This window comes from Desulfobacterales bacterium, assembly GCA_028704555.1.
GTDB lineage: Bacteria > Desulfobacterota > Desulfobacteria > Desulfobacterales > JAQWFD01 > JAQWFD01.
The window spans coordinates 1-214841 of sequence record JAQWFD010000001.1; the positions used below are offsets into that span (position 1 = coordinate 1).

Genomic DNA, 214841 nt, shown 5'->3' on the forward strand with positions numbered 1-214841 from the left:
TGGCAAACATATGAACGCGAGAATCTGGGGGAACTTTCAGCCCTCGCCTTCTCTCAGGTACCGAGCAGCAGCTTAACGATAACCGGATTTTTCGTCAAGCTCGAAAAACTGGATCATCGAGTATAAAGTATGTAACTATCACCTTAATTTCATAGGTTTTCATTTTGATTTATCATGCCGTGCCACTTTATCCTCATCGAGAAATTTACCGAAAGGTGCCGGACGTGCTCAGGTTTATCGAAATCATAAAAAAATTATTCATATTTCTCATGTCTGGCATTTGTATTGCATTCTACTCTGTCAGTCTTCATTTGAGCAGATATGCGTTATTGTATTACCCCGATAGTATTTGCTCGTCGCTATAGTTTCTAAGATGTTCAACCAACGGGCCTATGACCCGGAACAATTCCTTGCAACAGTTTGAATCAATCCAACGCATCAGATTTTTTCGTATCTTTATCGTTTTTTTTGGCATGGTTCTATTTTCGGTCATTGCGTCATTCCCGCGGCGGGAATGACGAGGACCTGATGCCCTGCTCTGAAAATGAATTTAGACGAAGGTAGGACTGGTGATTCAACCGGCCGGAAGTCCGATGAACATAAGCATTGAAAAAACGGGCAGGCATCCGAATCAAGCATGAAAGGAGGTGAGATAACCCGACAGCATATTTCATTCACAACCCCGATAATTATAAGGGCATTTCATCTATTCATACCCAAACCACCAACGAAAGGATTAAAAAATGAAAAAACTGATTCAATTTATCAATGATGAAGAAGGCGCAACCGCTGTGGAATACGCACTGATGGTAGCACTGATTGCCGTAGCTATTATAGCCGGAGCAAAGGCACTCGGTGGCGCATTAGGTGATAAATTTAACAATGTTGCAACCACTATTAGTGGAACTGCATCGTCATAAAGCATGTATTCCACCAGCTGAGTTAACGATCCTCCCAAACACCCACCGGAACAATGATGTTCCGGTGGGTGGATCACCTTTATCAACCCGAACCTGTGAGTCCGCCATGCCATTATCCGACAATGTCTTTTTAACCAGTTATTTAGTTTTTGTATTGATCACCGCCGGAGTCATTGACTGGCGGTCACAGAAAATTCCCAATCTTCTGACCTTTCCGACCATGGTTCTGGCTCTTGCCGGACATGGGCTGATCAACGGCATGGACGGGGTATGGTTCAGCATGAGCGGACTTGCGGCCGGGATCGGGGTGTTTATCATTCCGTTCCTGATGGGGGGCATGGGCGCCGGCGACGCCAAATTAATGGGTGCTGCCGGCGCCGTGCTCGGTCCCAGAGGCATTTTCATCGCATTTATATTTACCGCACTGATCGGCGGTGTGTACTCCCTGATATTAATTGTTACGCACCGCACGATCTTCAAAGGATTTTTCGACCGGCATTTAACAACATTGATCACTTTTTTATTCACCCGACAATTTATTCCCGAACCCATGGTTGTCCATGAGAAAAAGCCCCGGCTTTGCTATGGAATCGCCATTGCACTGGGAACCCTCACCTATGTGATGATGGATTTAACCGGATATCAATTCAACATGTTACCCCATTAAAGGAGGTTGAGTATGGGAAATTGGAAAGCGAGTGTTCCCATCCTGCTGGCATTGATCATTGCCACTTCAGGAAGCTTCTTTCTGTACAACTGGATTCAGACCACGACGGCCCCCAGGGAAACCGTTGAAGTGGCGACCCAGGCGGTTCCCGTGGCCGTGGCGGCATCTGATCTGCCGTGGGGCACCCGGCTGGAGCCTGACATGGTCAAGATGGTCCCCTTTTTAAAAGAAAGCCTGCCGAACGGATATTTTTCGGATGTCAATTCCCTGAAAGGCCGAGTGCTGCTGGCATCCATGAAGACAAAAGAAGCAATCTCCGAACACCATCTGGCACCGGTCTCGGTCACCATCGGCGGCGTTTCTGCGGTTCTTAAACCCGGCAAACGCGCTATTGCGGTAAAAGGCGATAAAATCATCGGTATTTCGGGATTCATCAACCCGGCGAATCGGATCGATGTGCTGGTCACCCTGACCGAACCCGTTACGAATACGGAAAAAACCAAACTCGTACTTGAAAACGTGCTGGTTCTGGCCACCGGCACGCAGATCCAGAAAAACGACAAGGGCGAGCCCGCGCCTGTGGACGTGTACACCCTGGAGGTCTCCCCGGAAGAATCAGAAACGCTGGCATTGGCCGCAGCCAGGGGAAAACTTCAGTTTGCCCTGAGAAATTCAACGGACTCAGAATCGGTCCTGACCCGGGGAGCCACCATTCCCACAACCCTTGCATCGCTATACATGGCCCCCCAAAAACCCCTGAAAAAACCGGTTCGCCGTCACTCCCGCACCACTACGGTAGAAACGATCAAGGGAAGTGAACTCAGCAAAACAAAATTAAAACTTTAATCTTCCGGGAGGAATGTCATCCATGTCGACACACTCAAACAAATGGTACCATGCCGTTATAACCGCGATCATCGCTTTGACGATTGCCGCGGCATCGCCTGCGGCAGGGGCGGCCGATTCAGTAATAACCGGCCCTGTAACCCCTCAACCGCTTCAAATGATATCCGGAAAATCCACCATTCTTAAAAGTACGCTGCCGGTAAAACGCGTTTCCATCGCTGATCCGGAAGTGGCCGATTTTATTCTTCTCTCACCCAATGAGATATACGTGACGGCAAAAAAAGCCGGCACCACCAACCTGACCCTGTGGCAAAACGGCAGGCTCAATGCGATTTATGATCTGGAGGTCAGCTACGATTTATCCCGACTGAAGCAACTTCTCCATGAAACGCTTCCCAATGAGAAGGAACTTCGCGTCATGGCAACGCATGATTCCATCACCCTTGCCGGAAGCGTGTCGAGCACCGTCAATCTTTCTCAGGCAATGGCGCTGGCCCGTGCCTTTGCGCCGGAGGAAAAGGTAACCAACCTGGTTGAAGTCGGTGGCGTGCATCAGGTGATGCTGGAAATCCGAATGGCCGAAATTTCCAAGAGTACCACAAAACAATTTGGGATTAACTTCAACTATTCCCGGGGGGACCGGGACTTCGGCGTCAGCCTGCTGGGCGGATTGAGCCAGCTGGTCAGCCCGGATGACGCCAACATCGCTTCATCAGGCGGTTTCGGGCTCAATGTATCTGAATCGGTCAACTCCTTTTTCCGTTTTCATAACGGCAGCGCCGACTGGACCGGTTTTATTGACGCCCTGAAAGAGGATGGTCTGGTCAAAATACTGGCCGAACCCACCCTGATCGCGTTAAGCGGACAGAGCGCCGAGTTTCTTGCCGGGGGGGAATTTCCCGTACCCGTACCCCAGGGGCTGGGATCGGTTGCCATTGAATACAAAAAATTCGGTGTCAGTCTGGCATTTACCCCGACGGTTCTGGATAACAATAAAATCAGCATCAAACTCACCCCGGAAGTCTCCGAGCTGGACTTTTCAACGGCGGTACAGTTTTCCGGATTTGTAATTCCGGGGATTACCACACGCCAAGCATCCACCGTCATTGAACTCGGAGACGGTCAGAGCTTTGCCGTGGCCGGTCTGTTACAGGAAACCATCCGGGACGATATTTCAAAATTTCCGGTCCTCGGAGACATCCCCATACTCGGCGCCCTGTTTCGCAGTCATGCGTTTCAGAAAAATGAAACCGAACTGGTCATTATCGCCACCCCTCACCTGGTAACACCGACAGATGAAGAAAACCTGTCTCTCCCGACCGATTTTTACATCGAACCCAACGACTGTGAATTTTACATCGAGGGGAGAAATCAGGGGAGAGAAAAACACCGGCTGCCTGAAATAACCGGAAATCTGGACGGAGAATTCGGCCATTCCCTGCCGGTGGCGGGCGAATAAGTTCATTCCTGCCATACGGAAAATGGAATTTTAACAGCGTCAAACTCGGGAGGTTTCCATGAAATTCAAACAACTGACACTGATTGGTCTTACCGCAATCCTGACATTTCTGTTCGGCTGTGCCGAACATTATCAGGAAAAGACACTATTAGAGAAAAACTGGGGCAAATCATTTGAAACCGCACGCTACCAACAGATTCTGAATCCGGAAGCCGGAAAAAGCATGGCGCAAGTGACCGGGCTTGACGGTCAGGCGGCGCTGAACAATCTGACCAAATATCGTACTGATTTTGAAAAAGCAACCGAAGCCCCGTCGTATAATCTGAATTTAACCGGAAGCGGCGGAAAATAAAACGGACAGACAGCGATGAGACTTAAAAATGACAACGGCGCTGCCGCCACCGAAGCGAAGCGATCCCAATGGAATAACCCATCATGAGTTTCAATTCATAAACCTGAATACGATCCGACGTACAACGTAACTATCTGTTATCATATGAAACATATCTCTATCATCCGCAGCATCCCGAATCTCATAGAATAACAGGCTGGGAGAAGGAATACATGGTTGGAAATGAATACCTATTCAAATTATCCGTAAACACAATGGATTTAGGCCAGATTTTCCTGGAAAGTTTTCTGGAAGCCAAAGAATTCAAGCTGCTGCCGCCTGAAGACAGCCGTCGACCCGATCTTCTGGTGTTTGAATTGAGCCGCGATACGACAAAGGAACTTGACTTCATTCAGTCCCTTCTGGATGCCGATAAAGTGGGCGAAGTATTCCTGACTTCCGAGCATACCGACCCTGAAACGCTGATGAAAGCCATGCGCATCGGGGCAAAAGAATTTTTCTCTCAACCAATCAAGAAAGATCAGATCCGGGCAGCGCTGGAAACGTTTAAAAACAGACAAAACCATTCCGGCCCGAAAACCGTCCATAAATCCGGCCAGATTTTAAGCGTGATGGGCAGCAAGGGAGGGGTCGGTTCCACCACGGTGGCCGTCAATCTGGCAGCCGCCCTGACGGACAAAGATCAGAATAAATCCGTGGCGCTTCTGGACATGAATATATTATTCGGGGAGATCCCGCTCTTTCTGGAAATCACACCTAAATTCCATTGGGGAGAAATTACCAAAAATATTGACCGGCTCGATGAAACCTTCCTGATGAATGTCTTGTCCCGGCATGACTCAGGCCTTCATATACTGCCGTCCCCGGGATATCTGAACGGACACCAGGCGCCCACACCGGCGATGATGGCCCGTCTTCTGGAACTGATGAAAAAACATTTTGATTTTGTCATTATCGACAGCGGCCAGACAACGGATGAAACCTCTTTAAAAATATTTCAGATGTCGGACCAGCTGCTTCTGGTAACGATCCTGAGCCTTCCCTGCCTGTCCAATACCAACAAGCTGATCCAGTCTCTGAGTACTTACGGCTATATGGAGAAAAGTCGGATAAAAGTCGTGATGAACCGCTATATCAAAAAAAGTGATCTGTCTCTGGAGGATGCCAGAGCCAGTATTCACGGTGAGTTATTCTGGACAATTCCGAATGATTATACAACCACCATGGCCGCCATCAATCAGGGAAAATTAATTTCCCAAATCTCTCCGAAATCGCCAATTTCAAAAAATTTTAAAAAAATGGCCGAAGCGATCTGTCCGATGGAACGTGGTCACGATAAAAAACGCTGGGGATTTTTTAAAAGGAGAACTTAAATTCTATGAAAACAAATCAAAACGCACTGCCTCTCCGGTCCGGGCTGCATTATATGACCGATGAATATTTTGATTTAAAGACTCGAATCCACAACAAGCTGTTGGATATGATCGACCTGACCCTTATCGACAAGCTGGATCACGACACCCTCAGCTCCAAAATCCGATCCGTTATCGAAACCATTTTGAAACAGGAAGCTCACAATCTTCCCCTGAATTTATCCGAAAGGGAAAAATTTTACACGGAAATACTCGATGAAGTGTTGGGGCTCGGCCCTCTGGAGCCATTGCTGAAAGATACCACCGTATCGGACATTCTGGTCAATAATTACAAACAGGTTTACGTCGAAAGGTTCGGCAAACTCGAACCTACAGCGGTTCGATTCAAGGACAACGATCACCTGATGAAAATCATCGACCGAATCGTTTCATCGGTCGGCCGCCGCATTGACGAGTCGACACCGATGGTCGATGCCCGACTGGCCGACGGCTCCAGGGTCAACGCCATCATCCCCCCGCTTGCTCTGGACGGACCGTCTCTGTCCATCCGTAAATTTGCAACAATTCCGCTTGAACTGGATGATTTGATCAACTTAAAAACATTGACGCCCCAAATCGGGGAAATACTGAAGGGAGTCGTCAAATCAAAGCTCAATGTGCTCATTTCCGGAGGCACCGGCAGCGGTAAAACCACCCTGCTGAACGTTCTCTCCCGGTTTATTCCCGAAAACGAACGCATCATCACCATTGAGGACGCTGCCGAGTTGCAGCTTAAGCAGGAACACATCGTTCGGCTGGAAACCCGACCGGCCAACATCGAAGGCAAAGGAGAGATCATGCAGCGCGATCTCGTCAAAAACAGCCTGAGAATGCGACCCGACCGGATCATTATCGGGGAGGTCCGGGGGAAAGAGGCGTTTGACATGCTCCAGGCCATGAATACCGGCCATGACGGTTCGTTAACCACCATTCATGCCAACTCGGCCCGGGATGCCCTCATGAGGCTGGAAACCATGGTGGCGATGGCAAATTTTGATATTCCCAGCGATTTTTTAAAGCGATTCATCAGCTCCGCCATTCATGTAATCATTCAGGTTTCACGGCTTGCGGACGGAAAGCGGAGAATCGTCAGCCTTCAGGAAGTTACCGGAATGGAAGGGGATATCATTACGATGCAGGAAATCTTTTGTTTCCACAGCTCCCGGATCGATCCCGACGGCACCGTACGAGGATGGTTCAGATTCGGAGGAATCCGCCCGAAATTCATACAGAAATTTAAGGCACACGGCGTCCATGTCCCACAGGATCTGTTTGATTCGACAAACCTGTCGGAAGTATAACCCGAAAGGAATGCATCATGAAATTTGCCGTTATCGGTGTCATCATTTTTATCCTCTCCGTACTGATTATCGAACTTGCCGTGTATGCATTAAAGCAGATGCACTCGGCAAATCGTTCCAAAGTACGAAAACGGCTCAGAAAATATTCCTATATTCAAACCGGTTCGGAGCATGACGACATCATCCGGAGAAGAATTTTAAGCGAAATTCCGGGCCTGAACCGGTTGCTCTGGAATATCCCCGGAATGCCGCATATGGATCTGCTCATTCAACAGGCCAATGCCAAAAGCTCTCTGGGATATTTTATCCTCCTGACATTATTGTTGCCGCTTTCAAGCTTTTTAATCGGCACGATGCTGTCATATTCTGCCATCATATCGGCATTGATTGCAATGGCGTCGGGCAGTCTGCCGTTTTTGGCACTCCTGTATATGAAAAAAAAACGGATTGAAAAATTCCGGAAGCAATTGCCCGAAGGCTTAGAGCTGATCGCCAGAGCATTAAAAGCAGGGCACGCCCTGTCCAGCGGGATTAAACTGGTGGCGGATGAATTTTCAGACCCCATGGGCCCGGAATTTGACGAAACCATAGACGAAATCAATTTTGGCGTCAGTACGCCGAACGCCCTGAAAAATCTCGGCAGACGTATTAATTGCCCGGAATTGCATTATTTCATCGTTGCCGTCATTTTACAGCGTGAAACCGGAGGAAACCTGGCGGAAATTATCGAATCCATCGCCTGGCTGATCCGGGAACGGTTCAAGCTTCGGGGAAAAATAAACGTATTGGCATCGGAAGGCAAATTATCCGCCATGGTGCTTACCGGACTGCCGTTTGTCGTTGCACTGTTTCTTCAGATATCCAATCCCGATTACCTGAATGTCCTTTTCACTGATCCGGTCGGCAAAATCATGTTGATCGCGGCCGGAACGATGATGCTCATTGGAATTTTTATCATGAAACGAATGATTGAAATTAAAGTGTAACGGCGTCTCAAGGAATTGATGTGCATAAAATACTGACCATTTTAACCTCGGAGGGCCCTACGATATGACGACGGCACCCCACGAAATTGCAATATTAATGTCTGCCGCTACGTTTCTGACGCTTTTTCTATTTCTGACCGGCATATGGCAATATACCTGCCATCGGAAAAAACGTCTGGAACTATTGGATAAAATAAGAATGTCAGGCAACGACGAGCTGTATCCTCCGCATACGGACCCAACAGGCCCATCAGCCAAATCAAAACACAAACAACCCGTTCTGGAGTTTCTCGGACGGCTGGGAAAACCTATTTCATCGAATTCAACGAATAATCCAAAACTTAAACTGAAATTTATCCGGGCCGGCATCCGGCGGGAAAATGCAATGGCTGTTTTCTGGGGCGTCAAATGTTTACTGGCCGTTTCTATACCCGGTGTGTTTCTTTCATACCGACTGAGCCTGTTAAACTTTTTCAACCTTCATCTGACGGTGCTGATCGGCATATTGCTGGCGCTTTTCGCCTTCTATCTGCCGGATTTCTGGTTGCACATCAAGCAAAGCTCACGAAAAGAAAAAATCATAAATGGCATGCCCGATGCCCTGGATCTTCTGGTGGTATGCGTGGAAGCCGGGATGGGACTGGACGCGGCCATCAACCGGGTAGCCACAGAAATTTATTTAAGCAATCCGGTACTCAGTGAGGAATTCAAGCTGATGAATCTTGAACTCAGAGCCGGAAAAAACCGGGCCGATGCGCTCAAAAACCTTGCCGTCCGGACAAATGTTGAAGATGTCAGCAGCCTGGTGACCCTGCTGATCCAGGCCGATAAATTCGGCACCAGTATTGCAAAATCCCTGAGGGTCTTTTCAGATTCATTTCGAACCAAACGCGCTCAGAAAGCCGAAGAAATCGCCGGCAAGCTCCCCGTGAAACTATTATTCCCCATGCTTTTATTTATTTTTCCGTCGCTGCTGGTGACCATCATGGGGCCCGGGATTATTCGCATTTATCATACGTTGTTGCAGTAAGGGCTTCGGTAATTCATTTTTACCGATACCCTGACATCGAAAAATACAGGCAGGAGAATAATTATGTATGCAAAGGCTTTCAGCCGATCCGGCACAATATTCTTGTTTGGACTTGTCATGTGGATAACCGTTTTGATGGTGCTGTCCGGATGTGCTTCCGGAACCCGCCATTCAAAAGCGGAAATCGAATACGGAAATCCTTTTATCGATCATGTCAAAAATTTACCGATAAACAAAATTTCACCCGAATCCGTGGGGATACCAGGTACGCCCGCTTTGCCGGAAATGAACAGCACTGATTATGAACGACTGGGCGATGCACTGCTGGACAGAGGTGAATTTTATACCGCCTACCTCCAATATCAGCGCGCCTTGAATCTAAACCCGGAAAGCCCCCGTTTAAGCTATAAAACAGGGCTGACGTTTCTTGCCGCAGGAAAATACAAGGACGCCGTCAAAGAATTTCAAAAAGCATTGGTCCATGATGACGCGTATGCTTTGGCGTATGAAGGACTTGGAGAAGCTCATTTTCAAATGAAAAATTTTAAGGAGGGGGAAACCTGTTTCCGGAAAGCCCTCGAACTGGATCACGGATTGTGGAAATCCCATAGTTTCATGGGCAATATCCTGGATTATAACGGACAACATGGTCAGGCAGCGTCCGAATACCAGTCAGCCATTTCCATACGACCCGATAAAGCGTATCTGTACAACAATCTGGGGGTTTGCTGCAATCTGAACAGAGAATTTGAAAATGCGGTCCTTGCCTTCCAGATGGCCCTGAAAGCCGGCTACCGCACGAACAAAATTTATAACAACCTGGGATTGGCTTTAGCCAATCTGGGGCAGTATCCGGCTGCGCTGGATGCCTTCCAGAAAGGCGGCACAGCAGCGCAGGCCTATAACAATCTGGGATGCATTTACATGCAGCAGGGAAACCGCGGAAAAGCTTCAAAATGCTTTCAAAAAGCCATTGAAATCGATCCGATATTTTATGTGAAAGCCGGCGACAACCTCAAAAAATCCCAATCAAACCCAATTGATCTGAACTTAAAAAATTTTTAAGAAGAGGCCTTTGCATCATGAAAAAAACATCCGAAACGCACATTTCGTTATGGCTTATTCTGACGGGATGCTTCATGCTGTTACCGGCAATCGGCTGTTCAGGGGGATTTCAACTGTCGGAATGGATGCCGTTTCGAAATTCCGGCGTTGTCCGGTACAAGGTCCCCGATCAGGACATCCGGGGCTTTACATCCACAATCCGTCCATGGCAGGGAGATACCGACGCTCTCTACCGGCAGGCGATCCACCTGCAGAAACGAAATCTCCATCTTGCTGCCATCGAAGACTTCAAGCGGCTTTTAACGGTTGACCCCGCATCCGTGAACGCCCTCAACGGCATGGGCATCTCCTATGACTGCATCGGAGACCTTGCATCAGCGATACAGGTCTATGAAAACGCTCTGAAAATCAATCCGGATCCGGATTATATTCATAACAATCTGGGATATGCCCGGCTTCTCAGCGGGGACCTGAACGGATCCATCGACGCATTCCGGGAAGCGATCCGTATAGCTCCTCACAACCCGAAATACCATAACAATCTGGCTGTGGCATATGCTGAAAACCGACAATTTGACCTGGCGTTTGAAGAATTCCGAAAAAACATGGATCAAACCCGTGCGGCTCATAACCTGGCCCGTATATTGTACCGTAACGGATGGGCTGCCGAGGCGGATTATTACAGCCGGTTTACAGGTGCTGCGGGAAAAGCCGCCGACAATAAAACAACTCCGATCAGAGAGACCGGCCCGTTGTATGCTTCCAAGTCTCATTTAATCGACCCGCCGCATCCGGGAATCCTCCCGCCGGTCGACACGATGGACACCCATCCGGTAACCCAGACAACGGACAATATGTCCGTGTCCGCCGAATCGATACACGATCAAACGGCCGTAAACGTATCATTTGCGTTGGCCGACACCCCGCAAAAGAACGTATCTGATAAATCATGTACCGAAAATTCAGACGATATGAATACGACGCCATACACGGTCGGCAAACCATCTGAGCACCTGTTGACGGTCGGTGACAAGGAAGAACCTGCCGGCCTCCCGGACCTGGGAATTGAAGTGTCCAACGGCAATGGCGTAAATCGAATGGCAACCCGGGTCGGTCGACATCTTAAAAACAAGGGATTTCATGTCACGGCGGTCAATAACGCTATTCATTTCAACCATTTCCATACGATGATTTACTATTCCCGGGGGCTCCTGCATGAGGCATACGAAGTGGCAAAACAAATCCCGGGATATCAGAATATGGAAAAAGTCGACGAATTTGAAAAACCTGAAATTCGTATACGAGTTCTACTCGGAAAAGACCTGAGCGGATGGAAACGAGTGATGCCTTTACCTGATCCGCAAAATATTTGATGGTCTCGTAAAAAATACCCACATCCGTCATTCCCGCGAAGGCGGGAATCCGGAACATGTTAAAATATCTGGATTCTCATTTTCATGGGAATGACAAAAAAGGGCTGAATATAACTTTTTACAAAAAAATCACATTTGAATATCGGAAAAGAGAGATCCTATGGGTACAACATTTATTAAAAAATGCAACGGGGCCACGGCTGTGGAATTTGCGCTGGTGTTGCCTGTATTTTTGACCCTGATCTTTGGAATCATTGACTTTGGAAGATATTTTTTTGTGCAGCACTCTATCCAATATGCCACCAGTGAAGGCACCCGGCTGGCGCTTGTCGGCAAAACGATCAGCGGTCTGGACAGAACCGCATCCATAATAAAAAAAATTGAGGACTGCGCTGCTTCGGCCGTCGACCCACTTAAGTTATCGATACGTATTTTTCCGGTTGCCGATGATTATAGTGATCCGGAGGATTGGGCGGACTCCCAGAATTCCGGAAACCCGGGGGATATCATGCGGATCAGGACAACATACGTTTATCAGTTTCTAACGCCGCTTATAGGTGCTTTTTTCCCTGAAGACGGCATCAATGTTCAGGCCGAGACCACCTATAAAAATGAACTTTTTTAATATTCAAATCAAGGATAAAAATATGTCGACTCACTTAATGCGCCTTAAATTACTTGGTTGCAAGAAGGGCGTCGCGGCAGTGGAGTTTGCCCTCATTGTTCCGGTTTTGCTCATTTTAATCTTTGGAATCATCGATTTTGGAAGACTGATTCATGCCCGCATGGTGATTACCAATGTAAGCCGCGAGGGGGGAAATCTGGCCTCACGTTTTAAAAATATTTCAAGTGAGGGAGATACGCTGCTTGACCTGCTGCAAACATCCGGCGCCCCCCTTTCCCTTGCCGGGGACGGGAAAATTTATATTACCAGAATCGACGCCGGAACTTCGTCGAAAATCCCTCCAAAGAAAGCCGCACAGGTTGAAAAAGGCAGCCTTTCGGTCAACAGCAGTTGCGAAAACACTCATTTTGGATTGTCACAGGAATTATATGACCATCTGAAATTTGATGAAACAAACCAGACGGCTGACATTTCAGAAGTCATTGTGACCGAGGTGTTTTATAAATACAGCGCGATTACTCCGCTGCCTGAATTTATTACAAATATTTTTACGGATGGGACTATCATCTTAAGTAGCAAATCCGTTTTTTAAGAAAAATAAAGGAGGGGGGTTTACCATTGAAAAATAAAAAAATCTCTGCAGATCAAACTGGTGCCGTCCTGATAACCTTTGCAATTCTTTTGACGGTGCTCATTGGATTTACCGCACTGGGCGTGGAGGCTGGCAAATGGTATCTGGTAAAGGCGGAATTGGCCAAAGCGGTCGATGCCGCCGCGCTTGCCGGGGCAAAAAACATATCCAATCCCCAGCTTCAAAGTAACGGAGACCTGGAAGCGCTGATCAAAGACTTTGGACGGGAAAACTTCTCGGACAGCTATTTAGGCACCACTTCCATGTCCATGTCGGTAGAATTTCCTGACGATGATTCCGGGAGGGTCGAAGTGACCGGAAGTACGGTTTCGCCTTCAATTCTTGCCCAGTTATTCGGAGTCGATGAAGTTACCGTGGGAAATTTTGGGGCAGCGACCAAACGGAATGTCGAAATCATGATGGTCCTGGACCGATCCGGTTCCATGAATTATGGAAGTGCCATGTCCAATCTGAAAATAGCCGCAAAAAACTTCCTGGATTATTTTGAAGATACCCAGGATTTGGACAGGGCCGGTCTCATCTCATTTTCCATGGCTGCAACAGTGGATTTTTCCCTTCAGGAGAACTTTGTTGACAGTATGAAGGCAAAAATTAATGCCATGAAGGCCAGCGGCTATACCAATGCAGAGGACGGCATCGGCCAGAGCGATGGCCCGGATGGGTTCACGGATCAGACAGATGTGCTGGCAAGCAATCGCGTCCAGCAGTTTTTAATTTTCTTTACGGATGGAAACCCCAATGCCTTCAGAAGCAATTTCACCCGTCTGGGGAAAGATTATGATGCCGTGGTTTACGAGGCCAGCGCATACGGAAATGGAACCGGTAAAGTATGCGGGGGCGGAGCGTTATGTAACCCCGTAACAGGGAATAGTCTGTCTGTCCCCCCGCTCCCTACAGGTGACGGTTTGATCGCATCTTTATCGGCATGCGGCACAAAAACCACCCGGTGGTGGGTATTTGAAGATCCTGATTACCCTGTGACAGGCTATACTTCCCCCTATTGCAATCTTCCTGACGGGCTATCTCCCAATGTGCTGAGAAGCTATGTGTCCGATACCGCCCGCCAGATGGCAATAAACCATGCCGCGGCACTTAAGGCCAAAGACGTCACCATCTATGTGATCGCTCTGGGTAGTGAAACCACGGGACAGATACGCAAAGATTTTCTTGAACAGATCGCCAGCAGTCCCTCAACAGAATACTATTATCAAACTCCGGATTCCAGTGAACTGAATGCCATTTTCAACACGATCGCCAAAGAAATTAAATTGCGCCTGGTAGAATAGCAGCCAGCCCTGTAAAAACGCTTGGTACTCCGGAGTATGCTCCTGGCATCTGGCGCTATCAAGGAGAATTTATTCTTCCGAGGCCCTTAACGCTTCGAATTCATCGAATAACGGCTAAAACCAGAGGGGGATAGAAAGGATATGATCAAAAAAATCAAACAGGCCGTTTCAAAACAATTATCCGACCGAACAAACCTGCTGAAACATGCCGCAGACATCCTGATTCATATCGGAAAATTTTCATTATTCCTGGTGCTGATTCTCATCGGCATCTGGTCTGTTGGACGCATATTTGAAATATTTTCCCACAATGCCGTGTTTGAACCGCCCTTCATATATGGTTATGCACAGGTTGTCTGGGTTTTTCTTTTTCTTTTCTTCGCCAGTCAGTTCATCAAATACATACAAAGCCTCATCGCCAACTATCGAAATTTCAGAATGATCGTATTCTGTATCTGGTTTGCGTTTATTGTCATTGCGACTGTCTATGTTCAGAGCGGTTACCGGATTGCGGTCAACGGAATTTTTTCAGGTTTTCCGGAATCGGCCGAATCATCCCGGAATGCTTTGTTTGAACTGTTTAAATATCATCCGTCCACGCCCCTGCTGCCAATCAATCTGCTTATCCTGAAAATTGCCGGCACAGCGATTGATCCGGATACGCTGACGCCTTTTGCATGGGGCCTGACTTCCATATTCGCTTTTTTTATCTGGAGCGTCGTATTCGGGGGACTGCTGCTGATGCTGCCCGGCAGAAAAACGCTGAAAATAACCCACCTGATTCTGGCGGTTTCAGGCCTCATCCTGACCATGCTGCTGAAAACATCGGGCAAACCCCCGGGAGAAGAACTGATCCTGCTGCATGCAGGAACCGTCTTTGTACTGATTTTTCAAATTCTCACGACGTTTTCGTGTCTCCGGCACGCTGCAATAGAGGGCGGAAAAGACGGCCAGCCATCCGACATGCCGTTTCCTTCCACAATAAAACTTGCCGTATTTCTGCTGATTATTGTCCCGCTGCTGTCGGATCTTCAAAATCAGTTTACACGGGCCCCCGCATCAGACCGTGTCATCAAGGAACAGACAACGAACGATTCCTCGAAAAACGATCAGTTCATAACAGCGACCCGAATCAGTATTCATAAAGGCCCGGCTGATGGTGACGATATTGTCGCGACATTACCCAGGGGAACACGAATCACGATTCTGGACCAAAAATTCGGATGGGTCAGCATCGGAAAAAATCAATGGATTTTACCCAAGTATTTATCCCCCGATACCCGTGCATCATGACAACTGATAAAATTATATAAAGGAAATCACCTATCCATGGCCAGCGTCAGTGACATATTAAAAACATATGAAGATGATATAGTGCATTGTATCTTTTTCATCATAATGTTTACCATACCGATTATCATTACGATACGGCTCATGAATGCGTTCAGCGATCCTGATATCTGGTGGCATCTTCGCACCGGGCAATGGATTCTGGAAAATAAAACGGTTCCCGCGGTCGACCCGTTTTCTCAGCATCATGTGCCGTGGGTGGCCTACAGCTGGCTGTTTGAAATCCTCATATACGGGATGTACAACCTGTTCGGGTTGACCGGCTTTGGGATCTATCTGCTTTTAATGGCTGTGGCCATAACCTTTTCACTCTACACCTTGTTGAAAAATCAGTCGATTTCATCCACGTTTGCTGCGTTTCTGACCGCAGTCGGTATCATTGCCATATCACGAAATTTAAATGTCCGTTCCTACCTGTTCAGTATCCTTTTCAGCATCATACTGCTTCAGGTTCTCATGAAAGTTAGAGAATCCGGCCAGATGAAAAAACTGATACTGCTCCCGCCGGTGTTTGCATTGTGGGCAAATCTCCACATACAGTTTGTATACGGATTCATGATATATTTTCTGTTTGCAGTTGAAGTGGCCGGGTTGTGTTATGTTTCAAAAAAAGAGGATTCTGACATCCAGCGAACCCGGATGCACTGGATGTTATCCATCGGCGCCGCATGTTTTCTTGCCACATTAGCCAATCCGTATCATGTATTTATCTACCGGCCTTTCGTCGAAATCCTGGCTGAACCTGGATTCTATAATCATATCAGCGAGCTGCATTCACTCGGTTTTCGACATTTAGCAGACTGGATGGTACTGTTTATATTTATGGGAGCAGTCTATTCCATCGGAAAAAATCAAACCCATCGGCCGTTTTTACTTCTTTTAATCCTTGCCGCATCCTTCATATCCTTTCGAAGCATCAGAGACGTGTGGCTGGTTGTAATTTCCGGCTTGACCATTATTGCTTACAACATTTCCCGGAGACAACCGGATAACGACGTCCTGCGATATAAAAAAATCCCCGTCCGTGTCGTCAGCGGACTTGGTACCGTCCTGTCATTATTCATTTGCTGGAACTGTTACGCGTTATCCAATGCCTCGATACATCAACACATCGCAGAAAATTATCCGGAAAAAGCAACGCAATTTATCAAAAAGAACAATTTATCCGGCCCCTTGTACAATCATTTTAACTGGGGCGGATATTTAATCTGGCATCTTCCGGAGCTGCCAGTCTCCATAGACGGCCGGACCAATGTCTGCGGTTACGACAATTTCCTCAGTTCGATCAATACCTTTAACGCCAAATCCGATTGGAACAAAGATCCACAGCTTCTCAATACCGGAACAATTGTTACAAGCCCTGAATGGGCTTTAACATCCTTACTTCGCAAAGATGGGCGTTTCAAGATAGCATACGAAGATAAAGTTGCGCTGGTTTTCGTTCGATCCGACATAAAACATCAACCATTCTTAAAACCAATGACGACCGATAACCCTATATACAGCCAAAAAACCACTCTAACCCGGAGTGTTCCCTGAACCCATTTTTTAAACCATTACAAAAATACGCCATAAACAACTTACTTTTGCATTTACGGTAACCGAAACATAGAACATGTGAGGTTTAAAATGCCAAATATCGCTGTACTAATCCCCTGCTATAATGAAGAACATACAATAAGAAAAGTTATCCGTGATTTCCGAAAAGAACTGCCCAATGCAACCATCTATGTCTACGACAACAATTGTAATGACACGACGGCCCAAAAAGCTGAAGATGAAAACGCTATTGTCCGCTATGAAAAAAAACAGGGAAAGGGCAATGTGGTCAGAACCATGTTCCGAGATATTGAAGCAGATTTTTATGTCATGGTGGATGGAGATTGCACCTATCCGGCTGAGAAAGTACATGACCTGCTAAAGCATGTTATATCCGGTGAGGCTGATATGACGGTCGGAGCCCGCCTGGACGAATTTTCTGATAAATCATTCAGGCCGTTTCACAAAATTGGTAATGAGGCAATCAAATGGACGATTAACTTTCTGTTCGACTGCCGACTGAGGGACATTCTGTCCGGTTACCGGTGTTTCAATAGAAAATTTGTCAAAAGCATCCCTGTTCTCAGCCAGGGATTTGAAGTAGAAACCGAATTGACCCTTCAGGCTCTGGATAAGAACATGGTAATTAAAGAAGTCCAAATTCCCTATCGTGAGCGGCCCGAAGGCAGTTATTCCAAGCTCAGTACCTTCAGAGACGGAATCCGGATTATTAAAACCATACTCTCCATATTTAAAGATTACATGCCGTTAAAATGTTTCTCTTTCATAGGCCTGATGACCTTTCTAATGGGGCTGGGCTTCGGATCAATACCGATTTATGAATTTATTCGGACCGCCAAGGTTACTCATCCTTCAACAGCCGTATTGGCAACCGGTATTGTTCTGATCTCATTATTATCATTTATTACCGGTTTAATCCTGGAGTCATCAAAACGAAGACATAAAGAACTTTTCCAGATTATCATTGATCATAAGATCAGCCATGTAAATGAACTTCATATGGACTACACAGAGCGTTTATATCACCAAAACCTTCTGGATCGAACAGGCTAAAAATCAATGGAAAAGCCTTGTTGTCAAGCACAAGACCGCCGACCTCTGATTTACATGACGAGGCAACAAACCGGGGCATGTGGTATAAAACCACATGCCCCTGTCTGTTAAATACATCTGATCGGCACATCAGGGCAAAAAGACCAGATAGCCAGCCGTCAAGCGTATCCTGTATTGATGTCTACAGCTCAATCCCTCTTTGTTTCAATTCCTGAGCCTTCCGAATCGAGCATTTTTCGCATCTGAACTCAGGCTCTTTTTCATTGAGACGGTCATAGTCTCTGGCATACACCAGCCTGTACCCCCGGCCGGTCGTGCCGCAATCGGCGCATTTCACACCCTCTTTGACTTCCCATTTCGCGGAATCGCTTTTAAGCAGACGAAGTCTGACCCGTTTTACGATAATCTGGTCGTTTTCAAACAGAGGACATTCTTCAGGAAACCCGAATGCCATCTTTTCCGTGGTTTCGGTATAGTAATTGTCCACATTGATCTGCCGGTTCAAAAAGCAGTAACATTCCCGGCCCTGCTCCTCATGATGACCGTGATGGAGAAAGGGACATTGACAACAGTGTGCTATAATTAATTCTTTATTGCCCAAAACAGACTTATCTCCTTTGTAATAATCAGGTTGGATATTCGGCAAACCTTATATTTCATATGGTTGACTCGGTTATTGGCAAGGCGTTCAAGAAAAACGCCGTGTGTCTGCGAATTTTTTTCAGTTATCGCTGACTGATATTCGCATTAAACGCGTCCTAATATGTCCAAAAACCGTTTTCCTGTCAAGATGCTTATCAAGCATTATCAACCAGCGCATTATCATTCGCTTGGTTTCATCACCCCCCGTAGAAAAACGGACGCTCCAAACCGCGACCCTTACAGCTGCCAGGCCACTTTCAACAACGTCCCCTTGCCTTTTCGTGACCTGATCTGAAATGATCCGTTAGAAAGCTCCGAGCGCTCTTTCAAACCCAGAAGACCGAATTTTTTCGACTCCCCTGGCTGGGAAATCTGGCGGCGGGCATCAAACCCCACGCCATTGTCTTCGACAATAATTTCAATTCGGCCCCTGTATTCCCGGAGAATCAACCGGACCGTGTCAGCTGCGCTGTGTTTGGCCACATTATTCATTGCCTCCTGAAAAATCCGATACATCACTACCTTCAGAGAATCCGGTATCTGCTGTTCCCTGAGATCGAACTGTTTTTCCAGACGGATAAGCGGATAAGTCTTATGAAACTCCACACAATGCCAGTGAACGGCTGCCATCAGGCCAAGATCATCCAGAATGGAAGGCCTCAAATCAGCCATGATTCTTCTTAATTCCTGAATACTGCAGTTGGCCATATCAATCAGGTCATCCAGCGTAATATCAATCGGAATCCGGCGGTTATGGAGTTGAATGGCTTTATCTTCGAGAAAAATTTTAATGGCCAGAAGATTCTGAGCAATGGTATCATGAAGGTCACGTGCAATTTTTTTTCTCTCATCCTCCTGGGCCCTGAGAAGCTGAGCCGACAGGTACCGCAATTCTTTATGCGAACGCTGAAGATCCTGTTCCATCTGTTTACGGTGGGTAATATCGACCAGATTGCCAAGGATTGACAACTTCCCGTTATAGTCTATCACGCAATGGGTTCTGACCACCCAGATCACCTGTTCATCTTTTTTAAGACCTCTTGCTTCGTATTCCGCCGGCACACCCTCGCCGCTGAGCCGCCTTTCCCGCATCTCATCGACAAACGCACGATCATCCGGATATACCAGTTTCCATGATTCGATACCGATGAGTTCCTCCCGCCGATACCCGTAAATTTCTGCAAACCGGTTATTCAAAAATACGATTCTGCCGTTCTGATTGATATAAATGCCTGTCAGGGAACTTTCAACCAGGGTGCTGTATTTTTTTTCGGATTCCTTGAGCGCTGTTTCGGCCCGCTTTTGTTCCGTAACATCTTCATTGACTTCAATCGCGGCGACAATCTCATTTTTTTCATTTCGAATGGGGACGGCTGAACTCACGATGGTTTTACAACACCCGTCAAGGCACCGGATCCGTGAAATCTTGTTCAATCGTGACGATCCGTTTTTAAAAACCCTGGAAACCGGCCACTCATCAGGGGTTATTCTCTGTCCGGTATCCATCCACCACCCCAGTTTCTCCTGAAACTGGTATGCATGATCGCATCGGCCACCGCCTATGATATTTCGGCATGCCGAATTTTCCAGAACGATATTCCCGTCCGGCTTGATCATCCAGACCCCGACCGGAAGGGTTTCCAGAACGGTCCTGAACAGAGCTTCGTTGTGTTTTAACGCTTCATTTGCGTATCTTCGCTCCAGAAAAAATTTCAGCAGTTCCGCGATCATATTCAAAAGGGTCCTTTCTTCGCTGAGAAAAGGTCCTTCAAACTCGTTTGGCATTTCTTCCAGGTAAAAAATATCCACCATACCGGGGATGGAATTGACAAAAAACCGGCAACTCTGCTGCCATGGGCTTTCCATGAAGTTTAATGTTTTAAATTCTTCATCTTTGAAGATAATACGCGCAGCCGTAATGTCAGGATATTGCCAGGCCATCGGCATTATCGATACAATCTGTTTAAACAACTCGGAGGGGGAATTGTTCTGATTCTGAAGAATACGAGAAATCTGATTCACCACTGTCAATTCGGTGACTCTTTTGCCTAATTCAAAAAGAAACAGCGTTCTTTCCTCTTGAATTTTTTTAAGGACTTTCCCCTTAACGGCTTCATGCAAGGCCCGCTGAATCACCCCGGCAAGCTGTGAAAGACGATGCTTCAGGACAAAATCCGTAACGCCTTTTTTAAATACCTCGATAGCCTTTTCTTCCCCGATCGCTTCGGAGATAATTACAAACGGCAGATCCGGATAATATTTCTTTACAAACTCCAGGGCCGAAAGCCCTTCAAATCCAGCCAGTTCATACTCGGACAGGACTATATCAGGTAAAAAAAGAGCCAATTTATTTGCCAACGTTTTCTTTGAATTCACTGTCCTTGAAGTAAACAACAAATCCGCCTTTCGAAGTTCAAATTCCACCATCTTCGCAAGGCTATCGTCATCTGCCAGAATCAAAATACGCAGTTCGTTTTTCATAGGCATCGTTGATGGGCAAGCTTACTTTACGCGGGTTCTCAGAGAAAAAAAAACAGTACCTGCTCAATGATATTGAGCTACAATTGTAAAAAAAATCTCAGAAAAAAATATATAAAGACAATGCCGAAGAGAGGATATCACTCAAACCAATCAAGCAGTTTCAACCGTTATCATATAAAAAGCATTCATCCCCGCACTGGTTTAACAGGCTTTGACGGACATCATTGCAATTCCGGTTAAACGAGCGGATACTGCCTGAGCAACACGTCAATTTACCAGAACAAATTCCATATCCATCAAAAATATCGGCATAGGAATAGACATGCGAACACATATCGATGTGGAGAATATAAAAGTAAAGGTCAGGATCACGTTCGGGATAATGGTTACCTATACCACAGCCTTTGATTAAAATCAAAAGTTATGTAATCAATTACCCATTGATACCGGGTTTGCATCCATAAATAACCTTTTAAAAGCTTTTCGTTCCGGATATTGATAACTAACGCGGGCCATGAAACAGCGGCTGATTCCGGCAATTCGTGCTGGAGAAGCCGGCAATGGGCGGGACAGACTCCGTGACATGGTGGCCGCAGTTATGATCAAGCCCAAAAAAACGACACCGCCTGAAACCGGAACAGAAAAATGAAGTAAAAACGGCAGCATTCTGACATCGGCAACCGCTTTACAGGGGCTCTTGATAAACGCCTCTATCTGGCGTATGATTTATTTATCAGAAAATAAGACGGTCTGATTGCCCCGGTATTTACCCATGTTCATCCATGTCCCGTCATCTTGCTGATACGGTAATCCAGGGCATGGGGCCCGTATTCGGCCGGATAAAACTTCAGCCGGCTGTGACCGAAGCAGGCGCCATACCACTCAAATATAATTTGAGTAATAAAATTAATTCTATAAACATCAGGTTATAAAGGTCTAAAGGAGTAGCGTTGTTTTGAAAGCACTGATTATCGACAGTCATATTCACCTCGACATTATTTTTACCGATCACCCCGATCAGATCTCCTGGCTAAAAGCCAACCGTATTTTCCCGGTTTCATGGGCTTTCAGCAATCATATTGAAAGCTTGAATGATTTGCGCAATTATTTGAAACAGCAGGCGTCGATCATCCAAAAGCTTAACGCAACCACGTTACCGTGTAGGTTTCTGGCCGGTATTCATCCGCGAAATATCCCGTCAGATCTTGCGGCAAAGGATGTCGGGGAATTATTAATACCCTTTTTAAAAGATCCGCTCTGCCTGGGAATGGGAGAAATCGGACTTGAGAGCGGAAATGAAAAAGAAGTGGAGATCATGACGGCCCAGCTCGCACTGGCGGATACGATCAAGTCCATGAATAAAAAGATCGGTATCCATACGCCCCGGAAAAACAAGACCGCTATTACCATCAAACTGCTTGAACTGCTTCAGGACTTCAGCGGCATCGAACCTTTTACGGTTATCGATCATTGCTCACCGGAAACGATCAGTGGGGTTCTGGATCGGGGGTATCAGGCCGGGGTGACGTTAAGCCCGGAAAAAACCTCAGTTGAGGAACTGAAACATATGATCCAGACCTTTCCAGCCAATCTTGACCGAATCATGTGCAATACCGATTCGTGCATGACATTTTCAAAAGATCTGCACCGGTTTTTCACCGACCATTCGGTGGCTGATGAAATCCGAAACGCCTTGTGTTTTAAAAATGCCTCCGGATTTTTCAATCTGATCAGGTGCTGACGCGGACCGTGTCCGCAACCCGATTTCCATGGAATTGCCGTTACAAAAAATTCTTTGATTTTCTACCGCCCGTTCGCTTCGCTCTCTCGAGACGCCGGGCTCTACGCGTCTCGAGCGAATCGGGCGGTAACTATAACGGGAAAATTCTTGTTTTTTTTAACAGAGTTTAAAGAATGGCCCTAAAGGAGGTATGTTTCGAATTGGTCATCTGACATCTGCCATCTGACCGCTGATTTCTGAGTAAGTACGCATTCCCACGCCGAAGCGCGGGAATGCGATCAAAACAGGCAACTCAATTTTTATAAAATTCGTTTATTTTTTCTACCACATAGGCCTGCTGGGCATCGGCAAGCTCGGGGTATATCGGAAGCGCCAGTGTTTTGAGGGCCGCTTCTTCCGCTGCGGGAAAATCGCCCTTCTGATAACCCAGATCAGAAAAGCACTGCTGAAGATGAAGCGGCACCGGATAATAAACCTCAACGCCGATTTGAGCATCAAGCAGGAATTGACGGAGTTCATCTCTTTTATCCGGCACTTTGATCACAAACTGATTGTAAATGTGCCGTTCCTGCCTTTCAGCCGGAAGCTGAATCATATCGGTCAATCCGGCATCGGCAAACAGTTTCCGGTATAACGCCGCATTGTTCTGCCGGGCATGGGTCCATTCATCGAGATATTTCAATTTAACCGATACAATAGCCGCCTGCAGGGCGTCCAACCTGAAATTTCCTCCGATCACGCTATGATAATACTTGGGATGCGAACCGTGCATCCGGAGAATCTTTAATTTTTCATACGCCGCATCAGAATCGGTGGTGACAATCCCTCCGTCACCAAACGCACCGAGGTTTTTCGAAGGGAAAAAAGAAAAGCAGCCAAACGCACCCATGGAACCGGCCCGTTTACCTCTGTATTGAGAGCCGATCGCCTGAGCAGCGTCCTCGATTACTATAAGGCCGAACGTATCGGCGATCTTCAGTATCGGGTCCATATCGGCGCACTGTCCGTAGAGATGAACCGGAATAATTGCCTTGAGTCTGGCCCTTTCATCCGGAGACATGTCCAAAATCGCCTTTTCGATTCCCCCGGCAGATATATTATACGTTTCCGGATCGATATCGACAAACACCGGTTTTGCCCCTGTTCGGGAAATTGCCCCTGCCGTTGAAAAAAAGGTATACGTCGTGGTTATAACCAGATCCTGAGGCCCGATATCCGCCGCCATCAGTGAAATTAAAAGCGCATCAGAGCCGGAAGAGACCCCCACGGAATACGCGGTACCGCAGTAGTCGGCAATTTCCGTTTCAAGCTGCTCAACTCTGGGGCCCAGAATAAAATACTGACTTTCATATATCTCTTCGGTAGCCTTTAAAATTTCTTCCTTAATTGTCTGATATTGCTGTTTCAAATCAAGCAAAAGCACTTTCATGTGTCATGTTCCAATCCTGTTAAGGTAAGGGACTCTGGATTTTCAAAAATACCATTTATCGTTATCATCATGCCCGGATGTTTTTATCAGGCATCCGGAAAAGGTCATGGATTCCCGCTCAACAGCATTGCGGTAATGACGGCACTTTGAGTGCTCGACAACCGGTAAATCAGTAATTTCCGTATCCCTGAGTTATATGCTTTTTTTCACCAAACACGATGAACCTGAAAAAAATCCAATTTCAAACGAAAAAACGCCCAACGGCTACCGACAAACAAACTGCCCTTTCCCGTCACAGGGGCTGATTTGAATCTGCAGCAGACAAAGCGGTCCACCGTCAGACGGTTGAACATCCACCGGTTGCGTTCCGGAAACCATAAACGTTTGCCCCTGATCCAGCGAGCGTTGCCGCCCGTCACCATTTATACGGGCCCGGCCTTCCAGAATCACCAGCTGGGTAACAACCGATGGCAATGCCTCGATCCTGAGTTTCGAATCCGGATAAATCGCAAGCCGGACGATCTGATACCCGGGTCTGTTTTCCAGCCGTGTGGAAACACCCCATGGGTGATGAACCGTCTGATGGGCTTTGTATTCTTTCCGCCCGTCCCGTTTAAGCTGTTCAACGATGGTTTTGACATTCCGGCTGCTGTCGATATCGGAAACAAACACCGAATCCGGTGTCTCCACGACGACCATATCCCGGATACTGTTGGTGGCAATGAGCCGTTCATGGCCCATAATAAAACAATTTTCCGTATCATTGCTGATCACGTCCCCGTCAATCACATTCCCATGCGAATCTTTCGGCAGAAAATCATAGAGCGATTTCCATGACCCGATATCGCTCCATCCGAAATCGGACGGGAGTACCACTCCCTTTTGCGTACGTTCCATGATGGCCACATCGATGGAAATATTTTTCAGCTGTTCGTAAGCCTCACGGGTTACCGAACCTGCCCCGCGCATATCCCGGATGCGGCGATACAACTCCGGCTCAAAGGTTTTAAACTCTTCAATGATAACAGACGCCTTAAATACGAACATGCCGCTGTTCCAGAAATAATTGCCTGCGTCGAGATATTCCATGGCGGTCTGCCTGTCCGGTTTTTCGACAAAGCGCCTGATGGAAAGGGCTCCGGCGGCCACTGCCCGATCCCCTTCGATGTAACCGTATCCGGTTTCAGGATAATGCGGCGTAATGCCGAATGTCACGATATGGCCTTGTCCGGCAAGACTGACGGCCGATGCCACTCTGGCATGAAACCCGTCAAGATCCCGAATCACATGATCAGCGGGAAAGACGCATATGACGGCATCTTCACTCTGCTCAAAAATGTTCAATGCGGCCATCAAGATGGCCGGTGCCGTGTTTCGACCGCAGGGCTCGCCTATGATGTTGCCATGGGAGGCAATCCCGATCGCCTCCAGATGCCTTGCGATTTCAAAAAAATGCTCCTCCCCGCAAACAATTCTGATCCTCCCGGGCGTCACCTCCGGAGGCAGCCGTTTAACCGTGAGTTGAACCAGGGAATCATCCCCAATAAAATTAACCAGCTGTTTGGGATAAAGTTCCCGGGAAACCGGCCACAAACGGGTTCCGGAGCCACCTGCCAGCAATACCGCATAGATATTCGGACGCTTCCGATCAGGCATCCCGTTTACTCCTTTTTCCTTTTCCCATAAAAGGCCTTACCCGTCGATGCTGTGGTGGAAGGTTCGGCTTCACTGCAGCAGGTTTCGACCGCAGGATACCCCACCAGCGTGTTGACCTCACTGGTCAATTTTTCCCCGGCCTTTAACGTCATATAATCCGGTAGCGAGATAATCGTCTCGGTTTGATCAGGCATACTCAAATGAATAAACCCGCGGCACGGGCCCGGATACCTTTTTAAAACACCCTTCAATTTACCCATCAGGTCCTTATCCGTTCGGGTGATATCCAGATTGAAATGAATGCTTGCGGTCCATACCGCCTCAGCCGCTTCCATGTCAATCATCTGGTCTGCCAGAATTTTTGCCGTTTTTTCATCCTTCTGCAGTTTTCCCTGAATCAGTACCGGCGTATCATCCTGCAGCAGATCATACACCCTTGAGTAGACAGACGGAAACAGCGTAATCTCAACTGATCCGTGCAGGTCTTCAATCGTCACAAAGGCCATCGTATCGCCTTTTTTGGTCTGTATGACCTTGATACCTTTAATGTAGCCGCCGATTCTGACCATATCCCCATCATTTTTTTCAAGAATCTGGACAGTATCTGCAGTGGTAAATTTTTCGAGCACCTCCTCATACTTGGATAACGGATTGCCCGTGATATAAAATCCCAACGACTCTTTTTCCATGATCAGGAGCTGTTTTTCGTCCCATTCTTCAATAGCGGGCAGTGAAGGGATATTGATTTTAAGGGTCGATGGCCCCATATCAAACAGGCTCATCTGGGCGTCCGCCTGTTTTTTCTGAACCATCTGCCCATATTCCATCGCCTCTTCCAGCGCAGCCGTCATCTGACAGCGATTCGCGCCGGTAGAATCAAAAGCGCCGCATTTTATCAGAGCCTCAACCACCCGCTTGTTCACTTTCCGCAAATCCACCCGCTCACAAAAGTCAAACAGGGAGGAAAAAGGGCCTTCTTTTCTAGACTCGATAATCGTATCAATGGCACTTTCCCCGACATTTTTCACGGCCACAAGACCGAACCGGATCTGCGCCCCCTTGACAGCAAATTCTTTATTGCTCTCGTTGATATCCGGGGGAAGAACGGAAATATTGTGACTCCGACATTCGGAAACGTATTTAATGACGCTGTCAGAGGAATTCATCTCGCTGGTGAGCAGTGCCGCCATGAACTCCACCGGAAAATGTGCTTTCAGGTATCCGGTCTGGTATGCAATCAGGGCGTAGGCCGCACTGTGGGACTTGTTGAATCCGTATCCGCCAAACTTTTCGATCAGATCGAATATATAGGTAGCCTTTTTAGCATCGATACCGTTTTTTTCGGCGCCCTGAACAAACCGCACACGGTGCTGAGCCATGATTTCAAGATTTTTCTTCCCCATGGCTTTTCGCAATACATCGGCTTCTGCCATGGAGTAGCTGGCCAGGACACCGGCAATCTTCATGACCTGCTCCTGATACAGAATGACGCCGTAGGTCTCCTTTAAAACCGGTTCCAGCTGGGGCAGCAGATACTCCACCTTTTTGCGGCCGTGCTTGCGCTCGACAAAATCATCCACCATTCCGCTGCCCATGGGCCCGGGCCGGTACAGTGCCACCAGAGCCGTAATATCCGCAAAGCACGCCGGCTTTAACCGAACCAGCAGGTCTTTCATGCCGGAACTTTCCAGCTGAAAAACCCCGGTCGTATCCCCGTCTGCCAAAAGCCGGTAGGTCTCAGGATCACTCAGATCCAGATCGAGCAGGTCCGGTGGCGTCTGATTCTGCGAAGCAATCAGTTGAAGGGCATCTTCCATCACCGTCAGGTTACGCAACCCTAAAAAATCAAACTTGACCAGTCCGATCTTCTCGACATGTTTCATGTCGAACTGAGTGACGACTTCGCCTTTTTTCCCTTTGTACATCGGGAGGTATTCAACCAGGGGTTTGTCGCCGATCACGACACCGGCGGCATGAGTCGATGCATGTCTGGGAAGTCCTTCGAGTATCCGGCAGATATTGACCAACTCGGCCACTTCGGGCTTTTGTTCTACCAGATCACTCAGTTTCGGTTCCTGTTTCAGCGCATCATCCAGACTGATGTTGAGCACATCCGGTACCATTTTGGCAATGGAATCGACTTCATGAAGGGGGATATCAAGTGCCCTGCCCACATCCCGGATAACCGCCCGGGTTTTGAGTTTCCCGAATGTAATAATCTGAGAGACGTAATCTCCCCCACCGTATCGTTCCACCACATATTTAAATACCTTCTCCCGACCGTTGATACAAAAATCCACATCGATATCGGGCATGCTGATACGCGAAGGATTCAGGAACCGCTCAAAAATCAGGCCATGTTCTATGGGGTCAAGGTCCGTAATATTCATCGAATAGGCAACGATACTTCCGGCCGCCGACCCCCTGCCGGGGCCTACCGGAATACGGTTTTCCTTTGCGTAACGGATAAAATCGGAAACGATCAGAAAATAACCCGGAAAGCCCATATCCTTGATCACCGACACCTCGTAATCAAGGCGCTCCCGATAGAGGGCTTCATCAATATCCGGATTTTTTGCCCTGAGCTGCCCGAATCTCCACTCAAAGCCTTTGCGGACTTCCTGATCAAAAATTTCATCGGCAGTCATCCCGGAATTCGCATCAAATTTCGGAAAATGATAGTCGCCGAATTTGAATTCAACATTACATCGATCGGCAATTTTTACCGTGTTTTCAATGGCATCAAGATGATCTTTAAAATAGGAGGCCATCTCCTCTTTGGATTTAAAATACAGCTGATCCGTACTGAATTTAAACCGGTCGTTATCATGGATCGTCTTTCCTGTCTGGATGCACAGCAGAACTTCATGAGCCCTGGCATCATTTCGATCCAGATAATGACAGTCATTTGTAGCAACCAGCGGTATTGACAGCCGGCGGCTCATATCATAGAGCACCTGATTGACCTTATCCTGAAGCTCGATGCCATTATTCTGGACCTCGAGATAAAAATTATCCTCCCCGAGCAGATCCCGATAAAAACAGGCAACGTCGTCAGCCTTTTTAAGGCTGTTTTCCTTGATGAGCCTGGGAATTTCTCCCTGAAGGCACGCGGAGAGCCCAACCAGCCCCTTGCAGTGCTGCTTCAGGACGTCCTTGTCAATCCGGGGTTTATAGTAAAAGCCTTCCAGTTGAGCGATCGAGGCCAGTTTACACAGATTGCGATAGCCCTCATCGTCACGGGCCAGAAGCACCAGATGTGACAGCGACTTGCTGTCAAGTTGCGTTTTATCGTGAATCGTACGAGGAGCGACATAACATTCGCATCCGATAATTGGCTTGATCCCGGCTTTTTTGGCCTTTTCATAAAATTCGATGACACCGAACATGGTGCCGTGATCGGTAATGGAAACTGAGTCCATTCCGTATTCCTTGGCCCGTTTCAACAGCGGATCGATCCGAATAGCGCCATCCAGCAGGCTGTACTGCGTGTGAATGTGAAGATGTACAAAAGGTATGGATGTATCGGTCATGGTATTGGTTAATCGGTTGATCAGTTAATTAATCGGTTAGTTTCCATCCATAAATGGCCGTCTCGGAGTCTGCACTTATCGACCCGATCTCTGGATTGGAAACATGCTTTAGTGCCAATCCGGTAAAAAAAATTATGGATGAGAACCAGTTAATCAGTTAATCAGGCATCAAAATTCCTGATTAACTGATTCCTGAGCGCCTTAGTCCAGACGATAATTGGGGGCTTCTTTGGTGATGATCACATCATGGACATGGCTTTCTCTCATTCCCGCCGCTGTGATTTTTATAAACATTGCCTTTTGTCTCAATTCCTCAATTGTACTGGAACCTACGTATCCCATTCCGGCCTTCAGACCGCCGATCAACTGGAAGACATTTTCGGTTAAAGAACCACGATAAGGGACCCGTCCCACGATTCCTTCCGGAACCAGTTTATCATCCCCGGGATCATCACCCTGATAATACCGATCCTTGCTGCCCTGTTTCATGGCTTCCAAAGACCCCATGCCTCGATAGACTTTATAGCTTCGCCCCTGAAAAATTATGATTTCACCGGGGCTTTCCTCGGCTCCGGCAAACAGGCCTCCGATCATGACCACATGTGCTCCGGCACCAATTGCCTTGGTAATGTCTCCGGAAAATTTAATTCCACCGTCTGCAATCAACGGCACTCCGGTTTTATTGGAGATGTTCCGGCAATTCATTATCGCTGTTATCTGAGGCACGCCAACGCCCCCCACGATGCGGGTTGTACAAATGGAACCGGGACCGATACCTACCTTCAGCCCGTCTACTCCGGCCTTTATCAGATCTTCCGCGCCTTTTTCCGTCGCCACATTTCCGGCTATCAATTCTATATCATCAAACGAGGCTTTTAACGTCTTTACCGCATCCACCACATTCATGGAATGGCCGTGAGAAGTATCAATCAGCAGGACATCGGCGCCGGCACGTAAAAGAGCCTCCGCTCTCGGCAGCATGTCCGGGCCAACGCCCACGGCTGCTCCGACACGCAGTCTTCCCCTGCTGTCTTTACAGGCATTTGGATATTTTTTTATCTTCTCGATATCCTTTATAGTTATCATACCGGTCAGCTGGCCATGCTTATCTACCACCAGAAGTTTTTCAATCCGGTGCTTGTGCAGCAGTTTTTTCGATTCCTCCAGGGATATCCCCTCGTTAACCGTAACGAGGTTGTCTTTTGTCATGACCTCGGAGATCGGTTTTTCCAGATTGGTTTCAAATCTGAGGTCACGATTTGTCACAATCCCCACCAGTTTTTTGCCTTCAGTCACCGGAACACCTGAAATCCGGTATTGCTCCATAAGCTTGAGCACATCACTGACGGACTGGTGCGGACGAATCGTTACAGGATCAATAATCATCCCGCTTTCAGACTTCTTGACCTTATCCACTTCCTTTGCCTGGTTTTCAATATTGATATTGCGATGGACAAACCCTATACCGCCCGACCGCGCCATGCTTATCGCGGCACGTGCCTCGGTAACAGTATCCATTGCAGCGCTGACAATCGGAATATTAAGGCTGAGGTTTTTTGTCAGACGTGTCCGGGTATCGATGTCCTTAGGCAGGATTTCGGAATAATTCGGCAGTAACAATACATCATCAAATGAATACGCTTCTTCAAGTGGTTTGTGGCTCATAAAACTCCTCCGAAAGCATCCGGTTGATGCTTTTTTTATATCAAATTCCGACTGCCGGATGAACAGTTATTATTATTCCTCAGACGACAGCCCGCTCCTCGATTCAAGTCAAACGAATAACAAATGAAGATGGCAGACGCAATCATAAATTGTGATCTTGACAATTCAATCTCTGCCATACTAATACATTTAAAGATATGTAACGGTTTCTTTTTTTTGCAAAGCGCCCAATTGAGCATCTGTTCATATTCAAATCAATCGGCACGGTTGCATTTCAATCTTTTTTACTGATCACCTCACAAAACATGTTTTACTGAATACGATGCTGATTAAAATCAATCCCCATAATCCACCAAAACGCCTCATTGTCAAAACGATTGAATGTCTGCGTAAAGGCGGAATCATAGCATATCCGACTGACACCTGCTACGGAATCGGCTGCGATATCCTGAACAAAAAGGCCATTCAGAAAATATATCAGCTCAAAAAACAGGATAAAGACAAACCTTTCAGCTTTATGTGCTCTGGCCTGACCAATATCAGCGAATATGCCAAAGTTTCAAATTATGCTTACAAAACCATGAAACGGTTACTTCCCGGACCCTACACATTTGTTCTGGAAGGTTCCAAGCTGGTTCCGAAGATCATGCTGACAAAACGAAAAACCGCGGGGATACGGGTACCGGATAACAATATATGCATCGCACTGGTAGAAGAACTCGGAAATCCAATTATCACCACCAGCGCCACAACCCCGGACGGGCTTCTGGTGAATGACCCGACCCTGATTCAGGATTATTTCGGCTCACGAATCGATATTGTAATCGATGGAGACATCGTTTACGGAAAATCATCGAGTGTGATCTCATTAATCGGCGACATACCCGAAGTGCTACGCCATGGCGCGGGAGACATCAGCATGTTTGAATAATATCCGGCTCAGGTATAAAAAAACGCTCTGATAACTTAGCTTGTGAGCGTTTTGATCTTTTTACGGTCATTGGCAAATGATTGCCGACTTTTTTCAGTCAGTCAAACTCTCTCCGGAAAGATAAAAAATCCAGGGAAGCCCCCAATTAAAATCATTGAGGTTTGTAGACATAATCAGCGTGGAGATTGGGTTGAATCACTTGTTTTACGATGTCATTCACAGACGAATCTGCCAGATAGTCAACCAGCGAAAACTTCTTCTTTCTCGCATATACGGATGCGATCTTCCCCTTGATGCCCCCCATCCGCCCTGCCCATTCAACAGCATCCTCCAGATTGCCAAGCCGGTCGACCAGACCGGAATTCAAGGCCTGCTCTCCGGTAAAAATGCGACCGTCAGCAAGTTTCTTCAGCTTGTCAACGTCCATATGTCTTCCCAACGCCACATCATTGACAAACTGCTGATGAATGTTGTCGACAAACTTTTGAAAAACTATTTTTTCTTCTTCTTTCATGGTTCGAACGGGTGATCCCATATCTTTATATTCGCCGCTTTTAACTACCACTGGAACCAGACCGATTTTATCCAGTATATTCTGAAAATTCGTATAGCCCATAATCACTCCGATACTGCCGGTTATGGTGCCCGGATTGGCCATGATTCCCGAAGTGGCTGACGCAATATAATACCCGCCTGAAGCAACCACAGATCCCATCGAAGCAACCACTGCTTTCGTTTCAATGGTTTTGCGGATTTCCCGATAAATCTCCTGCGAAGGGCCTACGGCTCCTCCCGGGGAATTGATCCGGACAAGTATCGCTTTGATCGAACTATCTTCCCGAAATTGTTTAATATCATGAAGTAAATTTTTTGAATCGGTAATGACACCGTTAACTTCAACGATACCAACTTTTTCACCGGAAAGATGAGTATCAGTATAATCCATTCGAAAAAAAACCGCAATTATCAGGGTGATCATCAGAACGGTACCGGCAAGCATGCCGGTTAAGGCGAGGCTAAAAAAAAGAAATGGATGTCTGCGGGAAAACATGATACGGGCGATCCCTGCTCTGGTTCTTTCCAAAAGCAGGAAAAAGGATCGGGAGAAGAGAATAAACAGATCGTTTACCACGATTCCATTTATTCTCAGTCCTTTTCCTTTTCCCGCTCAATATTTTAGAATAACCTGTCAGAAATTCTTTATTCAGCTGCCATGAACCCGCAATTCAATTCACAGGGTTAAATGACGACGGAATAAAGCAGTTTATTTTTCACTCAACTTTTCTTGCAGGTTTTCTCGAAGTATTTCACCAAAATTTGATCTTGCCGGCGCCATGCTGTTGACATACTCGGTAAGCAGGGCTTTATCATCCTCGACTTCAAGACGTTTAATGGACAGTCCAATACGCCTTTCATCGCAGTTGATATTCATCACTTTGGCTTTGACGAGATCGCCGATGTTATACTTTCCGATCGGCGTTTTAATTTTTTCCTTACTGATTTCAGAGACATGAACCAATCCTTCAATACCCTCTTCCAGTTCAATGAATACGCCAAAATCCGTAACGTTCGTCACATTACCCGTGATTTCCGATCCGACCTGATACCGTTCTGCAACGCTCTTCCAGGGATCCGGCTGAAGCTGCTTGATGCCGAGAGAAAATCGCTCATTGTCTTTTTCAATATCCAGAACGACCGCCTGAACCACATCTCCCTTTTTATATATTTCGGAAGGATGTTTGATCCGCTTTGTCCATGACAAATCGGAGATATGAACCAATCCGTCAATTCCCTCATCGATACCGATAAAAAGACCGAAATCGGTAATATTTTTAATTTTGCCTTCAATCGTTGTTCCAACAGGATACTTGTCGCTGATCAGATCCCATGGATTCTGGGTCGCCTGCTTCATGCCCAGAGAAATCCGCCTGTTTTCAGGCTTGATATCCAGTACAACGGATTCGATGATATCGCCGACCGAAACCACTTTTGAAGGATGACGGACCTTTCGCGTCCAGGACATTTCTGAAACATGGATCAGGCCTTCCACGCCTTCTTCCAGTTCCACAAATGCGCCATAATCCGTCAGGCTGACTACTTTTCCGGTCACATGCGCTCCGACCGGATATTTTTCAAATGCCATCAGCCAGGGATCTTCGGTCAATTGTTTAATACCGAGAGACACCCGTTCTTTTTCAACGTCCAGGTTCAGCACCTTGACATTGATTTTATCACCGACCTCAAACAATTCCGACGGATGCTTTACACGGCCCCAGGAGATGTCCGTAATGTGCAAAAGCCCGTCCACACCGCCAAGATCGACAAACACACCATATTCGGTAATATTTTTAACCGTGCCGCCAACAACTTTGCCCTCTTCGATTGCCGCCAGGGTGGCAGTACGTTTGGACTCTCTCTCAGCTTCAAGGATAGCACGCCTTGACAGGACGATATTGCTGCGCTTTCGGTTATATTTTAAAATCTTAAATGTATAGGTTTTCCCCACCATCTCATCCAGATTCCGGATGGGACGAAGGTCTGCCTGAGATCCGGGCAGAAATGCCGCAACACCCACATCTACAGAAAAACCGCCCTTAACGCGGTTAACGATAATCCCTTCAACCGTTCCGTCCTCATCGTAAGCCTTCTTGATTTCTTCCCAGACCTTGATCTTAGCAGCCTTTTCCTTGGAAAGAACGACAACTTCCTCTTCGTCATCCCACCATTCAACCATGACTTCCACGCTATCGTTGAGTTTGGCGGTCATGTTCCCTTCGTCATCATAGAATTCACGAACGGATATCTGCCCTTCGGATTTGTAACCGATATCGACTACCACATATTCCTTATCGACAGAAATGATTTTGCCAGTAACGACTTCGCCTTCGGCAAATTTTTTAAAACTTTCTTCGTATAAATCCATCAGATTTTCTAAATCCCCAGAAATTTCAGATTCTTTCTGCTCAGATGAATCAATATCTGAAGAGATAGGCATCAGGTCTTCTTTCTGTACCGAAACATCAGTTTCGGCATCCCCTGATTGATCTGGTGAATCAATTGAACTGTTTTCTATAAAATTTTCCATGAAATCCACTTCCCCCTTGGCCTGATAAAATATACTGCTATACTGCAATTTGACAAAATTATCATATACGCATCATCGTGTCAAACCATCTTTAAGAAATCTTCTACATCTGTTTTGTAGACAGTGTCAATCCGGAAACAGGATAGTTTTTTGGATCAGCGCCCTGCGGGCGGACCGAGAAGCACTATTGCCGGTGCACTTTGTCTGAGTCAAAAGGGAAAACAGCCATTTCCGGGTGAACACTTCATGTACTGCCATCCGCAAACAAAATCGTCACGTTCACTAAGCTAATCTTCCAGTCCTTCAACAAGGCGCATACGAATATAAGAAATCATATGCTCTACGACTTGCTGAGCATTCAGATCTGTCGAATCTATGATGACAGCATCCTGCGCGGGAATCAACGGCGCCAGATTTCGAGTGCTGTCATTATGGTCTCTTCTCAGGATATCTCTTTCAACTTTCTCAAGATTTATGGCTGGTTGAGATTTTAATTCATTAAAACGCCTCAATGCCCTGGTATGACTTGCGGCATCCAGAAAAAATTTGATGTCTGCATCCGGAAACACAACCGTTCCCATGTCCCTTCCTTCGAACACGGCCCCCCTGCCTTTTCCCATCTCTCTCTGAAGATCGAACAGATATTTTCTGACGACCGCCCGTGCAGACACAGCCGATGACAACATCGTGACTTCAGGCGTCCGAATAAAGTCTGTGATATCTGAGCCATTGACTATCAGACGCTGTCCATTTTTTTCCGACACAAATTTTATATCGAGATGACGGCATACATATTCCAGTGCATCGTCCTGATCATCCGGATTGACACCCGAACGCTTTGCCTCATAGGCGATAGCCCGATATAAAGCGCCGGTATCAATATATCGATAGCCCAGCCTCACGGCCAGAATTTTACTGACAGTCGATTTGCCGGCGCCGGCAGGGCCATCGATGGTGATTACAAGCTTTTTCATGACATCACTTTTTCAAGCGCCCGGATGAACCGTACATTTTCCTCGTGAAGTCCGACCGTCACCCTTATATATTCCGGATAGCCGTACGAGGCCATGGAGCGGACAATCACACCATGGCGGAGAAGCTGTTCGTATACCTCATCCGCATTTTTCCGGACATCGATGAGAAAAAAATTGGTCTGGGACGGAAAATAATCAACCCCTGCTTTATCCAGTGACGCATACAGAAAATCCAATTCCCCGTGAACCAGACGAAGCGTTTTTTCAAAAAATTCTTTATCCTCCAGCGCTGCCATGGCAGCCACCTGTCCCAGAGAATTGACATTAAACGGCAGCCGTATCCGGTTTACAAGTTCTGCCAGCTGCTCTGGCATTACACCATAACCGATGCGGAGACCGGCGAGCCCATACACCTTGGAAAAGGTCCGAAGGACAACAATATTTTTCCCGCTGTCAAGGTAATCAATACCGGATAAACATTGAGGATCTCTGACAAATTCGACATATGCCTCATCGATCACGATTACGACCCCGGGGGGAACCGCTGCCAGAAAATCATCAAAATCCGATTTCCGGATAATGGTACCCGTCGGGTTGTTTGGATTACACAAAAAAATCATCCGGGTTTTTGAAGAAATACGGCGTTCAATATCCTTCAAGCAGATGGAAAATCCCTTCAGTGGAACATAAACCGACGTTGCACCGCAGCAGCGTACCGCAATATCATAAATTAAAAACGAGGGCTGCGGGATGATCGCTTCGCATCCCGGGGACAGGAGCAATTTGGACAGCATGGTGATAATTTCATCTGACCCGTTTCCCAATACAATCTGCTGATGAGACGTATTCAAACGCTGAGACAACGTATGTATCAAATCATAGCAGCTGCCATCCGGATACCGGTTGAGTCTTGAAAGTGATTTTTCAATGGCGGCCAGAGCCTTTGGCGCTGGTCCCAGAGGGTTTTCATTCGAAGCCAGCTTGATGGAACGGGCAATCCCGTATTCCCTTTCAAGTTCTTCCATCGGCTTTCCGGGCAAATAAGGCTTTATTTTCAGGATATAATCATTAATATGTGTTTTCATATAATTCTGTCGCTCTTTTCGATCGTATTAATCTCTTCCGGTGCGCATTGCCTTTTTAATGGAGGGGAGGCCGGCAGATTTTTTGATCCACCCTGTTTCAGGCAGAAACAGCTGCTTCACGACCCTGTCGAATCGCTTCCATATTCATGGGCATAAATTTTTCTTTTTTAGCAAATTCTTTTCGAACCGCCTTTTCAATCAATTCAAAATCCACGATACCGCTTCGCGCAACAAAAGCAGAAAGCGCAACTATATTTGCCACCTTAACGCTCCCCAGGCCCTTGGCAATGCCCGTGGCCGGCACATAAAGTTCATCCACATCATCTCTGCCTGAAGATTCTCCGGGAATCAGCGAACTGTTGATCAGTATCACGCCATGCGGCTTGACGGCAGGGGCAAACTTCTGCAGGGATGGCAGATTCATGGCAACCAGATGCTGCGGTGTTTTGGTGATCGGGGAACCGATGACCCGGTCACTGATCACCACCGAGCAGTAGGCAGTGCCCCCCCGCATCTCCGGACCGTAAGAAGGAACCCATGCGACTTCGTAGCCTTTTTCAAGGGCCGCATACGCCAGAAGTTTACCACTCAACAATATACCCTGTCCGCCAAAACCGGCAAATATCACTTCAGTCTGCATATCAGTCTCCTCAATTAATCCGGTAGTTTGATATCACCCAGTTTATAATACGGCAGCATGGTTTCCTCCACCCATTTAACCGATTCAACCGGTGTCATTCCCCAGTTGGTCGGACATGTGCTTACCACCTCAACCAGGCTGAAGCATCGGCCTTCAAGCTGATATGTAAACGCCTTTTTAATGGCTTTTTTGGCCTTGATGATATATTTGGGTTTAATCACCGTCTGCCTGGATATGTAGGCAGGCGTTTTCAGCGACGCCAGCAGTTCACCCATCTGAATCGGCATACCGCTCTGCTCGACATCCCTGCCAAACGGAGAGGTTGTGGTTCTCTGGCCCGGCATGGTCGTAGGGGCCATTTGTCCGCCGGTCATGCCGTAAACTGCATTATTGACAAAAATCGTCGTAATCTTTTCTCCGCGATTTGCCGCATGCACGATCTCGCCCATTCCGATACTGGCAAGATCCCCATCTCCCTGATAGGTAAACACCATCAAATCAGGCCGGCAACGCTTGATGCCGGTAGCCATCGCCGGCGCTCGACCGTGAGCCGCCTCCTGAAAATCAACATCAATATAATTATATATGAATACCGCACACCCTACCGGTGCAATTCCAACCGTTCGCCCTCGAATTCCCAGCTCGTCAATCACTTCGGCCACCAGTCGATGAACCACCCCGTGCGTGCAACCCGGACAATAATGTGTATCTCGATCCGTCAGGACGTTCGGCTTTGCAAACGTTTTTGCCATTCTATCTGCTCCTTGCATTTTATCAGGATAACTTCTTATGATTCCACAGCTATCTGTCTTAACCGGTCAATGTAACCATCAGGATTTAACAAAACTATTGTTGAATTGAAAACGCGATATTCTCATCACTGTCAGCGCATGAAACAAACGGCCTCACGGTCGCCGCCACCATGAACAGCCGCCTCGGCGGCAATTTCGATTAAAGCGTCTTTACAACTTCCATGATTTCTTCCGGAGACGGCACATCGCCACCGCATGATCCGTACCATCGAACCGGTTTTTTCCCCCTGACACAGCGTTCGACATCCTCAACCATCTGCCCCATACTCATTTCAATACTGACAACCACTTCACAGCTGCTTTTCATCGCCGCCTCATAAACCGCTTTTTCCGGAAACGGGAAAAGGGTCTGAGGCCTTATCATGCCGACCTCGATTCCCTCGTCTTTCAACTGATCAATCGCCGTTTTACATACCCTGCTCATGGTGCCGTAGCTGACGATCAGTACCTTGTAATCGGATGCCGTATTATAGGCTTCGAATCTAACATCCTCGCGTTTCATCCGGTCATATTTGGCTTTCAGGCGAAGGTTGTGATTATTGAGTTCATCGGAGTCCAGAAACAGGGATTTGACCAGATTGGCATCAGTGCGCCGGCGGGTATCCATTCCGTTGGTAGCCCAATCGTCCTTATTGCTGGGCTCGGTCACCAGATGCTCCGGGAATTCAACCGGCTCCATCATCTGGCCGATTAATCCGTCTCCGAGTATCATCACCGGATTCCGGTATTTTTCCGCGAGCGGAAACGACATCATGACCATCTCAACGGCTTCCTGAACCCCGGAAGGGGCCATCACCAGCAGATGATAGTCTCCATGTCCTCCGCCCTTGGTAGCCTGAAAATAATCGCCCTGAGATGGGAGTATCCCCCCCAGCCCGGGCCCGCCGCGAACGATATTGACAAAAACGGCAGGGCACTCGGCCGATGCAATAAAGCTCAAAGCCTCGCTCATCAGGCTGATTCCCGGACTCGATGAAGAGGTAAACACCCTCACCCCGCAACCGGAAGCGCCAAACAGCATATAGCCGACCGCAACTTCGCTCTCACCCTGAAGGAAAACACCTCCGACATCGGGCATCCGCCGGGACAGATACTCTGCAACTTCAGACTGAGGGGTAATCGGATAAGCAAAATAATGAAGAGCGCCCGCTCTGATCGCTGCTTCACCGATCGCTTCATTTCCTTTCATTAATATCTTGCCCATGGTATCCTCCCTTTATTCCTGCTCAACGGCATCATCTGCTGTTTCGGTAATCGTGATGGCAACGTCGGGACACATGATGCAGCAAGCCGTACAAAAAATGCAATCCCCCGGTCTGGCCTGATAAACCGGAAAATACCCCTTCATATTGACCTGGCTTGAAATTTCCAATACATTTTTAGGACATACGGAAATACACAACCCGCATCCTTTGCACCTGTCGTTATCAATACTATAGTTAAAAGCCATAGACCAATGCTCCTCTCTATGGATCAGATGAGACCCTTTGCTGTTATCTCTGAATGATTCTAATGAAGTATTAAATGTTCCGTCCCAACTCTTGCGGGCTTTTTCCATGGAGGGACAAGTTGTCGATGTATAGGCAGAACCAGGCAGGAAAAAAGTTTGGTATCAATCACAGGCAGGAGTTCAACGGCGGCAGTGATAAACTTAAGGGGCAGCCCACTGCGTTCCGATAAGGATGTCACAAAATCATATCCTTTATAAATATCATCGACGGTTGTCTCGTCAATCAGATTGGCGTTTCCGATAATCCCGCTCACAGTCAGTCTGGACGCCTTTTCAATTTCGGCCCTGATTTTTAAACAGCCTTCGATGCTGTCTGTGAATGGTCGAAAAGGATTGACAACCTGAAGCATGTGAACCTGACGGTCTTTAAATGCATCCGCCAGAGAGGCAAGAACGGTCGCTCCGACATCATCTCCTCCGAGGTCCAGCAGCGCCAATTCACCGGGTTGACGAATCAAACCTGAAATTTCGGGTACAAGCATCGGCAAATCCGCATTCAGATATTTTTCATGCGGCAAAACCACATCAATACCCAATTGCGTCAGCACCCCCCGGGCTTCCCGGGTTCTAAAATACGGATTAACCAGATCAAGGTCGGCAATTCTGACATCCATCCCGGCGCGCTTGCGGTTCATAGCAAGATTGACAGCAACTTCGGTCTTTCCGCTTCCGTAATTGCCTGCGATGATCACAATTCCTTTTAGATCAAATTCCACTATTTTTAATACCAACTGCCCATTTAAGGCCTCGGCCCTTATTAAACGTATATCAGTGCCAGACCGGCATTGACGATAATAATAAGAGGTACAACAAGTCCGGCAGCTGATTTTCAGCTGTCGCTCCTTCAACACCATACACGTTATCATAATGTTGAGATTATATTACCAATATACCCTGGCAGGAATGAGCCAACTTGACTTTTAATTCCAAATATAACGTTTGTCAAGTTTTTTCAAATAGATATTTAGTCCTTGCCCAATCATATTGGATGGGGCCGGATGGGCTTCTCTCATCCCGGATAACTGTCCTTGCGAATTAATCTTTTGATTTCTGACGAAAATCTGATAAAAACGGTTTAATTTTTTACCAATTTTAAATTGAAGTTACCCTCCCGCGTTGCAATTGAGCATGAGTTTATTTTTATTTTTCATCATTTTGTTTATGCAACGATGGGGGTTATATTACGGAGACGGCTAATGAAGGTACAAACCGGGCTTGAAAGGCTGATTGAATCGCCCCCCGAATGGCTAAAGGGTAAAAAAATCGGATTGCTGTGCAACCCGGCTTCGATCGACAGTCAATTCCGTCATGCGAGCCAGTTAATACACAGAATGTTTCCGGAACAGTTAACGGCGCTGTACTCACCCCAGCACGGTTTCCATGCCGAAAAGCAGGACAATATGATCGAGTCGGACAGTTTTACCGATCAGACATTGAACATACCGGTATACAGTCTTTACGGCAAGACCCGTATCCCTACCAGACAGATGATAAAACCGGTCGATGTTTTGATCATCGACCTTCAGGATGTTGGAACACGTGTCTACACCTTTATTCATACGGTATCGTACTGCATGGAAGCCGCAAAAACGTTCGGCACCCGAGTACTCGTTCTGGATCGACCCAATCCGGTCACCGGCTGCATGATCGAAGGCAACTGCCTTTCACCGGATTGTCGGTCTTTTGTCGGCCGGTTTCCAATACCCATGCGTCACGGCATGACCATCGGAGAACTTTGTCTGCTGTTCAATCATCACTTTGGCATCGGCTGTGAGCTGGATGTCATCCCCATGAGCGGATGGAAAAGACATATGTATTTTGAAGACTCCGGCCTGCCCTGGGTCGCGCCATCCCCCAATTTACCCACACCGGTATCCGCCAGGGTTTATCCCGGACAGGTATTGTGGGAAGGGACCAACATATCCGAAGGCCGTGGAACCACGCAGCCCTTTGAGACCTTCGGAGCTCCATTCATTGATACTCAAACCCTGCTCAACAATCTGAAAGGAACTATACCGGGGGCAATCCTCAGGAAAACCGTATTTGAACCAACATCCAACAAATGGCAAAACTGTGCATGCAACGGTTTTCAAATTCACATAACCGATCCGTATCTGTATCATCCCTATCGAACCAGCCTCAAGCTGCTCCATGCCATCATTGCCGGCTTCAAAAACGACTTTTCATGGAAGCAGCCCCCGTATGAATATGAATTTGAACGGTTACCCATCGATTTGATCCTCGGAGGCCAACACATCCGAACCCGGATCGAACGGGGGGATGACATCGATGACATTGAGGCATCATGGCAACCAGAGCTTGATCAGTTCATCAATACAAGCAAAAAATTTTACCTGTACTGAAAAAATGGGAAGCTGAGGACTCACGACTGAGGCGTTTTTCCCACCCGGGAAAAAACAAAAAGCCCTTCACGCGTTGCAGCGAAGGGCTTTATTTCAATCAGAAACGTATCTTATTTCTCTGTTTTCAACGTTTCGACTTCCTTCTTAAGATCTTCGATTTCTTTTTTATATCTTTCAACTTCCTCGGTTTCCACTGAAGGCTCAGTCGAAGGCTCATCTTTTTTCCAGGTATCCTTCAGCTCATCAAAACCAAGATAAATAGCCAGTGCGCCTCCTAATAACAGCATGACGGGGATAGCACCGGCTAAGAGCTGAAGAAACGGCTTCCACCATATCACCAGACCAATAATACCCAACACGGCACCCACTGCCCCACCGATCAATGTCTTCATAAGTATCCTCCTTTAACTAAAATTGAAGTCTTGATTCTATATAATCAATTTAAAAAAGTCCAAAAATGCCGCCACTTCGCAGGGGCCTCTGGCACACGCATTTATGTTCATGCCCGCCTGCACTAAAATTTTAACCTTAAAGAGGTTTGTACTGTCAAGACAATTCTGCCCGCCATAAAAAACCGAAGCAATCCTTTCAACGGAAGGGGCGGGTTTATTCAGTACCCGAAGGAGAACTGCCAATTAGAAATTGGCCGGGGTTTCATTCGAATACACTACAATTAAATACACCAATCTTGCAACAGTCAACCTGAAATCGGCCACCGCGGCAAAAATCTTATAAACAATGGAAAACCTGCACGGCTTTTGTGCATCTGGAAAACGAATCCCGGAAATAAAGACTTATAGAATCCCCCGAATCAGAATTCATTTTTCAATAACATTTTCAAATAGATATATTCGCAATTCTTACAAAAAGTGTTTTTAAGGAAATAACACAACGTGTTTGGTAACGCAAGCTTAAAATTCTATGAAGAAAACCGGGCATCAGGGCAGCCGGGCTTCAATGGTATTTAATAAGATTTAATGAGTAAAAAATATTAGATTTTGTTTGAACTTAATACCGTTTTTCGATCCGGAAAACAGGACAGCCTTTTTATAATTCGACGCATAAAAAATTAACCATATGAGCGCATTCAATATTTTGCTGATTAAAATTTTGTCAACGTTCAAAAATCAGATCGTTCTGCAGTTTTCGTTCAGGCAGTATTCATATATTACGGATTTCAGCCACCGCTGACGACATCGTGCGGATATGCCAAGCGCATGGGATTAAACAATGATGCGGCAAAGTGCGGGTTTCATTTTATCCGCTGCTGCGAACAACGTGGCACCTTTGAACGAAGTTCAAATCAATTTCGTATTGCAAATACATTATATTTTTATTAACGTGGATGGTTTAGATAGATTCGGGCTTGTTCATAACTGCGGCCATATTCTCTTACGTGTAGTTTCGAAGTCCCGGCCGTTGCCGGCTTCTCCAGCCCGATACGGGGGGATGCCGGCAACGGCCGGGACGGTCCTCACGATGTTATGGCCACAGTTATGATCAAGCCCATAGATTCCATTCGGAAATCGTGTATTTTTTTTGGCTCAAAGGAAGGGAGAGGTTTTAACCGCACGAATACATGGGGTATTTTAAAGATTAAAATCTGAGCATGGCTCCCATGGAAAAAAACAGACCGCGGATGGGCACTATGTAATTATTTGAGTTTTATGGAATCATCATCTAAAGGCAATATGGATTGCATTCATGATATCGTTATGGTCACAGCTGAAAATTAAAATTCAAGACTGGGTCAACGCTGCCCTGAGAGGGACACATGACCATTACAGTTGCTATCTGCCGAAAAATCTCGGCATGATTTCAGAACAAATCCTCAAACTGTTTTTTTCCGGCATCCGCCTCAATAAAGATCAGACCCCCATCCTGAGCAATTTACCCGAGAATGCTGTTATCGTTTATACCAATCAATACAAGAGTTATTTCGAATTTCTTTTTTACCATACCCGCTACAAAGCCGACAAACTCCCTTTTCCGGAAATAGGGCTGGATTATCAATCCATTGCATGGCAACCCGTATCCCGTATTTTTCAAATGCTTCTGGCCCATATCGACTATTTCAGACAAAACCGGAAGTGGCCTGATCCATATAAAAGCGGCTACATCCAAAAAGAGCTGATCTCCGGCCGTATTGCGCTGGTATCTTTACTGGAAAAAAAAGGGGGCCACCGACGGTTTGTAAAGGCCAGGGTCGATCCGATCCGTTACCTGATCGATATGCAGCGCTCACTGGATCGACCGATATATATCATTCCTCAAATCATGTTTTTTGGGAAAAAGCCCCATCACTCAACGCCTTCTGTCCTTGATATCATATTTGGCAGCAAAGAAATGCCCGGAAGCATCCGGCGCCTTGTTGCCATGTTTAAAAATCCGGGCACCGTGTTTGTGGAAATATCTGAACCGGTGAACCTGCAAAATTTCGTCCGCCGTGCGGAAAACGGCAACCTCGGGATCGAGCATGTGTCATTTTCCTTGAGACGACACCTCATGGCCCAGATCAATCGCCACCGCCAGAGCATTATCGGACCGGTACTTAAATCCAGAGAAGAACTCAAAGAGAATATTCTGACCAGTGACCGGCTCCGGAAATATATGGAACAATACTCGAAAAAACGTGATATTCCCATTTATAAAGTTCACAAGAAAGCCGACGCCTATCTTGAAGAAATCGCGGCCAAGTATAACATATCCATTATAAAAACGGCCTCAGTGCTGGTCTCATGGCTGTTAAATTCCCTGTTCGAAGGTATTTCGATTAACGATGACGTGCTCAAAAAAGTCAAAAGCATGTCTCACAAAGCACCTTTAATCCTCATCCCATGCCATAAAAGCCATCTGGACTATATCATTTTGTCTTACGTCCTTCACAAAAACGATATGCCATGCCCCATGATTGCCGCCGGCAAGAACCTGTCTTTCTGGCCGATGGGGGCGCTGTTCCGAAGCGCAGGGGCCTTTTTCATCCGAAGAACCTTCAGGGGCGCTGTCCTGTATGCAAAGGTGTTTTCTGAATACATTCATCAGCTGCTTGCAGAAGGATTCAATATCGAATTTTTCATTGAAGGAGGAAGAAGCCGGACCGGAAAATTGACCCTGCCCAAACTGGGACTGCTGACGCTGCTGATCAATGCGTTCAAACAGGGGGCCTGTGATGACATGATTTTTGTGCCGATATATATCGGCTATGACAGAGTAATGGAAGAATCATCCTATCTTCATGAAATCGAGGGGGGACAAAAAGAGGCCGAAAGCCTGTGGCAGGTGTTTAAAGCCAGAAAACTCCTGCACAGACGGTATGGAAGAATCTACATAAAGTTTAACGACCCGATTTCATTCAATGCACTGCTTTCCCGGAACAACCTGTCGATTCACCAGATGTCCGCCAAAGAGCAAAATGCCGTATGCAGAGATCTGGGCTGCCGACTCATTAATGCCATCAACAGCGTCACGGTTGTCACCCCGTTCGGACTGCTGGCCAGTGCATTGCTCAACTCCCCCAAGAATCGGTTTTCTCGTGAGCAATTAAAGTTTCAGATCGATACCTACATCACGTTTCTGTATTCCAGAAACGCGATCATAGCGGACACGCTTGTCATGGATCAGGAAACCGCGATAGAGCATGCGATAGAATCCTTCGCGCAGAGAAAGTTTATCGAACAGATTTCACCCCATAAGGATGACACCGCGGCCGATATCTTTTTCAAAGTCAATGAAAGCAAGCGACCGCTGATTGAATATTACAAAAACAACTGTATCGCTTTTTTTGTTCCAGCAGCGTTTACCGCGCTGGCTATCATCGAAAAAGATGCATTTCAGTTTTCTTCAGCCGATCTCCTGCCCGGTTATAATTTTCTCAAAAAATTGTTTCAAAATGAATTTACCTATCATCCGGATCAATCACCGGAAACCGTTATCAGAAAAGCCATCAAGGCGTTTATCGATGATGCCGTATTGATGCCTCATCCCACAATGCCCGACACCTACAATTTAACATCCGTGGGATTCAGAAAGCTGAAAATATTCGGTACTTTTTTAAAGACTTATTTTGAATCGTATTGGATTGTATTAAATATTTACAGACAGTATCCCAGAAATTCGATAGATTCAAAAGACCGGATGAAAAAAATCCAGGCAAAAGGCAACCGGTACTATAAACGCAACGAAATCGAACGAAAAGAAGCCCTGTCAACAGTCAACTTTCAAAATGCCATTGATTTTTTTACAAGCATCGGAATTAAAGGCGCCGAAGACAAAGAAAAGATTGAATATTATTTAACCGCTTTTGAAACATATTTAAACTGTCTGTAAGCCCATACCTATGAAAGCTTTAATACTTGCCGCAGGTTTCGGATCACGGCTGCGGCCTTTTACTGATCATATCCCAAAGCCTCTGTTTCCTGTAAACGGGCGCCCTGTTCTGGATCTCATGATTCAGAAGCTGATCAGGGCAGGCTGCTGTGCCATCATGATCAATACGCATCATCTTCACCGGAAGATAGACGCCTTTATTGGAACACAACGTTATTCTGTGCCGGTGGTTACCCGCTATGAGCCGGATATATTGGGGACCGGAGGCGCCGTTAAAAATATCTCTGATTTCTGGGATCTTCAGCCGTTGATGGTGATCAACAGCGATATCATTACCGATATTGATTTAAAGGCGGTATATGATTTCCATTTGCACCATCCTCATCCCGTCACCATGGTGATGCACGATTATCCCGAATTCAATACTGTCGCCATCGATCAAAACGATTTCATAACCGGCTTTGATGATCAGACCCCTTCTGCCCCCCGGTTGCCGGGAAACCGTTTATCGGCATTTACCGGTATCCAGGTGCTTGATCCGGCCGTATTGGATGCCATACCGGACAAAGGATTTTCCAGCATCATTGATGCTTACCGGAATTTGATATGCCGTGGCAACAAGGTCAAAGCCTTCATCGCCCATCATCCATACTGGCGGGATATCGGAACACCGGTTCGATACCGGCAGGCAGCAATCGATCACATGGCCCCTGAAGCCTTCAACCGGTCCGGTCCTGCGCAATCGGCCGATGGCCCGCCGGCTGTCTGCCATACAGTTCTTTCACGATGGGACATCACCCCGCTTTCAGGAGACGGATCAGACCGGAACTGGTACCGCATCCGACATGACAACCGGTCTCTGATCATTGCAGACCATGGAATCGGCGTTAAAAACAGCCCATCCGAAATTGGCGCATACATTTCGATCGGTCGCCATCTGCTTGAAAAACAGGTTCGGGTGCCGGAGATCTTTCTTCATGATATGTTTTCCGGCCTTGTTTTTGTCGAAGACCTGGGGGATATCAATCTTCAGGCGGTGGTTCGTCAGACCCGCAATATGCAAACGGTCATATCGATTTACCATGAAGTAATCGATCAGTTGATTCTTATGTCCGTTCACGCGGCAGACGGGTTTGACCCGTCATGGGCCTGGCAGACCGCTGAATATGACCGCGGCGTCATTCTTGAAAATGAATGCCGCTATTTTATCGAGGCCTTCGTCAATGGCTATCTGGGTCTGAATATACGTGTCGAAGATGTGTGGAATGAATTTGAAAATCTTGCCGACAATACGCTCAAATTTTCGGTACCCGGCTTTATGCACAGGGACATGCAGAGCAGAAATATTATGGTGACGCAGCAGGGGCAAAATTATTTTATTGATTTTCAGGGAGGAAGAATCGGACCGATCCAGTACGACATCGCCTCTCTGCTGAATGATCCATATGTGACGCTGCCCGGCTCGGTCCGCCACCGGCTCTTCGATTACTATCTCCGGTCGCTGAACTCACAGATACCCGTTTGCCGGGATAACTTCAGAAAAGGATATCACTATTGCTGTATCACACGGAACCTTCAGATTCTCGCCGCTTTTGGTTTTTTATCCCGTATCAAAAAAAAGATACACTTTGAACAATACATCCCGACAGCGGCCCTTACGTTAGCCGAACATCTTTCAACTGATCAGATTCCAGAATTTCCACGGTTGAAAACGCTTGCAGAACAAATCAAACAAACGATTCAGCGGGGAACCCATTAATCCAATAAGCACAGATCAGATATTTTTTCAGTTTTCTGCATCTTTTTCTTTCAGACTTAACATATCAGGAGCTCCATACTTATGAATACAATCAAATTGATGGTAAACGGCATCCCGGGAAATATCGCGACAAATTTAATACAGCACGTTCAAAAGGATATCCGGTTTGACCTCATCGGGTATTCTCTGACCGGGCCGGAAATCGTTGAAACCGAATATCGGCTTGATGATCTTCCGATCTGTTTGATTCAGCCCCATCTCAGGGACGAACTCATTCCGGAAATTTTAAAAAAGGAAGGCTGTTTTATCAGCATTGACTTTACACATCCCTCCGCGGTCAATGCTAACGCCGAATTTTACCGAAAATGGAAACTGCCATTTGTCATGGGCACTACCGGAGGTGACCGCAGACATCTGGAAGATACCGTGATCGGATCTGATATTCCGGCTGTCATTGCGCCCAATATGGCCAAGCAGATTGTCGCCTTTCAGGCCATGATGGAATATGCTGCCCGATCATTTCCGGATCTGTTCAGGGGCTATACCCTGCAGGTGAAAGAAAGCCACCAGAAGGGCAAGGCTGACACCAGCGGGACGGCAAAAGCCGTTGTGGCCTCGTTTCAGAAACTGGGAATTGATTTTTCAGAAAATCAGATCATCAAGGAACGGGATCCGGAAATCCAGAAATCGGTCTGGGGCGTGCCGGAGGATTATCTCAAAGGACATGCATGGCATACCTATACGGTCGTTTCCGAAGACAACACCGTCAAATTCGAATTTACCCACAATATCAACGGACGCGATGTCTATGCCAGAGGCATCCTCGATGCCGCCGAATATCTGCATCACAAAGTGCAGCGGGGTGAACGGGGTAAGGTGTTTACCATGATGGACGTGCTCAAAAAAATATAGCCCGTGCTCTGACGAACAGGAGAACCCATGAAACGCATCATCATCGTGATTTTAATCCTCCTGCTGAGCCCCTGCGTGCAGGCAGATGAAATGTTCCCCGGAAAAGACTGGTCGGATCGATACAATCCACTTGCCGATCCTGAAGCCGTGCCCGGTGGTGAGATTTCCGTATTCGCGGGTCAGTATCCCAAGAGTCTCAACTATTACCTGGATAACAATGTCCTTTCTGCTGAAATTTTCGGGGCCATGTATGAAACCCTGCTCAACATGCATCCGATAACGCTGGCCTATGAACCCGGTCTTGCCCGGCAGTGGTCCATTTCCGGGGATAAAAAAACCTTCACATTTTTTATCGATAAACAGGCCAGATGGAGTGACGGCACCGCCATAACCGCCGAAGATGTCAAATGGACATATGACGTGATCATGAACCCGAAGAATCTGACCGGGCCGCACAAAGTGAGCATGCAGCGGTTCTATCCTCCCGAAGTCATCGATTCGCATACCATCCGGTTTACCGCCCGGGATGTGCACTGGCAGAACCTTGGATCTGCAGGCGGATTTCATATTCTCTGCAGCAAGGCCTTTGATAAAAAGGATTTCAACAAGATTAACTTCGAATTTCCTGTTGTATCAGGCCCTTATCGACTGGGCGAAACCAACGAGGGGCTGTTCATCACGCTGGAACGGCGCGATGACTGGTGGCTGAGAAATGCTGAAAGAACCCGGGGGACCGGAAATTTTCAGACCATGAAATTCAAATTTTTTGCCGAGAGGGAAAACGCCTTTGAAGCATTCAAAAAAGGCCAGATCGATCTGTTTCCCATCTATACGTCCCGGATCTGGATCAATGAAACCCAAGGTGAAAAATTCATCCACAACTGGATCATCAAACAGAAAATCCATAACCAGCGGCCCGTTGGTTTTCAGGGCTTTGCCATGAACATGCGCACCCCCCCTTTTGACGATCTGCGGGTCAGAAAAGCCATGGCGCTGTTGCTGGACAGGGAAAAAATGAACACCACATTAATGTACAGCCAGTATTTTCTTCACCGCTCTTACTTTGAAGACCTGTATGACAAGGACCATCCCTGTCCAAACCCTGTCATCCGGGTGGATAAAGCCCAGGCCCGAAAACTCCTGACAGAAGCCGGCTGGGTGGCAAATCCGAAAACCGGATATCTTGAAAAAAACGGTACCCGCTTTTCATTCAAGTTTTTAACCCGGGATGCCTCCTTTGAAAAATTTTTATCCATCTATGCCGAAGATCTCAAGGATGCCGGCATTGAACTGGTTATCGATAAAAAAGACTGGGCCTCATGGGTTCGGGATATGGAAGAATTTAATTTTCAGATGACCCTGGCGTCATGGAGCTCCGGAATTTTCAAGGACCCGGAAGGCATGTGGTCATCGGCTGAAGCAGACCGGAAAAGCGGTAACAATATTACGGGTTTTAAAAACGCCAGGGTTGATTCGTTGGTTGAAAAGCAGAAAGAAATTTTCGATATCCGTCAACGAAATGATATAAATCGGGAAATCGATCAGCTCATTTACGAATCTTTTCCCTATGTACTGCTTTGGAATATCAACTATACCCGGCTGCTTTACTGGAAAAAATTCGGCATGCCCGATACCGTTCTTTCCAAATTCGGCGATGAATCCAGCGCCTACTGGTACTGGTGGCTGGATGAGGATTCAACAGCGGATTTGATGGATTCGATAGCGAATAAACTGCCGCTTGCCCAGAAACCATCAACGGTCTTTTTTGATCAGCAGTTTCAGCCTTAAAAAGTTCAATATTTAAAACTGATGGCCTTGTAAAAAATCATATTCAGCCCTCATTTGTCATTCACATAAAATAATAAATGCTGTAATTTCAGCATGTTCTGTATTCTTATCTACGCGGAAATGACGGGTGTGGGTACTTTTTACGGGTTCATCAAAACTCAACGCAAAAAAACAGGGGGGTAACCCAATCGACACGACAGGATTCCCCCCCTTCATCACTTTTTACCGCATACGGCTTACTGGGCCTGCTTTTTTCACATGCTTTCGATAATCTCGCAGGCTTTTTCAAGGGCCTGGGACAGGTTCCCGGGTTGCGTGCCGCCGGCCTGTGCCATATCCGGTCTTCCGCCCCCGCTGCCGCCCACCATTCCGGCCAGCTGCTTTACGATTTTCCCGGCCGGATAGCGACGGGTCAGGTCTTGGGTCACGGCGGCTATCAACAAGGCTTTCGGACCGGCTGTTGCGCCCAGAACCACAACGCCGGATTTGATTTTCTCCCGGAGCCGGTCGGCCAGATCGCGAAGCGCCGCCGGATTATCAACCGTCACGCTTTTTACCAGCACGTTGATTCCATTGATCGTCCGGATATCGTCATCGGCTCCGGCCGAAGACATGGCGGCGATTTTAGCTTTCAGTTTTTCCAGTTCTTTTTCGTACGCTTTGTGATCCGCCAGAATTTTTTCAATTTTCTGTTCAACGCCCTGGGGTTTTTCTTTGAGCAACCGGGCAACATGATTGAGCCGGGCTGATTGTTCCTGCACACTGGCCAGTGCCGCATCACCTGTTATCGCCTCGATTCGCCTGACACCGGATGCCACACTGCACTCACTGACAATTTTGAACAGGCCGATATGCCCGGTCTGGCTGATATGAACGCCTCCGCAAAGCTCCCGACTGAACGGCGCCAGAGAAACAACCCTGACCCTGTCGCCATATTTTTCTTCAAACAGGGCAGTTGCCCCGGATTTGAATGCCGCTTCGGCATCCATCTCGACTATCTCTGCCGGAACATTCTGCCGGATGCGCTCATTGACCAGTCTTTCGATACGATTCAGGTCCTGTGAATCCACCTGGGAAAAATGGGTAAAGTCAAACCGGAGCCGATCCGGTGTCACATAAGATCCGGCCTGTTTGACATGATCGCCCAGCACCTCGCGAAGCGCCGAATGCAGAATATGGGTCGATGTATGATTGCAGGCAATCGCCTCCCGTTTTTCCGCATCGACGGTCAACGTGACACGCTGACCTTTTTCCGCCGTACCGGACACGACCGTTCCCCTGTGAATAATCAATCCGGTAGGATCCTTTATCGTGTCGGTGATCCGGATCTGCAGGCCGTCGGAGGTGATAACACCCGTATCCCCCACCTGCCCGCCCGATTCACCATAAAACGGGGTCTTTTCGGTAACAATCTCGATCTGTTGGCCTTCGGTGGCCATCCGGATTTCATTTCCGTCCGCGACGATCAACAGCACCCCGGCCTCGCATGACAGCGTGTCATAGCCCACAAACTCAGGTTTGATTCCCTGAGCGGAAAGGCTTCGGTAGGCATCACTGATTTTGGAAAAAGTCATGACGGATCTGGATTTTTCACGCTGGACACCCATGGCCTCATCAAAGCCATCCATATCTAGGGTCATATCTTTGTCCCGGACCACATCCCGAACTATATCCACCGGAAATCCAAAAGTGTCATACAATTTGAATATGATATCTCCCGGCACTGTCTTTTGGCCCCCGGCCTTCAAATTGTCAAGGGTGTCAGTGAGCAGTTTCAACCCGTTATCCAGGGTTTCCGAAAATCGGATTTCCTCATTGGTAATCACGTTGGTGATAAACGATGAGGCAGCTGCAAGTTCAGGATACGACGGTTTCATGATATCAAATACCACGTTGGCGGTCTCATGTAAAAATGATCGATTAAGACCCAGATGTCGTCCGTATCGAATCGCTCTTCGTATGATCCGGCGAAGCACATATCCGCGTCCCTCATTGGATGGCAGAATGCCATCTCCAATAAGAAACGCCGCTGCCCGGCTGTGATCCGCGATGACCTTCATGGCCACATCGGCTTCCCGGGATTCCCCATAGCGTTTTTCACACAGTATCTCTGCCTTTTTTATGATGGGAAGGATCAAATCCGTTTCATAATTTGTATCCACGTTTTGAATCACGGACACAATCCGCTCCAGCCCCATCCCGGTATCAATGCTGGGCTTCGGCAGGGGCGTCAGCTTTCCGGTTTCATCCCGGTTAAACTGCATGAACACCAGATTCCAGATTTCAAGATACCGGTCACATTCGCAGCCCACCCGGCAGTCAGACCGGCCACATCCGTATTGCTCACCCCGGTCGATCATAATTTCCGAGCACGGTCCGCACGGACCCGTATCTCCCATGGACCAGAAATTATCCTTTTCCCCAAACCGTACAATTCGATCCTTATTGACGCCGACATGGTCATGCCACAAGTCAAAGGCTTCATCATCGTCCAGATACACGGATACCCACAGTTTGTCTTCAGGCAGCTTGTACCCGTTCACCAGCAGATCCCATGCAAACTCAATGGCTTTTTGTTTGAAGTAATCCCCGAAAGAAAAATTTCCCAGCATTTCGAAAAAAGTATGATGCCTGGCCGTATAGCCTACGTTTTCGAGGTCATTGTGCTTTCCACCGGCCCGTACACATTTCTGGGACGATGTGGCTCTCACATAATTTCGCTTTTCCTCACCGAGAAACACCCGCTTGAACGGAACCATCCCTGCGTTGGTAAACAGAAGGGTCGGATCATCTGAAGGAACAAGGGATGAGCTTCTGACCGCCTGGTGATCATGTTTTTTAAAATATTCAAGAAATTGTCTGCGTACATCGTTACCTGTCATTTGAAACTCCGCTACTATAATCCTCTATTTAGTAACTGAACGAAAACTGTCAATTGAAACATATCGTTTTTTTGTTCAGAGGCTATTTAGTTGTTGCACCTTCCGTTTTCCCTGTATCTTCGGAGACTTTGATTACGGACAATCCCAGAGCCTCACGGAGCTTACCCTGAATGGAGGCATAAATATCCGGATTTTCTATAAAAAACCGTTTAACGTTTTCCCGACCCTGTCCAATTCTCTCGTCATTATATGAATACCAGGAACCGCTTTTTGCGACAAGACCGGCTTCAACCCCCACATCCAGAAGATCCCCGGACCGGGATATTCCCTCCCCGTACATGATATCAAATTCGGCCTCTCTGAAGGGCGGAGCCATTTTATTCTTGACCACCCGGACCTTGGTACGGTTGCCGGTAATTTCCTGGCCGTCTTTAATTGCACTGGTGCGACGGATATCCAGCCGGACAGATGCATAAAATTTCAAAGCATTGCCGCCGGTGGTCGTTTCGGGGTTTCCGAAAACCACCCCGATTTTCATGCGGATCTGATTGATAAAAATCAGCGATGTCATCGTCTTTCCGATGGCACCAGTAAGTTTTCTCAACGCCTGGGACATCAGCCTGGCCTGAAGCCCCATATGCGAATCACCCATTTCCCCTTCAATCTCGGCTCTCGGGACAAGGGCCGCTACCGAGTCGATCACGACGATATCAATGGCGCCGCTCCTGACCAGCATGTCAGCAATTTCAAGGGCCTGCTCACCGGTATCGGGCTGAGACACCAGAAGCTCATCACAGTTCACACCGAGTTTTTTCGCATAACTGGTATCCAGTGCGTGCTCCGCGTCAATAAAGGCTGCAATTCCGCCCTGTTTCTGAACCTCGGCAACCGCGTGCAGCGCCAGCGTCGTTTTACCGGATGATTCGGGACCAAAAATTTCTATCACCCGGCCCCGGGGAAGTCCTCCGATACCCAACGCTTTGTCAAGCGCCAGGGAACCGGTCGGTATGACCGGAACATCAACGATTGGGCGACTGCCGAGTTTCATGATCGCTCCCTTACCGAACTGTCGCTCTATCTGGCTCATCGCAGCGTCTACCGCTTTTTCCTTGTCCGGCATATTCATAATATAACCTCCTGATCAGACATTCGGTCTGAGCTTAGGGCCGAGCCCCCTATGAAATAATTCCACACGAACTGCTTTCACCCACAAACACGGAAACGGAGCATCAGCGAGTCAGCTCCGCACTGACCAGCCGGGTATATTCTGCCCCGGCCGGCGTTAACCGGCTTTTATACAGATGAACGGCATTCACCGTAAACGGCTGTGTTTCAAAGCCACCCAACCCGGTCATGGCCGCTATTATCGATCCGGGATCATGCACGTACCGGAACCTCGCCAACGTCAGATGTCCCTTAAATGCCCTTTTTTCCCTGGGAAAACCAACGGTTTCCAACTGGTCTTCAATGGTTTTCTGCAACCGGGACAGTATCGAAATCTGACCGTCAATTCCAACCCATAAAACCCGGGGGCGTCTGATTTCCGGAAAAACCCCGATACCTTTCACCACCAGAGATACCGGGGCATGCAGTATTGCCGTCTCCGTAATAACCCTGCCCACCGTTTCGGCATCAGCCGACCTGATGTCACCCAGAAATTTCAGCGTCAGATGAATATGGTCAGGTTTCACCCATCTTGCATCGAAATTAAATGGTTTCAAATCGTCCTGCAGCTGTCGAAGGCTCAAAATAATCGGCTCGGGAAGATCTGCGGCTATGAAGGCCCGTATTGTATCTGGCATGGCAACTTTGTCCTGTGGAATATCATACGGTGACTGACGGCTTCACAAAAGGTCCGGAAGCGGACTCATCATATGAGTCTCACACAGGCAGCGTAAACTGCGGCTCGCCAAGGGTAAAGCGGCCTTCAGCAATCCACTGTTTCAATATGTCGGCAATTTGACGCGCTTTTACCATACTGGAAAGCGGCACCGTCGGAATCTTTTTCCCGTCGATGGTTATAAAACCGCTTTTGAGCTGAGCATAACTGACCTGCCCGTAACTTTTCGATATCCCCCGTGGATAATCATGACCGTAATCCACAACCCGGGTAAATATTTCTTCATCCGAGACAGAGGTATACCGGGCCATTTCTTCATTCAAAATGGGAATGGGAATGCCCAGTCCCACAGCAAGGGAGGCACCGTAGCCCTGAATGCTGAGACCGACCAGCCAGTCCGGACTCATGGTTTTCATATCTCCCATCACCCACAAGGTGCCGGCAGGGGTAATCGGAATTCCTTTTTCAGTACGTTCCACATTGCCTTTGTGCTGGGTGCCGTACCAGGTGACATATCCGATTCCGCCCCCCAAGAAAATCCGCGTCCCAAGTCCGATCGTCTTATAATACGGATCATTGAACAACGGACTCAGTTGACCGGCCGAACAATAGTTCGCATTTCCGGCTTTGGGCTTGAGCGCCCCCATATACGTATATTTGATTTTGCCGGTCATATTGATGGCGCAGTTATAATTCTGGTATCCGTTTCGAGGATTGCATAATGTCGCCTGCGGGAGTGTATCCAGAGATATCATCTTCTCGATCATCCGGCTTGGATAGCAGTCGGTTCCATAAGCGGTGGCTTTCAGATGTATTTTCTTTCCGGCAACCAGATCCTGAAGGACATGGCCGCCCCCATAATTAAACTCCCCGGGATGGACCTTGTTTTCAGGATCATCTTCACAAAGCGCCGTTGCGCCGATATAACAATCAACGGCCGCTAGCCCTCCATAGGCGGGCACATTATTCAGCCACGTATGAGACGCCTTTATTCCGGGAACGGAATGACCAAAATTAATAAACGCGCCGGAAGAACACATCGGCGCAAATGTTCCGGTGGTTACCACATCCACACGCCTTGCCGCCGCAACCGGCCCCTCGGCCTTTACAATATCTATCATTTCTTCGGCCGTCACGACAACGACTTCACCGGACCTTATTTTGTCATTGATCTGCTGATACGTCTTGTTTACTTCATATTGTTCCATTTCTAAAATATTCTCCCGCTGTACATTCAACCGATACTTCCGCCAGGCCGCGTACAATTTAAAAAAAACGCCGAAATATCAGATCATCCATTCGAAATATTAAGACCGGATTGAACGGTTTTTATCTTATCCGTAATATTATTTCTGATCCAGGACAAATCCCACCATTCAACCGGATTGACGAAGGTATTGTGAACCATCATTCCAAAATGGAGATGATCCCCCCCTGCCATCCCGGTGGTGCCGGTATGGCCGATTATATCCCCTTTTAAAACCATCTGGCCTGTTTTCACATCACAGCTGCTTAAATGGGAATACGTACTGGACAGGCCGAATCCGTGGTCGACGATCACGGTCCTGCCATATATACCTATCGCACCGATAAAAACGATCTTTCCGCTGTTGGCTGCGGGAACGGGCGCAAGCGAAACAGATGCCAGATCCACTCCAAGATGCGTTTGACGATCGATATCACGACCCTGATACACATATCGACGCTGATCAGCAAAACTGGCTTTTCTTGCTGCCCCCTGAAGCCTGAGAAATGCCCCTTCCCAGTACATGGTACCATTGGAATGGCACTGACCGGGTATTCTGGTTATCGTCTCATAGTTTGCCTGCCGGATATCACGATTAACATACAGAAATTTATCTAAAAAGGATGCTGAATCCAATTCCTTCGGCAAATCAGAACCAAATTCAGGCATTTTCCATTCCAGAAATTTATCAGAGATGCGGATAGTGTCAGCTTTAAACGCTTTTTTCCTGATGTAGTGAGGAAATCCGGCCCGGGTGATGTTTCCGGCGATATCGGTCGCCTGGACAGCCAGGCGCGTTCCAGGCCCCTGTTCGTGCCCCAGCGCAAAAAAAGCCAGAAACAGATTCGCATCTTTGAAATAACCGGAATAACCGGGGAAAAATTTATCTCCGACACTCACACCGGTTTCTGAACATGGCTCGGACACTTTATAGACAACAAGCGCTGAGCCACCCTGAGAAACATTATGAACCCGGGTAAGCACTTCGATTTCAGGGGCTCTGGTATCAATGACGATCCGCCTTTCCGAATAGGTTCGATTGCCCCTCCACCACCGGCGCCACGAAAAATCCGATGCAACCATACGGATAACGGCCTCCCCCTCGACAAGTCCCAACTCGCGAGGCTCCAGCGCCACTTCAACTGACGTATTATGGACCTGTCCGCCGTTGAAAACCCCGGCAGCCGGAAATTCCTTTTCCAGCAGCTGAATTTCCTTTCCCTTCTGAAGCAGGCCAATCCACAGACGACGCAGACCGCTTTTGTCATCACTCGCTGAAACCGTGAGATTTTGAGATATACCGATCGACCGAATATCAGGACTCAGGGTCATTGCCGGCGTTTCGCCTTCCAACCGCGTAATCAAAATCCATAAAACCGGCACAACAATGACGGTGCAAAGCAACCCGATGATCCACAATTTAAATTTTTTCTTTTTTTCTTTCAAAAGACTATGCTCCGTGTCATTTTTATCAATTTAAACATGGGATATTAGCAATTAAAGCGGTGCTAATCAAGGCCTGTTTTTCGTTTCTTGACATTTCGGGGGTTGGGTTATAGATTACCTGCATCGTTTCAGAACTGTCAGATCCGAATTCCCGAACGCTCTGGCATTATAGCGATAATCCTTTATCGTTCGCTACCCCCTTTTGGATCAGCTGCTTTTCCAGAAGGGCACTTCATTTTCCCATAGGTTCGAGAGCTGTTTAAATTATGATTACTAAACAAAATACCCATTGCGTCCGGATCAATGAGAGATTATCTATCGGCGGCCCGGATACCCCTCTGGCTCTTATCGCAGGGCCATGCGTTATAGAAGACCATCGAAGCGCTTTTGAAACAGCCCGTTTTCTCAAGGAGCTTACACAGCAACTGGAAATACCGTTCATTTTTAAAGCGTCCTATGACAAGGCCAACCGATCCTCAATTCATTCATTCAGGGGACCGGGATTGGCCGATGGCATTAAAATTTTATCGGATATCAAGAAAAAACTGGATATCCCCATTCTTTCGGATGTCCACTGCATAGATGAAATATCAACCGCAGCCAGGGTGTTGGATATTATTCAGATACCCGCCTTTTTATGTCGCCAGACTGATTTTATCCTGGAGGTGGCTAAAACAGGAAAACCCGTGAACATCAAAAAGGGACAGTTTCTTGCGCCGTGGGATATCGCCAATGTTGCCGAAAAGGTATTATCCACCGGAAATAATCAGATACTGATTACTGAACGCGGCACCATGTTTGGTTACAATAACCTCGTCGTGGATTTTCGCAGCATTAAAATCATTCAGGACATGGCTTTTCCGGTTATTTTTGACGCCACCCACAGCGTCCAGCTTCCTGGCGGACAGGGCAACTGTTCCGGGGGGCAGCGCGAATTTGTTCCGACGCTTGCACGGGCGGCTGTGGCTGCCGGAGCCAGCGCCATATTCATCGAAGTACATAAAGACCCCGACAAAGCACTGTGCGACGGCCCCAATTCATTAAGACTTGACAGCCTTTATGATTTTCTGGCTGGACTCAAAACGCTTCGTTCGGCCCTGATGTGAGCAGAATGGGCCCTAAAGGAATATTTCTGTTATGATCGCCGACAGCCGGTTAAAACAAATTCGACTGCTGCTGCTTGATGTTGACGGTGTGCTGACGGACGGTACAATCATCTACAGCGATACCGGCGTAGAAACCAAAGCCTTCAATGTCAAGGACGGACTTGGAATCAAACTGCTCATGAAGGCCGGGATTCATGCCGGAATTATTACCGGAAGAAGCTCCCCTGCTCTTTTGAAACGAACCCGCGAACTTGGAATCACCTGGATGTTTGACAATGTCACTGACAAGGCCGCCGTGCTCGATCATATTGTATCGGTCAGTGGTATCGATACGAGGCACATGGCATTCATCGGAGATGATTTACCCGATCTCGCCCCGATGAAACGGGTGGGGCTGCCCATCGCCGTGGCCGACGCTGATGAGACCGTCATTGAGCTTGCTCAGATCGTAACGACACGTAAAGGCGGTCAGGGGGCTGTAAGAGAAATCTGTGAAGCGATTCTGAAGGCGCAGGACCTCTGGGGAAAAGCCCTGAACCAATTTTTATGAAGCTTGGCACCGAGCGACCCATGTCTAAAAATATATATATTTTTGCAATTTCATCTGCTATCATTCTTTCGATTATTTTAACGGCTTTATTTTTTGGTTATCACTACAGGGTTAAAAATTTGAGCAATCGGGATCCGGCGTTGCCGGCTGCTGACAATCAGCCGGATATCACCATCAACCGGGTGCATCAGACCGCCACACGCGATGGAATAACCGAATGGAGTCTGGATGCCGATTCTGTCGAATTCATTGATAACAAAAAAGAGGCTGTTCTAAAGAAACTGTCGGTCACTTTCTTCCTGAAAAACAATCAGAAAATTTATCTTACCGCTGATCAGGGAAGCGTGAATACCGAATCGAATGACATCGAAGTGACAGGAAATGTTATCGTAAAAAATCGTAATATCGTAATGAAAACTGACCAACTGACTTATCATCATGCTCAGCGGAGACTGATAACAAAAATTCCGATAGCCATCAACCAGATGACATCCAGCCTGTCTGCCGAATCAATGATGTTCGATCTAAATACCAATAAAGCCTTTTTTAAAGGCCGGGTGGAGGGATGCTTCAGTGAAAGCGCATTGTCTTATTAAGCATATCAGCCCGCGATTTTTATCAATCATAGGTTGCGTATTTACCATAAGCCTCTGGTGTATGCCCGTCTGCGTGACAGCCGGAAAGACCACTGTAACTTCAGACCACAATGCGGATATAAACCAGATCCATATTACTTCGGACCAGCTGATTTATGACAGCACCAGTCAGAATGCCGAATTTATCGGAAATGTTAAAGCGAAACAAACCGATACCGTCATTTTTGCCGATAAACTTAACATTACTCATTCCAAAGAAACTAATCCCGGAAATACCGGCGCTGAGGCAACCATCGAAAAAATTACAGCCACCGGAAACGTTAAAATAATTTTTGGCAATAAAGTTGCCATCACGCAGCAGGCTACCTATATTACACAAACGAAAGTACTGGTGTTAACGGGCAAAAATTCAACGATTTCATCCGGAACGGATTCCATTTCAGGCGCTAAAATCATTCTGGACAGAACCGATGGGCGTATTAAAATTGAAAGCGACCCCGATCAACAAGTTAAAGCCGTGCTGCATTCAGGAAGTGACTCCCTTAATGATTAACTTTATCATCGAAAAACGAACACCGGTATGATGGCCTCTTTAACACTTCAAAATCTGGTCAAATCATACAACGGCAGGCGGGTTGTCAACGGTGTCAACCTGAGCGTTGAAAGCGGAAGTGTTGTGGGACTGCTCGGACCCAACGGAGCAGGCAAAACTACCACTTTTTATATAACCGTTGGCATGATCAAGCCGGATGAAGGCAATGTATCTCTGAACGGCGAAGATATTACGCAGCACCCCATGCATATGAGAGCACGTAAAGGTGTTGGGTATCTTCCTCAGGAAACGTCCATTTTTAAAAAGCTCGACGTCAAGAGCAACATCATGGTTATTCTGGAAACGCTTCCCGTTTCCAAATCGGAAGTAGAGCATCGTGCGGATAAACTTCTTGAGGAACTTGGCATCGATCATCTTTCCGGACATAAAGCCGGGGTTCTTTCCGGCGGAGAAAGACGACGCCTTGAGATCAGCCGGGCGCTTGCAACAAATCCCTACTTCATACTTCTTGACGAACCGTTTGCCGGAGTTGATCCATTAGCCGTCATCGACATTAAAACCATCATCGGCCATCTGAAAAAACGGGGTATCGGGGTACTGATTTCAGATCACAACGTCAGAGAAACGCTTGGTGTATGTGACAATGCGTATATACTAAGCGATGGTAAAATCATCGAATCCGGCTCGCCTCAGAAAATTGCTGCAAGCGAAACCGCCCGCCGGATATATTTAGGAAAAGAGTTCAGGTTATAAAATTAGAGTCCGGGTTATAAAATGGTACTTGAATTAAGGCAACAGCTCAAATTATCCCAGCAACTGATCATGACGCCGCAGCTTCAGATGGCGATCAAACTTCTTCAGCTGTCCAGGTTGGAATTAATGGACACCATTCAGCAGGAACTGGAGGAGAATCCTGCTCTGGAAGAGACAATAGATGCCGCTGACGATATCCATACCGATCCGGTTGAACCCGAACCGATTGAATCCGGGGTCCTCAAAGAGGTAACTATTGGGGAGAAAATCAATGATGATATCGACTGGAGCAATTATATTGATGAATATAATTCACCCGGCAAGGCCAATTTTGAATTCGAAAAAAAGGAGCAAACCAGTTTTGAATCATTTATCGCCAAAAAGGAATCGTTAACCGAGCATCTTTTGTGGCAGTTTATGATGACGGCCCCTTCCATGGAAGAAGAGGCCATCGGCAGTCTGATTATCGGCAATCTGGATAAAGACGGCTATCTGAAGATTTCTATCGAAGACATCGCTGAAACCAGTAATGCATCGCCTGAAAATGTCCAGCAGGTGCTGTCGGTTCTGCAAACGTTTGACCCGGTCGGGGTATGCGCGAGAAATTTAAGCGAATGCCTTATGATCCAGGTAAAAGCGCTGGGGCTCAAGGAAACGATTGTCACGGAAATCATCAACCATCACCTGGCTCATCTTGAAAATAAAAATTACAAGGCCATATGCAAGGCGTTGAAAACAGATATCGAAAACGTTATCTCTGCTGTCAGAATTATCCAGGGGCTTGAACCCAGACCCGGCCGTGAATTCTCGGATGAAGAACCGATTTATATAGTTCCGGACATTTATGTCTACAAAGTGGACGACGATTTTGTTATCGTACTGAACAATGACGGGATGCCACGCCTGCGGATCAATCCTTTTTACAAAGCCTCGATCAGCCAGAATGATCATTCTGCCGACTCGGCCCGGGATTATATACAGGATAAAATGCGATCCGCTGCATGGCTGATTCGCAGTATCCAGCAGCGCCAAAAAACCATCTATAAGGTCATGGAAAGCATTCTGCTCTTTCAGAAAGACTTTTTCGAAAAAGGCATATCCTATTTAAAGCCTATGGTTCTGAAAAACGTGGCACAGGATATAGGCATGCACGAGTCGACGATCAGCCGTGTAACCACCAACAAATACGCGCATACCCCTCAGGGAATTTTTGAATTGAAATATTTTTTCAATAGTTCTATTAATCGTATGCATGGGGGGACAGTGGCATCTGCCAGTGTGATGGACAAAATCAGGCAGATCATCGAAAGTGAGAATTCAAAAAAGCCATACAGCGATAACAAAATCGCTGAAATGTTAAAAGAGTCAAACATTGATATCGCCAGAAGAACGGTAGCCAAGTACAGAGAGATGCTGAAGGTGCTTCCTTCGAACAAACGTAAACAATACTAAAAGGAGTTGTTTATGCAGACTGCTGTAACGTTCAAGAATACCGATCCGTCAGACCATCTGAAAACCTATGTTCAGGAAAAGCTCAACCGATTTGACAAATTTCTTGATAATCCAGCTGAAGCAAACGTAGTTCTTTTGGTTGAAAAATTTCGTCATATTGCTGAAATCAGTATTTCGGGTGACAGGCTCAATATTAATGGCAAGGAAAAAACCAACGACATGTATTCAGCCATCGATCTGGTTATTGACAAGCTGGACAAACAGATAAAAAAAAGTAAAGAAAAATCAAGAGAGTATAGAAACAATTCAAAATCAAAGACAAAAACCAGACCGACCCCCTCCCCAGCGCCGGGAGATTATGACAATTTAATCAAAACAGATATCAAGGTCAACCATATTGAATACAAGCCCATGGATGTGGAAGAAGCCGTCATGCAGATGGATCTGATAACAAATCAGTTTCTTGTCTTTACCAATGCAAGAACAGAGGCAGTCAATGTATTGTATCGACGCAACGACGGGAATTACGGGCTCATTCAGCCTAACGTCTGATTGGCTGCCCCCCTTGCTCACACATGCCAGTCCCGGAAAGGATACAAACTTGGCATAGAAACCGGAGTTGAAGCATAAATCGAAATGAAAATTCTGGATGTATTATATAAAGACTCAATTCTGGTTGATCTGAAATCATCAGATAAAAAAGGAATCCTTGAAGAACTTGTCGGGCCCGCAGCCCGTCTTTCCGGGATCAATCAGGATAAACTCTTTCACGTACTGATGGAAAGAGAAATGCTGGGAAGCACCGGAATCGGAGGTGGAATCGGAATTCCTCACGGCAAGCTCAAGTCTCTTGAATCTTTGATACTGGGCTTTGGCTTGAGCCGTAAAGGCGTTGATTTCGAATCTATCGACGGGAAGCCGACCCATATCTTCTTTCTATTGTTAACCCCTGAGAATTCTACAGGTATCCACTTAAAAGTACTGGCTCAAATTTCCAAGATCCTGAAAAATGAGCCGTTTAAAACCAGACTGATGGAAGCAAAAAATTCTGAGGAGGTTCTGGATCTTTTAAAAAAAGTGGACCAGGAATTTTAGAGGACCTCCTCTATTTCGAATTAAGCGTTAAAATGGGTTCATCCATAAATCGCGGGTAGTTTTTTCAAGTTCAAAGCAGACGAGTATCTACCCGCACCCCCTGAAATATTTTGAGGATAAAAACCCGAATCCGGCGTACATGGAAACGGCATATCGTTTTTGATGGACATTGAAATTCGGTTAAGCGCCCAAAACCACACACAATTCTTATACGGCACATGATGCAGATGTTTTAACGTGAAAAATTTAAGTATTCATATTATCACGGGACTTTCCGGTTCTGGGAAAAGTACCGCAATTGATGCATTTGAAGATGCCGGGTTTTATTGCGTGGATAATATGCCGGTGGCATTGCTGCCGAAACTTTTGAAATTACCACTGGAAAACGATTCTGAACTCTCTGGTTTCGCTTTTGTAATGGATCTCAGGGAAAAAGGTTTTCTGACCAAATATCCCCCGGTTTTTAAATTCTTAAACCAGCAGGGCTATCATTATTCGATTCTTTTCATGGAGGCAGACGAAGACGCCCTGGTCAAGCGTTACAGTCAGACGCGCAGGCATCATCCTCTGACACAATGCGGAAATCTGCTTGAAAGCATACGGGCGGAAAAAGAGCAGCTGAAAGCGCTGAGAATAGCGGCTGATAAAATCATTGACACCTCCCGTTTCAATGTTCATGAATTAAAGGCCGTCATTTTCGACATCGCGCAACAAAGTAAAAAGTTTGCGCCGATGCAGATTAATGTTCTCTCATTCGGTTTTAAATACGGTATTCCACGTGAAGCGGATCTGGTAATCGACGTTCGATTTCTCTCAAATCCGTTTTTTATACCGGAATTAAAGCCGCTCAACGGTGAGTCCCCGGAAATTCAAAATTTCGTTCTCAATAACCCCGAAACCCGGATTTTCTTACAAAAATATTTAGATCTTCTGGACTTTTTAATTCCGTTATTCGAGAAAGAAGGGAAGGCGTATTTGACCATCGCTGTGGGTTGTACCGGTGGACGCCATCGTTCAGTCACGATCGCTAAAGCAATATATAAGCATCTGCTTTCCGGTCAGCACACGATAAACATTACCCACAGAGACATCGAACAGGACATCTATACCGCAGGCTCGATATCATAGAAACGACTGCTTACTGGTAACAGGTCAGCAGCTTCGAATTCCATAGAAATGGATAGTCACACAGATTCACTTGTTACTAATAAGCCGTTCGGTATATCGATAATATCGATCACCAGCAGAGATGGCCGCTGTAATAAAGCGTTTCGTGCATCTTCGAATTTAAGGAGTTAAATATAATTCTATGATAGGCATCGTTATCGTTACCCATTGTCATCTTGGCGAATCGTTGATCGAGACAGCAACATTCATTCAAGGATCTCGACCTGAAGCTATGGAGTCCGTATCCATCGATTTAAATGAAAACGCAGACAAACTGCGAAAAAAAATAGCCGAAACGATTAAACGCGTCCGTCAACGCAAAGGCGTATTGATTCTAACGGATATGTTTGGCGGCACCCCCTCGAATCTCAGCTATTCATTCCTGGAGGAAGACAGGGTTGAAGTCATATCCGGTGTAAATCTTCCCATTTTGATTAAAGCGACCCATTTACGCAGGACCCAGGAGCTGAGTGAGCTGGCTGAAACACTCGAGGCATTCGGGAAAAAAAGCATTTCCATGGCAAGCCGGATATTGAAGGGCAATAAAAGAACATAGCAAACCGAAGTTCCCCCCTATTATCTTTGGATATTGCATTCGAATCACAGAATTGATAAAAAAGATTATATGGCCTGATCTGCAGCAGTACCTGCAGCACGGCACATCCATCACATTCACCTGACCCGCCGGAGGTGAAGCCGGCACCAAGGTTTATAGACTGACTATTTAACTGAGAAAATTACATTATCCGAAAACCACACGAAGGAGAAACCGAGCATGAGTGTAAGGATTGGCATAAATGGTTTTGGGAGAATAGGACGGCTTGTCTTCAGGGCCGCGTTAACGCATCCTGAAGTTGATGTGGTAGCGATTAACGACCTGACAGATTCTATCACAATGGCCCATCTTCTCAAGTACGATTCGGTTCATGGGATACTGGATCATGAGGTAAAGGCCAACGAAAATTCAATCGACGTAGACGGGAAGCCATTTCCGATAACCTCCATAAAAGATCCGGCGAATCTTGACTGGAAAAAATTCGATGTCGATATTGTTGCCGAATGTACGGGTATTTTCCGAAGTTCCGAGAACGTATCAAAGCATCTGGCTGCCGGCGCTAAAAAAGTGATAATATCCGCACCGGCAAAAGATCCGGACATCACCATCGTAATGGGCGTAAACTCAAATCAGTACGATCCAAGGCAGCATCATATCATCTCAAACGCGTCCTGTACCACAAATTGTATTGCCCCGGTATCTAAAATAATCCTCGAAAATTTTGGAATCAAATGCGGTCTGATGACGACGATACACGCCTACACCGGCGATCAGCGGCTTGTGGATATGCCGCACAAAGATCTTCGACGGGCGAGAGCAGCCGCATTGTCAATGATTCCGACCTCAACCGGAGCGGCAAAAGCAGTCGCTTTAGTCATACCTGAATTATCCGGAAAATTAAACGGCCTTGCGATTCGCGTTCCTACTCCGAATGTTTCTATCGTCGATCTGGTGGTAACCATAAAAAAATCCGGAGTCACGATATCAGATATCAATGACGCTCTGAAAGAAGCCTCAGAAACGTCGCTGGCCGGCATCCTGGGTTATGAGGAAATCCCGCTGGTATCTACAGATTTCAATGGATCAACATTATCATCCATTGTGGACGCACCCTCGACATTCATGGCAGACAATATGGTCAAGGTACTTGCCTGGTATGACAACGAAAGCGGGTATGCCCACCGAATGGTGGATCTGGCATCCATGATCGGCGCGGAATTATAGCTTAAAGTTTCTTATCATATCGTATATTTTCGTTATATTTTGATATCATGATAAAAATCCAAAAAATCGGGGGCCGGACGGCATCGAAGCAAATACCGATCCAATGAGGAATGTCTCCGGCGCTGGAACTGGCTGGCTGCGGTTCAGCCGCATGAATGAAATTTTTGTTAAACCGCAACGGCTGGCCGTCCATAAACACGGTTTTAAAAAAATGGGGCAGTCCGGGTATCGAATTTTAGCCACAGCACACCTCAAAATCGTCTTAAATCGTTTCAAACGATGCACCTTGCTTGCATAATAGGAATTAAGCACCTTCTCATTTTTCATAACCCGGGACTTCGGGTTCTGTTCATTCAAGGAGACCAACTGATGGGCAATCTCAAACCGTTTATTGCGGGAAACTGGAAAATGTTTAAAACCTGCAACGAAGCTGTTGAAACCGCAAAAAAGCTTGTGTTATTTTCTGCTGATGTCACGGAAGTTGACGTTATGATCGCTCCACCGTTTACATCACTGGCGCCGGTATCTGAAATTTTAAAACACTCCGATATATCCCTTGGCGCCCAGGATATCTTCTGGGAAAGCGAAGGCGCATATACCGGAGAGATATCCCCACCGATGCTGTTGTCCGCAGGGTGTAAACATGTTATCATCGGGCATTCCGAAAGGCGCCAATACTTTAATGAAACAGATCAAACCGTCAATAAAAAAATATCTGCTGCCGTCCACCATCATCTGTCCCCGATTTTTTGTGTCGGTGAGACTGAACGACAGCGGGAATCAAAAGAAACATTTTCTGTACTTGACAAACAGATACAAAACGGGTTAAGAGGTATATCTTCTGATGACATGAAAGAGGTCATCGTTGCATATGAGCCTGTATGGGCCATTGGAACAGGTAAAACAGCTACAAGCGAGCAGGTTCAGGAAATTCATCAGTTTATTCGATCATTGCTTGAAAGAAGTTTTGGTTCGGTACTTGCCAAATCCATCAGAATACTGTATGGAGGTAGTGTAAAACCAACAAACGTAAAAGAGCTGATGTCGATGAAGGATGTAAACGGGGCTCTTGTTGGAGGTGCCAGCTTGAATCCTGAAACGTTTTCCGATATCATTCATAATTACAAATAATTTTATTCTAATAATAAAAAAATTATGTCCATCTTTCTAGTCGTCATTCATATTATAGTTTGCATAGCACTTATTCTGATTGTCCTGCTCCAGACCGGAAAAGGATCGGACATGGGCGCCGCTTTTGGAGGAGGATCTAGTCACACGGTATTTGGAAGTGCGGGGGCCTCTACCTTTTTGACCAAGGCGACCACTGTGGCAGCTGTGGTATTTATGATTACATCGCTCGGGTTGGCTTACATGTCCGGCCACAAAACAGGTGAGTCCGTAATAACAGGGACGCCCCCTGCTCCGATCGAACAGAAAGCAGCACCCGAAAGCCCGAACAATACGAATACACCAGCCGCACCGGCTGGGACCGGGGACCAAACCTCCGGTAAAACCTCTTAAGCTTCTATAAAATGTGCCGAAGTGGTGGAATTGGTAGACACGCTATCTTGAGGGGGTAGTGGGCTACGCCCGTGCCGGTTCAAGTCCGGCCTTCGGCACCATCTCTTTTTTTAGTTCAACTGCTTAATCGATCAACACTGTCAAAACTGTCAAACTGCAGCCCCTCTCAAAATTTATTCAACAACCATTAGCTGATTTCGTAATTTTTCTTTCAACCTTGTTTTCAACCTATATGCTATTATTCCCCGCTCCGAGGCAGTCATGGCAAATGGAATCAAGTTGCTGATTATTGATGATAACGAAGAAGTTCTTGATAGTCTCAGCCAATATTTCCATAAAAAAGGGTATTGTGTCATTTCGGCATCAAACGGACTTGACGGAATAAAGCTTCTTGAATCGGAAAAACAAGGGTTTGATCTGATTATTACGGATTTGATCATGCCAAATATCAGTGGCTTCGGTATTATTTCTATCGCCAAAAAAAACGCCCCGAATCTTCCTGTCATCGCCATAACAGGTTGGGGCGAACACCCCGAAGCGCTGGCGGCTGAAGTTCATGCCGATTTAGTCCTGGAAAAGCCATTCGAACTTGCTGAGTTAGATAAATGTATCACAGCTCTTATTTCAAGGCGAAAATCCTGACAGTGATATTACCGATCCACAAAGTCGGATAAAAACGCGATATACACCCCCTGCCAAAATTCAATACCAGGGGCCATAAACACCGGTTGGACGCCGTTTTGTGGTGGCCTTTTATATCAGTTAGAAACACACTGCGAAATCGTTAAATTTATTCGATCCTGAGGCGCTTAAAGAGCGTTGCCGGAAACCGCTGCAAATTTCAAAAACGCCCTGGCCATAGTTGCTCAAACAGGATCAGATTCATTTTGAGCTAAAGGCGTTATACTCTGAAACATTTTTCAATAACCCATAACTTATAAAATCAATCAGCTATGCTATGGATTCTTACTCACCTCCTTTAATCGGTGTAAGCAAAAGCATCGAACGTGTACGAGATCTGATTCGACATGTTGCCGATACGGGCCTAAATATCGTTATTACCGGAGAAAGTGGTGTCGGCAAGGAAGTGGTCGCACACGCCCTGTATTTTAATTCCTCCAGGCGGGGGAAAGCCTTTATAAAAATCAATTGTGCGGCATTGCCGGAAGGATTATTGGAAAGTGAGCTTTTCGGATATGAACAAGGGGCCTTTACCGGAGCCGGACGTAAAAAAAGAGGCAAATTTGAACTGGCCAACGACGGGATCTTATTCCTGGACGAAATCGGCGATATGTCCCTTCCGCTTCAGGCCAAACTGCTCCATGTGCTCCAGAACGGAGAGTTTTCCCCATTGGGCTCCGAAAAAGAAACCCGGACCGATAGCTGGGTCATCGCAGCTACGAATCATCGGCTTGACAAAAGCATCAAGGAGGGCACGTTCAGAGAAGATCTATATTATCGTCTGAATATCATCAATATACACATTCCCCCTCTTCGACAAAGGCCTGAAGATATTCCATCGCTAATAAAGTTTTATATGGAAAAGTATACCTCCCAGTTTGATAAAAAGGATATTGTCGTTCCTCCGGCTTACATTTTTGAAAAACTCGAGTCATACCCCTGGCCCGGCAATGTGAGAGAACTTCAGAATATTCTTAAAAGACTGATGGTCATACAAAACTGGGATGAAATTATCGATGAGCTGTTCTTACATGATACATCATCAAATCCGGAACCCGGTTGTGCTTCACCCAGAGGATCTTTTGAAAATTTTCTTCTGATGGACGACATGCTGCCATACGCCGAAGGAAATGATATCTCAGCCAACGGCTCATTTTCTCTAAAAAAAACCAAAAAAAAGGCCATGGATAAAATCGAAAAGAAAATTATCGCCCATGTTCTTTCCCAAACCGGCTGGAATCGCAGCAAGGCCTCCAGGATACTGAAAATAAGTTACAAAACATTGCTTTATAAAATCAGTGAGTTGAACATCATCCCGCCGCCGGATTGATCAACCAGTTTTTCGACAAGTCAGTCCCCGACTTATCATCGCCCGATGCCTAAATAGGTGAACCCGAGTTTTTTTAATTCTTCTGGACCATAAATATTTCTTCCATCCACTATAATCGGTTTTCTGAGCAGCACTTTAACCGCCCGCATATCAAGGCTTCTGAACTCATCCCATTCAGTACCGACGATCAATGCGTCACATCCTTGAATCGTTTCATATGGATTCTCGAAAAAAACCACGTCTCTTAGCACTTTGCGGGCATTATCCATGGCAATCGGATCATATGCGTGAATTGTTGCGCCAAGCGCCTGCAGATTGTTTATAATTTCAATGGAAGGCGCTTCACGGATATCATCGGTTTTAGGCTTAAAAGAAATGCCCCATACGGCAATTTTGCTTTGATCAATTTCCAATACCGATTTGATTTTTTCTACCACGACGGTTTTTTGTTTTTCGTTAATCCGATGGACGGCCTCAAACAGATCACTATCGCAATCAAAATGTTTCAGCGTCGAAATCAGCGCTTGCACATCTTTAGGAAAGCAGCTGCCACCATAGCCAATGCCGGCCTGAAGAAATCGGGGACCGATTCGACTGTCCAGTCCAAGGCCTTTAGCCACCTCTTTAATGTCTGCACCTGTTTTTTCACATAACAGCGCCAACTGATTCATAAAACTGATTCGGGTTGCGAGCATGGCATTGCTGGCATATTTAATCAACTCAGCACTGGCGATGCTGGTAACCATAATCGGCCTGCCTATCCTGACGACGGAGGCATATAATGAAATCATTAACTCCTCAGCACGTTTGCTGTCAGTGCCGATTACAATTCGATCCGGATTCTCAAAATCCTTTACAGCCGCTCCTTCTCTCAAAAATTCAGGATTTGACACCACATCAAATGTGGTATCTGATTTAAGATTCTCGAGAATAATCTGTCGGACCAGGTCGGCTGTTCCCACCGGCACGGTACTTTTATTGACGATAACTTTATAAGTTTTCATAAACAGACCGATATTACGGGCAGCAGCCTTTACCGCCGTCAAATCGGCATTGAGAAAATGATCGGTCGGAGTCCCCACACAGATAAAAATAACATCGGATTCCTCAATGGCTTTCATTGGATCCGTTGTGAACCGGAGCCGTCCCCCTTTCACATTCCGTTGAAATATCTCTTCAAGGCCGGGCTCATATATGGTCAACTCCCCGTCTGCCAGGTGTTGAATTTTTTCCCTGTCTACATCAAGACAGATTACATCATTTCCGAGATTAGCAAATCCTGTACCGGTAACGATACCCACATATCCTGTACCTATGATGGTAAGTTTCATTTAATTCTCCTTGTACTTTCCTGACATGAAATTTATGGGCCTATGGATAAGGGACTCTGGCTTTTCAAAAGTACCATTTATCGTTATCGTCATGGCCGAATGTTTTTATCGTGAATCGAGCAAAGATCCTGGATTCCCGCTCAACAGCATTGCGGGAATAACAGCACGTTGAGACTCGACAACCGGCATCGCCTTCACATTTTCATGCGACATTGAATCAAACCAGACAACCCGTCAGGCAAAATAATCAATCATGTTATAAACCTTTGGGCATCGGGTTCAATCGAAACCATTATTGAGCAGATCCCGGGCCCTCCGGAAAAATCATGGGATGTATTTATCCGCATCGCTTCAATAGCCACCAGCTGCCGGCCAGCAGACATCACTCGCTTTGGGATACAACGGCAGCAAGCATGATTACGAATGCATGCCACCCATCAGTACCCGGCCATAAATTCGGCTTTAAAAAGATGGATACACCCTGTTTCCAGACTTTGAAAAGGCCATTTACGGATACAAGCCAATCAATATCCATAATAGCTTTTATACCAGTCGACAAAACGGCTGATCCCGGTTTCAATAGGTGTTTCGGGCTTAAATCCGATATCGCGCACAAAATCATCTATCTCAGCATATGTGTCTATAACATCCCCGGGCTGAAGATCGAGAAACTCTTTTCGGGCCTGTTTTCCCAACGCGTTTTCAATGACTTCAATAAATCGAATCAGCTGAACCGGCCTATTATTACCTATATTGTAAATTCGATATGGCACATAGGATGTTCCTGGATCGGGTTCATTACTGTCCCACATTGTATCGGGCTGAGGGATATGATCCATGGTTTTGACGACCCCCCCGATGATATCGTCGATATAGGTAAAATCCCGTTTCATTTTCCCATAATTAAATACCTTGATCGGTTTTTCTTCCAATATGGCCCGCGTAAACATGAAAAGAGCCATATCCGGCCGGCCCCATGGGCCGTAAACGGTAAAAAACCTTAGCCCGGTGCAGGGGAGGCCAAAAAGATGGCTGTACGTATGAGCCATAAGTTCATTGGCTTTTTTGGTCGCAGCATAGAGGGATACCGGATGATCCACATTATCATGCACCGAAAACGGCATTCTGGTATTGGCACCATACACAGAGCTTGAAGAGGCAAACACCAGATGCTTTATATGACTGTATCGACAGCATTCAAGCAGGTTAACAAACCCCGTGATGTTTGAATCGACATAGGCATATGGATTTTCCAACGAATATCTAACCCCTGCCTGAGCAGCCAGATTGACCACCACATCAAATTGATGCTGCTCAAACAGACGGCGCAAAGCTTCCCGATTGGTCAAATCGATTTGATGAAATGAAAACAACGAAAAAGGTTCAAGAAACGCCAGCCTGTCTTTTTTAAGAGCCACGTCATAGTAGGCGTTAAGATTATCAATTCCCGTTACCTGAAAGCCCTTTTCCAACAGCTTTTTTGACAGATGGGAACCGATAAATCCGGCTGCGCCCGTCACTAAAACGGTTTGATAATTCAATGACATATCATATTACCTCTAAGGGTTCGCACAAAAACAAGTTCACAATTTTAAGTGTCGAGGCGACATCTATCCTGACACAGAGGGATATCCAGCAGATGCAGCGCTTTCGGAACAAAGCCCATACAAGAGGCATCGGCGCTTATTATGCGGAGTCATTTTTGCGCGAGACCTGACTATTTGTTTGATACCCTCCGAACGTTGCCTCGGAGCCAGCCTTCGTATAACGCTTCAAACCGGGATTTTCCAGTTCGTTCATATTTTTCTCTGGGCACTGTTGTACCATTGCCATGTCAAGCGAAGCCCGTCTTCAAATGAATAAGCGGGCACAAATTTAAGTATATTTTTAGATCGGGAAATATCTGCAACTGATTCATTAATATCACCGGATCTCCAGGATCGGTAATCGGCACTTATATTAACATGCGATAACCGGGCGATCATCTCCCATAACCGGTTAATCCGTACATTTTTTCCGGTGCCAACATTAAATGGTTGCGCAATGATTCCGGTGCAGGATGCCGCCAGGATATTGGCATGAACCACATCCCCAACAAAAACGAAATCCCGGGATTGATTTCCGTCCCCATAAATAACCGGGCCTTGATTTAAAACCGCTTTGTTCAAAAATATGGATATCACTCCGGAATAAGGAGAGGTTGGGTCCTGCCGAGGGCCATACACGTTAAAATAACGGAGGCACACCGTTTCCAGACCGTACAATTGATGGTAAAGACGAGCGTAATATTCTCCGGTAAGCTTTTGTACTGCATACGGACTCAGCGGGTTGGGGATCATGGATTCATGTTTGGGAAGTTCCGGACTGTCGCCGTAAACAGCGCACGAACTGGCAATAATCACCCGTTTAACACCGGCGTTCCGGGCAGCTTCTAAAATATTCAACGTTCCCAGTTCATTCACCATAGCGGATCCAACCGGTTGTTCAACTGTCTGAGGCACGGAAACGACGGCTGCCTGATGAAAGATCACTTCGCATTTATCAACGGCTCTGAGAACCATTTCACTGTCCCGGATATCCCCATGCAGAAAATTGATATGAGAATGAACTTTGCACAAATTTGAAAGCTTTCCGGTAGAAAGATTATCCAAAACGCGGACCTCACAGCCTGCTGAAAGAAGCGCATCAACAAGATGAGACCCGATAAATCCGGCGCCACCGGTAACCAATACTTTTTGAAAATCAGGTTTCATAAGAATTAACCATCGTAATTGCCAATTGGCATCAAAATTTCTCACAACCCATAAGCGCAACGGGGTCGAGCACTGCAAAATGATTATTCTTTCGTATAGCTTAACTTAATTTAAAAATCTGACTTACAGCTTCACGTAATTTCATTTCTCCTCGAAAACAAGCATTAATTGCTATTTCTGGCAGTTGCAACGACTATAAATTCAATTAATTTTCGTTCGAAAAAAAATCAAAGATTATTTTCTATCTTCAGTCAGTATAAGCCATATGAATTGATAAGATATAAAATGCAGATTATCTATCAGGAGCGGGTATAACTCAAAAACAGGATATCATTGATAACGATATTGCAAAAATATATTGGAATTTATTTTATTCTCATTATATAAGATTTAAGAAAATCGTTCATTCAATACCCGTATCATCATTCTATCTATTGTGCTGAATCCGCTATCAATAAACCCCGGCGGAAAAAACAAAATGAGAAACTCAAGGCATAGTGAATCGAGTAAGGCACCCTGCCCTTGCATTGACTTATAGTCAATGATGCGCAAAGACAAAACATGGGATAGGGAAAACGTAAAATATTACCATATTAATTATATATATTCCGGCAATCATGACAGTGCAAGCACATATTAATTGTTATAATTGTAAATTTTATTATGTAACCTGGCAACAGCATTTCCCCCACGGGTGCAAAGCCATGAAGTTCAAAAGCAAACGATTGCCTTCAATTGAGGTCGCCATCAGTTCCGGCGCAAAATGCCGTTTATTTTCACCCAGAGGCAATCGTAACACAAATTCAAAATCATAATTTTGTAAAGCAAAAGTAGTGTAAATTCCTCTTAAGATGAGAAAGCCCCTTTAACTTTCCGACGTTCATCAGAACCTGAAAACGAACTGGCGGATACCCATCGTGAAAAATCTTCTGAGGAAGTGATCTGAATTAATAAAAAAATTACCGTAAGAACGCACAACTATAAATTTTGGAAACAGCGCCAATAATTTCAAAAAAACCTTGCAACACAAACAGGGAGTTATAGCACGTGGTTTTTCTCTAAAAAAAAATCCTGCCATATCAGGACAGGACTTTTTTATCATCAGGTAAATATCGAGTCAGTATCTACTCATTTTGTTCAGGCCCGGACTCAGAAAGAGCAGCCGATGATTCCTGATCTTGAGTTTTATCTTTCTCGACCAATTTTTCTGTCTTTTTTAAAACTTTTTTCACTTTTACGGACTCACCGACCAATTCGATCAACGACATACTGGCGGCATCACCAGGTCTCTTACCAATTTTTATGATACGCGTATACCCACCGGAATTTGTTCCAAACCGTTCGCCCGCTTCATCGAAAAGTTTATACACAACTTGTTTTTCCCTTACAATCGACAACGCCTGACGTATAGCATGAAGATCGCCCCGTTTTGCCAGCGTAATCAGATGATCCGCCCAACGTCTCAACTCTTTAGCCTTGGGATCGGTTGTCCGGATTCGATCATATTTAAACAATGATGTAACCATATTTCGGAACATGGCATTTCTGTGACTGCCAGTTCTATTTAATTTGACTCCAGCTTTACGATGTCTCATAGGATCGCTTACTCTCCTTCCTCTATATCCTCAACAGGAGGTATGAAACCTTCAATCTTCATTCCAAGAGAAAGTCCCATTTCGGTAAGTACTTCTTTAATCTCATTCAATGATTTTCTTCCGAAATTCTTAGTCTTGAGCATTTCTGATTCAGTTTTACTTACCAGTTGATAGATTTTGTGTATATCAGCATTCTTAAGACAGTTTGCACTCCGAACCGAAAGTTCCAATTCATCTACACTTCGGTATAAGTTCTCATTGAACTTTGGTTTTTGTTCGTCATCTAATTTTCTTTCAAGTTCGGGCTCAGATTTTTCATCAAAATTGATGAAAATTGTCAGGTGTTCCTTTAAAATTTTTGCCGCATAAGCGACAGCATCCTCAGGCATAATGCTGCCATCAGTCCAAACCTCCAGTGTCAGCTTATCGTAATCGGTCCGCTGTCCCACCCGGGCATTGCCCACTACGTAATTGACACGTTTAATGGGAGAAAAAACTGCATCGATCGGTATTGTTCCAATGGATGCATTATCATCTTTATTTGCCTCAGCCAGTGAATATCCTTTACCGAGTTTAACTGTCATGGACATTTTAAGGGTCCCGTTACCCGTCACCGTGGCAATATACTGATCAGGATTCAAGACTTCGACTTTACCGTCTTCACTGAAAATATCTGCTGCAAGGACTTTTCTTTCCTCTAAAACATCAATATAAATGGTTTTAGGATCTGGATCTGAAATTTTCAACCTAACGTCTTTTAAATTCAATATGATTTCTGTAACATCTTCGATAACGCCAGGAATAGAGTTGAATTCATGCATGACAGAATCAAATTTAACTGAGACAATCGCGGCGCCGTGCAATGATGACAGAATGCTTCGTCTTAAGGAATTTCCAATAGTTATGCCGAATCCTCTTTCAAGAGGTTCACAAACGAACTTGCCGTAGTTCGGGTTGCTCTCAACTTGAACCTTTTCTGGCTTAATCATTTGTTGCCAGTTAATATACATAAGTTCATTTGATGACATTATAGAATCTCCAGATATTTACAAAAAAAACGTAAATATACTTCTGAATAATTATTTTTATGTGGTTTGAACATTCAGAAACGTTTTTCAAAATTATTTAGAATAAAGCTCAACAATTTGCTGTTCCTGAATTGGCGTGGTGATATCTTCCCGCACAGGATAAGCTTTAACGATACCCTTATAATTTTGTTTTTCCAATTCCAACCACTGCGGCAAACCTCTTCTTACCACAGCGTCAAGGGCTTCATTAAACGCCTGAATATTCCGGCTTTTTTCTCTGATTTCAACCACATCGCCTTGCTTAATTAAGTATGAAGGAATGTTAACTTTTTTCCCATTGACTGTAATATGATTGTGTCTGGCAAGTTGTCTGCCCTGACTGCGTGAACTAACAAATCCAAGACGATAAAGGACATTGTCCAGGCGTCGTTCCAAAAGTATCAGCAGATGAGTTCCTGTAATACCTTTCTGTTGCTCAGCCCGTCTAAAAAAAAGTCTGAACTGCTTTTCCGAAAGGCCATACATTCGCTTCACTTTCTGCTTTTCGCGCAACTGTATTCCATAATCAGAGTCTTTTCCCTTTCGGCGCTGCCCCTGCTCGCCCGGTGCATAACTGCGCCGATCAAAACCGCACTTATCGGAATAACACCGATCCCCTTTAAGAAAGAGCTTCTCATTTTCACGTCGGCATATACGGCATACCGAACCAATATATCGTGCCAAATTTTCCTCCTTTAATCCCCCTTTGAACGCAACTCGATAAGGACCACTAACAGAATATTTTAAATATTAAACTCTGCGTTTTTTGGGTGGCCGGCATCCGTTATGCGGTATAGGAGTTACATCCTTAATCATGACCACGTTAAAACCGGCGGCCTGAAGGGATCTTAATGCCGATTCTCTGCCTCCGCCCGGTCCCTTGACATATATTTCGACATTTTTCATCCCATGTTCCATTGCCTTTTTAGCAGCATCCTGAGCTGTCATCTGCGCAGCGAATGGCGTACTTTTCCGGGATCCTTTGAACCCCTGAACTCCGGAACTGGACCAGGAAACTACATTTCCTGCCGGATCAGTAATGGTTACAATCGTATTGTTGAATGTAGATTGAATATGAACGACACCATTTGATATATTTTTTTTCTCTTTTCGTTTAACTCGCGTTTTTTTTGGCATATTTAACGTTCCTGTTTTTCCTTAATTATTTCTTTGCAGCTCCGACTTTTTTCTTTACAGCCGAACGTTTAGGACCTTTGCGAGTTCTGGCATTCGTGCTGGTTCTTTGTCCATGAACAGGCAGAGATTTTCTGTGCCGGAGGCCACGATAGCAACCAAGGTCCATTAACCGTTTAATATTCATCGAAACTTCACTGCGAAGCTCACCTTCAACTTTGTATTCATCATCTATTATTTTACGAATATCATTGATCTCATCCTGCGTTAAATCATCGGTTTTGGTATCAGGATTTATTTTCAGTTGATCAAGTATTCGCTTGGAAGCCGTAGAGCCAATACCATATATATAGGTAAGCCCAACCTCAATCCGTTTATTTTTAGGTAAATCAACGCCCGCAATTCTTGCCAACGGTATGTCCTCCTCTATCCTTGCCTCTGTTTATGTCGTTTATTATCACAGATAACTCTAACTACACCTTTTCTTCGGATAATTTTGCATTTGCTGCATATCTTTTTAACAGATGATCTGACTTTCATTGTAAATGCTCCTGATGAATCGTGTCTGTTCGGATTAAATAATGATTTGGCAATTTATGTGTCCGGATTTTATTTGGATCGATATGTTATCCTGCCACGAGAAAGATCATACGGGGACAACTCAACCGTCACCTTATCACCGGGGAGTATTTTTATAAAATGCATCCTCATTTTTCCAGATATATGGGCAAGTATTTGATGTTTATTTTCCAGTTCTACTTTAAACATTGCATTGGGCAATGTTTCAGCTACTACGCCCTGCACTATAATCGGCTCTTCTTTAGCCATTTATTTAATGTCTCCATTATTTTTTTCCATTCAACCGTCCGGGAATATTCTGGCGGCGTTATAAATTTGAGTCGAATGTCAGCGGCCTCTAAGTCTTCCCGATCCGCCTTTTTTCAAAAATCCATCATAATGTCTGGTAAGCATATGGGATTCTATCTGTGACATCGTGTCCAACGCAACGCCTACAACAATCAATAATGCGGTACCGCCAAAATAAAAAGGAACGCTGAATTTGCTGATCAGAACAGAGGGCAGTACACAGACGGCTGAAACATAAATGGCACCACCTAATGTAATTCGGGTCAACACTCTATCAATATAATCTGCTGTTCGTTTGCCCGGACGAATCCCAGGAATGTAGCCGCCGTATTTCTTCATGTTGTCAGCGACATCAGTGGGATTAAACGTGACAGCTGTATAAAAATAACAGAAGAAGAAAATAAAGCCGACAAATAATAATTCATAAAAGAATTTTCCGGGCATCATCTGAGCAGCGATACTCTGCATCCACGGTATTTTTATAAAACTTGCCACCGTAGCAGGAAACATTATAATAGATGAAGCAAAAATAGGTGGTATGACCCCGGAAGTATTTATTTTTAAAGGCAGATGCGTACTTTGTCCGCCATACATTCGGCGGCCGACAACCCGCTTTGCATATTGCACCTGTATACGTCGTTGTCCCTGTTCTACAAAAATGATGGCCCCAATGACAGCTACCATCATTATTCCTATTACGATCAGAAGGAAAATTGATATTTCGCCAGTGGATACCAGCTGAAACGAATTCCCGATAGCATTGGGCATTCTGGCAACAATGCCGGCAAATATAATCAGTGATATTCCGTTGCCAATTCCTCTCTCGGTGATTTGTTCACCAAGCCACATGATAAAAGCAGTACCTGCGGTAAGCGTAATAACGGTCATTATACGAAAGGACCATCCGGGAACCATTACAATCGCAGCCCCTCCGGGCGATGTCATGCTTTCAAGCCCGACACTGATTCCAAGCCCTTGTATAATACTGAGGATAACCGTTCCATATCGCGTATACTGGGTTATTTTCTTTCTTCCCTGTTCGCCCTCTTTTGAAAGTCTTTCCAGATATGGGATAACAACCGTCAGCAACTGCAGGATAATGGAAGCACTGATGTAGGGCATGATACCCAAGGCAAAAACAGACAATTGCGTCAGGGCCCCCCCGGAAAACATGTCGAACAATCCCAGAAGCGTACCCTTTGCCTTAGCAAAAAAGGAAGCCAACGCCATAGCATCAATACCGGGAGTAGGTACATGAACACCAACTCTGTATACAGCCAACAATACACACGTTACGATGATACGTTTTTTTAATTCAGGTATTTTGAATAAATTCTGAATCCCGGTACCGGCCATATTAGGCAACCTCTATTTTACCACCGGCAAGTTCTATCTTTTTTCTTGCATTTTCACTGACCTGGTGGATTTGGATAGTGAGCGGGTGTTGGATTTCTCCTTCGGACAGTAATTTAATACCATCTCTTCGGCTTTTAACCAGTCCTTTTCGGACGAGTTCAGCTTCTGTGATAACCGACCCGATTTCGAAAATTGACAAATCACGAATATTAATGACAGCCATCTGTTTTTTGAATATATTCGTAAACCCTCGTTTCGGGAGCCGACGATGGATTGGCATCTGACCGCCTTCATAACCGGGTCTGACACCACCGCCGGAACGGGCATTATAACCTTTCGATCCTTTTCCTGCGGTTTTTCCGGTACCCGAGCCTACCCCGCGTCCTAAACGTTTTCTGGACTTTCGTGATCCTAAAGCTGGAGACAAATCATTAAGCTTCATAAAGGTTCTCCTCAATCTTAACTAAATGGGATACCGTATGAATCATCCCCCGAATTGAGGGTGTATTTTCAAGTTCGACCGTTCTGTTCATCTTTGTCAGGCCCATCCCTCTGAGCACCTTACGATGTTTCTCAGGTCTTCCAATCATGCTTTTTACTAATGTTACTTTCAATTTCTCAGACATATGTATAACCCCATTAAAGGTCTTCAGGTCTTTTCCCACGACGTAACGCAACCGCTTCACGGCTCTGAAGTTGTTGCAATCCCGATATTGTTGCCTTAACCACATTGTGCGGATTATGTGATCCCATGCATTTGGTTAAAATATTCTGAACCCCCGCTGCCTCAAGCACCGCGCGGACAGCACCACCGGCTATGAGTCCGGTTCCCTCGGATGCCGGTTTAAGCAGTACTTTTCCAGCTCCATACTTTCCGAGGACCTGGTAGGGGATAGTTCCTGAATTTAAAGCAATATTTACCATATTTTTTTTGGCTTTTTCCACCCCTTTACGGATGGCTTCAGGTACTTCACCTGCTTTTCCCAATCCACATCCAATTGCACCGTTTCCGTCTCCGACAACAACAATTGCACTAAAGCTGAATCGTCGACCCCCTTTGACCACTTTGGCGACACGGTTAATGTGCACGACTTTGTCAATTAATTGACTTTCGTCTGTATCATACTTGAACAAAGGTTATCCTCCATGTTTTGAATGTCTCAAAATAACAAACCGCCTTCACGTGCACCATCTGAAAGTGCTTTAACACGTCCGTGATATAAAAAACCATTACGGTCAAAAACTACTTTGGTGATACCCTTTTCAACAGCTCGCTGGGCAACAAGTTTACCGATTGCAACAGCATCGACTATTTTCCCGCTTTGCGTAAGCTGGCCTTTAATTTCCGGCTCGGTCGTCGATGCAGCAACCAGTGTATTGCCCTTTACATCGTCTATTATCTGGGCATAGATATGCTTTGAGCTTCTAAATACAGATAAACGAGGGCGTTGCTGTGTTCCAAGAAGTCTTTTTCGAATTCGTATTTTCCGTTTTAAACGCGCTTGCGCTTTTGGATTTGTCGATGCCATTGATTCAACATCCTTATATGTTTTCACATTTTTTTAAAATATGACTATTTTGTACCAGTTTTTCCTGCTTTTCGCTGTATAAATTCTTCAGCGAACTTTATCCCTTTTCCCTTGTAGGGTTCCGGGGGTCTCAGCCGACGAATTGATGCAGCGGTCTGACCGAGCAACTCTTTATCAATACCTGCCAATTTGATAATCGTATTTCTATCAATTGTTGCCGTAATCCCTTCAGGAATTGAAAAGGTCACCGGATTTGAATACCCTATATTAAATACAATGGAATTGCCACTGATTTCAGCACGATATCCAATTCCATTAATCTGGAGTATACGCTCAAACCCCTTACTGACACCGTTAATCATGTTAAATACCAAAGATCGCGTCAATCCCTGCATCGCATTATTGATTCGATCCTTTTTCTCCATAACGACCAACAATACATCTTGATTAATATTTAAATCTATAAACGGATGTATTGTTCGGGACATTTTTCCCTTTTCCCCCTGAACAGTCAAAAACCTGTCCTTGTAGGATATTTTTACATTATCTGGAATAGATATCGGTTTTTTGCCTATCCGAGACATGGGTTTCTCCTCATGCTACCATACATTACACAGAATCTCACCACCGATATTAGTTTTCCTGGCTTCTGTATCGGTTATAATACCTGCTGAAGTAGATAAAATTGCAATGCCCATCCCGTTTAAAACGGATTTTATTTTTTTACTTTTAAAATATTGCCTTCGGCTGGGCTTGCTCATTCGTTTCATTCCAATAAATGCGCTGTTGTTGTTCTTATCGTATTTTAAATAGACCCGTAATATTCCCTGTTTATCATCTTTCACAAACTTAAAGTTTTTTATGTAGCCCTCGTTTTTTAAAACTTTGGCCAGATTAACCTTAAGATTTGATCCCGGAATATCGACACTGGCATGTTTTGCCTTAGCTGCATTTCTTATACGAGTCAACAAGTCCGCAATTGGATCACTCATAGCCATGTTGTCTTCTCCATTAACTTAATTGAGTTTTCGACTTTATAAATATGAATCTCATCAGAGGATTTTGTTACCAGCTTGATTTTATTACACCGGGAAGCTTACCTTCTGACGCAAGTGTTCGAAAACAAATTCGACAAATCCCAAATTTTCTTATAAATGCTCTGGGCCTTCCGCACATGGGACATCGATTATATGCTCTGACTTTAAACTTTGGCGTACTGTTGGCCTTCATTCGAAGCGCTGTCTTTGCCAAAAGATCCTCCTTATTTGTGTTGCCAATCGACTGGACTAAACCGTTTTATCTGGTTAGCGTTATTTCTTTAATATTTAAATAATTTTATAAAATAACACTTTTAATTTCTATAGGGCATCCCCAACAATTTCAGGAGCTCTTTGCCTTCTTCATCTGTTCTGGCAGTGGTTACAATGGTAATATTTAACCCTTTAATTTTATCGAGCTGATCATAATCTATTTCAGGGAATATAATTTCTTCTTTAATTCCCAGAGAATAGTTCCCGTGCCCATCAAATGCTTTTCCAGAAACGCCCTTAAAATCTCTAACTCGCGGAAGAGCAATATTAACCAGTTTATTATAAAAATCATACATCCGGTTACGTCTGAGGGTTACACAACAGCCGATAGGCATACCTTCCCTGAGCTTGAATGCGGCAATCGATTTTTTTGCCCGCGTGATGACAGGTTTCTGACCTGAAATCATTTTGAGCTCTTCAGAAGCCGAATCAAGCAATTTGATATTGTGAATTGCTTCACCCAAGCCCATATTCAACACGATTTTCTCAAGCTTAGGGACCTGATGTAGGTTTTTATAATGAAACCTTTCGATAAGCTTAGGAATAATTTCGCTCTCGTAAATGGCTTTATATTGAGACATTCCTTTTCTCCTTCACAAAACCCTACGCATCTATTGGTTCGTTGCACTTACTGCACATACGAATTTTTTTTCCGTCATCCAGGATCTGCATTTTGATGCGAACAGGGGTCATGCATTTATTACACATCAACATGATATTTGATCTATGAATAGGAGCCTCTTTTTCGATAATTCCACCCTGCCTATTTTGCGCATTAGGTTTCATGTGCTTTTTAACCAAATTTATTTTTTCAACGACGATACGTTTGGTTTTATTATCAATTTTTAATATTTTACCGATTTTTCCGCTGTCTTTACCGGTAATTACTTTAACTTTATCTTCTTTTTTTATCAAACACTTTTCTCTAGCCATGTACCGTTTCTCCACAGGGCAGACGTTTATTTATAATACTTCAGGAGCCAAAGATACGATTTTCATGAATCGTTTTGCTCTAAGCTCCCTGGCTACAGGTCCAAATATACGGGTACCAATAGGTTCTTTCTGCGCATTAATTAATACCGCTGAATTATCATCAAACCGGATATATGATCCATCAGGCCTTCTGAGTTCTTTCTTGGTTCGAACTACTACGGCCTTTAAGACATCACCTTTTTTAACCTTGGCATTCGGTATTACTTCTTTAACGGTAACGACAACTATATCGCCGACGCTAGCATACCGTCTTCTGGAGCCGCCAAGAACTTTAATACAATAAAGCACTTTAGCTCCTGAATTGTCTGCCACAGTCATTCTTGTTTCTGCCTGAATCATCGTTCGCTTCCTTTATTTACACCGCTTTTTCAACTATTTTACTGACTCGCCAATTTTTCGTTTTACTGATAGGCCGGGATTCAGAAATGATAACCTTATCCCCAATTTGGCATTCATTGATGGTATCATGAGCCGCAAATTTTGAACGTCGCCGGACGTACTTTTGATAAAGCGGATGTTTAACTATCCTCTCTACGAGGACAGTTACTGATTTATCCATTTTATTACTGACTACTATTCCGAGCAGCTGTCGTTTCATTCCTCTTTTTTTCATAACTGTCTCAATTCTATATTTTTTTCATTAATAACAGTTTGAATACGTGCTATATCCCGTTTTGTATGCATCAGTCTGCTGCTGTTTTCAAGCTGACCAACTTCATGCTGAAAGCGGAGATTAAACAATTCCTCTTTCATCTCTTTATGTTTCAAATTCAATTCATCGACACTCAGCTGTCTGAATTCGCTTGCTTTCATTATATCTCACTCCTCTCAATAAAGCGTGTTTTAATCGAAAGTTTGTGAGAAGCAAGCCGTAACGCTTCTAAGGCCAACTCTCTAGAGACACCTTCCATCTCATATAGAATTCTTCCAGGTCGTATGATGGCAACCCATCCCTCTGGAGCGCCTTTTCCCTTACCCATTCTGACTTCTGCCGGTTTTTTCGTATAAGGGGTGTCCGGGAAAATACGTATCCACATTTTCCCGCCTCTTTTTACATGACGGGTCATGGCAATACGAGCTGCCTCAATTTCTTTATTAGTGATTCGCCCGCATGCGACTGCCTGTAGCCCGTATTCTCCAAAATTCAGGGCCGTTCCCCGTTTTGAGGCCCCTTTCATTCTTCCTTTTTGTTGTTTACGATATTTGACCTTCTTTGGACTCAGCATGTCCTGTCTCTCCTGTCGGGTGATTAACTTCCGATTCCAATTGGTTCAGACTTTAAAATTTCGCCGTTAAATATAAACACTTTAACACCGATGAGACCGTATGTCGTATGGGCTTCAATAAAACCGTAATCTATATCAGCCCGCAGGGTGTGTAGCGGAACTCTGCCTTCATGATACCATTCTGTTCTAGCCATCTCTGCGCCGCCCAGTCTGCCTGAGCAGATTATTTTTATTCCCTTGGCACCAAACCGCATTGCTGAAGTTACACCACGCTTCATTGCTCTTCTGAAGGCTACCCGTCGTACGATCTGCAACGCAACATTTTCAGCAACCAGTTGAGCGTCGACCTCAGGTTTTCTGACTTCCTGAATGTCGATCATTACTTCATGTGAAATCATTTTTACAAGCTCTTTTTTAAGCTGCGCTATTTCAGCACCTTTTTTCCCAATAATGATTCCCGGTCTGGCGGTAAAAATTCGGAGCCTTATTCGCTTGGCCGATCGTTCTATTTCTATCTTAGAGATCCCGGCATGATAAAATTTCTTTTTTATGAATTTTCGGATATTAAAATCTTCCAAAATATAATCGGCATATTTCTTACCTGCGTACCAGCGAGATTCCCAGGTTTTTACAATTCTCAATCTCAATCCTATCGGATTTACTTTCTGGCCCAAACTTTTACCTCCTTTGCTACAACGTATCTTCAGCCAAAATGACGGTTATATGAGCACTTCTCTTTAAAATTCGGGTACCTCTGCCTCTTGCTCTTGCTCTAAACCTTTTCAAGGTAGGCCCCTGGTCGACAAAAATATTTTTTATCACGAGAGTGTCTACATCAATGTCTGCCTTCTGATCTGCATTGGCTACCGCCGAGTGAATCAGTTTATTCATCATCCCCGCAGCCTTTTGCGGCATAAACTTGAGTGTATTGATACCGACTCCTACAGGCTTACCCTTCACGGCTTGAACGAGCTTTTGAACTTTTTGAGGAGAAATGCGTTGGTATTTGGATACTGCTTTGATCTCCATTTTAGGTTTCCCTTTTATTCTTTAATCACTTCTTTTTAAGTTTTTTATCTCCGGCATGGCCATAAAATGTCCGCGTGGGTGAAAACTCACCGAGTTTATGCCCAACCATGTTTTCGGACACGAATACCGGTATAAACTTTTTTCCGTTATGAACTGCCAGTGTTATCCCCACCATCTCAGGAACTATTGTCGAACGTCTGGACCAGGTTTTTATAACTCTGTTCAAACGCTTTTCCTGAGTTTCTATTACTTTGTTCATTAATTTGGGTTCAATATATGGACCTTTTTTTAACGACCGTGGCATATCTTCTCCTGCATCTTAAAGTCACCTTGCCAAGTTTATCGAACGCATGCGCTATTATGCTGTCCTTTTTTTGACAATGTATCGATCACTTCGTTTGTTTTTGCGAGTCCTGTATCCTTTACTCGGCATACCCCATGGCGAGCATGGATGCCGGCCGCCAGATGACCTTCCTTCACCACCGCCCATCGGGTGATCGACCGGATTCATCGCAACGCCTCTTACTTTCGGTCGTTTACCCAACCATCTTTTACGTCCGGCCTTTCCAAGAGAAATGTTTTCATGGATAACATTTCCCAGCTGCCCGATCGTTGCTTTGCAATTGAGCAATATCATTCTGACCTCACCTGAGGGCAGTTTTATTAAAGCATAGCGATCTTCTTTGGCCATAAGCTGTGCAAACGTGCCGGCACTTCTGACAATCTGAGCGCCCTTTCCGACTCTAAGCTCAACATTATGAATATAGGTTCCCAGCGGAATATTTCTTAACGGCAATGCATTTCCGGGCTTAATATCCGCATCAGGTCCAGACATAATGATATCATTTACCGAAAGATTCATTGGCGCCAGAATATATCTCTTCTCTCCATCTGCATAATGCACAAGGGCAATTCGCGCGGATCGATTCGGATCATATTCTATGGTTGCGACTGTTGCCGCTATCCCGATCTTATCCCGCTTAAAATCGATCAGTCTGTAATGGCGCTTATTTCCACCACCGCGATGCCGACAGGTAATTCGCCCATTCGCATTACGTCCACCGGTCTTTTTTATTGTCCTCAATAAACTTTTTTCCGGCTTATCTGTTGTTATCTCCTGGAAATCCGAAAAAGTTTGAAATCTTCGCCCAGAAGATGTAGCATTTACTCTTTTAACAGCCATTATCTATGCCCCCAGTGCTTATACGCCTTCAAAAAAATCGATACGTTCTCCAGGCATTAATGTCACGATTGCTTTTTTCCAATCTCTTCGCTTACCGAGAATTCGACCTCTACTTTTCACCTTGCCCTTAACTTGGATCGTTCTTACATTTTTAACCCTTACATTAAATATGCCTTCAATGGCACGATGGATATCCACTCTATTGGCTCGGCGGTCTACTTCAAATGAAAGCTGATTAAATGTTTCTTTTTGAATACTGGTCTTTTCGGTAATCAAAGGCCTCTTAATAACATCAAACTGCATCATGCGAGAAGCCTCCCTTCAATATCTTTAATAGATGGCTCAACCAGAATTAATTTTTCATATTTCAAAAGATCATATACATTTAACCCTTCACTCCTGAGCACTTTAACATCAGGAACATTTCGTGAAGACAATTCGAGGTTTTCGTTCTTTTTATCCGTGACTATCAACACTTTTTCCAGGCTCAGGGCATTGAGTACATCAAGGAATTCTTTGGTCTTGATTTTATCAAGATCAAAATTATCCAGAATCGATATCTGTTTTTCCTGCAATTTAGTACTTAAAGCCATCTTAAGCGCTAGTCTTCGTACTTTCTTTGGAATATTAAACGCATAGGATCTGGGTGTGGGACCAAACACGACGCCCCCGCCTCTTAACCCGGGTGCTTTTATATCACCTCTTCTGGCCCGCCCTGTTCCCTTCTGACGAAACAATTTCCGTGTGCTGCCCTTAACGTCCGAACGTCCTTTTACTGAAGCTGTTCCGGAACGTCTTTTTGCCAACTGCATCCTGACAACCTCATGCAGAATGCTCTGTCTCACGAGCACATTGAAAATGTCATCAGACAACTCGACCTGTGAAACCTTTTCGCCTGCTTTATTATGCACATCTACGACAGCCATAATTATCCTCAAATATTTTCTCTGATCTCAAAATAGATATCTCTAAAATTATCCCATACTCTACTATTTTTTCAAAATGGAAAGGATTCCAGAGCGGGCTCCCGGGACAGCACCTTTAAGCAGAATAAGATTTTGATCTGATCTGATATCTACTATTTCCAAATTTCGAATCGTATTCTTACTTTGACCATAATGACCAGGCATCTTTTTCCCTTTGAGAATTTTCGCCGGCCACGCGCACATACCAACCGATCCGGGTGTACGTTTACTGTGCCCGCCGTGCCCCATTGGTCCGCGATGAAATCCATGGCGCTTGATGACACCTGAAAAACCGCGGCCCTTAGATATGCCTGCTACATCGACAAAATCACCAATTTTGAAGATATCAAGAGAAATCTCTTGTCCCAGGCTGTACTCATCCGGGTTCTCAACCGACATCTCTCGAAGCACTTTGGCGGATTTTAAACCGCTTTTTTCCAGATGCCCTTTTGTCGGCTTGTTGGTTCTTGATTCTTTTTTCTCTCCAAATCCCAATTGTAACGCATTGTACCCGTCTGTTAATTCCGTTTTTATCTGGGTGACAACACATGGCCCGACCTGGACCACAGTTACGGGTAAACATATTCCATCCGGGGTGAATATTCGAGTCATCCCCCTTTTTTTTGCTATCAGTCCTTTACACATGATATTCTCTTTTCCCCATCTTACAGTTTAATTTCCACATCCACTCCAGGAGAAAGATCCAATTTCATTAATGCATCGACAGTCTGCTGAGTTGGATCCAAAATATCCAAAAGCCGTTTATGTGTTCTTACTTCAAACTGTTCTCTGGATTTCTTGTCAACATGGGGAGATCGTAAGACACAAAACTTATTTATCTTCGTAGGCAGAGGTATCGGCCCAACTACCTTTGCTCCACTTTTACTTGCCGTATCATAGATATCTACAGCAGACTGATCCAGCAGTTTATTATCATATGCTCTCAGCCTTATTCTGATTTTTGAATTCATTATCATGACTTCAATCTTTCCTATTACTCAAGGATTTCACTTACAACACCAGCACCGACGGTCCGGCCACCTTCTCTGATTGCAAACCGAAGTTCTTTTTCCATTGCAATCGGAGTAATGAGCTCAGCCAAAATCGATACATTATCACCAGGCATTACCATCTCAACCCCATCCGGCAACGTGATCACTCCGGTTACATCCGTTGTACGGAAATAAAACTGCGGACGGTATCCATTGAAAAACGGCGTGTGGCGTCCGCCCTCTTCTTTACTCAAAATATATGTCTCTGCCTTGAACCTCGTGTGAGGTGTAATCGATCCGGGCTTGGCTACTACCTGCCCGCGCTCAACCTCTTCTCTCTTGGTCCCCCGAAGCAGGACACCAATGTTGTCTCCGGCCTGTCCCTCATCCAGAAGTTTGCGGAACATCTCCACTCCGGTACATACCGTCTTGACAGTCGGCCTGATTCCAACGATCTCCACATCTTCTCCGACCTTGATAATCCCCCGATCAACACGGCCGGTGACCACTGTCCCTCGTCCGGATATGCTGAACACATCTTCAATCGGCATCAAAAAAGGTTTGTCAACATCGCGTTCCGGCGCAGGAATATAGTTGTCGATTGCATCCATCAACTGGAATATGCATTTGGCCGCATCGCTGTCGGCATCATCGCTCTCCAGTGCCTTCAATGCGCTGCCGCGAATAATCGGAGTATCATCTCCCGGAAAATCATACTTGTCCAGAAGCTCTCGCATCTCAAGCTCAACCAGCTCAATCAACTCTTCATCATCGACCATATCGCATTTGTTCAAAAACACAACGATCCGGGGAACACCGACCTGGCGAGCCAGCAATATATGCTCCCGGGTCTGCGGCATCGGTCCGTCATCAGCGCCAACCACCAGTATGGCTCCGTCCATCTGAGCGGCTCCGGTGATCATATTCTTGATATAGTCAGCATGGCCCGGACAGTCGACGTGCGCATAGTGCCGTTTTTCAGTTTCATATTCAACATGCGCGGTCGCAATCGTTATGCCCCGGGCTCTTTCTTCAGGCGCCTTATCAATCTGATCAAACGAAATAAAATCCGCCATCCCCTTCAAGCCCATATGCTTTGTAATTGCTGCCGTCAAGGTCGTCTTCCCATGATCGATATGACCGATGGTACCCACATTCACATGAGGCTTTTTCCGCTCATACTTTGCCTTCGCCATTTTTCTTCCCTCCCCTTATCGCGGGATCTATACCTATCTTTCTTCATCCGAAGCTGTCAATAGACACTGTAAACTCCAGCCTCCGGAATAGAAATATAACTATGAGTTTTGCCGCACCTGCTTAAAACAAATTACACACAGGACCGTATCGTTACCATCTGAAATGAGCAAATGCCTTGTTCGCATCAGCCATTTTGTGGGTATCTTCTTTCTTTTTAACAGAAGCCCCTCTGCTGTTTGCCGCATCCATGAATTCACCCGCCAGTTTCTGCGCCATGGTTTTTTCCGAACGCTTGCGCGCAAAGCCAATGATCCACCTTATGGCAAGCGCCGTTCTGCGGGATGTTCGAATTTCTGTTGGAACCTGATACGTAGATCCGCCAACTCGACGCGACTTAACCTCAATCAACGGCCTCACGTTGTCCACGGCAGTCTCAAAAAGTTTGACAACCGATTCTTTTGTCTTGTTCTCCATTATGTCAAAAGACTCGTATATTATCGATTCTGCAAGACTTTTCTTGCCATCCCGCATTATACATTTAACAAATCTCGTGACCATCTTGCTGTTATATTTGGCATCAGGCGCTATCGGTCGCTCAGTGATTTCTCTTCTTCTTGGCATAGCTTACACCATTTCCCCGTTTTTATTCGTTCTACTCCTGATTTTATATTCTATCTGAGTACATACAGGTTATTTAGGCTTTTTGGACCCGTACTTGGATCTGCTCTGCTTACGGTCTTCAACCCCCAAGGTATCCAATGTCCCCCTGACGATATGATATCTGACACCCGGCAAATCCTTAACTCGACCACCTCTTACCATTACAACCGAATGCTCCTGAAGATTATGTCCAATCCCTGGAATATAAGCTGCAACCTCGACGCCGGATGTCAGCCTGACCCTGGCAACCTTGCGCAATGCCGAGTTCGGTTTTTTAGGAGTCGTCGTATAAACCCTGGTACACACGCCTCTTTTTTGCGGTGCGCCTTTCAGCGCTGGCGTATTACTTTTCTTCTCGATTTGTTTCCTACCGTTCCTGACTAACTGGTTTATGGTCGGCATATTATCCTCTTAATCCTGTGTTAATCCAAATCGCCATTAAATGTTAAAGTGTCGGCAAAAGACATGATTATTTATACATCTATAAGAACGTTGTCAAGCGATTTATGAAAAATTAATTAACTTCCACAATATCTCATACTTCAAATTGATATTTTTATTGCCCTGTGTATTATCATGCAAAATATATTTTTTATTAAGCTATTCGTTCGAATTCAATGGGTTAGCCAATAAACATTTACACAGAGGCAATCATCTCCCGAAGGCAAAATCAGCCGGCTCTGTCGCCAGAGATGCCTAAGGCATCTGAATCGACACATCATTGTACTGGGCCATCCCTGTTCCAGCCGGAATAAGCCTGCCCATAATCACATTTTCCTTTAAGCCCCTCAAGGTATCTAAAGCCCCTTCGATACTAGCATCTGTTAAAACCTTGGTTGTCTCCTGAAACGAAGCTGCAGAAATAAAGCTGTCTGTACTCAGCGATGCTTTGGTTATACCGAGGATCAGAGGCTCTGCGGAAGCCGGTTTACCACCTTTTGCTATAACCTCGCTGTTAACTTCTTCGAATGTGGTTTTATCTACCTGCTCATCAACTATAAAATCCGTATCACCCGCATCACGAACCTTTACTCTCCTCATCATCTGACGAACAATAACCTCAATATGTTTATCGTTGATGCGGACGCCCTGAAGCCGATAGACTTCCTGAACTTCATCAACCAGGTACTTGGCCAGAGACACCTCTCCTTTTATATTGAGGATGTCCTGCGGATTGGCGGCCCCCCCAATCAATGGATCACCCGCCCGGACATAGTCCCCTTCATAAACATTAATATGTTTGCCGCGAGGTATAAGATATTCTTTCTTTTCTCCGACCTCTGCAGGGGTAATCGTAACCTTTTGCTTACCTTTTTTAGTACTCTTCATAATAGAGACATACCCGTCAATCTCACTTAAAACGGTTGCCTCTTTCGGTTTTCTGATCTCGAACAGTTCAGCGACACGTGGCAAACCACCCGTAATATCCTTTGTTTTAGTAGTTGCCCTAGGAATCTTTGCAATGACATCTCCCGCCTTAACATCACTTCCATCTTCCACCATCAAAATAGCGTCCGTCGGAAGGATATAACGTGCCATCCCCGATGAAGTTGGAAGTTTAAGCGTTTTACCATCAGCGCCCTTAATGGAGATTCTCGGCCTCACATCCGTACTTTTCGACTCGATTACCGTTCGACTTGACTTTCCGGTAACCGGATCCACTTTCTCCTGAATTGTTTTACCAAGGGAAATATCTCCAAATTTAACTATTCCACCGACCTCGGTAACAATAGGCGTCGTAAAGGGATCCCACGTCGCCAGAAGGTCTCCTGACGAAACTTTCTGACCATCGGCGACATTCAGCCGGGCTCCGTAAATGACTGGAAACCGTTCACGTTCCCTGCCCGCCTCGCCAACAACGGCGAACTCCCCTCCACGACGATTCATGACCACAATCTGATTTTCCGCATTTTTGACGGTATTAAGATCTATATATTTTATGATTCCGTCAACACGGGCTTTAATATCAGCCTGCTCAACTCTCCGACTGGCGGTTCCTCCGATATGAAATGTCCGCATGGTCAACTGCGTACCCGGCTCACCAATCGATTGAGCGGCCAATATGCCCACGGCCTGACCGATTTCCACCCGAGCCCCGTGAGACAAATCACGTCCGTAACATTTAGTACATACGCCATATTTCGATTTACATGTCAGTACAGAACGTATCTTAACGGTTGAGATTCCGAGTTCTTCAATTTTTTCGGCAAGGTTCTCATCAATTTCCTGACCGGCTCTGACAAGAATTTCATCGGTAAATGGATCGAGTATATCTTCAACGGACACTCGACCGAGAATTCTTTCTCCTATCCGCTGAATAATTTCTCCACCCTCCATCAGAGGCTCAACCTCAACACCGAGCATGGTTCCGCAATCTTTTTCCATTACGATACAATCCTGAGCCACATCGGCAAGCCGTCGCGTCAGATAACCTGAGTTGGCTGTTTTTAAAGCGGTATCCGCCAGACCCTTTCTGGCACCGTGCGTGGAAATGAAATACTGCAAAACGGAAAGACCTTCCCGGAAATTCGCCGTAATCGGCGTTTCGATGATTTCACCGGAAGGTTTGGCCATCAACCCCCTCATTCCGGCCAGCTGCCGCATCTGATCTTTGCTCCCCCTGGCTCCGGAATCCGCCATCATATAGATGGAATTCAGATTACCTTTAAGCGGCGATCCGGATGCCGCTGTTTTATCATCGCCTTCGGAAGCCGGAGTCATCTTCATGGCCTCCATCATTTCATTTGCCACATCATCTGTTGCTTTTGCCCAGATATCGACAACTTTGTTATATTTTTCTCCCTGGGTAATCAGACCCTCGGTATACTGCCGGTTGATCTCGGTTACCTGCTTTTCGGCGGTCGCCAGTATTTCAGTCTTGGCCTCCGGAATAATCATCGCGTCAATGGATATAGACAACCCACCGATAGTGGAATACTTATATCCGATATCTTTTAACCGATCCGCCAGTATGACCGTTGCCTTGGCCCCTAAATTCCGGTAAGCATAGTCCACAAGATCGCGTAATGCTTTTTTATCCATTAAGTTATTAATAATGTGAAACGGAATTTCCGGACGTTTGTTGACCACCTCAAACAAATGATACCCTTCATCAGCAACAAGGATACCGCTGACCTGATTCTTTTTCAGAGAAAAAACGCTGTCCGTCTCCTCCCCTGAAAAATCGAAAATTCTCTGGAACTCATCTTTTCTCAACAAACCGAGTTTACCGCCAAATTCTTTATCCGGGCTGATAGAATATTTATCCACAAGATCTTTAAAAGCGATACCGGATTCCAGCTCATCAAGCAGCGCCTCGGCCTCTTTACGGGTTCCTGTCTGAACATGGCGCATTTCTATAACCGTATCTTTAGGAATAATTTCCCATAAAATAATACGGCCAACTGTGGTTTGAACCCTTTCACCGTATATTCGGACTATAATTTTGGCATGTAAATCAACAGCTTCTGCATCATATGCGGATCTGACCTCTCCTACATTGGAAAATATTTTTCCTTCACCAGTTAGGCCTTCAACCTCTCGGGTCATGTAATATATCCCCAGCACGATATCCTGTGTCGGCACTATAATAGGAGACCCATTCGCTGGGGACAGAATGTTGTTGCTTGACAGCATCAGGACGCGGGCTTCGATCTGAGACTCAACAGACAATGGGATATGAACCGCCATCTGGTCACCATCAAAGTCGGCATTAAAAGCCGTACACACCAGTGGATGAAGCTGAATGGCTTTTCCTTCAATCAGCGTCGGTTCAAACGCCTGAATACCCAGGCGATGAAGCGTGGGAGCCCGGTTGAGAAGGACAGGGTATTCTCTAACCACTTCATCCAGAGTATCCCACACTTCCGGTGTTTCACGCTCTACAAGCTTTTTTGCACTTTTTACGGTTGATACAAGCCCTTTTTGCTCCAGCCGGTAATATAAAAAAGGCTTGAACAATTCGAGTGCCATCTTTTTCGGAAGCCCGCATTGATGCAGCCTGAGATTTGGCCCGACCGTAATAACCGTTCGTCCGGAATAATCAACTCGTTTACCCAGCAAGTTCTGGCGAAATCGCCCCTGCTTTCCTTTCAATGTATCACTCAGAGATTTCAGGGGACGTTTGTTGGTCCCGGTAATAACTCTTCCATGCCTGCCATTATCAAACAGCACATCAACCGATTCCTGAAGCATCCGTTTTTCATTTCGAACGATGATATCGGGTGCTTTTAAATCCATCAATCGTTTAAGTCTGTTATTCCGATTAATAACCCGGCGATAAAGATCATTGAGATCAGAGGTGGCAAACCGGCCGCCTTCAAGCGGAACCAACGGACGTAAATCCGGGGGCAATACGGGAATGACATCCATGATCATCCATACGGGATTGACTCCGGACCGGCACAATGCATCAACAATTTTCAATCGTTTTGCAAGTTTTTTACGTTTGGTCTCAGATGACGTTGTATTGATATCTTCCCTGAGTTCTTTATAAATCTCTTTCAGGTCCAGATTTTCGAGCATGCTTTTGACAGCTTCTGCTCCGATGCCAACCTCGAATTTCGGCCCATAGAGTTCCAGCGCCTCGTGATATTTTTCATCGGACAAAAGCTGGAATTTCGCCAGGGGCGTATCTTTTGGATCCAAAACGACATAGCAGTCGAAATAAAGAATTTTCTCCATGCTCTTGAGCGTCATATCGAGCAGGTTGCCAATTTTACTTGGCAGACTTTTCAAAAACCATATATGAGCAGCGGGAGTGGCAAGTTCGATATGCCCCATCCGTTCCCTTCGAACCTTTGACTGTATGACTTCAACACCGCATTTTTCGCAGATTACTCCACGGTGTTTCATCCGTTTATATTTTCCGCAATTACATTCGTAATCCTTCGTTGGTCCGAAAATCTTGGCGCAAAACAGCCCATCACGCTCCGGCTTGAAGGTTCTGTAGTTAATCGTCTCCGGTTTTTTTATCTCCCCATGAGACCATTCCAGAATCTTCTCAGATGATGCCAAAGCAATCTTAACAGCCTTATAAAGTTTTGGGTCAATAGGTTTGGCGAAGAAATCGTATAATGTTTCCAAGTTCTTCTCCTTAATTATTTATCACCTTCAATGAGGGTTAAATCCAATCCTAGGCTCTGCAATTCTTTTGTCAAAACTCTAAATGACTCAGGCATACCGGGTTCGAGCACATTTTGGCCTTTTACAATTTTTTCATACATACGGGTTCTTCCGACCATATCATCGGATTTTACCGTCAAAAATTCCTGAAGCGCATGAGCAGCCCCATAAGCTTCCATAGCCCAGACTTCCATTTCTCCAAGTCGCTGGCCGCCGAATTGTGCTTTCCCTCCAAGAGGCTGCTGGGTTACGAGAGAATACGGTCCAATTGATCTGGCATGAATTTTATCGTCAACCAGATGATGCAGTTTTAGCATATACATCGTACCAACCGTAATCTTTCCCTTAAAAGGCTCACCCGTTCGCCCGTCATACAATGTGGTTTGTCCTGAGGTATCTAGCCCTGCTTCTTTTAAAAGGGCCTTAATTTCAGATTCTTTGGCTCCATCAAAAACCGGAGTAGCCATAACAACGCCGTTTTTATAATTGCCGGCAAATCTGCTAAGTTGTTCATCATCCATATTTCCAAGGGACAAATCCGTATCGGAAAATATTTTATTAAGCTTTTCGCGAAGCAGGGTCGTATTGTGTTCTTCAAGAAGGGTGGTGATCTGATCACCAAGTACTTTTGCCGCTCTTCCCAAATGGATTTCAAGCACCTGGCCGACATTCATTCGGGACGGGACTCCAAGCGGATTGAGAACCATGTCAACCGGTTTACCATCTCCGAAATACGGCAGATCTTCGACAGGCAGAATCCTGGAAACAACCCCTTTATTTCCGTGTCGACCGGCCATCTTATCACCCACAGAAAGTTTTCTTTTCATGGCGACATATACTTTGACCATTTTTATAACGCCGGGAGGAAGATCATCTCCTTTTTCATAACGACTGACCTGATGTTCAAACTCAATGCGGCATCGATCCCGCTGCTCTTTAAAAAAATCAAGAATCTCGTACAATTTTTCATTTATTTGAGAATCTTTCAACACAACAGCTTCAAATTGAACCAGCGGAACTGCATCGATGGCTTCGGCGGTAAGCTCCTGCCCTTTGGTAATCAGAGTTGTTTTGCCCTTTTTCAAGGCGATGTTGCTTACCTGACCGAGAAGAAGTGATTTCAGACGAGTTCTTACCATCTCTTCGAGAATAGTTATCTCATCATCCCGATTCTTCTCAAATATGGCGATCTCTTCATCTTCTATATTTCTGGTTCGATCGTCCTTCTCAATTCCTCTGCGCGAAAACACTTTAGCATCAATGACGATTCCCTCAACCCCGGGGGGAACCCGAAGGGACGAATCTTTGACATCTCCTGCCTTTTCGCCAAAAATTGCCCTTAAAAGTTTTTCTTCCGGAGAAAGCTGCGTTTCGCCTTTGGGAGTTATTTTTCCGACAAGAACATCGCCTGGCCGAACTTCGGCGCCTAAGCGGATAATCCCGCTGTCATCTAAGTTTTTCAATGCCTCATCGCCGACGTTTGGAATATCGCGGGTAATCTCTTCCTTACCTAATTTTGTATCCCGGGATACGACTTCAAATTCTTCGATATGAACTGATGTATAAACACCATCTCGGACAAGTCGTTCGCTGACAAGAATGGAATCTTCATAATTATACCCCCCCCATGGCATAAATGCAACTGTAACATTTTTACCCAGCGCAAGTTCCCCTTTTTCTGTTGCCGGACCGTCTGCGATGATCTCACCGGCTTTGACAAGTTGGCCTTTTTGAACGATAGGCCGCTGATTGAAACATGTATTCTGATTGGATCGTTTAAATTTTGACAGATTATAAATCGTAACATTTCGCCCGGATAATTCCTCAGTCGAATCGTGCTTCAACACAATTCGAGAGGCATCCACATCAACGATCGTTCCGTCAACGTCAGCGACAATCGTAACACCGGAGTCCTTTGCCACAATGGACTCTATACCGGTACCAACTAACGGGGCTTCACTCATAATTAACGGAACCGCCTGCCGCTGCATGTTCGATCCCATCAATGCCCGGTTCGCATCATCATTTTCAAGAAACGGAATCAATGATGCAGACACGCTCACCAGCTGATTCGGAGAAATATCCATCAATTCGATATTTTCCCGTTCAACCATCATAAACTCCCCTGCCACACGAGACGTAACCATTTCGTTTGTATAATGGCCTGCAGCATCAACCGGTGCATTTGCCTGTGCGATAGGATGCTGCTTTTCTTCAAACGCGCTGAGAAATTTCACCTCATTGGTCAGAACCGCATCTTTTACCACCCGGTATGGTGTTTCTATAAATCCGAAATCATTTACGCGGGCATATGTACTCAAAGATACAATAAGACCGATGTTAGGTCCTTCAGGGGTTTCAATAGGACAAATCCTTCCATAGTGGGATGGATGAACGTCCCGAACCTCAAAACCCGCCCGTTCGCGGGTAAGCCCGCCGGGTCCGAGCGCACTGAGCCGCCTTTTATGTGTTGTCTCTGAAAGCGGATTGGTCTGATCCATGAACTGGCTAAGCTGGCTGGTTCCAAAAAATTCTTTAACAACAGCAGAAACAGGTTTGGGATTAACCAGATCATGCGGCATTAACGCATCAACTTCCTGCAAACTCATCCGTTCTTTGATCGCACGTTCCATCCGTACCAGGCCAATTCGATAATGATTTTCAAGCAGCTCGCCAACCGCCCTCACACGCCGGTTACCCAGATGGTCGATATCGTCAACAGGGCCCTGAGTATCTTTCAGTACGACCAGTGTTTTGGCCGTCAGCAATATATCTTCTTTTCTTAAGGTGGTGACATTAACCGGCGTCTCGATACCGAGTCGAAGGTTGATCTTCAAACGCCCGACACCGGATAAATCATAATACGCCGTTTTAAAGAACAGGTGATCCAGAAATTCCTGCGCGACCTCAGGAGTTGCAGGATTACCGGGCCTGAGTCGTCTATAGATATCCAGAAGGGCCTCTTCCTTCGTAGCAACCTTATCCAGCATCAAGGTTTTATGTATTGAATCGCTGCTGGATACGTCATCAATGAAAATAATCTCAAACTCATTGATACCGTTTTTTTTCAATTTTCCGATTACTTCATCACTGACGATATCATTTGCATTGACTATTGGAGAGCCGGTTTCTGAATCAACGATCCTGTAGGCAAAAATGCAGTTGAACAAATCGATCTCATCGATGGGTATGAGGCGAATATCCAGTTCCCTCATCTGACGAATTGACCGCTGGGTAAACATCCGACCTTTTTTTAAAATCACCTCACCCGTTTGAGGGTCACAAATATCCAACGAGGAACGTCGGCCCTTTAAAAGGTTTTCATCCAGCTGTCTGTAATAAGTACTGCCCTGAATAATAATTTTTTCGGTTTTATAGAAATAAGAAAGGATATCTTCAGTCGAATATCCGAAAGCTTTAAACAGCAACGTCACAGGAAATTTCCGGCGTCTGTCTATCCGGATATATACGATCCCCTTTGGATCTATTTCCATATCTATCCACGAGCCGCGTACCGGTATAATCCTTGACGTATAAATTATTTTTCCGCTTGAATGGGTTTTTCCTTTATCATGATCAAAAAAAACACCCGAAGAACGATGAAGCTGGCTAACCACTGCCCTTTCAGTACCATTGATAATAAAAGTTCCTCTTCGCGTCATCAAAGGAATCGTTCCAAAATATATTTCCTGCTCTTTAATATCACGAATATTGGAGGTTCCGGCCTCTTTATCTACATCGTACACAACCAGTCTGACAGTAATCCGTACTGGCAATTCATAGGTCATTCCACGACTTACACATTCTTCAACACTATGTTTAACTTCACCGAATCGATAGGACACGAATTCCAGAGAAGCACTTCCTGTAAAATCCTTAATGGGAAATACAGATTTAAAAACGGTCTGCAGACCTATATCTTCCCGCTTCGCGGGTGGAACATCAATCTGAAGGAATCGCCTGTACGATTCGCGCTGTACTCCGATCAGGTTGGGAATTGCAACTATCTTTTCAATTTTGCCGAAGTTTTTTCTTATACGCTTATTTGCCAACGGCCTTATCGACATGGCATCTCCAATTTACATTATATTTTACTATATCCGAGAAAACAGATTGAAGGGCATAGCCCTTCAATCTGTTTTCTCGTCACAAAATATCAATAGATATTTGCTGTTTTCCATTTATTTCAGATCGTATTTCACATCATTTTGGTAAAACAAACTATTTCAATTCGACCTGAGCACCGGCAGCTTCGAGCTGTGCCTTGAATTTTTCGGCTTCTTCTTTGGTTACAGCTTCCTTAACCGCTTTGGGTGCACCATCAACCAGATCTTTAGCATCTTTCAATCCAAGGCCCGTAATCGCTCTGACTTCCTTAATGACCTGAATTTTTTTATCACCCGCTGCTGTCAGAACAACATCGAATTCAGTTTTCTCTTCTGCGGCTGCTGCCTCTGCCGGAGCAGCTGCCATCATAGCAACAGGAGCGGCTGCTGACACACCAAATTTATTTTCTAACTCCTTAACGAGTTCAGACAAGTCGAGTACTGACATATTTGCAATAAATTCAATCAAATCTTCTTTAGTTATATCTGCCATTTTATTTATCCTCCAACGAAGTCCTTCGCGATGTTGAATTGCGCATTCGCAATACGATGTTGATTTTTTATAAACAAGTTTATCAGGCCGCTTCTTTTTGATCCTTGATTGCCTGAAGTACATTTAACAATTTTTGAGGAATAGCATTGAGGGTTCTTACGAATCCGGCGGGCACAGCATTCATGGTTGATAGTAACTGACCCAGCAAAACTTCTCTTGACGGCAATAAAGATAATGATTTAATCGCAACGGCATCAAGTACCTTGCCGTTCATAACACCCACCTTAACTTCCAGCTTTGCATTCTCTTTTGCGAAAGACATTAATATTTTAGCAGGTGCGACAGGATCATCATAGCTGAGAGCAATTCCACTTGGCCCCTTGAAATTATCTGATATAACAGCGACATCAGTGTTTTCAGCAGCTCTGACCATAAGCGTATTTTTTACGACCTTATAATCAATGCCAGATTCTCTGAGTTGACGGCGCATTTTAGTAATCGCGGATACATCAAGGCCCTTATAATCTGTCAGGATTACTACCTTGGATCTTTTAAATTTTTCATGCAGATCCGTAACAATTTGTTGCTTTTCGGATAGAAACATATATACACCTCCTTCCTTTTTTTCTGTAAAGACCCGGAGGCATCAACATACCAGAACCGCTGTCTCTTTAGGCAGGCAACGCCAATTAAACACGCAATCGTGCACCTAAGGTCTTTGACAGGAATATGTATTAGACAATGGCTAAAATTGATTAGAAATCAGTTTTTTTTTTGATTTGATAACCAGAAGTTATTCAATAGAGAATTAATGGACAGCCCATCTTTATTTTAGAAAATCCTTCACGTATGCCGGATCAATTTTTACGCCGGGCCCCATGGTTGTGGAGACAGCAATACTTTTAAAATAGGTCCCCTTGCTTGAAGCCGGCTTCAACTTCACAATGACTTCTAAAAAGGCGGTCATATTCTGTAAAATTTTTTCAACTCCGAATGACACTTTTCCCATGGGCACATGGACAATGCCGGCTTTTTCCGCTCTGAAATCAATTTTTCCAGCCTTCAGTTCCTGAACGACTTTGGCGATATCGAAGGTAACTGTCCCTGTTTTGGCATTCGGCATCAGGCCTCTAGGCCCCAGGAGACGTCCGATTTTGCCTACGGTACCCATCATATCAGGTGTAGCAACGGCTTTGTCAAAATCAAACCATCCGTCTTTTATCTTATCGACCAAGTCGTCATTTCCAACAAAATCAGCATTTGCATCAAGCGCTTCTTTTTCCTTCTCACCCTTTGCAAAAACAAGCACCCGCACTTCTTTTCCGAGACCGTTAGGCAATACAACGGTTCCCCGTACCATCTGATCAGCATGACGGGGGTCTACACCCAACCGCACAGCTACATCGACAGTCTCATCAAATTTTGCATAAGAAGCATCAATCGCTTTTTTCACACCCTCAGATAAATTAAGCTTTTCCTGGGCGTTTATATTTTTTGTAGCCTCTAAATATTTTTTACCCCGCTTAGGCATTTGCTTTACTCACTCCTTTTTTTCTTTAAACGACCTCGATCCCCATACTTCTTGCGGTTCCCGCAACGATTCTGCAGGCGGCTTCTATGTCATTGGCGTTCAAATCAACCAATTTCAGTCTGGCAATTTCTTCAACCTGCTGCCGGGTTACTTTACCAACTTTATCACGTTTTGGATCCGAAGCACCCTTAGCAATTTTGGCCGTTTTTTTCAAAAGAACAGCGGCAGGTGGCGTTTTGGTAACAAATGTAAAGGTGCGGTCCTGATAAACCGTAATCACGACAGGAATAATCATCCCTGCCTCATTTGCTGTCTTGGCATTAAATGCCTTGCAAAAATCCATTATATTGACGCCATGCTGGCCCAGGGCAGGTCCAATTGGAGGCGACGGATTGGCTTTACCGGCCTCAACCTGCAATTTTATTTGTACAATTACTTTTTTTGCCATATGAATATTCTCCCGAAATTATAACTTTGTCACCTGTACAAAATCTAATTCAACCGGTGTTGATCGGCCGAATATACTTACCAACACCTTAATTTTGCCTTTTTCCTGATTGACCTCTTCAACGGTTCCATTAAAATTTGTAAAGGGGCCGTCAATAACACGAATCTCATCGCCCGTCTCAAAAAAGAATTTCGGTTTGGGTTTGAGTTTCCCAGCCTCCATCCGCTTTAATATATGTTCTGCTTCTGAATCGGAAATAGGGGCAGGCTTATTCTTTCCGCCCAAAAAGCCTGTCACTTTTGCTGTATCGCTGACGATATGCCATGTTTCATCATCCAGATCCATTCGTACCAGAATATATCCCGGATAAAATTTTCGAGACGAGGTTTTTCTTCTGCCCTTTACCAGCTCAACTATCTGCTCGGTTGGAACAATCACCTCACCGAATTTTTCAGGTTTTTTTGATAAAGCTATTCGCTCTTCCAGCGCGGCTTTCACCTTACCTTCATAGCCTGAATATACATGAACTATATACCACTTAAGAGGCACTTTCAGTTCTCCCTATTTCTATCTTAAAATCAGACGGATAAGATTCGTCAAGCTTATATCAACAAGACCCAGAAAAGCCGATACGATAATAACAAAGATAAGTACAACCACTGTGGAACCGATCGTCTGCTTTCGACTTGGCCATGTGACTTTTTTAAGCTCTATCTTTACTTCCCTTAAAAACTGAACCGTTTTATCGAAAAAGTTCTTTTCCTGTTGGGAAGATTTTGCTCCGCTTGATATTTTTTTTGGAACTGTGCTCTTTTTTTTAATTTTAACAGGAGCGGGAACCGACCCTGACTGAATTATCGGACTTTCGTTTTCGTTCTGTTCTGGAAGTTCGGCACCGGCGTCAGTTGTTTTTTTCTTTACTTTATCAGGATTTTTTTTTCGCTGTAACCGTCCCATTGCTCTCCTAAAATGCTGAAAAGCTCAAAGATGACGTATACCGGATACCAACTAATATCCCTCAACTGTTACCTCTGAGCTTTATACAAAAAAATTGGCAGGCCAGGAGGGATTTGAACCCCCAACCCTCGGATTTGGAGTCCGACGCTCTGCCGTTAGAGCTACTGGCCTGCATAACCCCATCACAAATGGGTGGTCTGACTCAGCATCAACTATTTTGTCTCTTTATGCGGAGTATGTTTTCTGCAGAAACGGCAATACTTGTTAAACTCCAACTTGTCCGGTGTTGTCCGTTTATTTTTTGTCGTCGTATAATTTCGTCTTTTGCATTCCGTACATGCAAGCGTCACAATAATTCTCACCTGAAAACTCCCTAATTATCATTCAAGGATTTCACTTACAACACCAGCACCGACGGTCCGGCCACCTTCTCTGATTGCAAACCGAAGTTCTTTTTCCATTGCAATCGGAGTAATGAGCTCAGCCAAAATCGATACATTATCACCAGGCATTACCATCTCAACCCCATCCGGCAACGTGATCACTCCGGTTACATCCGTTGTACGGAAATAAAACTGCGGACGGTATCCATTGAAAAACGGCGTGTGGCGTCCGCCCTCTTCTTTACTCAAAATATATGTCTCTGCCTTGAACCTCGTGTGAGGTGTAATCGATCCGGGCTTGGCTACTACCTGCCCGCGCTCAACCTCTTCTCTCTTGGTCCCCCGAAGCAGGACACCAATGTTGTCTCCGGCCTGTCCCTCATCCAGAAGTTTGCGGAACATCTCCACTCCGGTACATACCGTCTTGACAGTCGGCCTGATTCCAACGATCTCCACATCTTCTCCGACCTTGATAATCCCCCGATCAACACGGCCGGTGACCACTGTCCCTCGTCCGGATATGCTGAACACATCTTCAATCGGCATCAAAAAAGGTTTGTCAACATCGCGTTCCGGCGCAGGAATATAGTTGTCGATTGCATCCATCAACTGGAATATGCATTTGGCCGCATCGCTGTCGGCATCATCGCTCTCCAGTGCCTTCAATGCGCTGCCGCGAATAATCGGAGTATCATCTCCCGGAAAATCATACTTGTCCAGAAGCTCTCGCATCTCAAGCTCAACCAGCTCAATCAACTCTTCATCATCGACCATATCGCATTTGTTCAAAAACACAACGATCCGGGGAACACCGACCTGGCGAGCCAGCAATATATGCTCCCGGGTCTGCGGCATCGGTCCGTCATCAGCGCCAACCACCAGTATGGCTCCGTCCATCTGAGCGGCTCCGGTGATCATATTCTTGATATAGTCAGCATGGCCCGGACAGTCGACGTGCGCATAGTGCCGTTTTTCAGTTTCATATTCAACATGCGCGGTCGCAATCGTTATGCCCCGGGCTCTTTCTTCAGGCGCCTTATCAATCTGATCAAACGAAATAAAATCCGCCATCCCCTTCAAGCCCATATGCTTTGTAATTGCTGCCGTCAAGGTCGTCTTCCCATGATCGATATGACCGATGGTACCCACATTCACATGAGGCTTTTTCCGCTCATACTTTGCCTTCGCCATATTCAATTCCTCCCCTGTCATTATTATACAAGCTATTATTGTCTTTTTAAAAATCAGTGTCTTCCCTGGTCATCGCTCCGCAGGAAAGACAATCCAGAAAACAAAGATTAAACTGGAGCCCACGACCGGGATTGAACCGGTGAACCTCTTCCTTACCAAGGAAGCGCTCTACCGACTGAGCTACGTGGGCTTTAATGGAGCGTCCACTTACTTTAATGTAAGCGCATTTTTTGAAGACATTCATCGCTTTTATTCTGGAGCGGGAGACGAGGCTCGAACTCGCGACATTCAGCTTGGAAGGCTGAAGCTCTACCAACTGAGCTACTCCCGCTTTTCAAAACGGCGTTAACTCGCCAAGTTATATCAGTTCGCGCGAATGCTCCTCAAAGCATAAAGAAAGCAGCATAATACTCGTGGGAAGCTATGCAGTATTACCGATTCCCTCCCAAAAAAAGAAATCTCCTGCATTCAACTTGCGATGAGGATAGTGGTGGTGGGGGGAGGATTCGAACCTCCGAAGGCTTTGCCGACAGATTTACAGTCTGTTCCCTTTGGCCGCTCGGGAACCCCACCATATATTTTTAAACCATGGAGCCAGCGGAGGGACTCGAACCCCCGACCCACTGATTACAAATCAGTAGCTCTACCAGCTGAGCTACGCTGGCGCTCCATAATAAATGTGAAATAACCGTCGTCTCAAAATATTTACTACTATCAAGGTTTTCTGAAAGTTTCAAGATAAATTTTCAGTCTGACTCAAAAAAACACGGTTATGAATTTATTTGTTCTAAAATGAATCATCTGCATTCATTCGTTTTATTTAACGACCTGCGGCTTATACACGATTTTTTTTAAAAGTTCAACCTTAATATATTCTATTTTTTCATCCGCAAACAAGTTTTTTTTCAATCTGCAGACCATGTCGATCCATTTAAATACACGTTGACCCCTTTTAGAACCTTCATCCAGCTTTTGGGGCTTGATCATAACTGCCGGTCATATTTTGCCGTGCGCAGGCTCGGAGTCCCGCCCGTTGCCGGCGTACGACAGGGTGGCCGCAGTTATGATCAGGCCCAACTTTTTTCATTGTTTTGTATACACTGTCGGCTCATCGACGGACACTCGATCGATCTTATCGACAAAAGATTTAATTTTATGCTATATGTTTTTATATGCTTATTTAATTGTATGCTTAGCCACCCGAACGCGGCTGCAACCGCGACATACCCGGTTATATAATATATTATTCAATAATTTCTAATCGTCATATTTTCTAAGGCTTATCTCTGATAATTTATCAGTACCACTGATAAGCATAAACATTTGCCTGTTGCCCGTGAATTTTATTTTCAAGTGATGGTCATTGACGGCCGTTTCGTATCCAAAAATTAAATTTTCAAGTCTGTGCCCGACTGTAAAATGACCAATAAATCGAGGTATTGCACGAATTGTTGCTCAGGTACACCGTGCAAACCATTTTAAGAATTGACACAGAAGTTGGGGAAAAAGTCAATTTATGGATAAAAATAAACTAATGATAAGGTCTTGACAAGATTCAAGACATCTGTTTAGTGTCACAGACAAAATATGGTTTTAACTAAATGAGATCTCACCAACCCACTACAGGTAAGGAACCGTTTTGCATAAAAAATTCATGATATTCATAGCTACAGCCTTTATTCTGATATATCTTTGCAGCGCATGCGCAAAACAATCCCACCGACCGACGGTAAATGGCAATGCCCAGGCACAGCCAAAAAATCAGATCGACGAGACAATTTCAGACGAGACAGTTTCAATTGATTCGACCACGGCATTCTGCCTTGCGACAAACGCAGCAGCACCAGATAAGGCTCAACGCATCCCTGCCGATTCAGATTCATCAGACCAGACAGTATCTGCAGGTACTCAGCCCTCATTCAATGATCAGGAAAAGGACTCAGACGGCTATGCAACCGAGGAAAACCCCTTCGAAAAATTCATTCAGCCCAAATTGGATGAGTCACTGGACTACTGCAAAGAATCACAACATTACTGGCAAAAAGGTGATTTTGACAATGCGATAGAGTCACTGGATCAAGCCTATTCCTTAATTTTAGACGCCGATACAAATGATGATCCAAAGCTGTTTCAACAAAAAGAAGATCTTCGTTTCATGATTTCAAAACGCATTCTTGAAATCTATGCGTCACGAAATATCGTCGTAACCGGAAATCACAATGCCATCCCACTGGTTTTAAATAAACACATACAAAATGAAATCGATTGTTTTACCCATCAGGAGAAAAACTTTTTCATTCAGTCCTATAAACGTGCCGGTCAATTCCGCCCCTCGGTTCTCGCAGCGCTCAAAGAAGCCGGATTACCGGAAGAATTGTCATGGCTGCCACTGATTGAAAGTGGATTTAAAGTAACCGCCCTGTCCAAAGCCAGAGCACTTGGACTATGGCAGTTTATCCCCTCAACCGGTTACAAATTCGGACTGACGCGGGATATGTTCACTGATGAACGGCTGGATCCGGTCAAATCAACCCATGCGGCAATTGCATATTTAAAAGAGCTGCATAACATGTTCGGGGACTGGACGACGGTGCTGGCCGCCTATAACTGCGGCGAAGGTCGGGTACTCAAATTGATACGGAATCAAAATATCAACTATCTGGATAATTTCTGGGATCTTTATGAAAAACTGCCGCAGGAAACGGCCAGATATGTTCCAAGATTTCTTGCAACCCTCCATATCATCAAAAACCTCGAAAAGTATGGATTCAGCGATATAGAGTCGGACGATCCCTTAGAATATGATACCATAACCGTCGCAAAGCAGATGCGCTTGAAAGATATTGCAGCTCATATTCAAGAACCCGAAAAACTGCTCGTTCAACTAAATCCGGAACTTCGATATAAAATTCTTCCACAAGAAACTTACACGTTAAAAGTCCCCAAAGGCAAAGCGGAAATCATACTTTCCGAGATTGACAATATTTCCATATCATCTCCCCCTGAAAAAGAGTTTGTGCACCATCGTGTTAAACACGGCGAGACGCTGTCTTCAATTGCCGGTCGATATCATACCAGTGTCAGAAAAATCATGCGTGTCAACCATCTTAAAAAAAGCAACCATATTGTTGCAGGGAAAAAACTTAAAATTCCTTTCAAAGGCACGATGGTATCTGAGCTGAACGCACCTTCCGATCGGAACAAGGCAATAAAATCTTCCATTCCTTCGACTCATGTGGTGAAAAGAGGGGATTCTCTCTGGATTATTGCCAAACGATATGCTACTACAACACAAAAAATTCAACACCTCAATAAATTGAACACAACCCGGCTTTATATCGGTCAGGTTTTAAATATTCCCGGATCAGCTGATCAAAAAACGGCCGATAAAGGCAACCTTAAAACTTATTGTGTTAAAAACGGTGACAACCCTTTTGGCATATGCCAATACAATAACATGTCACTGGAACGTTTTTTGCGTATTAACAATCTGACTTCAAACAGTAAGATTTATCCGGGACAGACCGTTTTTGTTGATTAAAAGCTGACAATATCCGCCCCCGTAGCTCAGTGGATAGAGCAATGGATTCCTAATCCATGTGCCGCAGGTCCGATTCCTGCCGGGGGCACCACAATTTTAAAATGGTGCCATCAAGGGCTTAAAAGGGAATTCCGTGTAAACCGGAAGCGGTCCCGCCGCTGTAATCGGGGACGAACGCTGCATCAGGCCACTGCATGGTCTCAACCTTGCGGGAAGGCGCAGTCAGTAGATTGATCCGATAGCCAGAAGACCTGCCATAGACAACCGCTACTTGTGGAAATGGTAAATCCCCAAGCGTATATACGCTTGGGGATTTTTTTATATTTAAGGTCTGTATTTCCAAAAAAAAGGAGGACATACGATGGACAGATCCATTATTGAATTGGAAGACATCATTATCGGGATCAAACCGGTAGACGGGCAATGGATTGAAAAAGCCAGGACGCGAACATCCCGACTGGTGATGCCCACACGTGCACTGGGACGGCTTCACGATATATCCGAACGGATGTGCGGAATCTCCCGGACCCTTCAGCCGTCGGTCCGGAACAAAGCCGTCCTGATCATGGCGGCAGACCACGGAATCGTTGATGAAGGCGTCAGCGCCTATCCGCAGGAAGTCACAGGGGAAATGATAAAAACCTTCCTGAAAGACGGGGCAGGCATCAACGTCATTTCATCGTATGTCGGGGTTCAGGTCCAGGTGGTTGATGTCGGCATCATCCCTGAACTTGATCCGAATTCCCTTTCCGGTGGAGAAAAGCTCCATATTGAAAAAATCAGAAAAGGAACCTCGAATTTTGCCAAGGGCCCGGCCATGAACCTCCATGACGCGCGGCAGTCTCTGATGACCGGCTTTACACATGCCTCCCGTCTTTTTAAAAACGGGACAGACATTATCGGCACCGGAGATATGGGAATCGGAAACACAACCCCGTCTGCCGCAATCGGATCCGTCATTACCGGAAAGCGTCTGGATGAAATGGTGGGACCGGGTACCGGGCTCGATGACAAGGGAATCATCAAAAAAAAGAACGCTATTTTACGCGGGATTGAGCTGAATCAGCCGGACCCTGAAAACGGACTCGATATTCTGGCCAAAATCGGCGGTTTTGAAATCGGGGCCATTGCCGGGACCATCCTTGCAGCAGCCTTCCATCAAAAACCTGTGGTAGTAGACGGCCTGATTTCAACCGCCGGCGCCCTTATCGCCCACTGCCTCTGTCCGGCTTCCGCAGGCTATATGTTCGCCGGGCACTGTTCGGAAGAACCCGGTCACAAGGCAATGCTGGCCTGGCTGGGGCTTGATCCCATTCTGGATCTGGGCATGCGGCTGGGCGAAGGCAGCGGTGGCGCCCTTTCCATGACAATCATCGAAGCGGCGATCCGGGTCCTTTGTGACATGATGACATTTGACGAAGCGAGCGTAAGCAATAAGGAATAGCAATCAGAGGGCGGAGGGCAAAATCACCTCTCTTTTTTAAATCAATGACAAAGGCCCGGTGAAAAGCAAGCGGCAGACTACCCTTTTCAGCTTTACGGATTCAGCTTTTTTTAATTTCTATTTTATTTTTGCCCCTGATCTGTTAGAAAAAAAGTTCAATCCCTGTTAAATTTGCAAAAAGGCCCTGTTCGAGCATTTTTTAATGTTTAAATAGATACGATCTGTTGGATAGCCAAGGACATAGAGGAGTCAGCGGGCCAGTGCCCTCAACATTGCTAATGAGTCATACACCGAAAAAAGTCGAGCTTCTGGCGCCGGCCGGAAATCTGGAAAAGCTTGAAATTGCCGTTCATTATGGGGCAGATGCCATTTACCTTTCCGGAAAAGAATTCAGTCTGAGAAGCTATTCAGGCAATTTTTCCCGGGATGAAATCAGACAGGCGGTCTCCCTGGCTCACGACCACGACGTCCGGGTTTATGTGGCCTGTAACGTCTACTCAAGAAATAACGAACAAGACGCCATCACTGACTATCTTCACGCACTCAGAGACATCAGCCCCGATGCGGTCATCATTTCGGACCCCGGCATCCTGATGGAAGCCTTTAAAATCATGTCCGGCATCCCGGTTCACCTGAGTACCCAAGCCAATACCACCAATTACCGGACAGCGCTGTTCTGGAAGCAGCTCGGAGTCTCGCGGGTCAACGTTGCCAGAGAACTGACCCTGAAAGAAATCCGTGAAATCGCTGACCGGAGTGCCATGGAAGTTGAGGCATTTGTCCATGGCGCCATGTGCATTTCCTATTCCGGCCGTTGTCTTCTGAGCAGTTTCATGGCAAAACGTGACAGCAACCGCGGTCTGTGCTGTCATCCATGCCGCTGGAACTACGCCGTAGTCGAGGCCCTGCGTCCCGGCGAATATATGCCGATCACAGAGGATGACCGCGGCAGTTATATCTTTAATTCAAAAGATCTTTGCATGATCGACCACATTCCCGAACTGATAGCTGCCGGCATCCATTCGTTCAAAATTGAAGGCCGCATGAAGGGAATCAATTATCTGGCATCGGTCGTAAAGGTTTACCGCGAAGCCATAGATGCCTGGTACCGCAGTCCATCCCGCTATCAGGTTCAGCCCTACTGGCGAGAGGAACTTTTAAAAATAAATAACCGGCACTACTGCACCGGATTTTATTTTGGAGACCCGGACCAGATAATGCCCAATTATGATCTTGGCCAGTCAGCATCGCCATATATATTCTGCGGCAAAATAACCGGGGCCACCTGTGACGGTCTGACCCCCGTTGAGGTAAGAAACAAGATTTTCAACGGCGACCCCATAGAAATTCTTGAGACTTCCGGTCCGGCAAAAACTGACAAAATCATTGATATATACGATAACGATGGGCTATCTGTTCCGTTTGCACAACCGGGCAGCCGGGTTTTTCTTAAATTGGGGAAAAATTACAGGCCAAGTGATCTGATCCGAAAACTGACACAGCAGACTGAACCGGCATAATCCGACGGTGTTGCCATTTGACACCTCCTGAACAACCTTTAATGCAACTTACAGACCTGAGGAGGAAAGATTATGAAAGGTTATGTGCAGATCTATACGGGTAACGGCAAGGGGAAAACAACCGCATCTCTGGGACTGTCCATACGGGCGGCCGGCGCCGGACTCAAGGTCTATATCGCTCAGTTCCTCAAAATGGGCGACTACAGCGAAATCAAGGCGCTTCAACGTTTTTCGGACCTTATCACCATAGAGCAGTTCGGCTTGGGCGAATTTATCAAAGGCAAACCCTCACCGAAAGAAATCAAATCCGCCCTTGCCGGCCTTGAAAAAATCAAATCGATCATTGCCGCCGACGAGCATGATGTGGTGATCATGGAAGAAGGAAATGTGGCGGTCATGTGCGGTTTGTTTCCCGTCGAAGAGCTGCTGAACATCATTGACGCAAAGCCGGAACATATGGAGCTTGTCATCACCGGGCGGGGCGCGGATCCAAAGGTAATCGAAAAAGCAGACCTGGTAACCGAAATGAAAGAGATCAAGCACTATTACCAGAAAGGGGTCCAGGCCAGAGTTGGAATCGAAAAATAATCCATCTGCCAAAGCGCCTTGCATCGCCGTATTCGGAACCGGTTCCGATGTGGGCAAAAGCATTGTCGTAACCGCTTTGTGCCGGCTTTTTGTCAACAATGGCATGCGCGTTGCGCCGTTCAAGGCCCAGAACATGTCCAATAATTCCGGGGTAACGCCTGAAGGACTTGAGATGGGCCGGGCCCAGATCGTCCAGGCCGAAGCGGCCCGGATTGCCCCTCACGTGGACATGAATCCAATTCTGCTCAAGCCCACCAGCGATGTGGGCGCACAGGTGATCCTGATGGGCCAGGCCCTCAACAACCGTACCGCCAGAGAGTATCACCAATACAAGACGCATCTGATTAATGCTGCCTGCGATGCGCTGGATCGGCTTCGCCGCCAGTATGACATGGTCATTCTGGAAGGTGCCGGCTCGTGTGCCGAAGTCAACCTGATGTCCCATGACATCGTAAATTTTAAAATGGCTGAATATGCCGAAGCGCCGGTAATTCTGGTGGGAGACATCCACCGGGGCGGAATTTTCGCCCAGCTCATCGGCACCCTGGCGTGCCTTCCGGAGCATTGCCGGGATCGGATAAAAGGCTTTATTATTAACCGGTTCCGGGGTGATCTCACCCTGTTTGAAGACGGCACCCGCTGGATCGAACAGACATCGAAAAAGCCTGTTCTGGGAGTTTTGCCCTGGTACCGGCATATCACGATCGAGGCCGAGGATTCGGTTATTATTGAAAATCCTGAAAAAGTATCCCGCGCAGCGATCATCCGGCCGGCAATCGCCATTGTCCGCATCCCACATATATCTAATTTCACCGATTTTGATCCGCTTTTCAGCATCCCGGCTCTTCACGTTCATTTCATCGAGAAGGTACAGGAGCTTTCACTGTTTGACGCAGTCATCCTGCCCGGGTCAAAAAATACATGTCATGATCTCCGGTGGCTGCATCAAACCGGATGGGCATGTGAACTGAACGCTTATGCTGAACAAGGGGGCCATATTCTGGGAATATGCGGCGGATATCAAATGATGGGCAGCAACGTAATTGACCCCGAAGGACTCGAAGGCTCTCCGGGGACAACCCGGGGGCTCGCGCTGCTTCCAATTGAAACCATCCTGAAAGCACCCAAGACCACTACCCTCTCCCGATTTTCATGGGACGGGTTTGAGGGCACCGGATATGAAATTCACATGGGACAAACCCAGCGATTTGACGGCCGCGTCATGTTTCAGGTGAAGGAGCGGAACGGAGCTTCCGTCTTGATGGAAGACGGCTGTATTTCTCCGAATGAAAACATCATGGGCACCTACATGCACGGGCTGTTTGATTCTCCGGATATTACCCGGCAATGGCTGACCCGAATCGGTCTGTCAGATGTTCCGGTATCGGCCGCTTATGGCCCTGCAGCCAGGGATACCCAGTACGATCTTCTTGCCGCACATTTTAAAACGCACATTGACACCCGGCGCATCATGAATGAACTGACTCACGGCTATCACAACGGAGAAGCGCAGTGAAAGACATTATTTTTGTAATCGGCGGATGTCGCAGCGGCAAAAGCCGCCATGCACTGGAACTGGCCGAACAGATTTCGGCAGATCAGCGTTGCTATGTGGCCACATGCGTCCCTCATGATGATGAAATGAAACAGCGTGTCACCCGCCATCAGCAGGAAAGAAGCAACAGCTGGATTACTGTGGAGGAACCGGTCAGACTGCCCGAGATCATCGGCACCCATGGCCATCCGGGGAATCTTCTGCTAATCGACTGCCTGACCCTGTGGATCAGCAACCTGATGATGGAAACCCGCGACCTGGATGAGATCATGATCCGCATCGACCGCCTCACCAAAGCACTGGATCAGGCCCGGTGCCCGGTCATTCTGGTGTCCAATGAAGTCGGCGCCGGAATAGTGCCTGAAAACCCGCTGGCACGACTGTTCCGGGATGCCGCAGGCTTTACCAACCAGAAAGTGGCCGCCTGCGCCGACAGGGTCATCTGGACCGTTGCCGGAATTCCGGTGAAGATAAAGGGATAGGGGACGAAGGACTGAGGACTGAGGACTGAAGGCAGATGACTCACGACTCACGACTCAAGACTCAAGAGACTGACTATTATGAACTCACTGATTTCCGCCATACAGTTTATCACGATACTGCCCATCGGCAAGCAGGTGCCGTTCAATCCCCGGGCCATGATTCCGTTTTTCCCGGTGGCAGGGATCATCCTTGGAATTGCCGTTACCGGTTTTGACCATATTGCATCTGCCTTCTGGCCCGCACCGGTCACTTCGCTCCTCGATGTCATTTTCCTGATTGTGCTGACCGGTGCATTTCACATGGATGGTCTGGGAGATACCGCAGACGGGCTGTATAATTATCGAAACCGGGAAAAGGCACTGGCGATCATGAAAGACAGCCGCATCGGAGTGATGGGGCTGGTCGCCATTGTCTGCGCGCTGCTGACCAAATGGGCCGGCATTTACAGTATTCAGGAGCACCGGTGGCTTCTGCTCCTGATCATACCGTCCTATGCCAGGGCCAGCATGATTTTCGGCATCCGGTTCCTGCCCTACGGCAGGCCCGAAGGCACCGGCCACGATTTTTTCAACACCCCCCTGCCGTTTTCCGCATTTTGGGCCTTGCTGATACCCGTATGCCTGTCATTGTTTCTGGGCTGGCAAGCACTGTGGCTCAATTTCCTGTTCATAGCCATCACGGGGCTGACCCTTCTCTATTACAAAAACCGTATGGACTGTATTACCGGCGACATGCTGGGGGCAATGTCGGAAATCACCGAATCCTTGCTTTTTCTACTGATTTCAGCGGGAGGAATATCATGATTAACGGCCACGGCGGAAATATTTACGCACTGGCAGCCTCGCTGGGCTGCGAGCCGTCAGACATTATCGATATGAGCAGCAATGTCAACCCCATAGGCCCTCCGCCCGGGCTGATTGACTGTCTCAAAGCGCATCTGGACACCATCACCGCCCTTCCCGAAGTTGACGCTGAAGGTGCGGTCGCCGCATTTGCGATCCGTCACGGAATCGATCCGGACCGGGTGCTTGCCGGAAATGGTACCACCCAGTTCATCTATACACTGCCCCGGGCGCTTTCTGCCCGAAAGGCGCTGATTCTCGGACCGACCTATGCGGACTATGCCGATGCCTGCCACCTGAATCAGGTGCCCTGCGACTTTATCCTTGCCGACGATAGTCGGGACCTGATTCACGATGCTGACGCGATCTCATCTTCGATCGGGGACGCTGATCTGGTATTTATCTGCAATCCCAACAACCCAACCGGCACGCTGATCCCCGCACCTGACCTTGAACAGCTTTGCCGGTCACACCCGGACACGCGCTTTGTCATTGATGAATCCTACCTGCCCTTTGTAAAAAAGCCTGAAATGCACTCAATGATTCATTCACCCTTTTCGAATGCGATCATTCTCAACTCCATGTCAAAAATATTCCGACTGCCGGGACTGAGAATCGGTTTTTTGATTGCCCGGCCTGAGATCATCAGCACGTTAGCCCCCTATGCACTCCCATGGAGCGCCAACAGCCTGGCTCAGGACGCCGTCAGATATCTGATGGCACAAACCGGATCCATCGATGCGTTTATCTGCAACACCCGGCAGCTGATCGAGGCCGAAAAGCAGATGTTTCTGGACACGTTTCAAAACGTATCCGGGATCCATTTTTTTCCAAGCGTCACCTCGTTTCTGCTGGCAAGGCTTTCCGGCAGTTTTACCGCAGAAGATGTCTGCACGGCGCTGGCCCGCCACAAACTGCTGATCCGAAACTGCTCCAATTTCAGGGGTCTGACAAACCGTTACATCCGGATTTCCATGAAAACACCGGAAATTAACCGCATGGCAGCGGAAAGGCTCATGGCCTTACTAAAGAGCAAGCAGCACACAGAAGGAAACAAAGCTGCTCACCAATAACAGATAACAATTAACACCCAACCAGGGAGAAGCGGTATGGATTATTATCATTTTTTGTATGTACTTCCGGCTGTGTTTGTTCTTGATCTTCTTCTGGGGGACCCTCCCGAATGGCCCCATCCGGTCAGATGGATGGGAAGAGCGATCAGTGCGGTTGAGCCGGATTTCAGGGGAATTCCGATCAAGCCCACCATCTCAGGAGGACTTTTTGCCCTGTTTCTGATTCTCTGCACCTGGGTGGCTACGTATCTCATCCTCAAGGTTGCGTATCTTATTCATCCGGTACTGAAAATAATGATCGAAATGGTGCTGATCTATTTTTGCATTTCAATCCGATCTTTAGAAAAGGCAGCCATGGTCGTGTCAGCCGCTCTCAGCCAGAACAAGCTGGACGATGCCAGGCAGAAAGTATCTCTGATTGTCGGCCGGGATGTCAAATCGCTTGATGAAAACGGTGTGGCAAGGGCTTCTGTTGAAACCGTTGCTGAAAATCTTGTCGACGGGATCATCTCTCCCCTCTTTTTTGCCGCCATTGGCGGGGCGCCGCTGGCAATGGCCTACAAGATGGTCAACACCCTGGATTCCATGGTCGGCTATAAAAATGAAACCTACCGGGAATTTGGAACCGTATCGGCCAGAATTGACGACATTCTGAACTATCTCCCGGCACGCCTTTCCGTTCCGCTAATTGCACTGGCCGCCCAGCTGATCAATCGCAAGGGCGCGGTCTCGTTTAAAACTGCATGGAAAGAAGGCGCAAACCATTCCAGTCCCAATTCCGGATATTCGGAGGCGGCATTTGCCGGCGCACTGGGCGTTAAACTCGGTGGCCCCAATTTTTATCATGGAATACTGGTTACCAAGCCGTTCATCGGAGAGGATTTTGGAGAAACCGGAACCGCCCATATCAAAAGGGCATGCGATCTGATGCTTCTGTCTTCCATATTCTGGGGAGCAGCCTTGTGGCTGATCATTGCCGGTGTTATATACTTTGCATAAATTATTCTTCAAAAAAACCATCGGCAGGAAACTTTCTGTACTGTCAAAAAGTTATGACAAGCTCAGATATAGCTGAAGGCGGAGGTGCCAAAGCTCAATATCAATAAATACGACAGACTTGATTTTTTAAACCGGCCAACAGCTTTATCTTATCAACTATAGCGGAGTATCATTTGAAAACCAGGTTGCCCTATCCGGCACTGTCCGAATCGTACAGGAATCTGTTCCCGTTCAGGCTGGCCACCACGTCATTTATTTATCCGGACACGTATGCCAATAATGTCAGAATGCTGGCCCCTTACGTGGATGAAATCGAATTGCTCATGTTTGAAAGCGCCGCGGCCAGTCTGCCATCGAAAAAAGACATCTCTGAGCTTTGCCTTCTTGCTGACGATTTTGATATCACCTTCAATGTCCACCTGCCCTATGATGTTCCACTGGATGATACTGATCCGACAAAGCGCGCTCATGCCGCTGATGCCATCCGCCACGTCATCGAACTGACCGCCCCGCTGTGGCCGAGCACCCTGACCCTTCATCTTCCATACAATGAGGCCGGCTGTGAATCCGGTCATATTAAGGCATGGCAGGAAAACATCTGTGAAGGGATGAATCATATACTGACATCAGGCATTGACAGCAGAAAGATTTCAATCGAAACCCTGGCGTATCCGTTTAAATGGGCAGAACCGGTCGTAAAAGAGCTGAACCTGTCCGTATGCCTTGACATCGGGCATCTGATGCGCTTCGGCTACAATGTAAATGACGCATTCAACCGGTATGCGGATATCACCACCATCATTCATCTCCACGGAATTGAAAACCGGCAGGATCACGTGGCGTTAAATAACCTGTCTGAAAACGAACTAAATTTAATATGGAATATATTAAACCGGTACAAGGGGATCATGTCCGTGGAGGTGTTTTCATTCAAACATCTGGAAACATCGTTGAAACTCCTGAAAAAAGAACTGGCCCTGCCTCACGTCACACATACACAAGACCTGCAAGAACCTTGAAGGTATTTTTATATTCGTTATTATAGACCCTCTGCCCCAGAAATATTTCTCTGCCTTTAATTTGAGCCCGGATTCTCATCAGATAATTTTTCATATTAAAAAGGCCGTCTGCAGCTGCAGACGGCCTTTTTTAATCAATCATCGCACATAAAGACAAATAAGGGCTCAGAACTGCCTTACTCAGCCTTTACTTTCAACGCCTGATAGCGATTCATATATTCTGTCTCAATGCGTGCCCGCAATTTCTTGGATTCTTCTGGGAAGAGTTTTTCCAGAGAGGCGTAACGCACTTCGCCAGAGAGGAATTCCTGAAGAGTACCATCGGGTTCTTTTGAATCCAGAATAAACGGATTTTTTCCTTCTTTCTTCAGATCGGGATTGAATCTGTACAACGGCCAGTAACCAGACTCAACTGCCAGTTTGGCTTCCAACTGACTCTTGCCCATTCCCTTCTTGATGCCATGGTTGATACACGGTGCATAGGCCATAACAAGTGAAGGCCCATCATAGGCTTCCGCTTCCTTGAAAGCCTTGACCAGCTGCTGTTTATTGGCGCCCATGGAAACGCTGGCCACATAGACATAGCCGTAGGTCATCATCATGCCGCCCAGATCCTTCTTGGTGACTTTTTTACCGGATGCAGCAAACTTGGCAATCGATCCGGTCGGCGTGGCTTTGGAGGACTGGCCACCGGTATTGGAATATACCTCAGTGTCGTACACGAGGACATTGACATCCTCACCGGATGCCATAACATGGTCAATACCGCCAAACGCGATATCATAAGCAGCACCGTCACCCAGAAATACCCAGTAGGATTTTTTGGTAAACAGCATTTTAAAACTCAAAATTTCCTGCAGCAGGGCATTGCCCGGATATTTCGGCAGAAGGGCTTTGAGCTCATCACCATATTTTTTGGAACCGATCGCATCCTTGAAATTATCCAGCAGTCCCTGAAGTGCGCCCCTGACTTCCGCATCAATATCGGTAGCCAAGGCCTGCTCGGCCAGATCCGCCAGTTTGGCTCTCTGCTGGACATGCCCTAAAAACATACCATAAGTGAATTCTCCGGAATCTTCAAACAGGGAGTTGGCCCATGCAGGACCGAAACCTTCCTTGTTGGTGCAGTACGGAATCGGAGGTGAGCCACCCCATATGGACGTACACCCTGTGGAGTTTCCAACTACCATCCGCTCACCGCACATCTGGGTCAGCAATTTGGTGTAAGGCGTTTCCCCGCATCCGGCACAGGCACCAGAAAACTCAAGAAGCGGCTGATAGAACTGGCTGCCCTTCACGGTGCCCCGATCCATCAGATTGTCACGCACCGGCAGAGTTTCAAAGTAGTTCCAGTTGGGTACCTGTGCTTCAGTCTGCGTGGCCAGCGGCTTCATCTCCAGCGCGGAGGTCTTTGCCGGACAGATATTTGCACAGCTTCCGCAACCCATGCAGTCAAGCGCATCGACCTGCATACGGAAATTATAGCCTTTAAGCTCTTTACCGATGGCCTTAATGGTCTTAAATTCGGCCGGAGCCGCAGCCACTTCCTCGTCAGTCAGCAGTGCCGGTCGGATGGCCGCATGCGGACAGACCATGGCGCACTGATTACACTGGATACAATTTTCCTGAATCCATTCGGGAATCAAGATGGCCACACCGCGTTTTTCATATTTTGAACATGCAACTGGGAAAATACCATCTTTGGAGAATACGCTGACGGGCAGCTCATCACCCTTCTGAATCTGCATTTGATAAAGAACGTTTTTAACAAAATCAGGCTGATCTTTCTCAGGGGCCGGTACAATTTCTGCATCCGCCCAGGATTCGGGATAGTTAATCTCAGCAACGCCTGTCAAAGCCTTATCCACACCGTCGGTATTCATTTTGACGATCTTGTCGCCCTTCTTACCGTAAGCCTTCTGGATAGATTTCTTCAGCAGGACAATGGCCTCGTCAACCGGAATTACTTTGGCCAGCTTGAAGAACGCTGTCTGCATAATCATGTTGATTCGACCGCCCAAGCCTACCTCTGCTGCAATTTTAACCGCATCGATGGTATAGAACTTGATTTTCTTTCTGGCAATAGCGCGACGCATTTCAGCCGGAAGTTCGGTTTCCATCTGCTCAACGCTCCACGGGCAGTTCAGTACGAATGTACCGCCATTGATCACGTCACCGACCATATCGTAGATATTGACATAGGCCGGATTATGACAAGCAACGTAATCCGCGTTGGCAATCAGATACGGGGACTGAATTGCTGTTTTACCGAACCGAAGATGAGAGATGGTAACCCCGCCGGATTTTTTCGAATCATATGCGAAATAGGCCTGCGCAAACATATCGGTGTTATCACCAATGATTTTAATAGCTTCCTTGTTGGCGCCAACGGTTCCATCTGCGCCAAGGCCCCAGAATTTACAACGGACAGTTCCTTCTGGAGCCGAAACATAACCTTTCGGCACATCAAGAGAGGTGTTGGTCAAATCATCAATAATACCAACCGTGAAATGATTTTTCGGCTTCACGGATTTCATATTTTCAATTACGGCCTTGACCTGCCCCGGTTGGAAGTCCTTGGATCCGAGGCCGTAACGTCCGCCCACAAGAGTCGGGTACTTTCCGGCTTCGAAGAAAGCCGTACTCACGTCTTGATACAGAGGATCTCCTAGAGCGCCTTTTTCTTTAACCCGGTCAAGAATGGTAATGGTCTTGGCTGTGGACGGAATGGCTTCGAACATATATTCCGGAACAAACGGACGATACAGACGAACCTTGACCAGACCGATCTTTTCTCCCCGTGCCACTTCATTTTTGATGACTTCTTCAATAGTATCAGTTGACGATCCCATGGCCATGATGACTTTATCTGCCTCAGGATGCCCCGCATACTGAAATGGCTTATATTCACGCCCGGTCAGTTCGCTGACTTTTCTCATGTTTTCGCGGACAATGGCGGGCACTTTATCATAATACGGATTACCGGTTTCCATCCCCTGGAAATAAATATCCGGATTCTGAGCCGTGCCTCTGAGATCCGGCTTTTCCGGATTCTGCTGCCGGGCTCTGAATTCGGCGACCTTGGCCCAATTGAGTAATTCGCTCATTTCCGCATAATCAATCAATTCAATTTTCTGAATTTCATGGGATGTACGAAATCCATCAAAAAAATGAATAAACGGCAAACTGGACTCGATCGCAGACAAATGCATAACCGTGCCAAGGTCCATTACTTCCTGGACTGAACCGGATGCGATCTGACAAAAACCTGTCGGCCTTGCCGCCATAACGTCTGTATGGTCGCCAAAAATATTCAGCGCATGTCCTGCAACCGAACGTGCTGAGATATGAAACGTTGCGGGCAGAAGTTCGCCGGACATTTTATACATATTCGGTATCATTAAGAGAAGGCCTTGAGACGCCGTAAATGTCGAGGTCAAAGCACCCGCTGCCAGTGATCCGTGAACCGCAGCCGCCGCACCTGCTTCAGATTCAAGCTGTCGAACCAGAACTTCCTGTCCAAACACGTTTTTCAGTCCGTTTGCTGCCCATTCATCCTGCAATTCCGCCATCACTGAAGAAGGGGTAATCGGATAAATGGCTGCCACATCGCTGAACGCATATGCTACATATGCCGCAGCGGTGTTTCCATCCATTGTCTTAAATTTTTTTGCCATCGAACTGCTCCTTTATTGTTAGGTCTTAAAGTTCATCGCCTCAAACACATATGATTTGCGGCAAACTAATGATAAACGCCAACAAAAATTAATTTCTGATAATTCTGTTTGTATCAGTATCAGTTAAATTTTATTTCCTTAGCGTTTTTCAAGAATAACTATAACCTATTGATTTGATAATTCTCAACGGCTTCCAGCTCCGGTATCACAGCAGATTTTCAAAAAAGTCATTTCCTTTGTCATCGACGAGAATGAATACCGGAAAATCTTTAACCGTAATTTCGTAAATGGCTTCCATTCCCAGTTCAGGATATTCAAGCACTTTGACATCGGTAATGCATTCTTTCCCCAACCGAGCGGCAGGTCCTCCGATGGAACCAAGATAGAATCCCCCGTATTTTTTGCAGGCATCGGTTACGACCTGTGATCGATTGCCCTTTGCGAGCATCACCATGGAGCCCCCTAAGGCTTGGAAAATAGGAACATAAGGATCCATCCGTGAAGCCGTGGTAGGTCCGAAAGATCCGGATGCGTAACCCGGCGGGGTCTTCGCTGGGCCGGCATAATAAATAATATGGTCTTTTAAATACTGAGGAAGATCTTCGCCCCTGTCCAATCTTTCTTTGAGCTTCGCGTGGGCGATATCCCGACCAACAATAATTTTACCAGTCAGGGACAAACGCGTTGCCACAGGATATTTCGTCAATATGGCGCGTATCTGATCCATTGGCTGATTCAAATCGATTTTCACCGCATCGTCTTCACTTGTTGTGGGCTCAGGAAGGTATTTGGCAGGGTCTCTTTCCAGCTTTTCCAGAAAAATACCGTCCTTGGTTATTTTAGCCTTAATATTTCGGTCCGCGCTGCAACTGACCCCCATTCCAATAGGACAGGAAGCACCATGCCTGGGCAACCGTACCACTCTGACATCATGGACAAAATACTTTCCTCCGAACTGAGCACCAATTCCAAGTTCCTGAGCTATTTTCAGAATCTTTTCTTCCAGTTCCAGATCTCTGAATGCTCGCCCGCCCTCATTTCCGGATGTGGGCAAACTGTCCAGATATTTTGTTGATGCGTACTTGACTATCTTCAGGTTTGTTTCAGCCGATGTTCCGCCAATAACAAATGCAAGATGATAAGGAGGACAAGCAGCGGTTCCCAACGTTTTCATTTTATCCCGTACGAATTTTTCTAACGTCTCAGGATTCAGGACTGCCTTTGTTTCCTGATAGAGATATGTTTTATTGGCCGAGCCACCGCCTTTAGCCACAAATAAAAATTTATACGCATCTCCTTTTACCGCATAAAGATCAATCTGAGCAGGCAGATTACATTTCGTATTGACTTCGTCATACATGTTCAGGGGAGCATTCTGGGAATATCTAAGATTACATTGGGTATAAGTATTGAAAACGCCTCTTGACAGTGCCTCTTCTTCATCAAACCCTGTCCATACCTGCTGCCCTTTTTTACCAGCGATAATAGCCGTACCGGTATCCTGACACATCGGAAACTCAAATTCAGCTGAAATTACTGCATTTTTAACCATATCAAGCGCGACAAATTTATCATTGTCTGAAGCTTCAGGATCATCCAGAATCTTTTTCAGTTGGACCATGTGAGCGGGTCTTAAAAGATGAGATACATCTCTGAATGCTTCCTCTGCGAGCATGGTAAGGCCTTCAGGCTCAATTTTTAATATTTCTTTACCCTCGAAGGTTGAGACTGAAATATAATCTTTTGTTAAAAGCCTGTACTCAGTAGTGTCCTCTGAAAGAGGAAACATCTCCTGATACGCAAATTCTACCATAGCAAGGTTCTCCTTTGTTGATTGGTTAACATCTCAAACCATCATCATAAAATATAATTACGGATATCCGAATGGCGCTGGAATATCCGCTATCTTTCTATTCTCCGACAGTAATATTTTGAACTTTTTATGCTGAATAAGTTCTGGTCAGAAAAATTTGTAAAAATACCCTCAATAGTCTAATTGACAAAAATCGTAAAGTTTTCGTGCAATATTAGAAATATTATCAGTATGTTTTACTAATTTTAGTTACCACCGGGATCGTTTAACATTTTTTATTTCATGATTTTTCACAAATTGCAAGTCATTTATTCAGAGCGGTAGATCATTGCATAAATATTTCTGTAATCACTTGAGTAGTTATTTTAATGTAAATTATACAAAATTCTGTTGAGTGCCGGAAACGAAATTGTCGGCCTGAATATCGTTTACCATCGGCAGCCAATTCGGCATCGATGATTCTTTTTCATAGCCATCCGAGCAACGAGCCGAGGCCATCCCCTGATGACCTGCCAGGAGAATCGTTCAGGCGTCAGAGATAAGAGACAGTGGGCATAACAATTCACGAGCACATCATTATTTCGATGAACGATGAACCGGTATTACTCATTTACGGATAACGGTCTGATAAGAAAAATATAGCGCAGACAGGTTGAATCAGCCAATAGTTTTACCCTGGCCTTATTAACGCTTGCGGGAAAAGCAGGGGAGGAGCGGCGCTTTTCTATAAAAACAAAAAAAGCCCGGCAATGCTGCCAGACTTTTTATTTTCTTTTGGTGGTCCCAGCGGGGGTCGAACCCGCGTTACCGGCGTGAGAGGCCGAAAAAATACTTTTACCTCTATTTATCTTTATAGCTGTAAAGCTATATAAATCAAGGACCTTAATCGTTTGTCGTTTATATTGGCTTATCAATATTTACCTTGATTTGTGGGGTAGGTGTGGGGTATAGTGTGGGGTAGAAAATCCAACCAAAGGAGGAACCCTATGCCAGCAGCCAAACGATTTAAGACAAAATATCCTGGAGTCTTCTATACTATCGGCAAATCTGCCAGCGGAAAACCAGAACGGATTTACAATATTCGGTATCGAAAGCATGGAAAAATGATCGAGGAGAAGGCAGGACGGCAGCTTCAAGATGCGATGACACCCGCAGTGGCGGCGAGAATCCGAGCAAATAGAATTGAAGGCGACCTATCAAATCGTGAAAAACGAGAAGCTGAAGACGCAAAGAAAGCGGCTGAAGCTGGGAAATGGACCTTGGACAAATTGGCGGCTGAATATTTCAACGGTAGGCCGGACGGCAAATCTAAAGTTACCGACCTCAACAGGTTCGAAAAATATCTAAAAGCAAAATTCGGCAATCAAGAGCCTTCTGAAATCATCCCTTTAGAGGTTGACAGGCTTCGAATCAGGTTACTCAAAACCAAGTCCCCTCAAACCGTCAAGCACGTTCTGAATTTACTGACCTGGATAGCCAACTTTGGATTCAAAAAAAACCTATGTGCCGGAATACCCTTTCATATCGAAAAACCAACAGTTGACAATCAAAAAACAGAAAATCTAACACAGGAGGAACTTTCAAAGCTTTTGCAAGTCCTTGATGAGCATGATGATATTCAAATCGCAAACCTTATGAAAATGGCTCTGTTTACCGGAATGCGGCGCGGCGAGCTATTCAAACTAAAATGGAAGGATGTTGACCTTAACAGAGGCTTCATAAAAATCGTTGAACCCAAAGGCGGGAAAAGCCAAACTGTGCCGTTAAGTGAAGATGCTAAGCGGATTTTAGAAAAGCATCCCCGAACGGAAAGCGCGTTTGTGTTTCCGAACAAACACGGGGAACAGCGGGTTAGCGTCAGTCACTCGGTCAATAAGATCAAAAAAGCGGCCGGACTTCCTAAGGATTTCCGACCCCTTCACGGCTTGCGGCACACTTTCGCTTCTATTCTGGCGGGTTCTGGCGAAGTTGACTTGTATAAAATCCAGCGGTTACTCACACATAAAGATCCGCGAATGACACAAAGGTATGCACACCTCAGAGATGAGTCCCTCAAGCAAGCGTCTAATGTGGCCGGGGATATCATCAGCCAGGCAGCAGCTAAAAAGGATGTTGAGCAGGTCGTTAACATAGAGGAACATCGAAAATAACACTTTTCAGGGGATAGGGTCCGGCTGATCACCGGAACCGACAAGACCGGATAACCTGGCCGGTTTTCCCCGGGGTCTAATACCAGGAGTGCCACAGGAGGCATAAAAAATGGCTACACGTTCTATCTCAAATAATTACCCCCTTCTAAACATAGAGGCACTGAGTGCTTGCGCCGAAAGGTGGGCGCGATATTACCAGTTTATTCAACGAATAACCATCCAGAGGACCTATTGCGTTTCCGAAGATATTCAATATGTAATAATTTTTGAAACACCGGAAATTGACGATAGCGACAGAGATTTGGCACCCTATTTTCATGATTTTCAAATGCAAGTGGCAGATCCCTTTGATGAATCATGCTTTCTCAGGGACTTGAAAACAGTTTACTCCGACGGCCAGGAGCATGCCGTTGCGGATGAGTGGTATTTTGACCGCATAGATATTGGAGAACAATGGAGTGCCGAGGTCGATGAGAATACCAAAATTATTCTTTATGAAAAATTAGATCCGCTTGATCTGCTGTTGAAAAGTATCCGTCCACAGGCTGATGAAATTTACCTCGGAATTAAAGAGCACGCGGGTATAGGCCTGAAGGCAGGAGGCGAACCGCAAATTAAGGAGAAGAGAAAGGAAGCCGCACTCGATATTTACAGAAAGGACAAGTCGCGGTTCCCGGATGTGCGGGAGAGCTTTCTATCAGAATTGGACCTTTACGACTTTGGAGACAAGCCACATGAGGAGTTCATCGGCACGCTGCTAATGAAAATAGTGACGACAAGAGGCTTTTCGGAAGCAAAAAACAAACGCGATCTTTTCAAGAGATCAAAGAAATGGAAGCCAGGTTCCGTGCCAAAAAAGTGAACCTGTTAAATATTCATTAATTCAAGCATGTTATATATTTAGCAAGTTCACCTCGTGAGCTGTTAAAATTTCTTTACCTATGAGACCCTGTAGTCATTCAGTTGATTATAGGGTTTTTTGTTTTTTTACCACTTAACACGGAGTTTTAACGATGGATGAGAAATTTGCCAAGTATTTACACGAAAGGGAAGTGTCAGAAATCACAGGCCGGGCGCTTCCAACTCTGAGAAACGACAGACATAATCGGCGAGGCATTCCCTATTGCAAAATTGGGAGGTCTGTTCGCTACCTACATGACGACGTGATTGAATTCATGGAGAGCAGAAAAATCCAAACCGAAAGCCTGTAAATATGCAAGACACTATTGAAGCCTTACGGGCGGCGATGCTGGAAAACGGGATCAGCTGCCAAACTGAAATCATACCGGATGACGAACTCCACAGGTTCAAGCCAGAGGACCGAAATAATCCTGATGCCTGGTATGTGCTTCACTTGGACGGAATCCCGGCGGGAAGCTACGGGGATTGGAAAACCGGGGCGTCGTTTACTTGGTGTGAAAAAAACCAAAGTGAAATGACACAGCCTGAACGGGCCGAGTACACCCGGCATATCGAAGCGCAGAAGCAACGGCGCGATGCCGAGCAAAAAAAGATCCACGGGAAAGCCCGACAGGAAGCCTTGAAGATATGGGAGGCAGCGTCACCGGCAACGCAGGAGCACCCCTATCTCAAACGAAAACAGGTTCAGCCTTATGGTGTCAAAGTCGATGAGCAAGGGCGGCTTGTGGTCCCTGCCAGGGATGCGGACGGCAAGATTCACACGATAGAACGGATCACGCCAGACGGAGAAAAGCGATTTTTGAAAAACGGCGCGAAGCAGGGCTTTTTCTTTGAGATCCCTGGCAGCACCGAAACCGTTTATATCTGCGAAGGATTCTCGACCAGCGCAAGCATCCACCAGGCAACAGGAAGGCATACCGTTTGTTCATTCGATTGTGGCAATCTGAAACCAGTGGCCGCGGCGATCCGTAAAAAATATCCTAATTCAAAAATTGTTATCGCGGCAGACAACGACCAAACGAAACCCGGTAATCCGGGATTGACAGCGGCACGAGCAGCAGCAAAGGCAACCGGGGCGGAAGTTGCCGTTCCTGAATTTAAGAAGGGAAAAGCCAAATTGAGTGACTTCAACGATCTTGCAACTGAGGAGGGGGTTGAGGAAGTCAAGAGACAGCTGGAAAAATCAGCAAAAGGACCGGATGTGCCAAAAGGTTACAACGCCTCAGAGTTGATGGATATTGTCTTTCCAGAAATCAAGTGGGCCATACCCGATATCTTACCGGAGGGGTTGAACATCCTGGGCGGCAAACCCAAACAAGGCAAATCTATTTTTGCACTGAACACAGGCATTGCCGTTTCATCCGGGGGCAAGGCATTGGGAAAAATCGACGTTGAAATGGGATCGGTTATCTATCTTGCATTAGAGGATACCCCGCGACGCCTTCAGCAACGCTTACGGCAAATGTTACGGCACGGCGGAAAAGCATCAAATAAACTGCATTTGTTTACGGAGTGGCCGAGGGCGGATAAAGGCGGCCTTGAACTCCTGGAAACGGAAATCAAAAAACATGGAGACACAAGGCTTGTCATTATTGACACCCTGGCAAAATTCAGACCGACTGACCGCGGAGCGAATAAAAGCTTGTATGATGTGGACTATCAGCATGTGGCGGAAATCAAGAGCCTTGCCGACAGATACACCGTCACCATTCTATTGATCCACCATTTAAGGAAAATGGAAGCCGATGACATAATGGATACCTTCAGCGGGAGCCTGGGACTTACAGGCGCGGCCGATGGCCTGCTCGCATTGGCAAGGAAAACCGGACAAGCGGATGCCGTTCTTCATATCAACGGGCGGGACGTTGAGGCGGCGGAATTTGCTTTAAAATTTGATCCCGAGTTCATGTCATGGCAGTTGCTGGGCGATGCCGGAGAAGTCCAGGACACGCAAAAACAACAAGCACTTTTCGACGCTTTGAAGGATGCCGAAGAAGCACTCACGCCAAAGGAACTATCTGAAATTACAGGATTAAATTACAAATATATCACCAAGACATTACCCAAGCTGTTAAAGCTCAACGCCATAAGTAAGATAGAGAGAGGAAAATATATATATATGGTGGAGGGTTTAGGGGGGTTAGGGGGTAAAGGGGACATTGGGGGTTTAGGGGGTAAACGTCAATACAGCTTCGATTCACCCCGCTTAACCCCCTGGGGGGTAAAAGGTAGGGGCATTTCCAAAGCCAGTAATGACAATGGTCTTCAGCTGAAAACCCCCATTATCCCCATTGTCCCCTATACCCCAAACGAGGTGACAATTTGAAAAATTCGGTCAATTTTTTATCCCGTATGGGGCTATACGTTTCAAATGGCGCAGGGGGCAAAGGGGACAAAATCAAAATATGGGGCCTGAACCGACTTTCAGCGGATCAGCGGGAAAATGTCGTTGAATATGCGAAGGAACACAAGACAGAGATCATAGAAACCTTGAACAGGAAGAACCCCCGTTGTCTGGGCATTGTCTGCGACTACGCTCAATACAAAGAAATTGATGAAATGCCGTTTTGCCTATGGTGTAACCGGGTTGACAAGCTGGGGCTTAACCTGGCGGAATGCCCTGAAGGCTATTGGGAGAAGGATGAATTGGGATTCCCTAAAAACGCGTTAATGGAAGCCCATAGCCGAGGGCACCCATAGAATGGCCAATAACCACCGAATCAGACAATTGACAAGCGGTCATACTGAAGGCCGAGTACAATTTATTTAATTTCAACAGGAGATACCGCAATGAGTAACGTTATTCCATTCAACTACAATTCAAAAGAGGTAAGAGTAATCAAGGATGAATCGGGAAATCCATGGTGGGTTGCAAAGGATGTTTGTGACGTCCTTGATATCAAAAACGCGACACAGGCAATAAGCATTCTTGACGATGATGAACGGTCTATGCAAAACATAGGTCGTCAAGGTGAGGCAAATATTATCAATGAATCAGGGCTTTATGCTTTAATCATCCGCAGCAACAAACCCCAATCAAAACCATTTCGCAAATGGGTAACATCTGAAGTTCTTACATCTATTCGCAAAACAGGAAGCTATAAAGCGCCAAATCAGAAACCAGCCACTCTCCTACCGATTGACCGGGAATTCCGGGCTGCCGTCAGAATGGCGAAAGCTGCTGGGCTAAAGGGCAATCAGGCAGTACTCTCAGCAAACCGTCTCACCAGAGAAATGACAGGTTCGGCACCGCTACAATTACTGGAGATCACCCATCTTGAATCAGCTACCAAAGAAGCCCACCTGACCCCGTCCGACATCGGCAAACAGCTTGGCCTATCCGGACGAAAAGTTAACAAGACACTTGCTGCGAATGGGCTCCAGACAGCCTACAGGGATCATAAAGACAGGCTGAGATGGAAACCCACACCGAAGGGCGCGGCATATTCTGTCGCCAAGGACACAGGGAAAAAGCACAGCGACGGAACGCCGGTTGTCCAACTGTTCTGGCTCGATTCGGTGCTTGACTCGCTGAAAATGTTGGCTGCTGCATAATATCACACTTAACGAACCAGAACTTTACGCCACAATCGAAAGGCGGTTACGACAGATGAGCACAGATGATCTTCGAAAACGATACCGGCAATACCATAAAGAGCGTGACCGCCTTTGGAGAGAATACGAACGGGCTATGGATGCCTTCTGCGCTGAAATGCGAAAACTGCCTGTTCTTGTACGGCTGAAACACTACCACCAGAAACCAGCACCCCCACGTCTCCCCTTCCCCGACGAACTGCGGGGCCTTACCTGAGGGGCTAAGACGAGGCGCGGGACGCCTTGTAAAAGAATAGATCTTTTCAGCAACGGACGATGTAAATTTCATGGTGGCATGAGTACAGGTCCGACATCGGCAGAGGGAAAGCGAAAGGCCGCCTTAAATGGGCAGAAACCGAAACGAAATAAGCGGAGTCCATGAAGGGTTAACAATAGTTAACATTTCAGGAGGCCGTACCCGAGGGTCGAGCGGTTATCTGAGGGCATGGTATAGCCGAATGATCTGAGCTACATCTGATGGTTTACGGACAATAAAAGGGTTACTTTTCTTTGATGATTTCGATTAAAAAAAAGGAGTTGATTATGGGCGGCAGGGGTTCAGGCGCTTATATACGAATCAGCACAAAGCGTACAACTGATGATTGTTTGAGTCTGGATATTCGTTGGCTTAAGCGAAACCATTTCCTCACACCGGGGCAGCAATACCCCCTTCAGTGGTCAGTCCGGGGAAGACAAATCGGGGGAGTGACGCTTCAGGCCCATGAGAATCACGCCGTTTTGCTGTATCGCTATCGAAGGAACGGTGTGGGCGATTGGGAGGACGTTCAGCAGCGGATCAACTTCACATGGACACATTGCCACTATGGAGGGCAGCGGCGGTGGTTTATCTGCCCCTTCTGTTCGAGGCGCGTAGCGATCCTGTACGGTCCGGGAAGGCATTTTGCTTGCCGGGATTGTTATAATTTATCGTACGAATCGCAGAGGGAAACCCGCCCTTCCAGGATGTACCGAAAAGCCAGCAAGATTCGGGAGCGGCTGGGAGCGAGTCCTGCCCCCATAGACCCGATTTTTTCAAAACCAAAAGGGATGCACTATAAAACATTCAGATGGCTCAAGCTTCACGCAGAATTGCTGGAAGAACGTGCATTGCTGGATGGATACAGGATGCTGAAGCTTAGATAAGGCATATGATAGGTTTAAAGCATTTGAAGAGCCTGGCGGCACCCTGATTCAACAAACCGGAAACCGATCGCTCAAGATTTACCGACTATGTAAAAACGGCACTGCGAGCTTCCTCGAGGGATCTGCGTTGATGGTGTTTTTGTATCGACTAAATTTCGTTTTCAGTCGATATTATTTTTAATGATAAAAATTCGTTTCCTCTTTTTGTATTTACGGTAAAATTCATAACTGATTTTGGCATACTATTAATAGAACCATCACGGATCATATACCCTTCACAAACAACCGTCGCTTCCCTTTCACTGATTTTGGTATTGCCTGAGCCTCTCACTTCCAACACTGCGTATTTGCTTCCTTCGAATGCGGTGATACCATGGACAAAAATATCAAAATCCATTTTTAAATCAAATTCGCCAAAATTTATTTGCATAGTATGGCTTATAATATCTCCAGAAGAAGCATAGGCACTGAAAAATAAACCAAGAGATTTTTTAAATTTGTTTCTAATCATTTTTATGTGCTTTTCGCTTAAAGTGCCGGTCTTATCTATTATCTTGGTTATTATCTGTTTTTTCTGGTTATATTGTAAAACAATATCATCCCCTGAATCTATTGTGACCGTATCACCGCTTACAGTTATTTCCTTAATAAATTTTTCGAATTCTTCTTGTCCATTCTCTATTGTCGTTGTTTTAATCGCGGTTTTATACTGTCCGTTGGGAATATTGTTATTGAATAACCGAATTGCTGCTTTTTTTTGTATGTTAAAACAGTCATCCCCGTAACAGTATGTTGGTAATACGTTGAATGCCTGCCCCTGAATTTGTGTGTCAAGATCAATAGTATTATTAATTTCTTTTTCTTTCCGTATCTCATAACTTGAGATTTCAATATCCTCTGAAAAACCATTCACAAACTGATGATAAAAATTTGTCTGATCATTTGTTAAAATTTTATTGTTTAACCATTGATCCCTTTCAGAAAAGATTTCTTTACCATATCTTATGGTGAAAATATTATGGTTCGATGCATATTTTGACATATTGCGTATAATAAAAAGCAATTTTGTAGATTTATCCGTACAAACATAATCCCAATAATGCCATTTTTCCCCACCGAGAATTATATCGCCAGAATTAATTACATTGTTGAAATCAAAGACTTTTTCAATTAGAGAATAGCCGCCAGTATTATTTACTGAGCTTAAATTTATCATGCAGTCAATATAAACAAATTTATCTTTATAGTAAAATCGATGATTCATCTGGCTTGATTTATCAACATATTGATAATCGAATTTGGGGTCTATTTTTATTTGTATATTTGGGTCGCGGGTAGAATAGTATACATGATCATTAAACATACCTCTTTTCACAGGAGTTATAGCGCATCCTATCAAGAACAATCCAAACGCTACCATAATAAAGCATTTTTTCATAACTTACTCCTTTTGTGAAAAATATTAGCATCGCTCTTTTTATGTGGAGAGAGAGAGAGAGAGAGAGAGAGAGTGTGTGTGTGTGTGTGTGTGAATGCGTGTGTGTGAATGCGTGTATGAGCGAGTGAGAGATATTAAATTTTTTTTTGATTCTTTGGATAAGCTTTACCACTACTTAACGAGTTCAATTTTAAGAGTCAATAATAAAAGGTTTGGTTTGAAGTAACAACCTGCGCAGCCCTGATGCAGATCCGGGACTCGAGGTTGTATCGGGCGGAGTTCAAGACCTTTGAGGAGTATTGCAAGGGCAGATGGGAGATGGCAGAGAGAACGGCAAATCAGTTAATTGTATCTTCTAATGTTATTGAGAATATTGGACGCAATTGCGTCCAAACAGAAATCATGCCAGCCAACGAAGCCCAAACCCGTCCTCTAACCAAACTCCCTCCAAAAGAACGAGTCGATAGCAAAGAACCATGACCCAGTTCTAAACGACCGCTTCAGCGCGCGAACAAGGAGAGTTCTTAGCTGAGGCCATATGCCAACAGCCTTGCCGGACTGGCGCTGTCCTGATGAAAATGTGCGCACTGGCGCTCAAGTAGAAATCCCTCCCACATTGTTGCAAAAAGCTTTAGCATCCCCAGGTAATATTCCACTGTCAGATTATCGGTACAGCAAGAGAAATGACTTTCAAAAATATTTGATAGTGCAATTTGTATCTTGACAATTATTCCTATTTAGATAAACCAATAGCTGGCACTACTCTCGAAAATTCGAACCCTGCGCTGAACTCATTCTCTTCTGGAAAAATATCGAAACAGAAACCAGTTCCAAGCTCCTCTACCAGATAGGATACGCCATTAAGGCCAAATAGTTATGCATCACTTTTTGATACATTTTTCATTTTTTTAGAACGTATAAAACAAAGTCCCGTAGCGATAAAATATTTACAACCATTATCAAACATCTAACCATATTTTAAGAGGATAAGATGACTTCATTCCAGAGATACAAGTCAGTATTTTTTATTTTGCTTTCATTAATTATTTTTTCAAGTTGTGCAACACAAACACCTAATATTGATGCCTATTCCGCTGAAAGTGACAAGGCTAAAGATTTTAATGCTATTTTAAAAGAAGAAATATCATATTTTGATAAAGAAATATCATATTATCGATCAAATGACGGATTCGATGGAGACGTGGTATTTGCCTATGTTGAAACAGGGCAATATTCGATAGCGATCAGGGAATGCAAAAAGGCTATAAATCTTAACCCTGATAATGCTATAGCGCATGTCATTTTAGGAGCGGCCTATTTTGAATCAGAGGAATATATGGATGCAATTGAAGCATTCAAACAGGTTTCCAAAATAAAACCTGATTGCTCCGTGATGCATTTTGCATTAGGGACTGCATATTTAGGAGCAGAACAATATTCCAAAGCAATCAATGAATTCAAACAGGCGCTCAAAATAAAACCTGATTGTTCATTGATGCATTTTGGATTAGGGACTGCATATTTAGCAACGGGACAATATTCAAAAGCAACCAGAGCATTCAAGCAGGTTGTCAAAATAAACCCTGATTTTGCAGAAGCGCATGCCTATTTAGGGCTTGCGTACCTGCATTTAAAACAAAATACAAAAGCATTCAAGTCTTGTAAGCAGGCTATTCGAATCAACCCTGATTGTGCACAAGCGCATTTTGGATTAGGAACTGCGTATCGTCGCTTAAAAGAATATTCAGATGCGATCAAGGCATTCAAACAAGCTATTCGAATTAAGTCAGATTTCGCAGACGCACATCTTGGATTAAGCCTTTCTTATTTTAGTTTAAAACAATATGCAGACGCAATAAAGGCAGGGGAGAAAGTGCTTAAAATCAACCCTGATTGTGCAGATGCACATAAGATGTTATGGGCTGCATATCTTGGATTAGGTCTTTCTTATTTTGATTCAAAACAATATACAGATGCAATCAAGATGTGTGAGAAATGTCTTAAAATCAACCCTGATTGTGCAGTTGCGCATACTCTTTTAGGGCATGTCTATTCTTTATTGGAAAATACAGATGCAGCTCTTGAGGAATATAAAATTCTCAAGACCCTCGACAAAGATCGAGCAAACCAATTATTCAATATAATTTACAAGTAATTTTTGTCGGTCTCGTAAACGGGGTTTCAAAAAAATAACCGCAATATATGACGGCACAATGGATAGAGCCCCTTAAGAAATCTTGATCCACTTCAAAACGACCGCCTCAGCGTATGAATAAGGGGACTTACTGCCATGTCCCATACGATCGGATGCCTTTTAAATAAAACACGCTATGCGCCATATGGTGGGCTTTATGGGCAGATGGCGCAACGCGTAGGGGTAACGGGCTTTTTTTGACAATTTAGGTGAATTTTACCCGGATGATTGCGAGGGAGAAGACGAATAACACGCGCACTTGGCGTATACGAGGCGATCTTATTTGAACACATGCTACGGAAACCATATAGCCACACCTCAGGGGCCGGACTGTCCGGTCCCTTGGGCAAAAAACCTCACCAAAAGCCGGATAAAAAATTATCCGACTTTTTTTCAGTGGGGTGGTATAGAGGAGCAGGTATCCTCAGGATATTCATATCATTGAAGCGTGTGGTGTTTTTGCGACAATTTTATGAATATTTTTTTGGGGGTGGGGTGGCTTGAGGCCGGTTTTTGGGTCTGCTTTAAAATCAGAAGATTAAGAACTTAGATTTAATTGACTTGATTGTTCTTTCAAGCCCTCAAACGTATCAGGTATGGCGTGGGCATCTAATTTTTTTTTAAACACCGCATAAACGTCAGTCCTTGCTCCTGCTTTCCTAAGCGTGGAGGGATCATTTAACCAAATATAAATAATTTCCTTAACACGACTATTAAATATAAAAAAAAGGCGATACCTATTAGGTAGAAGCCTTTTGGCTCGACGAAAATGCTTATATCTGGACCCCAATGTGTTACCAAGCAAAAAACGGCGATGATTGGGATTGTTTGGAATGTCAGACGTTATACATTTTTGTATCCCTTGTAATAATATGAATTTCGGATGACTTCGGAATTTTTCAGGCTGATTGTTTTTAATGTTTTCAACTTCGTCAACAAGCTTAATAAGCTGATCTTTAAATAACGAAAAAGAAATAAGCCCCCAAGGTTTTCCGTTGCTTTGCGACACTATTGTCAACCCTTTTCTACTAATTTAGAGATACGATCAAGCAAGTCCTTATCAATCACGCTCAGACTTTCAGGATGGTCTTTTATACAATCATCAATTTGACCTATAAATTGATCCAACTCAGAATCATCAGCATAATATTCGATTTCGATAGCTTCAGTAAGGTTTGAGGGCAGTTCAGCCAATTGAATATCGATTTCATCTTCCAAATCTAAAATTTCCTCGGGAAGCGCATCACACTCATAACTATATTTTATCCATTGTTCACCGTCATGCTCAAAAATCGAAGGGCTAAATGTATGTATATATATATTTCGTTTTCTGGCTACAGATGCTACGTCTTGAATTAGCTTTTCCACTTGGCTCATAGAAACTTTTTTTTCTGACATAATCCGTTCGGCAGAAAAAATAATATCAGAAAGTGGATGGTTTTCGTGGGGGTTAAGCCGAGCCCATCTATCAAGTCCTCTCTTGGCTTCACTAAACCTTCCTGCTCGCATTGCTGCATGTATCAAGTCGTTTAAAATACCAATATTACCTTCATCAATAGCATAAGCTTTTTCAGCGAATTCAACAGTTTGGGAAAGAAAGGACAGTTTCCCTAACGATATGGCATAATTCATATAGTTATATATGTCTTTATTGTATTCTAAGGATAGCCTGTGATAGTGGTTCATATCCTCTGGTTTTTTTTCCAGTGCGCCGATAACCCCAAGCACTGTAAAGCCTTCACCTGGATTGACGGCCCGAAGTTTTTCCGCGTCTTTCTTATATCGGCCCAGTACAAAAGCATTATGCCTTTGATCTGGTGGAAGCGAATTTAAGCTATCAATAATTTTGTCAGCTTTTCTCTTTGGCTGAGGTTTCATTGCGCCTGTCTCTATATATATTTTTTTAAGGATTGATAAGGCTTTGATTTGATTAATTAAATAAAAAATCAACGGACCTACAATCATTATTTAGCATTTGTAACATTCAGATGTCAATATAACATTTAAATTCAGCATGCCCCTTGATTTAGCCAACATCGTTGCTTTCGGATTGTTAAGTAACGAATAGTGTAACGCCCCTGTTTTCGAATACTGTAACGCCTATTGGGGACTTTTTTTACCCAGCATACCCCGCCTATAATAATTTGAAATACCCCGCTGAATAAGCCGCTTAAGCATATTTTGCTAAGACGAAACGAACCGTTACACTATTTTGTAAATTGGGGAAAATAGGCGTTACGCTATTCGCATCTTAATATCGGATAATAGATGACATGGCCGAGCCGATGATGCGGACCTGATCGACGAGCAGGTCGTAGGATCGTATACGGTATAGTTGTCGCTCATGATCCGGACGCTTGGGCAGAACATACTAAGCCGCTCTTTTTTTTATGTGGGTTTACCCTTATTGTTGAAAAGTTTGTGGGGTATAGTGTGGGGTAACGGATTTTTACCTAATAAAAAAGGGCTTAGAAAATCGCTTCTAAGTCCTTGATTTTATTAATTGGTGGTCCCAGCGGGGGTCGAACCCGCGTTACCGGCGTGAGAGGCCGACGTCCTAGACCACTAGACGATGGGACCATTTGCGTTCAATAATTTTTAGAAAATTATATGAACTGCAAGGATTTGTCAAATCTTTTTTATTCAAAATCCACTGTCCGGATTCCGGATGGCTTTTTTCCCTGCCAGAAGCCTGTCAGAAAATAGATGACGCAGCCGATAAACGGGACAAGGGCAACGATAAACCAGAGAATTTTACGGCCGCGTGATCCAAATTCCTTGAAGGCAATATCAATGAATGCACAGCAGTTCAAGATAAAAAAGAACAACCCGATCGTAATAAAAACCATTGCTGTATTCAATGTTACCCTTTCAATAGCTTGCTGATCTTTAAGATGGTATTCACATAATATTTACTGTGATTATACCGGTAGATAACCTTCGAAGACTGTTCGTCAGACATCCCGGATTTCCAGCCATGATATTTCAGGTAGTTGGCGATGCTGGCAATGGCATCGGCATGATCAAACAAATTGATTTTCCCGTCGCTGTTTCCATCCTTAGCCAGCGCAAGGGCATTGGTCGGCATGAACTGGGCGATTCCCAGTGCCCCGGCGTAGGATCCGGCGATGGTCCAGGGCTGAATGGATTCCCGATCTGTATAGGTCAAAAATGCTTTCAGTTCCTTATATGCCCACACCGATCGTCGATCCGCCCATTTTTCAAACTGATCTTTCGGCATATCGGACCGGTCAGCGACCCTGTCCCAGAAGCTGTCCCTGACACCGCGATCCAACAGCGCCGCCATGGTGGACAGGGAATTTATGATGGACCGCCCCCCGACTACGGTTCCCAACCGGGTTTCCACCAGGATGATGGCCGTGACCACCGTTTTATCTACTCCGTAGGCCTGCTCCGCCGCCGAGAGCCCCGCGGCATGGTTCTTCATATAATTTCGGGCCTTGTCGATGGACGTTGAGGTGGTGAACTGATCGTAATCGAGTTTGGCTTCAGTGTGTCTCAAAAACAGAGACACTCCCCGGATTTCAAACCCAACATCCGGTTGACTGTACAGATCATGAATCAACGATTCATCGTAGCCGTCTGAAATAAGCCGTTTCTGAAGGGCATCAAAATAATTACCCATTTCCTGCGCCACGGCAGGGGTGACCAGACCGAACGAAAGGCAGAAAACAATGCCCAGGAAAACGGGCAGAAACTCCCGGCAAATCCGTCTGAACAGCAACATAGTACGCTCCTTATTGTCTGGGGACAGGTGGTAAGGGAATCATGATCCGGCTCCGTTTTGTGAATGTCGCCAGGAAACGACAACCGGCTGCCACCAGCATCGGAATGGCCCTGTCATAATGGCGGCCGACATCTTCAGGACGATGCGCATCTGAACCCAGTGTAATGGCAATGCCCGACTCGCAGCATTTTTTCAGTATGGCACCCGAGGGATACGCCTCCCCTGCCGGATGATCCCAGCCGCTGGTATTGACTTCGACGGTCAGACCTTTTGCCTGAATCTTTGAAAGAATCTGGTCCAGTTGCGTTTCAAAGGACCGGTTCGGTACCCGGCCGAACTTTTTCATCAGATCCAGATGACATACGATATCGAAATAATTATATTCCAGCATATTGTCAAGCGTTTCAAGGTAACGGGCCACCAGATCATCGGCCTCCCATTTCCCGTGCGCCCAGTCAGATGAACGGCTCACGATATTTTTGCCATCCAGAAAATGCAGCGATGATCCGATCACATCAAAGGTATACGTTTGTATGATGTCTTCAAGTGCCCGAATGTATGCCGGATCATAATCTGTTTCAAGCCCGGCCTTGACATCGATCACATCGCTAAACTGCTCCTTCAGCGCCTGAACAGCCTGAAAATACAACGGCACCTGATCCGGCGTCATGGACTGGACCTTGCCGGCCGGCTGTAGCGTCAGATGATCCAGAAAGCATATTTCCCTGAACCCCAGCGCAATCGCCCGCCGGACATAGTCCGCCATGGCGCCTGTCGCGTGGTTGCACAATCGGGTATGGACGTGATAATCTATCATTACTTGAGGGTCCGGTCGTGAGTCGTGAGTCAATAGTCCTCTGACTTCTGATTTCTGACCTCCGTCACTGGTTGATGTTAAAAAAATCAAATATCTTTTAACTGTAAACCATGGTCATGCGGATTAACTTGTGCTATTAATCTGCATTACTGTCAAATTTTGATAATTGTGTAATAGTATCCCAAAAAGGGTTCCTGCATCAAGAGGTATTAAAGGCATATCGACATTTTGAAAAAAAGCATCAAAACGATTTTCTGCTGCCAGTCCTGCGGCTATCAAGCCCCCAAATGGATGGGCAAATGCCCGGAATGCAATCAGTGGCAGACATTTGTCGAAGAAACCCAGGTCGCCAGGCCTGCGAAAGGCACCCCCCGGGCAGGCATGAATTCTTCCCGGCCGGTTGCCATCGACTCCATCCCCATGGATACAGAACCTCGCAGATTAAGCGGGATCAATGAATTTGACCGGGTACTGGGCGGCGGACTCGTTCCGGGCTCGCTGATTCTGATCGGTGGCGATCCGGGTATCGGAAAATCGACGCTCATGCTTCAGGCCCTTCACGGACTTGCCTCACAAACTCATAAAGTGCTTTATATCTCCGGGGAAGAATCCATTCTCCAGCTCAGACTAAGGAGCATGCGCCTTGGCACCCTTACGCCTCATATGCTGGTGGTATCGGAAATCGATGTGGGATCGATTCTGTCCATGGTGGATTCCATAAAACCGGCGGTCCTGGCGATCGACTCCATTCAGACCATGTACAGCAGCGATCTGTCATCTGCTCCGGGAAGTGTCAGTCAGATCAGGGAATCCACCCTGAAACTGATGCTCATGGCAAAACAGACCGGTATCCCCGTATTTTTAATCGGTCACGTGACCAAAGACGGGGCTATCGCAGGACCGCGGCTGCTGGAGCATATGGTGGATACAGTCCTGTACTTTGAGGGAGACCGCAACCATATATTCAGAATTCTTCGCTCGGTGAAAAACCGGTTCGGCTCCACCAACGAAATCGGCGTATTTGAAATGAAGGAAAAGGGCCTCGAAGAAGTGGCCAATCCATCCAGCGTATTTCTTGCCGAACGACCGGTGAATGCACCGGGTTCCGCGGTAACCGCCTGCATGGAAGGCACCCGGCCCATCCTGATTGAACTCCAGGCGCTGGCCAGCTCAAGCAGCCTGGGAACGCCCAGACGGACGATTCTCGGGTTAGACCCGAACCGGGTGGCGCTGCTGGTCGCCGTGCTTGAAAAAAAACTCGGCATGCAGTTGATGGGCCATGATATTTTCATGAATGTTGCCGGCGGGGTAAAAGTATATGAACCGGCTGTAGATCTGGGAATTATTTCGGCCGTCGCCTCAAGCTTTCTGGACCGGCCCATACCCGGCAACACTGCAATTCTGGGCGAAGTCGGACTGACCGGTGAAATCCGGGCGATCAGCCATGTGGAATTACGGGTATCGGAAGCCTGCAAAATGGGATTTACCCGATGTCTGGTTCCCAGAAGCAACCTCAAACGCATACCGCCGATACCAGATGTCGAATTTATCGGGACACAAAGCGTTTCTCAGGCAGTGGAAGTCCTGTTTTAACCGGTTACCGACAGGCGAAACCGAATTATTTCTATTGCATAAAACGTACTATTGACATGAAATTAACATCATTATATGAAGCAATCCAAATTTAAAAAAAACCCGTGGGAAGATCATTATTCCCGCCAGGCAAAAAAAGATAATTATCCGGCCAGGTCCGTATACAAACTTCAGGAAATACAGAAAAAATTCGGCCTTATCAAAAAAGGAGATCATGTGCTGGATCTGGGTTGCGCGCCGGGCTCGTGGATAAAGTATGCCGCGTCATTGACCGGCACAACCGGCCGGGTTGCAGGCATGGACCTGAAACCGGTCACTATCTGCCTGCCACCACATGCCGAATGCCATACCCGTGACATTTTTTCCGAAAACACGGACCTGTGGGCCGCCATTGGAACCGGCTTTGACGTTGTGCTGAGCGACATGGCACCGGACACATCCGGCAACAAATTCGTTGATGCGGCCAAATCATATAACCTCTGTGAGGCGGCGCTGTCAATTGCACGCAGGATTCTCAAACCCGGCGGCGCATTTGTCTGCAAAATATTTCAGGGCGAAGATTTTAAACAATTTTCAGAAATCGTAAAAACCGAATTCACTCTACAAAAAATTTACAAGCCCCAAAGCTGCCGGAAGGCGAGCAATGAAATCTATATCATCGGCATGGGGAAAAAATAGGAGGAAATATGTCAGGACATAATAAATGGTCTAGCATCAAACATAAAAAAGGCGCAGCGGATGCCAAACGCGGCAAGGTATTCACCAAACTGATTAAAGAAATTACGGTTGCCGCTCGCAGCGGCGGTGGTGATCCGGATGCAAACCCCCGACTGAGATCCGCCATTCTGGCTGCCAAAAGCGAAAACATGCCCAAAGACAACATCGAACGGGCCGTCAAAAAAGGCACCGGAGAGCTTGACGGCGTCACCTATGAAGAAGCCAACTACGAAGGATATGGTCCCGGAGGGGCCGCCGTACTGATTGAATCCCTCACCGACAACAAAAACCGGGCCGTTGCCGATATCCGGTATATTTTCAACAAAGCCGGCGGAAATATGGGTGAAAACGGATGCGTATCATGGATGTTCGATAAAAAAGGCTATCTCGAATTTGAAAAAAGCGCCGTGGAAGAGGAACTGCTGATGGAAACCGCCCTGGAAGCCGGGGCCGAAGACGTACGCGAAGTGGATGACAGCTTTGAGGTTATTACCGCTCCCCAGGATTTTGAAGCGATCAAGACCGCCATCGACGAAAAAAATATCCCATACATTGGGGCTGAAATCACCATGCTGCCGCAGACCACGGTGAACCTGGCGGGAAAAGAAGCCGAGCAGATGATCCGACTGATGGACAATCTGGAAGACTGCGACGATGTCCAGAAAGTCTACACAAACGCAGATATCCCTGACGATTTGGTGGAATAAAAAACTGCCGGGATATACACTTGGCCTGTATATCCCGGCAGATCACATCCGCAAAGCGAAACAGTTTCAAATTTTTATCTGTTACCTGGCCAGGTCAACCATCCGTTTAACCGCGCTGAAGGCGGGTTTCCGGATATCTTCGGGGACCTTGACCTCTCCTTCCATATATTCGAGACACCTGAGCACATCCTCGAGTGTTATCTTTTTCATATCCTGGCACACCATGGCCGGCGAGGCCGGATAAAACGCCTTGTCCGGGCAGGCCTTTTTCAAGGGATATATCATCCCCGCTTCAGTCCCCACGATAAAGCTGCGTTTTTCAGAAGACCTGGCATAGCGAAGCATGCCCGAGGTACTGACCACCACATCGGCCAGGGCCAGGGTTTCGGGACGGCATTCGGGATGGGCCAGGACCACGGCATCCGGATGGGCCAGCCTGGCCTGCTGAATATGTCCCGGTGTGAGCCGGTCATGAATGGGGCAATACCCTTCCCACAGATGAATGGTTTTACGGGTCCGCGATGCCGTATATCTGGCCAGGTTCCGGTCCGGCGCCATCAGAATCTCATTTTCCTCCAGGCTGTTGACTACCTCAACCGCATTGGCTGACGTACAGCAGATGGTGGAAAGTGCCTTGACCGATGCCGGAGAATTGACATAGGTAACGACCGGAATGGGGCCGAGTTCTTCTATCCTGGCTTTCAACGCATTGGGGGTGATCATATCGGCCATGGGGCAGCCCGCATCCGTACAGGGCAGCAGTACGGTCTTATCCGGCGACAGGATCGAGGCCGTTTCGGCCATAAAATGAACACCGCAAAAAACGATAACCTCAGCATCGGTCTGCGCCGCAAGGATGCTCAGTTCCAGTGAATCACCACAGATATCGGCAACATCCTGAATTTCAGGCGGCTCATAATTGTGCGCAAGCATGACAGCGTTTCGCCGCTTAAGCAGATTTCTAATTTTTTCCTTCATCACATACCCCTATTTTATCAATTGCCAGTCCACGCCGACAGGCTGAAATCGGGTTCGACGTTGAGCAAGGACCTCTTGCCGAGACACTGATGTTATTCTTCAAGTTCCAGGACATCGGTTCCCTCGGGGATGATTAACGTAAACAATGAATCGTTCAGGGTATCGTCAAACGCAATATGAGTCAGGCTGATCCGGGTCCGGTCCAGATAGGAATTCAGGGTAATGATCTCCACGATATCGAATGTATCTTTTGAAACCGACAACCCGATCGAGGTCAGATCATATCCGGTCTGCCTGGGGATCAGCTTGAGCTGATAATAACGGTCATCCGGTTTTTCCAGCGAAATGGAAAAATGGGTCCGGATGGTCTTGATATCAGATAAAAAGCTGGCGCCCTTCCCCCCCCCGAAATACTCCGGCGCCTTGCCGACCATGACCTGATTGTCTTCAGGACGGTAGATCCAGAGGGTCCTGCCATCTGTCACGACCGTCTGCTTCTCCGGAAAATCGTACTCCCAACGCATCTTGTCGGGCCGTTTGACATATATTCTGCCGGTGGCTGTATCGGTGATCTGCATCGCCTTTATAGTCGACTGCTGATCAAAACGCGCATGGAACCCGGAAGCAGAATAGTGCTGCTCCACCTTTTTGACAATCTCATCCAATGGAAGCTGGGATTCCGCATGCAGCCGGCAGCCCCACAAAAGCAAGATTGCACTGACCAACAGGATAATACCCCGGTTATGGTTAAATGACAGATAATTTATCATATGATCACATCACTTCCGACAGCTGTTAAATTATGCCTTTATATCAGGGGCGGCCATTTGACGCAAACCCTTTCTATAAGTGAGAGGTTCAGGGTAAAGGGTGCATGGGTACAAGGTATTGGGCAAAAGGCTCAGGGCAGGCGAAAAAAACGAATAATTCTGACTCATGACTGAAGACTGGCCCTGCCTAAGAAAGCATCATGGTAATATTTTCCACGTCGTGAACGTTTTCAATTTCTCCATAGTCGACAGAGGGTCCCGGCTCTTCGTAGAATTCCGTTTTACCGAACACCGACATGTTGATCCGGTCGATCCATCTCATATTACCGATGGCCTCTTCCTTGTTGATATATGGCGCGCTGAAACCCTGAGATCTCATGATTTCAATATTGCTTTTTTTCAACTGCTCCTCAAATTTTCCAGCCTGCTGCACGCTCCTGAAAATGGACTGTTTTTTACTGATCAGCGCATGGTACATATCATTGTCTTCTCTGATTTCATCGAGAAGGGACAGTATAAAGCCCACACAATCGGTAAAGCCGGTCATGTTCGTATTCATACGTTCAAAAAACATGCACAGAAAACGGATTTTATTTTCCGTGCAGACCGTCCGTTTGTTTCTGAACCTGACCTTCACCGACGCTCTGGCCTCTTCATTCACATGCGCATTGACAGATTCAATGATCCGGTCTTCCAGTTTTTTTGAAATTCTGAGTCTGGAAATAAACCGGCCCGCATTAAACGCCGGCAGAACCAGCCGGAGCGCTCCCCTGCCATCCGGAAAATGCAACCGGGTTTGCGGCAACCGGGACATCAGCAAATCCCTTACGACATCTTCATCCTGCCTGCTGAAATTTTTGCTTTCGAGCAGATCTTCGAGTTCAATCTGCACCGATTCATCCGGAGAGAAGATCAGATCCAGAACAGATTCCCGTTCTGAATCGGATTCATCATACAGAAAGTGTTTCAATTGATCGGTATCAGGATTCAACCAGGTCGAATCAATAAAATGAAGGGTCTTGCTGTCCAGCGTCAGACCGCGCCGTAAAATTCCGTCGATTTTCTCCGCCAGCAATTGACATCGTTGATCCGGTTTCATAATGCATTTCCTTTTTTCCAGCCGCATTTCAAAAATAAGGGGTGAGTTTCTGTAAAATCTGCTGTTTGGGAACCCCACCGACAATCGTATCTTTTAATTGACCGTTATCAAATATCAGCAGTGTCGGAATACTTTTGATCTTAAACAACGATGCCGTCATGGCATGCTGATCCACATTCAGCTTGCATACCCTGACCCTGCCCTTCAACTGCTGCGACAGCTCATCGATAACCGGGGACAGCGTTCTGCACGCCCCGCACCAGGGCGCCCAGCAGTCCAGGAGAGCCGGTAACGGCGAGCGCAATACCAGACTTTCAAATTCTGAATCCGTAACGATCACCGGCTGATCGATCAACAGATAATCGGTCCTGAGGATCGTACCGCATTGACCGCACGTTGCTACTCTTTTAAGATTTTCGGCCGCAATCCGGTTTCGGGTACCGCAATGACTGCACCGGATGATATAAGGATTTATCTGCCCCATAGATCCCCCCTATTCTTATTCGGGTTATCAAACCTTTTTCACATCCCCGGCCCCGGGCATCCTGTCCCGCAGCATAACCGCTCCTGCTGCGCACATCAGCGCATCCGGCTGTCTTCGATACCCCCCGTGCTATAAACAGATTTTTAAAGCTGCAAGCATTCCGGGGTGGATATTTTATACCCATAGACCTTTGTCTTGTCCGTAACAACCACATATTTAATATCCAGCATTCATACAGATTTGGCAAGTGCATTCCGCCAACCCGGTCTGTGAGGAATAGAAGCACATTTTCCATACAAAATCATCGGTTTTCGCACAATTTATTATTGCCGGGGCCACAGCCTAACAGCTTTACAAGCACATCAAGAGCCTGTATAGTAACTGTATTCGTAAAGTGTCGAGACATTGCGACTTGATGGTTTGATGATATCACCGCCTGCCCGAAAATTCAGAACACATATCTTTCGGGCCTGAACTTCAATCTCTTCAAGAGGTATTATAACCGATATGCTTACTGAAACGGTATCATACCCGATGGCATTTATCGCAGGGCTGGTTTCCTTTTTCACCCCCTGTATTCTGCCCCTTATTCCGGCCTATTTTACATTTATCACGGGCTGTTCCCTGAAAGACCTGACCACGGACTGTACCTCCGAAACCCGGACCCGGGTATTTTTATCCACGCTGTCCTATGTGATGGGGTTCTCTTTTATTTTTATTCTCATGGGAGCATCGGCCTCTTATCTGGGCGGCCTGATTTACGAATATAAAGATGGTATCCGAATCATCGGCGGAATTTTCATCATCATACTGGGGATTCATTTAACCGGCTTTGTTCATATCCCCGGTCTCGATTTTGACAAGCACGTTCGCGTTGAAAAAAAGCCCCTGCGATATGCGGGCACATTTGTTATCGGCATGGCCTTTGCGGCCGGCTGGAGCCCCTGCATCGGCCCCCTGCTGGGCTCTATTCTGATTATTGCCGGCAGCCAGGAATCGGTATGGAAGGGGATGGCGCTGTTGAGTATTTATTCTGCCGGCCTTGCCATTCCGTTTATCGTGTTATCGATATTTGTCAATTTTCTCATGACATTTATCAAAAAGGCGTCACGAGCTATGAGATACGTCAATCCAATAGCCGGGATACTGTTGATTCTGGTGGGCATATCGCTTGTCGCCAACAAGCTCACCCTGTTTTTCGGATAAGGATCTCAGACACATGCGCTCAATGCTAAAATCGGCCTTTGTGTTTTCTGCACTTTTATTTGTTTCGTGTATGATATGGACTTTCCGCCCCGCCGCCGCGTCAGACAGCATCCACTGGATGTCATATAAGGAAGGGATGTCCCTGGCCGACAACCTGCAAAAAAAGCGCCTGATATTTTTCACGGCCGAATGGTGCGCTTACTGCGGCAAAATGGACCATGAATCATTTAAGACGCCACCTGTAATCAAATATATCAATACCCATTATGTTCCCATCAAGGTCGATTTCGACCGGGACAATAAGACCGCTACAACATATAATGTCCAGGGCCTGCCGGACCTGTGGTTTATCTCTGAAAACGGTGAGAGCATCAGTCACAGACCCGGCTACATTCCAGCTGACACGCTGCTTCAGCTGCTTAGATATGTATCGACTGACAGCTATCAGAAAATGTCGTTTCCAAAGTTTGTCAAACAATGCAAATAGTCCGGGCAAACCGTCCGGCGCCAAAGCCGATTCAGCCAGCACCCCAGCATATGAGCAACGTTATTACATTTAACAATGACATTAAAATCACTTCCCGTTGTCTGAAAGACATTTTCAGCTCCGCCACGTTTCCGGGAGCCCCAGATGACCCAGAATATCAACCCACCTGCGTGTTTCTGCTGCTGTTTGACCCTGGCCGGCCCCGTATCCTTGCGATCCAGAAATCGGACAGGTACGGATATCCATGGCGAAATCAGATAGCGCTCCCCGGAGGCCACCGGGACCAGGACGATCCAAGCGCGATGGACACCGCATTCCGGGAACTCGATGAAGAACTGGGTATTCCGCGCAATCAGGTGGACCTGATCGGTTCAATGGGCCATTTTCAAACGATTCATCACAAAGATATCGAAGTGTTTGTCGGAATGTGGGACGGCCGAGGGCCTGTAAGATACGACGCGGAAGAAATTTCAAGGGTCCTTGTTATTCCGTTAAAAAAGCTGATCCGTCTCCATATGTCCAGCGTTTCCAGCGGCAACCCTTCCGGATCAGAAGCCATCACCTACCCGTTCAAAGACGTTGTGATATGGGGCGTAACGGCAAAAATTCTGTACCATTTCATCGAGCTGATCTACCCGAAGGTTACCTCAACCGGACCGGCACCCGATATCCTCTCCGGATCAAGCCCACTGGCACCATAGTGAAACAACCCGGCCATGGACAGACAACCGCCCACGGCTTATGTCCGTCCATGTATTCGGACCCCATATCCTCATGATGAATATATTGATATAACGTGTGGTTACCAAAACGTATCGTATTTTGAAAAACATCAGGGGCCGCAAAATTTTTCACGAAGTCGTTTTTCATATTACAATTCACGTTCAGAAGCGCTGTCCGGTATCGGTAAGCGCGGATTCCGGAATTCTAAAATCAACAAGCTGCCCCCCCCCCAATGGACACTTGCTAACGTTGTTCGTATTCGGTTAATATACTGCCGGTTACCAAAATGAGTTTTTATTTTTCCATACGGCAGACACCTTTTCAGTTTCACTGCCAAACCTGGCCCGAATGTTCCGGAGCATCCGTCATGGGACGGAAACCTGTTAACAGTCTAAATGATAGAAGGACGTATGAATTCAGCTAAAATAACCGGCGCCCATATAATCGTACAGAGCCTGATCGACGAGGGCGTGGAACATATATTCGGATACCCGGGCGGCTCAGTTATTCCCCTGTATGATGTTTTGTTTGATTCACCGCTGAAGCATATTCTCACCCGCCATGAGCAGGGCGCTGCTCACGCGGCCGACGGCTATGCGCGGGCGACCGGAAAGGTCGGCGTCTGTCTGGCGACATCGGGACCGGGAGCCACCAATCTGGTGACAGGATTGTCGACCGCCTATATGGACTCGATTCCCATGGTGGCAATTACCGGGCAGGTTCCGGTGCCCTTTATCGGCAACGACAGTTTTCAGGAAGCCGATATATACGGCATATCGATCCCGGTGACCAAATACAATTACCTGATCAAGGATGTCCGTCACCTGCAACAGGTTATCCGCGAAGCCTTTTATATCGCCCGGACCGGCAGACCCGGACCGGTTTTAATCGACATTCCCAAAGACATACAAACCGCGGAAGCAGAGATGAAACCGGCAGAACCGATCAGCCTGCCGGGTTATATCTCGGGGCGCATGGAAACCCCCGAGCAGGTCAACGCCATGATTGAGGCCATCAACACCGCCCGAAGGCCGGTGATTTATGCCGGAGGCGGCGTGGTCAATTCCGGAGCCAGCCAGGAATTAAGGCAGTTTATCGGGCTATCGCACATCCCCATTACGACCACCCTGATGGGAAAAGGCATTTATCCGGAAGATGCCGCCCTTTCCCTTGGCATGATCGGAATGCATGGAACCAAATATGCCAACTACAGCATCTATGAGTCGGATCTGATCATCGCCATGGGCGTGCGCTTTGACGACCGGGTGGCCGGTAATGTCTCCAAATTCGCCCCTCTGGCCAAAATCGCTCACATCGATATCGACGCGGCTGAAATCGGAAAACGCATGGGCGTGGATTATCCGGTAGTGGGCGATCTCAAGCGCATACTGCCCCTGATGAGCCAGCAGGTGCAGCCCCGGGACCGCAGCCAGTGGCTCGAGTGGGTCTCACGGGTCAAAAACCAGCATCCGTTAGAGGTCCCCGAAGACGGAAAGCTAAAACCCCAGTATATTATCCGGACCCTCAGCGAACTGAACCGGGACGATCTTATTATCAGCACCGATGTCGGGCAGCATCAGATGTGGGCTGCTCTGTATTATCAAAGCCGTCAGCCGCGCCGGTTTATATCTTCCTGCGGTGCCGGCACCATGGGCTTTGGCCTGCCGGCTGCCATCGGAGCCGCCGTGGGAAAACCCGGCCGGCCCGTTGTACTCATCACCGGAGACGGCAGCATTCAGATGTGTATTCAGGAACTGGCCACGGCCCGTATGTACAACCTTCCGGTAAAAATTTTCATATTCAACAACGGGTACCTCGGGATGGTCCGGCAGTGGCAGGAAATGTTTTGCAACAAGCGCTACTCATTTACCCATCTGGATTATAATCCAGATTTCTGCAAGGTCGCCGCCGGATATGACATCCCCTCCATGCGTGTTACCGAATCCGCACACGTCAGATCAAGCATTGAAAAGGCGCTGGAAACAGATGGCCCGGTACTGATCGATTTTTGCATCGACCGGGAAGAAAATGTGTTGCCCATGATCCCGCCCGGTGAAGGCCAGATTAATTTCGTACAGGAAGGAACCCCACAATGCTGAAGATCATCTCGATTCTGGTTCACAATCATCCGGGAGTTCTTTCCCACGTTGCGGGCCTGTTTACCCGGAGAGCCTACAACATTGCAAGCATTGCGGCAGGAGAAACCGAAAATCCGGAGGTTACCCGGATCACCATTACGGTTGCCGGAGATGAAATGGTCCTGGATCAGGTGACCAAACAGCTGGAAAAACTCGTCGATGTCATCAAGGTGCGGGATCTGAGTTATTCAGAGTCGATCACGCGGGAACTGGCGCTGCTGACGATCTTTGTCGCCAGGGAAAAACGCCTTGAGGTCATCACCATTGCCAACACCCTGGGCGCAGTGGTATCGGACATGTCTGACGCCACCATGACGCTGGAATTTGTGGGCAACCGCCGAAAAATTGATACCATCATACACGCCCTGGAAGGATTTAATATCAAGGAGCTGGCCCGAACCGGGATAGTGGCGCTGCCGCTCGAAAGTCAGCTGGAAAAGAACCGTCACCTGCTTTAACCACAAATCATCCTGAAACAGCCCGCCCCCTGCCCGGATATGATGTTCCGTATCGGCGGGCTAACCCCATTTTGCTGGAGTAAAGATTTTTATGACCAATCGTCTGATGCAGCTTCTGCAACACGAACCGCATGTGTGTCCGTGGTGGCTGGCCTATTCATTTGACAACCGTCTCCGCCAATGGGTGCATCGGCCAGAGAAGCTTCTCGAGGATTTTGTCCGTCCCGGTCAGACCGTGATGGATATCGGATGCGGTATGGGGTGTTTTACGGTGGCCATGGCAAAAATGGTCGGAGACACCGGTCGGGTGTTTGCCGTGGATATTCAGAAAAAACTGATAAACGCCACCCGCCGCCGGGCCGTCCGCCAGGGGGTGGCGCCCCGTATCCATTTTCATCAATGCCAGCCGGAGCACATCGGCGTCACGGAACCCATGGATTTTATTCTGGCATTCTGGATGGTGCATGAAGTGATCAATCAGGAAAATTTTTTACGCGAAGCCGCAGGACTTTTAAAAATCGGCGGACGAATGCTGATCGCAGAACCCAAACTGCACACCACGGCAACCGCTCTTAAACGGACCGTTGACCTGGCCTGCGCCGCCGGATTAAACCCGCTTTCAGCACCCGCCATTCGCCTCAGCCGCGCAGTGGTACTGAAAAAATAACTGCGTACCTGATCCTCTTTCTAATATACTTTTCGTTTGCCGAATACAGATCCAATCACGTTAAATGTGTTTTCAACGATAAACAGGGCACTTGGGTCGACCGTAAACACAGCCTCTTCCAATCTTTTTAACTGGATATTATTGGTGATGGACATGAGAATATCTCTGTTCTTACCCGAAAAAGCTCCTTTTGCTTTGATAAATGTTGCCTGACAGTGCAAATCCTCAAGAATTATTTTTGCGATGTCTTTATTTTTGTCACTGATCACATAGACTATTTTTTTCTGATTAAACAGGGACAGGACATAATCCAGGGCCGAAGCGCTTATGAATACAAGAATGATGGATGCAATCAACAGGTCCATTCCCATTTGCGTCACCACAAAGACAAACAGCAGAACATTGAACGACATGATCACTTTTCCGATGCCGATGTTAAATCTTCGATTCAGCATCACGCCAATCACGTCAAGCCCCCCGCCGGAGCCCAGCGAACGGAGAATGATCCCGCTCCCGGTTCCACAGATCATTCCCGCAGCAATGGCGGCATAGAGCTGGTTGTGAATTTCCAGATTCACATCGATAAATTGAGTCGTCAGGGTGACAAAAACCATGGCATACAGACTGTAAAAGAGAAACCGCTTACTGATATAAAACCAGCTGATTAGAAAAAGCGGGACATTCAGGAAAAAAAACCAGATCGCCGGAGAAAACCAGTTAGTCTGATGATAAATGAACAGCGCAAGCCCATAAATGCCGCCGGGAATGAATTTATACTGAAAAACAATCGCTTTGATTCCAAAAGAATAGATCAGGCCACCTGCGGTGATCAAAAATAAATTCCATACAGGGGTGTATGCGAATTTTTCCCATTGAATTTTCCATTTCATTTGCGCGTTCTCCTTAAGATCCTATCTCCAGGGCTTTCATTCCGATGATCTTGCAATGTTTAATCAGCCATATCAAATTATGATTCATTTTACATCAAATTCGTGCGTTAAATACCCCATCGCCGACACATGAATAATAAAATCGGGCTGATGTGCAGTTATACGTCGTGTATACCCTTTTGGGTCGTTATGTGTACGCTTGATACAACGCAGAAGACGGCTGCCAGGACGGCGTCAATTTATTTTTACCGAAAACCCGAGCTCGTCAATGTTAAATGGGGACGATTATTGTAAGACATGCGGGCGGATGAGATAGCGGGGAGGTGTTTCAGGGGAAAACTGCTCCTGAGCAAAAACTCAAGGGCGTTATTCAGGCGTCTGCAGAAGAAGTACGTGGATGGACAGCCCCGCCCCGAAGGCGACGACCATACACCGGTCCCCTGCCTTAACGCCATTGTCCATGATCTTCCTGAGAGTAAACAGGACAGAGGGCGAGGACACGTTTCCAAAATTGGCCAGGGTATGAGTGGTCGCAAGAAGCATGGCATCCGACAGCCCCAGTTCTTTTCGGACAGACGAAATGATGCTCTGGCCCCCGCCGTGAATTGCCCAGTGGTCAATATCCGCGATGCTCAATCCCTGCGGTACGAGTACGGACTGGACGGCCTCTGACACGGGCTTGCCGATGACTGTGGGCAGAGACCGCGACAGTTGATTATGAAGCTGTCCTTTCTTATAGACATATCTTATCAATTCTCTGTGTTCAGGCACATGGTGACTAGCAGAAGAGATCAGCTTCCAGCCCCCGGGACGGTTCGACAATACGGCGGCGGCGGCCCCGTCGGCAAAAATCGCATTGGAGACAAGGAGGCTGGGGTCGTTATCCATCTGAAACGTGGCGCTGCAGATCTCAACGGAAACACACACGGCAACCCCGTCTTCTCCGGGTTGAAACAAGCCTGCGCCCATCTGCAGGTTCGGCACGGCCCCGCCGCAGCCACTGCCGACAAGGTCATAAGCCCTCGTGTTCCTTGAAAAGCCCATTTTCTCAATCAGGTAACTCGAAAGCCCCGGGCATATGTATCCGGTGCATGTATTGACCACCAGCACGGCCACCTGATCGGGAGGCGTTTTGCACTGTCGAAGCGCCCTTTCAATCGCCTGCGCCGAAAGATCTACCGCCCACCGCGTAAAACGGGCGATTCGACGATCCGGGTCTTCGTTGACCAGGCAGCTCGTATCATCCAGAGCCAAGTGCCTTCTCCTGATACCTGGATGCGCCAAACACTTATCCATGATTTTCAAACTTCGGGATTTCAGGCGATCGGAATAGTGCCTGCCGACAAATGCCTGTGCCTCGTCCTGCCCGATCGTATATGGCGGTGTGGCAGTGGCCAGAGAGACGAGATAAACGGCTCCATTACCCATGCGCTCTCCCCCTGTCTGTCGGCCTCGTCCCGATATCCCTGCCGAGGAGTCGAACGGCCTTTCTGATCAGGGCCGTATGCTTCCAGAGCGGCCGGCTGATGGGCAGCCGATTGGCCAGGCGGTTGATTGCCGGAAGCCAGGGATGAGCGAGCGCCTCGGGGTCCAGCATATTAAAGTGCTTTCTCGTCGTCTGCCGCAGTTCTTCCAGCAGCCATTCAAGATCTATTTCAGGCGAAAGGTAGAAAACGGGCTTCAGCATGTCCCGCCCCTCAACCTGGAGCTGCCCGTCCTTCCGGGCGATCCTTTCCAGTTCTGTTCCCGGATAGATGCGGATGCCGATATTGAAAAAGACAACGTCCGTAGGTCGAAGGGCGGTTTTGGCAAAATGAAGGGTGCGGGCCACGCTGTCCCGTGTCTCGCCCGGCCCACCAAACATGAAAATCCAGATACAGGGCAGGTGGTGGTTCCGGATCACGGAGGCCGCCTGATACACTTGAGATGAATCATATCCCTTGCCAAGTCCCGCAAGCACCCTATCGTCGGCGCTTTCAGCCGTAACCCCGATGCCTGCAAAACCGGCGCGTTCCATCGTCTCAAGCAGCGGTCCATCAAGGAATCCCGGATTGATCTCCATGCTGAGAAGACGGGCGCCGCAGCGTATTTGTGCCAGCCGCTCGCAGAGTGCCATGGCGTGGTTATAAGGCGCGTTAAAAACGCTGTCCACAAATTCAATATCCCTGAATCCATCGGAGGCCAGTCTGCTGACCGCATCTGCCACTTTATCCGGAGGGTAAAGACGGCAGCCTTTGCCTTCGCTGATTCCGTAGGTGCAGTAAACACAATCAAACGGACACCCCCGCTTGGACTGGATGGGGATAGTAGCCATGGCGGACCGGTACCCGTTGATATTGAGCCAGCGCCGAAAATCCGGAGCGATGAAATCGCTTTCAAGGGGTAACGTTTCATCGCCATTTTCATGAAATATGCCGCTCTCTATCCATGCGACATTCGGGATATCAGCGCAATCCCCGCCATTGGAAAGGCATTCAACAACCCGGGGAAACACCGAATCGCCATCACGCAGCACCACAAGGTCCGCGCCGCTGTATCGCAGCAGGGCCTCCGGCATCACGCCAACCGCCGAACCGCCCAGGACGACCGGGGCAGCGGTTACCTGCCGGATGGTTTCCACAAGAAGGGACACGTCCCGGTAGTATTCAACCGTATCCAGCATATCATTATTGTCAATGTTCCTGGCAGAGATTCCCACCACGTCCGCGCGGTATCCCTCCAAAGCCCGAATCAGTGCCCCCTGAGGGTCCGGCTCAAACATCAGGTCCAGCAGACGGACCCCGTGGCTTTTTCGCACGAGGGACTCGGCAACCATGCATGCCCCGTAGGGAATAGCTGCCATCGGCTGATTGACCCGGTTGGTTGAAACAATGAGAACATCCACGTTTGCCCCCTTCTGAGGATTGCCAAAGATTCATTGCCTTCGCACTTAGGGCTCGCTCAGAAATAAGTTCGTAATTTTAAGTGTTGAGGCGCCTGTCTGGCAAGGCACGAAAGTGCAGGAATATCAAGCATATTCCGAGCTTTCGTAACGCAGCCAGACAGGATGCATCGGCGCTTAAAATGGGAAGTTATTTTTGAGTGAGCCCTTATCAACGGCCACCTGCGGCGGACATTTTTTCGAGCGGATTAACATTTTTTAAATAAATTTCAAATTCGGTACCGTTATGGATTCATTCTACATCCGTCTCAGTGAGTTCATCAACAATATAAACCGGACTGTCTGCCAAAGGGTCCAATCGATCAGCCGTGTCACGCGCCCACTTGACCCGGGCATCATGGTTTTGATCGCCGGATATACAGACACCCTTTGTCCGTTGGCTGAATTATCCCGACATCATCGGATTCACACCATTCAAAAAATTCTGCGGATTGGCTTATAATAAAGATGCGGGAGCCAGGTACAAAAGACGGAAATTTTTTCTGGCCTTTAACCCCAGTGCCCGTTGCAGTGTATCTCGATCCTCGACGCCCTTCAGTGCAGAGAGCAATTGAAAAACTTGGGGTGTAACTTGAAGCGCAACTTGGGGTCTGACTTGAGGTGTGGTTTGAGTCTCCTCAGTGGCTTTTCGGGCTTTCTTTTTAATAAACTGAGCCTGAAATGCATGTCCGGGTTCCTGCAGTATGAGTTCGATCTCCGGGTATTTTTGAATTTCTGCCCGCATTTTCCGGATTCCGGTACCCCAGGCTTCGATCAATTTAAGATTCTTGAAAATGGGCGCAAGAACTCGATTCCTGATTTCCGACCGACCGGTTTCCAGCCAGTTCCATTTTTATTATATCGTATTGGTCCGGATATTTAATTTCGAGCAGGTCGACTATCGTTTTGGATTTTACCTGGTTTATAAATTCATGCGTCTTCAACCCAAGGGCTCTTGTACACTGAGCACTTACGGTATTGTATCTGACATCGAGCGTTTCAGCTATCTGGTGAAATGCATCCGTATGATCATGCCCATTCCACATCAATTTTATAACAGGTATCAAATAATCCTCTAAATTTCTATTGCCCTTGCTCCCCAAAGGTTTTTCATAATCCGGAGTTTTTCGATGAAACGACCGGCCTGTTTTGGAGTCTCTATCTGCTTTGGCGAATTTTTGAGGTGTTTCCAGTGTCAAGTCATGGATGCCGGACAGGAATTTATTATACAATGACAAAAAATCTTTGTGACTTTCATAGGTTGAGAATAATTTTAGCTTCAGTTGTTTTAATTCTTCGGGAACAGGCAGGCCTTTTCTTCTCAAACGTTCTATTGAAGCTTCTATCTCTTTAACCTGGCCGAAGGAAACGGCTTTTCGTGATTCAGCGATTCTCGTTTCAAATAGCTTTATGATGTCCTTCGCCTCGGAGATCACTCGCTCAATACGCAACTTCAGATCACCAAGATTATCCATCCGTCAACTCTCCGCAACTATTTGGCAGTTAATAGCTCTTGTAAAACGCCTCCGCCGTGAATTTTACAAACTCATCAGTTTTTTCCGAACTGCGGGCTATCACCTGCCAGGGTTCCAATCGTGCAATTTCGGTCTGCAGATCTCTTGCCGTTTTGGTGCTGCACCCCAGGATGTCCTGGACCGATCCGGCCGACACGCCTTCACATTGAAAAATAAATGCAAATTCAAGCAGCTCCTGAAAATTGAAAAACTTCTGTTGGTAATCGTTAGGGGACTGGCTGGCAAAGAACACCACAATACCCTTGGAACGGCCTTCCCGGATGATCCGCTGCAAAAACATATTTTTCTGGCTCAGATAATTATGTGCCTCGTCAATGACAAGGATGGTGCGTATGGTACGACGACCTTCTTTTACGGGGCTGTCAGGCAAAAGCGCCATTTCCTTATAGAGCCGCTCTATGACCAGATAGGCGACCAGTTCCTTTAATACCGGCATGGCATGCACATCAATCAGTATGGTCCGTCTGGAAAGCCGGTCGATGGGAGGGATATCGCTTCCGTGACGCCAGAAAAGGTCGAAATCCGCCAAATCCCGCAGCACCTCGATGAGGCTGTCGTCCTTTTTATTATCTTCCTCGTACATCGATGTAACCATTTGATACACATCATGAAAATCCGGATAGGGTGCCGCAGTGTCGGCCCGCTGCGCATAAGCGGCCCGAATCGCCTCGGTCAGCGCGCCTTTCTGCACTACCCCCAGTTTGCTGTTGATGGATGCAAAGCTCTCGGCCTTTTCACGGGCCGACACATTGACGGTTTGCTCATCGTAGGCCGGCAACACAAAGGGGTTAATGGGCAGGCTTTGCCCTCCCTGAAGCAACCGAAACGGTTGGACCTTGGCCACATCCAGGAAACGCTCATTGTCAACCACATCGCCCTTGTAATCAAAATACACAAAATTCGTCTGATAATTCGACTGCAGGCGAATATCTGCCAGAATTTTTAAAATGAACTGCGTTTTCCCCGTGCCCGGTTTACCCATGATGGCCAGGTGCGAGTTGGCGTGTTTGGCGGTATTGTTGATTTCCATGATAAGTTCATTGCGTTGCAGAAGGGTTCGGCCGATAAAGATATCCAGACCTTGTCCGGCCGTTTCACGGCGGCCACCAAATTCGACTTCGTCTACCAGACGCATCTGAAGGCTGTCTGCATCACGTCCGCACTCCTGAAATATTTGGCCCAGCAGCACCGCTCCGCTATCAATGTGATTTTTCACGATGGATCGATTTGAAAAAAACTGGTCTTCGCTCATATCTCGCCGTTGATAGACATGGCAGATCAACGCCCGCATAAACACTTCATCCTCTCCGACAAAGGTAGGACGTTTCATCTCCGCCCCGGTAAAGCTCGTACTCGGAGCAACAACCGGGCCTTCCTTCGAGAGAGACAGTGCAAAGGCCATGCGGGCCAATGTCGCTTTTTCCAGTTTGGTTTCAAAACGCAGGGCGCTGAGCACCTCGTCTGCATCATTTGATGTATAAAGTCGGTCGGCCATGGCTTATGTCTCCCAAAAATATCCTTCCCGAAAGGTCGTCAGTTCCCGGAGCTGATCAAACTCAAGGCTCCCCGCACCGCTGAGCCGCGTTTTGAGTGTGCGGTAATAATCCTTATCAATCTCGGTATCGGTGGACAGGATGATCACCTGCTCCCCGGCATTGGGGAAATAGTTGTTTACGATGTTGTCCCGGTGGGTGCTGTCCAGTCGGGACAGTGGTGTATCGATGACGATGGGCAGCTTCAATTGGCTTGTCTGGCCCAACCCCCAGAGCAACGAAACCGCAAACACTTCCTTTTCACCGGCGGCCAGCCCGGATTTTTTTATTTCATGGCCGTTGCGATCGGTGATGCGAATCTCATAGGTATTATCGTCGATAACGATATCTTTGATCAAACCGCTGCGGCTGGAAAGCTGACGATACATTTCAAAGGTCTTTTCCTGCAGCAGATGAACCTTGTTTTTGCGCAGGCGAACCATAAATTGAGTTAAGACCCCGGCGATGGCATCGCATTCCTGGATGAATTCCGCTTTTTCCCTCGAGACATGGTGTTTCTCGTACAGCTTCTCGATTTCCATCTGGAGATCGGTCATCCGCTTTTCGAGGGTGAGGATCTCCTCTTCCAGCAGGCGCAACTGTTCTGTCTTCCGTCCGATCTGTGTGGAGCATCCTTCCATTTCGCTCTGGAGCTGCTCGAAGAGTTCCCGTTCAGTTTCCGTCAGCATGCCGGCCTGGCTCATGCTCTCGAGCTGTCGGATCTGGGATATCAATTCCCGCTTTTCCTCAAGCAACGGTTTGAGAAGGAACACATCGCTGGTCTCCAGGGTCTCCATCTTGTTTAAAACCCGCGCCGCATCCCGATCGGATAGATCCAAAATTCTGCCCACATCGCCCTTGGGGCCCCCCTCTTTGAGCAACCGGAAAATACGACGCTCCAGCTCACCCATTTTTTCAGGGGAAAGCCTTTCCCGATAAATCGGTTCCGGCTCTTCGACCACCCGCACGATGCGCTTGGCCAGAGTGGACGCATTCTCCTTGATCGCCTCACCGCCGGCCGATTCCCGCTCTGCCTCGATTTGCCGTCGGATCGGATCAAACATCCGACCCATGATGGCAAACGGCAACGTTTTTTCGCAAAGCAAGCGAATTTCACTCTCCACCTGCGCCAGACGGTTGGCCGCCTGAATGCGTTTTTTCTCGGTTTCGCGTATGGCTTCCCGTGTTTCAGGTTCGGCATGAAAAGCCGCGGCAAATCTCTGCCTGGCAACTTCAAGCTGCCCTTTAAAATCATCCAGTTCCTGCCGAACGCGGTCCCGGTCCTGATGTTTGCGATTCAGCTTACTGCGCTCTTTTCTCAGCTCGCTTTGTTTAAAATCCAGATCTTCGTCGGAAATTTCTACAAAACCTTTGCGCTCTTCATTTTTAATATAGATGATATCGGCCGCCAGGCGGTTAATGTATTGAATGCCGAGAGCGGCTTCCAGGGAAGATTTCAGCCGCACCTCGGAATGGTCGTCAGCGGCGATGGTCTGGATCTTTTCCCCATCAAAAAAGAAAAACTGGGTGATGCCCGGCGGAATCATCGACCGGATGAAATCCTGCCAGATCTCCTGGTTCTGCACCGATACCCGCTTGCCGTCACGCACCACGACCAGCCGTTCGTTCAGGTCCCGGGGTTTCGGGTCATCGACGGCCCCCGCACTCCAGGAGCGCTTCACCACCAGTTCCGATAAATCATCCATCTCCATGACCAGTTCAAAAGAGACGTTGGCGTTTCCCCTGGCCTTCTCGCGACGGTTGATGTTGCGGAAAATCTCGTCCATCTTGGCCCCATACAGACAAAAGTTGATCGCCTCCATGATCGAAGTTTTTCCTGCGCCGTTCATACCGCCGATCAGGAAAATGCTCCGACCGTCATCGCCTGCGGGAAACATGATCCCGGTCGCAAACTGGAAGGACTTATAGTTTTCGATGGTCAGCTTGCGGAATTTCATCAGCTCGTTCCTTCAATCATATAGCGTTTTCGAATTTCTTCCAGAGTTGTGGAGGTTCCGTCGGGGTTAATACGACGCCAGTGTTTCCATCCATTCAAAGAAAGTCCAGAGATTTTCGAGGCCGCGGTTGACAGCGAAGTATACTGCTTCCATTCGCCCGCACCTCTCACTATGACCGTGCCATCGGGTTTGACTCTGCCTTCATGTGTGGGACCGTCTTTGAGCCACTGAAGTTTGAACTTGTCATCGTTGGAAAGCAGTCCGGCCCGAAATAGATCATACAGCGTAATACCGTAGTGTCTTTTGGGCCCCCCTGTCTGACCGGTTGCCTTCAACCTGCCCCTTATTAAACGGGCAACCTTTAGAATTTCCCCGAGTTCTTGGATCAGTCTTTCCACCTTTTCAAGCTGAATTTTAGTTTCTCGACTTTCTGCCTCCGAAGCGTCCTTTGCAGAAAGTGTCAGTTTTAGGCTAAGCAAGTCCTCCGGTACAGAAACACCGCTTCGACGAAGCTGTTCGACTGCTTTGTTGACCGCCAGCAACTGTTTCCGTTCTTCACCAGATATGCCCGACAGCTCTTTTGGGATTTGCCCCTGTTTTTCAAGCCAATGTTTCAACTTTTGCAAATATTCGCTTATTTCACTATTCATGAATATCACCCCTGTTCAGGCGAGGGCCTGCTTTTCAGGATTTCCCGCAAGGCGTCATAGACGCCGTTGCGCCGGTCCTTGAATTCATACTCATAGACCGTTTGAAGCAGTTTGAGCACCTTGTCCCGGCTCACGTTGCTTTGCCCGCAAAGTTCATCGAGAAGTTGTTTGTCCTCATCGGATAGGTTCATTTATTCTTTCCTTGATTGCCATCATTCAACCGCTTGATTGTTTTATCAAAATCACTGTTCATGAGATCTTTTTGCCGAATCCGCTTCCGGTTGAATTTTTCGTATTGGGCTTCAGCCGCCTCCCTGGCCATTTCATGTGAAATTCTGCCGGCATGAGTAAGAATCTCCCGTTCATTGAGCGACAAAAAGGCATCCAGTTTTTTGATCCAGTCGGCCATGTGCATGGGAAGACGACGCATGGCCTGCCCTTCAGCAAAAACCAGGTACTGCTCCACCAGATTGTTCAGGGCCGATAGCTCCTTTTCGGCAAGATAGTTCTTGGCAATGGTCACATCCTGCTTGCGAACCTTGGCCCCGCGCCAACTGGTCAGCCCCATATTGGCTTTGTCTCCGTCGGCCCGTTCATGGATAATTTCCGCTGCGGTCCTGCCGGTAATAGCCCAGTGCATTTTGTTCTGAACGGTCTTAAAAAAATCAATGCTGATCTCAAGCGTAGGGTCGTAGTCGATGCTGGTGGCGTAGATATCGGTAATTTTCTGGTAAAAGCGCCGTTCCGAGGTTCGGATATCCTGAATGCGGCGGAGCAGCTCGTCAAAGTAGTCAAACGGCTGATCCGGGTTTTTCAGCCGCTCATCGTCCAGCATAAAGCCCTTGACGATATATTCACGCAGACGCTGGGTGGCCCAGATGCGAAACCGGGTAGCCACATGGCTTTTGACGCGGTAGCCGACCGAAATAATCATGTCCAGGTTGTAATAATCCACCATGCGAGCGACATGTCGCTGGCCCTCTTTTTGAACTATTCGGAATTTCCGAATAGTTGCATCCGGGATCAGTTCCCTTTCATCAAATATGTTTTTGATATGTTCATTGATGGTGGGCACAGTTACCTGAAATAAATCCGACATTAATTTTTGATTCAGCCAGACCGTCTCATCTTCAAGGCGAACGTCGATTTTGACCTGGCCATTCTCGGCCTCATAGACAAGAAACTGTCCTTCGCCGGGGCTGGTTCCATAACTGTGCGCCACATCTTTGCTCATGACCGCACCGCCTCCTCGATGAGTTGTTCTACTCGGGTTTTAGCTTGTTCGAGCAAGCACTTGGACTCCTGTTGTTTTTCCAAACTATCACGCACCAAATCACCAATCGCTATTTGCTTTGATGAATCAATTAGAGGAACAACAAACCAGTCGATATCCGTTGGATACAATTCAGCCTGTGCACTTCCCCGCAAATATTTCTGGGTCTGAAACTGTCCGACAATGGACTGAAAAACAAGTGTCATGTAAGCGGCGTCAATATCCGAGTTTAAGCGAAGGATGTTCACATGATTACTCGCCAATGCAGGGGCATTGCGCAAGTAGACATTTGTTCGTCCGATATAAGCCCCTGTTGTGTAGACAAGCAGGTCATTCATTTGAATGTGCCCTTCGGAAGATGCAGCAAATGCTGTCTCACTGGCCTTCTGTAGCCCGTCATAAATGATGTGTTGAGGTCCTAAGTGTTGGCTGTTGACCACGTCAATTGGCCCATGCTCGAAGTAGACTGGTTGCAGGCCACGACGGTTGTAAGTACGGATGTCACGAATTCGTTTTGATTTAAAATAGGCCAAGTGACTAAGAAGTTGTGAAAATTGAGGCTGATAATGCTGAGCATCCATCCGTCTCGACTGCTCCATCTCACTGAACCGCGCAGTGTAGCCTACCGGCTTCTGAAAACGCAGCTTGTCTAAAACAAGCTCGGATTCGAGGAGGTGTTGGGCTTGAGCATAAATCGTTTTGCTCTGTCTGTTTACCCATATTGATTTTTTAACGATTGTTTCGATTTGAGTTTGATCTGCTTCAGAAAATTTTGGAACCCTTATACGCGATAAATCTTTTAAAATAAGGCCCATTTGGACAGCTCCACGGGTATTGCGTTTTATTTGTAACTGTCCAAACTTACTCATGAGAAATGCCGCCAGGCAGAATGGAGAATAATTCCTTTTTGAGCGTAAAATCGCAATTTTACAACTCCCGGTAGCTTCTCCTATCGTATCTGAAACTAAAGACAAACTGCCAATCGTACCAACAATTGAAAGAAGAACATCTCCGCTTAGAAAATGCGATCTTTGCATCATTGGTGTGTCATAATTTTTTTTTGGAATCCTTATCGGATCTGCGTTTTCAATAAAAAAATCATTAATATCTTGGCCCCTGATGATCTTGGGCGTCTCTTTGGTGGCATCGGTGTAAACGATGATGCCGGCGGCCTTGGTGCCCACCTCGGTACCGAACTGTACGCTCTTTTCCAGGTCAATCTCGTCCGGCTGGTAACCGTATTGATGGATCAGCTTGTAAACCATTGATGGATCAGCTTGTAAACCCAAAGTTGCCTGACAATCTCCTCGGGAGCCGATTTGCCGCCCTCCGCATGAACCTGGACTTCCTCGTTGCCTGAAGCAAAGGGGACAAAGCTCTTCAGATAATACTTGGTCTTGCCTGCATCGCGGCCTGTTTCAAGGGCTTTCGGGTAAATCGAAAGGATTTCGTAAATGGGTTTTCCCATCGTCTCAAATTCGGTGAGTTCGTATTTAATGCCCGGCTCTTTAAAGATGCGGTCAATAAGTTCTTTAGTCATTTTTGTTGACATAGCCTCTTCTCTGGAACGTTCCATTTTTCTTATTCATTCGATAATCGCTATCGTAAGTCTTTGCTGAAAAATCAACCGAGGAAATCGCTGCCCCAATCACCCACGAGACAGAGCAATTCCTCGATCTTCTGCATAGCCAGCAGTCATGACTGGGCACTCAAACATTTTCCCCTTTCAGACCCCTCACAGGCTCTGAACAAATTGGAGCTTATTACACGCGACACGTAAGATGATATAAATGACATATCTGTACGATAAAGGGTAGTAAAGTCAAGCTGTTTTGTGACGGAAAAAACAATGATGGACTCAGAGAGTCAGCAAAATGCCTTCCGGGAGGTTGGAACATTTCTGCCTGGAAGCCGGGGGGTATAATATTTTCTTAGAGATCACTTTTTTGCATTCAACCGTGCTCTCCAAACCACATTCAGAGGGTCTTTTTTAGGCTAATTGATTCCACAATATATTAGTGTGGCCCCGGGGGAGAAGCGGATCAGGTTCGCTGTCAAGTGTCGTCCGTATCCGGCTTGTCCGGAACATTCAGCGCGTCGCTTGCCTCGTCAAACAAATCCGCCACATTTCCCCAGCGAGTTTCCGGATCTGCGTTGATCCCTGCAATCATTTCCTCAAAGGCTGCCCACATGGGTTCGGATATCAGCTCGTAGGCATGGCCCCAGAAGTAGAATACCCCGCATTCTTTTGCCTTTTCGTACCGCGACCAGAAATTCGCCGCGAGAAAGTGACAGCTTGGGTGGAATGCCATGGGATTTTCCGGTGGGAAGGGCTTCCCCACACTCTGCGTGGTTCGGGCATACATGTGCCCCGCTTTGCGTACAGCTGACATGACCGTCTCGTTGTACGAACCGAATGGATAGACAAAACCGGGCACCGACTGTTCGAAAAACTGCTGGAGGCGGTCGCGCCCTTCAGCAATTTCACGACAGGCCGCATCAACTGAAATCTGTTCAAGTCTCGGGTGAGTAAGGCTATGATTGGCAATCGTAAAACCGTCATACACATTCCTCATCTCATTCCAGCCGAGCCGCCAGACTTCCGTTTCCTTGTAAGCCCAGCCCGCCGGTTTACGTTCTGCCTCGTGCAACCCGGCACACAGGTTGAACGTCGCCCTGGCCCCGTGTCGGCGAAGGATTTCTATCAGACGCACATCTGCAGTAACGCCATCATCCCAGCATTGTACCACTGTCATCATACCCGTCACTTCCGTCACCATTATTTGATGGAGGGCCGCTGTTAAAGTATCTTTGATTCAAGTCCAAAAACCTGAATCATCAGATATCAACGCTTTCCCCTCTTCTTTTTCTTACGTTTTTTCTTTTTCTGCTCTGGGAAAATCGTTTTGGGGGACTCAGGCGCCGGCGGCGGATCCGGGATTTTTTCTTCGGACGGGATGGGCGCTTCCGAGAAAACATCGGAATTCTGAGAAATCTGCAGGGGCTCGTCCACCACCATGGCATCCGAACTGTCCTCATGCAGGACCTGGCTCACCACCCGGTTGGTGACCTCTTCCAGGTAGGTTTGCAGTTCGGAGCTGATGTTTTCATACTCGGGCCAGAGGGTATCGTCCACAAAGCTTTTCGGCACCCGGGCCATAACTGTGGTGTAGCGCTGCCTCTTGAACCGGTAGGGAATCAGGCCGTATCGTCTGAGCAGGGCCACAAATACCTTGCGTGACCACATATCCGGAAAGGTGAACCGGTATTCAATCGGGGGATCTTTTGGCAGCAGTTCCTTCAATCGCATCAGTATCCGACGCCGGGCCCGATCAGCCGAAATTCGCTCGCCTTCCGTGGCAGCCCCTGCAAACAGGGCTTCGATTTTCATCAGTTTTTCGATTAACGCAGCTTCATTCAACGGCTTAAACTCCAACATATGATTAAAAATAAATTGTACATATCAAAAAAGATAATCACGGAGCAAGACGTAAAATCCGACACCCCCATTTAACCACATCTGAGTTATTGGCAGGGGCACGATGCATCGTGCCCCTGCCAGTGGCTCCCCCTGCCGGAAGTCTTCCCACAAAATGTCAGCCGTGAAATCATAAAGTATAATTCTATTGAGTTTCCCGATATTTTCCCGGGACATAATCATTATTATCTATTTGACACATTTGATATTTCTATGATTTAAAAAATCTTCCTGTTTCAATCTTTGTATCAATTCTTCCAAGAGGTTTTAGATGATTTACGATTCTGGCTTCACTTGAGGGGCTTTTATTCAGCTAACCGGTAGACAAAGAAATATGCCTGAATCGTATTCAATCCTCCATCTTCTTTTCCGCATCAGGCAAATAATTTCAGTTGGCATCAGCATCGACATAGTCGAACTCTCTTGGTTAAGTTAGCTGCTTCAGAACGCGACAGTTACGGTTGTCTGCCGAAAAGCCATGACGATTCTTTACAGTCTGCCCGGCATGTCGTTTCATGCTTCGGGCTCGCTCAGAAATAAGTTCGCAATTTTAAGTGTTGAGGCGCCTGTCTGGCAAGGCACGAAAGTGCAGGAATATCAAGCAGATTCCGAGCTTTCGTAACGCAGCCAGGCAGGATGCATCGGCGCTTAAAATGGGAAGTTATTTCTGAATGAACTCTTAACCTCGGAGCCCCCGTTGCTGGCGTACGACATTGCGCGATCCGGGGAAAAGAAACCGGTAATGGGCGGGACGGACCCCGCGACATTGCGGCCGAAGATATGATCAACCCCCATGCGTCACTGGGGAACCGCTGTTAAACCATAAGAAGTTTGAGGGTGCAGGCCAAACGCAACCCTTCATGCTCAATCCATCGAAAGGAGAAAACAATGACTGAAAACTGCCGCGCCATGTGGACGGATCTGGGACTTGATCTTGAAGGTCATACCGCCCTGCTGGACGTTTTGGGAAAAGCCTATCAGGACATTTATCTGTCACAAAAAAACCGGCCGGAGGCAATGGACTATTTTGACTTTGTCATGAGCGAGATCCACGGTTTGAGGATCATGGAACTGCTGGATGAAAAAAAAGCAGGCCGCAAGATCATCGGCTCCTACTGTGTCTTTGTTCCCGAGGAAATCGTTCTGGCTGCCAACGCCACCCTGGTGGGACTGTGCTCCGGGGCTGATTTTGCCACAGAGGAGGTTGAAAAGCTCCTGCCGCGAAACACCTGCGCCCTGATCAAATCATCCTTCGGATTCAAGCTTGGCAAGGTCTGCCCTTATCTGGAAAGCGCAGACATGGTCGTTGGTGAGAACACCTGTGACGGAAAGAAAAAAGCCTATGAATCCCTGAGCCATCTGGTTAAAAATCTTTATGTAATGGATCTTCCCCAGGTAAAATCCGAGCAGGCCAGAGCGCTTCTTAAAACTGAATACGACCGTTTCAAGGCAGCGGCCGAGCATCTGACCGGTGTCACCATCACGGCAGAATCATTGAAGCAGGCGATCCGAACCGTAAACGCCAAACGCACTGCCATTCACCGGCTCTCATCCCTGCGCAAGGCTGACCCGGCACCCATATCCGGACTGGATGCCCTTTTGGCCAACCAGGTCTTCTTTTACGACAATCCGGCCCGATTTACGACATCCGTCAATAAAATCTGCGATGAACTGGAAAAACGGATCGCGGACAAAAAGGGCGTTTTCCCGGAAAAGGCCCCCCGTATTCTCGTATCCGGCTGTCCCCAGGCGGTCCCGAACTGGAAGCTGCCCTTCATTGTGGAAACTTCCGGGGCGGTGATCGTTGGCGAAGAATCCTGTGTGGGAGAACGCGGCACCCGAAACCTCACGGATGAATCCGGTGAAACAATCAAAGAAATGATGGATGCCATCGTGGATCGATATTTTCAGGTGGATTGCGCCATCTTCACGCCCAATCCGGACCGTCTGGATCATATTCAGGAAATGGTTACCGCCTGCAAGGCCGACGGGGTGATCCATTACGGTTTACAGTTTTGCCAGCCATATCTCATGGAATCCATACCGGTGGAAAAAGCCCTGGAGGAAAAAAATATCCCCTGCCTGCGCATCGAGACCGATTACAGCATGGAAGATGTGGGACAGCTGAAAACAAGGGTGGAAGCATTTATCGAACAACTTCGGTAGATTTAAGGAGTGACAGGTGAGTATGCGTTTTGCAGGAATCGACATCGGCTCGCGAACCATTGAGCTGGTGATAGTGAATGAAGCGGGCCAAATAGTCGAAAGCCGTCAGGCGGACACCGGTTTTAATCCTCAGATGGAGGCAGGGAAGCTGATCAACGGGGTAAGCTATGATCGAATCATGGCCACCGGCTACGGCCGGAACCTGTTTGAAATTTCCTTTGATGCGCCCACGGTTACGGAAATCAAAACCCATGCCAGGGGCGCACGGGCTTTTTTCCCGGATGCCCGGACCGTGCTGGATATCGGCGGGCAGGACTCCAAGGCCATCTCGATGTTTGAAAACGGCAGGGTGAAAAAATTCGAAATGAACGACCGCTGTGCCGCCGGTACCGGAAAATTTCTGGAGATCATGGCCAGAACGTTGGGGTATGACATCGAAAGCTTTGGCCTGCAAGCGCTGATGGCAAAAAAAGATCTCAATATTTCAAGCATGTGTACGGTGTTTGCCGAATCCGAGGTCACTTCCCTGATTGCCGGAGGACAAAACCGGCAGGAAATCGCCCGGGGGTTGCACACCAGCGTCATTCGCCGTGCCGCCGGCATGATCAACCGGGTATCATCCGAAGGCGATATTGTCTTTACCGGCGGGGTGGCCAAAAATCCGTGCATGCGCGCCCTGCTGGCGGAAAAGCTGGGCAGAGACATTCTTGTTCCGGAAGATCCGCAACTGGTCGGAGCCTTTGGCGCCGCGTTGCTGGCGGGGGAAATCCAGTGAAGGCAGTGATGAAAGAAGGAATCCATATGGCTAAATCGATTTTAAACAAGCTGCAGTTTATCTCGGACGAAAACCTGATCGATATCGAACAGGCCAAGGCCGACGGCCGATCGGTGATCGGATTTTACTGCATGTATACCCCATCGGAAATGGCGATAGCAGCCAACGCCATCCCCGTGCCGCTTTGCGGCACCCGCAACGATCCCATTGCCGCAGCCGAAGAGATTCTGCCGCGAAACCTCTGTCCCCTGATCAAGAGCAGCTTTGGTTTTGCCACGACCGGAACCTGCCCGTTTTTCAAGCTTTCGGACATCATCATCGGCGATACGACCTGCGACGGGAAGAAAAAGATGTTCGAGTTGCTTTCGCGTTACAAACCCACCTATGTGCTGCAGTTGCCCCAGAACCAGGATATGTTCACGGCACTTCCCTTCTGGCACGCAGAACTGCAACGTTTCAGAAAAATCATCGAAGCCCACAGCGGCGTGGCGATAACTGAAGATGGCCTGCGCGCCGCCATCCGCCTCATGAACCGGACCCGCAACAGCATCAAAGCGCTCATGGATGTAAACAAGGCCCGGCCCGTTCTGCTCAGCGGCTCTCAACTACTGGAGATCCTGTTCAAAGTGGAATTTCTGGCAGATAAGGAAAAGGGGATTAAGCTCATGGAAGAGGTGATTGCCCAAGCCCATAGCGGGGCGTTCCGGTCAAAAACCGCAGGGAGCGGGACCGGCAGACGCATTTTGCTGACCGGCGTGCCGGTGGGACTGGGCAGCGACAAGGTGGTGAAAATCGTTGAACAGAGCGGCGCCGATGTCGTGGCCTTTGAAAACTGTTCCGGTTACAAGAAGGCGTTTGTTGTGGATGAAAAAAAAGATCCCATGGAGGCCCTTGCCGAACAGTATCTTGCCACGCCATGTTCGGTGATGAGCCCCAATGACAAGCGCTTTGATTTACTGAAAGACTTGATTCAGGAGTTTTCCGTGGACGGTGTTATCGATCTGACCTGGCAGGCCTGCCATACCTATAATGTAGAAGCTTTCGGCATCGGAGAGTTCGTGCAGAAGACCTTTGGCATGCCCACGCTGCACCTGGAAACCGATTATGCCGAAAGCGATACCGAGCAGCTTCGCGTGCGCATCGAAGCCTACCTGGAGATGCTTTGATATTGCATCCGCATACCCAAGCAAACGGATAACACACGGATGAAACGAAACAAAAAGATTTTAATCACCTGCCACTGCATTTTGAACGCCAATTCAAAAGTATACCCGCTGGCCACTGTGGGAGGCGTTTTTTCGAACGCTGTTTCTCCTTATATCGAGACTGGATGCGGGCTTTTTCAATTGCCGTGCCCGGAATTGTCATACCTTGGCATGAACCGGTGGGGAATGACAAAAGAGCAGTACGACCATGCGACTTTCCGCGCCCATTGCAGAAATATTTTAAAATATCCGCTGATTCAGCTTCAGTCCCTTGCGCAGGCAGGCTACGAATTGGTCGGAATATTAGGAATGGATGGCAGCCCGAACTGCGGCGTCACTCTGACGTGCGAGGGATACAGCGGCGGTGAGCTGCGCTCGGTGCAGCATGTGCACAAGCAGATAACATCACTTCGGCATGTACCGGGAAAAGGCGTGTTCATGGAAGAGCTGGTGCAGATGCTTCGGCAGGTCAATCTCCAGCCGGAACTTTTCGCCATAACAGAAAAAACCAACTGATGCCTGTTCAAGGAGGAGAAAAATCATGAGACCGGGAAAATGGATTATTTCGGGAACAATATTTTTAATGATGATGAGTGTCACCTTTAATGCCATTGCGGATAATTCCTTTCACAAGGTTCAGAAAAAAGGAGAATTGGTTATCGGATTATGCGCGCAGTACCCGCCGTTTGAATCCAGGAATGAAAAAACCGGCGTACTGGAAGGTTTTGATATCGATACAGGCAAAGCGCTTGCAGAGAAAATAGGCGTCAAGGCCAAATTCATGGATGCCGAGTGGCAGGGGCTCCTGGGCGGTTTGAAAAAAGGCGATTATGATATTCTCATCACCTGCATGTCCAAATCCGAAACCCGCGGGAAAAATGTCAATTTCAGCGATACATATTACCGGCTGCCCGATGTCATCGTCGTAAGCAAAAATGAAACGGCTATCAATAGCAAGGCGGATCTGAAGGGAAAAAATATCGGCGTTCAGCTTGGCTCAGCCAGTGAACAGCTTGCCGATCAGATGAAAGATCTGTTCAAGGAAATCAAACGCTACAATTATAATCCCGAGGCCTTTACAGACCTCAAATTCAGGCGCATTGATGCCGTGCTGGTAGGATATGCATATGCAGTCAACCAGATCAAAGCCGACCCGTCTTACAAAGTTGTCGGGCAGCCCCTGTCCGAAGCAGAAGTGGTCATGGTACTGCCAAAGGGGGCCGATGATCTGACGGCCCGGATCAACACGGCGCTTGAAAAAATCAGGGCAGACGGGACCTACGGTTACATTCACGACCGTTGGCTTAAAGTCGACTGATTGATACACGAAAAGCCATGAGCGTATTCAGAGAGGCAATGCACTTCGTGTACTTATAATGAAAGCAGGCCTCTGGCCAGAATTTTAACTATTGTCCATCCGGAAATGTCTATTTTTTCCGAGTTCTGCGTCAGGCTCAGATTTTAATCATCGAAATACTAAATGTATTCATGCGGTTAAAATCTTCGCCTTCCCTGAACTTCAAAAAAGTATCCAGTTTCCGGACAGGCACTAACTATGAAAACAGAAGCGGGAAAATATGAAATTTATTTTTGTTTGCCCGACACAGAACAAGGTGTTCGAAAGCGCTGACTTCTCCGTCTTGGAAAACAGGGGCGTCGTAACCGATAAGACGGGAAACAAAACACTGGATGCAAAAGTGATACTTGATCAGCCCTGTCCGTTTTGCGGTAAGAAGCATGTGTACCATGCAAACGAGCTGTCATGCCCGTTTGGCGGGTGAATTCGGATTTTAAAAATCAGGCGACAGGAAATTTTTCATTTAAAGGAGAGGTAACGCAAATGGACCGAAGAACAAACAGGATTGGCAAAGGAAGATTTTCATCGGCATTGGGTGCGGTCTGTATCTTTGTTTCGTTGGCCATGGCTGTACCGTCATATGGGGAAAACATTCTTGATAAAATAGAAGAAACCAGCAAGGTTACCATGGGGTTTCGCGAAGGTTCCGTCCCCTTCGGTTTTATGACTGAAAAAGGTGAATGGACCGGATTCGGCATGGACCTCGGGTATGAAATCGTCAATGAATTGAGTATAAAATTCGGAAAAAAAATTGAACTCGTAAAAAAACCGATCAATCCTAAGACCCGTATCCCCATGGTGGCGAACGGCACAGTCGATATCGGCATCGGGTCAACCACTATTACTCTGGCCAGAGAAGAGACCGTCGACTTCAGTCTGCCGTATTTTCTCACCGGCACCAGGCTATTGGTTCCAAAAGGCAGCTCCATAAGAGAGTTCCCGGACCTGGCCGGTAAAAGGGTCGGCATGGGAAGCGGCTCTACAGCCAACATAAAAGGCATCGACAGAGCTATAGAATCCGGTCTGATCAAACCGGCTTGCAAAAAAGTACTTTTTGAAGAACATAACAAGGGATTTCTGGCGCTGCAGCAGGGTAAAATTCATGCTTATTTCACGGATGCCAGCCAGCTGGCCGGCATGCAGGCCAAAGCCCGGATGCCGCAGGATTGGGAAATCGTCGGCAGTTACCTGACATATGAGCCCTATGGAATAATTCTCCCGGAAAATCAGGGAGAATGGCGCGACTTTGTCAACGCCACGCTCGTAGGAATAATTAAAAACGGAAGGTTTGCGGCAATATACGACAAATGGTTTGGCCCGAACGGCGAAGTGCCTTTACCGATGAGCGCAGAATATAAAACTTTACTGAAAGCATTGAGTTACCCGGACTGAAGTATACACATTCACTCTTCACTCAAGGGGCCTTCAAACCAGGTTTTCGAAGGCCTCTTGAACTTATCAGTCATGAAGCGACAAACGGCCTGCAGCCTTCGGTAATGTCCCCGATACCGGATCAATTATGGGATTTCTGAATTATACATTTGATTGGAGTGTTTTGTGGCGTCATCCTTATGGCGGCATGTTCGTCAAGGGGATCTTCACCACCATCCACTTATCATTGCTGGCCTGGATAATCGCCGTTATTCTGGGAATCATGATCGCTGTTTTCAGGGTCTTACCGCCGCGATCAATCCGATTGGCGGGAAGCGCTTATGTCCAGCTCTTCAGGAATATCCCCTTTCTGGTACAGCTTTTTTTCTGGTATTTTGCGGTACCGTTGCTGCTGCCCAAACCGGCACAGGAGTGGTTATATGATCACGTGCCCGATTATTCATACTGGGCCGGCGTTACCGCACTGGGAACCTACACGGCTTCACGGCTGGCCGAGCAGTTTCGTTCCGGTTTATTGGCCATCCCTCTCGGCCAATACCGCGCCGCCTATTCGACCGGTCTGACCACCTTTCAAACCTATCGTTACGTTATTGTACCGTATGCCTTCCGAATTATCATACCACCTTTTACTACGGAGTTTTTGAGCTGTTTTAAAAACTCGTCTCTGACCATGACCATCAGCGTGATGGAAATCACCCATACGGCTTATTACATCGATTCATTTACATGGCATGGCCTCGAAACGACTACTGCGGCAAGCATGATGTATTTGTGCATCTCGGGTTTCATTGTGCTTGTTATGTCGTTTGTCGAAAAAAAACTTCGAATTCCCGGTATGATCGTCAGGAGCCAATGAAACATGGACCTTACGGTTATAACAAACAATTTTAAATTCATGGCCGGAGGCCTTGTTTTAACTTTCCAGCTATCGCTGATTACCATGGCAGGCGGCCTGCTGCTTGGCATCATCCTGGCATTGGCGCGTCTCTCATCCAAACACTGGCTCTATTATCCGGCCACCTTCTATATCCATTTTTTCCGAGGCCTGCCTCTTATTCTGGTAATTTTCTGGCTATACTTCCTGACACCCGTTATTACCGGAAAATCATTGAACGAATTCCATGCCGCAGTCATTTCCTTTGTTGTGTTTGAAGCCGCATATTTTGCTGAAATCATCCGCGCAGGGATACAATCCATTCCACACGGACAGTCAATGGCAGCGTATTCCAGCGGCCTGACCTCTTTTCAATGCGCGCGGCATGTGATTCTGCCCCAGGCTTTGCGTAATATGACCCCGGCGCTGGTGACACAAGCCGTGGTTATTTTTCAGGACACATCCCTGGGATACGTGATCGGGCTGAGGGAATTTTTGCGCAGGGTCAATCTCGTAGATGCCAGGGAAGCAAGGTCTGTTGAACTCTATCTCTTCGCCGGTCTGATATACCTCGCATTTTGCTCCACCGGTTCATTATGCAGCCAACGACTGGAAAATCATCGACAAAGGAACTGGATTTGATTGAAATTAAAAATATCAGCCTATGGTATGAAAAAAGTCATAAAGTGCTCGATGATATCAGTGGAACCATACAGTGCGGTCAAACCGTGGTCATATGCGGTCCCAGCGGATCGGGAAAGAGTTCGCTGCTCAGGTGCATCAACGGCCTGGAACGTTTCCAGAAAGGAGAAATCATCGTCGACGGCATCTCCGTACAGCACCCCGATACAGATATTCATAAACTCCGTTCCAACATCGGTATGGTATTCCAGCATTTTGAGCTCTATCCTCATATGACGGTCATGCAGAATATCACGCTGGCACCTGTCCGGGTTCGCAAAAAATCAAAAACCGAGGCCGAAAAAAAAGCCTTGGAAATACTCGAGCGGGTGGGAATCCCGGAACAGGCATTTAAACATCCTGAAGCGCTTTCCGGTGGCCAGAAACAGCGGGTGGCCATTGCAAGGGCCTTGGCCATGGAACCTCAAATCATGCTTTTCGACGAACCGACCTCGGCACTGGATCCGGAAATGATCAAAGAAGTGCTTGATGTCATGATCGACCTGGCCGGACAAAAAATGACCATGGTTGTGGTCACACATGAAATGGTATTTGCCAGGAAGGTGGCCCATGAAATTGTTTTCATGGATAACGGACGGATTATAGAAAAAGGCGCCGGCCATAATTTTTTCAATCATCCAAAAAATGAGAGAACCCGCCAGTTTCTGAGTCGTATTCTGATATAAGCAGCCCGGGCAAAACAGAGGCGTGATGATAAACCCCGGAAAGCAAATAATTCACGTGAAAGTGGGGAAATGGATAATTTTGGAGACAATGATAATCAAGCGCACTGATGCCGTGCCGGTAGGTTATGCATATGAAAGAAGCCGCTACCGGCGGATTCACAACCGTTGACTTAAAGTCGACTGATTGATACACGAAAAGCCATGAGCGTATTCAGAATTGATATTCTTTTCAATGCCGTGCCGCTGCTGGCCGAGGGCCTCCTCGCCACCGTCATCGTTTCGCTGGCGTCTTTTTTCCTGGCCTTTCTAATCGGCTCTTTGGTGGGAATCGCACGGGCCGAGTCAGCAAAGGCGCGGCGTTTGTTAGCTCCTTATGTCGAGGTGTTCAGAGGAACGCCGCTGTTGATCCAACTGTTTTTTATCTATTACGGCTTGCCCTCCATCGGAGTGACGATGAACAACTATGTCGCCGGAATAGTTGGCCTGGCATTAAACGGCGGAGCATATATCTCGGAAATCGTCCGGGGAGCCTTGTACTCGGTTGAAAAAGGCCAGCAGGATGCCGCCGCCGCACTCGGGCTTTCCTGGTTTCAGACAATGGCACATGTCATCGTGCCTCAATCAATCCGGGTGGCACTGCCCCCCCTGGTCAATTCCTTTTCCTCACTGATCAAGGATTCTTCCCTGGTTTCCGTGCTGGCAATCACGGAGCTGACTCGCGTCAGCCAGCTGATTTACACGCGGACTTTCCGTGCCTTCGAGGTGTATCTGGCTGTGGGCACAGTCTATTTTGTGATGATTTACGCGGTATCTTTACTATCCGGATATTTTGAAAGAAAATTTTATATTGGCGGTCGCTATGGCCGCTGAAACAACAATTTCCTAAAACGAATTGATCATCTGCCATGAAATTTGTATACATCAGTCCGAAGGTCGAAAATCGCATTGAAAGTCTCAAAAAATACGGAAAAGCGGGTAACAGCCTGGCGCAAAAAGTAATCCGTATCATTGAGAGTCTTACATCTGGAGTCATCCGGAGCCCCATAGATTCAATCGGCCGCTACACCAGCTATGGCGAAAATCGCATCAAAAATTGCCGAAAATATGATCTGGGATGCGGCTATCGGCTGATCACCCTGCAGCGGGGGCAAAAAATTTTTATCCCCTTTTTCGGAACGCACGATGAATGTCAACGCTGGCTGGAAAACAACAGCCGCCTGAAAAAGGTCCCTGATGCAAACGGAACATTGTTTCAGATTCCTGATCAACAGCCGCTCACAAGTCCAAAAAAGGCCGATTCTGCAGGTCTCGAAGAAAATGCCGAAGATGATGTGATGCTCAAATTAAGTGACAAGGATTTGCGACAGATATTTTCCGGTTTGGTCGAAGGGACAAAAAAGAGGCTCTAAGGTCGAAAATGTTTTATCCCTGATTCAGAATATTCTGTCTATTTTCGGCTAATCACGATAGCTGAACTAATTATTGCCAGAATGATAACAACGCTGTTATTTTCCTGAAAATAAACAACCTTGACGTTGAGGTAGCCATCGTCGACGGCGGGCCTTCAGGCCTTGTCGCCGGTTACCATCTTGCCAGATCCGGGAAAAGGGGGGGCATGAGGATCGGCGGCATGATGCGCATCAACCGGATCACGGGACGGGTACTTAACTGGTCTCCGGTTGAAATAAGCGGGCTCCACGTATATTCGCTTGTGATGAAATCCAGGCATATCATTGATGCTACCGGCCATGCGATAGGTGGTAAAAGTGGTAGAAAAAAATTCTGCAGGCCATAAATCAGCGCGCTTCGGACGGACTGAGGCGCTAACGAGTCAAAATCCTTTTATACCCTCCTGAAATCAAACTGCTGACGTCGGCAAGTATCCGGGGAACCGGAATCCCGCCCGGGCAGGCAAGGTATTTGGGGCTCCAGACCGGATCAAACTTTTCCTTGTACTGGCGAAGCCCCTGAAAGTTGTAAAAGTGCTCCCCGTGTCGAAAGACAAAGTCGCCCAGCCGGGTCCATATGGGTGAAAGGCCTCTTTCCTCGAAACCCGAGAGCGGCGCCATCCCCAGGTTAAACCAACGGTATCCCTCGCCTTTTGCCCAGAGCATGAGCTGAAGAAAGATATACTCCATGATTCCGGTGGGGGCTTCGGGGCGGTAGCGCATAAGATCAATGGAAAGCTCTTCCCTGCCGGCTCCCTGCCAGAAATTTGCGAAGGCAATCATCCGATCATTCTGAAAGGCGACGGCGACCGGATAGCGTTTGAGGTAGGTCTCCGAAAAGAAGCCCAGAGAAAACCCCTTTTCCCGGCTGTTCTTTCCGGAAAGCCACTGATCGGAGATCTCTTTCAAATCCGCCATGCGCCCGGCCACCGAAGCCTGTGACAACACCTCAAAACGGCACCCTTCCTTTTCCAGCTTTCGCAGGGTGTAACGAAAGCCTTTGCGTTGAGCCCCTTCAAGGCTGAACCCGGAAAGCGGCACTCTGGCTTCTTCACCAAGCTTCAGCAGGCTCAATCCCATGTCCAGATATATGGGCAGCCGATGGTGGCTCACATGGTAGAAAACGCCTCGGTCTCCGTGGCGGTCGGCCATCTCGCGAAATCGCCACGACAGGTCCTTGAGTTCGCCTTCCAGCCCCACCGGATCGCCCATGGCAACCCAGGTATTGCCGCTGATGCCGTACATGACAAACGCGGTTCGGTCATCGTTAAAAATAAAATACTTGTCCCCCAGCGTGGCCAGATGGGCATAGGTATCGCCAGCCTCTTGAACGATACCCCACACCCGGTCCATCTCCTCCGGTGTCGGCGGTTCAGGGCTCGGCGGCGCAGGCCGCATCAAGCGGGCCGCTGCGAAAAAAAGGGCCAGAAGCACCGCCCCCAGACTTGCCCTGAGAAACCGCGATGCATGACCGGAAAAGGCGAACTGCCACCACAGGCTGTCGGCATATTCCACGTGCCGGTAGCTGTAATACCCCAGCCAGATCGACCCGCAGAGCACCACCAGCACGGCGGCGACCCATGAGGCGCTGAATCGGCCGTCAAATAGAGACGCTTTACGATAAAAATAGCGTCTGCAGGGGGCAAGTGTCGCACCGATCAGCAGCAGCGCCAGCGCCTCCTCGTAATCCAGCCCCTTTGCGATGGAACCTGCTGCGCCGACCGCCAGGAACGCAAGCATCATCACATAGGCCGCATCCAAACGACGCTGAAGCCCGCGTCCCAGGAGCAGCAGACCCATTCCGACCACACTGGCCGAAAAATGGGAGAGTTCGATCAGCGATAGCGGCAGCATCCGTTTCAACAGGGCGATTCGTGAATCAATGGCAGGCGTCACTCCCGACAGAAGCAAAATGGTGCCGGCGACAAAGGCGGCCAGCCCGAATATCTGGGGAATAAGCGGCGAAATCCAGTGGCCGAAGAAGACATCAAGATGCTTAAACTTTTTCTTTCCTCTGAAAAGCTCATGCCCCCCGAGAAGAACAGCGGCAACAGCCAGGGGCAGCCAGTAATAAACCATCCGATAGGCCAACAGGCCTCCCAGGATCTGGGGTGCCGGAATGACCGGTGACAGCAGGACGGTGAAGACAGATTCGAATACACCCAGCCCGCCGGGAACCTGGCTGACCAGACCGGCCAGCTGAGCCAGAAGAAAAGCGCCTAAAAACAATGAAAAAGAGATGTCGGACGACCCTTTGGGTATTAGCAGATAGAGCACCCCTGCGGCCAGCGACCAGTCCGCGGCGCCAATACCGGCCTGCCAGGGAACCAGCCCGATCCGCGGCCACCGAATCGCCTCCCCCCGGATGGCAATGGGCTTTTTCCGGATGCCGGCGACCGCTGTATACCCGGCGACTACCGCAAGGCAGAAAAACCCCGGCCACCACATAGAGGCAAATGGCAGGTGAATCGATGGCGGCACCGCTTCCGGTGCCATTACCGACATCACGCCGAACAGAAAAAAGAACCCGAGCCACACGGAAACAGTGCAGAAAAGCACCACCCGGGAAATTTCGATCACTGAAAGCCCCCAGACCGAGTAGAGACGGTAGCGAACCGAAGCGCCGGCAATCATGGAAAAGCCGATGTTGTTGCTGAACGCGTAGCCGATAAACGACGCCAATGCACTCTTCGAGTAGCCGATCGGGTGCTGAATGTAGTGAAGGGCCAGGGCGTCATAGCCCGTCATAGCGGAGTAACCTGCCACGGTCAGCAGAACCGCACCCCAGAGCCGAAAGGATGGGATCAGAGAAAGATTATGGAAAATATCCTCAAGGCGGTAAGCCGAAAGTTCACGATGCAGAAGCCATGCGACAGCACCGAACAGACACAGGCTGAACGCCGGACCCAGGTAGCGCTTTACTGTGAAATGATTATTGGCTGACATTAGTCCCCCATCTTTCGGTAAAAAAAGCGTTTGACCCACTCCGCAAAGATGTCCACCGACCGGAAGCATCCAGGACAGAATGAACCGTCACCCGGCCTTCGGTCACTGTACCGGTCTTGTCTGAGCACAGCACATCCATACTGCCGAAATTTTCGATGTACATAGACGAAGAAATAGTGACCCACATTTTGCCCGGATCAAATTGTCGATTGACATTTGAATTACATTCGTTTATTTTTTATAAAAAAACATTAACACGAATGGAAAACCACATGACGATCCGGAAATTTTACTTTTTTATGTTTACCTTTTTTGGCGGTTTTTTCTTTAGAAAGTCTGCCGGTGGGGTAGATATGTAAAAAACGGATCATATCAAGACACACAACCCACGGGCAGACTGAAAGCAGTCTAAAACCCGTGGTTTTTTTATTTTTAAGGGCCGCGGAGTTGTATACTTCCGGCCCTTTTTTTGTCAGCCGGGCCGTGGATGAGGCAACAGCAGCCTGGAGCCAAGGGCCTCGGCCCTGAAACCCGATAACCCGTTCAACCAACAAGGAGACCGACCCCATGTTATTTACCCTTAAGCTGAAACCCATTTTCATCCTGTTATCCCTGATCATCGCAGCATGCCTCTGGCTGCCGGCAGCATCTCCTGCCGCGGACACGTATAAAATCGGCGGCATTTTTTCATCTACGGGTCCGGCCTCATTTCTCGGAGACCCCGAGAAAAAAACCATGCAGATGGTCATCGATACCGTAAACGAACGTGGCGGAGTCGATGGTCACCTGCTGGAGGCGGTCATCTATGACTCCGAAGGTGATCCGCAAAAGGCCGTTAGTGCGATCAACAAGCTGATCCACAAGGACCGGGTGATTGCCGTCATCGGCCCCAGCACCACCCCGACCACGCTGGCCGTTGCATCCTTTGCCGAAAGGGCCCAAATTCCCCTGATCAGTTGCGCCGCCGGCATCAAAATTACCGATCCGGTCAAGCCCTGGATCTTTAAAACCGCCCAGAGCGATGTGCTGGCAGTATCAGCCGTATACCGGCGCATGAGAAAAACGGGCATTCACGACATCGCGATCCTCACGGTTTCCAACGCCTATGGGGAGAGCGGAAAGAATCAACTGGAAAACCAGGCGAAGGCATTCGGCATCCGCATTGTCCGTGCCGAAAGCTTTGGCGCCAAAGATACCGACATGACCGCCCAGCTGACCAAAATACGGACCGCCGCTCCGGAAGCCATCGTCTGCTGGGGCACCAATCCCGGTCCGGCCGTGGTGGCCAAAAATGTCCGGCAGCTGAATATAACCATTCCCCTGTACCAGAGCCACGGGGTCGCCTCACCGAAATTTCTGGAGCTGGCCGGAGACGCTGCCGAAGGCATCCTGCTTCCCACGGGCAAAATCCTCGTGGCCTCAAAACTGCCGGAAACCGATGCACAGAAACCGGTGCTGAAAACCTATATCGATCAGTACAGCTCCCGGTGGGGCCAGGAGGTATCCGGATTCGGCGGATATGCCTATGACGCGGTCAACATGCTCATCAAGGCGCTGGAAGGATCAAACGGCGACCGGAACAAGATAAGGGCTGCTTTGGAGGGCATGGAAAAACATGTCGGCGTCAGCGGTATATTCAATTTTTCCAAAACCGATCACAACGGTCTGACTCCGGACGCCTTTGTGATGGTGCAAATCCGGAACAATGACTGGCGGCTGGTCGATGCCGGAAAAAATTAAACGATACGGTAATCGACAGCCGGCTGCGCCGATAACGGCAAATTTCAACCCTTATTGATGAATTGTAATTCTTATGCAGGAAATCCTTCAATACCTTTTTTCGGGCATTACCAGCGGCGCTGTCTATGCGGTGACGGCCATCGGCCTGTCCATGCTGTACAGCTCAACCGACCTGATCAACTTTTCCCACGGCGAATTTGTCATGCTGGGAGCTATGGGGCTGGTCACCCTCTGGGTCAAGTGCTCGATTCCCCTTCCCCTGGCCTTTATCCTGACCGTGCTGGGGGTGTCCGCGGCAGGGCTCCTGTTCGAGCGGTTTGCCATCCGGACGGCCCGAAAACCCGAGCCCATCGTCCTGGTGATCATCACGGTCGGCGCCTCCATCTTCCTGCGGGGCATTGCCATGACCGCATGGGGCAAGGATTCTCACAGCGTGCCGGCCTTTTCGGATCACGCGCCGATCGACATGGCCGGGGCCACACTGCTGCCGCAGAGCATCTGGATCATTGCAGCCCTCGTGATCCTGGTCATGGGGCTTTACCTTTTTTTCACGCGGTCGCTGACGGGAAAGGCTATGACCGCCTGCGCCATCAACCGGCGGGCGGCCTGGCTGGCCGGTATCCCGTCGGACCGGATGACGATGCTGGCATTCGGGATGAGTTCAGGGATAGGGGCAATTGCGGGCATTTTCATCGCTCCGATTACCATGAACAGCTATGACATGGGCACCCTGCTCGGTTTGAAAGGCTTTTGCGCCGCCATGATCGGTGGCCTCGGGAGCCTGTGGGGCGCCCTGGCAGGCGGATTTCTTCTGGGAATCCTCGAAGCCGCGGGAGTGGCCTTTTTCCCCTCGGGCATAAAAGATGCCATCGCCTTTCTGGCCCTGCTCCTGATCCTGTATGTCCGCCCGCAGGGGCTTTTTGCCGCTGGGGAGGCCAGGAGGTTTTAGGGGAAAAGACAGAGGCCAGAGGTCGGAGATCAGAGATCAGAGATCAGAGATCAGAGGGCAGAGGGCAGAAAACTCTCGACTCACGACTCACGACTGAAGACCGCTGATACATAACCGGAAATCTAAAATAAGACAGAATTATGCACACTATTAAACGAAACCCCCTCACCTATCACATCGGTTTTCTCCTGGCCGTGGTGCTGGCCGGGGTGCTGATTGAAAACACGTATTATCTACAGGTCCTGACCTTTATCGGGATCAATTCCATCCTGGCGCTGGGGCTGAATATGCTGATGGGCTACGCGGGACAGGTATCATTGGGGCACGCGGCCTTTTACGGCATCGGGGCCTATACCACGGCGATTCTGTCCGGAACGATGGGGCTTTCTCCGTGGCTGGCACTGGTTTGCGCGCTGGCCATTGCGATACTGGTCGCTTTCATTGTCGGGATTCCCACCCTGAAACTCTCCGGCTATTATCTGGCCATGGGCACCCTCGGGTTCGGCATGATCGTCCATATCGTCCTTCGCGAATGGAGCGCCTTGACCGGAGGCGCCTCCGGGTTTGTGGGCATTCCCATGCTGGAAGCAGGACAAATCGTATTTTTGCCGGGGAAAAGCTATTTTTTCCTGGTCTGGGCCTTTGTCTTTGTCAGCATCCTGCTGTGCAGAAGAATCCTGTCATCCCGCATGGGCCTAGCCCTGCGCTCCATCCATGACAGCGAAAACGCATCCCGGGCCGTGGGCGTCAATACGCGGGCCCTGAAACTTCAGGTGTTCATGCTCAGCGCCGCGCTCGGGGCACTGGCCGGGTTTTTATACGCGCATTTTGTCGGGTTCATCAGCCCGGGGTCCTTTGATTTTATGGTCTCGGTCAAGATCGTGACCATGGTGGTCATCGGCGGCATGGCCAGTGTTTGGGGCGCTCTCCTGGGCGCATCGCTGCTCACCCTTCTTCCCGAGGCGCTTCACGGCTTTGCCGAGTTTGAAATGCTGGTTTACGGGACGATTTTAATAACGGTAATGATTTTCATGCCCCAGGGGCTGACCCGGGGACTCCTGGATATATATGAAAAAACAAAAAAACGCTGACACTGCCGGGCAGAACATTCTGGTTATCGAGACCCTGTCCAGGGCATTTGGAGGGGTACAGGCGTTAAGCCGCGTATCCTTTTCCATCAAACGGGGAACGGTTTACGGTCTGATCGGCCCCAACGGTGCGGGCAAGACCACTCTGTTTAACATCATCACGGGTATTTATCCGCCGGACCGGGGCGCGGTCGTCTTCAATGGCGTGGACCTCGTGAACCAGAAACCCTTCGAACGGGTCATCAGCGGCATGGCCAGGACGTTTCAGAATGTCGAGCTGTTTGAGAACATGACGGTCCTTGAAAACGTGCTGGTGGGCATGCATGTCCGAACTACCTGCGGATTCTGGGGAGCCGTTCTCAGATGGCCTGGAGTGAGGCGGGAAGAGGTCCGGTCAATAGCAAAGGCCATGGACCTTCTGGATTTTGTCGGCCTCAAATCCCTGGCGCACCTCCGGTCCGGAGACCTTCCGTTCGGCTGGCAGCGCCTTGTGGAGATGGCAAGGGCCCTGGCATCCGATCCGGCGCTTCTGCTCCTGGATGAACCGGCTGCCGGGCTGAACGCAGTGGAAACCGAACAGCTCCGGAAACTGATCGAAAAAATCCGCCAAAAGGGCGTTACCCAAATTCTGGTGGAACATGATGTAAGCCTGACGCTGGGAATTTCAGACAGGATCATCGTCCTGGATCAGGGCGCCAAACTGGCCGAAGGCACCCCCGCTGAAATCCGGAACCATCCGAAAGTGATGACGGCGTATCTGGGCACCCGCCAGGGTCACGACAAGAATAAATTGTGCTTGGATATGCCCCATAAAAAAGGAAAATGAAAGAGGACAGATGCTGCAAATTGAAAATCTGACATGCTGTTACGGCCGGATTATGGCGGTTAAAGGGATAAGCCTCTGCGTAAAACAAGGGGAACTGATCGCGCTCATCGGCTCCAACGGGTCCGGAAAAAGCACGCTGTTATCCGCCATATGCGGTCTGCTGCCGATGTGGACCGGAACGATAAATTTTAACGGCAAGTCCATGGCACAGATGCCGCCCCCGGATATCGTCCGGACAGGCATCAGCCTGGTACCCGAGGGCCGGCAGATTTTCGGTCCGCTGAGCGTACTGGACAATTTAAAACTCGGGGCATACACCATGTACCGAAAAGGGCGGCGCAAGGAGGTTGAAACCGATCTTCACATGATCATGGCCCTGTTTCCCATCCTGAAGGAACGGGCCCACCAGCCGGCCGGAACCCTATCCGGCGGCGAACAGCAGATGCTGGCCCTGGGAAGGGCCCTGATGGCAAAACCCCGGCTGCTCGTCCTGGATGAGCCCTCCACGGGGCTGGCGCCCCTGATCGTCGATATGATCCTTCAAACCCTGGTAACACTGAGAAACAGCGGAATGACGATTCTTCTCGTCGAGCAGAACGCCCGGGCTGCGCTGGCCATCGCCGACCGCGGCTACGTGCTTCAAACCGGCCGGATTGTCCTGAAGGGGCCTGCAGCAGATCTGCTCGTCAACGACGAGGTGAAGCGGGCCTATCTGGGATAACGAGGCATTCCATCGCCTTTCGCAAAACAGTTTCACTCCAGCAGGAAACGGTCCAGCATTTCCTTCCGACTGCGCCAGTCCGGCATGCAGCAGGAAAGAAATTCATAAAATGACCGGGAATGATTGAGGTGTTTCAAATGACAAAGTTCATGCAGGATAACGTATTCGATGCAATGCCGGGGAACCTGAACCAGATTGACATTGAGTGTGATCCGGCCCGAGTCTGTGCAGCTTCCCCACCGTCTGCGCATGACACGAACCGCCATTGTGGGTTCCGGGATATCATATCGTACGACCATGGCGTAACATTTTTGCAGGTAGCGGCCAAACGTCTCAAATGCCCGTTTCCGGTACCACCGGTCAACCGCCCGCTTGATGCTCCGGGTATCGGATCTGTCAGACACCCGAACCCAGAGAAACGGGCCCAGCAATTTTGCCGGTTTCGCCACGGTTTCTTCCACCTTCAACTGATACTGACGCCCGAGGTACAACAGGGGCTCCCCGCTGATGTACTGTTTGGGAGCCGGCAAGGGATGAAAAGATTTCATCCGGTCAAGCGCCCATGTGATCCACAATGCTTTTTTCTGAACAGTCATGCGAACCTGTTCATCGTCAACGGCTTTCGGAGCGAATACATCCACGGTCAGCTCCGGAGACACTACGATGCGTACACGTTTTCGGTTGGTACGATAAAGGTAATAAAGGATCTGTCGTTCACCAAACTGTAACACCTGCTCCTGCTTCTCAGTCTTCATATGCAACCGTCACCTTCTATGAACCGATCAATGTTAACTCCGTGGTCGTTCAGTGCTGCATTGCGCTCAGGCCACTTCAGTATGAATACCGTCGTTTTACACCGTCATTGTGATGATTGCATCCGGACGAACTCGATGAACCCGGATGTGTCGACATACCATATTATATCCCCCGAATACCGATAGACTATCATCACCGGTTCAGGCTATGATTACTATGGAAAAGTCTTTCATTATTTAAAAAACCTCAACTGTTTATCAGGGAAAGAAGGATATTATCGTGTTATGAACCCAAAATCAACACATTCTCGAAAGAATTATTTATTAATAAAATTAATAAGTTATAAATAAAAGCAGGAAAATGATAAAAAAATACCAGGTAAATATCAGCCAAAAGCTAATAGTCGTATTCGGGCTCAAGTCAGAAATCAGAGGACGGAAATCAGAAGTCAGAAATCAGGGGACTGGGGACTGGGGACTGGGAACTGGGAACTGGGAACTGGGAACTGAAAAAATATTCAGCCGGCAACAACCATAGAATCAGGCCTCAATCTGACCAGGTGCTATAAGTTGTGGCCGGCTTATCGCTTAAAATCCGGATGATGTCACGATCGGCTATCAGCGGACGCGGCGTGCAGGGTTATAACGCCCCGCCGACGGCGCACTGGCAGCGCGACTGAGCCCATGACCGGGTTGCGGCCGTCTTCGTCCGAAAGAAGGCGCATCCTGTTTGTTTCCGCCCTCCTTCATGCCGAAAGGCTTGCGAGCCGGTACTGGCCGCTTCGAGGGACGAGCGTGAGTCTCACTTTTCAAAGGCTCCCGGACATCGTAGTCAAAATCTGCCAGGATGCGGCGCTCGGTCCGGGAACCGAGAATCCGATCGATGGCTTGCGCCATCTGGATATCGTCGTCAGTGATAAGGGTAAACGCATCGCCGCTGCAGTCGGCGCGTCCGGTGCGGCCGATGCGGTGAATGTAGGCATCGGGTGTGGCCGGCATATCATAATTGATGACCCGGGATATCCGGGAAACATCAATGCCGCGGGCGGCGATATCGGTCGCCACCAGCACCTGATATGTACCGTCACGGAATCCGTCCAGCGCGGCCTGACGACGCCCCTGGGAAAGATTCCCCTGCAGAGATGTCGACCGGTAACCGGACCTGACCAGTTGTTCTCCCAGACGTTTGGCGCGATGCTTGGTGCGGGTAAAAACAAGAACCGAACCGGTATCCCCCTGGTGCAACAGTTTCAACAGCAGTGCGCTTTTCAAATGCGGGGCTACCGGATAGAGCGCGTGGCTGACGGTTGTCGCCGGTGCCGTGGTCCCCACCTGAACGGTGACGGGGTTACGCAGGATATCTTTTGCCAACCCACGGATTTGATCCGGCATGGTAGCCGAAAACAGCAGGGTCTGCCGATTACGCGGGAGATGTCCCAGAATCCGGCGGATATCGGGTAAAAAGCCCATATCAAACATCTGATCCGCCTCATCAAGGACCAACATCTCCAGCCGGCCAAGATTGACAGTCCCCCTGCCGATATGATCAAGAAAACGACCCGGGCAGGCAACAACGATCTCGACGCCCTGCTTTAGTTTCTTTATCTGCGGATTAATACTCACGCCGCCATAAATGGCGACACTGCGCAGTCCGGTATGACGACCGAGGCTTTCGATCGCCTGATGGATCTGCTCGGCCAGTTCACGGGTAGGAGCAATGACCAACGCACGGACGCAACCTCGCCCTCCCTGCATGAGCCGGTTCAGAATCGGCAGCGCAAAAACGGCCGTCTTACCAGTGCCGGTCTGGGCCAATCCCATGACATCGCACCCCTGCATAACCTTGGGGATCGCCTGTACCTGAATCGGAGTCGGGGTGACAAATCCAGCCCCTGCAACACCAGCTGCGACATCGGGATGAAAATTAAATTCGTTAAACTTCATAATAAAGACCTTCTTTCCATGTTCTAAAACAAAAAAACCCCGGGCTATTCCGGGGCTTACGATAGTGTCGTTTTTTTCCGGGACCATCGATCATCTCTTAAAACATAAAAAGGGTCTTAAAATATAAAAAGGGCTTGGGTTTTACGCCTAAGCCCTTGATGATCGATTGGTAGCGGGGGCTGGATTCGAACCAACGACCTTCGGGTTATGAGCCCGACGAGCTACCAGACTGCTCCACCCCGCATCAACAAAAACACACTATACCCAATAGGGTTTATCTGTCAAGCAATTATTCAGATTGAGAAAGATTTTATTTTTTCCTCCAGTTTTTCCAGGACCGGGCTTTCTGCGGTAATCCTGATCAATTTACTGCGGCCGGTTTGACCCGAGACAATTTCAACAGCGGATTTGGGTACCGAAAAAAATTTCGCAAGGTAATTGATGCACATTTTATTGGCTTCGCCATCGACCGGCGGGGCCGTCAGCTTGATTTTCAGTGCATCCCCGTAACAGCCGGCCACCTGATTTTTAGACGACCGCGGCTGGACAAATACCTTGAAGGTCAATTCATTATTTTTTTTCTGTAATGACGGCATAACTCAAATTCAATCGGGCTGCTCATTTTGCGCCTGAAGATACGTTTCAATCAGACCCCTGATAAACGCCGGCGGCCTGACCACTTTGCCGTTCCGGTCAATATATGCATGCCGGGTGTAACCCCTGGCCAGCAACTTCCGACCGTCCTCCCGGTAAATCCGGTAATCGCACTTCATCCCCCCCTTGACCTGGCAATCGATTGAGGCCTCGATCAGCAGCACGTCATCATAGCGCGCCGGGGTAATAAATTTACAGTATGCCTCGGAAACCGGAAGCATATATCCCCTCTCTTCGATTTCCTTATAGGACATCCCCAGGGACCTGAACAGATCGGTCCGCCCGACTTCGAACCATCGCAGGTAATTGGCATGATAGGCAACTCCCATCATGTCAGTATCACCATAGATCACCCGGATTTTCGTCGTGTAGGAATTATCCATTTAAAAGAACCTTTTCCATGATTGCTTTCAGTTCGCCATAGTTTTGGGTGACCGGCAATTCCGGATACTCATCGATAATGTTTTGGGGAGGCCGGAACAAAATGCCTGTGTCGGCTTCCTTGAGCATATTGATATCATTATATGAGTCACCGCTTGCGATGATGTTGTAATTGAGGGTTTTTAACGCCTGCACCGTCTTTTGTTTGCCGTTTTGCTGACGCATCCGGTAATCGGTGATGGTGCCGTCCGAATCAATGACCAGAGAATTGCAGAACAGGGTGGGCCATCCGAGTTTTTTCATTAACGGGCCACCAAACTGTACAAAGGTATCGGATACGATGATGATCTGAGTCTGGGACCGGACCCAGTCCAAAAATTCGGCAGCCCCTTCCATTGGGTCCATGCCGGCGATGACTTCCTGGATATCATGGATCTTCAGCCCCTTTTCCTTGAGAATACCCAGACGTTTTTTCATGAGCACATCATAATCCGCGATATCGCGCGTGGTAAGCCGCAGTTCTTCAATACCGGTTTTTTCGGCAACGTTTATCCAGATTTCCGGAACAAATACCCCTTCAAGATCAGAACAGACTATATGCATGATAACTCTTTCTATAAAACGCCGGCTCCGTAAAAAACCGCCTGACGAATTGACCGTCGTACGAAGCAGGCCAGCAAAAAAAACTAAGGTTTATAGATCTCGACTGTCAACTGATGACTGCCGCCTCTTGACTCTTAACTCACAACTCTTGACTCACAACTCTCGACTCTCGACTCTCGACTGTTATCTGTTACGCCTGAGCGTTTTCATCTTCAATCCGTATCAGCACCGGTGTATCCTGTACGATATCAAGCAGGGAAATTTCATACAAGGCATTTTTGACATCGGCTTCCTTCGCATGATGCGACAGCATCACAATGGGAACCGATCCGCTGGCGTTTCTTCCTTTCTGGTGGACCGATTTGATACTGATCCCGTGACTGCCCAGAATGCCGGCGATCTTGGATAACACATTCGGACGGTCCACCGCTGAAAAACGAAAATAATACTGAGTTGAAATTTCCTCGATGGAAAGGACCGGAATTTTTTTAATGTGTTCCAGTTGATAAGACAGCAGCGGCAGCCTTTCGGTGCAGCCGCAAATCAGGTTTCTCGCGATATCTACCACATCGCCGACAACCGCGCTTGCCGTCGGCATCATACCGGCTCCATGACCATACAGCAGTATATCCCCCACGGCATCTGCGGAAACCATGATGGCATTCAGGGAGCCCTTTACATTGGAAATGATGTTGTCGCTGGGAATCATTGTCGGATGGACACGGGCTTCAACCGCATCGCCCCTGTATTTGCTGATCGCCAGAAGTTTGATCGTGTATCCGAACTGGCCGGCATATTCAATATCTTTCGGGGTGATTTTCGAAATCCCTTCGATGTAGATATCTTTCAGGTTGAGTTCCGCCCCGTATGCCAGAGAAGTTAAAATGGCCAGTTTATGGGCCGTATCATATCCTTCGATATCCAGGGTGGGATCGGCCTCGGCAAATCCGTTGGACTGGGCCAAAGCCAGGGCCGTATCAAAACTGCACCCCTCATCGGTAATTTTTGAAAGAATATAGTTGCAGGTTCCGTTGAGAATACCGGTCATGGCGGTGATGGAATTGGCTACCAGAGACTCCCTGAGGGTTTTAATAATCGGCATGCAACCGCCGACACTGGCTTCATAGGCAAGGTCAACCCCTTTGTCTTTGGCCAGTCTGAAAATCGTGTTGCCGTGTTGGGCAAGCAGTGCTTTATTGGCTGTCACCACATGCTTGCCGTTTTCTATGGCTTTTAGAATAAGATCTCTGGCAAGACCCAGCCCGCCGATCAATTCAATGATGATATCGATTTCAGGATCGTTGACCACCCGGTAGGCATCGGCAATCAAAACCCCGTCGTCAAAGCGGATGCCCCGGTCTCTGATGACATCGATGTCGGCAATATGCTTCAGGTGAATATCTGCCCCCACACGGGCGCTGAGCAATGCTTTTTTCTCAATCAGAAGTCGCGCAACGCCGGTACCCACCGTACCACAGCCCAGTAGTCCTACTTGTATCGTTTTCATAAAAAAATTCCTTTGATCGTTTCATTGATCGAAACCGTGTCAGTATCCCCGCTGCATGAATTCATATAAAATTCCGATCGCCTCCTCCGGCTGTCTGATCGATCCGAAGATTGGCCGAATACTGGAAGCCAGGCGAGCATACGTCATTTCGACCCTGAACATTTCACCTGAACAGTTTCATTGGTGTGCCCGGATGCGTTCAACCGAATCTGACCCGGCAGCAAAAGTGACATACAACGACAGGGTGGCATGCCGGATAATCCGTTGCGAGCCCCTAAATATAAGCTCAAAACCTACAATATTGAACGCGTAATGTCAAAAAAATTGTTTTGACTTTTATAGCGATACAGTTTAGCTTTTTAAGGTACAACAGTTGAAAACTATGACCTTTATCAGGAGTTCTAATATGACAAAACCTTTAACGTATGCAGATGCGGGTGTTGATATTGATACGGCGAACAACCTTGTCAATAAAATCAAGGAAATCGCCCAACGAACACCCAGAGCCGGCGTGATGGGAGAAATCGGCGGTTTCGGCGGCCTGTTTTCACTCAATACGGCAGATATGGAGAAACCGGTGCTGGTCAGTTCCACTGACGGCGTCGGCACCAAACTGAAAATTGCGTTTATGATGGATAAACATGACACGGTTGGAATCGATCTGGTGGCCATGTCTGTCAATGATATCCTCGTCCAGGGAGCAAAGCCTCTGTTTTTTCTCGATTATCTGGCTACCGGAAAGCTCAGGCCCGAAATCATAGCCTCCATTATTGAAGGGGTCGGAGAGGGCTGCCGCCAGGCAATGTGTTCCCTGATCGGCGGTGAAACCGCTGAAATGCCCGGGTTTTACAGCAACGAGGAATATGACCTGGCCGGATTTGCGGTCGGAATCGTTGATAACAGCAAAATCGTAGATGGATCGGAGATTCATGTCGGCAACAAATTAATCGGCATTGCCTCCAGCGGTCTTCACAGCAATGGGTATTCCCTGGTTCGAAAGATCTGTTTTGATGTTCTCAAGCTCAGGATCGATCAATATATCCCCGAACTGGGAAAAACCATCGGGGAGGAACTGCTGACCCCCACGAAAATATATACCGAAACTATTCAGCATTTATTAAGAGACATGTCGGTGCTGGGCCTGGCCCATATTACCGGTGGCGGAATCCCGGACAATATTCTGCGAATCATCCCCAAGGCCTGCAAGGTGGTCATCCAGCGAAACAGCTGGGAAATTCCGCCCATTTTCAATTTCCTTCGCGAGGCTGGCAACGTATCCGAGCCTGAAATGATGCGGACCTTCAACAATGGTATCGGGATGATTGCCGTAGTCCCCGACAATCAGGTCCAGGATATCCTGTCAAGGCTGAATGCGCTGAATGAAAAAGCGTACGTCATCGGAGAAATCAGAGAACAGAAGGAATCCGAAAGCCGCATTGAGTGGATCTAACCCCGAAAACCCGATCCTTCAGACAAACAGGTGCAATACACAGGTGCATTGCATTGATACATAAAGCAGCAAATATGATTAATCGCCTCCTGAGATGGATCAGCCGGGGATATGAAGGCAAATCATTGTGCAAAAGCTGAGCTCCATCTCATCTGAGCACCCGGAGGGTGCCGCCACCGCTGAATCATCGTGATTGACCATACCGGATATCAGCCAGGATTTGCTCAATACCGTATCATCATTGAGCAGGTCCTGGCTTTTTTATTGATGGCTCCATAAAAGCAGACAGAAAAAAAGATAAGGGCCTTGCGGGCGGACTCAGGACCGCTATCGCTGGAGGGGCACTTCGTTTGAGGCAAAAGATATGGAAACTCCTATGCTATTGAAATATATTCTTCCGTTCATATCTTTTTTATTGTGTATTGCGCTTACTCCGGCCATCCGGCGGATCGCTTCCAAAAACGGCTGGATGGCCTATCCGGTCAAAGAACGCTGGCACAAGAAGCCCACGGCCCTTATGGGAGGAATCGCGATATATACCGGCATCATCATCCCGATGATATGGATTTCCGATTTCACCACGGTCTGGGCGCACATTGTCCGCAGTGGCGACCTGTCACAAACCCCTTCTCTGGGGGCGGTATTATCGATCGGCATTACCCTGCTGTTTATTCTGGGGCTGATCGATGATGTTATCACCATCAAACCCCACACCAAACTGGTCGGGCAGATTCTGGTGGCGTCGATCGTCACCTTTCTGGGATTCCGGTTGCACTGGTTTACGTCCCTGACGCTGGATACGATGGTCACCATTGTGTGGATTGCCGGTATTACCAACGCATTGAACCTGATCGACAACATGGACGGGCTGTGTGCCGGCGTCGGAATCATCGCATCCGTCTACCTGGCCATACTGTTTGGCACCGGCCAGCAGGATGCCTGTCTGGCAGCACTGATACTGGCTGGCGCGCTGGCAGGATTTCTGATCTACAATTTCAATCCCGCCTCGATTTTCATGGGGGACAGCGGCAGTCTGATTATCGGCTTTACACTGTCCATCCTGGCCCTCTATTACGATCAGAACACGGCAGCCAACCGGGTATCCCTTTATGTCGTTCCGATCATGGTTCTCATGGTGCCGATCATGGATACGACCATGGTGACCTTTATCCGGACCCTGAGCGGACGGCGGGCGTCACAGGGCGGTAAGGACCACACCTCCCACCGGCTGGTGCTGATGGGATTCACTGAAAAAGGCGCCGTCGCGTTTTTGTATGTTATCGGGCTCGTCTCCGGTCTGGCAGCCGTCTTTGTCGGCCATACCGATACGCTCACCTCCCCGGTGGTGATCATTCCCCTGGCAGTTTCGCTCCTGTTCATCGGGATATACATGGCCCAGCTCAGGATATACCCGGAAAAAGAATTTTCACTGCTGCGCAACCACGCCTATACCCCCATACTGCTCGAGCTGACGTATAAAAAACAGATTCTGCTGGTACTGCTGGATTTCTGCCTTATTGCATTTTCCTACTATCTGGCTTATCGCATACGATTTTCCGGAGATGCTTTTGCCTTTTATTTCAAAAGTTTTCTCAGATCATTGCCGGCAGTCATCGCCTGCAAGATCGTTATTTTCTTTATTATCGGGATTTATCGCGGCATCTGGCGCTATATGAGCGTCAACGATGTACTGGTGTACATCAGGGCCTCTTTTCTGGCATCCCTGCTTTCAATCTCCGCGGTAACTTTTATCTACCGGTTTGAGGATTTTTCAAAAGGAATCTTTTTCATCGACTGGTTATTGTCAACCGCCCTGCTGCTCGGAACCCGCGGTTCATTCCGACTGTTTATCGATACCATTCGAAGAAAGACCCTGGCCGGTGATTCCATCATCATCTACGGGGCCGGTCTGGGCGGAGAAATTCTGCTGAGGGAAATTCTGAACAACAAAAATCTGCACTTGAAACCGATCGGCTTTATCGATGATGACATATTGAAAAGCGGTAAAAAGATTCAGGGCTTTCCCATTCTCGGCCAATACGGCGATCTGGACGCCCTGTGTCTCAAATATCCCGTCAGCGGCATACTGGTATCATTCCGCGATCCGGAGCCCGGGCAGTATGCCCGGTTAACACAGTTCTGCGAAGACAACGGACTGTTCCTGAAACGATTTTCCGTCTGCATCGACCCTGTGGATTTGCAAAGAAAGCAAACGGCAGCATAGCGAAGCCGATAAATTAACGCCCTGCCGGGCGGACTGAGGACCGCTATCGTTTAAAAAGCACTTCGTTTGAGGCAAAAAACAAGAAGCAGAAAACTTTTATCTTAAAATATTAAGATAAATCTGAAGATATAAAATCAACCCGAAAATGAAACTTCCTATACTATTAAACTGAAAGACTGAAGAAAAGCGACATGAATATACTTGCCATTGAAACATCATGTGATGAAACCGCAGCAGCGGTTATCGTAAACGGAACCGACACATTATCCTCTGTGGTCTCATCCCAGGTACAGCTGCATCATCGCTACGGCGGTGTGGTGCCGGAACTGGCGTCGAGAAAACATATCGAAGCGATTGTGCCCGTTGTTCAGAAAGCGATCAGCCATTCGGGCCTGTCGCTGAACCGGATCGATGCCATTGCCGTCACCCAGGGGCCCGGCCTGATCGGGGCGCTTCTGGTGGGATATTCATTTGCCAGGGCCTGTGCCTATGCATTGAATATCCCGTGGGTGGGCGTCAATCATTTACACGCCCATGTGAATTCGGTATTTCTGGAACCGGACCCGCCCCCGTTTCCATTTGTCGCTCTGATGGTATCCGGCGGCCACACGAACATCTATTATGTCACCTCTCACACCGATCTGCAGCGGATCGGACAAACCCGGGATGATTCGGCAGGGGAAGCCTACGACAAGGTATCCAAGATGCTGGGTCTGGGTTATCCGGGCGGAAAAATAATCGATGACCTTGCCCGAACCGGCGATCCGGAAAAAATTCTTTTTCCCAGAGCCTATCTGGACAAATCTTCTTACGACTTCAGTTTCAGCGGATTAAAATCCGCTGTCAGGCGATATATCCAGACGCATCCGGATCAATATCTCAACCAGATACCCGACATTGCGGCAGGGTTTCAGGAAGCGGTGGTTGACGTCCTGTCCTTCAAAATCATCCATGCGGCAGAGGAAAAAGGGTGCCGTCATATTGCCGTGGTCGGCGGCGTTTCCGCCAACAGCCGATTACGGGAGAAAGTCACCAGAGATGCCCGCGACCGGCAGATTCAGGTCCATATCCCTTCGCTGGATCTGTGCGGTGACAATGCGGCCATGGTCGGCGCCGCCGGTTATCACTGCCTGATCAGCGGCAATACGGACTATCTGGACAAGGATGTGTATTCCAGGGAGAAGTAGTTGCTTGAGTCGTGAGTCGTGAGTCGGGGTGAAAAATCTTTTTTATTTATTCCTCAGGCCTCTGACCTCAGAGATACTTTTCTTTGAGCGCCATGATTCTTCGAACGGATTTCCATCCGTTTGTTTTTACGGTTTTCGAAGCCTTCTGCAGGTGAAGAATTTCTTCAACCGCACATTCCATATTCTCCGTGCTGTGGCAGATGAGCGCGATATCGATTTGTGCTTCCATCACCTGACCCATCACGGTTTGAATATCGTAATGGCCCTTGATTGCCCCCATATCCAGATCGTCGGTGATAACCAGTGCGTCAAATCCCATCCGAGCCCTTAGCAGGTCCCTGGCGATAGCCGGTGACAGGCTGGCCGGCCACTTGTCGTCAATGGCATCATACAGAATATGCGAAAGCATGACAGCAGATACGTCATGACGGATGGCATCTTCAAATGGCACCAGATCAAACGATTTCATATCGTTTAAATCAACGGCCAGCGATGGCCTGTCAAGGTGCGAATCAAGAATGGTGCGTCCGATTCCGGGAAAATGTTTGGCAACGGCCATGACACCGTTCTTCTGGAGATGTTCGATTACATGAGCCCCCAGGTAAGAGACCCATAACGGATCATCCCCGAACGCCCGGTCGGCCATGATACTTTCCATGCCAAGCGGCGCGACATCCAGAACCGGCGCCATATTCATATTGATCCCGACCTGCGCGAGTTCTCTGGCGGTAATTTCGGCAAACCGGCGGGCATCTTTTTTACCGGCCATATGCGGGTTGCCCGGAAACTGGGTAAACGGGGGTTTGAGTCTGGCCACCTTTCCCCCTTCCTGATCGATGGCGATAAACAACGGGGGCTGGCCGACCGAAAGGGCATAGTCCTGAACCGATCCGCACAGTTCCCTGAGCTGATCCGGATCAACGATGTTTCTCGAAAACAGAATGACGCCCCCGACTTTGAGGGTGTCGATCAAAAATTTAAGTCCCGGGTTAAGACCGGTTCCGTTAAAGCCGACCATGAGACGCTGACCGGCGAGCTGTAAATCTGAAAATAATCCAATGTCCATGATAATTCAATCACCTTCTATTTTCCCAGTTGATACGTTCGGACCGCCCGGTTGTGATCTGAAAGGTTGGTGGAAAACTGGTGCGTGCCGTTCTTTTTAGAAACAAAATACAGGTACCGTGTATCGGCAGGGTACAGCGCCGCTTCGATGGATCTGAGACCCGGGCTGGCGATGGGACCGGCCGGAAGCCCCTTGATTTTATAGGTATTGTACGGGGTCAGATCGCGCAGATGCTGCCGGGTCAGATTCCCGTCAAAGTTCTCGATGCCGTAAATCACCGTCGGATCGCTCTCGAGTCTCATCTTTTTTTTCAACCGGTTGTGAAACACCGACGAAATGATGGGCCGTTCCCAAGGAGCTCCGGTTTCTTTTTCAATCATGGAGGCCAGGGTCATGATATCATGAAACGAAAAGCCCATCGCCTCCGCATGTTTTTTCCATTCCGGTGGAACTACCTCGTTAAACCGGGTAACCATTACCTCAATCATTCGGGAGAGGGGAATGCCTTTAGAGAAATAATAGGTGTCCGGGAAAAGATACCCCTCCAGCGTATCTGCATGGATATCATACTGCCGGGAGACATCGGCACCGGTGACAGCCGAAAGGAACTGCGTTTCCGCTGTCAGACCGGATTTGGCTACTGTGGCCGCGATCTGATACAGATTGTATCCTTCGGGAATAACAATTTTATACTGATGGACATCGCCCCTTACCAGGGTATCCAGTATCCGGTTGGGTGACATGACCGGAGAAAGATCATACTCTCCGGCCTTGATCTGACGGTCAAATCCGTAAATCCGGGCAAGCAGCCTGAATTTGGCAGGGTGGGTGACCAGACCGTTCCGGTAGAGTATATTGGTAACGGCCGTCAGACCCTGCCCCGGCATGATGGTGACCATCTGTTTCACAGGATTGGAATGACCGGGTTTGCCCGCGTAAAGCAGCATATCCAGGCTAATAAATCCCAGCGCAATTATTCCTGATGCAATCAGAATATATAATCGTCTGATATTTTTTTTCACGTTGTCAGAGCACCTTATAACGCTGATAACCGATTGCCGATATGATAAAACCGACATCAGGCCGGATCGGAATTTTAATGCCTAATGCCTGTAGTCAGGGCCTTGGCTCTTAAATAAACCATATTTCAAATTTCTTCAAGATATCTTGTCCCGGCACACGGCGCGTCCCTTGACGCTGTGCGGGGCACTCCGGTATGATGACCGGCACATGTATTCCACTTTTCAGGAAATATCGCGGAGCCGATGATAATGACACGACATTTACCCCCCTATTCCGGCTTCAGGACATCTCGGCCACGGCCTGCCGGCAGAAGACAGCGCCGCTTTTCGTGCGGCGTACAGATGGTATCTCAGCGGCATGGAAACGATCTTCCTTCAGGATGCAAACCGTCTGATCATGCCTTCCCGTGATATAATCCAAACTCTCGATCATATCCGGAATCGGTTCCCGTGGGCAAAACGGATTACCTCCTATGCGAGGTCTCATACCATCTCCCGGATACGGGATAACGAGCTTTCCGCCATACGAGGCGCAGGTCTGAGTCGGCTTCATATCGGAATGGAATCAGGCTCAGACACGGTGCTGGACATGGTCCGGAAGGGAGCAAGTCAGAAGATTCACATCGAGGCAGGATTGAAAGCCAGACAGACAGAATTTGAACTGTCCGAGTATGTCATGCCGGGACTTGCCGGCAGAGCGCATTCACGGGTTCACGCAATTGAAACCGCTCACAGGGAGCGCATGCTTACGCCGCTTCGATGTTTTCTGGAAATGGAGCCTGAAGATCGATGCCTGTATCAGGCAGGAAGACGGCTGGGGCTGTTCGCGGACCTGGACGATATGCAGCCGGCCGCGCAGGCGGGAAAAAGTGCTGCGCAATCTTTGTGGATTTTATTCCTTCCGAGGCCCTTACCCGCAACAGGTTCCGGCCGCTTTGATTCCGGCGTTGAATGCCTTGATATTGATGCCTTCGGTTCCTTTGGGCGACCGGTTCAAAATTGCCTTTTTCAATGACATTGGGGATACGACTCCCGAACACCGGCAGATGGCCCCCAGCGCCACCATGTTGGATGCGGTCGCCGTCCCGGTCAGGGATTGAGAGATTTCCGTACACGGAATGCTGATCGCCCGGGAAAGGGGCGATTCCTTGACAAAGGTGGCATCGACGATCAAAAGTCCTGACGGTTTCAGGTCGATAAAATAGGTATCGCATGCATCCTGGCTCATGGCAAGCAGCAGATCGACATTGATGGCCCGGGGATAGTCAATGGGTTCATCACTGAATACGATTTCAGACCTGCTTTTCCCGCCTCTGGCCTCGGGCCCGTAACTCTGGGACTGGGTGACGTATTTGCCTTCATGGATGCCGATGGCCTCGGCCAGAATGATTCCTGCAAAAATAAGCCCCTGCCCCCCGAATCCTGAAAGTCGTATTTCATAACGATCTGCCATACCGGTCTCCTGTTTACCCCAACGTTCGGGTTTATTGGCTTTCCGGACTGCATCCCCTGGCTTTTTCTCTGGTTTTTTCATATTCCCTGCTGTAAATCGGAAGCTCCCGGTCCACCAGAACGCCGATGGTAAATTTTCCCTCTATCTGATCACCTGGCATATCGGCCGCCTTTTCGATTGGTATGGCATGGGTCTTCTGCCATTTGAGCATATCGATATGGGAGCCGAGCTGATTGAGCTTTCCATACTGGATATGGCACTGGGAAATAACCTCAACCACGGAAAAACCTTTTTTTTCAATCGCTTTTTCAATCAGACCCTGCAGCAGCTGCGCGTGATACACCGTGCCCCGTGACACAAAGGCAGCACCGGCCGTGGCGGCCAGTTCCGATATATTGAAGGCGTGTTCAATATGGGTATACGGCGCGGTGGTCGAGCGCATTCCGTAAGGGGTCGTGGGTGATGACTGGCCGCCGGTCATGCCGTAAATGCTGTTGTTCACGATAATGGCCGTAAGATCGATATTCCGCCGGGCCGCATGAATGAAATGATTGCCGCCGATGGCGATCGCATCCCCGTCTCCCATGACGACAATGACCTTGAGCAACGGCCGGGCAAGCTTAATACCGGTGGCAAAGGTCAGGGCCCGCCCGTGAACGGTATGCAGCGTGTTGAAATCCACATAGGCCGGCATCCGGCTTGAGCATCCGATCCCGGACACCAGTACGATATCATCCTTTGCATAATCCAGGTGGTGAATGGCCCGAATCAACGCCCCCAGCACGATACCGTTCCCACAGCCAGGGCACCAGACGTGCGGAAATTTTTTATCATGTCTCAGGTATTGGCGGACGATATGCGTTTCATGGTGCATCAGGCTACCTCACGAATTTTCTTTAATATCTCATCCGGTGTGATCAACGAGCCATCGTACCGGTTGAGTTTGACCACTTTAGACAGATTCGTATTCACCCGTTTGACCTCCCGTGAGATCTGCCCGAGATTCATTTCGGGAACAATCACGGCTTTTGACTGGCGGAGTATTTTTTCCACATCATTTCTGGGAAACGGAAACAGGGTCACCAGCTGAAGAAGCCCGACCTTTATTCCTTTGCCGCGGGCGGACTTTACGGCCTGCAGGCAGGAGCGTGCCACAGAGCCGTAGGCGATAAGGCAGATATCCGCATCTTCTGTGTTAAATTCCTTTACGATCTGAATCTCTTTGAAATGCTGATAGATTTTTCGATGCAGCCGCTCATGCAGCGCCGTTATTTCATCTTTCTGAAGCGTCGGGTATCCTCGTACGTCATGAACCAGTCCGGTCACATGATACCGGTAGCCATCGCCAAACGACGCCATGGGGGGTACCCCCCGGGGGGTGTTTTCATAAGGAATATACCACTCCGGCGGCACGGTCGGCTTGATCCGCTTCACGGTGGAAACCGCGCCGGCATCCGGCAGACAGAATATTTCGCGGGTATGGGCCACCACCTCATCGGACAGGATAATGACCGGCGTACGGTATTTTTCAGAAAAATTAAAGGCAGTTACCGTCACATCGAAACAATCCTGAACCGATGATACCGCCAGAACGATAATGGGATGATCCCCGTGCGTTCCCCATCTGGCCTGCATGACATCGCCCTGGGAGGCAAATGTCGGCAGTCCCGTACTCGGCCCGCCTCTCATGACATCGACGATGACACAGGGCACTTCAGCCATACAGGAAAATCCGATAATTTCCTGCATCAGGGAAAACCCCGGGCCACTGGTGGCCGTCATGGCCTTCACCCCGGCCAGAGATGCACCTACGACCGCGCCGATGCTGGCGATTTCATCTTCCATCTGTATAAAGGTGCCATCCAGCCCTGGAAGACGGGCCGCCATGATTTCGGCGATTTCGGTGGCCGGGGTAATCGGATACCCGGCAAAAAAACGGCATCCGGAAGCAATGGCCCCTTCCACAATGGCCTGATTACCATGAATCAGCATACAGGGGGATTTTGACTTTACCGGTTTTGATGACGATTTTCGGTTTGGCACGGTCTACTCCTCATCCTGAACTTCAATGGCAAAATCCGGGCAACGGATTTCACACTGCCGGCATCCGATGCAGGCATCGGGATTTTTGACACGCGGATGGCCGGTTTCATCCGGCTCCAGTACACGGGTCGGGCAAAACTCGATGCAGATGCCGCATCGCTTGCACCAGTCTTTATAAATCTCAATTCTGTATTTGCGTTTGGACGCTGGCGTCTGATCCGATGGTTTCACTATCCGGCTCCTCCCGGATGACAGCCTTAAACGGAAAACCTGAAATAAAAGCCGGGTTTCTTCCGTCATCGACGGTCTGATTAAATGCTCACAGGAATATAAAATAGATAGTAATTTTTATTCGGTTATAATAGATTATGTCAAGGAAAAATAACTACCTGCAATTTCATTTGCGATTCGGGAAAGCCTGTGGATTATGCCTTTGAATATGTGTGTGAAAAAATATGAGCCTGCCGGGATTTACATTCATATCCCCTTTTGTATCAGAAAATGTCCGTACTGCGATTTTTATTCAGTGACCGACCTTTCCCTTCAGGATGCGTTTGTCCGGGCGCTGAAACAAGAATTTTTTTTGAACCGTCAACCGGACAGGGTCTTTGATACCGTGTACCTGGGAGGGGGAACCCCTTCGACCTTGCCCCCTGACGCTGTCGGCCAGCTGCTGGAATCTGCGCACCATGCGTTCTGCATAACAAAAGATGCCGAAATCACAATTGAAGTCAACCCGGGCACGGTCAATGAAAAAAAACTCACCGATCTGCGAAGCGCCGGGATTAATCGCCTCAATATCGGGGTGCAGTCGTTTCAGGACGAAAACCTGAAATTTTTAGGCCGCATCCATTCGGCAGGCGATGCCAGCCGCATTATCCGTCAGGCCAGAGAGGCCGGGTTTGAAAACGTGGGACTGGATCTGATTTATGGCCTGCCGGATCAAAGCGATTCATCATGGCGGTCGGATTTACGTCGGGCCATGGAACTTGAGCCCGAGCACCTGTCCTGTTATATGCTCACCTATGAATCCGGTACGCCATTGGATATTTCCAGAAAAAAGGGAATAGTTCATCCGCTGTCCGAAGGGCGAAGCGCAACCCTCTTTGAAACCACCATGGAGGTGGCGGACGCCGGCGGATACGAGCATTACGAAATCTCCAACTATGCCCGGTTTCCGGCTGCCAGATCCCGGCATAACCAGAAATACTGGGCGTTTGTCCCTTATCTGGGATTCGGCCCGGCGGCTCATTCCTATATGGATGCCAGACGGTATTGGAACCACAGAAATATTTCGGATTATCTGTCAGATCTTGGCCGGGGAAAACGGCCGGTTGGGGGTGAAGAGCAGCTGAACAGAGAACAGCAGATCATGGAGACGCTGTATCTGGGGCTCAGAAAAACCGAGGGAATCGACATTCCATCGTTTGACCGGAATTATGGCGTTTGTTTCAACCAGCTGTACGGAAAGGTCATCGCGCAGCTGAAGGAGCTCGGCTGTATCGAGATTGACGCATCCCGGTGCCGCCTGACCCGAAAGGGGATGCTGTTTCTGGACAGCATCGCTGCCATGTTGATTTAGTTGTTTAAAACCTTCTCTGATCCAGTCAAGCTGGAACCAAAATTGGTCTCACGCAAAGGCGCAAAGGCGCAAAGGCGCAAAAAAAGAAGTTTCACCGCCCGCTTTGCTCGAGGCGCAAAGAACGCAAAGTTGATGGCAACTGGAACCCCGATAGGGGTTGAGTCGTATAGCCGGTGGTTTTAACCACCGGTTAAATTGATTAGCAGGCATAAGTCCTGAAAGGACGACGTTAAGAAATATATTACAAACATGGGAAGCGTTTACTCCCGAGGCTATTAGAGAAAAAAGCCTAAGCCCCTGCAAGGGCGGCGACACGTTGGCATTATCGCAACAATCATTGTATAAATTTACGAATAATTTTTCCATCAGGCTGTTGACGAGTTAACAATTTTTTTTGCGCCTTTGCGCCTTTGCGCCTTTGCGTGAGACCAATCCCTTTGCTGTGTTGCACAAAAAAAAGGATCAATTGTCTGTAGCCTGTAGGGCTTAAGCAATCAATCCCTTTGATGGATTATAAAAACCGGTTGCCAGTTAGGACCTCGGAAAAAATAAAACCCACCACCTTGTTTATCTTTTTGCCCGCCTTCAGCGTTGCATCAAAAAGCACAGGCAACAAGCATGCACGCTTTGATACGCCTTGAAGACGACCAAAAATCCTGCACAATCTTTATGAATTTTATTCCTTCCGAGGCCCTTATCCTGTTTTTCAGGAAAAGGCCTTGACCAGCTTGCTGATATAATACCGGGCCTGGCTGACAGGAGCCGCCATATTGGCCCGATGATTGGCCAGCACCCCGTTCAGGCTGCTCTCGGTAACGACCATGGGGGAGATATCCGCGGCCCGGTGGCAGGCGTCAATGGCTTTCTGAAGCAGTTCCCGGTTGGCCCGCAGGGCCAGTGTCACATTAAAATCCGTCCGGATGCCTTCCAGAATCGTTCCCATGGCGCTTGAAATGCCCTTTGCATAATAAAAATAGTCATCCGCTCTGGATTGCCGGACCGGGACATTGCCGTCCTCCATGGCTTTGACCAGATTCTCGTCACAGGCCGAAATCAGCTCTTCAAACGTATCCAGCAGCAGCAGCAGATTTCTGGAACCCGCATCAAATATGAGTTCTTTGTTTTCGAGTTTTTTCATGAACCCGTTGAGCGCATCCAGAGCATCCCGGTATCTGGACTCCGGAGCCGGAAACCAGTAGCGTTTCGGATCAATCATCAAGCCATCCAGAGCCTGGGCCAGGTGGGCGTCATATTCCTGGGTTTCGTCCGTATAGGTAATTTTTTCCTTGAGAATGGCAACCGTTTTACGTGTTACCTCCAGAACGCCTTCCTGGAAATTTGCCCGGTTATCGGAAAGCCCGAAAATATCATTGGGCCGCCATCCGAGAAACCGCTCATCCAGCTCATATGCCATGGGAATGATGATGGATCGCGCAAAAACCCAGCCTTTGGGTTTGTCTGTAAGACTTTCTTCGGGAATAAAATTTTCTGAAATATCCGTATATTTTCCATTGGTAACCGGGATAGCTTTCTTTTCCGCGATATTTCGGGTTTGAAGCGCCTCCCGTTTTGCGATTGCCGCACGTTTTTCCACTGCCTCCATGCCCTTGTAGGATCCCCAGAGAACCAGACCTGAAATCAGCAGACTGACAATGACTCGAATGGTTGCAAAGCTTCTGAAACCTTTCATATCTACTCCTTGATACCGACAAAAACAGAGTTAATACGGAATATTATAAAAACAGCGCCTGACAGTTTCCATATCCGTATCGATCTGACGACCTCTGCGTGCAGAGGCTGAAATCGCATTACCATTAACTGCTTTTGCTATCCTGCAGCATCACCGGCCTCTGAGTTTTCGACTGTCACCGACACGAATCGTTACATTCAGCGAGTCGAAATACTCAATCAGCGGAATTAGATATTTCCGTGAAATTCCGGCAATTTCCTTGAACTGAGGAGTGGTCATCTCGCCATGGGTCGTGAGAAAATCGACCACTCTGGCTTTAAGATCTTCCACGGCTGCAGCATGAAAATACAGATCTTCCTTGGCTTTCACGATCATCCGTTCACTCACCAGCAGCATGAGCACATCCCTGGCCCGGGCCGCATCCACACTCAATGACTCGGCAAGATCTTTGAAATACGGCGGAGTCAGACCGTCCCGGCTATAAATATCCACAATTTTTTTCCGAATATCCTCCTGATCGATTGCCAGCGATATGACATGGCTGGCCAGACGGACATTCTCTTCTTCCAGGACGATCTCTGCCCCCTTTACCATCTTATTGATCACCAGGTTGAATGATTTTGGCGACAGTAAAGAGGGAAACTTGGACTTGAGTTCCTCTTTCGGCATTCCGCCCTTTAACGGATTATTGCGGTGATAGGATGTCAGAAAATCGATGATATGGCCTTTAGCCGATTCAAACCCGGATTGATGGATATAGACCTGATTTTCCTTATCGGTCTGAATCAGCACCTTATCGGACAATAACGCCTGAATCTCATTGTTCAACGGCTTCTCGGGCAAATTGGTCATCAACCGGAAATGTTTGAACGAAACCCCCTGATATCCGGACTCACGGGCATGCCAGGAAATTATTTCAGACGGGGTTGCCTCGCCAAGGTGCTCGATGCCCTGGATAATTTCCGCTTTAAACCGTTTATGTTTCCGGGGGATGGGGTTGAGAATCCGACCGCCTCCGACCGTATGTACCGGTGAATAGCTCCGGATGACAAACCGGTCATCTTTTACCACCGTCACCGGAGAATCTAATCTGAGCTGAACAACAGCCGTATCGCCCGGAGCCAGTTCCTCACGATCCAGCAGTGCGACGATGCCAAGAATTTCACTGGTCCCGGTATGCAGCCGGATGCGGGTCCGATTCTTCATGGGTTTTTTGTTGCTTTTCAAATAATTCAGGGACACATCGAGCATGTAACTCGGAATCAGGATATCGGAACTGGAGACCACGTCCCCCCGGTTGATGGAGGCTTTTTCAAGCCCCTGAAAGTTGATGGCGGTCCGCATCCCGTTTTTTGCTTCACCAATATTCTGATTATGAACCTGAACCCCCCGGACCTTTGATGTGATGCCGGACGGATAGATCATGACCGTATCGCCCACATCGACTTTGCCGGAAATCAGGGTACCGGTAATAACGGTGCCGAATCCCTTGATGGTAAATACCCGATCGACCGGAAGACGGAAAATCCCGCTTGAATAGCGTTCGGGAATTTGTTTACAGATATCTTCAAGGACCTGTTTGAATTCATCGATACCCTGGCCGGTTGCTGAGGAGACGGGGATAATCGGCGCATTTTCCAGAAATGTTCCCTGAGCAAATTCACGGACATCCTCGGTTACCAGCTCCTGCCACTCCTCATCCACCATATCGACTTTGGTGAGAACGACCAGCCCGTATTTGATGCCCAGCAAACTGCAGATTTCCATGTGCTCCCGGGTCTGAGGCATCACGCCCTCATCCGCGGCTATGACCATGGCCACGATATCAATGCCGGTAGCCCCTGCCACCATATTCTTGACAAATTTCTCGTGGCCCGGCACATCGACAATGCCGAGGTGCTGACCGCTCGGAAGCGCCATTGACGCAAAACCGAGTTCTATGGTGATTCCGCGAAGTTTTTCCTCCTTTAACCGGTCGGTATCAATTCCCGTGGCCGCTTTGATCAGGCTGGTTTTCCCGTGATCGATATGTCCTGCGGTGCCGAGGATTATCTCTTTCAAAGACTCAAATCTCCTTTAAACACTCTTTTTTCTGTTACGGAAATAATCCATCACATAGGCCATACCGCATAAAAACACACCCAGACCGGCCACATAGATCGCATCGGCCCCGGGATAAAAAAACCGGGTAAGAAGGACCGCAAACCCCGCGCCTAATATCGCGCGCATTATAAATATATATAATTTAGTCAATGTCTTATAACTTACTGTTAAAAGTTAAATACCTATCCTTACGGCGGCAAATACCCTGCGCCCTTTTCCTATCCAACCCTGCAACATCATGATGATATGAATTATCTCGATTTATTTAAAGTCATATAGCAGAAGCCAGACAGGGTCAATAGCAAGTTTTATAAACTTAAACCTGTATAACAGATTGTAATTTTTTTTTAAAGAGGATGATAAATATTCTTGAAATACCTGAAACATTCTGATAGATATATTTTCTGTTGATTGTGGTGGGTGTAGCTCAGTTGGTAGAGCACCGGGTTGTGGCCCCGGTTGCCGAGGGTTCAAGTCCCTTCACTCACCCCATTTTATTAGCGCCCGTAGCTCAGCTGGATAGAGTTCCGGACTTCGAATCCGTAGGTCGCCCGTTCGAATCGGGCCGGGCGCACCATGAAAATCAAGGGTCTGCAGTTTTTTTGCTGTAGACTTTTTTTGTTTTTGGTCCGGGGCTGGTCCGAGTGATTTTTTTCCCTTGTTCCACCTGGGAAAATCGGGCCACCGAACACTGAACGGCGCAAAACGACGTGTCCTGCTCTCCCCCCCTAAAGTACAAAAAAATCTAAAAACACGACAGTAGTTTGCCACGCCCTGACGCCCTGCCCCACAAGACTTAAAAAGCCTTCTGAGGGGGGTTCCGCGAGTGAGATCGCTTTACCCGGTAAAGGGTTTGGTGCGGTAGTGGAGTTGGTGGAGTTAATGTTTATCGATGCCCCCACCCCCCGACACGACCCGTCCGAAAAAAACAATCCTTGAAAATTAGCGTCTTTAGCAGTTTAGCTAACCGCTCTCAACGGCCTTGAGGGTCTTACCGTCCCCCGTTTTCCACTCGGTCAGGAGGCCCATTGGCGTTTCCCCCCAGAACGATGGCTGTTGTCGTGGAGGGGCGGGCCAGAGTGATTTTTTTCCTCGTTCCACCTGGGAAAATCCTTCCACTGAAAAAATTACAGGGTTAGATCCGAACCCAAAATCTTCTTCGGTCTACGCAAAAAATGCTAAAATTGCTAAAAAGAAAAAAGTGCCGGGGGCACCACTGTGGTTAGCGGGAAAAAGGTAAAATCGCCTTTTAGGCATGTACCGGGGATCGCCCGACTTCATTCCGGCACATATTGGTCGGTGCGCTCGACTCTCTTGCGTTTACGCCCCACCACTTAAACGCCTAACGCCACCTGGCCAACGGGAACACGCCGGATGTTTAGAAACCGTGCAAATCAGGTTTGAAAGAGGCCATAAACGTTGTTAAACGACCATTGAAAAATAAAATGGCCGGGTCAGATTATGTCGTGTCCGATCTTCATTTTTGAAGGCTCAGTTAGTTTGTGATTTATAGCAGGTATCTGTATTTGGGGATTTTATCGAAAATAATTGGAAAAGCAGAGATTAAAAACAAAAAGAAACGTGCAATCTCAACACCCCTACTTTTCATTATCACTGATAAAGGTCAAGAGCAGACTTGACCCCTTTTTTAAACCCCTTTCTTAATTTCCCTTACTATTCTCCTGAAATCAATTATTTTTTTAACGACTCAATCAGCATAGACATTGCTTTTACGGCTCTTTCAGAATGGCTTTCCATGACAAAGTCTTTCTGCAACATTGGGTCTGTCATGTCGATGTCTTTTACTGGTCTTTTTTTGAAGCGAAAATGAACAAGGTGATTTCGAAGTTCAATTAACCATTTTACCTCTTGATAAACTTGCCCAGATTTATCCAATTCCAGCTTATTTGCTATTTTTGGAATAATTACCAATTTTGAAACAAGACTTAGATTGTCTAAATGGTTCTTGAAATAGCTACTTGAGAAATTTGAAATACCGTATTCATTAATAAATGCTTCAATCGCCATAGCAGAAAAGACTATTGCTATGGTAGCTTTATCATGCACATCACTTGCTGCTTTGATCAGTTTTTCATGATCTATGTTTGTTTCACCAACCAGAGCATTTCTATGCGAAGCTGATTTTTTAGCATTATCACATGCCTCGGCTGCGATACTCATATATCTGCCATAGCTTGATAATGAAATCTCGTTATTTTTTATTTGAGACATTGTCCCTCTTTGGAAACATCTCGCGGTAGGAACGCCGGTTACCCAGCGCCCCCCGCACAGTCCCGGACGTGCGGTTTTCCCGCATCCGGTTCTTCGGTTGTACTCGCTTTCGCGTAAAACATTTGCTTCAGGAAAACACTCGATGCCGTTTGGTCGATAAAGGCAATTTGGGCCTTACAATCCCGAGTCGCTCAATGGCATTTAGGAAAACTTTCCAGGTAAAACTCTTCCGTTTCCCTCCTCGTCGATTCAGCCATTTGAATGCACATTCGACCGCCCAACTGTAAAAACGCCATAACGACCGGGAGTTGCCGACCACGCTGTAATAGTTGTAGTGACCGCGAAGTCGTCTGTTCAAGGCCGTTATGAATTTTATCCCTTTTGAATGACGGTTTTTCCTGATCCAATCCTTGATGCGACGACATGCGCCCTGCAATTTCTTGCGCGCAGTCCGCTGCATGACTCTTACCAGCCCTTTATTGTCATGGGTCCAGTATGTCTCAAACCCCAGAAAGACAATTCGTCTGCTTCGGCTTGGATGAAACCGACTGAACCGCATCAAATGCGTCTTCTCCGGAGCTACCATCAAATCGAACTTGGACAACCGTTTGGGCAAAACATCGAAGAATCGATGCGCATCACTGCGGTACTGAAAGGCACAGACAAAGTCGTCCGCATACCTGAGCAACAGCGCATCGCCTCTGCAGTGGGCCTTGACTACCTTTTCAAACCACAGATCCAGTGCAAAATGCAGGTACACATTGGCCAGAACCGGCGATACGATCCCGCCCTGGGGCGTGCCGGTCTCCGGATGGATGATTTTTCCATCCGTATCCAGTATCCCTGCCTTCAGCCATTTGCAGATCAGATTTAAAAACGCTGTATCATCGATCCGTTCACGCAGCATTCGCAACAGCCAGTCGTGATCCATATGGCCGAAAAAGCCTTTGATGTCGGCTTCAACAACGTATCCATATTTCCCGAATTGAAGATTGAAACGCAGATCGTTTACCGCATCCTTTGCGCTCCGCTTCGGGCGATAGCCGTAGCTATTGTCAAGAAAATCCGCCTCGAAAATGGATGACAGCAATTTTGCACAGGCCAGCTGCACCAACCGGTCTTCCAGCACCGGTATGCCCAGCGGTCTTTTCTTGCCGTTTTCCTTGGGAATGTAACAGCGTCGTATCAGTTTGGCGCGATACCGCCTGGTTTTCAGTCGCTCTGCCAATCCTTGAATGTTGGCCTCGAGATTTTTCTCATAGGCCTGAGCCGTCACCTTATCTACTCCACTGGCGGCATGTTTATTCAGACCCCTCCAGCAAGCGTGTAAAAATGGCGCATTCAAATACCTGTAAAGATTCTGAAAACGATGTTTTCCATTAGCTCCTGCCTTAATTGCTATTCCCCGCAGTGAGGTTTGCTCGTATTGTCCCAGCCCTACATTGTCCGGTACGAGTTTCCTTTGCAGGCTACGTACTTCCGTCAGGTCCTTCCCCATGTAGTGGGCTTTCCCCACCTCCGAGTAGTATGCCTGATAAGACACCCCATCAGCATATAGAGGACTGTCGGAAACCCGACGTTCCTCCCACCAGTGGTTTTGTGACAGCATTTCAGATGTGTAATGAACCATTATTCCTTTATTTGTCCATCAATCCAAACTGTTTACTGGAGCCTTTGGGGCTTCCCGAGTTCTACAGCGTATCTCTTCCTGCATGCCACGGCCTGAGGACTCCGGCGGACCTCCACATCCTCACCAAATCGGATGCTTCTGTGTTGCCTTCGGTGCACGTTAAAACCCTCGGCATCCGCAATTGCTATTTCGAAGCTGTACCAGCACTTCAGGGTGCGCGATCACCCCTACGGCCTACAGAATTCTCTGCCTACGCTTAACCCATTTTGTTCGCTGCAATGCATCCTGCAACTCCGCCATGGGTCCAAGGCTCGATACGGGTGGGTGGCTAACCCTTACAGGAATCCATTACTGAATTCCTCCCGACAGGGACTTTCACCCTGCAAGATACGCCGAGCTTTGCTCGGCGCGATAACGCCGCTGCTAAGGGGCCGGGAAACGAGAACCAAAGACCTATTTCACAGCCCGAAATTTATGTAAACTGAATACGATCAAAAACGCCGCGGCCTTTCCCGGTCCTTCTTCAGCTGTTGGTTCGGTTTCTATTAGAATGTTGTTAATTCTTGAAAGATTTTCAGTGCGAATAGGTCTGTCATCCCTGAAATAAAATCTACTGCAGCCAGAACATAATCATCATATTCAAAAGTATTATATAGGATTTTGTTTTTATATATATTTGTTTTTGATTCTCTTTCGTTAGGCTCTCCGAACTTAAGTAACCATTCGCTGAATGTTTTCGTCAAAACAGGATAAATTTCTTTATGTTTTTTGATTACTTTAAGAGTTTTTTGTCCATCAAAAAAATTATCCAACACTTTGAATATAGAATTAATTATTAGCGAAGCGTATTCTTTATATGTATCAAGCCTTTTGTGTAGGTATATGTTTTTATAATTAAATGCTTTTAATAGATTCATTATTTCAAGACTTGATTCAGAAATCATAATCCCACACCCAGGCGAACTGTTGTTGCACAAATCAATAATAAAATCATGCATCAATATTGTATTATTTATCTCTTCAATTGTATTGGTTCTGCCAGTTTGTTTGATGATGCAATTTAATTCATCAAGTTGACTTCTATCAAGGATATTTAACGCTAACGCGTCTTCAATATCACGACCAAGAAATGATATTTTATCAGCAATTTTAACAATACAACCTTCCCAAGTGTAGGGCCGAAATTCATTTGCTTTTGTTATTACCTCAAGGTTGACAAATTCATCGCGTGGAAATAATGCATTCTCGTCTACTTCACCACAATGACAAACAATACCATCGCGAATAGCATAAATGAGGTTTAAATTCCTTTGAGAACCCCATGGATCTTCTAATGTCTCTGTTTTGTCGATAATTCTCAGGCTGTTTTTTTCGTGCCAGAATTTAATACCAAATTTTTCATCTGTAATTTTGGATAAAATTGTTTCACCAGCATGTCCAAATGGAGTATGGCCAAGATCATGGCCAATTGCTATTGCATTGGTCAATTCAGTATTTAAACCAAGGTATTTTGAAATTGTGTAACTTACAGATGTAACATGGTTTACATGCTCTATTCTCGTGCAAACATGATCGTTGGTAGTGGCAAAAAATACTTGTGTTTTATGCTTAAGCCTTCTGTAAGCAGGGGAGTGTAAAATTCTATTGTAATCACGAGCAAATGGGGAACGGATATCATCACCTCGATGATACAAATCTACGACTCTACTAATTGCATTTTCCCATTTAAGATTGTTTTCATCCATCCTGCATTTTTCAAAACTATTTTTCATAATGCAATTCCACTCCGTTTAAAACCGAACAAGTTATTAAGCAGTTTCTGTTTAACTACACAACCCAGAAATTCTTTCCGACTAATTTCCGGCCAAATCATGTTGTTTCTAACTGGATAACACTCATTCCGGAATGATAACCGGAAACAGTATAACTATTCACGAATTGCGTTTTATCCAGTGTCCTGCATGAAAAGCCAGCTGCAGATAAATCGAGTACCGATGTGGAGTAGAAAATATTTCGAGATCAGATGAACTGGAATAATGGACAAAAAATTATAGAACTGAGGCGCTGTTATTTTCTCACGATAGGGATAGTATAAACAAGATGGGCAATTTGCAAGGGAGAATATCTTTTTTATACTTTTCCCCGGTAATATGGATTTCTAAACCTGTTGAGATACCTTGCCAATACCTGAATAAATAGATTTCTTCGGATACCCCCAACATATCACAAACGGTGGTAGTTGTTGTGCTGTCGCACCTATGTTCGACAAAGGGGTGCAGGGCGGTAAAATCCACTGGGCCGTAAACGTTTTCTGCGGCTAATTGCTCAACCTGTTTTGGGATAAAATGTTTCGAGTTTGATGGTTAAGTAGCCTGTCAAACATATCTGACGCTTAAATGGTTAAAATAGCTAAAATAACAATATGTTATTCCGGGTAAAACTTTACCCGCTTTTTTTTCGGATTCGTTTTTTTTCCTGTCCATCTCCGGTCGTTGAAGGGGGGGCGCTAGTCTTCCGGAACCCGGAATCATTTGAAAACACAGGCTGCGTTGATCGTTTTTCCGGTCCTACGGGAATTCTCCTTTGGGTGCCTCGTTTTAGGTGCAACGTGGTTGAATCAGAGGGGTCCGGGTTGTGAGGAAGGCATGGGGAAACGGGAAGAATAGCCTCGCGCTTTGCCATTTTGTATAATTATAACGGCATGTTACGTCAAAGGCCTTCGAATCCGTAGGTCGCAGGTTCGAATCCTGCCGGGCGTACCATGAAAATCAAGGGTCTACAGCATTTTTTGTTGTAGGCCTTTTTTTGTTGTAGGTCCGGGTCTGGTCCGAGTGTTTTTTTTCCTTGTTCCACTTGGGAAAAGCGGAGTTTGCATCTGTTTGCCCCCCCGGAGGTTGAATTGTGAGGCAATCCCTTCCCACCAGATAGTTTAAAACACACAGCTGTCCCGCA

201 protein-coding genes, 12 tRNA genes and 1 pseudogene are annotated in these 214841 nt (G+C 47.3%); 95 read left to right on the top strand and 119 right to left on the bottom strand.

What is annotated here, in order from left to right:
* The first annotated feature begins 743 nt into the window (after nt 1-743).
* The 17 genes from PHQ97_00005 (at nt 744) to PHQ97_00085 (ending at nt 17937) form a co-directional block, all read left to right on the top strand.
* Nucleotides 744-920 carry a Flp family type IVb pilin gene (locus tag PHQ97_00005; GenBank protein MDD4391122.1) on the top strand — a complete coding sequence of 59 codons (177 nt, stop codon included), beginning with the start codon at nt 744-746 and terminating at the stop codon, nt 918-920.
* Between the two features lie 106 nt (nt 921-1026).
* Nucleotides 1027-1587: a prepilin peptidase gene (locus tag PHQ97_00010; protein MDD4391123.1), complete on the top strand. Its 561-nt coding sequence runs from the start codon at nt 1027-1029 to the stop codon at nt 1585-1587.
* 12 nt (nt 1588-1599) lie between these two features.
* The gene (cpaB, locus tag PHQ97_00015) at nt 1600-2433 is read left to right on the top strand and encodes a Flp pilus assembly protein CpaB (GenBank protein ID MDD4391124.1); all 834 of its coding nucleotides are present in this window, start codon (nt 1600-1602) and stop codon (nt 2431-2433) included.
* Nucleotides 2434-2455: 22 nt separating this feature from the next.
* Nucleotides 2456-3892 carry a type II and III secretion system protein family protein gene (locus tag PHQ97_00020; GenBank protein MDD4391125.1) on the top strand — a complete coding sequence of 479 codons (1437 nt, stop codon included), beginning with the start codon at nt 2456-2458 and terminating at the stop codon, nt 3890-3892.
* Between the two features lie 58 nt (nt 3893-3950).
* Nucleotides 3951-4244, top strand: a complete 294-nt coding sequence (locus PHQ97_00025; protein ID MDD4391126.1) for a hypothetical protein — start codon at nt 3951-3953, stop codon at nt 4242-4244.
* Between the two features lie 212 nt (nt 4245-4456).
* Complete coding sequence (locus PHQ97_00030; protein ID MDD4391127.1) at nt 4457-5617, top strand: AAA family ATPase; 1161 nt, start codon at nt 4457-4459, stop codon at nt 5615-5617.
* Between the two features lie 5 nt (nt 5618-5622).
* The gene (locus PHQ97_00035; GenBank protein ID MDD4391128.1) at nt 5623-6957 is read left to right on the top strand and encodes a CpaF family protein; all 1335 of its coding nucleotides are present in this window, start codon (nt 5623-5625) and stop codon (nt 6955-6957) included.
* Between the two features lie 17 nt (nt 6958-6974).
* A complete protein-coding gene (locus tag PHQ97_00040; GenBank protein MDD4391129.1) occupies nt 6975-7943 on the top strand; it encodes a type II secretion system F family protein in 969 nt (322 codons plus the stop codon).
* A 64-nt stretch (nt 7944-8007) separates the two neighbouring features.
* Nucleotides 8008-8973, top strand: a complete 966-nt coding sequence (locus PHQ97_00045) for a type II secretion system F family protein (GenBank protein ID MDD4391130.1) — start codon at nt 8008-8010, stop codon at nt 8971-8973.
* Nucleotides 8974-9036: 63 nt separating this feature from the next.
* Nucleotides 9037-10038, top strand: a complete 1002-nt coding sequence (locus tag PHQ97_00050; protein ID MDD4391131.1) for a tetratricopeptide repeat protein — start codon at nt 9037-9039, stop codon at nt 10036-10038.
* A gap of 17 nt (nt 10039-10055) precedes the next feature.
* On the top strand, nt 10056-11411 hold the full coding sequence (locus PHQ97_00055) for a LytR C-terminal domain-containing protein (protein ID MDD4391132.1): 1356 nt from the start codon (nt 10056-10058) through the stop codon (nt 11409-11411).
* A gap of 160 nt (nt 11412-11571) precedes the next feature.
* Nucleotides 11572-12036 carry a TadE/TadG family type IV pilus assembly protein gene (locus PHQ97_00060; protein MDD4391133.1) on the top strand — a complete coding sequence of 155 codons (465 nt, stop codon included), beginning with the start codon at nt 11572-11574 and terminating at the stop codon, nt 12034-12036.
* A gap of 22 nt (nt 12037-12058) precedes the next feature.
* Nucleotides 12059-12628, top strand: coding sequence for a pilus assembly protein (locus PHQ97_00065; GenBank protein ID MDD4391134.1), 570 nt, complete (start codon nt 12059-12061; stop codon nt 12626-12628).
* A 26-nt stretch (nt 12629-12654) separates the two neighbouring features.
* On the top strand, nt 12655-13974 hold the full coding sequence (locus PHQ97_00070; GenBank protein MDD4391135.1) for a VWA domain-containing protein: 1320 nt from the start codon (nt 12655-12657) through the stop codon (nt 13972-13974).
* A gap of 141 nt (nt 13975-14115) precedes the next feature.
* Nucleotides 14116-15267 (top strand): hypothetical protein, encoded by a 1152-nt coding sequence (locus PHQ97_00075; protein ID MDD4391136.1) that lies wholly within the window; start codon nt 14116-14118, stop codon nt 15265-15267.
* A 36-nt stretch (nt 15268-15303) separates the two neighbouring features.
* The gene (locus PHQ97_00080) at nt 15304-16863 is read left to right on the top strand and encodes a hypothetical protein (protein ID MDD4391137.1); all 1560 of its coding nucleotides are present in this window, start codon (nt 15304-15306) and stop codon (nt 16861-16863) included.
* 90 nt (nt 16864-16953) lie between these two features.
* Nucleotides 16954-17937 carry a glycosyltransferase family 2 protein gene (locus PHQ97_00085; protein ID MDD4391138.1) on the top strand — a complete coding sequence of 328 codons (984 nt, stop codon included), beginning with the start codon at nt 16954-16956 and terminating at the stop codon, nt 17935-17937.
* Between the two features lie 181 nt (nt 17938-18118).
* On the opposite strand, the gene PHQ97_00090 is transcribed toward PHQ97_00085, so the two are convergent.
* Nucleotides 18119-18538: a hypothetical protein gene (locus PHQ97_00090; GenBank protein ID MDD4391139.1), complete on the bottom strand. Its 420-nt coding sequence runs from the start codon at nt 18536-18538 to the stop codon at nt 18119-18121.
* Between the two features lie 278 nt (nt 18539-18816).
* Nucleotides 18817-21060, bottom strand: a complete 2244-nt coding sequence (locus PHQ97_00095) for a PAS domain S-box protein (GenBank protein MDD4391140.1) — start codon at nt 21058-21060, stop codon at nt 18817-18819.
* A gap of 955 nt (nt 21061-22015) precedes the next feature.
* On the opposite strand from PHQ97_00095, the gene PHQ97_00100 reads away from it, so the two are divergent.
* Nucleotides 22016-22801, top strand: a complete 786-nt coding sequence (locus PHQ97_00100; GenBank protein MDD4391141.1) for a TatD family hydrolase — start codon at nt 22016-22018, stop codon at nt 22799-22801.
* Between the two features lie 292 nt (nt 22802-23093).
* Here the strand turns inward: PHQ97_00100 and PHQ97_00105 are convergent, their stop codons facing one another.
* The 4 genes from PHQ97_00105 to guaB all read right to left on the bottom strand — a co-directional run bounded on the left by PHQ97_00105 (nt 23094) and on the right by guaB (nt 31084).
* Nucleotides 23094-24230 (bottom strand): DegT/DnrJ/EryC1/StrS family aminotransferase, encoded by a 1137-nt coding sequence (locus PHQ97_00105; GenBank protein ID MDD4391142.1) that lies wholly within the window; start codon nt 24228-24230, stop codon nt 23094-23096.
* 264 nt (nt 24231-24494) lie between these two features.
* Nucleotides 24495-25886, bottom strand: coding sequence for a mannose-1-phosphate guanylyltransferase/mannose-6-phosphate isomerase (locus PHQ97_00110; protein ID MDD4391143.1), 1392 nt, complete (start codon nt 25884-25886; stop codon nt 24495-24497).
* Nucleotides 25887-25891: 5 nt separating this feature from the next.
* Nucleotides 25892-29419, bottom strand: coding sequence for a DNA polymerase III subunit alpha (locus tag PHQ97_00115; GenBank protein MDD4391144.1), 3528 nt, complete (start codon nt 29417-29419; stop codon nt 25892-25894).
* A gap of 201 nt (nt 29420-29620) precedes the next feature.
* Nucleotides 29621-31084 carry an IMP dehydrogenase gene (gene guaB / locus PHQ97_00120; GenBank protein MDD4391145.1) on the bottom strand — a complete coding sequence of 488 codons (1464 nt, stop codon included), beginning with the start codon at nt 31082-31084 and terminating at the stop codon, nt 29621-29623.
* A gap of 322 nt (nt 31085-31406) precedes the next feature.
* On the opposite strand from guaB, the gene PHQ97_00125 reads away from it, so the two are divergent.
* A complete protein-coding gene (locus PHQ97_00125) occupies nt 31407-32015 on the top strand; it encodes an L-threonylcarbamoyladenylate synthase (protein ID MDD4391146.1) in 609 nt (202 codons plus the stop codon).
* Between the two features lie 151 nt (nt 32016-32166).
* Here PHQ97_00125 and sppA read toward each other — a convergent pair whose 3' ends face one another.
* The 9 genes from sppA to PHQ97_00170 form a co-directional block, all read right to left on the bottom strand.
* Nucleotides 32167-33066: a signal peptide peptidase SppA gene (sppA, locus tag PHQ97_00130; GenBank protein MDD4391147.1), complete on the bottom strand. Its 900-nt coding sequence runs from the start codon at nt 33064-33066 to the stop codon at nt 32167-32169.
* A gap of 213 nt (nt 33067-33279) precedes the next feature.
* Nucleotides 33280-35100, bottom strand: coding sequence for a 30S ribosomal protein S1 (locus PHQ97_00135; GenBank protein ID MDD4391148.1), 1821 nt, complete (start codon nt 35098-35100; stop codon nt 33280-33282).
* 287 nt (nt 35101-35387) lie between these two features.
* The gene (gene cmk / locus PHQ97_00140) at nt 35388-36074 is read right to left on the bottom strand and encodes a (d)CMP kinase (GenBank protein ID MDD4391149.1); all 687 of its coding nucleotides are present in this window, start codon (nt 36072-36074) and stop codon (nt 35388-35390) included.
* Nucleotides 36071-37159, bottom strand: coding sequence for a histidinol-phosphate transaminase (gene hisC, locus PHQ97_00145; protein MDD4391150.1), 1089 nt, complete (start codon nt 37157-37159; stop codon nt 36071-36073). The genes cmk and hisC overlap by 4 nt, the downstream gene beginning before the upstream one ends.
* A gap of 97 nt (nt 37160-37256) precedes the next feature.
* A complete protein-coding gene (locus PHQ97_00150) occupies nt 37257-37799 on the bottom strand; it encodes a 2-oxoacid:acceptor oxidoreductase family protein (GenBank protein MDD4391151.1) in 543 nt (180 codons plus the stop codon).
* A 14-nt stretch (nt 37800-37813) separates the two neighbouring features.
* Nucleotides 37814-38551, bottom strand: a complete 738-nt coding sequence (locus PHQ97_00155) for a thiamine pyrophosphate-dependent enzyme (protein MDD4391152.1) — start codon at nt 38549-38551, stop codon at nt 37814-37816.
* Nucleotides 38552-38750: 199 nt separating this feature from the next.
* Nucleotides 38751-39815: a 3-methyl-2-oxobutanoate dehydrogenase subunit VorB gene (gene vorB / locus PHQ97_00160; GenBank protein MDD4391153.1), complete on the bottom strand. Its 1065-nt coding sequence runs from the start codon at nt 39813-39815 to the stop codon at nt 38751-38753.
* A gap of 12 nt (nt 39816-39827) precedes the next feature.
* Nucleotides 39828-40061, bottom strand: coding sequence for a 4Fe-4S binding protein (locus tag PHQ97_00165; protein ID MDD4391154.1), 234 nt, complete (start codon nt 40059-40061; stop codon nt 39828-39830).
* Between the two features lie 59 nt (nt 40062-40120).
* On the bottom strand, nt 40121-40837 hold the full coding sequence (locus PHQ97_00170) for a cobalamin biosynthesis protein CbiA (GenBank protein MDD4391155.1): 717 nt from the start codon (nt 40835-40837) through the stop codon (nt 40121-40123).
* 480 nt (nt 40838-41317) lie between these two features.
* Between PHQ97_00170 and PHQ97_00175 the strand changes: the two genes are divergently transcribed.
* Nucleotides 41318-42484, top strand: a complete 1167-nt coding sequence (locus PHQ97_00175; protein ID MDD4391156.1) for a DUF1343 domain-containing protein — start codon at nt 41318-41320, stop codon at nt 42482-42484.
* Between the two features lie 110 nt (nt 42485-42594).
* Here the strand turns inward: PHQ97_00175 and PHQ97_00180 are convergent, their stop codons facing one another.
* Nucleotides 42595-42876 carry a hypothetical protein gene (locus PHQ97_00180; GenBank protein ID MDD4391157.1) on the bottom strand — a complete coding sequence of 94 codons (282 nt, stop codon included), beginning with the start codon at nt 42874-42876 and terminating at the stop codon, nt 42595-42597.
* 1312 nt (nt 42877-44188) lie between these two features.
* Between PHQ97_00180 and PHQ97_00185 the strand changes: the two genes are divergently transcribed.
* The 4 genes from PHQ97_00185 to PHQ97_00200 all read left to right on the top strand — a co-directional run bounded on the left by PHQ97_00185 (nt 44189) and on the right by PHQ97_00200 (nt 51269).
* Nucleotides 44189-46810: a 1-acyl-sn-glycerol-3-phosphate acyltransferase gene (locus PHQ97_00185; protein MDD4391158.1), complete on the top strand. Its 2622-nt coding sequence runs from the start codon at nt 44189-44191 to the stop codon at nt 46808-46810.
* Nucleotides 46811-46820: 10 nt separating this feature from the next.
* Nucleotides 46821-48569, top strand: coding sequence for a sugar phosphate nucleotidyltransferase (locus PHQ97_00190; GenBank protein ID MDD4391159.1), 1749 nt, complete (start codon nt 46821-46823; stop codon nt 48567-48569).
* A gap of 81 nt (nt 48570-48650) precedes the next feature.
* Nucleotides 48651-49481 (top strand): dihydrodipicolinate reductase, encoded by an 831-nt coding sequence (gene dapB / locus PHQ97_00195; GenBank protein MDD4391160.1) that lies wholly within the window; start codon nt 48651-48653, stop codon nt 49479-49481.
* A gap of 27 nt (nt 49482-49508) precedes the next feature.
* Nucleotides 49509-51269, top strand: a complete 1761-nt coding sequence (locus PHQ97_00200; GenBank protein ID MDD4391161.1) for an extracellular solute-binding protein — start codon at nt 49509-49511, stop codon at nt 51267-51269.
* 254 nt (nt 51270-51523) lie between these two features.
* Here the strand turns inward: PHQ97_00200 and alaS are convergent, their stop codons facing one another.
* The 5 genes from alaS to PHQ97_00225 all read right to left on the bottom strand — a co-directional run bounded on the left by alaS (nt 51524) and on the right by PHQ97_00225 (nt 58683).
* Complete coding sequence (alaS, locus tag PHQ97_00205) at nt 51524-54151, bottom strand: alanine--tRNA ligase (GenBank protein ID MDD4391162.1); 2628 nt, start codon at nt 54149-54151, stop codon at nt 51524-51526.
* 82 nt (nt 54152-54233) lie between these two features.
* Nucleotides 54234-55271 carry a recombinase RecA gene (gene recA / locus PHQ97_00210; protein ID MDD4391163.1) on the bottom strand — a complete coding sequence of 346 codons (1038 nt, stop codon included), beginning with the start codon at nt 55269-55271 and terminating at the stop codon, nt 54234-54236.
* A gap of 109 nt (nt 55272-55380) precedes the next feature.
* Nucleotides 55381-55953: an RNA 2',3'-cyclic phosphodiesterase gene (gene thpR / locus PHQ97_00215; GenBank protein MDD4391164.1), complete on the bottom strand. Its 573-nt coding sequence runs from the start codon at nt 55951-55953 to the stop codon at nt 55381-55383.
* 79 nt (nt 55954-56032) lie between these two features.
* The gene (locus tag PHQ97_00220) at nt 56033-57199 is read right to left on the bottom strand and encodes a homocysteine biosynthesis protein (GenBank protein ID MDD4391165.1); all 1167 of its coding nucleotides are present in this window, start codon (nt 57197-57199) and stop codon (nt 56033-56035) included.
* A gap of 83 nt (nt 57200-57282) precedes the next feature.
* Nucleotides 57283-58683 (bottom strand): M23 family metallopeptidase, encoded by a 1401-nt coding sequence (locus PHQ97_00225; GenBank protein ID MDD4391166.1) that lies wholly within the window; start codon nt 58681-58683, stop codon nt 57283-57285.
* A gap of 266 nt (nt 58684-58949) precedes the next feature.
* Here PHQ97_00225 and kdsA point away from each other — a divergent pair, with 266 nt between their 5' ends.
* From kdsA to PHQ97_00305, 16 genes are all read left to right on the top strand, one after another.
* Nucleotides 58950-59789 carry a 3-deoxy-8-phosphooctulonate synthase gene (gene kdsA / locus PHQ97_00230; protein MDD4391167.1) on the top strand — a complete coding sequence of 280 codons (840 nt, stop codon included), beginning with the start codon at nt 58950-58952 and terminating at the stop codon, nt 59787-59789.
* Between the two features lie 31 nt (nt 59790-59820).
* A complete protein-coding gene (locus PHQ97_00235) occupies nt 59821-60339 on the top strand; it encodes an HAD hydrolase family protein (protein MDD4391168.1) in 519 nt (172 codons plus the stop codon).
* A gap of 20 nt (nt 60340-60359) precedes the next feature.
* On the top strand, nt 60360-60935 hold the full coding sequence (gene lptC / locus PHQ97_00240) for an LPS export ABC transporter periplasmic protein LptC (GenBank protein MDD4391169.1): 576 nt from the start codon (nt 60360-60362) through the stop codon (nt 60933-60935).
* Between the two features lie 61 nt (nt 60936-60996).
* Nucleotides 60997-61488 carry an LptA/OstA family protein gene (locus PHQ97_00245; protein MDD4391170.1) on the top strand — a complete coding sequence of 164 codons (492 nt, stop codon included), beginning with the start codon at nt 60997-60999 and terminating at the stop codon, nt 61486-61488.
* A 30-nt stretch (nt 61489-61518) separates the two neighbouring features.
* Nucleotides 61519-62241, top strand: a complete 723-nt coding sequence (gene lptB / locus PHQ97_00250) for an LPS export ABC transporter ATP-binding protein (GenBank protein ID MDD4391171.1) — start codon at nt 61519-61521, stop codon at nt 62239-62241.
* A gap of 21 nt (nt 62242-62262) precedes the next feature.
* Nucleotides 62263-63693, top strand: a complete 1431-nt coding sequence (rpoN, locus tag PHQ97_00255; GenBank protein ID MDD4391172.1) for an RNA polymerase factor sigma-54 — start codon at nt 62263-62265, stop codon at nt 63691-63693.
* A gap of 12 nt (nt 63694-63705) precedes the next feature.
* Nucleotides 63706-64245: a ribosome-associated translation inhibitor RaiA gene (gene raiA / locus PHQ97_00260; protein MDD4391173.1), complete on the top strand. Its 540-nt coding sequence runs from the start codon at nt 63706-63708 to the stop codon at nt 64243-64245.
* A gap of 84 nt (nt 64246-64329) precedes the next feature.
* Nucleotides 64330-64788: a PTS sugar transporter subunit IIA gene (locus PHQ97_00265; protein ID MDD4391174.1), complete on the top strand. Its 459-nt coding sequence runs from the start codon at nt 64330-64332 to the stop codon at nt 64786-64788.
* Nucleotides 64789-65025: 237 nt separating this feature from the next.
* Nucleotides 65026-65916 (top strand): RNase adapter RapZ, encoded by an 891-nt coding sequence (gene rapZ, locus PHQ97_00270; GenBank protein ID MDD4391175.1) that lies wholly within the window; start codon nt 65026-65028, stop codon nt 65914-65916.
* 181 nt (nt 65917-66097) lie between these two features.
* Nucleotides 66098-66511 (top strand): PTS sugar transporter subunit IIA, encoded by a 414-nt coding sequence (locus PHQ97_00275; GenBank protein MDD4391176.1) that lies wholly within the window; start codon nt 66098-66100, stop codon nt 66509-66511.
* A 219-nt stretch (nt 66512-66730) separates the two neighbouring features.
* Nucleotides 66731-67735, top strand: a complete 1005-nt coding sequence (gene gap / locus PHQ97_00280; GenBank protein ID MDD4391177.1) for a type I glyceraldehyde-3-phosphate dehydrogenase — start codon at nt 66731-66733, stop codon at nt 67733-67735.
* A 369-nt stretch (nt 67736-68104) separates the two neighbouring features.
* Nucleotides 68105-68866 carry a triose-phosphate isomerase gene (tpiA, locus tag PHQ97_00285; protein MDD4391178.1) on the top strand — a complete coding sequence of 254 codons (762 nt, stop codon included), beginning with the start codon at nt 68105-68107 and terminating at the stop codon, nt 68864-68866.
* 24 nt (nt 68867-68890) lie between these two features.
* The gene (gene secG, locus PHQ97_00290; GenBank protein MDD4391179.1) at nt 68891-69256 is read left to right on the top strand and encodes a preprotein translocase subunit SecG; all 366 of its coding nucleotides are present in this window, start codon (nt 68891-68893) and stop codon (nt 69254-69256) included.
* A gap of 15 nt (nt 69257-69271) precedes the next feature.
* Nucleotides 69272-69357: transfer RNA gene (locus tag PHQ97_00295), tRNA-Leu, on the top strand.
* A gap of 160 nt (nt 69358-69517) precedes the next feature.
* A complete protein-coding gene (locus tag PHQ97_00300; GenBank protein ID MDD4391180.1) occupies nt 69518-69898 on the top strand; it encodes a response regulator in 381 nt (126 codons plus the stop codon).
* 316 nt (nt 69899-70214) lie between these two features.
* Nucleotides 70215-71267 carry a sigma-54 dependent transcriptional regulator gene (locus tag PHQ97_00305; GenBank protein ID MDD4391181.1) on the top strand — a complete coding sequence of 351 codons (1053 nt, stop codon included), beginning with the start codon at nt 70215-70217 and terminating at the stop codon, nt 71265-71267.
* 35 nt (nt 71268-71302) lie between these two features.
* Here the strand turns inward: PHQ97_00305 and PHQ97_00310 are convergent, their stop codons facing one another.
* The 50 genes from PHQ97_00310 to PHQ97_00555 all read right to left on the bottom strand — a co-directional run bounded on the left by PHQ97_00310 (nt 71303) and on the right by PHQ97_00555 (nt 107352).
* The gene (locus PHQ97_00310; GenBank protein ID MDD4391182.1) at nt 71303-72598 is read right to left on the bottom strand and encodes a UDP-glucose/GDP-mannose dehydrogenase family protein; all 1296 of its coding nucleotides are present in this window, start codon (nt 72596-72598) and stop codon (nt 71303-71305) included.
* A gap of 524 nt (nt 72599-73122) precedes the next feature.
* Nucleotides 73123-74145, bottom strand: a complete 1023-nt coding sequence (locus tag PHQ97_00315; protein ID MDD4391183.1) for an NAD-dependent epimerase — start codon at nt 74143-74145, stop codon at nt 73123-73125.
* A 249-nt stretch (nt 74146-74394) separates the two neighbouring features.
* Nucleotides 74395-75351: an SDR family oxidoreductase gene (locus tag PHQ97_00320; protein MDD4391184.1), complete on the bottom strand. Its 957-nt coding sequence runs from the start codon at nt 75349-75351 to the stop codon at nt 74395-74397.
* 1124 nt (nt 75352-76475) lie between these two features.
* Nucleotides 76476-76946 carry a 50S ribosomal protein L17 gene (gene rplQ, locus PHQ97_00325; protein ID MDD4391185.1) on the bottom strand — a complete coding sequence of 157 codons (471 nt, stop codon included), beginning with the start codon at nt 76944-76946 and terminating at the stop codon, nt 76476-76478.
* 8 nt (nt 76947-76954) lie between these two features.
* The gene (locus tag PHQ97_00330) at nt 76955-77974 is read right to left on the bottom strand and encodes a DNA-directed RNA polymerase subunit alpha (protein ID MDD4391186.1); all 1020 of its coding nucleotides are present in this window, start codon (nt 77972-77974) and stop codon (nt 76955-76957) included.
* A gap of 93 nt (nt 77975-78067) precedes the next feature.
* Nucleotides 78068-78697: a 30S ribosomal protein S4 gene (rpsD, locus tag PHQ97_00335; GenBank protein MDD4391187.1), complete on the bottom strand. Its 630-nt coding sequence runs from the start codon at nt 78695-78697 to the stop codon at nt 78068-78070.
* 66 nt (nt 78698-78763) lie between these two features.
* Nucleotides 78764-79150: a 30S ribosomal protein S11 gene (rpsK, locus tag PHQ97_00340; GenBank protein ID MDD4391188.1), complete on the bottom strand. Its 387-nt coding sequence runs from the start codon at nt 79148-79150 to the stop codon at nt 78764-78766.
* Nucleotides 79151-79175: 25 nt separating this feature from the next.
* Nucleotides 79176-79559, bottom strand: a complete 384-nt coding sequence (rpsM, locus tag PHQ97_00345; GenBank protein MDD4391189.1) for a 30S ribosomal protein S13 — start codon at nt 79557-79559, stop codon at nt 79176-79178.
* A gap of 14 nt (nt 79560-79573) precedes the next feature.
* The gene (rpmJ, locus tag PHQ97_00350; GenBank protein ID MDD4391190.1) at nt 79574-79687 is read right to left on the bottom strand and encodes a 50S ribosomal protein L36; all 114 of its coding nucleotides are present in this window, start codon (nt 79685-79687) and stop codon (nt 79574-79576) included.
* A 69-nt stretch (nt 79688-79756) separates the two neighbouring features.
* Nucleotides 79757-79975, bottom strand: a complete 219-nt coding sequence (gene infA, locus PHQ97_00355; GenBank protein ID MDD4391191.1) for a translation initiation factor IF-1 — start codon at nt 79973-79975, stop codon at nt 79757-79759.
* A 78-nt stretch (nt 79976-80053) separates the two neighbouring features.
* A complete protein-coding gene (secY, locus tag PHQ97_00360) occupies nt 80054-81370 on the bottom strand; it encodes a preprotein translocase subunit SecY (protein ID MDD4391192.1) in 1317 nt (438 codons plus the stop codon).
* Between the two features lies 1 nt (nt 81371).
* Nucleotides 81372-81812: a 50S ribosomal protein L15 gene (gene rplO, locus PHQ97_00365; protein MDD4391193.1), complete on the bottom strand. Its 441-nt coding sequence runs from the start codon at nt 81810-81812 to the stop codon at nt 81372-81374.
* The gene (gene rpmD / locus PHQ97_00370) at nt 81802-81996 is read right to left on the bottom strand and encodes a 50S ribosomal protein L30 (protein ID MDD4391194.1); all 195 of its coding nucleotides are present in this window, start codon (nt 81994-81996) and stop codon (nt 81802-81804) included. The genes rplO and rpmD overlap by 11 nt, the downstream gene beginning before the upstream one ends.
* 13 nt (nt 81997-82009) lie before the next feature.
* The gene (gene rpsE, locus PHQ97_00375; protein MDD4391195.1) at nt 82010-82504 is read right to left on the bottom strand and encodes a 30S ribosomal protein S5; all 495 of its coding nucleotides are present in this window, start codon (nt 82502-82504) and stop codon (nt 82010-82012) included.
* A 26-nt stretch (nt 82505-82530) separates the two neighbouring features.
* Nucleotides 82531-82899 carry a 50S ribosomal protein L18 gene (gene rplR / locus PHQ97_00380; GenBank protein ID MDD4391196.1) on the bottom strand — a complete coding sequence of 123 codons (369 nt, stop codon included), beginning with the start codon at nt 82897-82899 and terminating at the stop codon, nt 82531-82533.
* Nucleotides 82900-82943: 44 nt separating this feature from the next.
* Entirely contained in the window at nt 82944-83483 is a 540-nt protein-coding gene (gene rplF, locus PHQ97_00385) for a 50S ribosomal protein L6 (GenBank protein MDD4391197.1), read from the bottom strand.
* Nucleotides 83484-83498: 15 nt separating this feature from the next.
* Nucleotides 83499-83897 carry a 30S ribosomal protein S8 gene (gene rpsH / locus PHQ97_00390; protein ID MDD4391198.1) on the bottom strand — a complete coding sequence of 133 codons (399 nt, stop codon included), beginning with the start codon at nt 83895-83897 and terminating at the stop codon, nt 83499-83501.
* A gap of 67 nt (nt 83898-83964) precedes the next feature.
* Nucleotides 83965-84150 carry a type Z 30S ribosomal protein S14 gene (locus PHQ97_00395; GenBank protein ID MDD4391199.1) on the bottom strand — a complete coding sequence of 62 codons (186 nt, stop codon included), beginning with the start codon at nt 84148-84150 and terminating at the stop codon, nt 83965-83967.
* A gap of 100 nt (nt 84151-84250) precedes the next feature.
* The gene (gene rplE, locus PHQ97_00400; protein MDD4391200.1) at nt 84251-84790 is read right to left on the bottom strand and encodes a 50S ribosomal protein L5; all 540 of its coding nucleotides are present in this window, start codon (nt 84788-84790) and stop codon (nt 84251-84253) included.
* A 22-nt stretch (nt 84791-84812) separates the two neighbouring features.
* On the bottom strand, nt 84813-85142 hold the full coding sequence (gene rplX / locus PHQ97_00405) for a 50S ribosomal protein L24 (GenBank protein ID MDD4391201.1): 330 nt from the start codon (nt 85140-85142) through the stop codon (nt 84813-84815).
* 30 nt (nt 85143-85172) lie between these two features.
* The gene (gene rplN, locus PHQ97_00410; GenBank protein ID MDD4391202.1) at nt 85173-85541 is read right to left on the bottom strand and encodes a 50S ribosomal protein L14; all 369 of its coding nucleotides are present in this window, start codon (nt 85539-85541) and stop codon (nt 85173-85175) included.
* 16 nt (nt 85542-85557) lie between these two features.
* Nucleotides 85558-85800, bottom strand: a complete 243-nt coding sequence (gene rpsQ / locus PHQ97_00415) for a 30S ribosomal protein S17 (protein ID MDD4391203.1) — start codon at nt 85798-85800, stop codon at nt 85558-85560.
* 11 nt (nt 85801-85811) lie between these two features.
* A complete protein-coding gene (rpmC, locus tag PHQ97_00420; protein MDD4391204.1) occupies nt 85812-86015 on the bottom strand; it encodes a 50S ribosomal protein L29 in 204 nt (67 codons plus the stop codon).
* Nucleotides 86015-86428 carry a 50S ribosomal protein L16 gene (rplP, locus tag PHQ97_00425; GenBank protein ID MDD4391205.1) on the bottom strand — a complete coding sequence of 138 codons (414 nt, stop codon included), beginning with the start codon at nt 86426-86428 and terminating at the stop codon, nt 86015-86017. Before rplP ends, rpmC begins: the two co-directional genes overlap by 1 nt.
* A gap of 23 nt (nt 86429-86451) precedes the next feature.
* The gene (gene rpsC, locus PHQ97_00430; protein ID MDD4391206.1) at nt 86452-87102 is read right to left on the bottom strand and encodes a 30S ribosomal protein S3; all 651 of its coding nucleotides are present in this window, start codon (nt 87100-87102) and stop codon (nt 86452-86454) included.
* Between the two features lie 16 nt (nt 87103-87118).
* A complete protein-coding gene (gene rplV, locus PHQ97_00435; protein MDD4391207.1) occupies nt 87119-87457 on the bottom strand; it encodes a 50S ribosomal protein L22 in 339 nt (112 codons plus the stop codon).
* Nucleotides 87458-87482: 25 nt separating this feature from the next.
* On the bottom strand, nt 87483-87761 hold the full coding sequence (rpsS, locus tag PHQ97_00440) for a 30S ribosomal protein S19 (protein MDD4391208.1): 279 nt from the start codon (nt 87759-87761) through the stop codon (nt 87483-87485).
* A gap of 54 nt (nt 87762-87815) precedes the next feature.
* Nucleotides 87816-88640, bottom strand: coding sequence for a 50S ribosomal protein L2 (rplB, locus tag PHQ97_00445; protein MDD4391209.1), 825 nt, complete (start codon nt 88638-88640; stop codon nt 87816-87818).
* Nucleotides 88641-88658: 18 nt separating this feature from the next.
* Nucleotides 88659-88946, bottom strand: coding sequence for a 50S ribosomal protein L23 (rplW, locus tag PHQ97_00450; protein ID MDD4391210.1), 288 nt, complete (start codon nt 88944-88946; stop codon nt 88659-88661).
* A complete protein-coding gene (rplD, locus tag PHQ97_00455; protein ID MDD4391211.1) occupies nt 88943-89566 on the bottom strand; it encodes a 50S ribosomal protein L4 in 624 nt (207 codons plus the stop codon). The genes rplW and rplD overlap by 4 nt, the downstream gene beginning before the upstream one ends.
* Before the next feature lie 63 nt (nt 89567-89629).
* Nucleotides 89630-90250 (bottom strand): 50S ribosomal protein L3, encoded by a 621-nt coding sequence (rplC, locus tag PHQ97_00460; protein ID MDD4391212.1) that lies wholly within the window; start codon nt 90248-90250, stop codon nt 89630-89632.
* A 20-nt stretch (nt 90251-90270) separates the two neighbouring features.
* Nucleotides 90271-90576, bottom strand: coding sequence for a 30S ribosomal protein S10 (gene rpsJ, locus PHQ97_00465; GenBank protein ID MDD4391213.1), 306 nt, complete (start codon nt 90574-90576; stop codon nt 90271-90273).
* Nucleotides 90577-90599: 23 nt separating this feature from the next.
* Nucleotides 90600-91793 carry an elongation factor Tu gene (tuf, locus tag PHQ97_00470; GenBank protein MDD4391214.1) on the bottom strand — a complete coding sequence of 398 codons (1194 nt, stop codon included), beginning with the start codon at nt 91791-91793 and terminating at the stop codon, nt 90600-90602.
* Nucleotides 91794-91944: 151 nt separating this feature from the next.
* Nucleotides 91945-92415: a 30S ribosomal protein S7 gene (gene rpsG / locus PHQ97_00475; GenBank protein MDD4391215.1), complete on the bottom strand. Its 471-nt coding sequence runs from the start codon at nt 92413-92415 to the stop codon at nt 91945-91947.
* 69 nt (nt 92416-92484) lie between these two features.
* Nucleotides 92485-92856 carry a 30S ribosomal protein S12 gene (gene rpsL / locus PHQ97_00480; GenBank protein MDD4391216.1) on the bottom strand — a complete coding sequence of 124 codons (372 nt, stop codon included), beginning with the start codon at nt 92854-92856 and terminating at the stop codon, nt 92485-92487.
* Nucleotides 92857-93150: 294 nt separating this feature from the next.
* On the bottom strand, nt 93151-97539 hold the full coding sequence (gene rpoC, locus PHQ97_00485; protein ID MDD4391217.1) for a DNA-directed RNA polymerase subunit beta': 4389 nt from the start codon (nt 97537-97539) through the stop codon (nt 93151-93153).
* 14 nt (nt 97540-97553) lie between these two features.
* Nucleotides 97554-101645, bottom strand: coding sequence for a DNA-directed RNA polymerase subunit beta (rpoB, locus tag PHQ97_00490; protein MDD4391218.1), 4092 nt, complete (start codon nt 101643-101645; stop codon nt 97554-97556).
* 154 nt (nt 101646-101799) lie between these two features.
* On the bottom strand, nt 101800-102177 hold the full coding sequence (gene rplL / locus PHQ97_00495; protein ID MDD4391219.1) for a 50S ribosomal protein L7/L12: 378 nt from the start codon (nt 102175-102177) through the stop codon (nt 101800-101802).
* Between the two features lie 82 nt (nt 102178-102259).
* Nucleotides 102260-102781: a 50S ribosomal protein L10 gene (rplJ, locus tag PHQ97_00500; protein ID MDD4391220.1), complete on the bottom strand. Its 522-nt coding sequence runs from the start codon at nt 102779-102781 to the stop codon at nt 102260-102262.
* Between the two features lie 222 nt (nt 102782-103003).
* On the bottom strand, nt 103004-103708 hold the full coding sequence (rplA, locus tag PHQ97_00505) for a 50S ribosomal protein L1 (protein MDD4391221.1): 705 nt from the start codon (nt 103706-103708) through the stop codon (nt 103004-103006).
* Between the two features lie 25 nt (nt 103709-103733).
* Complete coding sequence (rplK, locus tag PHQ97_00510; protein MDD4391222.1) at nt 103734-104156, bottom strand: 50S ribosomal protein L11; 423 nt, start codon at nt 104154-104156, stop codon at nt 103734-103736.
* Nucleotides 104157-104174: 18 nt separating this feature from the next.
* A complete protein-coding gene (nusG, locus tag PHQ97_00515) occupies nt 104175-104705 on the bottom strand; it encodes a transcription termination/antitermination protein NusG (protein ID MDD4391223.1) in 531 nt (176 codons plus the stop codon).
* Nucleotides 104706-104723: 18 nt separating this feature from the next.
* Nucleotides 104724-105113: a preprotein translocase subunit SecE gene (gene secE, locus PHQ97_00520; protein MDD4391224.1), complete on the bottom strand. Its 390-nt coding sequence runs from the start codon at nt 105111-105113 to the stop codon at nt 104724-104726.
* Nucleotides 105114-105208: 95 nt separating this feature from the next.
* Nucleotides 105209-105284: transfer RNA gene (locus PHQ97_00525), tRNA-Trp, on the bottom strand.
* 41 nt (nt 105285-105325) lie between these two features.
* Nucleotides 105326-105475, bottom strand: coding sequence for a 50S ribosomal protein L33 (rpmG, locus tag PHQ97_00530; protein ID MDD4391225.1), 150 nt, complete (start codon nt 105473-105475; stop codon nt 105326-105328).
* A gap of 18 nt (nt 105476-105493) precedes the next feature.
* The gene (gene tuf, locus PHQ97_00535; GenBank protein MDD4391226.1) at nt 105494-106687 is read right to left on the bottom strand and encodes an elongation factor Tu; all 1194 of its coding nucleotides are present in this window, start codon (nt 106685-106687) and stop codon (nt 105494-105496) included.
* A gap of 113 nt (nt 106688-106800) precedes the next feature.
* Nucleotides 106801-106877, bottom strand: a tRNA-Thr gene (locus PHQ97_00540).
* A gap of 65 nt (nt 106878-106942) precedes the next feature.
* Nucleotides 106943-107018, bottom strand: a tRNA-Gly gene (locus PHQ97_00545).
* A gap of 157 nt (nt 107019-107175) precedes the next feature.
* Nucleotides 107176-107260 (bottom strand) — tRNA-Tyr (locus tag PHQ97_00550).
* A gap of 16 nt (nt 107261-107276) precedes the next feature.
* Nucleotides 107277-107352 (bottom strand) — tRNA-Thr (locus tag PHQ97_00555).
* Nucleotides 107353-108341: 989 nt separating this feature from the next.
* On the opposite strand from PHQ97_00555, the gene PHQ97_00560 reads away from it, so the two are divergent.
* The 11 genes from PHQ97_00560 to cbiR all read left to right on the top strand — a co-directional run bounded on the left by PHQ97_00560 (nt 108342) and on the right by cbiR (nt 119751).
* The gene (locus tag PHQ97_00560) at nt 108342-110228 is read left to right on the top strand and encodes a LysM peptidoglycan-binding domain-containing protein (GenBank protein MDD4391227.1); all 1887 of its coding nucleotides are present in this window, start codon (nt 108342-108344) and stop codon (nt 110226-110228) included.
* A gap of 15 nt (nt 110229-110243) precedes the next feature.
* Nucleotides 110244-110319: transfer RNA gene (locus tag PHQ97_00565), tRNA-Arg, on the top strand.
* 270 nt (nt 110320-110589) lie between these two features.
* Entirely contained in the window at nt 110590-111672 is a 1083-nt protein-coding gene (gene cobT, locus PHQ97_00570) for a nicotinate-nucleotide--dimethylbenzimidazole phosphoribosyltransferase (GenBank protein MDD4391228.1), read from the top strand.
* Between the two features lie 278 nt (nt 111673-111950).
* Nucleotides 111951-113192, top strand: a complete 1242-nt coding sequence (locus PHQ97_00575) for a U32 family peptidase (GenBank protein MDD4391229.1) — start codon at nt 111951-111953, stop codon at nt 113190-113192.
* A 72-nt stretch (nt 113193-113264) separates the two neighbouring features.
* A complete protein-coding gene (locus PHQ97_00580; GenBank protein ID MDD4391230.1) occupies nt 113265-113780 on the top strand; it encodes a cob(I)yrinic acid a,c-diamide adenosyltransferase in 516 nt (171 codons plus the stop codon).
* A complete protein-coding gene (locus PHQ97_00585; protein ID MDD4391231.1) occupies nt 113764-115296 on the top strand; it encodes a cobyric acid synthase in 1533 nt (510 codons plus the stop codon). Before PHQ97_00580 ends, PHQ97_00585 begins: the two co-directional genes overlap by 17 nt.
* Nucleotides 115293-115817, top strand: coding sequence for a bifunctional adenosylcobinamide kinase/adenosylcobinamide-phosphate guanylyltransferase (gene cobU / locus PHQ97_00590; GenBank protein ID MDD4391232.1), 525 nt, complete (start codon nt 115293-115295; stop codon nt 115815-115817). Before PHQ97_00585 ends, cobU begins: the two co-directional genes overlap by 4 nt.
* A gap of 78 nt (nt 115818-115895) precedes the next feature.
* On the top strand, nt 115896-116621 hold the full coding sequence (gene cobS / locus PHQ97_00595) for an adenosylcobinamide-GDP ribazoletransferase (protein MDD4391233.1): 726 nt from the start codon (nt 115896-115898) through the stop codon (nt 116619-116621).
* Nucleotides 116618-117733 (top strand): pyridoxal phosphate-dependent class II aminotransferase, encoded by a 1116-nt coding sequence (locus PHQ97_00600; protein MDD4391234.1) that lies wholly within the window; start codon nt 116618-116620, stop codon nt 117731-117733. The genes cobS and PHQ97_00600 overlap by 4 nt, the downstream gene beginning before the upstream one ends.
* A gap of 36 nt (nt 117734-117769) precedes the next feature.
* Entirely contained in the window at nt 117770-118732 is a 963-nt protein-coding gene (gene cbiB, locus PHQ97_00605) for an adenosylcobinamide-phosphate synthase CbiB (GenBank protein MDD4391235.1), read from the top strand.
* A 173-nt stretch (nt 118733-118905) separates the two neighbouring features.
* A complete protein-coding gene (gene cbiR, locus PHQ97_00610) occupies nt 118906-119751 on the top strand; it encodes a cobamide remodeling phosphodiesterase CbiR (protein MDD4391236.1) in 846 nt (281 codons plus the stop codon).
* A 176-nt stretch (nt 119752-119927) separates the two neighbouring features.
* Here cbiR and nifJ read toward each other — a convergent pair whose 3' ends face one another.
* The 3 genes from nifJ to PHQ97_00625 form a co-directional block, all read right to left on the bottom strand.
* Nucleotides 119928-123428 carry a pyruvate:ferredoxin (flavodoxin) oxidoreductase gene (nifJ, locus tag PHQ97_00615; GenBank protein MDD4391237.1) on the bottom strand — a complete coding sequence of 1167 codons (3501 nt, stop codon included), beginning with the start codon at nt 123426-123428 and terminating at the stop codon, nt 119928-119930.
* Between the two features lie 205 nt (nt 123429-123633).
* The gene (locus PHQ97_00620) at nt 123634-125241 is read right to left on the bottom strand and encodes a fumarate hydratase (GenBank protein MDD4391238.1); all 1608 of its coding nucleotides are present in this window, start codon (nt 125239-125241) and stop codon (nt 123634-123636) included.
* Between the two features lie 775 nt (nt 125242-126016).
* A tRNA-Glu gene (locus PHQ97_00625) sits at nt 126017-126089 on the bottom strand.
* 138 nt (nt 126090-126227) lie between these two features.
* On the opposite strand from PHQ97_00625, the gene PHQ97_00630 reads away from it, so the two are divergent.
* The 8 genes and pseudogenes from PHQ97_00630 (at nt 126228) to PHQ97_00665 (ending at nt 133049) form a co-directional block, all read left to right on the top strand.
* Nucleotides 126228-127391 (top strand): site-specific integrase, encoded by a 1164-nt coding sequence (locus PHQ97_00630; GenBank protein MDD4391239.1) that lies wholly within the window; start codon nt 126228-126230, stop codon nt 127389-127391.
* A 109-nt stretch (nt 127392-127500) separates the two neighbouring features.
* On the top strand, nt 127501-128253 hold the full coding sequence (locus PHQ97_00635) for a hypothetical protein (GenBank protein ID MDD4391240.1): 753 nt from the start codon (nt 127501-127503) through the stop codon (nt 128251-128253).
* Nucleotides 128254-128604: 351 nt separating this feature from the next.
* Nucleotides 128605-130638, top strand: a complete 2034-nt coding sequence (locus tag PHQ97_00640; GenBank protein MDD4391241.1) for an AAA family ATPase — start codon at nt 128605-128607, stop codon at nt 130636-130638.
* Nucleotides 130635-131012 (top strand): hypothetical protein, encoded by a 378-nt coding sequence (locus PHQ97_00645; GenBank protein MDD4391242.1) that lies wholly within the window; start codon nt 130635-130637, stop codon nt 131010-131012. Before PHQ97_00640 ends, PHQ97_00645 begins: the two co-directional genes overlap by 4 nt.
* A gap of 90 nt (nt 131013-131102) precedes the next feature.
* Nucleotides 131103-131867 (top strand): BRO family protein, encoded by a 765-nt coding sequence (locus PHQ97_00650; protein MDD4391243.1) that lies wholly within the window; start codon nt 131103-131105, stop codon nt 131865-131867.
* Between the two features lie 55 nt (nt 131868-131922).
* Nucleotides 131923-132123 (top strand): hypothetical protein, encoded by a 201-nt coding sequence (locus PHQ97_00655; protein MDD4391244.1) that lies wholly within the window; start codon nt 131923-131925, stop codon nt 132121-132123.
* A gap of 15 nt (nt 132124-132138) precedes the next feature.
* Nucleotides 132139-132288 (top strand): annotated as a pseudogene (locus tag PHQ97_00660) (HGGxSTG domain-containing protein).
* A gap of 161 nt (nt 132289-132449) precedes the next feature.
* Complete coding sequence (locus tag PHQ97_00665; GenBank protein MDD4391245.1) at nt 132450-133049, top strand: hypothetical protein; 600 nt, start codon at nt 132450-132452, stop codon at nt 133047-133049.
* A gap of 148 nt (nt 133050-133197) precedes the next feature.
* On the opposite strand, the gene PHQ97_00670 is transcribed toward PHQ97_00665, so the two are convergent.
* Complete coding sequence (locus PHQ97_00670) at nt 133198-134487, bottom strand: hypothetical protein (protein MDD4391246.1); 1290 nt, start codon at nt 134485-134487, stop codon at nt 133198-133200.
* Nucleotides 134488-135025: 538 nt separating this feature from the next.
* Here PHQ97_00670 and PHQ97_00675 point away from each other — a divergent pair.
* Entirely contained in the window at nt 135026-135211 is a 186-nt protein-coding gene (locus PHQ97_00675) for a hypothetical protein (protein MDD4391247.1), read from the top strand.
* Nucleotides 135212-135478: 267 nt separating this feature from the next.
* Nucleotides 135479-136642 carry a tetratricopeptide repeat protein gene (locus PHQ97_00680; GenBank protein ID MDD4391248.1) on the top strand — a complete coding sequence of 388 codons (1164 nt, stop codon included), beginning with the start codon at nt 135479-135481 and terminating at the stop codon, nt 136640-136642.
* A gap of 577 nt (nt 136643-137219) precedes the next feature.
* On the opposite strand, the gene PHQ97_00685 is transcribed toward PHQ97_00680, so the two are convergent.
* The 6 genes from PHQ97_00685 to PHQ97_00710 all read right to left on the bottom strand — a co-directional run bounded on the left by PHQ97_00685 (nt 137220) and on the right by PHQ97_00710 (nt 141246).
* Nucleotides 137220-137690 (bottom strand): type II toxin-antitoxin system YhaV family toxin, encoded by a 471-nt coding sequence (locus PHQ97_00685; protein ID MDD4391249.1) that lies wholly within the window; start codon nt 137688-137690, stop codon nt 137220-137222.
* Nucleotides 137691-137695: 5 nt separating this feature from the next.
* The gene (locus PHQ97_00690) at nt 137696-138646 is read right to left on the bottom strand and encodes a hypothetical protein (protein ID MDD4391250.1); all 951 of its coding nucleotides are present in this window, start codon (nt 138644-138646) and stop codon (nt 137696-137698) included.
* 539 nt (nt 138647-139185) lie between these two features.
* Nucleotides 139186-139261 (bottom strand) — tRNA-Glu (locus PHQ97_00695).
* 59 nt (nt 139262-139320) lie between these two features.
* Nucleotides 139321-139530, bottom strand: coding sequence for a PLDc N-terminal domain-containing protein (locus PHQ97_00700; protein ID MDD4391251.1), 210 nt, complete (start codon nt 139528-139530; stop codon nt 139321-139323).
* Nucleotides 139531-139544: 14 nt separating this feature from the next.
* Entirely contained in the window at nt 139545-140429 is an 885-nt protein-coding gene (locus PHQ97_00705) for a lytic murein transglycosylase (GenBank protein ID MDD4391252.1), read from the bottom strand.
* A 10-nt stretch (nt 140430-140439) separates the two neighbouring features.
* The gene (locus PHQ97_00710) at nt 140440-141246 is read right to left on the bottom strand and encodes a histidinol-phosphatase (protein MDD4391253.1); all 807 of its coding nucleotides are present in this window, start codon (nt 141244-141246) and stop codon (nt 140440-140442) included.
* A gap of 228 nt (nt 141247-141474) precedes the next feature.
* On the opposite strand from PHQ97_00710, the gene radA reads away from it, so the two are divergent.
* The 3 genes from radA to PHQ97_00725 all read left to right on the top strand — a co-directional run bounded on the left by radA (nt 141475) and on the right by PHQ97_00725 (nt 144263).
* On the top strand, nt 141475-142839 hold the full coding sequence (gene radA / locus PHQ97_00715) for a DNA repair protein RadA (GenBank protein ID MDD4391254.1): 1365 nt from the start codon (nt 141475-141477) through the stop codon (nt 142837-142839).
* 75 nt (nt 142840-142914) lie between these two features.
* A complete protein-coding gene (locus PHQ97_00720) occupies nt 142915-143517 on the top strand; it encodes an RlmE family RNA methyltransferase (GenBank protein MDD4391255.1) in 603 nt (200 codons plus the stop codon).
* An 8-nt stretch (nt 143518-143525) separates the two neighbouring features.
* A complete protein-coding gene (locus PHQ97_00725) occupies nt 143526-144263 on the top strand; it encodes a YebC/PmpR family DNA-binding transcriptional regulator (GenBank protein MDD4391256.1) in 738 nt (245 codons plus the stop codon).
* A gap of 81 nt (nt 144264-144344) precedes the next feature.
* Here PHQ97_00725 and nadA read toward each other — a convergent pair whose 3' ends face one another.
* The 4 genes from nadA to trxA form a co-directional block, all read right to left on the bottom strand.
* Nucleotides 144345-145241, bottom strand: a complete 897-nt coding sequence (gene nadA, locus PHQ97_00730) for a quinolinate synthase NadA (protein MDD4391257.1) — start codon at nt 145239-145241, stop codon at nt 144345-144347.
* Between the two features lie 92 nt (nt 145242-145333).
* The gene (locus PHQ97_00735; protein ID MDD4391258.1) at nt 145334-146011 is read right to left on the bottom strand and encodes an outer membrane lipoprotein carrier protein LolA; all 678 of its coding nucleotides are present in this window, start codon (nt 146009-146011) and stop codon (nt 145334-145336) included.
* A gap of 187 nt (nt 146012-146198) precedes the next feature.
* Nucleotides 146199-147110 (bottom strand): hypothetical protein, encoded by a 912-nt coding sequence (locus PHQ97_00740; GenBank protein ID MDD4391259.1) that lies wholly within the window; start codon nt 147108-147110, stop codon nt 146199-146201.
* Nucleotides 147111-147138: 28 nt separating this feature from the next.
* The gene (gene trxA, locus PHQ97_00745) at nt 147139-147594 is read right to left on the bottom strand and encodes a thioredoxin (protein ID MDD4391260.1); all 456 of its coding nucleotides are present in this window, start codon (nt 147592-147594) and stop codon (nt 147139-147141) included.
* A gap of 507 nt (nt 147595-148101) precedes the next feature.
* Here trxA and PHQ97_00750 point away from each other — a divergent pair.
* The 6 genes from PHQ97_00750 (at nt 148102) to PHQ97_00775 (ending at nt 153273) form a co-directional block, all read left to right on the top strand.
* Complete coding sequence (locus tag PHQ97_00750) at nt 148102-148800, top strand: cytochrome c biogenesis protein CcdA (protein ID MDD4391261.1); 699 nt, start codon at nt 148102-148104, stop codon at nt 148798-148800.
* A 70-nt stretch (nt 148801-148870) separates the two neighbouring features.
* Entirely contained in the window at nt 148871-149287 is a 417-nt protein-coding gene (locus PHQ97_00755; protein ID MDD4391262.1) for a thioredoxin family protein, read from the top strand.
* 50 nt (nt 149288-149337) lie between these two features.
* Nucleotides 149338-149988 (top strand): CoA pyrophosphatase, encoded by a 651-nt coding sequence (locus PHQ97_00760; protein MDD4391263.1) that lies wholly within the window; start codon nt 149338-149340, stop codon nt 149986-149988.
* Nucleotides 149989-150420: 432 nt separating this feature from the next.
* A complete protein-coding gene (ilvB, locus tag PHQ97_00765; protein MDD4391264.1) occupies nt 150421-152109 on the top strand; it encodes a biosynthetic-type acetolactate synthase large subunit in 1689 nt (562 codons plus the stop codon).
* Nucleotides 152103-152606, top strand: coding sequence for an acetolactate synthase small subunit (ilvN, locus tag PHQ97_00770; GenBank protein ID MDD4391265.1), 504 nt, complete (start codon nt 152103-152105; stop codon nt 152604-152606). The genes ilvB and ilvN overlap by 7 nt, the downstream gene beginning before the upstream one ends.
* A gap of 91 nt (nt 152607-152697) precedes the next feature.
* The gene (locus tag PHQ97_00775; GenBank protein ID MDD4391266.1) at nt 152698-153273 is read left to right on the top strand and encodes a class I SAM-dependent methyltransferase; all 576 of its coding nucleotides are present in this window, start codon (nt 152698-152700) and stop codon (nt 153271-153273) included.
* A 20-nt stretch (nt 153274-153293) separates the two neighbouring features.
* Here the strand turns inward: PHQ97_00775 and PHQ97_00780 are convergent, their stop codons facing one another.
* From PHQ97_00780 to PHQ97_00845, 14 genes are all read right to left on the bottom strand, one after another.
* Entirely contained in the window at nt 153294-154163 is an 870-nt protein-coding gene (locus PHQ97_00780) for a YitT family protein (GenBank protein ID MDD4391267.1), read from the bottom strand.
* 366 nt (nt 154164-154529) lie between these two features.
* Nucleotides 154530-155591: a 3-oxoacyl-[acyl-carrier-protein] synthase III C-terminal domain-containing protein gene (locus PHQ97_00785; protein MDD4391268.1), complete on the bottom strand. Its 1062-nt coding sequence runs from the start codon at nt 155589-155591 to the stop codon at nt 154530-154532.
* Nucleotides 155584-157047: a radical SAM protein gene (locus tag PHQ97_00790; GenBank protein ID MDD4391269.1), complete on the bottom strand. Its 1464-nt coding sequence runs from the start codon at nt 157045-157047 to the stop codon at nt 155584-155586. Before PHQ97_00790 ends, PHQ97_00785 begins: the two co-directional genes overlap by 8 nt.
* Before the next feature lie 493 nt (nt 157048-157540).
* Nucleotides 157541-157861: a hypothetical protein gene (locus tag PHQ97_00795; protein MDD4391270.1), complete on the bottom strand. Its 321-nt coding sequence runs from the start codon at nt 157859-157861 to the stop codon at nt 157541-157543.
* Between the two features lies 1 nt (nt 157862).
* The gene (locus PHQ97_00800) at nt 157863-158558 is read right to left on the bottom strand and encodes a hypothetical protein (protein MDD4391271.1); all 696 of its coding nucleotides are present in this window, start codon (nt 158556-158558) and stop codon (nt 157863-157865) included.
* A gap of 28 nt (nt 158559-158586) precedes the next feature.
* Complete coding sequence (locus PHQ97_00805) at nt 158587-160113, bottom strand: DndE family protein (protein MDD4391272.1); 1527 nt, start codon at nt 160111-160113, stop codon at nt 158587-158589.
* Nucleotides 160114-160116: 3 nt separating this feature from the next.
* Complete coding sequence (gene dndD, locus PHQ97_00810) at nt 160117-162108, bottom strand: DNA sulfur modification protein DndD (GenBank protein ID MDD4391273.1); 1992 nt, start codon at nt 162106-162108, stop codon at nt 160117-160119.
* Nucleotides 162108-162758, bottom strand: coding sequence for a hypothetical protein (locus tag PHQ97_00815; GenBank protein MDD4391274.1), 651 nt, complete (start codon nt 162756-162758; stop codon nt 162108-162110). The genes dndD and PHQ97_00815 overlap by 1 nt, the downstream gene beginning before the upstream one ends.
* A 5-nt stretch (nt 162759-162763) precedes the next feature.
* The gene (locus PHQ97_00820; GenBank protein MDD4391275.1) at nt 162764-162949 is read right to left on the bottom strand and encodes a hypothetical protein; all 186 of its coding nucleotides are present in this window, start codon (nt 162947-162949) and stop codon (nt 162764-162766) included.
* The gene (locus PHQ97_00825; GenBank protein ID MDD4391276.1) at nt 162946-163992 is read right to left on the bottom strand and encodes a virulence RhuM family protein; all 1047 of its coding nucleotides are present in this window, start codon (nt 163990-163992) and stop codon (nt 162946-162948) included. Before PHQ97_00825 ends, PHQ97_00820 begins: the two co-directional genes overlap by 4 nt.
* Nucleotides 163989-165320, bottom strand: a complete 1332-nt coding sequence (locus PHQ97_00830; protein ID MDD4391277.1) for a hypothetical protein — start codon at nt 165318-165320, stop codon at nt 163989-163991. Before PHQ97_00830 ends, PHQ97_00825 begins: the two co-directional genes overlap by 4 nt.
* Complete coding sequence (locus PHQ97_00835; GenBank protein MDD4391278.1) at nt 165281-165607, bottom strand: hypothetical protein; 327 nt, start codon at nt 165605-165607, stop codon at nt 165281-165283. Before PHQ97_00835 ends, PHQ97_00830 begins: the two co-directional genes overlap by 40 nt.
* A 478-nt stretch (nt 165608-166085) precedes the next feature.
* Nucleotides 166086-166790, bottom strand: coding sequence for a polysaccharide deacetylase family protein (locus PHQ97_00840; protein MDD4391279.1), 705 nt, complete (start codon nt 166788-166790; stop codon nt 166086-166088).
* 86 nt (nt 166791-166876) lie between these two features.
* The gene (locus tag PHQ97_00845; protein MDD4391280.1) at nt 166877-167452 is read right to left on the bottom strand and encodes a hypothetical protein; all 576 of its coding nucleotides are present in this window, start codon (nt 167450-167452) and stop codon (nt 166877-166879) included.
* A gap of 945 nt (nt 167453-168397) precedes the next feature.
* Here PHQ97_00845 and PHQ97_00850 point away from each other — a divergent pair.
* The 13 genes from PHQ97_00850 (at nt 168398) to PHQ97_00910 (ending at nt 178440) form a co-directional block, all read left to right on the top strand.
* A complete protein-coding gene (locus tag PHQ97_00850; protein MDD4391281.1) occupies nt 168398-169675 on the top strand; it encodes a double-cubane-cluster-containing anaerobic reductase in 1278 nt (425 codons plus the stop codon).
* Nucleotides 169676-169697: 22 nt separating this feature from the next.
* Nucleotides 169698-170450 carry an acyl-CoA dehydratase activase gene (locus PHQ97_00855; GenBank protein MDD4391282.1) on the top strand — a complete coding sequence of 251 codons (753 nt, stop codon included), beginning with the start codon at nt 169698-169700 and terminating at the stop codon, nt 170448-170450.
* A 26-nt stretch (nt 170451-170476) separates the two neighbouring features.
* On the top strand, nt 170477-171616 hold the full coding sequence (locus PHQ97_00860; GenBank protein ID MDD4391283.1) for a double-cubane-cluster-containing anaerobic reductase: 1140 nt from the start codon (nt 170477-170479) through the stop codon (nt 171614-171616).
* Between the two features lie 39 nt (nt 171617-171655).
* Nucleotides 171656-172171, top strand: a complete 516-nt coding sequence (locus PHQ97_00865; GenBank protein ID MDD4391284.1) for a hypothetical protein — start codon at nt 171656-171658, stop codon at nt 172169-172171.
* 25 nt (nt 172172-172196) lie between these two features.
* A complete protein-coding gene (locus PHQ97_00870) occupies nt 172197-172973 on the top strand; it encodes an ABC transporter substrate-binding protein (protein ID MDD4391285.1) in 777 nt (258 codons plus the stop codon).
* Nucleotides 172974-173232: 259 nt separating this feature from the next.
* A complete protein-coding gene (locus PHQ97_00875) occupies nt 173233-173436 on the top strand; it encodes a hypothetical protein (protein MDD4391286.1) in 204 nt (67 codons plus the stop codon).
* A 59-nt stretch (nt 173437-173495) separates the two neighbouring features.
* Nucleotides 173496-174404, top strand: coding sequence for a transporter substrate-binding domain-containing protein (locus PHQ97_00880; GenBank protein MDD4391287.1), 909 nt, complete (start codon nt 173496-173498; stop codon nt 174402-174404).
* Between the two features lie 127 nt (nt 174405-174531).
* The gene (locus tag PHQ97_00885; protein ID MDD4391288.1) at nt 174532-175260 is read left to right on the top strand and encodes an amino acid ABC transporter permease; all 729 of its coding nucleotides are present in this window, start codon (nt 174532-174534) and stop codon (nt 175258-175260) included.
* 3 nt (nt 175261-175263) lie between these two features.
* Nucleotides 175264-175920: an amino acid ABC transporter permease gene (locus tag PHQ97_00890; protein ID MDD4391289.1), complete on the top strand. Its 657-nt coding sequence runs from the start codon at nt 175264-175266 to the stop codon at nt 175918-175920.
* Nucleotides 175917-176645: an amino acid ABC transporter ATP-binding protein gene (locus tag PHQ97_00895; protein ID MDD4391290.1), complete on the top strand. Its 729-nt coding sequence runs from the start codon at nt 175917-175919 to the stop codon at nt 176643-176645. The genes PHQ97_00890 and PHQ97_00895 overlap by 4 nt, the downstream gene beginning before the upstream one ends.
* A 201-nt stretch (nt 176646-176846) precedes the next feature.
* Nucleotides 176847-177515 carry an amino acid ABC transporter permease gene (locus PHQ97_00900; GenBank protein ID MDD4391291.1) on the top strand — a complete coding sequence of 223 codons (669 nt, stop codon included), beginning with the start codon at nt 176847-176849 and terminating at the stop codon, nt 177513-177515.
* A gap of 35 nt (nt 177516-177550) precedes the next feature.
* Nucleotides 177551-178054, top strand: a complete 504-nt coding sequence (locus PHQ97_00905) for a hypothetical protein (protein MDD4391292.1) — start codon at nt 177551-177553, stop codon at nt 178052-178054.
* Between the two features lie 206 nt (nt 178055-178260).
* Nucleotides 178261-178440: a hypothetical protein gene (locus PHQ97_00910; GenBank protein MDD4391293.1), complete on the top strand. Its 180-nt coding sequence runs from the start codon at nt 178261-178263 to the stop codon at nt 178438-178440.
* A gap of 28 nt (nt 178441-178468) precedes the next feature.
* Here the strand turns inward: PHQ97_00910 and mprF are convergent, their stop codons facing one another.
* A complete protein-coding gene (gene mprF, locus PHQ97_00915) occupies nt 178469-181039 on the bottom strand; it encodes a bifunctional lysylphosphatidylglycerol flippase/synthetase MprF (GenBank protein ID MDD4391294.1) in 2571 nt (856 codons plus the stop codon).
* Nucleotides 181040-181606: 567 nt separating this feature from the next.
* Here mprF and PHQ97_00920 point away from each other — a divergent pair.
* The 5 genes from PHQ97_00920 (at nt 181607) to PHQ97_00940 (ending at nt 186363) form a co-directional block, all read left to right on the top strand.
* A complete protein-coding gene (locus PHQ97_00920; GenBank protein ID MDD4391295.1) occupies nt 181607-182779 on the top strand; it encodes an ABC transporter substrate-binding protein in 1173 nt (390 codons plus the stop codon).
* A gap of 73 nt (nt 182780-182852) precedes the next feature.
* Nucleotides 182853-183728 (top strand): branched-chain amino acid ABC transporter permease, encoded by an 876-nt coding sequence (locus tag PHQ97_00925; GenBank protein ID MDD4391296.1) that lies wholly within the window; start codon nt 182853-182855, stop codon nt 183726-183728.
* Between the two features lie 140 nt (nt 183729-183868).
* Nucleotides 183869-184819 (top strand): branched-chain amino acid ABC transporter permease, encoded by a 951-nt coding sequence (locus PHQ97_00930; protein ID MDD4391297.1) that lies wholly within the window; start codon nt 183869-183871, stop codon nt 184817-184819.
* Nucleotides 184797-185642 (top strand): ABC transporter ATP-binding protein, encoded by an 846-nt coding sequence (locus PHQ97_00935; protein MDD4391298.1) that lies wholly within the window; start codon nt 184797-184799, stop codon nt 185640-185642. Before PHQ97_00930 ends, PHQ97_00935 begins: the two co-directional genes overlap by 23 nt.
* Before the next feature lie 10 nt (nt 185643-185652).
* Complete coding sequence (locus PHQ97_00940) at nt 185653-186363, top strand: ABC transporter ATP-binding protein (protein ID MDD4391299.1); 711 nt, start codon at nt 185653-185655, stop codon at nt 186361-186363.
* A gap of 32 nt (nt 186364-186395) precedes the next feature.
* On the opposite strand, the gene PHQ97_00945 is transcribed toward PHQ97_00940, so the two are convergent.
* The 7 genes from PHQ97_00945 to PHQ97_00975 all read right to left on the bottom strand — a co-directional run bounded on the left by PHQ97_00945 (nt 186396) and on the right by PHQ97_00975 (nt 192207).
* Complete coding sequence (locus PHQ97_00945) at nt 186396-187118, bottom strand: SprT family zinc-dependent metalloprotease (GenBank protein ID MDD4391300.1); 723 nt, start codon at nt 187116-187118, stop codon at nt 186396-186398.
* A 618-nt stretch (nt 187119-187736) separates the two neighbouring features.
* Entirely contained in the window at nt 187737-189062 is a 1326-nt protein-coding gene (locus PHQ97_00950) for a DEAD/DEAH box helicase (protein ID MDD4391301.1), read from the bottom strand.
* 167 nt (nt 189063-189229) lie between these two features.
* A tRNA-Met gene (locus PHQ97_00955) sits at nt 189230-189306 on the bottom strand.
* A gap of 49 nt (nt 189307-189355) precedes the next feature.
* Nucleotides 189356-189658: a DUF167 domain-containing protein gene (locus PHQ97_00960; protein ID MDD4391302.1), complete on the bottom strand. Its 303-nt coding sequence runs from the start codon at nt 189656-189658 to the stop codon at nt 189356-189358.
* Between the two features lie 9 nt (nt 189659-189667).
* The gene (locus PHQ97_00965) at nt 189668-190099 is read right to left on the bottom strand and encodes a thioesterase family protein (protein ID MDD4391303.1); all 432 of its coding nucleotides are present in this window, start codon (nt 190097-190099) and stop codon (nt 189668-189670) included.
* Entirely contained in the window at nt 190092-190700 is a 609-nt protein-coding gene (thrH, locus tag PHQ97_00970) for a bifunctional phosphoserine phosphatase/homoserine phosphotransferase ThrH (GenBank protein ID MDD4391304.1), read from the bottom strand. Before thrH ends, PHQ97_00965 begins: the two co-directional genes overlap by 8 nt.
* Before the next feature lie 190 nt (nt 190701-190890).
* The gene (locus PHQ97_00975) at nt 190891-192207 is read right to left on the bottom strand and encodes a homoserine dehydrogenase (GenBank protein MDD4391305.1); all 1317 of its coding nucleotides are present in this window, start codon (nt 192205-192207) and stop codon (nt 190891-190893) included.
* Between the two features lie 406 nt (nt 192208-192613).
* Between PHQ97_00975 and purM the strand changes: the two genes are divergently transcribed.
* The 3 genes from purM (at nt 192614) to tsaD (ending at nt 197068) form a co-directional block, all read left to right on the top strand.
* Nucleotides 192614-193657, top strand: coding sequence for a phosphoribosylformylglycinamidine cyclo-ligase (gene purM / locus PHQ97_00980; GenBank protein MDD4391306.1), 1044 nt, complete (start codon nt 192614-192616; stop codon nt 193655-193657).
* 364 nt (nt 193658-194021) lie between these two features.
* Nucleotides 194022-195881: a glycosyl transferase gene (locus tag PHQ97_00985; protein MDD4391307.1), complete on the top strand. Its 1860-nt coding sequence runs from the start codon at nt 194022-194024 to the stop codon at nt 195879-195881.
* Nucleotides 195882-196072: 191 nt separating this feature from the next.
* Nucleotides 196073-197068, top strand: coding sequence for a tRNA (adenosine(37)-N6)-threonylcarbamoyltransferase complex transferase subunit TsaD (gene tsaD / locus PHQ97_00990; GenBank protein ID MDD4391308.1), 996 nt, complete (start codon nt 196073-196075; stop codon nt 197066-197068).
* 67 nt (nt 197069-197135) lie between these two features.
* On the opposite strand, the gene nagZ is transcribed toward tsaD, so the two are convergent.
* Together nagZ and mltG are read right to left on the bottom strand one after the other, a co-directional pair.
* A complete protein-coding gene (gene nagZ, locus PHQ97_00995) occupies nt 197136-198134 on the bottom strand; it encodes a beta-N-acetylhexosaminidase (GenBank protein ID MDD4391309.1) in 999 nt (332 codons plus the stop codon).
* Between the two features lie 17 nt (nt 198135-198151).
* A complete protein-coding gene (gene mltG, locus PHQ97_01000) occupies nt 198152-199156 on the bottom strand; it encodes an endolytic transglycosylase MltG (protein MDD4391310.1) in 1005 nt (334 codons plus the stop codon).
* Nucleotides 199157-199514: 358 nt separating this feature from the next.
* Here mltG and PHQ97_01005 point away from each other — a divergent pair, with 358 nt between their 5' ends.
* Entirely contained in the window at nt 199515-200171 is a 657-nt protein-coding gene (locus PHQ97_01005; GenBank protein MDD4391311.1) for a hypothetical protein, read from the top strand.
* Here PHQ97_01005 and PHQ97_01010 read toward each other — a convergent pair.
* The 4 genes from PHQ97_01010 to PHQ97_01025 are packed head-to-tail and all read right to left on the bottom strand — an operon-like array spanning nt 200067 to nt 202883.
* Complete coding sequence (locus tag PHQ97_01010) at nt 200067-200609, bottom strand: 2-oxoacid:acceptor oxidoreductase family protein (protein MDD4391312.1); 543 nt, start codon at nt 200607-200609, stop codon at nt 200067-200069. The genes PHQ97_01005 and PHQ97_01010 overlap by 105 nt on opposite strands.
* Before the next feature lie 31 nt (nt 200610-200640).
* A complete protein-coding gene (locus tag PHQ97_01015) occupies nt 200641-201483 on the bottom strand; it encodes a 2-oxoacid:ferredoxin oxidoreductase subunit beta (GenBank protein MDD4391313.1) in 843 nt (280 codons plus the stop codon).
* A complete protein-coding gene (locus PHQ97_01020; protein MDD4391314.1) occupies nt 201483-202601 on the bottom strand; it encodes a 2-oxoacid:acceptor oxidoreductase subunit alpha in 1119 nt (372 codons plus the stop codon). The genes PHQ97_01015 and PHQ97_01020 overlap by 1 nt, the downstream gene beginning before the upstream one ends.
* Nucleotides 202602-202655: 54 nt before the next feature.
* A complete protein-coding gene (locus PHQ97_01025; GenBank protein ID MDD4391315.1) occupies nt 202656-202883 on the bottom strand; it encodes a 4Fe-4S binding protein in 228 nt (75 codons plus the stop codon).
* Between the two features lie 208 nt (nt 202884-203091).
* Here PHQ97_01025 and hemW point away from each other — a divergent pair, with 208 nt between their 5' ends.
* A complete protein-coding gene (gene hemW, locus PHQ97_01030) occupies nt 203092-204234 on the top strand; it encodes a radical SAM family heme chaperone HemW (GenBank protein ID MDD4391316.1) in 1143 nt (380 codons plus the stop codon).
* A gap of 706 nt (nt 204235-204940) precedes the next feature.
* Here hemW and PHQ97_01035 read toward each other — a convergent pair.
* Together PHQ97_01035 and selB are read right to left on the bottom strand one after the other, a co-directional pair.
* Nucleotides 204941-205924, bottom strand: coding sequence for a DUF2333 family protein (locus tag PHQ97_01035; GenBank protein MDD4391317.1), 984 nt, complete (start codon nt 205922-205924; stop codon nt 204941-204943).
* 150 nt (nt 205925-206074) lie between these two features.
* On the bottom strand, nt 206075-207985 hold the full coding sequence (selB, locus tag PHQ97_01040) for a selenocysteine-specific translation elongation factor (GenBank protein ID MDD4391318.1): 1911 nt from the start codon (nt 207983-207985) through the stop codon (nt 206075-206077).
* A gap of 458 nt (nt 207986-208443) precedes the next feature.
* Here selB and PHQ97_01045 point away from each other — a divergent pair.
* Both PHQ97_01045 and PHQ97_01050 read left to right on the top strand, forming a co-directional pair.
* Nucleotides 208444-208519, top strand: a tRNA-His gene (locus PHQ97_01045).
* Between the two features lie 8 nt (nt 208520-208527).
* Nucleotides 208528-208604 (top strand) — tRNA-Arg (locus PHQ97_01050).
* Nucleotides 208605-209719: 1115 nt separating this feature from the next.
* On the opposite strand, the gene PHQ97_01055 is transcribed toward PHQ97_01050, so the two are convergent.
* The 4 genes from PHQ97_01055 to PHQ97_01070 all read right to left on the bottom strand — a co-directional run.
* Complete coding sequence (locus PHQ97_01055) at nt 209720-210259, bottom strand: hypothetical protein (GenBank protein ID MDD4391319.1); 540 nt, start codon at nt 210257-210259, stop codon at nt 209720-209722.
* Nucleotides 210260-210386: 127 nt separating this feature from the next.
* Nucleotides 210387-211889, bottom strand: coding sequence for a group II intron reverse transcriptase/maturase (gene ltrA / locus PHQ97_01060; GenBank protein MDD4391320.1), 1503 nt, complete (start codon nt 211887-211889; stop codon nt 210387-210389).
* A gap of 545 nt (nt 211890-212434) precedes the next feature.
* Nucleotides 212435-213661, bottom strand: coding sequence for an HD domain-containing protein (locus PHQ97_01065; protein ID MDD4391321.1), 1227 nt, complete (start codon nt 213659-213661; stop codon nt 212435-212437).
* A gap of 996 nt (nt 213662-214657) precedes the next feature.
* On the bottom strand, nt 214658-214841 hold a 184-nt coding region (locus tag PHQ97_01070; protein ID MDD4391322.1), incomplete at its 5' end, for a hypothetical protein.

Bases quoted from the DNA above. Each gene is read 5' to 3' on its own strand.
- PHQ97_00005 (MDD4391122.1), top strand. From the start codon at position 744: ATGAAAAAACTGATTCAATTTATCAATGATGAAGAAGGCGCAACCGCT.
- PHQ97_00010 (MDD4391123.1), top strand. From the start codon at position 1,027: ATGCCATTATCCGACAATGTCTTTTTAACCAGTTATTTAGTTTTTGTA.
- cpaB (MDD4391124.1), top strand. From the start codon at position 1,600: ATGGGAAATTGGAAAGCGAGTGTTCCCATCCTGCTGGCATTGATCATT.
- PHQ97_00020 (MDD4391125.1), top strand. From the start codon at position 2,456: ATGTCGACACACTCAAACAAATGGTACCATGCCGTTATAACCGCGATC.
- PHQ97_00025 (MDD4391126.1), top strand. From the start codon at position 3,951: ATGAAATTCAAACAACTGACACTGATTGGTCTTACCGCAATCCTGACA.
- PHQ97_00030 (MDD4391127.1), top strand. From the start codon at position 4,457: ATGGTTGGAAATGAATACCTATTCAAATTATCCGTAAACACAATGGAT.
- PHQ97_00035 (MDD4391128.1), top strand. From the start codon at position 5,623: ATGAAAACAAATCAAAACGCACTGCCTCTCCGGTCCGGGCTGCATTAT.
- PHQ97_00040 (MDD4391129.1), top strand. From the start codon at position 6,975: ATGAAATTTGCCGTTATCGGTGTCATCATTTTTATCCTCTCCGTACTG.
- PHQ97_00045 (MDD4391130.1), top strand. From the start codon at position 8,008: ATGACGACGGCACCCCACGAAATTGCAATATTAATGTCTGCCGCTACG.
- PHQ97_00050 (MDD4391131.1), top strand. From the start codon at position 9,037: ATGTATGCAAAGGCTTTCAGCCGATCCGGCACAATATTCTTGTTTGGA.
- PHQ97_00055 (MDD4391132.1), top strand. From the start codon at position 10,056: ATGAAAAAAACATCCGAAACGCACATTTCGTTATGGCTTATTCTGACG.
- PHQ97_00060 (MDD4391133.1), top strand. From the start codon at position 11,572: ATGGGTACAACATTTATTAAAAAATGCAACGGGGCCACGGCTGTGGAA.
- PHQ97_00065 (MDD4391134.1), top strand. From the start codon at position 12,059: ATGTCGACTCACTTAATGCGCCTTAAATTACTTGGTTGCAAGAAGGGC.
- PHQ97_00075 (MDD4391136.1), top strand. From the start codon at position 14,116: ATGATCAAAAAAATCAAACAGGCCGTTTCAAAACAATTATCCGACCGA.
- PHQ97_00080 (MDD4391137.1), top strand. From the start codon at position 15,304: ATGGCCAGCGTCAGTGACATATTAAAAACATATGAAGATGATATAGTG.
- PHQ97_00085 (MDD4391138.1), top strand. From the start codon at position 16,954: ATGCCAAATATCGCTGTACTAATCCCCTGCTATAATGAAGAACATACA.
- PHQ97_00095 (MDD4391140.1), bottom strand. From the start codon at position 21,060: ATGAAAAACGAACTGCGTATTTTGATTCTGGCAGATGACGATAGCCTT.
- PHQ97_00105 (MDD4391142.1), bottom strand. From the start codon at position 24,230: ATGAAAGTGCTTTTGCTTGATTTGAAACAGCAATATCAGACAATTAAG.
- PHQ97_00110 (MDD4391143.1), bottom strand. From the start codon at position 25,886: ATGCCTGATCGGAAGCGTCCGAATATCTATGCGGTATTGCTGGCAGGT.
- PHQ97_00115 (MDD4391144.1), bottom strand. From the start codon at position 29,419: ATGACCGATACATCCATACCTTTTGTACATCTTCACATTCACACGCAG.
- guaB (MDD4391145.1), bottom strand. From the start codon at position 31,084: ATGAGCCACAAACCACTTGAAGAAGCGTATTCATTTGATGATGTATTG.
- PHQ97_00125 (MDD4391146.1), top strand. From the start codon at position 31,407: ATGCTGATTAAAATCAATCCCCATAATCCACCAAAACGCCTCATTGTC.
- sppA (MDD4391147.1), bottom strand. From the start codon at position 33,066: ATGTTTTCCCGCAGACATCCATTTCTTTTTTTTAGCCTCGCCTTAACC.
- PHQ97_00135 (MDD4391148.1), bottom strand. From the start codon at position 35,100: ATGGAAAATTTTATAGAAAACAGTTCAATTGATTCACCAGATCAATCA.
- cmk (MDD4391149.1), bottom strand. From the start codon at position 36,074: ATGAAAAAGCTTGTAATCACCATCGATGGCCCTGCCGGCGCCGGCAAA.
- hisC (MDD4391150.1), bottom strand. From the start codon at position 37,159: ATGAAAACACATATTAATGATTATATCCTGAAAATAAAGCCTTATTTG.
- PHQ97_00150 (MDD4391151.1), bottom strand. From the start codon at position 37,799: ATGCAGACTGAAGTGATATTTGCCGGTTTTGGCGGACAGGGTATATTG.
- PHQ97_00155 (MDD4391152.1), bottom strand. From the start codon at position 38,551: ATGGCAAAAACGTTTGCAAAGCCGAACGTCCTGACGGATCGAGATACA.
- vorB (MDD4391153.1), bottom strand. From the start codon at position 39,815: ATGGGCAAGATATTAATGAAAGGAAATGAAGCGATCGGTGAAGCAGCG.
- PHQ97_00165 (MDD4391154.1), bottom strand. From the start codon at position 40,061: ATGGCTTTTAACTATAGTATTGATAACGACAGGTGCAAAGGATGCGGG.
- PHQ97_00175 (MDD4391156.1), top strand. From the start codon at position 41,318: ATGAAGGTACAAACCGGGCTTGAAAGGCTGATTGAATCGCCCCCCGAA.
- PHQ97_00180 (MDD4391157.1), bottom strand. From the start codon at position 42,876: ATGAAGACATTGATCGGTGGGGCAGTGGGTGCCGTGTTGGGTATTATT.
- PHQ97_00185 (MDD4391158.1), top strand. From the start codon at position 44,189: ATGATATCGTTATGGTCACAGCTGAAAATTAAAATTCAAGACTGGGTC.
- PHQ97_00190 (MDD4391159.1), top strand. From the start codon at position 46,821: ATGAAAGCTTTAATACTTGCCGCAGGTTTCGGATCACGGCTGCGGCCT.
- dapB (MDD4391160.1), top strand. From the start codon at position 48,651: ATGAATACAATCAAATTGATGGTAAACGGCATCCCGGGAAATATCGCG.
- PHQ97_00200 (MDD4391161.1), top strand. From the start codon at position 49,509: ATGAAACGCATCATCATCGTGATTTTAATCCTCCTGCTGAGCCCCTGC.
- alaS (MDD4391162.1), bottom strand. From the start codon at position 54,151: ATGACAGGTAACGATGTACGCAGACAATTTCTTGAATATTTTAAAAAA.
- recA (MDD4391163.1), bottom strand. From the start codon at position 55,271: ATGCCGGACAAGGAAAAAGCGGTAGACGCTGCGATGAGCCAGATAGAG.
- thpR (MDD4391164.1), bottom strand. From the start codon at position 55,953: ATGCCAGATACAATACGGGCCTTCATAGCCGCAGATCTTCCCGAGCCG.
- PHQ97_00220 (MDD4391165.1), bottom strand. From the start codon at position 57,199: ATGGAACAATATGAAGTAAACAAGACGTATCAGCAGATCAATGACAAA.
- kdsA (MDD4391167.1), top strand. From the start codon at position 58,950: ATGATTACTAAACAAAATACCCATTGCGTCCGGATCAATGAGAGATTA.
- PHQ97_00235 (MDD4391168.1), top strand. From the start codon at position 59,821: ATGATCGCCGACAGCCGGTTAAAACAAATTCGACTGCTGCTGCTTGAT.
- lptC (MDD4391169.1), top strand. From the start codon at position 60,360: ATGTCTAAAAATATATATATTTTTGCAATTTCATCTGCTATCATTCTT.
- PHQ97_00245 (MDD4391170.1), top strand. From the start codon at position 60,997: ATGCCCGTCTGCGTGACAGCCGGAAAGACCACTGTAACTTCAGACCAC.
- lptB (MDD4391171.1), top strand. From the start codon at position 61,519: ATGGCCTCTTTAACACTTCAAAATCTGGTCAAATCATACAACGGCAGG.
- rpoN (MDD4391172.1), top strand. From the start codon at position 62,263: ATGGTACTTGAATTAAGGCAACAGCTCAAATTATCCCAGCAACTGATC.
- raiA (MDD4391173.1), top strand. From the start codon at position 63,706: ATGCAGACTGCTGTAACGTTCAAGAATACCGATCCGTCAGACCATCTG.
- PHQ97_00265 (MDD4391174.1), top strand. From the start codon at position 64,330: ATGAAAATTCTGGATGTATTATATAAAGACTCAATTCTGGTTGATCTG.
- PHQ97_00275 (MDD4391176.1), top strand. From the start codon at position 66,098: ATGATAGGCATCGTTATCGTTACCCATTGTCATCTTGGCGAATCGTTG.
- gap (MDD4391177.1), top strand. From the start codon at position 66,731: ATGAGTGTAAGGATTGGCATAAATGGTTTTGGGAGAATAGGACGGCTT.
- tpiA (MDD4391178.1), top strand. From the start codon at position 68,105: ATGGGCAATCTCAAACCGTTTATTGCGGGAAACTGGAAAATGTTTAAA.
- secG (MDD4391179.1), top strand. From the start codon at position 68,891: ATGTCCATCTTTCTAGTCGTCATTCATATTATAGTTTGCATAGCACTT.
- PHQ97_00300 (MDD4391180.1), top strand. From the start codon at position 69,518: ATGGCAAATGGAATCAAGTTGCTGATTATTGATGATAACGAAGAAGTT.
- PHQ97_00305 (MDD4391181.1), top strand. From the start codon at position 70,215: ATGGATTCTTACTCACCTCCTTTAATCGGTGTAAGCAAAAGCATCGAA.
- PHQ97_00310 (MDD4391182.1), bottom strand. From the start codon at position 72,598: ATGAAACTTACCATCATAGGTACAGGATATGTGGGTATCGTTACCGGT.
- PHQ97_00315 (MDD4391183.1), bottom strand. From the start codon at position 74,145: ATGTCATTGAATTATCAAACCGTTTTAGTGACGGGCGCAGCCGGATTT.
- PHQ97_00320 (MDD4391184.1), bottom strand. From the start codon at position 75,351: ATGAAACCTGATTTTCAAAAAGTATTGGTTACCGGTGGCGCCGGATTT.
- rplQ (MDD4391185.1), bottom strand. From the start codon at position 76,946: ATGAGACATCGTAAAGCTGGAGTCAAATTAAATAGAACTGGCAGTCAC.
- PHQ97_00330 (MDD4391186.1), bottom strand. From the start codon at position 77,974: ATGTCATCAAATGAACTTATGTATATTAACTGGCAACAAATGATTAAG.
- rpsK (MDD4391188.1), bottom strand. From the start codon at position 79,150: ATGCCAAAAAAAACGCGAGTTAAACGAAAAGAGAAAAAAAATATATCA.
- rpmJ (MDD4391190.1), bottom strand. From the start codon at position 79,687: ATGAAAGTCAGATCATCTGTTAAAAAGATATGCAGCAAATGCAAAATT.
- infA (MDD4391191.1), bottom strand. From the start codon at position 79,975: ATGGCTAAAGAAGAGCCGATTATAGTGCAGGGCGTAGTAGCTGAAACA.
- secY (MDD4391192.1), bottom strand. From the start codon at position 81,370: ATGGCCGGTACCGGGATTCAGAATTTATTCAAAATACCTGAATTAAAA.
- rplO (MDD4391193.1), bottom strand. From the start codon at position 81,812: ATGAAGCTTAATGATTTGTCTCCAGCTTTAGGATCACGAAAGTCCAGA.
- rpmD (MDD4391194.1), bottom strand. From the start codon at position 81,996: ATGTCTGAGAAATTGAAAGTAACATTAGTAAAAAGCATGATTGGAAGA.
- rplR (MDD4391196.1), bottom strand. From the start codon at position 82,899: ATGGCATCGACAAATCCAAAAGCGCAAGCGCGTTTAAAACGGAAAATA.
- rplF (MDD4391197.1), bottom strand. From the start codon at position 83,483: ATGTCTCGGATAGGCAAAAAACCGATATCTATTCCAGATAATGTAAAA.
- rpsH (MDD4391198.1), bottom strand. From the start codon at position 83,897: ATGGCTATGAGTGATCCAATTGCGGACTTGTTGACTCGTATAAGAAAT.
- rplE (MDD4391200.1), bottom strand. From the start codon at position 84,790: ATGTCTCAATATAAAGCCATTTACGAGAGCGAAATTATTCCTAAGCTT.
- rplX (MDD4391201.1), bottom strand. From the start codon at position 85,142: ATGGCTAGAGAAAAGTGTTTGATAAAAAAAGAAGATAAAGTTAAAGTA.
- rplN (MDD4391202.1), bottom strand. From the start codon at position 85,541: ATGATTCAGGCAGAAACAAGAATGACTGTGGCAGACAATTCAGGAGCT.
- rpsQ (MDD4391203.1), bottom strand. From the start codon at position 85,800: ATGAAACGACAGCTGCTCGGAATAGTAGTCAGTAATAAAATGGATAAA.
- rpmC (MDD4391204.1), bottom strand. From the start codon at position 86,015: ATGAAAGCAAGCGAATTCAGACAGCTGAGTGTCGATGAATTGAATTTG.
- rplP (MDD4391205.1), bottom strand. From the start codon at position 86,428: ATGCTGAGTCCAAAGAAGGTCAAATATCGTAAACAACAAAAAGGAAGA.
- rplV (MDD4391207.1), bottom strand. From the start codon at position 87,457: ATGGAGATCAAAGCAGTATCCAAATACCAACGCATTTCTCCTCAAAAA.
- rpsS (MDD4391208.1), bottom strand. From the start codon at position 87,761: ATGCCACGGTCGTTAAAAAAAGGTCCATATATTGAACCCAAATTAATG.
- rplB (MDD4391209.1), bottom strand. From the start codon at position 88,640: ATGGCTGTTAAAAGAGTAAATGCTACATCTTCTGGGCGAAGATTTCAA.
- rplW (MDD4391210.1), bottom strand. From the start codon at position 88,946: ATGATGCAGTTTGATGTTATTAAGAGGCCTTTGATTACCGAAAAGACC.
- rplD (MDD4391211.1), bottom strand. From the start codon at position 89,566: ATGGCTGTCGTAGATGTGCATAATAAAGCAGGCGAAAAGGTTTCACAG.
- rplC (MDD4391212.1), bottom strand. From the start codon at position 90,250: ATGTGTAAAGGACTGATAGCAAAAAAAAGGGGGATGACTCGAATATTC.
- rpsJ (MDD4391213.1), bottom strand. From the start codon at position 90,576: ATGAATTCAAAAATCAGAATAAGGCTGAGAGCATATGATAATAAACTG.
- tuf (MDD4391214.1), bottom strand. From the start codon at position 91,793: ATGGCGAAGGCAAAGTATGAGCGGAAAAAGCCTCATGTGAATGTGGGT.
- rpsG (MDD4391215.1), bottom strand. From the start codon at position 92,415: ATGCCAAGAAGAAGAGAAATCACTGAGCGACCGATAGCGCCTGATGCC.
- rpsL (MDD4391216.1), bottom strand. From the start codon at position 92,856: ATGCCGACCATAAACCAGTTAGTCAGGAACGGTAGGAAACAAATCGAG.
- rpoB (MDD4391218.1), bottom strand. From the start codon at position 101,645: ATGTCGATAAGGCCGTTGGCAAATAAGCGTATAAGAAAAAACTTCGGC.
- rplL (MDD4391219.1), bottom strand. From the start codon at position 102,177: ATGGCAGATATAACTAAAGAAGATTTGATTGAATTTATTGCAAATATG.
- rplJ (MDD4391220.1), bottom strand. From the start codon at position 102,781: ATGTTTCTATCCGAAAAGCAACAAATTGTTACGGATCTGCATGAAAAA.
- rplA (MDD4391221.1), bottom strand. From the start codon at position 103,708: ATGCCTAAGCGGGGTAAAAAATATTTAGAGGCTACAAAAAATATAAAC.
- rplK (MDD4391222.1), bottom strand. From the start codon at position 104,156: ATGGCAAAAAAAGTAATTGTACAAATAAAATTGCAGGTTGAGGCCGGT.
- secE (MDD4391224.1), bottom strand. From the start codon at position 105,113: ATGGGACGGTTACAGCGAAAAAAAAATCCTGATAAAGTAAAGAAAAAA.
- tuf (MDD4391226.1), bottom strand. From the start codon at position 106,687: ATGGCGAAGGCAAAGTATGAGCGGAAAAAGCCTCATGTGAATGTGGGT.
- PHQ97_00560 (MDD4391227.1), top strand. From the start codon at position 108,342: ATGATATTCATAGCTACAGCCTTTATTCTGATATATCTTTGCAGCGCA.
- cobT (MDD4391228.1), top strand. From the start codon at position 110,590: ATGGACAGATCCATTATTGAATTGGAAGACATCATTATCGGGATCAAA.
- PHQ97_00575 (MDD4391229.1), top strand. From the start codon at position 111,951: ATGAGTCATACACCGAAAAAAGTCGAGCTTCTGGCGCCGGCCGGAAAT.
- PHQ97_00580 (MDD4391230.1), top strand. From the start codon at position 113,265: ATGAAAGGTTATGTGCAGATCTATACGGGTAACGGCAAGGGGAAAACA.
- cobS (MDD4391233.1), top strand. From the start codon at position 115,896: ATGAACTCACTGATTTCCGCCATACAGTTTATCACGATACTGCCCATC.
- PHQ97_00600 (MDD4391234.1), top strand. From the start codon at position 116,618: ATGATTAACGGCCACGGCGGAAATATTTACGCACTGGCAGCCTCGCTG.
- cbiB (MDD4391235.1), top strand. From the start codon at position 117,770: ATGGATTATTATCATTTTTTGTATGTACTTCCGGCTGTGTTTGTTCTT.
- nifJ (MDD4391237.1), bottom strand. From the start codon at position 123,428: ATGGCAAAAAAATTTAAGACAATGGATGGAAACACCGCTGCGGCATAT.
- PHQ97_00620 (MDD4391238.1), bottom strand. From the start codon at position 125,241: ATGGTAGAATTTGCGTATCAGGAGATGTTTCCTCTTTCAGAGGACACT.
- PHQ97_00630 (MDD4391239.1), top strand. From the start codon at position 126,228: ATGCCAGCAGCCAAACGATTTAAGACAAAATATCCTGGAGTCTTCTAT.
- PHQ97_00635 (MDD4391240.1), top strand. From the start codon at position 127,501: ATGGCTACACGTTCTATCTCAAATAATTACCCCCTTCTAAACATAGAG.
- PHQ97_00640 (MDD4391241.1), top strand. From the start codon at position 128,605: ATGCAAGACACTATTGAAGCCTTACGGGCGGCGATGCTGGAAAACGGG.
- PHQ97_00650 (MDD4391243.1), top strand. From the start codon at position 131,103: ATGAGTAACGTTATTCCATTCAACTACAATTCAAAAGAGGTAAGAGTA.
- PHQ97_00655 (MDD4391244.1), top strand. From the start codon at position 131,923: ATGAGCACAGATGATCTTCGAAAACGATACCGGCAATACCATAAAGAG.
- PHQ97_00665 (MDD4391245.1), top strand. From the start codon at position 132,450: ATGGGCGGCAGGGGTTCAGGCGCTTATATACGAATCAGCACAAAGCGT.
- PHQ97_00670 (MDD4391246.1), bottom strand. From the start codon at position 134,487: ATGAAAAAATGCTTTATTATGGTAGCGTTTGGATTGTTCTTGATAGGA.
- PHQ97_00675 (MDD4391247.1), top strand. From the start codon at position 135,026: ATGCCAACAGCCTTGCCGGACTGGCGCTGTCCTGATGAAAATGTGCGC.
- PHQ97_00680 (MDD4391248.1), top strand. From the start codon at position 135,479: ATGACTTCATTCCAGAGATACAAGTCAGTATTTTTTATTTTGCTTTCA.
- PHQ97_00690 (MDD4391250.1), bottom strand. From the start codon at position 138,646: ATGATTGTAGGTCCGTTGATTTTTTATTTAATTAATCAAATCAAAGCC.
- PHQ97_00700 (MDD4391251.1), bottom strand. From the start codon at position 139,530: ATGGTTTTTATTACGATCGGGTTGTTCTTTTTTATCTTGAACTGCTGT.
- PHQ97_00705 (MDD4391252.1), bottom strand. From the start codon at position 140,429: ATGTTGCTGTTCAGACGGATTTGCCGGGAGTTTCTGCCCGTTTTCCTG.
- PHQ97_00710 (MDD4391253.1), bottom strand. From the start codon at position 141,246: ATGATAGATTATCACGTCCATACCCGATTGTGCAACCACGCGACAGGC.
- PHQ97_00720 (MDD4391255.1), top strand. From the start codon at position 142,915: ATGAAGCAATCCAAATTTAAAAAAAACCCGTGGGAAGATCATTATTCC.
- PHQ97_00725 (MDD4391256.1), top strand. From the start codon at position 143,526: ATGTCAGGACATAATAAATGGTCTAGCATCAAACATAAAAAAGGCGCA.
- nadA (MDD4391257.1), bottom strand. From the start codon at position 145,241: ATGAAGGAAAAAATTAGAAATCTGCTTAAGCGGCGAAACGCTGTCATG.
- PHQ97_00735 (MDD4391258.1), bottom strand. From the start codon at position 146,011: ATGATAAATTATCTGTCATTTAACCATAACCGGGGTATTATCCTGTTG.
- PHQ97_00740 (MDD4391259.1), bottom strand. From the start codon at position 147,110: ATGAAACCGGATCAACGATGTCAATTGCTGGCGGAGAAAATCGACGGA.
- trxA (MDD4391260.1), bottom strand. From the start codon at position 147,594: ATGGGGCAGATAAATCCTTATATCATCCGGTGCAGTCATTGCGGTACC.
- PHQ97_00750 (MDD4391261.1), top strand. From the start codon at position 148,102: ATGCTTACTGAAACGGTATCATACCCGATGGCATTTATCGCAGGGCTG.
- PHQ97_00755 (MDD4391262.1), top strand. From the start codon at position 148,871: ATGATATGGACTTTCCGCCCCGCCGCCGCGTCAGACAGCATCCACTGG.
- PHQ97_00760 (MDD4391263.1), top strand. From the start codon at position 149,338: ATGAGCAACGTTATTACATTTAACAATGACATTAAAATCACTTCCCGT.
- ilvB (MDD4391264.1), top strand. From the start codon at position 150,421: ATGAATTCAGCTAAAATAACCGGCGCCCATATAATCGTACAGAGCCTG.
- ilvN (MDD4391265.1), top strand. From the start codon at position 152,103: ATGCTGAAGATCATCTCGATTCTGGTTCACAATCATCCGGGAGTTCTT.
- PHQ97_00775 (MDD4391266.1), top strand. From the start codon at position 152,698: ATGACCAATCGTCTGATGCAGCTTCTGCAACACGAACCGCATGTGTGT.
- PHQ97_00780 (MDD4391267.1), bottom strand. From the start codon at position 154,163: ATGAAATGGAAAATTCAATGGGAAAAATTCGCATACACCCCTGTATGG.
- PHQ97_00785 (MDD4391268.1), bottom strand. From the start codon at position 155,591: ATGGGTAATGGAGCCGTTTATCTCGTCTCTCTGGCCACTGCCACACCG.
- PHQ97_00800 (MDD4391271.1), bottom strand. From the start codon at position 158,558: ATGGATAATCTTGGTGATCTGAAGTTGCGTATTGAGCGAGTGATCTCC.
- PHQ97_00805 (MDD4391272.1), bottom strand. From the start codon at position 160,113: ATGGCCGACCGACTTTATACATCAAATGATGCAGACGAGGTGCTCAGC.
- dndD (MDD4391273.1), bottom strand. From the start codon at position 162,108: ATGAAATTCCGCAAGCTGACCATCGAAAACTATAAGTCCTTCCAGTTT.
- PHQ97_00815 (MDD4391274.1), bottom strand. From the start codon at position 162,758: ATGAATAGTGAAATAAGCGAATATTTGCAAAAGTTGAAACATTGGCTT.
- PHQ97_00820 (MDD4391275.1), bottom strand. From the start codon at position 162,949: ATGAACCTATCCGATGAGGACAAACAACTTCTCGATGAACTTTGCGGG.
- PHQ97_00825 (MDD4391276.1), bottom strand. From the start codon at position 163,992: ATGAGCAAAGATGTGGCGCACAGTTATGGAACCAGCCCCGGCGAAGGA.
- PHQ97_00835 (MDD4391278.1), bottom strand. From the start codon at position 165,607: ATGGAACGTTCCAGAGAAGAGGCTATGTCAACAAAAATGACTAAAGAA.
- PHQ97_00840 (MDD4391279.1), bottom strand. From the start codon at position 166,790: ATGATGACAGTGGTACAATGCTGGGATGATGGCGTTACTGCAGATGTG.
- PHQ97_00850 (MDD4391281.1), top strand. From the start codon at position 168,398: ATGACTGAAAACTGCCGCGCCATGTGGACGGATCTGGGACTTGATCTT.
- PHQ97_00855 (MDD4391282.1), top strand. From the start codon at position 169,698: ATGCGTTTTGCAGGAATCGACATCGGCTCGCGAACCATTGAGCTGGTG.
- PHQ97_00860 (MDD4391283.1), top strand. From the start codon at position 170,477: ATGGCTAAATCGATTTTAAACAAGCTGCAGTTTATCTCGGACGAAAAC.
- PHQ97_00865 (MDD4391284.1), top strand. From the start codon at position 171,656: ATGAAACGAAACAAAAAGATTTTAATCACCTGCCACTGCATTTTGAAC.
- PHQ97_00870 (MDD4391285.1), top strand. From the start codon at position 172,197: ATGAGACCGGGAAAATGGATTATTTCGGGAACAATATTTTTAATGATG.
- PHQ97_00875 (MDD4391286.1), top strand. From the start codon at position 173,233: ATGAAATTTATTTTTGTTTGCCCGACACAGAACAAGGTGTTCGAAAGC.
- PHQ97_00880 (MDD4391287.1), top strand. From the start codon at position 173,496: ATGGACCGAAGAACAAACAGGATTGGCAAAGGAAGATTTTCATCGGCA.
- PHQ97_00885 (MDD4391288.1), top strand. From the start codon at position 174,532: ATGGGATTTCTGAATTATACATTTGATTGGAGTGTTTTGTGGCGTCAT.
- PHQ97_00890 (MDD4391289.1), top strand. From the start codon at position 175,264: ATGGACCTTACGGTTATAACAAACAATTTTAAATTCATGGCCGGAGGC.
- PHQ97_00900 (MDD4391291.1), top strand. From the start codon at position 176,847: ATGAGCGTATTCAGAATTGATATTCTTTTCAATGCCGTGCCGCTGCTG.
- PHQ97_00905 (MDD4391292.1), top strand. From the start codon at position 177,551: ATGAAATTTGTATACATCAGTCCGAAGGTCGAAAATCGCATTGAAAGT.
- PHQ97_00910 (MDD4391293.1), top strand. From the start codon at position 178,261: ATGAGGATCGGCGGCATGATGCGCATCAACCGGATCACGGGACGGGTA.
- mprF (MDD4391294.1), bottom strand. From the start codon at position 181,039: ATGTCAGCCAATAATCATTTCACAGTAAAGCGCTACCTGGGTCCGGCG.
- PHQ97_00920 (MDD4391295.1), top strand. From the start codon at position 181,607: ATGTTATTTACCCTTAAGCTGAAACCCATTTTCATCCTGTTATCCCTG.
- PHQ97_00925 (MDD4391296.1), top strand. From the start codon at position 182,853: ATGCAGGAAATCCTTCAATACCTTTTTTCGGGCATTACCAGCGGCGCT.
- PHQ97_00930 (MDD4391297.1), top strand. From the start codon at position 183,869: ATGCACACTATTAAACGAAACCCCCTCACCTATCACATCGGTTTTCTC.
- PHQ97_00935 (MDD4391298.1), top strand. From the start codon at position 184,797: ATGAAAAAACAAAAAAACGCTGACACTGCCGGGCAGAACATTCTGGTT.
- PHQ97_00940 (MDD4391299.1), top strand. From the start codon at position 185,653: ATGCTGCAAATTGAAAATCTGACATGCTGTTACGGCCGGATTATGGCG.
- PHQ97_00945 (MDD4391300.1), bottom strand. From the start codon at position 187,118: ATGAAGACTGAGAAGCAGGAGCAGGTGTTACAGTTTGGTGAACGACAG.
- PHQ97_00950 (MDD4391301.1), bottom strand. From the start codon at position 189,062: ATGAAGTTTAACGAATTTAATTTTCATCCCGATGTCGCAGCTGGTGTT.
- PHQ97_00960 (MDD4391302.1), bottom strand. From the start codon at position 189,658: ATGCCGTCATTACAGAAAAAAAATAATGAATTGACCTTCAAGGTATTT.
- PHQ97_00965 (MDD4391303.1), bottom strand. From the start codon at position 190,099: ATGGATAATTCCTACACGACGAAAATCCGGGTGATCTATGGTGATACT.
- thrH (MDD4391304.1), bottom strand. From the start codon at position 190,700: ATGCATATAGTCTGTTCTGATCTTGAAGGGGTATTTGTTCCGGAAATC.
- PHQ97_00975 (MDD4391305.1), bottom strand. From the start codon at position 192,207: ATGAAAACGATACAAGTAGGACTACTGGGCTGTGGTACGGTGGGTACC.
- purM (MDD4391306.1), top strand. From the start codon at position 192,614: ATGACAAAACCTTTAACGTATGCAGATGCGGGTGTTGATATTGATACG.
- PHQ97_00985 (MDD4391307.1), top strand. From the start codon at position 194,022: ATGGAAACTCCTATGCTATTGAAATATATTCTTCCGTTCATATCTTTT.
- tsaD (MDD4391308.1), top strand. From the start codon at position 196,073: ATGAATATACTTGCCATTGAAACATCATGTGATGAAACCGCAGCAGCG.
- nagZ (MDD4391309.1), bottom strand. From the start codon at position 198,134: ATGGACATTGGATTATTTTCAGATTTACAGCTCGCCGGTCAGCGTCTC.
- PHQ97_01005 (MDD4391311.1), top strand. From the start codon at position 199,515: ATGGAAACGATCTTCCTTCAGGATGCAAACCGTCTGATCATGCCTTCC.
- PHQ97_01010 (MDD4391312.1), bottom strand. From the start codon at position 200,609: ATGGCAGATCGTTATGAAATACGACTTTCAGGATTCGGGGGGCAGGGG.
- PHQ97_01015 (MDD4391313.1), bottom strand. From the start codon at position 201,483: ATGCACCATGAAACGCATATCGTCCGCCAATACCTGAGACATGATAAA.
- PHQ97_01020 (MDD4391314.1), bottom strand. From the start codon at position 202,601: ATGCTGATTCATGGTAATCAGGCCATTGTGGAAGGGGCCATTGCTTCC.
- hemW (MDD4391316.1), top strand. From the start codon at position 203,092: ATGTGTGTGAAAAAATATGAGCCTGCCGGGATTTACATTCATATCCCC.
- PHQ97_01035 (MDD4391317.1), bottom strand. From the start codon at position 205,924: ATGAAAGGTTTCAGAAGCTTTGCAACCATTCGAGTCATTGTCAGTCTG.
- PHQ97_01055 (MDD4391319.1), bottom strand. From the start codon at position 210,259: ATGTCTCAAATAAAAAATAACGAGATTTCATTATCAAGCTATGGCAGA.
- ltrA (MDD4391320.1), bottom strand. From the start codon at position 211,889: ATGGTTCATTACACATCTGAAATGCTGTCACAAAACCACTGGTGGGAG.
- PHQ97_01065 (MDD4391321.1), bottom strand. From the start codon at position 213,661: ATGAAAAATAGTTTTGAAAAATGCAGGATGGATGAAAACAATCTTAAA.